General features: G+C 71.0%; 207 protein-coding genes, 2 tRNA genes and 1 riboswitch (1 of these 210 running past the window's edge). Of the genes, 123 read left to right on the forward strand and 86 right to left on the reverse strand.

Features of this window, described 5'->3' with window-relative positions; translation table 11 throughout:
• The 7 genes from ACZ4UV_RS17925 to ACZ4UV_RS17955 all read left to right on the forward strand — a co-directional run.
• Positions 1–1,961, forward strand: partial view of an ABC transporter family substrate-binding protein gene (locus tag ACZ4UV_RS17925; RefSeq protein WP_467838861.1) — the 3' portion only. It extends 325 nt beyond the left edge of the window; 1,961 of the gene's 2,286 nt are visible here — the last part of the coding sequence; its start codon lies beyond the left edge, outside the window; its stop codon occupies positions 1,959–1,961.
• A gap of 247 nt (positions 1,962–2,208) precedes the next feature.
• A complete protein-coding gene (gene typA / locus ACZ4UV_RS17930) occupies positions 2,209–4,116 on the forward strand; it encodes a translational GTPase TypA (protein ID WP_451021831.1) in 1,908 nt (635 codons plus the stop codon).
• A gap of 698 nt (positions 4,117–4,814) precedes the next feature.
• Positions 4,815–5,849 carry an ABC transporter permease gene (locus ACZ4UV_RS17935; protein WP_451021830.1) on the forward strand — a complete coding sequence of 345 codons (1,035 nt, stop codon included), beginning with the start codon at positions 4,815–4,817 and terminating at the stop codon, positions 5,847–5,849.
• 87 nt (positions 5,850–5,936) lie between these two features.
• A complete protein-coding gene (locus ACZ4UV_RS17940; protein ID WP_451021829.1) occupies positions 5,937–7,748 on the forward strand; it encodes an ABC transporter substrate-binding protein in 1,812 nt (603 codons plus the stop codon).
• A gap of 94 nt (positions 7,749–7,842) precedes the next feature.
• Positions 7,843–8,823: an ABC transporter permease gene (locus ACZ4UV_RS17945; RefSeq protein ID WP_451021828.1), complete on the forward strand. Its 981-nt coding sequence runs from the start codon at positions 7,843–7,845 to the stop codon at positions 8,821–8,823.
• A 22-nt stretch (positions 8,824–8,845) separates the two neighbouring features.
• Positions 8,846–9,907 (forward strand): ABC transporter ATP-binding protein, encoded by a 1,062-nt coding sequence (locus ACZ4UV_RS17950; protein ID WP_451021827.1) that lies wholly within the window; start codon positions 8,846–8,848, stop codon positions 9,905–9,907.
• Between the two features lie 13 nt (positions 9,908–9,920).
• Complete coding sequence (locus ACZ4UV_RS17955; RefSeq protein ID WP_390046620.1) at positions 9,921–11,027, forward strand: ABC transporter ATP-binding protein; 1,107 nt, start codon at positions 9,921–9,923, stop codon at positions 11,025–11,027.
• A 29-nt stretch (positions 11,028–11,056) separates the two neighbouring features.
• On the opposite strand, the gene ACZ4UV_RS17960 is transcribed toward ACZ4UV_RS17955, so the two are convergent.
• Entirely contained in the window at positions 11,057–11,743 is a 687-nt protein-coding gene (locus tag ACZ4UV_RS17960; protein ID WP_451023381.1) for an alpha/beta fold hydrolase, read from the reverse strand.
• 228 nt (positions 11,744–11,971) lie between these two features.
• Between ACZ4UV_RS17960 and ACZ4UV_RS17965 the strand changes: the two genes are divergently transcribed.
• The gene (locus ACZ4UV_RS17965; RefSeq protein WP_467838867.1) at positions 11,972–12,946 is read left to right on the forward strand and encodes a helix-turn-helix transcriptional regulator; all 975 of its coding nucleotides are present in this window, start codon (positions 11,972–11,974) and stop codon (positions 12,944–12,946) included.
• Between the two features lie 5 nt (positions 12,947–12,951).
• Here the strand turns inward: ACZ4UV_RS17965 and ACZ4UV_RS17970 are convergent, their stop codons facing one another.
• Positions 12,952–13,692, reverse strand: a complete 741-nt coding sequence (locus ACZ4UV_RS17970) for a class I SAM-dependent methyltransferase (RefSeq protein WP_467838869.1) — start codon at positions 13,690–13,692, stop codon at positions 12,952–12,954.
• A gap of 84 nt (positions 13,693–13,776) precedes the next feature.
• On the opposite strand from ACZ4UV_RS17970, the gene ACZ4UV_RS17975 reads away from it, so the two are divergent.
• Complete coding sequence (locus tag ACZ4UV_RS17975; protein ID WP_467838872.1) at positions 13,777–14,166, forward strand: VOC family protein; 390 nt, start codon at positions 13,777–13,779, stop codon at positions 14,164–14,166.
• Here the strand turns inward: ACZ4UV_RS17975 and ACZ4UV_RS17980 are convergent.
• Together ACZ4UV_RS17980 and ACZ4UV_RS17985 are read right to left on the reverse strand one after the other, a co-directional pair.
• Positions 14,106–14,345 (reverse strand): DUF397 domain-containing protein, encoded by a 240-nt coding sequence (locus ACZ4UV_RS17980; RefSeq protein WP_467838874.1) that lies wholly within the window; start codon positions 14,343–14,345, stop codon positions 14,106–14,108. The two genes, ACZ4UV_RS17975 and ACZ4UV_RS17980, sit on opposite strands and share 61 nt — an antisense overlap.
• Positions 14,346–14,352: 7 nt before the next feature.
• Positions 14,353–15,204, reverse strand: coding sequence for a helix-turn-helix domain-containing protein (locus ACZ4UV_RS17985; RefSeq protein ID WP_451022981.1), 852 nt, complete (start codon positions 15,202–15,204; stop codon positions 14,353–14,355).
• A 198-nt stretch (positions 15,205–15,402) separates the two neighbouring features.
• On the opposite strand from ACZ4UV_RS17985, the gene ACZ4UV_RS17990 reads away from it, so the two are divergent.
• The 3 genes from ACZ4UV_RS17990 to ACZ4UV_RS18000 all read left to right on the forward strand — a co-directional run bounded on the left by ACZ4UV_RS17990 (position 15,403) and on the right by ACZ4UV_RS18000 (position 18,070).
• A complete protein-coding gene (locus ACZ4UV_RS17990; RefSeq protein ID WP_451022980.1) occupies positions 15,403–15,810 on the forward strand; it encodes an ATP-binding protein in 408 nt (135 codons plus the stop codon).
• A complete protein-coding gene (locus ACZ4UV_RS17995; RefSeq protein ID WP_467838879.1) occupies positions 15,810–16,718 on the forward strand; it encodes a hypothetical protein in 909 nt (302 codons plus the stop codon). The genes ACZ4UV_RS17990 and ACZ4UV_RS17995 overlap by 1 nt, the downstream gene beginning before the upstream one ends.
• Before the next feature lie 92 nt (positions 16,719–16,810).
• Positions 16,811–18,070, forward strand: coding sequence for an MFS transporter (locus ACZ4UV_RS18000; RefSeq protein WP_467838882.1), 1,260 nt, complete (start codon positions 16,811–16,813; stop codon positions 18,068–18,070).
• Positions 18,071–18,203: 133 nt separating this feature from the next.
• Here the strand turns inward: ACZ4UV_RS18000 and ACZ4UV_RS18005 are convergent, their stop codons facing one another.
• The 5 genes from ACZ4UV_RS18005 to ACZ4UV_RS18025 all read right to left on the reverse strand — a co-directional run bounded on the left by ACZ4UV_RS18005 (position 18,204) and on the right by ACZ4UV_RS18025 (position 24,268).
• Entirely contained in the window at positions 18,204–19,247 is a 1,044-nt protein-coding gene (locus tag ACZ4UV_RS18005; RefSeq protein WP_467838885.1) for an ABC transporter ATP-binding protein, read from the reverse strand.
• A gap of 26 nt (positions 19,248–19,273) precedes the next feature.
• Positions 19,274–20,314 (reverse strand): ABC transporter ATP-binding protein, encoded by a 1,041-nt coding sequence (locus tag ACZ4UV_RS18010; protein ID WP_451021490.1) that lies wholly within the window; start codon positions 20,312–20,314, stop codon positions 19,274–19,276.
• Between the two features lie 46 nt (positions 20,315–20,360).
• On the reverse strand, positions 20,361–21,341 hold the full coding sequence (locus ACZ4UV_RS18015; protein WP_451021491.1) for an ABC transporter permease: 981 nt from the start codon (positions 21,339–21,341) through the stop codon (positions 20,361–20,363).
• A 97-nt stretch (positions 21,342–21,438) separates the two neighbouring features.
• The gene (locus ACZ4UV_RS18020) at positions 21,439–23,196 is read right to left on the reverse strand and encodes an ABC transporter substrate-binding protein (RefSeq protein ID WP_451021492.1); all 1,758 of its coding nucleotides are present in this window, start codon (positions 23,194–23,196) and stop codon (positions 21,439–21,441) included.
• An 82-nt stretch (positions 23,197–23,278) separates the two neighbouring features.
• Positions 23,279–24,268 (reverse strand): ABC transporter permease, encoded by a 990-nt coding sequence (locus ACZ4UV_RS18025; protein ID WP_390046645.1) that lies wholly within the window; start codon positions 24,266–24,268, stop codon positions 23,279–23,281.
• Between the two features lie 561 nt (positions 24,269–24,829).
• Here ACZ4UV_RS18025 and ACZ4UV_RS18030 point away from each other — a divergent pair.
• Genes ACZ4UV_RS18030 through ACZ4UV_RS18050 form a run of 5 tightly spaced genes read left to right on the forward strand, consistent with a single transcriptional unit; the run spans position 24,830 to position 30,425 of the window.
• Positions 24,830–26,461 (forward strand): peptide ABC transporter substrate-binding protein, encoded by a 1,632-nt coding sequence (locus ACZ4UV_RS18030; RefSeq protein WP_467838890.1) that lies wholly within the window; start codon positions 24,830–24,832, stop codon positions 26,459–26,461.
• Between the two features lie 6 nt (positions 26,462–26,467).
• Positions 26,468–27,391 carry an ABC transporter permease gene (locus ACZ4UV_RS18035; RefSeq protein ID WP_451021494.1) on the forward strand — a complete coding sequence of 308 codons (924 nt, stop codon included), beginning with the start codon at positions 26,468–26,470 and terminating at the stop codon, positions 27,389–27,391.
• Positions 27,384–28,364, forward strand: coding sequence for an ABC transporter permease (locus ACZ4UV_RS18040; protein WP_467838894.1), 981 nt, complete (start codon positions 27,384–27,386; stop codon positions 28,362–28,364). Before ACZ4UV_RS18035 ends, ACZ4UV_RS18040 begins: the two co-directional genes overlap by 8 nt.
• Positions 28,365–28,372: 8 nt before the next feature.
• Positions 28,373–29,347 (forward strand): ABC transporter ATP-binding protein, encoded by a 975-nt coding sequence (locus tag ACZ4UV_RS18045; protein ID WP_451021497.1) that lies wholly within the window; start codon positions 28,373–28,375, stop codon positions 29,345–29,347.
• Complete coding sequence (locus ACZ4UV_RS18050; protein WP_467838897.1) at positions 29,340–30,425, forward strand: ABC transporter ATP-binding protein; 1,086 nt, start codon at positions 29,340–29,342, stop codon at positions 30,423–30,425. Before ACZ4UV_RS18045 ends, ACZ4UV_RS18050 begins: the two co-directional genes overlap by 8 nt.
• A 229-nt stretch (positions 30,426–30,654) precedes the next feature.
• On the opposite strand, the gene ACZ4UV_RS18055 is transcribed toward ACZ4UV_RS18050, so the two are convergent.
• Positions 30,655–32,775, reverse strand: a complete 2,121-nt coding sequence (locus ACZ4UV_RS18055) for a S9 family peptidase (protein ID WP_451022319.1) — start codon at positions 32,773–32,775, stop codon at positions 30,655–30,657.
• Positions 32,776–32,977: 202 nt separating this feature from the next.
• On the opposite strand from ACZ4UV_RS18055, the gene ACZ4UV_RS18060 reads away from it, so the two are divergent.
• From ACZ4UV_RS18060 to ACZ4UV_RS18100, 9 genes are all read left to right on the forward strand, one after another.
• Positions 32,978–33,172 (forward strand): hypothetical protein, encoded by a 195-nt coding sequence (locus tag ACZ4UV_RS18060; RefSeq protein ID WP_089098958.1) that lies wholly within the window; start codon positions 32,978–32,980, stop codon positions 33,170–33,172.
• 71 nt (positions 33,173–33,243) lie between these two features.
• A complete protein-coding gene (mshB, locus tag ACZ4UV_RS18065) occupies positions 33,244–34,110 on the forward strand; it encodes an N-acetyl-1-D-myo-inositol-2-amino-2-deoxy-alpha-D-glucopyranoside deacetylase (protein WP_451022318.1) in 867 nt (288 codons plus the stop codon).
• Positions 34,107–34,523: a DUF6113 family protein gene (locus ACZ4UV_RS18070; RefSeq protein WP_451022317.1), complete on the forward strand. Its 417-nt coding sequence runs from the start codon at positions 34,107–34,109 to the stop codon at positions 34,521–34,523. The genes mshB and ACZ4UV_RS18070 overlap by 4 nt, the downstream gene beginning before the upstream one ends.
• 156 nt (positions 34,524–34,679) lie before the next feature.
• Positions 34,680–36,995 (forward strand): peptidoglycan binding domain-containing protein, encoded by a 2,316-nt coding sequence (locus tag ACZ4UV_RS18075; RefSeq protein WP_467838902.1) that lies wholly within the window; start codon positions 34,680–34,682, stop codon positions 36,993–36,995.
• 184 nt (positions 36,996–37,179) lie between these two features.
• Complete coding sequence (locus tag ACZ4UV_RS18080) at positions 37,180–37,638, forward strand: hypothetical protein (RefSeq protein WP_467838905.1); 459 nt, start codon at positions 37,180–37,182, stop codon at positions 37,636–37,638.
• 151 nt (positions 37,639–37,789) lie between these two features.
• A complete protein-coding gene (locus ACZ4UV_RS18085; protein ID WP_351501859.1) occupies positions 37,790–38,734 on the forward strand; it encodes an ABC transporter ATP-binding protein in 945 nt (314 codons plus the stop codon).
• Positions 38,731–39,471 carry an ABC transporter permease gene (locus ACZ4UV_RS18090; RefSeq protein WP_467838908.1) on the forward strand — a complete coding sequence of 247 codons (741 nt, stop codon included), beginning with the start codon at positions 38,731–38,733 and terminating at the stop codon, positions 39,469–39,471. Before ACZ4UV_RS18085 ends, ACZ4UV_RS18090 begins: the two co-directional genes overlap by 4 nt.
• Positions 39,472–39,476: 5 nt before the next feature.
• Entirely contained in the window at positions 39,477–40,676 is a 1,200-nt protein-coding gene (locus ACZ4UV_RS18095; RefSeq protein ID WP_467839405.1) for a sensor histidine kinase, read from the forward strand.
• Entirely contained in the window at positions 40,673–41,287 is a 615-nt protein-coding gene (locus ACZ4UV_RS18100; protein ID WP_390046671.1) for a response regulator, read from the forward strand. The genes ACZ4UV_RS18095 and ACZ4UV_RS18100 overlap by 4 nt, the downstream gene beginning before the upstream one ends.
• A 28-nt stretch (positions 41,288–41,315) precedes the next feature.
• Here the strand turns inward: ACZ4UV_RS18100 and ACZ4UV_RS18105 are convergent, their stop codons facing one another.
• Both ACZ4UV_RS18105 and ACZ4UV_RS18110 read right to left on the reverse strand, forming a co-directional pair.
• Positions 41,316–42,179, reverse strand: a complete 864-nt coding sequence (locus tag ACZ4UV_RS18105; RefSeq protein WP_390046673.1) for a transglutaminase-like and tetratricopeptide repeat-containing protein — start codon at positions 42,177–42,179, stop codon at positions 41,316–41,318.
• 50 nt (positions 42,180–42,229) lie between these two features.
• The gene (locus ACZ4UV_RS18110) at positions 42,230–43,291 is read right to left on the reverse strand and encodes a GNAT family N-acetyltransferase (RefSeq protein ID WP_451022466.1); all 1,062 of its coding nucleotides are present in this window, start codon (positions 43,289–43,291) and stop codon (positions 42,230–42,232) included.
• Between the two features lie 140 nt (positions 43,292–43,431).
• On the opposite strand from ACZ4UV_RS18110, the gene fdxA reads away from it, so the two are divergent.
• Positions 43,432–43,752 carry a ferredoxin gene (gene fdxA / locus ACZ4UV_RS18115; RefSeq protein ID WP_089098949.1) on the forward strand — a complete coding sequence of 107 codons (321 nt, stop codon included), beginning with the start codon at positions 43,432–43,434 and terminating at the stop codon, positions 43,750–43,752.
• Positions 43,753–43,881: 129 nt separating this feature from the next.
• Positions 43,882–44,976 carry a bifunctional succinyldiaminopimelate transaminase/glutamate-prephenate aminotransferase gene (locus ACZ4UV_RS18120; RefSeq protein WP_467838914.1) on the forward strand — a complete coding sequence of 365 codons (1,095 nt, stop codon included), beginning with the start codon at positions 43,882–43,884 and terminating at the stop codon, positions 44,974–44,976.
• 195 nt (positions 44,977–45,171) lie between these two features.
• Here the strand turns inward: ACZ4UV_RS18120 and ACZ4UV_RS18125 are convergent, their stop codons facing one another.
• Together ACZ4UV_RS18125 and ACZ4UV_RS18130 are read right to left on the reverse strand one after the other, a co-directional pair.
• Positions 45,172–45,609, reverse strand: coding sequence for an ATP-binding protein (locus ACZ4UV_RS18125; protein ID WP_467838917.1), 438 nt, complete (start codon positions 45,607–45,609; stop codon positions 45,172–45,174).
• A 270-nt stretch (positions 45,610–45,879) separates the two neighbouring features.
• Positions 45,880–46,875 carry a VldE C-terminal domain-containing protein gene (locus ACZ4UV_RS18130; protein ID WP_451021336.1) on the reverse strand — a complete coding sequence of 332 codons (996 nt, stop codon included), beginning with the start codon at positions 46,873–46,875 and terminating at the stop codon, positions 45,880–45,882.
• Positions 46,876–46,968: 93 nt separating this feature from the next.
• On the opposite strand from ACZ4UV_RS18130, the gene dapE reads away from it, so the two are divergent.
• Both dapE and ACZ4UV_RS18140 read left to right on the forward strand, forming a co-directional pair.
• On the forward strand, positions 46,969–48,048 hold the full coding sequence (gene dapE / locus ACZ4UV_RS18135) for a succinyl-diaminopimelate desuccinylase (RefSeq protein ID WP_451021337.1): 1,080 nt from the start codon (positions 46,969–46,971) through the stop codon (positions 48,046–48,048).
• A gap of 104 nt (positions 48,049–48,152) precedes the next feature.
• Positions 48,153–48,911: an LOG family protein gene (locus tag ACZ4UV_RS18140; protein WP_390046684.1), complete on the forward strand. Its 759-nt coding sequence runs from the start codon at positions 48,153–48,155 to the stop codon at positions 48,909–48,911.
• Between the two features lie 160 nt (positions 48,912–49,071).
• On the opposite strand, the gene folP is transcribed toward ACZ4UV_RS18140, so the two are convergent.
• Positions 49,072–49,932 (reverse strand): dihydropteroate synthase, encoded by an 861-nt coding sequence (gene folP, locus ACZ4UV_RS18145; protein ID WP_451021338.1) that lies wholly within the window; start codon positions 49,930–49,932, stop codon positions 49,072–49,074.
• 170 nt (positions 49,933–50,102) lie between these two features.
• On the opposite strand from folP, the gene ACZ4UV_RS18150 reads away from it, so the two are divergent.
• Together ACZ4UV_RS18150 and ACZ4UV_RS18155 are read left to right on the forward strand one after the other, a co-directional pair.
• The gene (locus ACZ4UV_RS18150; protein WP_351502801.1) at positions 50,103–50,462 is read left to right on the forward strand and encodes a DivIVA domain-containing protein; all 360 of its coding nucleotides are present in this window, start codon (positions 50,103–50,105) and stop codon (positions 50,460–50,462) included.
• A 14-nt stretch (positions 50,463–50,476) separates the two neighbouring features.
• On the forward strand, positions 50,477–51,064 hold the full coding sequence (locus ACZ4UV_RS18155; protein WP_451021342.1) for a DNA-3-methyladenine glycosylase I: 588 nt from the start codon (positions 50,477–50,479) through the stop codon (positions 51,062–51,064).
• Positions 51,065–51,179: 115 nt separating this feature from the next.
• Here ACZ4UV_RS18155 and chcB read toward each other — a convergent pair whose 3' ends face one another.
• The gene (gene chcB, locus ACZ4UV_RS18160) at positions 51,180–51,983 is read right to left on the reverse strand and encodes a 2-cyclohexenylcarbonyl CoA isomerase (RefSeq protein ID WP_351502802.1); all 804 of its coding nucleotides are present in this window, start codon (positions 51,981–51,983) and stop codon (positions 51,180–51,182) included.
• Between the two features lie 400 nt (positions 51,984–52,383).
• Between chcB and ACZ4UV_RS18165 the strand changes: the two genes are divergently transcribed.
• Positions 52,384–52,551 carry a DUF3117 domain-containing protein gene (locus tag ACZ4UV_RS18165; protein ID WP_004950282.1) on the forward strand — a complete coding sequence of 56 codons (168 nt, stop codon included), beginning with the start codon at positions 52,384–52,386 and terminating at the stop codon, positions 52,549–52,551.
• A 127-nt stretch (positions 52,552–52,678) separates the two neighbouring features.
• Here ACZ4UV_RS18165 and ACZ4UV_RS18170 read toward each other — a convergent pair whose 3' ends face one another.
• Positions 52,679–53,377 (reverse strand): O-methyltransferase, encoded by a 699-nt coding sequence (locus tag ACZ4UV_RS18170; RefSeq protein WP_093499247.1) that lies wholly within the window; start codon positions 53,375–53,377, stop codon positions 52,679–52,681.
• 235 nt (positions 53,378–53,612) lie between these two features.
• Between ACZ4UV_RS18170 and sigE the strand changes: the two genes are divergently transcribed.
• The 5 genes from sigE (at position 53,613) to ACZ4UV_RS18195 (ending at position 57,549) form a co-directional block, all read left to right on the forward strand.
• Positions 53,613–54,329, forward strand: coding sequence for an RNA polymerase sigma factor SigE (gene sigE / locus ACZ4UV_RS18175; protein WP_089098938.1), 717 nt, complete (start codon positions 53,613–53,615; stop codon positions 54,327–54,329).
• On the forward strand, positions 54,326–55,297 hold the full coding sequence (locus tag ACZ4UV_RS18180) for a zf-HC2 domain-containing protein (RefSeq protein ID WP_451021339.1): 972 nt from the start codon (positions 54,326–54,328) through the stop codon (positions 55,295–55,297). The genes sigE and ACZ4UV_RS18180 overlap by 4 nt, the downstream gene beginning before the upstream one ends.
• A 166-nt stretch (positions 55,298–55,463) precedes the next feature.
• Positions 55,464–55,991, forward strand: a complete 528-nt coding sequence (locus ACZ4UV_RS18185; RefSeq protein ID WP_390046694.1) for a trypsin-like peptidase domain-containing protein — start codon at positions 55,464–55,466, stop codon at positions 55,989–55,991.
• Positions 55,992–56,192: 201 nt separating this feature from the next.
• Positions 56,193–56,639, forward strand: coding sequence for a sec-independent translocase (locus tag ACZ4UV_RS18190; protein ID WP_451021341.1), 447 nt, complete (start codon positions 56,193–56,195; stop codon positions 56,637–56,639).
• 238 nt (positions 56,640–56,877) lie between these two features.
• Complete coding sequence (locus tag ACZ4UV_RS18195) at positions 56,878–57,549, forward strand: hypothetical protein (protein ID WP_390046698.1); 672 nt, start codon at positions 56,878–56,880, stop codon at positions 57,547–57,549.
• Positions 57,550–57,701: 152 nt separating this feature from the next.
• Here ACZ4UV_RS18195 and ACZ4UV_RS18200 read toward each other — a convergent pair whose 3' ends face one another.
• Genes ACZ4UV_RS18200 through ACZ4UV_RS18210 form a run of 3 tightly spaced genes read right to left on the reverse strand, consistent with a single transcriptional unit; the run spans position 57,702 to position 60,787 of the window.
• Positions 57,702–58,835: an Mrp/NBP35 family ATP-binding protein gene (locus ACZ4UV_RS18200; protein WP_294005406.1), complete on the reverse strand. Its 1,134-nt coding sequence runs from the start codon at positions 58,833–58,835 to the stop codon at positions 57,702–57,704.
• A 43-nt stretch (positions 58,836–58,878) separates the two neighbouring features.
• The gene (locus tag ACZ4UV_RS18205; protein ID WP_390046700.1) at positions 58,879–59,475 is read right to left on the reverse strand and encodes a DUF1003 domain-containing protein; all 597 of its coding nucleotides are present in this window, start codon (positions 59,473–59,475) and stop codon (positions 58,879–58,881) included.
• Entirely contained in the window at positions 59,465–60,787 is a 1,323-nt protein-coding gene (locus ACZ4UV_RS18210) for a magnesium transporter MgtE N-terminal domain-containing protein (protein WP_451021703.1), read from the reverse strand. The genes ACZ4UV_RS18205 and ACZ4UV_RS18210 overlap by 11 nt, the downstream gene beginning before the upstream one ends.
• Before the next feature lie 199 nt (positions 60,788–60,986).
• On the opposite strand from ACZ4UV_RS18210, the gene ACZ4UV_RS18215 reads away from it, so the two are divergent.
• Complete coding sequence (locus ACZ4UV_RS18215) at positions 60,987–61,712, forward strand: hypothetical protein (protein ID WP_451021702.1); 726 nt, start codon at positions 60,987–60,989, stop codon at positions 61,710–61,712.
• 49 nt (positions 61,713–61,761) lie between these two features.
• On the opposite strand, the gene ACZ4UV_RS18220 is transcribed toward ACZ4UV_RS18215, so the two are convergent.
• Positions 61,762–62,274, reverse strand: coding sequence for a hypothetical protein (locus ACZ4UV_RS18220; protein ID WP_467838927.1), 513 nt, complete (start codon positions 62,272–62,274; stop codon positions 61,762–61,764).
• A gap of 10 nt (positions 62,275–62,284) precedes the next feature.
• Positions 62,285–63,415 (reverse strand): magnesium and cobalt transport protein CorA, encoded by a 1,131-nt coding sequence (locus ACZ4UV_RS18225; protein WP_451021700.1) that lies wholly within the window; start codon positions 63,413–63,415, stop codon positions 62,285–62,287.
• A gap of 487 nt (positions 63,416–63,902) precedes the next feature.
• On the opposite strand from ACZ4UV_RS18225, the gene ACZ4UV_RS18230 reads away from it, so the two are divergent.
• The 4 genes from ACZ4UV_RS18230 to ACZ4UV_RS18245 all read left to right on the forward strand — a co-directional run bounded on the left by ACZ4UV_RS18230 (position 63,903) and on the right by ACZ4UV_RS18245 (position 67,044).
• Complete coding sequence (locus tag ACZ4UV_RS18230) at positions 63,903–64,499, forward strand: suppressor of fused domain protein (protein ID WP_451021699.1); 597 nt, start codon at positions 63,903–63,905, stop codon at positions 64,497–64,499.
• A 185-nt stretch (positions 64,500–64,684) separates the two neighbouring features.
• Positions 64,685–65,326 carry a DUF6758 family protein gene (locus ACZ4UV_RS18235; protein ID WP_351501098.1) on the forward strand — a complete coding sequence of 214 codons (642 nt, stop codon included), beginning with the start codon at positions 64,685–64,687 and terminating at the stop codon, positions 65,324–65,326.
• 200 nt (positions 65,327–65,526) lie between these two features.
• Positions 65,527–66,384: a PHP domain-containing protein gene (locus ACZ4UV_RS18240; RefSeq protein WP_390046711.1), complete on the forward strand. Its 858-nt coding sequence runs from the start codon at positions 65,527–65,529 to the stop codon at positions 66,382–66,384.
• 54 nt (positions 66,385–66,438) lie between these two features.
• The gene (locus ACZ4UV_RS18245) at positions 66,439–67,044 is read left to right on the forward strand and encodes a MarC family protein (RefSeq protein ID WP_390046713.1); all 606 of its coding nucleotides are present in this window, start codon (positions 66,439–66,441) and stop codon (positions 67,042–67,044) included.
• Between the two features lie 129 nt (positions 67,045–67,173).
• Here ACZ4UV_RS18245 and ACZ4UV_RS18250 read toward each other — a convergent pair whose 3' ends face one another.
• Positions 67,174–67,326, reverse strand: a complete 153-nt coding sequence (locus ACZ4UV_RS18250) for a hypothetical protein (protein ID WP_089098921.1) — start codon at positions 67,324–67,326, stop codon at positions 67,174–67,176.
• A gap of 161 nt (positions 67,327–67,487) precedes the next feature.
• On the opposite strand from ACZ4UV_RS18250, the gene ACZ4UV_RS18255 reads away from it, so the two are divergent.
• Positions 67,488–68,390: an NYN domain-containing protein gene (locus ACZ4UV_RS18255; RefSeq protein WP_451021705.1), complete on the forward strand. Its 903-nt coding sequence runs from the start codon at positions 67,488–67,490 to the stop codon at positions 68,388–68,390.
• Here the strand turns inward: ACZ4UV_RS18255 and ACZ4UV_RS18260 are convergent.
• Positions 68,387–69,289, reverse strand: coding sequence for an alpha/beta fold hydrolase (locus ACZ4UV_RS18260; protein ID WP_467838934.1), 903 nt, complete (start codon positions 69,287–69,289; stop codon positions 68,387–68,389). The genes ACZ4UV_RS18255 and ACZ4UV_RS18260 overlap by 4 nt on opposite strands.
• Positions 69,290–69,426: 137 nt before the next feature.
• Positions 69,427–72,084 (reverse strand): DEAD/DEAH box helicase, encoded by a 2,658-nt coding sequence (locus ACZ4UV_RS18265; protein WP_467838937.1) that lies wholly within the window; start codon positions 72,082–72,084, stop codon positions 69,427–69,429.
• A 560-nt stretch (positions 72,085–72,644) separates the two neighbouring features.
• Here ACZ4UV_RS18265 and ACZ4UV_RS18270 point away from each other — a divergent pair.
• Entirely contained in the window at positions 72,645–73,391 is a 747-nt protein-coding gene (locus ACZ4UV_RS18270) for a ferritin-like fold-containing protein (RefSeq protein WP_390046719.1), read from the forward strand.
• Between the two features lie 111 nt (positions 73,392–73,502).
• Here ACZ4UV_RS18270 and ACZ4UV_RS18275 read toward each other — a convergent pair whose 3' ends face one another.
• The 4 genes from ACZ4UV_RS18275 to ACZ4UV_RS18290 all read right to left on the reverse strand — a co-directional run bounded on the left by ACZ4UV_RS18275 (position 73,503) and on the right by ACZ4UV_RS18290 (position 75,449).
• Entirely contained in the window at positions 73,503–73,775 is a 273-nt protein-coding gene (locus ACZ4UV_RS18275; RefSeq protein ID WP_390046793.1) for a hypothetical protein, read from the reverse strand.
• A gap of 174 nt (positions 73,776–73,949) precedes the next feature.
• Positions 73,950–74,177 carry a DUF3107 domain-containing protein gene (locus tag ACZ4UV_RS18280; protein WP_046730492.1) on the reverse strand — a complete coding sequence of 76 codons (228 nt, stop codon included), beginning with the start codon at positions 74,175–74,177 and terminating at the stop codon, positions 73,950–73,952.
• Positions 74,178–74,402: 225 nt separating this feature from the next.
• Positions 74,403–75,047 carry a TetR/AcrR family transcriptional regulator gene (locus ACZ4UV_RS18285; protein ID WP_451022349.1) on the reverse strand — a complete coding sequence of 215 codons (645 nt, stop codon included), beginning with the start codon at positions 75,045–75,047 and terminating at the stop codon, positions 74,403–74,405.
• A 177-nt stretch (positions 75,048–75,224) separates the two neighbouring features.
• Complete coding sequence (locus ACZ4UV_RS18290; RefSeq protein WP_451022350.1) at positions 75,225–75,449, reverse strand: hypothetical protein; 225 nt, start codon at positions 75,447–75,449, stop codon at positions 75,225–75,227.
• Positions 75,450–75,703: 254 nt separating this feature from the next.
• Here ACZ4UV_RS18290 and ACZ4UV_RS18295 point away from each other — a divergent pair, with 254 nt between their 5' ends.
• The 12 genes from ACZ4UV_RS18295 to moeZ all read left to right on the forward strand — a co-directional run bounded on the left by ACZ4UV_RS18295 (position 75,704) and on the right by moeZ (position 90,366).
• Positions 75,704–76,723: an alpha/beta fold hydrolase gene (locus tag ACZ4UV_RS18295; protein ID WP_390046723.1), complete on the forward strand. Its 1,020-nt coding sequence runs from the start codon at positions 75,704–75,706 to the stop codon at positions 76,721–76,723.
• A 7-nt stretch (positions 76,724–76,730) separates the two neighbouring features.
• On the forward strand, positions 76,731–78,251 hold the full coding sequence (locus ACZ4UV_RS18300) for a DUF3152 domain-containing protein (RefSeq protein ID WP_467838944.1): 1,521 nt from the start codon (positions 76,731–76,733) through the stop codon (positions 78,249–78,251).
• 56 nt (positions 78,252–78,307) lie between these two features.
• Complete coding sequence (locus ACZ4UV_RS18305; RefSeq protein ID WP_351321593.1) at positions 78,308–78,400, forward strand: Ms4533A family Cys-rich leader peptide; 93 nt, start codon at positions 78,308–78,310, stop codon at positions 78,398–78,400.
• Positions 78,401–78,566: 166 nt separating this feature from the next.
• Positions 78,567–80,285, forward strand: a complete 1,719-nt coding sequence (locus tag ACZ4UV_RS18310; RefSeq protein ID WP_451022352.1) for an ABC transporter substrate-binding protein — start codon at positions 78,567–78,569, stop codon at positions 80,283–80,285.
• Positions 80,286–80,289: 4 nt separating this feature from the next.
• Positions 80,290–81,321: an ABC transporter permease gene (locus ACZ4UV_RS18315; RefSeq protein ID WP_467838947.1), complete on the forward strand. Its 1,032-nt coding sequence runs from the start codon at positions 80,290–80,292 to the stop codon at positions 81,319–81,321.
• Positions 81,318–82,316, forward strand: a complete 999-nt coding sequence (locus ACZ4UV_RS18320; protein ID WP_467838950.1) for an ABC transporter permease — start codon at positions 81,318–81,320, stop codon at positions 82,314–82,316. The genes ACZ4UV_RS18315 and ACZ4UV_RS18320 overlap by 4 nt, the downstream gene beginning before the upstream one ends.
• Complete coding sequence (locus ACZ4UV_RS18325; protein WP_467838953.1) at positions 82,313–83,905, forward strand: dipeptide ABC transporter ATP-binding protein; 1,593 nt, start codon at positions 82,313–82,315, stop codon at positions 83,903–83,905. The genes ACZ4UV_RS18320 and ACZ4UV_RS18325 overlap by 4 nt, the downstream gene beginning before the upstream one ends.
• Before the next feature lie 267 nt (positions 83,906–84,172).
• On the forward strand, positions 84,173–85,918 hold the full coding sequence (locus ACZ4UV_RS18330) for a glycosyltransferase (protein WP_467838956.1): 1,746 nt from the start codon (positions 84,173–84,175) through the stop codon (positions 85,916–85,918).
• The gene (locus ACZ4UV_RS18335; protein ID WP_451016887.1) at positions 85,915–87,246 is read left to right on the forward strand and encodes a hypothetical protein; all 1,332 of its coding nucleotides are present in this window, start codon (positions 85,915–85,917) and stop codon (positions 87,244–87,246) included. Before ACZ4UV_RS18330 ends, ACZ4UV_RS18335 begins: the two co-directional genes overlap by 4 nt.
• 181 nt (positions 87,247–87,427) lie before the next feature.
• Positions 87,428–88,387, forward strand: a complete 960-nt coding sequence (locus tag ACZ4UV_RS18340; protein ID WP_388907111.1) for an NAD-dependent epimerase/dehydratase family protein — start codon at positions 87,428–87,430, stop codon at positions 88,385–88,387.
• Positions 88,375–89,124, forward strand: coding sequence for a spherulation-specific family 4 protein (locus ACZ4UV_RS18345; RefSeq protein WP_451016888.1), 750 nt, complete (start codon positions 88,375–88,377; stop codon positions 89,122–89,124). The genes ACZ4UV_RS18340 and ACZ4UV_RS18345 overlap by 13 nt, the downstream gene beginning before the upstream one ends.
• Positions 89,125–89,187: 63 nt before the next feature.
• Entirely contained in the window at positions 89,188–90,366 is a 1,179-nt protein-coding gene (moeZ, locus tag ACZ4UV_RS18350) for an adenylyltransferase/sulfurtransferase MoeZ (RefSeq protein ID WP_351489685.1), read from the forward strand.
• Positions 90,367–90,428: 62 nt separating this feature from the next.
• On the opposite strand, the gene ACZ4UV_RS18355 is transcribed toward moeZ, so the two are convergent.
• The 3 genes from ACZ4UV_RS18355 to ACZ4UV_RS18365 all read right to left on the reverse strand — a co-directional run bounded on the left by ACZ4UV_RS18355 (position 90,429) and on the right by ACZ4UV_RS18365 (position 96,503).
• The gene (locus tag ACZ4UV_RS18355) at positions 90,429–91,976 is read right to left on the reverse strand and encodes an alpha/beta hydrolase (RefSeq protein ID WP_451016889.1); all 1,548 of its coding nucleotides are present in this window, start codon (positions 91,974–91,976) and stop codon (positions 90,429–90,431) included.
• 121 nt (positions 91,977–92,097) lie between these two features.
• Entirely contained in the window at positions 92,098–93,639 is a 1,542-nt protein-coding gene (locus tag ACZ4UV_RS18360; RefSeq protein WP_451016890.1) for an alpha/beta hydrolase, read from the reverse strand.
• Positions 93,640–93,737: 98 nt separating this feature from the next.
• The gene (locus ACZ4UV_RS18365) at positions 93,738–96,503 is read right to left on the reverse strand and encodes a lysylphosphatidylglycerol synthase domain-containing protein (protein ID WP_451016891.1); all 2,766 of its coding nucleotides are present in this window, start codon (positions 96,501–96,503) and stop codon (positions 93,738–93,740) included.
• A gap of 161 nt (positions 96,504–96,664) precedes the next feature.
• Between ACZ4UV_RS18365 and ACZ4UV_RS18370 the strand changes: the two genes are divergently transcribed.
• From ACZ4UV_RS18370 to ACZ4UV_RS18395, 6 genes are all read left to right on the forward strand, one after another.
• Entirely contained in the window at positions 96,665–97,051 is a 387-nt protein-coding gene (locus ACZ4UV_RS18370) for an MGMT family protein (RefSeq protein WP_390046745.1), read from the forward strand.
• A gap of 266 nt (positions 97,052–97,317) precedes the next feature.
• Positions 97,318–100,656: an ATP-dependent helicase gene (locus ACZ4UV_RS18375; protein ID WP_451016892.1), complete on the forward strand. Its 3,339-nt coding sequence runs from the start codon at positions 97,318–97,320 to the stop codon at positions 100,654–100,656.
• 82 nt (positions 100,657–100,738) lie between these two features.
• The gene (locus tag ACZ4UV_RS18380; RefSeq protein WP_467838964.1) at positions 100,739–104,248 is read left to right on the forward strand and encodes a UvrD-helicase domain-containing protein; all 3,510 of its coding nucleotides are present in this window, start codon (positions 100,739–100,741) and stop codon (positions 104,246–104,248) included.
• Positions 104,249–104,258: 10 nt separating this feature from the next.
• Positions 104,259–105,662, forward strand: a complete 1,404-nt coding sequence (locus tag ACZ4UV_RS18385) for a dipeptidase (protein WP_451016894.1) — start codon at positions 104,259–104,261, stop codon at positions 105,660–105,662.
• 155 nt (positions 105,663–105,817) lie between these two features.
• Positions 105,818–106,762 (forward strand): NAD(+) diphosphatase, encoded by a 945-nt coding sequence (nudC, locus tag ACZ4UV_RS18390; protein WP_351489667.1) that lies wholly within the window; start codon positions 105,818–105,820, stop codon positions 106,760–106,762.
• Between the two features lie 10 nt (positions 106,763–106,772).
• Complete coding sequence (locus tag ACZ4UV_RS18395; RefSeq protein WP_467838969.1) at positions 106,773–107,375, forward strand: class I SAM-dependent methyltransferase; 603 nt, start codon at positions 106,773–106,775, stop codon at positions 107,373–107,375.
• A gap of 63 nt (positions 107,376–107,438) precedes the next feature.
• Here ACZ4UV_RS18395 and ACZ4UV_RS18400 read toward each other — a convergent pair whose 3' ends face one another.
• On the reverse strand, positions 107,439–107,681 hold the full coding sequence (locus tag ACZ4UV_RS18400) for a mycoredoxin (protein WP_093499206.1): 243 nt from the start codon (positions 107,679–107,681) through the stop codon (positions 107,439–107,441).
• A 201-nt stretch (positions 107,682–107,882) separates the two neighbouring features.
• On the opposite strand from ACZ4UV_RS18400, the gene ACZ4UV_RS18405 reads away from it, so the two are divergent.
• The 5 genes from ACZ4UV_RS18405 (at position 107,883) to ACZ4UV_RS18425 (ending at position 111,775) form a co-directional block, all read left to right on the forward strand.
• A complete protein-coding gene (locus ACZ4UV_RS18405) occupies positions 107,883–110,078 on the forward strand; it encodes an ATP-dependent DNA helicase UvrD2 (protein WP_451016896.1) in 2,196 nt (731 codons plus the stop codon).
• Between the two features lie 163 nt (positions 110,079–110,241).
• Complete coding sequence (locus ACZ4UV_RS18410) at positions 110,242–110,562, forward strand: hypothetical protein (RefSeq protein ID WP_351489658.1); 321 nt, start codon at positions 110,242–110,244, stop codon at positions 110,560–110,562.
• Between the two features lie 172 nt (positions 110,563–110,734).
• Positions 110,735–111,103, forward strand: coding sequence for a WhiB family transcriptional regulator (locus tag ACZ4UV_RS18415; RefSeq protein ID WP_010984500.1), 369 nt, complete (start codon positions 110,735–110,737; stop codon positions 111,101–111,103).
• Positions 111,100–111,426 (forward strand): hypothetical protein, encoded by a 327-nt coding sequence (locus ACZ4UV_RS18420; RefSeq protein WP_294008740.1) that lies wholly within the window; start codon positions 111,100–111,102, stop codon positions 111,424–111,426. The genes ACZ4UV_RS18415 and ACZ4UV_RS18420 overlap by 4 nt, the downstream gene beginning before the upstream one ends.
• Positions 111,427–111,562: 136 nt before the next feature.
• Positions 111,563–111,775: a hypothetical protein gene (locus ACZ4UV_RS18425; RefSeq protein ID WP_351489652.1), complete on the forward strand. Its 213-nt coding sequence runs from the start codon at positions 111,563–111,565 to the stop codon at positions 111,773–111,775.
• Between the two features lie 9 nt (positions 111,776–111,784).
• Here ACZ4UV_RS18425 and ACZ4UV_RS18430 read toward each other — a convergent pair whose 3' ends face one another.
• Entirely contained in the window at positions 111,785–113,218 is a 1,434-nt protein-coding gene (locus ACZ4UV_RS18430) for an ABC1 kinase family protein (protein ID WP_467838975.1), read from the reverse strand.
• Positions 113,211–114,416 carry a TOMM precursor leader peptide-binding protein gene (locus tag ACZ4UV_RS18435; protein WP_467838978.1) on the reverse strand — a complete coding sequence of 402 codons (1,206 nt, stop codon included), beginning with the start codon at positions 114,414–114,416 and terminating at the stop codon, positions 113,211–113,213. Before ACZ4UV_RS18435 ends, ACZ4UV_RS18430 begins: the two co-directional genes overlap by 8 nt.
• 225 nt (positions 114,417–114,641) lie before the next feature.
• Between ACZ4UV_RS18435 and ACZ4UV_RS18440 the strand changes: the two genes are divergently transcribed.
• From ACZ4UV_RS18440 to ACZ4UV_RS18455, 4 genes are all read left to right on the forward strand, one after another.
• Positions 114,642–115,238, forward strand: a complete 597-nt coding sequence (locus ACZ4UV_RS18440; protein ID WP_451016899.1) for a M48 metallopeptidase family protein — start codon at positions 114,642–114,644, stop codon at positions 115,236–115,238.
• A gap of 137 nt (positions 115,239–115,375) precedes the next feature.
• Complete coding sequence (locus ACZ4UV_RS18445) at positions 115,376–117,022, forward strand: TerD family protein (RefSeq protein WP_467838981.1); 1,647 nt, start codon at positions 115,376–115,378, stop codon at positions 117,020–117,022.
• Positions 117,023–117,033: 11 nt separating this feature from the next.
• Positions 117,034–117,714 (forward strand): AIM24 family protein, encoded by a 681-nt coding sequence (locus ACZ4UV_RS18450; RefSeq protein ID WP_351489639.1) that lies wholly within the window; start codon positions 117,034–117,036, stop codon positions 117,712–117,714.
• 17 nt (positions 117,715–117,731) lie between these two features.
• A complete protein-coding gene (locus ACZ4UV_RS18455; RefSeq protein ID WP_467838984.1) occupies positions 117,732–118,487 on the forward strand; it encodes an AIM24 family protein in 756 nt (251 codons plus the stop codon).
• 79 nt (positions 118,488–118,566) lie between these two features.
• Here ACZ4UV_RS18455 and ACZ4UV_RS18460 read toward each other — a convergent pair whose 3' ends face one another.
• Both ACZ4UV_RS18460 and ACZ4UV_RS18465 read right to left on the reverse strand, forming a co-directional pair.
• Positions 118,567–119,088, reverse strand: coding sequence for an NUDIX hydrolase (locus ACZ4UV_RS18460; RefSeq protein ID WP_451016901.1), 522 nt, complete (start codon positions 119,086–119,088; stop codon positions 118,567–118,569).
• The gene (locus ACZ4UV_RS18465; RefSeq protein ID WP_451016902.1) at positions 119,085–120,542 is read right to left on the reverse strand and encodes a zinc-dependent metalloprotease; all 1,458 of its coding nucleotides are present in this window, start codon (positions 120,540–120,542) and stop codon (positions 119,085–119,087) included. The genes ACZ4UV_RS18460 and ACZ4UV_RS18465 overlap by 4 nt, the downstream gene beginning before the upstream one ends.
• Before the next feature lie 192 nt (positions 120,543–120,734).
• On the opposite strand from ACZ4UV_RS18465, the gene ACZ4UV_RS18470 reads away from it, so the two are divergent.
• The 4 genes from ACZ4UV_RS18470 to ACZ4UV_RS18485 all read left to right on the forward strand — a co-directional run bounded on the left by ACZ4UV_RS18470 (position 120,735) and on the right by ACZ4UV_RS18485 (position 124,133).
• Complete coding sequence (locus ACZ4UV_RS18470) at positions 120,735–121,847, forward strand: SDR family oxidoreductase (protein WP_390046772.1); 1,113 nt, start codon at positions 120,735–120,737, stop codon at positions 121,845–121,847.
• 374 nt (positions 121,848–122,221) lie between these two features.
• Positions 122,222–122,683 (forward strand): molybdenum cofactor biosynthesis protein MoaE, encoded by a 462-nt coding sequence (locus tag ACZ4UV_RS18475; RefSeq protein ID WP_451020949.1) that lies wholly within the window; start codon positions 122,222–122,224, stop codon positions 122,681–122,683.
• Positions 122,684–122,800: 117 nt separating this feature from the next.
• Positions 122,801–122,965 carry a hypothetical protein gene (locus ACZ4UV_RS18480; RefSeq protein ID WP_390048789.1) on the forward strand — a complete coding sequence of 55 codons (165 nt, stop codon included), beginning with the start codon at positions 122,801–122,803 and terminating at the stop codon, positions 122,963–122,965.
• Between the two features lie 70 nt (positions 122,966–123,035).
• A complete protein-coding gene (locus tag ACZ4UV_RS18485) occupies positions 123,036–124,133 on the forward strand; it encodes a YlbL family protein (RefSeq protein ID WP_390048791.1) in 1,098 nt (365 codons plus the stop codon).
• A 70-nt stretch (positions 124,134–124,203) separates the two neighbouring features.
• Here ACZ4UV_RS18485 and ACZ4UV_RS18490 read toward each other — a convergent pair whose 3' ends face one another.
• Entirely contained in the window at positions 124,204–124,746 is a 543-nt protein-coding gene (locus ACZ4UV_RS18490; protein ID WP_390048793.1) for a PPA1309 family protein, read from the reverse strand.
• Between the two features lie 187 nt (positions 124,747–124,933).
• Between ACZ4UV_RS18490 and ACZ4UV_RS18495 the strand changes: the two genes are divergently transcribed.
• The 4 genes from ACZ4UV_RS18495 to ACZ4UV_RS18510 all read left to right on the forward strand — a co-directional run bounded on the left by ACZ4UV_RS18495 (position 124,934) and on the right by ACZ4UV_RS18510 (position 130,306).
• Positions 124,934–127,903, forward strand: coding sequence for a UPF0182 family membrane protein (locus tag ACZ4UV_RS18495; RefSeq protein WP_451020951.1), 2,970 nt, complete (start codon positions 124,934–124,936; stop codon positions 127,901–127,903).
• Positions 127,904–127,958: 55 nt separating this feature from the next.
• Positions 127,959–128,032, forward strand: a tRNA-Met gene (locus tag ACZ4UV_RS18500).
• Between the two features lie 271 nt (positions 128,033–128,303).
• On the forward strand, positions 128,304–130,148 hold the full coding sequence (locus ACZ4UV_RS18505; RefSeq protein ID WP_467838992.1) for a tetratricopeptide repeat protein: 1,845 nt from the start codon (positions 128,304–128,306) through the stop codon (positions 130,146–130,148).
• 84 nt (positions 130,149–130,232) lie between these two features.
• Positions 130,233–130,306, forward strand: a tRNA-Met gene (locus ACZ4UV_RS18510).
• Positions 130,307–130,442: 136 nt separating this feature from the next.
• Here ACZ4UV_RS18510 and ACZ4UV_RS18515 read toward each other — a convergent pair.
• The 3 genes from ACZ4UV_RS18515 to hisN form a co-directional block, all read right to left on the reverse strand.
• Entirely contained in the window at positions 130,443–130,862 is a 420-nt protein-coding gene (locus ACZ4UV_RS18515) for a Fur family transcriptional regulator (RefSeq protein WP_351489614.1), read from the reverse strand.
• Between the two features lie 205 nt (positions 130,863–131,067).
• Positions 131,068–131,460, reverse strand: a complete 393-nt coding sequence (locus ACZ4UV_RS18520) for a CBS domain-containing protein (protein WP_294008774.1) — start codon at positions 131,458–131,460, stop codon at positions 131,068–131,070.
• 192 nt (positions 131,461–131,652) lie between these two features.
• Positions 131,653–132,453 (reverse strand): histidinol-phosphatase, encoded by an 801-nt coding sequence (hisN, locus tag ACZ4UV_RS18525; RefSeq protein ID WP_390048798.1) that lies wholly within the window; start codon positions 132,451–132,453, stop codon positions 131,653–131,655.
• A gap of 219 nt (positions 132,454–132,672) precedes the next feature.
• Between hisN and ACZ4UV_RS18530 the strand changes: the two genes are divergently transcribed.
• Positions 132,673–133,281 carry a TetR/AcrR family transcriptional regulator gene (locus ACZ4UV_RS18530; RefSeq protein WP_467839409.1) on the forward strand — a complete coding sequence of 203 codons (609 nt, stop codon included), beginning with the start codon at positions 132,673–132,675 and terminating at the stop codon, positions 133,279–133,281.
• Positions 133,282–133,367: 86 nt separating this feature from the next.
• Here ACZ4UV_RS18530 and ACZ4UV_RS18535 read toward each other — a convergent pair whose 3' ends face one another.
• The 4 genes from ACZ4UV_RS18535 to ACZ4UV_RS18550 all read right to left on the reverse strand — a co-directional run bounded on the left by ACZ4UV_RS18535 (position 133,368) and on the right by ACZ4UV_RS18550 (position 136,999).
• Entirely contained in the window at positions 133,368–133,691 is a 324-nt protein-coding gene (locus ACZ4UV_RS18535; protein ID WP_093499187.1) for a DMT family transporter, read from the reverse strand.
• Between the two features lie 76 nt (positions 133,692–133,767).
• Positions 133,768–134,778 (reverse strand): ribosome small subunit-dependent GTPase A, encoded by a 1,011-nt coding sequence (gene rsgA, locus ACZ4UV_RS18540; protein ID WP_467838998.1) that lies wholly within the window; start codon positions 134,776–134,778, stop codon positions 133,768–133,770.
• An 11-nt stretch (positions 134,779–134,789) separates the two neighbouring features.
• Positions 134,790–136,118, reverse strand: a complete 1,329-nt coding sequence (gene aroA, locus ACZ4UV_RS18545; protein WP_467839001.1) for a 3-phosphoshikimate 1-carboxyvinyltransferase — start codon at positions 136,116–136,118, stop codon at positions 134,790–134,792.
• 158 nt (positions 136,119–136,276) lie between these two features.
• On the reverse strand, positions 136,277–136,999 hold the full coding sequence (locus tag ACZ4UV_RS18550; protein ID WP_390048804.1) for a M50 family metallopeptidase: 723 nt from the start codon (positions 136,997–136,999) through the stop codon (positions 136,277–136,279).
• Positions 137,000–137,104: 105 nt separating this feature from the next.
• On the opposite strand from ACZ4UV_RS18550, the gene ACZ4UV_RS18555 reads away from it, so the two are divergent.
• The 10 genes from ACZ4UV_RS18555 to ACZ4UV_RS18600 all read left to right on the forward strand — a co-directional run bounded on the left by ACZ4UV_RS18555 (position 137,105) and on the right by ACZ4UV_RS18600 (position 147,272).
• Complete coding sequence (locus ACZ4UV_RS18555) at positions 137,105–137,920, forward strand: SOS response-associated peptidase (RefSeq protein WP_390048806.1); 816 nt, start codon at positions 137,105–137,107, stop codon at positions 137,918–137,920.
• Positions 137,921–137,929: 9 nt separating this feature from the next.
• Positions 137,930–138,562: an alpha/beta hydrolase family protein gene (locus tag ACZ4UV_RS18560; RefSeq protein WP_451018691.1), complete on the forward strand. Its 633-nt coding sequence runs from the start codon at positions 137,930–137,932 to the stop codon at positions 138,560–138,562.
• A 256-nt stretch (positions 138,563–138,818) separates the two neighbouring features.
• A complete protein-coding gene (gene sigR / locus ACZ4UV_RS18565; RefSeq protein WP_189267612.1) occupies positions 138,819–139,502 on the forward strand; it encodes an RNA polymerase sigma factor SigR in 684 nt (227 codons plus the stop codon).
• The gene (gene rsrA, locus ACZ4UV_RS18570) at positions 139,499–139,825 is read left to right on the forward strand and encodes a mycothiol system anti-sigma-R factor (protein ID WP_390048808.1); all 327 of its coding nucleotides are present in this window, start codon (positions 139,499–139,501) and stop codon (positions 139,823–139,825) included. The genes sigR and rsrA overlap by 4 nt, the downstream gene beginning before the upstream one ends.
• 153 nt (positions 139,826–139,978) lie before the next feature.
• A complete protein-coding gene (locus ACZ4UV_RS18575) occupies positions 139,979–141,316 on the forward strand; it encodes an HD-GYP domain-containing protein (protein WP_451018692.1) in 1,338 nt (445 codons plus the stop codon).
• Positions 141,317–141,426: 110 nt separating this feature from the next.
• Entirely contained in the window at positions 141,427–142,638 is a 1,212-nt protein-coding gene (locus tag ACZ4UV_RS18580) for an HD-GYP domain-containing protein (protein ID WP_451018700.1), read from the forward strand.
• Positions 142,639–142,752: 114 nt separating this feature from the next.
• Positions 142,753–143,733, forward strand: a complete 981-nt coding sequence (locus ACZ4UV_RS18585) for a hypothetical protein (protein ID WP_351489718.1) — start codon at positions 142,753–142,755, stop codon at positions 143,731–143,733.
• A 128-nt stretch (positions 143,734–143,861) separates the two neighbouring features.
• Positions 143,862–144,512: a peptide deformylase gene (def, locus tag ACZ4UV_RS18590; RefSeq protein WP_093499178.1), complete on the forward strand. Its 651-nt coding sequence runs from the start codon at positions 143,862–143,864 to the stop codon at positions 144,510–144,512.
• 298 nt (positions 144,513–144,810) lie between these two features.
• Positions 144,811–145,896 carry an epi-isozizaene synthase gene (gene cyc1, locus ACZ4UV_RS18595; RefSeq protein WP_467839007.1) on the forward strand — a complete coding sequence of 362 codons (1,086 nt, stop codon included), beginning with the start codon at positions 144,811–144,813 and terminating at the stop codon, positions 145,894–145,896.
• Positions 145,893–147,272 carry a bifunctional albaflavenone monooxygenase/terpene synthase gene (locus ACZ4UV_RS18600; RefSeq protein WP_451018694.1) on the forward strand — a complete coding sequence of 460 codons (1,380 nt, stop codon included), beginning with the start codon at positions 145,893–145,895 and terminating at the stop codon, positions 147,270–147,272. The genes cyc1 and ACZ4UV_RS18600 overlap by 4 nt, the downstream gene beginning before the upstream one ends.
• 39 nt (positions 147,273–147,311) lie before the next feature.
• Here the strand turns inward: ACZ4UV_RS18600 and ACZ4UV_RS18605 are convergent, their stop codons facing one another.
• The gene (locus ACZ4UV_RS18605) at positions 147,312–148,277 is read right to left on the reverse strand and encodes a helix-turn-helix domain-containing protein (protein WP_451018695.1); all 966 of its coding nucleotides are present in this window, start codon (positions 148,275–148,277) and stop codon (positions 147,312–147,314) included.
• Between the two features lie 93 nt (positions 148,278–148,370).
• Between ACZ4UV_RS18605 and ACZ4UV_RS18610 the strand changes: the two genes are divergently transcribed.
• Positions 148,371–148,613: a hypothetical protein gene (locus ACZ4UV_RS18610; RefSeq protein WP_351489583.1), complete on the forward strand. Its 243-nt coding sequence runs from the start codon at positions 148,371–148,373 to the stop codon at positions 148,611–148,613.
• Here the strand turns inward: ACZ4UV_RS18610 and ACZ4UV_RS18615 are convergent.
• The 3 genes from ACZ4UV_RS18615 to ACZ4UV_RS18625 form a co-directional block, all read right to left on the reverse strand.
• Positions 148,526–149,533, reverse strand: a complete 1,008-nt coding sequence (locus ACZ4UV_RS18615) for a ribonucleotide-diphosphate reductase subunit beta (protein WP_351489580.1) — start codon at positions 149,531–149,533, stop codon at positions 148,526–148,528. The genes ACZ4UV_RS18610 and ACZ4UV_RS18615 overlap by 88 nt on opposite strands.
• Entirely contained in the window at positions 149,533–151,908 is a 2,376-nt protein-coding gene (locus ACZ4UV_RS18620; RefSeq protein WP_467839011.1) for a ribonucleoside-diphosphate reductase subunit alpha, read from the reverse strand. Before ACZ4UV_RS18620 ends, ACZ4UV_RS18615 begins: the two co-directional genes overlap by 1 nt.
• A 122-nt stretch (positions 151,909–152,030) precedes the next feature.
• A riboswitch (cobalamin riboswitch) is annotated at positions 152,031–152,155 on the reverse strand.
• A 52-nt stretch (positions 152,156–152,207) separates the two neighbouring features.
• Positions 152,208–152,714 carry a GNAT family N-acetyltransferase gene (locus ACZ4UV_RS18625; RefSeq protein WP_451018697.1) on the reverse strand — a complete coding sequence of 169 codons (507 nt, stop codon included), beginning with the start codon at positions 152,712–152,714 and terminating at the stop codon, positions 152,208–152,210.
• A gap of 165 nt (positions 152,715–152,879) precedes the next feature.
• Here ACZ4UV_RS18625 and ACZ4UV_RS18630 point away from each other — a divergent pair, with 165 nt between their 5' ends.
• Positions 152,880–156,434 (forward strand): NACHT domain-containing protein, encoded by a 3,555-nt coding sequence (locus ACZ4UV_RS18630; protein ID WP_467839015.1) that lies wholly within the window; start codon positions 152,880–152,882, stop codon positions 156,432–156,434.
• A gap of 108 nt (positions 156,435–156,542) precedes the next feature.
• Here ACZ4UV_RS18630 and mctP read toward each other — a convergent pair whose 3' ends face one another.
• The 3 genes from mctP to ACZ4UV_RS18645 form a co-directional block, all read right to left on the reverse strand.
• Complete coding sequence (gene mctP / locus ACZ4UV_RS18635) at positions 156,543–158,153, reverse strand: monocarboxylate uptake permease MctP (protein WP_390048825.1); 1,611 nt, start codon at positions 158,151–158,153, stop codon at positions 156,543–156,545.
• Positions 158,150–158,422, reverse strand: a complete 273-nt coding sequence (locus ACZ4UV_RS18640; protein ID WP_451022241.1) for a DUF3311 domain-containing protein — start codon at positions 158,420–158,422, stop codon at positions 158,150–158,152. The genes mctP and ACZ4UV_RS18640 overlap by 4 nt, the downstream gene beginning before the upstream one ends.
• A 174-nt stretch (positions 158,423–158,596) precedes the next feature.
• Positions 158,597–159,361, reverse strand: coding sequence for a GntR family transcriptional regulator (locus tag ACZ4UV_RS18645; protein WP_093499171.1), 765 nt, complete (start codon positions 159,359–159,361; stop codon positions 158,597–158,599).
• 359 nt (positions 159,362–159,720) lie between these two features.
• Between ACZ4UV_RS18645 and ACZ4UV_RS18650 the strand changes: the two genes are divergently transcribed.
• From ACZ4UV_RS18650 to ACZ4UV_RS18665, 4 genes are all read left to right on the forward strand, one after another.
• The gene (locus tag ACZ4UV_RS18650; RefSeq protein WP_451022240.1) at positions 159,721–161,007 is read left to right on the forward strand and encodes an extracellular solute-binding protein; all 1,287 of its coding nucleotides are present in this window, start codon (positions 159,721–159,723) and stop codon (positions 161,005–161,007) included.
• Positions 161,008–161,205: 198 nt separating this feature from the next.
• A complete protein-coding gene (locus ACZ4UV_RS18655; RefSeq protein ID WP_390048831.1) occupies positions 161,206–162,180 on the forward strand; it encodes a carbohydrate ABC transporter permease in 975 nt (324 codons plus the stop codon).
• Positions 162,177–163,019 carry a carbohydrate ABC transporter permease gene (locus ACZ4UV_RS18660; RefSeq protein ID WP_351489561.1) on the forward strand — a complete coding sequence of 281 codons (843 nt, stop codon included), beginning with the start codon at positions 162,177–162,179 and terminating at the stop codon, positions 163,017–163,019. Before ACZ4UV_RS18655 ends, ACZ4UV_RS18660 begins: the two co-directional genes overlap by 4 nt.
• A 9-nt stretch (positions 163,020–163,028) precedes the next feature.
• A complete protein-coding gene (locus ACZ4UV_RS18665) occupies positions 163,029–164,519 on the forward strand; it encodes a glycoside hydrolase family 3 protein (RefSeq protein ID WP_451022238.1) in 1,491 nt (496 codons plus the stop codon).
• Between the two features lie 121 nt (positions 164,520–164,640).
• Here the strand turns inward: ACZ4UV_RS18665 and nagB are convergent, their stop codons facing one another.
• Positions 164,641–165,426: a glucosamine-6-phosphate deaminase gene (gene nagB / locus ACZ4UV_RS18670; RefSeq protein WP_467839024.1), complete on the reverse strand. Its 786-nt coding sequence runs from the start codon at positions 165,424–165,426 to the stop codon at positions 164,641–164,643.
• Between the two features lie 641 nt (positions 165,427–166,067).
• Between nagB and ACZ4UV_RS18675 the strand changes: the two genes are divergently transcribed.
• Complete coding sequence (locus ACZ4UV_RS18675) at positions 166,068–167,534, forward strand: sensor histidine kinase (protein ID WP_390048965.1); 1,467 nt, start codon at positions 166,068–166,070, stop codon at positions 167,532–167,534.
• 204 nt (positions 167,535–167,738) lie between these two features.
• On the opposite strand, the gene ACZ4UV_RS18680 is transcribed toward ACZ4UV_RS18675, so the two are convergent.
• Together ACZ4UV_RS18680 and ACZ4UV_RS18685 are read right to left on the reverse strand one after the other, a co-directional pair.
• Positions 167,739–167,996, reverse strand: coding sequence for a WhiB family transcriptional regulator (locus ACZ4UV_RS18680; protein WP_010353616.1), 258 nt, complete (start codon positions 167,994–167,996; stop codon positions 167,739–167,741).
• A gap of 320 nt (positions 167,997–168,316) precedes the next feature.
• Positions 168,317–169,285 carry a diacylglycerol/lipid kinase family protein gene (locus ACZ4UV_RS18685; protein WP_351502250.1) on the reverse strand — a complete coding sequence of 323 codons (969 nt, stop codon included), beginning with the start codon at positions 169,283–169,285 and terminating at the stop codon, positions 168,317–168,319.
• Between the two features lie 116 nt (positions 169,286–169,401).
• Between ACZ4UV_RS18685 and ACZ4UV_RS18690 the strand changes: the two genes are divergently transcribed.
• Positions 169,402–169,842 (forward strand): hypothetical protein, encoded by a 441-nt coding sequence (locus tag ACZ4UV_RS18690; protein WP_451021799.1) that lies wholly within the window; start codon positions 169,402–169,404, stop codon positions 169,840–169,842.
• 60 nt (positions 169,843–169,902) lie between these two features.
• On the opposite strand, the gene ACZ4UV_RS18695 is transcribed toward ACZ4UV_RS18690, so the two are convergent.
• The 3 genes from ACZ4UV_RS18695 to ACZ4UV_RS18705 form a co-directional block, all read right to left on the reverse strand.
• On the reverse strand, positions 169,903–170,997 hold the full coding sequence (locus ACZ4UV_RS18695; RefSeq protein WP_351502254.1) for an RNA polymerase sigma factor SigF: 1,095 nt from the start codon (positions 170,995–170,997) through the stop codon (positions 169,903–169,905).
• Positions 170,994–171,407 (reverse strand): ATP-binding protein, encoded by a 414-nt coding sequence (locus ACZ4UV_RS18700; protein ID WP_004925829.1) that lies wholly within the window; start codon positions 171,405–171,407, stop codon positions 170,994–170,996. Before ACZ4UV_RS18700 ends, ACZ4UV_RS18695 begins: the two co-directional genes overlap by 4 nt.
• A gap of 272 nt (positions 171,408–171,679) precedes the next feature.
• The gene (locus ACZ4UV_RS18705; RefSeq protein ID WP_351502256.1) at positions 171,680–171,940 is read right to left on the reverse strand and encodes a UBP-type zinc finger domain-containing protein; all 261 of its coding nucleotides are present in this window, start codon (positions 171,938–171,940) and stop codon (positions 171,680–171,682) included.
• 61 nt (positions 171,941–172,001) lie between these two features.
• On the opposite strand from ACZ4UV_RS18705, the gene ACZ4UV_RS18710 reads away from it, so the two are divergent.
• The gene (locus ACZ4UV_RS18710) at positions 172,002–173,597 is read left to right on the forward strand and encodes a Na+/H+ antiporter (protein ID WP_451021798.1); all 1,596 of its coding nucleotides are present in this window, start codon (positions 172,002–172,004) and stop codon (positions 173,595–173,597) included.
• Between the two features lie 55 nt (positions 173,598–173,652).
• Here ACZ4UV_RS18710 and ACZ4UV_RS18715 read toward each other — a convergent pair whose 3' ends face one another.
• Positions 173,653–174,534 (reverse strand): 1-aminocyclopropane-1-carboxylate deaminase/D-cysteine desulfhydrase, encoded by an 882-nt coding sequence (locus ACZ4UV_RS18715; protein WP_467839030.1) that lies wholly within the window; start codon positions 174,532–174,534, stop codon positions 173,653–173,655.
• Between the two features lie 33 nt (positions 174,535–174,567).
• Positions 174,568–175,158 carry an N-acetylmuramoyl-L-alanine amidase gene (locus tag ACZ4UV_RS18720; RefSeq protein WP_451021728.1) on the reverse strand — a complete coding sequence of 197 codons (591 nt, stop codon included), beginning with the start codon at positions 175,156–175,158 and terminating at the stop codon, positions 174,568–174,570.
• 300 nt (positions 175,159–175,458) lie between these two features.
• Between ACZ4UV_RS18720 and ACZ4UV_RS18725 the strand changes: the two genes are divergently transcribed.
• The 3 genes from ACZ4UV_RS18725 (at position 175,459) to ACZ4UV_RS18735 (ending at position 178,838) form a co-directional block, all read left to right on the forward strand.
• Complete coding sequence (locus ACZ4UV_RS18725; RefSeq protein WP_351502264.1) at positions 175,459–176,865, forward strand: family 2B encapsulin nanocompartment shell protein; 1,407 nt, start codon at positions 175,459–175,461, stop codon at positions 176,863–176,865.
• A gap of 113 nt (positions 176,866–176,978) precedes the next feature.
• Entirely contained in the window at positions 176,979–178,079 is a 1,101-nt protein-coding gene (locus ACZ4UV_RS18730; RefSeq protein WP_467839034.1) for a family 2 encapsulin nanocompartment cargo protein polyprenyl transferase, read from the forward strand.
• Between the two features lie 411 nt (positions 178,080–178,490).
• Positions 178,491–178,838: a DUF952 domain-containing protein gene (locus tag ACZ4UV_RS18735; RefSeq protein ID WP_390048855.1), complete on the forward strand. Its 348-nt coding sequence runs from the start codon at positions 178,491–178,493 to the stop codon at positions 178,836–178,838.
• Positions 178,839–178,861: 23 nt separating this feature from the next.
• On the opposite strand, the gene ACZ4UV_RS18740 is transcribed toward ACZ4UV_RS18735, so the two are convergent.
• The 3 genes from ACZ4UV_RS18740 to ACZ4UV_RS18750 all read right to left on the reverse strand — a co-directional run bounded on the left by ACZ4UV_RS18740 (position 178,862) and on the right by ACZ4UV_RS18750 (position 180,459).
• Positions 178,862–179,602 carry a VOC family protein gene (locus ACZ4UV_RS18740; protein WP_451021224.1) on the reverse strand — a complete coding sequence of 247 codons (741 nt, stop codon included), beginning with the start codon at positions 179,600–179,602 and terminating at the stop codon, positions 178,862–178,864.
• A gap of 18 nt (positions 179,603–179,620) precedes the next feature.
• Positions 179,621–180,040 carry a VOC family protein gene (locus ACZ4UV_RS18745; protein ID WP_351500717.1) on the reverse strand — a complete coding sequence of 140 codons (420 nt, stop codon included), beginning with the start codon at positions 180,038–180,040 and terminating at the stop codon, positions 179,621–179,623.
• A 65-nt stretch (positions 180,041–180,105) separates the two neighbouring features.
• Positions 180,106–180,459 carry a helix-turn-helix transcriptional regulator gene (locus tag ACZ4UV_RS18750; protein ID WP_351500719.1) on the reverse strand — a complete coding sequence of 118 codons (354 nt, stop codon included), beginning with the start codon at positions 180,457–180,459 and terminating at the stop codon, positions 180,106–180,108.
• Between the two features lie 154 nt (positions 180,460–180,613).
• Between ACZ4UV_RS18750 and ACZ4UV_RS18755 the strand changes: the two genes are divergently transcribed.
• The 4 genes from ACZ4UV_RS18755 to ACZ4UV_RS18770 all read left to right on the forward strand — a co-directional run bounded on the left by ACZ4UV_RS18755 (position 180,614) and on the right by ACZ4UV_RS18770 (position 183,679).
• On the forward strand, positions 180,614–181,768 hold the full coding sequence (locus ACZ4UV_RS18755; protein WP_451021223.1) for an inorganic phosphate transporter: 1,155 nt from the start codon (positions 180,614–180,616) through the stop codon (positions 181,766–181,768).
• A gap of 14 nt (positions 181,769–181,782) precedes the next feature.
• On the forward strand, positions 181,783–182,013 hold the full coding sequence (locus ACZ4UV_RS18760; protein ID WP_390048860.1) for a hypothetical protein: 231 nt from the start codon (positions 181,783–181,785) through the stop codon (positions 182,011–182,013).
• 36 nt (positions 182,014–182,049) lie between these two features.
• The gene (ppk2, locus tag ACZ4UV_RS18765; RefSeq protein ID WP_451021222.1) at positions 182,050–182,955 is read left to right on the forward strand and encodes a polyphosphate kinase 2; all 906 of its coding nucleotides are present in this window, start codon (positions 182,050–182,052) and stop codon (positions 182,953–182,955) included.
• A gap of 244 nt (positions 182,956–183,199) precedes the next feature.
• The gene (locus ACZ4UV_RS18770) at positions 183,200–183,679 is read left to right on the forward strand and encodes a GNAT family N-acetyltransferase (RefSeq protein ID WP_451021221.1); all 480 of its coding nucleotides are present in this window, start codon (positions 183,200–183,202) and stop codon (positions 183,677–183,679) included.
• A 111-nt stretch (positions 183,680–183,790) separates the two neighbouring features.
• On the opposite strand, the gene sodN is transcribed toward ACZ4UV_RS18770, so the two are convergent.
• Positions 183,791–184,186: a superoxide dismutase, Ni gene (gene sodN, locus ACZ4UV_RS18775; RefSeq protein WP_020130742.1), complete on the reverse strand. Its 396-nt coding sequence runs from the start codon at positions 184,184–184,186 to the stop codon at positions 183,791–183,793.
• A 145-nt stretch (positions 184,187–184,331) separates the two neighbouring features.
• On the opposite strand from sodN, the gene sodX reads away from it, so the two are divergent.
• On the forward strand, positions 184,332–184,784 hold the full coding sequence (gene sodX, locus ACZ4UV_RS18780; RefSeq protein ID WP_451021226.1) for a nickel-type superoxide dismutase maturation protease: 453 nt from the start codon (positions 184,332–184,334) through the stop codon (positions 184,782–184,784).
• Here the strand turns inward: sodX and ACZ4UV_RS18785 are convergent.
• Positions 184,670–185,317, reverse strand: a complete 648-nt coding sequence (locus ACZ4UV_RS18785) for a CGNR zinc finger domain-containing protein (RefSeq protein ID WP_451021220.1) — start codon at positions 185,315–185,317, stop codon at positions 184,670–184,672. The two genes, sodX and ACZ4UV_RS18785, sit on opposite strands and share 115 nt — an antisense overlap.
• 100 nt (positions 185,318–185,417) lie before the next feature.
• Between ACZ4UV_RS18785 and ACZ4UV_RS18790 the strand changes: the two genes are divergently transcribed.
• Positions 185,418–186,188: a class I SAM-dependent methyltransferase gene (locus ACZ4UV_RS18790; protein WP_451021219.1), complete on the forward strand. Its 771-nt coding sequence runs from the start codon at positions 185,418–185,420 to the stop codon at positions 186,186–186,188.
• A gap of 63 nt (positions 186,189–186,251) precedes the next feature.
• Here ACZ4UV_RS18790 and ACZ4UV_RS18795 read toward each other — a convergent pair whose 3' ends face one another.
• Genes ACZ4UV_RS18795 through ACZ4UV_RS18805 form a run of 3 tightly spaced genes read right to left on the reverse strand, consistent with a single transcriptional unit; the run spans position 186,252 to position 188,968 of the window.
• Entirely contained in the window at positions 186,252–187,052 is an 801-nt protein-coding gene (locus ACZ4UV_RS18795; protein ID WP_351500700.1) for an amino acid ABC transporter ATP-binding protein, read from the reverse strand.
• Positions 187,049–187,978 carry an amino acid ABC transporter permease gene (locus ACZ4UV_RS18800; RefSeq protein ID WP_390048869.1) on the reverse strand — a complete coding sequence of 310 codons (930 nt, stop codon included), beginning with the start codon at positions 187,976–187,978 and terminating at the stop codon, positions 187,049–187,051. Before ACZ4UV_RS18800 ends, ACZ4UV_RS18795 begins: the two co-directional genes overlap by 4 nt.
• Before the next feature lie 30 nt (positions 187,979–188,008).
• Positions 188,009–188,968 (reverse strand): ABC transporter substrate-binding protein, encoded by a 960-nt coding sequence (locus ACZ4UV_RS18805; RefSeq protein ID WP_451021218.1) that lies wholly within the window; start codon positions 188,966–188,968, stop codon positions 188,009–188,011.
• Positions 188,969–189,551: 583 nt separating this feature from the next.
• Here ACZ4UV_RS18805 and ACZ4UV_RS18810 point away from each other — a divergent pair.
• Positions 189,552–190,784: an NAD(P)-dependent malic enzyme gene (locus tag ACZ4UV_RS18810; protein WP_351500706.1), complete on the forward strand. Its 1,233-nt coding sequence runs from the start codon at positions 189,552–189,554 to the stop codon at positions 190,782–190,784.
• Positions 190,785–191,075: 291 nt separating this feature from the next.
• Complete coding sequence (locus ACZ4UV_RS18815) at positions 191,076–192,041, forward strand: zinc-binding dehydrogenase (protein WP_467839044.1); 966 nt, start codon at positions 191,076–191,078, stop codon at positions 192,039–192,041.
• 22 nt (positions 192,042–192,063) lie between these two features.
• On the opposite strand, the gene ACZ4UV_RS18820 is transcribed toward ACZ4UV_RS18815, so the two are convergent.
• Both ACZ4UV_RS18820 and ACZ4UV_RS18825 read right to left on the reverse strand, forming a co-directional pair.
• Complete coding sequence (locus ACZ4UV_RS18820) at positions 192,064–193,143, reverse strand: helix-turn-helix transcriptional regulator (RefSeq protein ID WP_390048874.1); 1,080 nt, start codon at positions 193,141–193,143, stop codon at positions 192,064–192,066.
• Between the two features lies 1 nt (position 193,144).
• Positions 193,145–194,059, reverse strand: a complete 915-nt coding sequence (locus ACZ4UV_RS18825) for a DUF4097 family beta strand repeat-containing protein (protein WP_390048875.1) — start codon at positions 194,057–194,059, stop codon at positions 193,145–193,147.
• A gap of 215 nt (positions 194,060–194,274) precedes the next feature.
• On the opposite strand from ACZ4UV_RS18825, the gene ACZ4UV_RS18830 reads away from it, so the two are divergent.
• Positions 194,275–194,499, forward strand: coding sequence for a hypothetical protein (locus ACZ4UV_RS18830; RefSeq protein ID WP_467839048.1), 225 nt, complete (start codon positions 194,275–194,277; stop codon positions 194,497–194,499).
• Between the two features lie 23 nt (positions 194,500–194,522).
• On the opposite strand, the gene ACZ4UV_RS18835 is transcribed toward ACZ4UV_RS18830, so the two are convergent.
• The 5 genes from ACZ4UV_RS18835 to ACZ4UV_RS18855 form a co-directional block, all read right to left on the reverse strand.
• Positions 194,523–194,702, reverse strand: a complete 180-nt coding sequence (locus ACZ4UV_RS18835) for a DUF6104 family protein (protein ID WP_023586593.1) — start codon at positions 194,700–194,702, stop codon at positions 194,523–194,525.
• Between the two features lie 161 nt (positions 194,703–194,863).
• Complete coding sequence (locus tag ACZ4UV_RS18840; protein WP_451021108.1) at positions 194,864–198,691, reverse strand: multifunctional oxoglutarate decarboxylase/oxoglutarate dehydrogenase thiamine pyrophosphate-binding subunit/dihydrolipoyllysine-residue succinyltransferase subunit; 3,828 nt, start codon at positions 198,689–198,691, stop codon at positions 194,864–194,866.
• A 326-nt stretch (positions 198,692–199,017) separates the two neighbouring features.
• Positions 199,018–200,127, reverse strand: coding sequence for a HAMP domain-containing sensor histidine kinase (locus tag ACZ4UV_RS18845; RefSeq protein ID WP_351502810.1), 1,110 nt, complete (start codon positions 200,125–200,127; stop codon positions 199,018–199,020).
• Positions 200,124–200,864, reverse strand: a complete 741-nt coding sequence (locus ACZ4UV_RS18850; protein ID WP_351502809.1) for a response regulator transcription factor — start codon at positions 200,862–200,864, stop codon at positions 200,124–200,126. Before ACZ4UV_RS18850 ends, ACZ4UV_RS18845 begins: the two co-directional genes overlap by 4 nt.
• Positions 200,865–200,974: 110 nt before the next feature.
• Positions 200,975–201,664: a spermine/spermidine synthase domain-containing protein gene (locus ACZ4UV_RS18855; protein ID WP_451021107.1), complete on the reverse strand. Its 690-nt coding sequence runs from the start codon at positions 201,662–201,664 to the stop codon at positions 200,975–200,977.
• Between the two features lie 254 nt (positions 201,665–201,918).
• Between ACZ4UV_RS18855 and ACZ4UV_RS18860 the strand changes: the two genes are divergently transcribed.
• Positions 201,919–202,698 carry a rhomboid-like protein gene (locus tag ACZ4UV_RS18860; RefSeq protein WP_467839054.1) on the forward strand — a complete coding sequence of 260 codons (780 nt, stop codon included), beginning with the start codon at positions 201,919–201,921 and terminating at the stop codon, positions 202,696–202,698.
• 4 nt (positions 202,699–202,702) lie between these two features.
• On the opposite strand, the gene ACZ4UV_RS18865 is transcribed toward ACZ4UV_RS18860, so the two are convergent.
• Positions 202,703–204,193 carry a sulfatase family protein gene (locus ACZ4UV_RS18865; protein WP_467839057.1) on the reverse strand — a complete coding sequence of 497 codons (1,491 nt, stop codon included), beginning with the start codon at positions 204,191–204,193 and terminating at the stop codon, positions 202,703–202,705.
• A 284-nt stretch (positions 204,194–204,477) separates the two neighbouring features.
• Positions 204,478–205,281: a GNAT family N-acetyltransferase gene (locus ACZ4UV_RS18870; protein ID WP_467839060.1), complete on the reverse strand. Its 804-nt coding sequence runs from the start codon at positions 205,279–205,281 to the stop codon at positions 204,478–204,480.
• A gap of 172 nt (positions 205,282–205,453) precedes the next feature.
• Between ACZ4UV_RS18870 and lon the strand changes: the two genes are divergently transcribed.
• On the forward strand, positions 205,454–207,874 hold the full coding sequence (gene lon, locus ACZ4UV_RS18875) for an endopeptidase La (protein ID WP_390048889.1): 2,421 nt from the start codon (positions 205,454–205,456) through the stop codon (positions 207,872–207,874).
• 159 nt (positions 207,875–208,033) lie between these two features.
• Here lon and ACZ4UV_RS18880 read toward each other — a convergent pair whose 3' ends face one another.
• Positions 208,034–208,849: a lysozyme gene (locus ACZ4UV_RS18880; RefSeq protein ID WP_451021298.1), complete on the reverse strand. Its 816-nt coding sequence runs from the start codon at positions 208,847–208,849 to the stop codon at positions 208,034–208,036.
• A 276-nt stretch (positions 208,850–209,125) separates the two neighbouring features.
• On the opposite strand from ACZ4UV_RS18880, the gene ACZ4UV_RS18885 reads away from it, so the two are divergent.
• A complete protein-coding gene (locus tag ACZ4UV_RS18885; protein ID WP_351502617.1) occupies positions 209,126–209,617 on the forward strand; it encodes a MarR family winged helix-turn-helix transcriptional regulator in 492 nt (163 codons plus the stop codon).
• Between the two features lie 37 nt (positions 209,618–209,654).
• On the opposite strand, the gene ACZ4UV_RS18890 is transcribed toward ACZ4UV_RS18885, so the two are convergent.
• The gene (locus ACZ4UV_RS18890) at positions 209,655–210,443 is read right to left on the reverse strand and encodes a hypothetical protein (protein WP_467839065.1); all 789 of its coding nucleotides are present in this window, start codon (positions 210,441–210,443) and stop codon (positions 209,655–209,657) included.
• A gap of 405 nt (positions 210,444–210,848) precedes the next feature.
• Here ACZ4UV_RS18890 and ACZ4UV_RS18895 point away from each other — a divergent pair, with 405 nt between their 5' ends.
• The 8 genes from ACZ4UV_RS18895 (at position 210,849) to ACZ4UV_RS18930 (ending at position 219,218) form a co-directional block, all read left to right on the forward strand.
• Positions 210,849–213,917: a sensor histidine kinase gene (locus ACZ4UV_RS18895; protein ID WP_467839068.1), complete on the forward strand. Its 3,069-nt coding sequence runs from the start codon at positions 210,849–210,851 to the stop codon at positions 213,915–213,917.
• Positions 213,914–214,417, forward strand: a complete 504-nt coding sequence (locus tag ACZ4UV_RS18900; RefSeq protein WP_451021296.1) for a roadblock/LC7 domain-containing protein — start codon at positions 213,914–213,916, stop codon at positions 214,415–214,417. Before ACZ4UV_RS18895 ends, ACZ4UV_RS18900 begins: the two co-directional genes overlap by 4 nt.
• Positions 214,414–214,836, forward strand: coding sequence for a DUF742 domain-containing protein (locus ACZ4UV_RS18905; RefSeq protein WP_351502609.1), 423 nt, complete (start codon positions 214,414–214,416; stop codon positions 214,834–214,836). The genes ACZ4UV_RS18900 and ACZ4UV_RS18905 overlap by 4 nt, the downstream gene beginning before the upstream one ends.
• Positions 214,817–215,452, forward strand: coding sequence for a GTP-binding protein (locus ACZ4UV_RS18910; protein WP_390048901.1), 636 nt, complete (start codon positions 214,817–214,819; stop codon positions 215,450–215,452). The genes ACZ4UV_RS18905 and ACZ4UV_RS18910 overlap by 20 nt, the downstream gene beginning before the upstream one ends.
• A gap of 42 nt (positions 215,453–215,494) precedes the next feature.
• A complete protein-coding gene (locus tag ACZ4UV_RS18915) occupies positions 215,495–216,751 on the forward strand; it encodes a styrene monooxygenase/indole monooxygenase family protein (protein ID WP_467839073.1) in 1,257 nt (418 codons plus the stop codon).
• A gap of 210 nt (positions 216,752–216,961) precedes the next feature.
• The gene (locus ACZ4UV_RS18920; RefSeq protein WP_390048905.1) at positions 216,962–217,615 is read left to right on the forward strand and encodes a TetR/AcrR family transcriptional regulator; all 654 of its coding nucleotides are present in this window, start codon (positions 216,962–216,964) and stop codon (positions 217,613–217,615) included.
• Between the two features lie 10 nt (positions 217,616–217,625).
• Complete coding sequence (locus tag ACZ4UV_RS18925; protein ID WP_451019426.1) at positions 217,626–217,961, forward strand: hypothetical protein; 336 nt, start codon at positions 217,626–217,628, stop codon at positions 217,959–217,961.
• Positions 217,962–218,075: 114 nt separating this feature from the next.
• On the forward strand, positions 218,076–219,218 hold the full coding sequence (locus ACZ4UV_RS18930; protein ID WP_467839076.1) for a C40 family peptidase: 1,143 nt from the start codon (positions 218,076–218,078) through the stop codon (positions 219,216–219,218).
• Between the two features lie 124 nt (positions 219,219–219,342).
• Here ACZ4UV_RS18930 and ACZ4UV_RS18935 read toward each other — a convergent pair whose 3' ends face one another.
• From ACZ4UV_RS18935 to ACZ4UV_RS18965, 7 genes are all read right to left on the reverse strand, one after another.
• Entirely contained in the window at positions 219,343–220,281 is a 939-nt protein-coding gene (locus ACZ4UV_RS18935; RefSeq protein ID WP_093499118.1) for an AurF N-oxygenase family protein, read from the reverse strand.
• A gap of 104 nt (positions 220,282–220,385) precedes the next feature.
• On the reverse strand, positions 220,386–221,843 hold the full coding sequence (locus tag ACZ4UV_RS18940; RefSeq protein WP_451019428.1) for a penicillin-binding transpeptidase domain-containing protein: 1,458 nt from the start codon (positions 221,841–221,843) through the stop codon (positions 220,386–220,388).
• Positions 221,844–221,872: 29 nt separating this feature from the next.
• Positions 221,873–223,234, reverse strand: a complete 1,362-nt coding sequence (locus ACZ4UV_RS18945) for an FtsW/RodA/SpoVE family cell cycle protein (RefSeq protein WP_390048914.1) — start codon at positions 223,232–223,234, stop codon at positions 221,873–221,875.
• Between the two features lie 43 nt (positions 223,235–223,277).
• The gene (locus ACZ4UV_RS18950) at positions 223,278–223,529 is read right to left on the reverse strand and encodes a hypothetical protein (protein WP_451019424.1); all 252 of its coding nucleotides are present in this window, start codon (positions 223,527–223,529) and stop codon (positions 223,278–223,280) included.
• 279 nt (positions 223,530–223,808) lie between these two features.
• On the reverse strand, positions 223,809–225,038 hold the full coding sequence (locus ACZ4UV_RS18955) for an ATP-binding protein (protein ID WP_451019423.1): 1,230 nt from the start codon (positions 225,036–225,038) through the stop codon (positions 223,809–223,811).
• Positions 225,035–225,757, reverse strand: coding sequence for a hypothetical protein (locus ACZ4UV_RS18960; RefSeq protein ID WP_451019422.1), 723 nt, complete (start codon positions 225,755–225,757; stop codon positions 225,035–225,037). Before ACZ4UV_RS18960 ends, ACZ4UV_RS18955 begins: the two co-directional genes overlap by 4 nt.
• A 116-nt stretch (positions 225,758–225,873) precedes the next feature.
• Positions 225,874–226,380 (reverse strand): protein-tyrosine phosphatase family protein, encoded by a 507-nt coding sequence (locus ACZ4UV_RS18965; protein WP_451019421.1) that lies wholly within the window; start codon positions 226,378–226,380, stop codon positions 225,874–225,876.
• Between the last annotated feature and the right edge of the window lie 4 nt (positions 226,381–226,384).

The raw sequence follows: 226,384 nt of genomic DNA on the forward strand, positions 1-226,384 counted from the left end.
AGGCCGACGCCGACGCGGGCACCACCCGGGTCGCCCAGGCCGTCCTGCCGTCGATGTTCACCATCGACGCCACCGGGAAGCCGGTCCGCAACCCGGACTACCTGGAGTCCGCGAAGGTCATCGAGACCGAGCCCCGCCAGGTCGTCCTCTACAAGCTCAACCAGCAGGCCGTCTGGAGCGACGGCCGGGAGATCGGCGCCGCCGACTTCGCCGCCCAGTGGCGTGCCCTGTCCGGCAAGGACTCCGCCTACTGGACCGCCCGCAACGCCGGCTACGACCGCATCGCCCAGATCGAGCGCGGCGCCAACGACCTGGAGGTCCGGGTCACCTTCGACCGGCCGTACGCCGACTGGAGGTCGCTGTTCTCGCCGCTGTACCCGAAGGACGTCATGGGCACCCCGGACACCTTCAACGACGGCGCCCGCCGCAAGCTCGCCGTCACCGCGGGCCCCTTCCGGGTCGACAAGGTCGACACCGCCAAGAAGGACGTGATCCTCACCCGCAACCCGCGCTGGTGGGGGCGTCCGGCCAAGCTCGACGAGATCGACCTGCACGCCGTGGACCGCGCGAAGCGGGCCTCCGCGCTCGCCGCCGGCACCGTCGACGTCGCCGACATCGACGCCGCCGACGCCGACCGGATCACCGTCGCCGGCCGGGAGAAGGGCACCGGCCTGCCCTTGCAGGGCGCCGGGAAGACCTCCGCCAAGAAGCTGCGGTCCTGGGCGCTGACCCTCGGCATGGACGAGGAGAAGCTGCCGAAGGGGTCGAAGAAGCTCCGCAGGAGCATCGCCAAGTGGCTGGAGCAGCAGCACGAGCTGCGTGACTTCGCCGTCCGCAAGTCGCTGGAGCCCGCCTACACCCAGCTCGCCCTCAACGGCTCCGAGGGCCCGCTCGCCGACGAGCGGGTGCGCCGGGCCGTCGCCCGCGCCCTCGACCGCCAGGCGCTCGCCAAGCTGGTCCTCACCCCGCTGGGGCTGCCCGCGGTGCCGGTCGGCAGCCACGTCGCCCTGTCCGGGCAGGCCGCCTACACCGACGGCAGCGGGGCGATCGGCGGTCTCGACACCCACGAGGCGCAGGCCCTGCTCGCCGACGCGGGCTGGGTGGCCGGCGGCCCGGTCAAGACCGGCGGCAAGGCGGCCGGCGCCGAGGACGGGGAGAAGGCCGACAAGAAGAAGGACGACAGCGAGCAGGGCGACGAGTCGGACGGCGGGCACGACGGGCAGTACATCGTCGGCGAGGACGACAAGGGCACGGACGACAAGGGCCCGGACGACAAGGGCACGGACGACAGGGACACCCGCGACCACCAGAAGGACCACGCCCACGGGGCGCCCGGGGCGTATGCGCCCAAGGGCACGGCGGCACCCAGGGGCGCGGGGGCGCCGGCCGGGCCGCTGGCGAAGGACGGGAAGGCGCTCTCGCTGCGGTTCGTGCTGCCGTCGGGACCGGGCTCGGAGGCCCTCCAGACGGTCGCCGGCCAGATCTCGCAGATGCTGGACAGGGTGGGGATCGCGACCGAGATCCAGAAGGTCTCCGACGACAGCTACTTCAAGGACCACATCGCGGCCGGGCAGTACGACCTCGCGCTGTACTCGTGGCCGTCGTCCGCGTTCCCGGCGACGGACGCGCGGCCGATCTACGCGAAGCCGGTGGTGGCGGCCGACGGGTCGCTGAACGTCGAGCAGAACTACACGCGGGTCGGCACCGACCAGGTGGACCAGCTCTTCGACCAGGCGCTGGGCACGCTGGACGAGGACGAGGCGGACGGGCTGCTGCGCAAGGCGGACTCCAGGATCTGGGCGTCGGCGGGGTCGCTGCCGCTGTACCAGCGGCCGCAGCTCGTGGGCGCCCGGAAGGACCTGGTGAACGTGGGCGCCTTCGGCTTCCAGACGCCGGTGTACCAGGACATGGGGTTCCTGAAGAAGGGGGCGAAGGTGTCGCCCAGCCCCGGCAAGGGGTAGGGCGTTCGGGGCCGTCGTCGGGTGCCGGGTGTGCGGGGGCTGGTCGCGCAGTTCCCCGCGCCCCCTGGTTTCTCCGCCGATCGCTCCTTGATGAGCACCCTGAGCTGCATATTCGTATCCCCGCGAGCCGCCGGTCGATCGGCCCCGTACCATGGGGTGAGGCCGTGGCGTGTTCAGCCCGGCAGGGTCCGCGTAACACCGACGTACGCGCAGACCCCTTCCTCACACTCCGGGAGTACGCCGCACTATGGCCACGCGCCACGACATCCGCAACGTCGCCATCGTCGCCCACGTCGACCACGGCAAGACGACCCTCGTCGACGCCATGCTGAAGCAGGCCGGTGCCTTCGCAGCGCACGCCGCCGAGTCGCTCGACGACCGAATGATGGACTCGAACGACCTGGAACGTGAGAAGGGCATCACGATCCTGGCCAAGAACACGGCGGTGAAGTACCACCCCAAGGATGGCGGCGACGTCATCACCATCAACATCATCGACACCCCGGGCCACGCCGACTTCGGAGGCGAGGTCGAGCGCGGTCTGTCGATGGTGGACGCGGTCGTCCTGCTGGTCGACGCCTCCGAGGGCCCGCTGCCGCAGACCCGCTTCGTGCTGCGCAAGGCCCTCCAGCAGCGCCTGCCCGTCATCCTGTGCATCAACAAGACGGACCGCCCGGACTCCCGGATCGACGAGGTGGTCAACGAGACCTACGACCTCTTCCTCGACCTGGACGCCGACGAGGACCAGATCGAGTTCCCGATCGTCTACGCGTGTGCGCGTGACGGTGTGGCCTCGCTGACCAAGCCGGAGGACGGCACCGTCCCGGCCGACAGCGACAGCCTGGAGCCGTTCTTCTCCACGATCCTGGCCCACGTCCCGGCTCCGGAGTTCGACGCGGAGGCCCCCCTCCAGGCGCACGTCACCAACCTGGACGCCGACAACTTCCTCGGCCGTATCGCGCTGCTCCGTGTCGAGCAGGGCGAACTGCGCAAGGGCCAGACCGTCACGTGGATCAAGCGTGACGGCACGATGTCCAACGTGCGCATCACCGAGCTGCTGATGACCGAGGCGCTCACCCGCAAGCCCGCCGAGATGGCCGGTCCGGGTGACATCTGTGCCGTCGCCGGTATCGCGGACATCATGATCGGCGAGACCCTCGCCGACACCGAGAATCCGATCCCGCTGCCGCTGATCACGGTCGACGAGCCGGCGATCTCGATGACCATCGGCACCAACACCTCGCCGCTGGTCGGCCGTGGCGGTACCGGCAAGGGCGCCGACAACAAGGCCGCGGTCAAGGACCGCAAGGTCACTGCCCGGCAGGTCAAGGACCGTCTCGACCGCGAGCTGATCGGTAACGTCTCCCTCCGCGTGCTCGACACCGAGCGCCCGGACGCCTGGGAGGTCCAGGGCCGTGGTGAGCTGGCGCTCGCCATCCTGGTCGAGCAGATGCGCCGCGAGGGCTTCGAGCTGACCATCGGCAAGCCGCAGGTCGTCACGAAGCAGGTCGACGGCAAGACCTACGAGCCGGTCGAGCGCATGACGATCGACGTGCCCGAGGAGCACATGGGTGCGGTCACGCAGCTCATGGGTGTCCGCAAGGGCCGGATGGACAACATGTCCAACCACGGCTCCGGCTGGGTCCGCATGGAGTTCGTGGTGCCGTCCCGCGGTCTCATCGGCTTCCGTACCGAGTTCCTGACGCAGACGCGCGGCACGGGTATCGCGCACTCCATCCACGAGGGCCACGAGCCCTGGTTCGGCACCCTGCAGACCCGTAACAACGGCTCGCTGGTCGCCGACCGCTCCGGTGCCGTCACCGCGTTCGCGATGACGAACCTCCAGGAGCGCGGTGTGCTGTTCACCGAGCCGGGCACCGAGGTGTACGAGGGCATGATCGTCGGTGAGAACTCGCGCTCCGACGACATGGACGTCAACATCACCAAGGAGAAGAAGCTCACGAACATGCGGTCGTCCTCGGCCGACTCGTTCGAGGCGATCGTGCCGCCGCGCAAGCTGTCGCTGGAGCAGTCGCTGGAGTTCTGCCGTGACGACGAGTGCGTCGAGGTGACCCCGGAGGCCGTTCGCATCCGCAAGGTGAACCTGGACGCCCGCGAGCGGGCCCGTGCCGCCAGCCGCGCCAAGCACGGCTGATCGCAGGACACTTGAGCCCGGGTGCCCCCATGATGGGGGTGCCCGGGTTTTTTGCAACCCGTTTTCGAGTGGGCGGGACTCGGCCAACTTCAGGCCGCTGTCCGAAATGCGGAGATCCTCGCCCGATAGCCATGTAACAAGTCCGTTTCGCGGCCTTCTCCCGTGGAACGCTTTGTCCATTTTTCGGAAGAACTACGCGCCAGCTGTGACTGAATTGAGATTTAAAGACAGTGGTCGGCACCTGGCTCATGGCAGATAGTTAGCCGCGTAGCGCTCGGGTCAATGGGTCTCGCGCTGTGGGGACAGCGCTCGACTCACGAGCATCAGGGGGTGTCTGGCCCTCCGTCAGGGGTGTCGGAGGGTATGGACGGAAACCTCCTGTTGGTGAACACGTGAAGTCATGAGGGGAAGTCCCATGTGCAGTGTCACAGGCGCCAGGTGGGTTCCGTCGCCGACGACGGCCGGTCAGTCCGATCCGTCCGACTGCCCTTGTTCGTCCGGTAGTTGGTCCTGAAGCAGCAGCCGTCCGGGTAGTGCCGCCGCTCGCCTACGCGCGTCCGGCTGCGGCATTCCCGTTCGGCCGGGGCATGCCCTGACGCTTCATCGGATCACCGCCTCATCGGTTCATGCCGCTGCGGCCGCACCCACCTGTGCCGGCCGCCGGTTCGGCACACCCACACCTGTGAATTGGACGAACTGTGACAAGTCCTACGGACATTGAGGGCGGCGGACGGTCGGTCGTCGTGGACGGCGGACCGGAGCCCGACACGAAGACCGGGACGGTGAAACTCGAAGGCCGCTCGCCCGGCCAGCTGATGTGGATCCGCTTCAAGCGCGACCGCACCGGCGTCATCTCGGCGTTCGTCGTGGCGTTCTTCTTCCTCGTCGCAGCGGCGGCCCCGCTGATCTCGAAGCTGTACGGCAAGAACCCGTACACCATCTACGCCGACGAACGCCCGGAACTCTTCGACAGCGCGGGTGTGCCGGTGCAGCCCAACGGCGGCATCAGCAGCGAGTTCTGGTTCGGCCTCGAACCGGGCAACGGCTACGACGTGTTCACCAAGCTGATCTACGGCATCCGGACCTCGCTGACGATCTCCGTGGCGGTCACCGTCGCGGTCGTCGTCACCGGAATCCTTCTCGGTGTCACAGCGGGCTACCTCGGCGGCAAGACCGACTTCGCCATCGGGCGGCTCATCGACTTCCTGCTCGCCTTCCCCTCGCAGCTGTTCTTCATCGCCAGCATGCCGGTCGTGGTCTCGCTGTTCGTGAGCCCGCGCGACGAGACGCCGACCTACGTGCGCGTCGTCGCGCTGATCGCCGTCCAGTGGGTGCTCGGCTGGATGAGCCTCGCCCGCATCCTGCGCGGCACGACACTCGCCCTGCGGGAACGGGAGTTCATCGAGGCGGCCAAGGTGAGCGGCGCCTCGCCGTGGCGGATCATCCGCAAGGAGGTCCTGCCGAACGTGGTGACACCGCTGCTGGTGCAGACCACGTACACGCTTCCGTACCTCGTCACCAGCGAGGCGGGTCTGTCGTTCCTCGGTGTCGGCATCGTCGAGCCCACCCCCGACTGGGGCCAGATGTTCTCCAAGGCCTCGACCGAACTCGTCCTGCAGAACGACATCACCTACATGTTCTTCCCCGGCGTCTCGATGGTCATCTTCATCGTCGCCTTCAACCTGCTCGGGGACTCGGTCCGGGACGCCTTCGACCCGAAGGCGTCGCGCTGACCGACAGTTTGTGGGCGTCCTCGCCCGGATACCGCACGGCCATTTCCTTCGCACCGGCGTACACACAGATGGGTGGAGACTTCAGTGATGAGTAGGGGCGGACGCCATGCATACGCCGCTTTGTCGATATTCGCGGCGGGGGCACTCGTGCTCAGCGGCTGCAGCAAAGGCGGCAGCAACACCAGCGACAACAAGAAGAAGGACCAGCAGAACGCCAAACGGCAGCAGGCGTCGATCAAGTTCGGCGACGCGAAGGACTCGACAGGCCCCGCGACCGCCGTGCCGGGCGCGAAGACCGGCGGCACCCTGGAAGTGCTGCAGCGCGACTCCTACGCCCACCTCGACCCCGCCCAGATCTACGTCTCCGACGAGGGCTCGCTCGCCACGCTGATCCACAGAGGTCTCACCGGCTACAAGGCCACCAACAACGACGGCAGCGGCCACGAGGTCGTCGGCGACCTCGCCACCGACTCCGGTACCACCACGGACGGCGGCAAGACCTGGAAGTACACCCTCAAGGACGGCATCAAGTTCTCCGACGGGACGCCGATCACGTCCGCGGACTTCCGCCAGACCTACGAGCGGCTCTTCGCGTCCTTCATCAACCAGGGCCCGACGTACCTCCAGCAGTGGCTGGCCGACACCAACGGCGCCGACTACCGCAAGCTGCTCCCGGACGGTCCCTACAAGGGCAAGCACCTGCCGAACAGCATCCTGGAGACGCCCGACAGCAAGACCATCATCTTCCACTTCAAGACCCCGCACCCGGACCTGCCGTACGCGCTCGCCATGGCGGGTTACGCGGTCGTCTCCAAGAAGGGCGACACGAAGGAGAAGTACGACAAGGCCCCGGTGACGACCGGCCCGTACAAGATCCAGTCGTTCAAGTCCGGCAAGTCGATGGTGCTGGTCAAGAACACCAACTGGGACCCGAAGACGGACCCGATCCGCAACCAGTACGTGGACCAGATGGACTTCACGTTCAACGTGCAGTACGAGGACTCCACGAAGCAGCTGCTCGCCAACAGCGGCGCCGACCAGACCGGCATCAGCTTCAACAACTCGGTGGACGCGGGCAACATCTCCCAGGTCCTCGGCGGCGACGCGGCCATCAAGGCCCGTACGGTCGCCGGCTACCAGCCCTACGTCGGCCAGGTCAACATCAACATGAAGCACGCGGCGTTGCAGGACAAGACGGTCCGCGAGGCCATCGCCTACGCCCTCCCGATCACCCCGATGGTCCGTGCCTTCGGCGGCAGTTCAGCCGCCGAGGTCGCCGGCGGCTTCATCAGCCCGACCGTCAGCGGCTACGACGCCTCCTTCGACCCGTGGGGCAAGAAGAAGAACCCGGGCGGTGACGCGGCCAAGGCCAAGGCGCTGCTGAAGAAGGCCGGCAAGGTCGGCATGAAACTGACCTACGGCTACATCAACACCCCCGAGGGCCAGCAGTACTCCGCCGCCATCGCCGCCGCGCTGGACAAGGCCGGCTTCAACGTCCAGCGCCAGGACATCCCGGCCGAGACCTTCTACGACCAGATCGGAAAGGTCGAGAACAACTACGACATCTACCACTCCGCCTGGGGTGCGGACTGGCCGTCCGCCTCGACCGTGATCCCGCCGCTGTTCGACGGCCGCGCGATCGCCGACGGCTCGCCCAACTACTCGCACATCAACGACGCCAAGGTGAACGCCGACATCGACGCGGCGAACAAGATCACCGACCCGGTCAAGTCGGCGGACGCCTGGGAGAAGATCGACCAGTACCTGGCCAAGGACGTCATCAACGCCGTCCCGACCATCTACTACAAGCAGGTCCAGATCGCCGGCTCCAAGGTCGGCGGCCTGGTCTACGACGACGTGATCGGCGGCATCGACCCGCGTCGCCTGTACATCAAGTAACCCCACCCGCCCGCCGGTACCCGGTGCGTGAGCCTCCTCGGGGCGACACCGCACCGGGTACCGCCCGGCCCGCCGACGTCAGAAAGCCCCTCGCATGCTGCGCTTCCTCGTCCGCCGGATCCTCGGTGCCGTCGTCATCCTCTTTCTGCTGAGCATCGTGACGTTCTTGCTGTTCTTCGGGATGCCGCGCGACCCGGCGCTGCTGATGTGCGGCAAGACGTGCAATCCGACCAGTCTCGCCAACATCCACCACGTGCTCGGCCTCGACAAGTCGATCCCCGAGCAGTACTGGATCTTCCTGCACAACCTCGTCCTGGGCAGCGACAAGTTCGCCCAGGGCCCCTGCCCCGCCCCCTGCTTCGGGTACTCGTACCACACCAACGACCCGGTCTGGTCGACCATGATGGACCGGCTGCCCACCACCGTCTCGCTCACCCTGGGTGCCGCGGTGGTCTTCCTGACCGTCGGCCTGGGCACCGGCATGATCGCGGCTTGGAAGCGGGGAACCCTGCTCGACAAGACGGTCACGGCCGGCTCGATGGTGCTCAGTTCGATGCAGATCTACTTCCTGGGCCCGCTGGCGCTCGCCGCGCTGGTCTACCAGTCCCACATCTTCGACAAGCCCGCCTACAACAACTTCACCGCGAACCCGATCACCTGGTTCACCGGACTGATCATCCCGTGGGTGGTGCTGTCCACGATCTTCGCCTCCCAATACACCCGTATGGCGCGCTCGTCGATGATCGAGCAGCTCCAGGAGGACCACGTGCGCACCGCCCGCGCCAAGGGCATGTCCCGCCACTACGTGTTCTTCCGCTACGCCTGGCGCGGCTCGCTCATCCCGATCGTCACCATCTTCGGCATCGACCTCGGCTCGCTGCTCGGCGGTGCCATCATCACGGAGTACACCTTCGGACTGCCCGGCCTCGGGCGACTCGCGGTGGAGTCCGTGCAGTTCAGCGATCTGCCGTTGCTGCTGGGCGTCATGCTGTTCTCCGCCTCCATGATCCTGCTCTTCAACATCATCGTCGACGCGGCCTACGCGTTCATCGACCCGCGCGTCCGGCTGTCCTAGGCCGGGTAAGAGGAGAACCGTCGTGACCACTCTGACCAAGGGCGCCGGCACCCCCGCACCGGCCGACGCGGGTGCCTTCCTCTCGGTGCGGGACCTGCACGTCAGCTTCAGGACCGAGGACGGCGTCGTACAGGCCGTGGACGGGCTGTCGTTCGACGTGCAGCGAGGCAGGACGCTCGGCATCGTCGGCGAGTCGGGCTCCGGGAAGTCGGTCACCAACCTGACCATCCTCGGGCTGCACAACCCCCAGTTCACCACGGTCGAGGGCGAGATCCTCCTGGACGGCCAGGAGCTGATCACCGCCCGCGAGTCCGAACTGGAGAAGGTACGCGGCAACAAGGCCGCCATGATCTTCCAGGACCCGCTCACCGCGCTGTCGCCGTACTACACGGTGGGCCGGCAGATCGCCGAACCGTTCATGAAACACCGGGGCGCCTCCAAGCGGGCGGCCTGGGACCGGGCGGTCGAGATGCTCGCCAAGGTCGGCATCCCCAACCCGAAGGAGCGGGCGAAGGACTACCCGCACCAGTTCTCCGGCGGTATGCGCCAGCGCGCGATGATCGCGATGGCCCTGGTCTGCGACCCCGACCTGCTCATCGCCGACGAGCCGACCACCGCCCTGGACGTGACCGTCCAGGCACAGATCCTGGACCTGCTCAAGGACCTGCAACAGGAGTTCGGATCGGGCATCATCTTCATCACCCACGATCTGGGGGTGATCGCCGACATGGCCGACGACATCATGGTGATGTACGCGGGCAGCGCGGTGGAGCGCGGCACCACGGACGAGGTCCTGCGCGCGCCCCAGCACCCGTACACCTGGGGCCTGCTGAACTCGATGCCGCGCCTCGACTCCGACCTGGCCGCGCCGCTGAACCCGATCCCCGGCACCCCGCCCTCCCTGCTGACCCCGCCCTCCGGCTGCCGCTTCCACCCCCGCTGCACCTTCCAGGACCGGGTCGGCGGCACCCGCTGCGTCACCGAACGCCCGCTGCTGGGCCCCGACCGCTCCGCGGCCTGCCACCTGACGGCGGACCAGAAACGCACCATCTTCATCGAAGAGATCAAGCCCCGTCTGGGCTAGGAGACGACACGTCATGACCCAGGACACGGTCCTTCCCGCCCCGCGCGAGGCGACTGCCGGTGAACCACTGCTGGAGGTCTCCGGCCTGACCAAGTACTTCCCGGTCAAGGGCGGCTTCCCGATCCGGCGCACGGTCGGGCACGTCCAGGCCGTGGACGGCATCGACCTGACCGTCCGGGTGGGCGAGAGCTTCGGCCTGGTCGGCGAGTCGGGCTGCGGCAAGTCCACGACGGGCCGCCTGATCACCCGCCTGCTGGAGCCGACGGACGGCACGATCAAGTACCGCGGCCAGGAGATCGGCCACGCCTCCCGCCGGCAGCTGGCGCCGATCCGGTCCGAGATCCAGATGATCTTCCAGGACCCGTACTCGTCGCTGAACCCCCGCCAGACGGTCGGCAAGATCATCTCCGGCCCGATGGAGATCAACGGGATAGAACCGGAGGGCGGCCGCGAGAAGCGCGTACGCGAACTCCTCGAAATCGTCGGCCTCAACCCCGAGCACTTCAACCGCTTCCCGCACGAGTTCTCCGGCGGCCAGCGCCAGCGCATCGGCGTGGCCCGCGCCCTGGCCCTGGAACCGAAGCTGATCGTCGCCGACGAACCGGTCTCCGCCCTGGACGTCTCCATCCAGGCCCAGGTGGTCAACCTCCTCCAGCAGGTCCAGAAGGAACTGGGCATCGCGTTCCTCTTCATCGCCCACGACCTCGCGATCGTGCGGCACTTCTCGCAGCGCGTCGCGGTGATGTACCTAGGCAAGATCATCGAGGTGGGCGACCGGGAGGCGATCTACAGCCGCCCCCGCCACCCCTACACCCACGCCCTGCTCTCGGCGGTACCGGAGGTCAGCCTCACGGACGAGCCGGACGCGGTCGGCCGCGAACGCATCCGCCTGGCCGGCGACGTCCCGTCCCCGATCTCCCCGCCGTCCGGCTGCCGCTTCCGCACGCGCTGCTGGAAGGCCCAGGACAAGTGCGCGACGGAGGAACCCCCGCTGGTCCGGATCTCCGGCAACCACGAGGGCCACCTCACGGCCTGCCACTTCCCGGAGGACCCGACGACCGAGGCCCGGGACGAGGACATCGTGCTGGATCCGGCGCTGGCGGCGCTGGAGGAGGAGTAGCCCTCTCCTGCCGGACGGCGGCGGGCCGGTCAGTCCGTGCCCGCCGCCGTGGCCAGGATCCGGGCCAGCTCGGCGGACCGGGTGACCATGGGCCAGTGACCCGAGTCGATGTCGGCGAAGCCGACGTGTCTGGCCCGGGCGAGCTCCGGGACGTCGCCGTCCTTGATCCACTCCTGTGCCTGCGCGGGCGTGAACTCCGGGCACACGACGACCACCGGGACGTCGAACCGCCGTTCGTCGGTCAGCCGCACCACGCCCCGGGACACGCCCACGGGCACCGGGATCGCGGCAGCCGCGAACTCGCGACGGGCGGCTGTGTCGAGGTCCGCGGCGTCCGGCCCCTCGAACGGCTCCCAGCCCGGGAACGGCATGACCCCGTCGCGTACCTCGAAGAAGTCGGCGTACGGCTGACCGCCGGCGGACGGGAAGCCACCGATGAGGACGACCTTGGCCAGCCGTTCCGGCCGCCGGTCGGCGGCCAGCCAGGCCAGGGTGCAGGCGGCGGAGTGCCCCACCACCACGGGTCTTCCGGGCGCCGCGTCCACCGCGGCGAGCACCGCCGCCACCTGATCGTCGAGCGTGGCGGACGGGGAGCCGTCCCCCTGGCCCGGGAGGGTGAGCGCCACGGGACGGTGGCCCAGCGCCTCCAGCGCGGACGCGACGCCGCCCCACACGGATGCGTCCAGCCACAGGCCGCCGACGAGCAGAATGTCCATGGTCAGTTCCCCTTCTCCGGCTGCAAGGCCCCCACCGTAGAAGGAGATCCGGACGATCCACTGCCGGATTGTCCGGCTGCCGCGGTCTGGGCAGCGCCCCGTCAGGGGCGCTGGGGGTACCCCCGGCCGAAGGCTGGGGGAGGAACTGCGCGACCAGCCCCCACGCACTCGCCGGCGAACTGCGGTGGCACATCGCGGCACTTCCGGCGGAGCGCTTAGCCTGCTTCCGTGCCGAACGACCTCAGCCCCACCGCGCGGGCGATACGCACCCTGGAGATCCTCCAGGCCCGCCCCGGTACGACGGCCGGTGAACTCGCCGTGCGGCTGGGCGTCACGGAGCGGGCCGCGCGCCGGTACGTCGGGATCCTGCGGGAGGCCGGCATCCTCGTGGAGTCGGCCCGTGGGCCGCACGGCGGGTACCGGCTGGGGCGCGGGACACGACTGCCGCCGGTGCATTTCACCCAGGCCGAGGCGCTCGGCCTGGTGATGGCGGTGCTCGACCGCCGGCCGGGCGGGACCGACGGCGACGACGTCGACGACCTGGTCGGCACGGCCCTGGGCAAGGTGGTCAAGGCGCTGCCGGAGAGCGTCGGCCGCCAGGCGGCCATGCTGCGGGAGCACGCGTCGGCCGCGCCCGACCCGTATGCGACGCGCCCGGACCCGGTCGTCACCAGCGAACTCGTCGACGCCGTCGCGGCCCGGCGCCGGATCTCGGTCGGGTACCGCAGCGAGGCCGGCGACGAGTGGGAGGAGGAGGTGGATCCCTGGTCCCTCGTCGTCCGCTACGGGCGCTGGTACCTGCTGTGCCACTCCCATCGTGTGGACGCGATTCGCACCTACCGGGTCGACCGGGTCCGCGAGGTCCGGCCGACCGGACGCCGGTTCGAACCGCCCGAGGGCCTCGACCCGGTCGCGGTGCTGGAGGAGAACCTCGGCCTGGGATGGGAGCATTCCACCCGCGTGGTCTTCGACGCCCCCCTGGCCGAGGTGGCCCCGTGGATCCGGCCGCCCATGGGACGGGTGGAGCCCTTCGGGGAGGACCGGTGTGTGCTGGTCGGCAGCACCCGCAACCCCGACATGTACGCACAGGAGTGGCTGGCGAGGGTCCCGTTCGCCTTCCGCGTCGAGGGCGGGGAGGAACTCCGCGCTGCGGTCGCGGCACTCGGGGCGCGCTTCACCGCGGCGGCCGCGGGACCGCCGTGACCGTCCTACCGGTGCCGCGCGACGGTGATGATCTCCGGGCTCCCGGAGGTGACCGGCCCGCGCGCCCAGTCGCCGTACTGTTCGACGACCTCCAGACCGGCGGCCCCCAGGAAGCCGGCGAGGGCGTCGGGAGCGAGGAAGCGGAGGGTGGAGCGGCATACCTGGGGGTGCGCGAAGGCTCCACCCTCGTACGTCTCCGTGAAGGTCACCCGGTCCCCGACCGGGGAACCGTCGACCTCGTGCCAGACGCGGACCTGACGGCCGTCCGGGTCGGTGGCGTGGTGCACGCGGTCCGGTGTCCAGGTCTCCCAGGCGCGCGCCGTGGGGTTACGGGTCTCGAAGACGAACCGGCCGGTGGGGGAGAGGGCGGCGCGTACGGCGGCCAGCGCGGCCCGCAGGTCATCGTCGCCGAGCAGTTCCTGGAAAGCGTGGCCGGTCATCACGACGAGCTCGAAGTCGTGGCCGTCCCAGCGGCGGGCCCGCAGATCCCCGAGCACCCACTCCACTCCGGGTTCGGCCCGACGCGCCTGCACGAGCATCGCCGCGGCCGGCTCGAGCCCCGTCAGCGACCCACCGTGCCCCGCGGCCCGCGCCCCGCGCAGCAACCGCCCGGTCCCGCAGCCGACATCGAGCACCGACCCGGCGGACATCACCAGGTCCAGGTAGAAGTCGTCACCCGGCCCCCACGGGTTGAGGCTGTCGTAGAGCGCGGCGAGCGAGAGATCCGCGTACGAATGATCGACCACCGCGGCAGTGTGCCACATGATGTTGAACGCAGGGTCAGGAACGGCCTTCTTCTTGAGCTTCTATCAACTTCCATTGGACTGACCGTGCTTGATCACATAGAGCTGTGGGTGCCGGACCTGGACCGGGCGACGGGGTCCTGGGGCTGGCTGCTGGGAAGCCTGGGCTGGACGCCGTACCAGAACTGGCCGGACGGGCGGAGCTGGCGGCTGGGGGAGACGTACGTGGTGGTCGAGCGATCACCGGCGATGCGGGGTGCTGACGCCGGCCACGACCGTATGCGAGCCGGCCTGAACCACCTGGCGTTCCGTGCACCGGACCGGGCGACGGTCGACGCGCTGACGGAAGCGGCTCCGGCACACGGGTGGACGCTGCTGTTCCCGGACCGCCATCCGTTCGCCGGGGGCCCGGACCACTACGCGGCGTACCTGGAGAACGAGGACGGCTTCGAGGTGGAGCTGGTGGCTCGGGAATGAGCGGCTCGCAGGGCGCTGACGAAGGCGGCGAAGGCGCCGGGGCGGAAGGTGAGGGTGGCTCTGGCGGGGGCTTTGGAGTCGCGGACGGATATGCGGGTGGGGCGGGGGGCTACCTCGACGCAGTTGTTGCCGTCGCCGCTTCCCGAGTAGGACGACCTGCGCCAGTTGTCAGGGGCCACGGTGTGCTCACAGCTCCTTCGTCAGGTTGTGGATGAAGTCGCGCGACCGCTCGGGATCGAGGGACGCGGACTCCACCTTACGGAAGAGCGTTCGAAACGCACCGAGTTGGGCCTCCGAGTCGATGAACCCCGCGCCCTGCGGTGCATCGCGCACCGCTGTGTCCAGCTTGGGCACGGCGCCACCCGCGTACATCATGGCGTTCGTCGCTCCGGCGAAGCCGTCCAGGTCGAACGGGATGACCCGTACGGTGATGTGCTCCTCCTCGGAGAACTCCACAAGACGGCTGAGCTGAGCACGTGCGGCGACCCGGTCGCAGACCCTGATGCGCAGGGCCGCCTCGTGGATCACACTCTCGTAGGGAACGCGGCCTGGCTGCTCCAGGACCGCCTTGCGTTCCATGCGGTGGCGGACGCGCAGCTCAAGATCGCCCGCCGGGAGTTCGGGCACCCGGTACGAGAAGATGGCGCGAGCGTAGTCCTCCGTCTGGAACAAGCCGGGGATGTGCAGGAACTCCACGTCGAGCCGGTACGAAGAGTGGTATTCCAACTCGGCGAGGTCCAGGAAAGACGTCGGCAGCAGGCCCCGGTACTCCTCCCACCACCCCCGGGTCCGGTCCGTCGCCACCGCCACCAGCGCCTCGATCAACTCCACGTCCGTGCAGGAGTAATGGGCGGCGAGTCTTCGCACCCGCTCCTCGCTCACCCCTGCCGTACCGAACTCGATCTGGCTGATCTGCGCTGAGTCCGTACCCAGCAGTGCGGCGGCCTCCAATCCTCTGAGCCCTGCGGCCTCGCGAAGTTTGCGCAGTTCGGAGCCCAGACGCGCCTGCCGTGCAGTGGGTTGTTTCCTGCGCGTCATGTCTTCCTCCTCGCCAGGAACTGCCGTGAGGCAGAACCTCGTTCGAGGGGAAGATTACGGCAGCGACTTGCGCCGTCCCAAATTGTGACTCTACCGTCGGTGACGTAACGGACACGCTGTGAAAGTGCACCGCACCTATGCCGTGCGGCGATGCCACCGTGCGTGCAATCCCCTACATCTGACCGGAGTTGATGACGCATGCCCGAAAGCTGGGACTACACGCTCTACGTCCCCAACGACCCGAGAGCGGTGACGATCTCCCGTCGCACCCTGCGTCTGATCCTGACCATGCACGGGCTCATCGGCCTGGTGGACACGGCAGAGCTCCTCGCTGCGGAGCTGGTCTCCAATGCCGTGCGGCACACGAAGGGGCCGGCGGCGTTGCGGGTGCGGCGTTCCCCGGAGGGGGTGGTGTGGATCGGGGCGTGGGATGCGGACCCCGTGCCTCCGGAGCCGCCGGGGTCGTTGGGAGCAGTGACGGAGCTCGAAGAGGCGGGGCGGGGGTTGGGGCTGGTGGTGGCGTGTGCCGACTGCTGGGGCTGGCAGCCGTCCGCCCGGTTCGGCGACCGGGGCAAGTACGTGTGGTGTGAGCTGGGGGTGGCGTGATGGTGGGGTCGACGCACGAGGCGTTGCACCGGATCTTCCAGAAGGATCCGGGGTTGCTGACGCATGCGTTGCAGCGGGTTCTGGGGGTGCCGTTCCCGGAGACCCGGGAGTTCGCGGCGATGAACGTGGACCTGACGGAGATCGAGCCGGTCGAGCGTCGGGTGGACACGTTGCTGCGGGCGGAGACGGACGAGGGGACGTATCTCCTGGTCGTCGAGTCGCAGGGGGAGGTGGACGGCCGTAAGCGGGGGAGCTGGCCGTACTACCTGTCGTATCTGTATGAGAAGTACCGGTGTGAGCCGGTGCTCATCGTGATCACGCAGAGCAGTGCGACCGCGCGGTGGGCCTCGCAGCCGATCAGGCTGGGCTTGCGGGGGTGGGAGTCGCTGACGGTGCGTCCGTTGGTGCTGGGGCCGGACAACGTGCCGGTGATCGCGGACGAACGGGAGGCGGTGCGGGACGTACCCCTTGCGGTGCTCTCGGCCATGACACACGGGCGCGGCCGGAATGCTGCGGCCATACTGGAATCGCTGGCATCCGCCCTGAAGACCATCGACCGCGACAGTGCCGCGGTGTTCGTGCAGTTCGTCGACTCGTGCCTGGTCGAGCCCCAGGCGAAGCAGATGTGGAGGGACCTGATGACGGCGATGCAGTACTTCTGGCGGCACCCGCTGGCGGAGCAGGTGCGAGAAGAAGGGCGAGAGGAAGGTCGGGAGGAAGGCCGGGAGCAGGGGCGTGTTCAGGAGCGTGCCGAGATGGTGCTGCGTGTTCTGGAGTGGAGGGGGCTCGCGGTGAGCGACTCCGTGCGTGAGCGGGTGGACGCCTGTGCCGATCTGGACCAGCTCGAAATCTGGGCCCAGCGGGCGGTGCACGTCACGGACGCCGCGGAGCTGTTCGTCGAGTCCTGAACGGCGGCGAGCCTGACCCGGGATCCGTACTTGGCGGGAAGGGTGCGTCACGGTGACCGGCCCGAGGCCGCAAGGGCGTAAGGTGCCCGTCCATGTCTGCCGCTGAGCACCCCCCTTTCCTGCTGCGCAACACCGGTTTCGTGCGCCTCGCGTGCGCCCGGATCATCTCCGTCCTCGGCAACGGGTTCGCCCGCATCGCGCTGGCCTTCGCGGTGCTCTCGCTGCCCGGCGCGACCCCGGGCGACCTCTCGCTCGTCGTCGCCTGCCAGGCGGTCCCGCAGCTCGCGCTGGTGCTGGTGGGCGGAGTGATCGCGGACCGGGTGTCCCGCTCCGCGTTGATGGCCGTGTCGGACGTGCTCGGCGCCCTTTCCTACGGCGGACTCGCGGCCATGGTGCTCAGCGGCCACGCCCCCATCGCCGCGCTCTGCGCGCTCGCCGTCACGGCAGGCACCGCGACCGCTCTCTTCGCGCCCGCGATGGACGGGGTCATCCCGCAACTGGTGCCGTCCGAGGCCCTCCAGCGGGCCAACGGTCTGCTGCGGGTCGGCACCAACACCTCGCTCCTGCTGGGGCTGGCCCTGTCGGGCGTGACCGTGGCATGGGTGGGCGCGGGCTGGGCGCTGGCCATCAACGGCCTCTCCTTCGTGGTCAGCGCCGCGCTCACCTCCTCCCTGCGGCTGAGCCGGCGGCCCCGGAAGGCCGCCTCGGGGTGGGCCGATCTGCGCGAGGGCTGGCGGGAGTTCGCCTCCCGGCAGTGGCTGTGGGTGGTCGTCGTCCAGTTCTCCCTGGTGATGGCCGCCACGAACGCCAACGCCGGCGTACTGGGGCCGCTGGCCACGTGTGCCCACTTCGGCGGGGCCCGCGCATGGTCGCTGGTGGTGGCCGCGCAGGCGCTGGGGGCCGTGGCGGGCGCCGGGATCGCGGCCCGTGCGCGCGTGACCCGGCCGATCCTGGCGGCGGTCCTGTTCACCCTCCCGTCCGCCCTGCCGCCGGCCCTCCTCGGAGCCGGAGCACCGCTGTGGGCCGTCGCCGCAGGCGCCTTCACCGCCGGCGTCAGCCTGGACTTCTTCGGCGTGCTGTGGGCCACCACCATGCAGCGCGAAGTCCCCGAGGAAGCTCTGTCCCGGGTCAGCTCCTACGACTGGTTCGGCTCGCTCAGCCTCGCTCCACTCGGCCTCGCGCTGGCAGGACCCGCCGCTGGCGCCTTCGGCACCGACCGGATGCTGATCGTCTGCGCGGCCCTGATCGTCGCGGCCACCCTCGCCGCACTCCTGTCGCCCGGGGTGCGGTCGCTGCGTGCCGCACCGGGTGCGGACCGGCCCGAGCTCCTCGAAGCCACTACCGCTTCCTGACGTACGGCAATGAGAAGGGCCCGCACCTGGGGAGGTGCGGGCCCTTGCTCCCCTGGAGCGGACGTTCAGGGGCTCGGGTCAATGGGCCGGTGAAAGTCCGTTCCGCAGGCGGCGGCTGACGGAAAGGGGTGTGTCAGGCCGCGGCCTCGGGGTCCTTGGAGAGACGCGGGGCGGGAATCGTGTCCTGCGCCTCAGGGTAGTGGCACGCGGTGAGGTGGCCGGGCTTGTTGCCGTCGGCCTGGACCAGCGGCGGGGCCTCCGTCGCGCACTTCTCCGTCGCCTTCCAGCAGCGGGTGCGGAAGCGGCAGCCGGACGGCGGGTTGATCGGGGACGGGACGTCGCCGACCAGGCGGATCCGCTCGCGCGGCTCCACGTCCACCGTCGCCTCGGGTACGGCGGACAGCAGAGCCCGCGTGTAGGGGTGGCGCGGGTTGTCGTACAGGTCCTCGCGGTCGGCGATCTCCACGATCTTACCGAGGTACATGACCGCGACGCGCTGTGAGAAGTGCCGCACGATCGCGAGGTCGTGGGCGATGAAGACGAAGGCGATGCCCAGTTCCTTCTGGACCTTCTGGAGCAGGTTCACGACCTGCGCCTGGATGGAGACGTCCAGGGCGGAGACCGGTTCGTCGGCGACGATCAGCTTCGGTTCCAGGGCCAGGGCGCGGGCCACGCCGATGCGCTGGCGCTGGCCGCCGGAGAACTCGTGCGGGAAGCGGTTGAAGTGCTCGGGGTTGAGGCCGACGATCTCCAGCAGTTCCCGTACGCGCTTCTCGCGACCGCCGGCCGGGTTGATGTCGTTGATCTCCATCGGGCCCGCGATGATCTTGCCGACCGTCTGCCGCGGGTTGAGGGACGCGTACGGGTCCTGGAAGATCATCTGGATCTCGGACCGGATCGGTGCCAGCTGCCGGCGGTTGGCGTGCGTGATGTCCTGGCCGCGGTAGGTGATCTTGCCGCCGGTCGGCTCCAGCAGGCGGGTGATCAGGCGTCCCGTGGTCGACTTGCCGCAGCCGGACTCGCCGACCAGGCCCAGGCTCTCGCCCTCGGCGACCTGGAAGTCGAGGCCGTCCACCGCCTGCACCGCGCCGACCGTCCGCCGGATCGGGAAACCGCCCTTGATCGGGAAGTGTTTGGCCAGCCCGGAGACGTCCAGGAGGGGGTTGGTGTTGCTCATGGTCGTGAAGTCCCGTCTCGTGTCCGTCAGTTGTGGCCTGCGGTGGCCGCGTAGTCGGCGAAGAGCTCGTCGCGCCGGCTCAGTTCCAGGTGGCAGGCGGAGCCACGGCCTTCGACCAGCTCGAGCGGCGGCTGCTCGCTGGAACACCTGCCGCCCGCGACCTTCTCCGCGAACGCGCAGCGCGGGTGGAAGCGGCAGCCGGACGGCGGGTTGAGCAGCGAGGGCGGCGAGCCGGGGATCGGCGACAGCGGGATGTCGACCGGTCCGTCGAGGCTCGGCATGGAGTTGAGCAGGCCCAGCGTGTACGGGTGCTGCGGCGAGCCCAGGACCTGCTTCTTGGTGCCCCGCTCCACGCACCGGCCGCCGTACATCACCAGGACGTCGTCCGCGATGTCGGCGATGACTCCGAGGTCGTGGGTGATGAAGATGATCGCCGTGCCGAACTCCTGCTGGAGGTCCTTGAGCAGGTCCATGATCTGGGCCTGGACCGTCACGTCGAGCGCGGTGGTCGGCTCGTCGGCGATCAGCAGCTCGGGGTCGCAGACCAGAGCCATCGCGATCATCGCGCGCTGGCGCATACCGCCGGAGAACTGGTGGGGGTAGTCGTCGACCCGGACGTCCGGCTGGGGGATCCCGACCCGCTTCAGCATCTCGATCGCCCGCGCCCGGGCCTCCTTCTTGGAGGCGCCGGTGTGCTTGCGGTACACCTCGGCGATCTGGGCCCCGATGGTGTGGTACGGCGACAGCGAGGCCAGCGCGTCCTGGAAGATCATCGACATCTTGTTGCCGCGGAGCTTCTCCAGCTCCCGCTCGGACGACGTGAGGAGTTCCTGGCCGTCGAGCAGGATCTCGCCGTCGATCTGAGTGCGGGCCGGGTCGTGCAGACCCAGGATCGTCAGGTTGGTCACGGACTTGCCGGAGCCCGACTCACCGACGATGCCGAGCGTCTGGCCCTTGGCGATGTCGAAGCTGAGCCCGTCGACGGCCTTGACGATGCCGTCCTCGGTGGAGAAGTGGACTTTGAGGTCCTTGACGGAGAGGAACGGCTGCTGATCGGTGCTCGTCACGGGGACGCTCCTGGGGGGTGATGCGAGGTTGGGGGTGGGGCGGAGGTCAGGCGAGCCGGATCCGCGGGTCGATGAGGGCGTAGACGGCGTCCACGATGATGTTGAAGATCACGATCGCGCCGGCGGACAGCAGGGTCACGCCGAGCACCATGGGCAGGTCGCTCTGGTCCACGGACTTCAGGGCGAGCTGGCCCACGCCCTGGAGGCTGAAGACGGTCTCGGTGATGATCGCGCCGCCGATGAGCGTGGCGAGGTCGATGCCGAAGATCGTGACGATCGGACCCATCGCGCCGCGCCAGGCGAACCGGAAGAAGACGTTCCGACGCGAGAGGCCCTTGGCCCGGGCCGTGCGGACGTAGTCCTCGCTCAGCGTCTCGACCAGCTGGGAGCGCGTCATACGGGTGTAGTTGGCGGTCCAGATCAGGGCCAGCACCAGCCATGGCAGCAGGAGACCGGAGGCCCACTCGATCGGGTTCTGGGTGAGGGGGGTGTACGACGGGTTGTCCAGGATGCCGAGCTTGGCGACGAAGAAGTACATCGCGATGTAGCCGACGAAGTAGATCTGCATCGAGGAGGCGACCAGCGACGCCGAGCTGGCGACCTTGTCCTGCCACTTGCCCTGCTTCACGGCGGCGAGCATGCCGGCGCCGATACCGAAGAAGAGGAAGACGACGGCCGAGCCGAAGGCGAGCGACAGGGTCAGCGGGAGCCGGTCCATGATCGTGCCGAGGACGGGCTCGCGGTTGGCGAACGAGTACCCGAGGCACGGCGCGTTGCAGTTGCCGAAGTCGCCGTAGCTGCGCCCGACGAAGATGCCCTTGAGCCAGTACCAGTACTGGACCGGAACGGGGTGGTCGATGCCCAGGTTGTGCCGGACCTGCTTGAGCATGTCGGGCGTGCAGTTCTTGCCGCAGGACATCGTGGCGGGGTCACGCGGGATGGCGTAGAAGAGCCAGAAGGTGACGGCGCTGATGATCAAGAGGATGACCAGCGCGCCGAAGACTCGGCGGACAAGGAAGCGGAACATGGGGCGTGACTTTCCGGACGGGGCGCCGTCGCCGGGGGGTGGGGGTGGGCCGGAGGGGGCGGCCAGGTCGTGGCCGCCCCCGGAGGGTCTTGCGCGCTTACTTCTTGACGTACAGCTTGCAGAGCGCGACGCAGGTGTTGCCGGCGTCGTAGACGACGTTGCCGACCTTGGATCCGTACATCCAGTTACGGATGGAGTGGTAGTCCGGGACAACCGGCGCCAGCTCCATGATCTGCTTGTCGATGGCGCCCCAGGCCTTGTTGGCCTCTTCGACGTCGGCGATCTTGGCGGCCGCGTCGATCGCCTTGTTCACGCTCGGGTCGTTCAGCTGGGCGTAGTTGCTGCGGCCGTCGCCGATGTTCTTGCCGCTCCAGCAGGGGAAGAAGACGGAGTAGCCGTTCGGCCAGTCCGGGCTCCAGCCGGCCGCGAACAGGTCGTAGCCGTTGTCGATCTTGCCGATCTGGGTGTAGAAGGTCGTCTTGTCGACCTGCTGGTTGACGACCTGGAAGCCGGCCGCCTCAAGGGCGTTCTTGATGGCCACGGCCTGCTTCACCGCGTTGTCCGACTGCTGGTAGGCGATGACCAGCTTCTGGCCGACCTTGCCGGCCTCCTTCAGCAGCGCCTTGGCCTTGGCCGGGTCGCCGCCGGGCTTCGTGGTCACGCCGTACAGGTCGAACTTCTTGTAGCCGGGGGTCACCGGGCTGAGGATGGTGCTGGCCAGCTCGCTGGTGGACGCACCACCGCGGATGGTCTGCAGCTGCTGGTGCGGCCACGCCCAGTTGATCGCCTGGCGGACCTTCAGGTCCTTGATCCGGGTCATGTTGATCGGCCAGTAGTAGGTGACCGTGTCGACCTGGGTCAGAACACGCTTCTTCAGCGTGGCGTTGGTGAGGACCTGCGCGGTGCGCTCGGCCGCCACCTCGTTGAAGATCGACATCGCGTACTGGTCGTTGCCCTTGTCCGCGATGTAGCGGTCGGTGGAGGCGACCGGCTGGAAGCCGAACTGGAAGATGTACTTGTCCGGGTACGCGTTGCGGATCGAGTCCGTGGCGGCGTCCCAGTGCTCGTTGCGCACGTAGGTCATCGACTTGCCGATGCTCCGGCTGTCGATCTTGTAGGGACCAAGGGCGTACGGACGCTTGTCGTACTTCTCCTTGGTGTCCTTCTTCTTGTTGACAAGACCGTAGCCGGGCATGCCGAGCGTGTAGTTGAAGTCGGTGCGGGCCTCGTTGAGGGTGAACGTGATCGTCTTGCCGGAGATCTCGATCGAGGAGAGGCTCTTGCCGTCGTAGGGGCCCTTGTACTTGTCGCCGCCGACCAGCCACTGCTGGACGTAGCGCGGACCCTCGGTGACGAACGAGGCGAAGAGGCGCTCGAAGGTGTGGCGGACGTCGTCCATGGAGAGGTCGGTGCCGTCCTCCCACTTGATGCCGTCCTTGATCGTGAACGACCAGGTCTTGCCGCCGTCCTTCATGGTGCCGGCGTCGGTCGCGACGTCGCCGACGAGCGTGGCGCCACCCTTGTCGTCGACCTTGTAGCCGGTCAGACCACGCAGGATCGGGCGGGTGATGGCGCCCTCGGTGGAGACGTAGATCTGCGCCGGGTCCAGGTGGTCCATGTCGAACTGGTCGAGCGAGTAGATCGTGCCGCCCTTGACCGCACCGGCGACCTCGGGCGCCGGGCCCGTGGAGTCCGCCTTGGTGCCGACCGGGATGTTCATGGTCTTCGCGTCGGAGACGGACGGGACCTTGGACGAGCCCTTGCTGTCGTCACCGCTGCTGCACGCGCTCAGCACGGTCGTGGAAGCCGCCGCCACACCGGTGGCGATCAGGAAGTTTCTGCGAGAAAAGGACATGCTGAGCCTGCCTATAGGGGTCAATTCGGATGGTCGGAACCAGCCGGACGTCATCGAACCGGGCCGGATGGTGCAGGGAGTGCTACCGCTTGGACTTCGGGTCGAGCGCGTCGCGCACGGAGTCGCCGAGCAGGTTGAAGGCGAGGACGAAGATCACCATGGAGATGCCCGGGAAGAGCATGAAGGTGATGTCCTCGGTGTAGAACTGCGCGCCACGACCGATCATCACGCCCCAGTCGGGGGTCGGGTCGATCATGCCTACGCCGAGGAAGGCCAAACCCGCTTCCGCAGTCACGTAGGCGGGGAGGAGCAGCGTGGACTGGATGATGATCGGAGTCCAGAGGTTGGGCAGCAGTTCCTTGAACACGACACGCATCGGTGACGCGCCCGTGACCTTTGCCGCCTCGACGAACTCCCGCTCGCGCAGACCGAGCACCTGGCCACGCAGCAGTCGGGCGATGGAGGCCCAGCCGAAGGCGGAAAGGACCAGGATCAGAGCGGTGGCGCGCAGCCAGGTCGGGATGTTGTCGTCGGGGGCGACGAAGAACCCGAAGACGACAGGCATGAACGCGATGAAGAACAGCGTGGACGGGAACGACAGCAGGATGTCGATGATCCGGCCGACGAGGTAGTCCGTCTTGCCGCCCAGGTAGCCCGCCGTGACACCGATCACGACGCCGAGAACCGTGGTGAGCAGGGCGGCGGCCGTCGCGATGCCGAGCGAGTTGCGGATCGCGTACAGCAGGAACGTGAAGACGTCCCGGCCGAGCTGGGGTTCGATGCCGAACCAGAAGTCCGAGCTCATACCTCCGTTGGGCCCTGCGGGGTACGAGAAGGCGTTGAGCAGCTCAGGGTGCTGGGTGGTGTACGTGGTGTACGGGTTCTTCCCGTACAGCTTCGCGATCAACGGTGCCGCGATGCCGATCACGAAGAAGAAGATCACGACGTAAGCGGATATAACGCCCGTCCGGTCGCGCTTGAAGCGCTTCCAGGCCAGGCGGCCCGGCGACCTGCTCTCGCTGCCCTTCGAACCGTCCGAAGTGGTCGACTTCTTCGCGGTCTCGTCGGTCACCTCGAGCGGGGCAGCCGCGGATGGAGTTGGGGGGGTCATGGTGCTCCTGGCCCAAGGGAGGGTCTGATGACTCCGCAGGGCACACTCCCCTACGGGCTACGCCGGACTTTTTCAACGCAATTCATTCAAGGTCAATAAATTCTCGGTCGGCTTGGGTTTCTCTTTACTTTCTTTGCCTGGCCTTGACCGTTCCGTAGCTACGCGGGTAGCGCGTCGTAATCGCACCGTGCTTTAGTTCGGGCGAACTGCGCGAAACGGGCAATGAGTTCGTTATGCGGACGCGAGGGTGCCGAAATGCGTACATCGGTGGGTCGCAATCCAACGTTTCGGCATCGTTGCGCAGAGATCCATTGCGCCGCCGTCACAAGATCCTCAAGAGGGTCCCGGAGGGGCGCCTGCAATCGGGTGACGTGTCCCCCTAAAGGTCGTCATGGGGCTCCGAGGGGCCTCCGTTCGGGGCAGTGGGTGAGCAGTATCGACCTGTTTGGTCGATATTGACCGATAGCGGGTCATCTGTGGATCCGCCGGTCCACCGATCACCCTTCACGGAGGAGGCAGGCCATGCGTTCAGCCACGCACGCCCGAGGGGCGGCCTGCGCGGTCGTGGTGGCGCTCGCCGCCACGGCCTGCGGGGGCGGCGGCGGCAGCGGGGGCGGCGGAGGCGAGAGCGGCGTGCTCAGCTCCTCCTGGGGCGACCCGCAGAACCCCCTGGAGCCGGCCAACACCAACGAGGTCCAGGGCGGCAAGGTCCTGGACATGATCTTCCGGGGTCTGAAGAAGTACGACCCGAAGACCGGCAAGGCCGAGGACATGCTCGCCCAGAAGATCGACACGAGCGACTCGCAGAACTTCACGATCACCCTCAAGGACGGCTGGACGTTCAGCAACGGCGAGAAGGTGACCGCCAAGTCGTTCGTCGACGCCTGGAACTACGGAGCGAGCCTCAGGAACAACCAGAAGAACGCCTACTTCTTCGGCTACATCCAGGGCTACGACAAGGTCCACCCGGACACCGGCTCACAGAGCGCCGACACGCTCTCCGGTCTGAAGGTCGTCGACGACAAGACCTTCACCGTCGCGCTCAACCAGAAGTTCTCCAGCTTCCCCGACACCCTCGGCTACGCGGCCTTCGCCCCGCTGCCGCAGTCCTTCTTCACCGACCACGCCGGCTGGCTGGCGCAGCCGGTCGGCGACGGGCCGTACCGCATCGAGTCCTACACCAAGGGCTCGCAGATGTCCCTGAAGAAGTGGGACGGCTACCCCGGCGCCGACAAGGCGCAGAACGGCGGAGTGACCCTCAAGGTGTACACGGACAGCGACACCGCCTACACCGATCTCATCGCCGGCAACCTCGACCTCGTCGACGACGTTCCCGCGTCGCAGCTGAAGAACGTCAAGAGCGATCTCGGCAGCCGTTACATCAACACTCCGGCCGGCATCATCCAGACGCTCGCCTTCCCCTACTACGACAGCGCCTGGAGCAAGAGCGGAGCGGAGAAGGTCCGCACCGGCCTCTCCATGGCGATCAACCGCAAGCAGATCACCGACACCATCTTCCAGAACACCCGGACCCCCGCCACCGACTGGACCTCGCCGGTGCTGGGCGCGGACGGCGGCTTCAAGGAAGGGCTGTGCGGAAGCGCCTGCGACTACGACCCCGCCCAGGCCAAGAGGCTCATCCAGGAGGGCGGGGGACTGCCCGGCGGTCAACTCAAGATCACGTACAACGCCGACACCGGCTCGCACAGGATGTGGGTGGACGCCGTGTGCAACTCGATCAACAACGCGCTGGGCAGCGACAAGGCGTGTGTGGGAAACCCGGTCGGTACGTTCGCCGACTTCCGGAACCAGATCGGTCAGCACAAGATGACCGGACCGTTCCGCGCGGGCTGGCAGATGGACTACCCGCTCATCCAGAACTTCCTGCAGCCGCTCTACTACACCAACGCCTCCTCCAACGACGGCAAGTGGTCCAACAAGGACTTCGACAGACTCGTCGACCAGGCGAACGCCCAGACCGACACCGCCAAGGCCGTGTCCACCTTCCAGCAGGCCGAGGAAGTCGTCCGCGACAACATGGCCGCCATTCCGCTCTGGTACCAGAACGGCAGCGCCGGCTATTCCGAGCGGCTGTCGAACGTGGCTCTCAACCCGTTCAGCGTCCCCGTCTACAACGAGATCAAGGTCAGCTGAACCGGCATGGGACGCTACGTCGTCCGGCGGCTGCTCCAGATGATCCCGGTGTTCGTCGGGGCCACGCTGCTGATCTTCCTCATGGTCAACGTCATGGGCGACCCGATCGCGGGGCTGTGCGGTGAGCGGGCCTGCGATCCGGCGACCGCCGCCCAGCTGAAGAAGGAGTTCGGACTCGACAAGCCGGTGTGGCAGCAATACCTCACCTATATGGGGAACGTCTTCACCGGCGACTTCGGCACGGCGTTCAACGGGCAGCCGGTCACCGAGCTGATGTCCACCGCGTTCCCCGTCACCATCCGGCTGACGATCGTGGCCATCGTCCTCGAGATCGTCATCGGCATCACGCTGGGCGTGCTGACCGGACTGCGGCGCGGGCGACCCGTCGACACCGGAGTGCTGCTGGCCACCCTGGTCGTCATCTCCGTGCCGACCTTCGTCACCGGTCTGCTGCTCCAGCTGCTGCTGGGGGTGGAGTGGGGATGGATCAAACCCTCCGTCTCCCCGGAGGCCACCTTCGGCGAGCTGATCGTGCCGGGGCTGGTGCTCGCCTCCGTGTCGCTCGCCTATGTCACCCGGCTGACCCGCACCTCCATCGCCGAGAACAGGCGGAGCGACTACGTCCGTACGGCCGTCGCCAAAGGGCTGCCCCGGCGCCGGGTCGTCGCACGGCACCTGCTGCGCAACTCGCTCATCCCCGTCGTCACCTTCATCGGCACCGACATCGGCGCGCTGATGGGCGGCGCGATCGTCACCGAGCGGATCTTCAACATCCACGGTGTCGGCTACCAGCTCTACCAGGGCATCCTGCGGCAGAACACCCAGACCGTGGTGGGGTTCGTGACCGTGCTGGTCCTGGTGTTCCTGGTGGCCAATCTCCTGGTGGACCTGCTCTACGCCGTACTCGACCCGAGGATCCGCTATGCCTGAGCAGCCGTTCGAGCAGGACCGGGCCATCGCCGGGACGGGCATGGGCGGGGCGATGGACCTGGCGGCGAGCGAGGCGCAGACGCTGGAACGGACACCGGGAGGACCGCTCGGTACCGGGCCCGCGGCCAAGCCCCGCTCCCTCTGGTCGGACGCCTGGCGGGACCTGCGGCGCAACCCCGTCTTCCTCGTCTCCGCCCTCGTCATCCTCTTCCTCGTCGTCATCTCCCTGTGGCCGTCCCTGATCGCCTCCGGCTCCCCCCTCAAGTGCGACCTCGCCAAGGCCCAGGAGGGCTCCCAGCCGGGCGCTCCCTTCGGCTACGACGGGCAGGGCTGCAACGTCTACACGCGGACCGTCTACGGCGCCCGTACGTCCGTCACGGTGGGCGTCTGCGCCACGCTCGGGGTCGCGCTGCTCGGGTCGGTGCTCGGCGGGCTCGCCGGGTTCTTCGGCGGCATCTGGGACTCGGTGCTGTCCCGGATCACCGACGTCTTCTTCGCGATCCCGGTCGTCCTCGGCGGTCTCGTCCTCCTCTCGGTGGTGACGAGCAATACGGTCTGGCCGGTCATCGGGTTCATGGTCCTGCTCGGCTGGCCCCAGATCTCCCGGATCGCCCGCGGCTCGGTGATCACCGCCAGGCAGAACGACTACGTCCAGGCCGCCCGCGCCCTCGGCGCCTCCAACTCGCGGATCCTGCTGCGGCACATCGCGCCCAACGCGGTGGCCCCCGTGATCGTCGTCGCGACCATCGCCCTCGGCACCTACATCGCCCTGGAGGCGACCCTGTCGTACCTCGGCGTCGGTCTGAAGCCGCCCAGCGTCTCCTGGGGCATCGACATCTCCGCCGCCTCGCCCTACATCCGCAACGCCCCGCACGCGCTGCTGTGGCCCTCCGGGGCCCTCGCGCTCACCGTCCTGGCCTTCATCATGCTCGGCGACGCGGTGCGCGACGCCCTCGACCCGAAGCTGAGGTGAGCGCCGCCGTGCTGCTCGAAGTGCGCGATCTGCACGTGGAGTTCCGGACGCGAGACGGGGTCGCCAAGGCGGTCAACGGCGTCTCGTACGCCGTCGACGAGGGGGAGACGCTGGCCGTGCTCGGGGAGTCGGGGTCGGGGAAGTCGGTGACCGCCCAGGCCGTGATGGGGATCCTGGACACGCCGCCCGGGCGGGTCGGCGGGGGCGAGATCCTCTTCCGGGGCCGCGATCTGCTGAAGCTGAAGGAGGAGGAGCGGCGGAAGATCCGGGGCGCCGAGATGGCGATGATCTTCCAGGACGCGCTGTCGGCGCTCAACCCGGTGCTGAGCGTGGGCGACCAGCTCGGCGAGATGTTCGTCGTGCACCGGGGGATGTCCAGGAAGGACGCGCGGGCCAGGGCCGTCGAGCTGATGGACCGGGTGCGGATCCCGGCCGCCGCCCAGCGGGTGCGGGACTATCCGCACCAGTTCTCCGGAGGCATGCGCCAGCGCATCATGATCGCCATGGCGCTGGCCCTGGAACCGGCGCTCATCATCGCCGACGAGCCGACGACCGCCCTGGACGTGACCGTGCAGGCCCAGGTCATGGACCTGCTCGCGGAGTTGCAGCGCGAGTACCACATGGGGCTGATCCTGATCACCCACGACCTGGGGGTGGTCGCGGACGTCGCCGACCGGATCGCCGTCATGTACGCGGGGCGGATCGTCGAGTCCGCGCCCGTGCACGACATCTACAAGGCGCCCGCCCACCCCTACACGCGCGGGCTCCTCGACTCCATCCCGCGCCTCGACCAGAAGGGGCAGGAGCTCTACGCCATCAAGGGCCTGCCGCCCAACCTGATGAACATCCCTGCGGGGTGCGCCTTCAACCCGCGCTGCCCGATGGCCCAGGACGTGTGCCGTACCGACGAGCCGCCGCTGTACGACGTGGATCAACACCGGGGCAGTGCCTGTCACTTCTGGAGGGAGTGCCTCAATGGTTGAGAGGGTGGTTGAGCCGATCCTGGAAGTGAGTGGACTGGTCAAGTACTACCCGTTGACCCAGGGCATCCTGTTCAAGAAGCAGATCGGCGCCGTCAAGGCCGTCGACGGTGTCGACTTCGTGCTCAACAAGGGAGAGACGCTCGGCATCGTCGGGGAGTCCGGCTGCGGCAAGTCGACGGTCGCCAAGATGCTCGTCAACCTCGAGCGGCCGACGGCGGGGTTGATCAAGTACAAGGGTGACGACATCACCAAGTTGAGCGGGCGGGCGCTCAGAGCCGTCCGCCGCAACATCCAGATGGTCTTCCAGGACCCGTACACCTCGCTCAACCCCAGGATGACCGTCGGCGACATCATCGGGGAGCCGTACGAGATCCATCCCGAGGCGGCTCCCAAGGGCGACCGGCGCAGACGGGTCCAGGAGCTGCTGGACGTCGTGGGGCTCAACCCGGAGTACATCAACCGCTATCCGCACCAGTTCTCCGGCGGCCAGCGGCAGCGCATCGGCATCGCCCGGGGGCTGGCGCTGCGCCCCGAGGTGATCGTCGCCGACGAACCGGTGTCCGCGCTCGACGTCTCCGTGCAGGCCCAGGTGATCAACCTGCTCGACCGGCTGCAGAAGGACTTCGACCTGTCGTACGTCTTCATCGCCCACGACCTGTCGATCGTGCGGCACATCTCGGACCGGGTCGGGGTGATGTACCTCGGGCGGATCGTGGAGATCGGCAAGGACGAGGAGATCTACGACCATCCGACCCACCCCTACACCCAGGCCCTGCTCTCCGCGGTGCCGGTACCGGACCCGGAGGCGCGGGAGCACCGGGAGCGGATCATCCTGAGCGGGGACGTGCCGTCGCCGACGAACATTCCGTCGGGGTGCCGGTTCCGCACGAGGTGCTGGAAGGCCGAGGCGCGGTGCGCGGCGGAGGTGCCGCTGCTGGCGGTCCCGGAGGCGTTCCGGTTCGTGCCGGGGCCGGCGGCCCATGACTCCGCCTGCCACTTCGCGGAGGAGAAGCGGGTGGTGCCGCCGGAGGAGCCGGCCGGGGAAGCGCCGGACGATCTTGGTAACGGGGGTGCATAGCGGGATGAACCGGGGTCAATCTCGTTAACACGCAGGCAACTCCGCCGACCCGGTCCCGATATACGGACGCGGCACGCTTAACAGCGTACGGCCGTGCGGGTGCCGTAAACGGGCCGGGATGCGCCATGTCATCCCGGCCCGTTGCCGTGTGCGGGTGCGTGGGGGCTGGTCGCGCAGTTCCTCCCCCAGCCTTCGGCCGGGGGTACCCCCAGCGCCCCTTGGGGGCGCGTTATACCAAGCCCAGTGACCTCTTCAGGAAGTCCAGCTGAAGCAGCAGCAGGTTCTCCGCCACCTGTTCCTGTGGGGTCATGTGCGTGACGCCCGACAGCGGGAGCACCTCGTGCGGGCGGCCCGCTGCCAGCAGGGCGCTGGAGAGGCGCAGGGAGTGGGCCACGACGACGTTGTCGTCCGCCAGGCCGTGGATGATCATCATCGGGCGGTGCGGCTCGGCGGCGTCGACCAGGCCGGCGTCGTCGATCACCGAGTTCCGGCGGTAGACCTCCGGCTGTTCGCCGGGGTGGCCGAGGTAGCGCTCCTGGTAGTGGGTGTCGTACAGGCGCAGGTCGGTCACCGGGGCGCCCACCACCGCGGCGTGGAAGACGTCCGGGCGGCGCAGGGCCGCGAGGGCGGCGAGGTAGCCGCCGAAGGACCAGCCGCGGATCGCCACCTTGGCCAGGTCGAGGGGGAAGTCGGCGGCGAGTGCCTGGAGGGCGTCGACCTGGTCCTGGAGGACGATCGCCGCGAGGTCGTCCTTGATGGCCTTCTCCCAGGCGGGGGAGCGGCCCGGGGTGCCCCGGCCGTCGGCGACGATCACCGCGAAGCCCTGGTCGGCGAACCACTGGGAGGTCAGGTGGGCGTTGTGCGCGGCGACCACCCGCTGGCCGTGCGGACCCCCGTACGGGTCGAGCAAAACCGGAAGGGGTGTGTCCCCGTGGTAGTCCTGTGGCATAAGCACGGCGCACGGAATTCGGCGTGCGCCCCCCTCGGTGAGCGTCACGCGCGGGGACAAACCGGGGTCTTCGGCGTACGACGTGACAGTCGCCAGATGCTTTCCGTCATGCAGGACCTGGGTGCGGGTGCCCGGGCGGTCCAGGGTGGCGGAGACCAGTACGGTCACGCCCCCGGCGCGCACCGCCGTATGCACGCCCGGCTCCTGCGACACGCGCTCCACGCCGAGCTCGTTCACACGGTAGACGTGGACCTCGCCGATCTCGGGGGACTCGGCCCCCTCGCCGGCGGACGCGGAAACCAGCACGTCATCGGCGGTCACGTCGAGAACCGCACGGATGTGCAACTGGGGTCCCGTGAGCGGCCGTTCACCCACCGCGAGCACCCGGGCGCCGCCCTCGTCGGCGATCCGGACCAGCTGTCCGGAGGGGCTCCAGCAGGGCACCCCACCGAACAGTTCAAGCCATGTTGGATCTTCGTCGGCGTGCACCATCCGGGTCGCCCCCGACCTCGGGTCCACGGCCAGGAACAGCTGGCTGCGCTGGTCGCGCGCCTGTACGAGCAGGAGCGGGGCGCCCGCCTCTGACCAGTGCACATGCGCTACGTACGGATAGCGTGCCCGGTCCCAGGAGACCTCCGTGTGCTCCCCGTCGAGGCCGTGGACGAACAGGCGTACGTCCGCGTTCCCGGTGCCCGCCGCCGGGTAGGCGACATGATGTGGCTCACGCTCCGGGTGGGCGGGGTCGGCGATCCACCACCGCTGTACCGGCGTGTCGTCCACGCGCGCCACGAGCAGCCGGTCGGACTCCGGCGACCACCAGAAGCCCCGTGAACGCCCCATCTCCTCGGCCGCGATGAACTCGGCCAATCCGTAGGTGACCTGTTCCGACTCCGGCTCCGCGAGCGCCCGGTCGCCCTCGTTCTCGGTGCCCACCACCCGCAGGGCGCCCGCCGCGACGTACGCGACATGACGGCCGTCGGGGGACGGGCGCGGGTCGATCACCGGCCCGGGGACGGTGAGTTCACGTGTCGTACCGGCCCTGAGCTCGGCCGTGAAAAGCCGTCCTGACAAGGCGAAAGACGCCAACTCCAGGGCCGCGTCGGTGGCGTAGCCGACGATGCCGGCGCCGCCCTCCCGGCTGCGTTCGCGACGGGCCCGCTCCTGGGGCGACAGATGCTCCTCGGCGCCGCCGAGCAGGGTGCGCGGGTCCGCAGCGAGGTGCTCCTCGCCGCTCGGTACGTCGAGGACCCAGAGGGAGTTGGCGCGGTCGGTGCCGGAACCGGAGCGCAGAAACGCCACGCGGGAGCCGTCGGGGGCCACGGTGAACGCGCGCGGCGCGCCGAGCGTGAAACGCTGGGTGCGGGCGTGCCGGCGGGGGAATGAGACAGCCTCGGTCGTCATCCCCCGACCATATTGGCCATGCGCCCCCTTGTGCGGCCGTGCGCCGAGCGATGCGCGAGCACGCATAGTTATGATCACTACCGCTGAGTGGGTATGAACCTGCTGGCGTGCGCATGGAATTGCTGTACCGATCTACAACGTGATCTACAACCCCCATAGTCCGAACCCCCCGCATCCCTGGGATCTTTGGAGGTGAGCCGCCGTGGCACTCTCGATTTCGGCGGTGGTGCTGCTGGCGATCATCGTCTTCTTGTTGATCAAGAAGTCAGGCCTGAAAGGCGGTCATGCGGTCGTCTGCATGCTGCTCGGTTTCTATCTCGCCTCCTCGACCATCGCGCCGACGATCAGCGATCTGACGACCAACGTCGCCAGCATGATCGGCAGCATCAAGTTCTGACCCCGGTCACTTTTCGCACCGGTCGACCCGGGCTGCGCGGCGCTGTCGGTGTCGTTTCGTAGGGTGGGCACATGACGGAACTGCCCTCCCGGCGTCTGTTGCTCGTGCATGCGCACCCGGACGACGAGTCGATCAACAACGGCGCCACCATGGCCCGCTATGCGGCCCAGGGTGCCCATGTGACGCTGGTCACCTGCACCCTGGGCGAGGGTGGCGAGGTCATCCCGCCCGAGCTGCGGCATCTCACCGGCCCCGCGCTGGGGGAGTACCGGCTGGGGGAGCTCGCCGCGGCCATGCGCGAGGTCGGCGTGGCCGACTTCCGGCTGCTCGGCGGCCCCGGCCGCTACCGCGACTCCGGAATGATGGGCACGCCCGACAACGACGCGCCCGACTGCTTCTGGCAGGCCGACGTCGACGAGGCCGCCGGACACCTGGCCGAGGTCATCCTGGAGACCCGCCCGCAGGTCGTCGTCACGTACGACGACAACGGCGGGTACGGCCACCCGGACCACATCCAGGCCCACCGCGTCGCCATGAGAGCCGTCGAACTGGCCGCCGAGGCCGGTCACCGCATCCCCAAGGTCTACTGGAACCGCGTCCCGCGCACGGTCGCCGAGGCCGCCTTCGCCAGGCTCCAGGACGACCTGCCGGGGCTGCCCTTCGCCAAGTCCGCCGCCGTCGACGACGTACCGGGCGTGGTCGACGACCGCCGGGTCACCACGGAGATCGACGGCACCTCGTACGCCGGCGCGAAGGCCGCCGCGATGGCCGCCCACGCCACCCAGGTCGAGGTGGCACCGGACGGCGCCCGCTACTTCGCGCTCTCCAACGAGCTGGCCCAGCCCTTGTTCACCACGGAGTTCTACGAGTTGGCGGGCGGCGAGCCGGGCGCGGCGCGCGAGACCGATCTCTTCGCGGGCCTCGGGGAGGCGTCATGAGTTCCGGCGAACGCGGATCGATGCTCGCGCAACCGTTGCGGGCGCCCTCGGCCGGGCGGACCGCGGCCCTCGTCGGGCTGGTCCTGCTCGGGGCCGTGGTCGGCGCCGCGGGCGCCCTCGTCCAGGCCGGCTGGTTCCCGGGCGGGCTGCTGCTCGCCCTGGCCGGCGCCGCCGGGCTCTTCCTCGGCGGGGCCCGGGCCGTGGCGAGCCGCTCCGGAGCCGTCGCACCCGCGTTCGGCTGGGTCGTCGCCGTCATCTTCCTCACCGCCAGCAGACCGGAAGGTGACTTCCTGTTCGGCGCGGGCGGCGGGTCGTACCTCTTCCTGCTCGGCGGCATGGCGCTGGCTGTGATCTGCGCCACAATGGGTTTGGGGCGGCAACCCGAAGCGGGCGACGCCCGACTTGGCAAGTGACGTACCACTTCGCCGTGGGGCGCCCGTGCGAGTCCGGTGTGGGTTTCCCCAGCGGTCATGGGATAAGCGTCAGAAGTGGCCAGTATGGTGGTGCGCGCCGCCGAGCCGTCCCAGCGAGGTCGTCACGGGCGGTGGAGCCAACCGGGAGAACCTGCCTTGAGTCGTGAAACTGACACTCCGTCCTCCGGGCCCGACGGGCGCGGTGGATCCGCGTACCCCTCGGGCACGCCGCCGTACGGGACCCCCATGGCTTCCGACGACGGTACGGACGCGGCCCGTTCGGCCGCGCAGCCGGAGGAACGCAAGACCGAGACCACGCTGACGACCCGGATCCGGATCAACATCCCGGGCTCCCGGCCGATTCCGCCCGTGGTCGTCCGTACCCCCGTCGCGGACGTCGAGGGCGGCACGGCCGTCGCGGGCGGCAAGAGCGGTACGGGCGAGGAGACGGGCACGCACGCGCGCCCGGCGGGTGCCGCCACGCCCACCGGCAACGCCGAGCCGCCCGCCGCCGAACCGGCGCCCACCACCGACTGGTTTGCGCCACGCAAGTCCGGCCCCGCCAAGGGCGGACAGCGCGCCGGCGCCGCCAACGGGGCGGGTACACCCGGCGGTTCGCCCGCTGCCTCACCGAACGCTCCGGGTGCGGCGCGTCCGAACGGCGGCGGCGCCACCCGCTCCGGCGCCGCGAACGGCGGCCGCCCCGGCGGTGTCGTCGGCTCCATGAGCGTGCCGGGCGCGTCCCGGCCCGGCGGGACCAACGGCGCGGGGCTGCCCGCGGGCGCGACCGGCGGCCCGGTGGCCCCCGGCCACGGCGGCGGCACCGGCTCCTTCGACGTGACCGAGGCGCTCGCCGCGGGTCCGCTCGGCGGCTCCCGCGGCGGCGCGACGGGTGGCGGCGACGCCCGCCGCGACGACCTGCCGTACTTCTCCGACAACGGCGGCCAGAACGGCGCCCAGGGCGGCCCCGGCGTGCCCGGCGGCGGCCCGGCGGGTCCCGGCGGCCCCAGTGGCTTCAGCGGCCCGGGCGGTCCCGGCGGTCTCGGCGGCCCGCAGGGCCCGGCGGGCCCCACCGGCGGCCCGGTCACCGGCGACGGCCCGTTCGTCCCGCCGGTCAACGGCGGCGAGCCCTTCGGCGGCCCGAGCGGTTCCGCGGGCCCCGGCAGCGGCCCCGCGGGCCCCGGCGGGCCTCGCGCCCGCAGCGCCCAGGCCCGGCCCGGCGCGCGCACCGCACCCGCCGGTCCCGGACTCGCCGTCCCCGGCGGCGGCCTGAGCGACGACACCGCGATTCTCACCCCGCAGAAGCCCGCCCCCGAACCGGGCACGCCCGGCTACGGCGCCCCGGCGGGCAACGTCTCCGGACACACCGTCACCAGCGGCATCCCGGTCGTGCCGCCGGGCGCCGACTCCCCCTTCGCGCCGGGCGCCCCCGGCACCGGGCCGCTGCCGCACACGCCCCCGAAGCTGCCCGAGCCGGTCTCGCCGCCCCCGGCCGAGGCCAAGGGCAAGGGCAAGGCGAAGGCCAAGAAGAAGCGCGGCAAGCTGCCGCTGCTCGGCGGCGTCGTGGTGGTCGCCGGCCTCGGCGTCTACGGCGCCGGGCTGCTCATGAACCACTCCGACGTGCCCAAGGGCACCACGGTGCTGGGCGTCGACATCGGCGGCGGCACCCGCGACGACGCCGTCAAGAAGCTCGACGACGTGTTCGGCAAGCGGGTGAACCAGCCGCTGAAGCTGTCCGTCGACGGCAAGACCGTCTCGCTGCCGCCGGACCAGGCGGGCCTCCAGTTCGACATGCAGAACACCGTCGAGGCGGCCGCCAAGAGCGACTACAACCCGGTCTCCGTGATCGGCTCCCTGTTCGGCCAGAAGCGGGTCGTCGACCCGGTCATGCCGGTCGACGAGGAGAAGCTCCAGGCCGCCCTCAAGGACCTCGGCGGCAGCTCCGGCTCGGTCACCGAGGGCACGATCAAGTTCACCTCCGGCAAGGCCGTCGCGGTCTACGGCAAGGCGGGCAAGGGCATCGACGCGGGCGCCTCCACCAAGGCGGTCGAGCAGGCGTACAAGACGATGGTGGAGACGGGCACCGCCTCCGCGGTGAACGTGCCGACGACCACCCAGCAGCCGACGGTCACCAACGCCGAGGTCGACCGCGAGATGAAGGCGTTCGCGGAGCCGGCGATGTCGGAGCGGGTCACCATCCAGACCGACGCGGCGCACAGCATCCAGTTCGGCTCCCTGTCACTGCCGAAGATCCTCGGCTTCAAGGCCATCGACGGCAAGCTGGTGGAGACGTACAACCTGGCGGCGCTCAAGGAGGCGTACGGCAGCACCTTCAACGGCGTGCTGATCACCCGGGCCACCGGACAGAAGACGGCCGTCACGCCGCAGGACGTCGCTTCCGTGCTGCGCAAGGCGCTGGTCGGCAAGACGGCGGCCCAGCGCATCGGAGTCATCGACACCAACCCCAACTGACACTTCGTGAAGGGGGTGCCCGAGGCTCGTTGGCGGGCACCCCCTTCACGGTGTTCCACGCTCTGTGTCGGCTGTGCCGATCGGCTTCTAATTGACGAGAGTTGAGCTTGTGAACAGTGCTACGGTGCCTCGGCTCGCTGCAAGATCCACATCGTTTCGGTAACCGACTCGGACAGGAATCTGCATGCACATGATCCGTCGCGCCATGGTCTTCCTCTCCAGCCTGTTCATGCTCGCCGGAGCTGGTCTGTTCCTCGCATCCCCGGCACAGGCCGCCACCTCGTGCTCAGGCACCGTCACCTACGACGGGACCGTCTCTCGTAGCGGCAGCGTCATAGGTGAGCTGGTCATCTACTACAACAGCAGCAACGGCGGCACTAATAGCGCCTGCTTCTACCACCGGGGTGTCTCTTACGGCGTCGCGGCTTCCACTTCCGTGCAGATATACCGATGCTCGCAGATGTCGGGCACAGGTGACGCGTGTCGTATAGCCGCCGCGTCACCCGAGGACCAGGGGTCTTATTCCTACCAGGCCGGTCCGGTCGGGGTGACCGGTACAGCGAACTACTGTGTCTCGGCGATCGGTGACGTCTGGTGGGGCGGTAAGGACTACTACGTGGACAGCGGCACACGAGGATGCTGATCAGCGTGTCCTGAGCAATGCGGTCAAGGGGCGCCCGGTGCTCACCGTGCGCCCCTTCGCGCATGTCAGGTGCTGCTCATGACATCTGTCATGCGGCTCTCCGGACGCGCGACACTGCCCCCGGCCAGGGGCTCGCCGCCAGCATGGAGGCATGACAACGACAGCGGCGACGACCGCCACCGGGACCCCGGTGGCGGTCGGGTTCGACCAAGTGAGCAAGACCTACGGGAACGTGCGGGCCGTCGACGGGCTCTCGCTGCGGCTGCACCCGGGGGAGACCGTGGCCCTGCTCGGGCCGAACGGCGCGGGCAAGTCGACCACGCTCGACCTGCTGCTCGGCCTCAAGCAGGCCGACGCCGGCACGGTCAGCGTCTTCGGCCTGAGCCCGCGGGAGGCCATCGTCGCCGGACGCGTGGGCGCGATGCTGCAGAGCGGCGGCCTGATGGACGAGGTCACGGTCGCCGAGCTCGTCAAGCTCGCCTGCCAGCTGCACCCCAAGCCCTACAAGGTCACCGACGTCCTCGCCCGCGCGGGCATCTCGCAGATCGCCGACCGCAAGGTCAACAAGCTCTCCGGCGGCCAGTCCCAGCGCGTCCGCTTCGCCCTCGCCACCGCCGGCGACAGCGACCTGATCGTCCTGGACGAGCCGACCACCGGCATGGACGTCTCCGCCCGCCAGGCGTTCTGGGCCACCATGCGCGAACAGGCCGACCAGGGCCGTACGGTCCTGTTCGCCACCCACTACCTCGAAGAGGCCGACGCCATCGCCGACCGGGTGCTGGTACTGCACCGGGGACGGCTGCTGGCCGACGGGACGGCCGCCGAGATCAAGGCGAAGGCGGGGGCGAGGAGGATCTCCTTCGACCTGGAGGGCGAGATCGACGAGGCCCCGCTGCGGGCCCTGCCCTTCCTCACCGCCGTCGACGTGAGCGGCCAGACCATCCGCATGCAGTCGTCCGACGCCGACGCCACCGTCCACGCCCTGTACGGCCTCGGTGTCTACCCCCGCAACCTCGAAGTCGCCGGGCTCGGTCTGGAACAGGCCTTCGTCGCCATCACGGAGGCCGAGGAGGCCAAGGAGGTCACGCAGTCATGAACGCCCTGATCAAGCTGGAGCTCGCCCGCGCCCTGCGCAACCGCAAGTTCCTGTTCTTCTCGGTGATCTACCCCTCGATCATCTTCCTGCTGGTCGCCAGCCAGGGCGGCACAGGCGACACCGTCGACAACTCCGGCCTGTCCGTCGCCGCCTACGTCATGGTCTCCATGGCCTCCTTCGGCGCCCTCACCGCCGTCCTGATGGGCAACAGCGAGCGCATCGCAAAGGAGCGCGAGAGCGGCTGGGTACGGCAGCTGCGGCTGACCACGCTGCCCGGCCGCGGCTACGTCCTCGCCAAGACCGCCGGCGCGGCCGTGGTGAGCCTGCCGTCCATCGTGGTCGTCTTCCTGATCGCCGCCTCCGTGAAGCACGTACGCCTCGAGGCCTGGCAGTGGTTCGCGCTCACCGGCGCGATCTGGGCCGGCAGCCTGGTCTTCGCCGCGCTCGGCGTCGCCATCGGGTACCTGGCGAGCGGCGACGCGGTCCGCCCGATCACGATGATCACCTACTTCGGCCTGTCGATCCTCGGCGGCCTGTGGTGGCCGTCCTCCTCCTTCCCGGCCTGGCTCCAGGACATCGCGAAGTGGCTGCCCACGCACGCGTACGCTGCACTGGGACGGGCCATCGAGCAGAGCCAGGCCCCGCACGCCCAGGACATCGCCATCCTCGTCGTCTTCTTCGCCCTGTTCGTCGGCGGCGCGGCCTGGCTGTACCGGAAGGACACGCTGAAGGCGTGAGCACGATGACGGAAGACCTGCGGCCCGGCGACGAGGCCAGGGCGGACCGGCTGGTGCGGATCGGCCAGCCGCCCCGCAGCCGGGGCGAGGCGATGCGCAAGCTGGTGTGGGTCCTGCCCTGGCTGGTCTTCCTCGCCTCCCCGGCGCAGGATCTGGCCTCCGGCCACCACACCATCGGGGCGACGGCGGTCGGCTGGGCGGGCCTGACGGCCTTCGTCGGGATCTACCTGACCATCGTCTTCCGCCAGATGGGCCGGCCCTTCCGCGGCGGGGCCGTCGCCGTCGCGGTCGCCGTGGAGTGGACGCTCGCGGTCGTCCTCGCGTTCGGCTTCGGCAGCTCCTGGCTCGGCCTGTTCGTGTACGTCTCCGTGATGTGCGGAGTCACCTTCCCGCTGCGGGTCGCGTACTGGACGATCCCGCTGACCACCGCCGCGATGATGCTCGCGGGCTGGCACGCCCACGACATGGACGAGGCCTGGGGCCTGTTCCTGGTGGTCCTCCTGGTCGGCTACTCCATGACCGGCATCCGGCAACTCGTCGCCACCACCATCGAGTTGCGCAAGGCCCGCGCCACCGTCGCCCAACTGGCCGCCAACGAGGAGCGGTTGCGCCTCGCCCGCGACCTGCACGACCTGCTGGGCCACTCTCTCTCCCTGATCACCCTGAAGAGCGAGCTGGCCGGCCGGATGCTCCCCGACCACCCCGACAAGGCGGCCCAGCAGGTCTCCGACATCGAACAGGTCAGCCGGCAGGCCCTGGTGGACGTCCGGGAGGCGGTCACCGGCTACCGGCGGCCCCGGCTCGCCGCCGAACTGGCCGGTGCCCAGGTCGCCCTGACCGCCGCCGCGGTCACCGCCGAGGTCCCGGCCGACCCCGACCTCGCCGGCGTGCCCGACGACGGCGAGGCGGCCCTCGCCTGGGCGCTGCGCGAGGCGATCACCAACGTCGTACGGCACAGCGGCGCGAGCGCCTGCACGGTGGAGCTGCTGCGCCGTCAGACCCTGGACGGTCCGGTCCTCGAACTCGCCGTGGAGGACAACGGTTCGGGCGGTTCGGGCAAGGGCCCGGGCAACGGGCTCACCGGGCTCACCGAGCGCCTGGAGAAGACGGGCGGCACGCTGGAGGCAGGCCGCCTGAAGCATGGCTTCCGGCTGGTCGCCCGGGTCCCGCTCGACTCCGGCAGGGCCGTAGGATCCGGGGCATGAGCAGCACGATCAAGGTCCTCCTCGCCGAGGACCAGTCGATGGTCCGCGAGGCGCTCGCCGCCCTGCTGGGCCTGGAGGACGACATCGAGGTCGTCGCTCAAGTGGCCCGCGGCGACGAGGTGCTGGCCGCGGCGAAGGCGAACGACATCGATGTGGCCCTGCTCGACATCGAGATGCCGGGCTGCACCGGCATCGAGGCGGCGGCCCAGCTCCACAAGGCGCTGCCGACCGTGAAACTGGTCGTCCTCACCACCTTCGGGCGCCCCGGCTACCTGCGCAGCGCGATGGAGGCGGGTGCCGACGCGTTCCTCGTCAAGGACGCCCCCGCCGCCCAGCTCGCCGAGGCCGTCCGCAAGGTCCTCGCCGGCGAACGCGTCATCGACCCCACCCTCGCGGCAGCGGCCCTCGCCGAGGGCGCCAACCCCCTGACCGACCGCGAGCGCGAGGTCCTCCGCGCGGCGGCCGACGGCTCCACCAACGCGGAACTGGCGACAGCGCTGCACCTCTCCCAGGGCACGGTGCGGAACTACCTCTCGACGGCGATCCAGAAGCTCGCGGTACGGAACAGGGCGGAAGCGGTGCGGATCGCGCGGGAGAAGGGCTGGCTGTAGGGGGAGCCCTCCCCCCCTGGAAGTCTCCTCAGTTCAGCCGGGCGCGCGCCGCCCGCGCCTCCCCCCGTACCTTCTCCGCCGCCCCCTCGTCGACCACGTCGATCAACCCGGCGTACTTCTCCAACTCCTCGGCCCCGTCGACGAACTCGCCCCGCTCCACCAGCAACCGCGCCCGCTCGTACCGCAGCCGCGCCGGATGCGACGGCAGCAGCAGGGACAGGTCGACCGCCCACAGGCCCACGTCCGACCGCTCCGGGCGGGCCGCTGCCCACGCCCGTACGTTGTTGAGGATCCGCCGTACGACGTCGAGGGGGTCGGCCGGCTCCAGCATCGCCGGTTCCAGCGGCACTCCCGCCGCCCCCACCACCAGCAGCTCCGCGTCCGCGCCGGTCAGCACCCGCCCGCCGTCGAACGGATCGGCCAGCACCTGCTCCTCGGCCGCCCCGAACCCGACCACGAAGTGTCCCGGCAGCGCGACCCCGTACACCGGCGCCCCGGCCCGCCGCGTGACCTCCAGCCACACGACGGACAGCAGGATCGGCAGCCCGCGCCGGCGCCGCAGCACCTCGTGCAGCAGCGAGGACTCCAGCCGCTGGTAGTCCGGGGCGGTGCCCCGGAAACCGAACCGTTCGCCCAGCACCCGGTGCGCCGCCGTGGCCCACGCGTGCGGCCCGCCCGGCCGGTACGGCAGCTGCCCGGCCAGCCGGTCCAGTTCCATCTGCGCCGCGTCGATCCCGGCCTCGTCCAGCGAGCCGTCGGCCGCCGCGCCCAGCAGCAGGCACAGCGCGGCCAGATCGGGCCGCTCGGACCGTGCCTCCTCGGCGAACCGCCGTCGTACCTCGGCGGCCCGCGCCGGTGACGGCGGACATGGATGCGGCTGACCGGAAGCCATAGCTGTTTCGTGCCCCTTCGGAATGATCGGTACCGCCTCGCCTCCCGGATTCAGGAGCCGTCCGCCCCCGGCGCCCGGTAGTGGTGGTACGTGTGATGCGCCGCGAAGCCCAGCCGCCCGTACAGCGCCCGCGCCCCCGCGTTGTCCGTCTCCACCTGCAGCCAGGCCGCCGACGCGCCCTCCGCCAGCGCCCGGCGCGCGAGCGCGGCCATGACCTCGGTGGCCAGCCCCCGCCGCCGCAGCCCCGGATCCACCTCGACGGCGGCGAACCCGGCCCACCGGCCGTCCACCACCAGCCGGCCGATCGCCGCCGGGGCACCTTCCCCGGCCCCCGGCACGGTCGCGAACCACACCGACGGCCCGCTCCCCAGCACCTTCAACGCAACCTCGCTCACGCCCTTGCGCTGGTAGCGCGCCAGCCAGTCCTCGCCGGCCGCCCGGGAGAGCAGCACCCCGGCGCCCTCCGCCCGGTCCGCCACCGGCGCCAGCTCCCCGGTCCACAGCCCGGCGCTCACCTCACGCAGCCACCCGCGGCGCTCCAGCTCCGCGCAGAGCAGCTCCTGGGTACCCTCGGCACCGGTCGCGGTCTGCACGTACGCGGGCAGCCCCCGCTCCCCGTACCACCGCCGTACGGCCGCCAGCGCCGCGTCCAGCGGCATCCCGGGGTCACCGAGCGGCAGCACGCTGTTCGCCCGCCGTGTGAACCCCGCGGCGGCCCGCAGCTCCCACTCGCCGAGCCGCTCGCTCTCCACCGGCCGCCAGCCGCGCGAGGCGACACGCGCGAGTTCCCGGTAGGTCGCCGCGGGCCCCCGGCGGCGCGCCGGAGCAGTTGTCACGTGGCGCGAAGCGCCTCCTTGAGGGGCGGCGGTCGGGTGGCGGGCGGGAACCACCTTCGCCGCGACCAGCGAGGACTCCGGTATCCGGACGGTTTCGCCGTCCCGCCGTGTGATCGTCAGCATGCCGTCGACGTCCCATGATGTGAGAACACCCACCGTGTCGGTGAACTTCTCCCCGGTGTCGCCATTTCCGGTCAAACGGCGCACAGATACCCGTTTGCCCACGTCAGCAGCGGTGATACGGACCTCGAAGCGTCCTGCGGCAGAGATTTCCACTGGTCAGTTCACCCCTCCTGTTCGGATCATGCCCAGGAACGGAGATACTAGAGGCGGGCATCGACGACGCCGCGCTCCCGCGCGCCAGGCGGCGGAGCCTACGGAGGCCCGCCAGCGCCCAATCGAGGAGGAACGACAGCGTGACCTACGTCATCGCGCAGCCTTGTGTCGACGTGAAGGACAAGGCGTGCATCGAGGAGTGCCCGGTCGACTGCATCTACGAGGGCCAGCGGTCCTTGTACATCCACCCGGACGAATGCGTCGACTGCGGAGCCTGTGAGCCGGTCTGCCCGGTCGAGGCGATCTTCTACGAGGACGACACCCCGGAGGAGTGGAAGGACTACTACAAGGCCAACGTCGAGTTCTTCGACGACCTCGGCTCCCCGGGCGGCGCCAGCAAGCTGGGCCTGATCGAGCGCGATCACCCGTTCATCGCCGCGCTGCCCCCGCAGGCCGAGTAGTCCGCACCGGCGGCCCGCCGCAACACCGTGCCGCCTCGGTCCCGTACGGCCTGATCACGCCCGATCGGCGCCGTACGGGGCCGAGGCGTTTGCCGTACCGGTCGTACCGAAGAAAGTGAGCAAGTAACCGTGTCCGCAGTCTCCGACCGTCTGCCCACCTTCCCCTGGGACAAGCTGGAACCGTACAAGAAGACGGCAGCGGCGCACCCGGACGGCATCGTCGACCTGTCGGTCGGCACCCCGGTGGACCCGGTCCCCGACCTGATCCAGAAGGCCCTGATCGACGCGGCCGACTCGCCCGGCTACCCCACGGTCTGGGGCACCCCGGCGCTCCGCGACGCGATCACCGGCTGGGTCGAGCGCCGCCTGGGCGCCCGCGGCGTCACCCATCGCCACGTCCTCCCGATCGTCGGCTCCAAGGAACTCGTCGCCTGGCTCCCCACCCAACTGGGCCTCGGCCCCGGTGACCGGGTGGCCTACCCGCGCCTCGCGTACCCCACCTACGAGGTCGGCGCCCGCCTCGCCCGCGCCGAGCACGAGGTCTACGACGACCCGCGCGACCTGGACCCGGCGAACCTGAAGCTCCTCTGGCTGAACTCCCCGTCCAACCCGACGGGCAAGGTCCTCTCGAAGCAGGAACTCACGGAGATCGTCGTCTGGGCCCGCACCCACGGCATCCTGCTCTTCTCCGACGAGTGCTACCTCGAACTGGGCTGGGAGGCCGACCCGGTCTCGGTCCTGCACCCGGACGTCAACGGCGGCTCGTACGACGGCATCGTGGCCGTCCACTCCCTCTCCAAGCGCTCCAACCTCGCCGGTTACCGGGCGGCCTTCCTGGCCGGTGACCCGGCGGTCCTCGGCCCGCTCCTGGAGATCCGCAAGCACGGCGGCATGATGACGTCGGCCCCGACGCAGGCGGCGGTGGTGGCGGCCCTCTCCGACGACACCCACGTCCAGGAACAGCGCGAGCGCTACGCGGCCCGCCGCACGGCCCTCCGTGAGGCCCTCCTGTCCCACGGCTTCCGCATCGAACACAGCGAGGCGAGCCTCTACCTGTGGGCGACGAGGGACGAGTCCTGCTGGCAGACCGTCTCCCACCTGGCGGACCTGGGCATCCTCGTCGCACCGGGCGACTTCTACGGCGAGGCGGGCGAGAACTTCGTACGTGTGGCCCTGACGGCGACGGACGAACGCATTCGGGCAGCGGTCGAACGACTCTCCTGAGCCGGCGGCTTCTTCAAGCGAGCCTCGGTGAAGCGCCCCGTCAGGGTCGCTGGGGGTACCCCCGGCCGAAGGCTGGGGGAGGAACTGCGCGACCAGCCCCCACCGGCCCGCACCCGAAGCACAACGAGAAGGGACCCGGGAAACCCCGGGCCCCTTCCCCGAACTCACCGGCGCCGAAGCGCCGACGTCACCGGGTCAGCCCCCGATCGGCAGGCCCTGCACCGGCAGCCCGCCCTTCGTGAGCCCACTCGTCGGCAGCCCACCCTTCGTCGCGGTGGACGCCGCTTCACCCAGCAGCCCACCGGCGGAGCCGGCCGCCTGGCCCGCGGTGTGCTGCACCACCGGCGCCGCCTTCTTGACGGCCTTGCCGCCGGTCTGGCCCGCGGCCGGGACCGCCGACTCGACCGCCGCACCGCCGGCGCGGCCGACGGTCCCGGTGACGGTCTGCGCCGCCGCGTCGGCGGTGTTGCCGACGCTCGCCCCGTCCAGGGCGGTCAGACCACCGAGGTTCGGGGCGCCGGCCGGCAGGCTCGGGGCCGCGCCGGCGGAGCCGGCCGCACCGACCCCGGCAGCCGCTCCCGCTGCGACGAGCAGCGCGGCACGGGCGATCCGGCGGGTCAGAGGGAGGGACATGATGCTCCATTCGACGGGAGGGAACGTGATCGCCGTGACTACCGCTCGAAGCCCGCGAAGGTTGCGGAGGCCCAAGGTAAAGAGTTGATAACGCATCGCATTATCGGGTGTGGAGAAAAGCGGGCGAACGGCGCGCCGCGGGCGCCTCGCAGAATCCTTACCGCCCAGCGCTCCCAAGGGGTTTCACGCATGCGCGAGTGACCGTGCGAAAACGTGAGCACACCACGCGTCCGGCGTGTCCCGGCTGACCCGCCGGAGGGAAGCCCCGAACTACTGCCCGGTCACGATCCGCACCGAGCCCGCGGACGTCTCCGCACCGCCCGTGCTCTGCGAACCGGACGTCGGCTGCCACTGGCTGTCCGTGCTCCCGGCGGCCCACTCCCGGCCCGCGTACGACACCCGCTGGATGTGCAGCGCCGACGAATTGGCCACCGCCCAGTGCGCCAGCTGCCAGCCGCGCTCGCTCTCGGTGCGCCCCGACTTGTCGGTCTTCTTCCCCTCCGGCACCGGCACCGTCACGGTCCGCCCGTGCGCCGTGGCGGTCACGGTGGGGGTGGGGGTCGGCGTGGCCGACCGGCTCACCTCGGCACCGGCCTCCTCGACCGCGTCCCGCCCGAAGTCCCGCACGAGCGCGGTTCGTACCGCGTCCGGACCCGTCGCCGTCGCCGCGGTGGTGGCCGCCGGGCGCCCGTCGCAGGTCAGGGTGGCCGCGGCCTGCCCGGTCAGGGCCGCCGCTAGCAGCGTGGCGTCGGTCTCGTGCTTGGCGTACGCCTCCGGGTAACCGCTGCGCTGCACGCGCTGCGCGGCCACCGTCAGCGGCAGGGTCTCGTAGTCGCGCACCTTGGCCAGGTGGGCGTAGAACATGCCCGCCGCGTAAGCCGGGTCCAGGATCTGCTTCGGGGTGCCCCAGCCCTGCGAGGACCGCTGCTGGAACAGGCCGAGGGAATCCCGGTCGCCGTGCTTGATGTTGAGCAGCCCCGACTCCTGGATCGCGGTCGCCAGGGCGATGGCCACGGCGCGCTCGGGCATGCCGCGGCCGGTGCCGACGGCGGCGATCGTCGCCGCGTTCACCGCCTGCTCGGGCGTGAACTGGTACGACTCGTCGTCGCTTCGGCCCGAGACGACCTTGCAGCCCTCGGCGCCACCGCCGCCGGTGACGTACTGGACGACCAGGTAGGCCGCGACGGCGCACAGGATCAGCAAGCCCGACACGAAACGCAGGACACGGCCGCGACGCTTGGGACGGATGGGGGACGGCTCTGGCACGCGTACAACATACTGGAGAGTACGAGCCGCTCACCCTCGGGTCCGGAAGCCTGTGAAGCCGCCCGCGGGATCGTGCGCGCTAGGGTCGGGGCCATGGCCGACACCTCGCTTGACCTCACGCTGGACGCCGCCGCGCTCACCGCGCAGCTCGTCGACTTCCCCTCCGAGAGCGGCACCGAGAAGCCGCTCGCGGACGCGATCGAGAGCTCGCTGCGCGCTCTGCCGCACCTGACGGTCGACCGGTACGGCAACAACGTGATCGCCCGGACGAGCCTCGGCCGACCCGAACGCGTGATCCTGGCAGGCCACATCGACACCGTCCCGATCGCCGAGAACGTGCCCTCCCGCCTCGACGCGGACGGCGTGCTGTGGGGCTGCGGCACCTGCGACATGAAGTCGGGCGTCGCGGTCCAGCTGCGCATCGCGGCCACCGTCCCGGCCCCCAACCGCGACCTGACCTTCGTCTTCTACGACAACGAGGAGGTCGCCGCCGACCTCAACGGGCTCAAGCACGTGGCCGAGGCTCACCCCGAGTGGCTGGCCGGCGACTTCGCGGTCCTGCTGGAGCCCTCGGACGGCGAGGTCGAGGGCGGCTGCCAGGGCACCCTGCGCGTCCTCCTGAAGACCTCGGGCGAGCGGGCCCACTCGGCGCGCTCCTGGATGGGCTCCAACGCGATCCACGCGGCCGCCCCGATCCTGGCCCGCCTGGCCGCCTACGAACCGCGCTACCCGGTCATCGACGGCCTGGAGTACCGCGAGGGCCTGAACGCGGTCGGCATCTCGGGCGGGGTGGCGGGCAACGTCATCCCCGACGCGTGCGTGGTCACCGTGAACTTCCGGTACGCCCCGGACCGTTCCGAGGCCGAGGCCGTCGCCCACGTCCGCGAGGTCTTCGCCGACTGCGGGGTCGAGGAGTTCGTGGTCGACGACCACAGCCCCGGCGCGCTGCCCGGCCTCTCCCACCCGGCCGCGGCCGCCTTCATCGAGGCGGTCGGCGGTACGCCGATGCCGAAGTACGGCTGGACCGACGTCTCCCGCTTCTCGTCCCTCGGCGTCCCCGCGGTCAACTACGGCCCCGGCAACCCGCACTTGGCCCACAAGCGGGACGAAAGGGTGGAAACCGTCAAGATCCTGGCGGGCGAGGAGCGCCTGCGCACCTGGCTGACCAGCTGAGCCACACGGCGGCGCTGCGGGCCCGACATGCCGACGTCCCGCGCCTGTAACCCGCTCCGATCTACGCTGAAGCAGATACACCTGCAAGCGGAGGGAGCGCTTATATGCCTACCGGGAACCCTGAGGGGAAGAAGGTGCCGCCGGACGAGCAGCGCCTGGGACCGGTCCTCCGACGGCGCGGCCAGGTGACCGCGAGCACGACGGACCAGCGCCTGCTGGACGCGGGCGGCCCCTCCGACTGGGTCCACACGGACCCCTGGCGGGTGCTGCGCATCCAGTCGGAGTTCATCGAGGGCTTCGGCACGCTCGCCGAACTGCCGCCCGCGATCAGCGTGTTCGGCTCGGCGCGGACACCGGTCGACTCGGCGGAGTACGACGCGGGCGTGAAGCTGGGCCGCGGCCTGGTCGAGGCGGGCTGGGCGGTCATCACGGGCGGCGGGCCCGGCGCCATGGAGGCGGCGAACAAGGGCGCCCTCGAAGCGGGCGGCGTCTCGGTCGGCCTCGGCATCGAGCTCCCCTTCGAGCAGGGCCTCAACCCGTACGTCGACATCGGCCTCAACTTCCGCTACTTCTTCGTGCGGAAGATGATGTTCGTCAAGTACGCACAGGGCTTCGTGGTCCTGCCCGGCGGCCTCGGCACCCTCGACGAGTTCTTCGAGGCCCTCACCCTCGTCCAGACCCAGAAGGTCACCCGCTTCCCGATCGTCCTGTTCGGCAGCGGCTACTGGGGCGGCCTGGTCGACTGGCTCAAGAACACGCTGGTGGCCCAGGGCAAGGCGGCCGAGAAGGACCTCCTGCTCTTCCATGTCACCGACGACGTGGAGGAGGCGGTCGGCCTCGTCTCGAAGGAAGCGGCCCGCTGAGCCCACCGACCGCTTTACCACCCTCCCGTCCGACTCGGTTTCTCAAGGAAGGGACGTCGAAGGGTCTTTCCTCCTCGGCTTTTCGACCGACCGAGTCGGGTGGCGGGTGGGCGGCGGGTGGGCGAAGGTTTCGGGGGTCCGGGGGCGGAGCCCCAGGGCGCTACGCCAGCCCCCGCCGGGCCACCGCCGGAGGCCGGTGGCCGGCGATGGATGCCACCATGTCCAGCACCTGGCGCGTCTCGGCGACCTCGTGCACCCGGTACACCTGAGCCCCCAGCCACGCCGACACCGCCGTCGTCGCCAGCGTCCCGATCACCCGCTCCTTCAGCGGCCGGTCCAGGGTCTCGCCCACGAAGTCCTTGTTGGACAGGGAGACCAGCACCGGCCACCCCGTCTCCACCATCTCGCCCAGCCGCCGCGTCGCCTCCAGGCTGTGCCGGGTGTTCTTGCCGAAGTCGTGCCCGGGATCGATCAGCACCGACTCCCGCGGCACCCCCAGCGCGACGGCCCGCTCGGCCAGCCCCAGGGTCACCCGCAGGATGTCGGCCACAACGTCGTCGTAGGTCACCCGGTGCGGCCGCGTCCGGGGCTCGGCTCCGCCCGCATGCGTGCACACCAGCCCCACCCGGTACCGCGCCGCGACCTCCGCCAGCCCCGGGTCGACCCCGCCCCACGCGTCGTTCAGCAGATCCGCCCCGGCCTCGCAGGCGGCCTCCCCGACCGAGGCCCGCCAGGTGTCCACGCTGATCACGACGTCCGGGAAGCGCCTGCGCACCTCCGTGACGAACCCGACGATGCGCCGCGCCTCCTCATCGGCGGTGACCTCCTCGCCCGGCCCCGCCTTCACCCCGCCGATGTCGATGATCGCGGCACCTTCGGCGACCGCCTGCTCCACGCGCGCGAGGGCCGGCTCGTCGCGGAAGGTCGCCCCCTGGTCGTAGAAGGAGTCCGGCGTCCGGTTCACGATCGCCATGATCACCGGTTCGTTCGGCCCGTATTCCCGCCTGCCCAGCCTGAGCATCGCCTGTGACCTCCCGTAGTAATTCCCTCGGTGCGACCGCCTGCGACCCTAACTGTCAGACTCGCATGGCACGATCGGACACAGACACATTCGACACCGAGCACGCTGAGCACACTGAGCACAACGAGTGCTGCTGCACCGAGCTTCATCGAGCCTGGGGGCCCACCGCGATGGTTATGTTCCTGTTCCTCGTCGTCGCGCTCGCGGTCGTGGTCGCCGCGGTCACCCTCTCCGTGGTGAGCGGCGGCGAGAGCGGACCGCTGCCCGAGGTGGCGCCCGAGCGGTTCCAGGACCCGCTGCCCCCGGACCGTCCGGTCAACCGCGCGGACGTGGAGAGCATCCGCTTCCCGCTCGTCCCGCGCGGCTACCGCATGGCGGACGTCGACGACGCGCTCAGCCGCCTCGGCGCCGAGCTCGCGGAGCGCGACGCCCGGATCGCCGACCTGGAGTCCGCGCTGGCCGGCGCCCAGGCCGCACCGCACGGCCCGCACACCTCGCTGGACAAGCCCGAGCCGGAGGACCGGCCATGAGCGAGATGACCGACATGATCGAAGGGGCGGCGGTTCCCGGGCCGGACGGCAGGCTGCGCTGCCCCTGGGCGCTGTCCACCGAGGACTACGTGTCGTACCACGACGAGGAGTGGGGCCGCCCGGTCCACGGCGACGACGCCCTCTACGAACGCCTCAGCCTGGAGGCCTTCCAGTCCGGTCTCTCCTGGATCACGATCCTGCGCCGCCGCCCCGGCTTCCGCGCCGCCTTCGCCGACTTCCACATCGAGAAGGTGGCCGCGTTCACCGACGAGGACCGCCAACGGCTGCTGGCCGACCCCGGCATCATCCGCAACAGATCGAAGATCGACGCGACGATGGCGAACGCGAAGGTCCTGGCGGAGTGGGGGCAGGGCGAGTTGGACGACCTGATCTGGTCGCACGCCCCGGAACCGGGCACCTACCCGGCCCCGAAGACCATCGCCGACGTCCCGCCGGTGACCCCGGAGTCGACGGCCCTGTCCAAGGCCCTGAAGAAGCGCGGCCTGCGCTTCATCGGCCCGACGACGGCGTACGCCCTCATGCAGGCATGCGGGCTGGTCAACGACCACCTGGAAACGTGCGTGGCGCGAAAAACCCCGTAGGGGACAGCGCCCCGTGAGGGGCGCTCGGGGTACCCCCGGCCGGAGGCTGGGGGAGGAACTGCGCGCTCGGCCCCCACGCACCCGCGGTCCGCGACGGTGCTCCCCGCCCCCTTCCTCAACGCCCCAAGTACTTGGGCTTCTCCTTGTTCACAAAGGCCTGCACGGCGATCCCGTGATCCTCGGACGCCCCGGCCCGGGCCTGCAGCTCGTCCTCCTTGTCCAGCGTCTCGTCGAGGGAGTGCGTGAGCCCGTAGGCGACGGCCTCCTTCAGCGCCGCGTACGCCACGGTCGGCCCTTCGGCCAGTTTCCGGGCCACCTTCTCGGCCTCGGCCCGCAGCTCGGCCGAAGGCACCACCTTGTTCGCGATGCCCAGCTCGTACGCGTCCTGCGCGCTGATGCTCCGGGGGAAGAGCAACAGGTCGGCGGCGCGGCCGGGCCCCACCACCCGCGGCAGCGTCCACGAGACGCCGGAGTCCGCGGTCAGCGCCACCCCCGCGAACGACGTGTTGAAGGCGGCCGTGTCGGCGACCACCCGGTAGTCCGCCGCGAGGGCGAACCCGAAACCGGCGCCGGCGGCCACCCCGTTCACGGCGGCGACGACCGGCTTCGGCGCCGACACCAGCGCCCGCACGATCGGGTTGTAGTGCTCCCGTACCGTCGTCATCGTCTGTCCCGCCCCGGTCTCCCGGTCGGACGCGAGCAGCGTGATGTGCTCCTTGAGGTCCTGGCCCACGCAGAACGCCCGGTCTCCGGCGGCGGTCAGCAGGATCGCCCGCACGGCCGTGTCCGCCGCCGCTTCCTGCGCGGCCTCCCGGAGGGCCACCTTCGTCGCGATGTTCAGCGCGTTCATCGCCTCGGGGCGGTTCAGCGTGATCGTCGCGAGTCCGTCGCCCACCTCGTAGAGCACGGTGTCGGTCATGGTGCGTCCCCTCCGTCGTCTTCGTCGGTCTTCGTTCGTCCGCGTCGTCGCGGCTGACGTACCGCTCAGTACGTCCATGTCCGAAGGACAGCATGGCGGAGATCGCCGTCGGGGGACCAAAGCGGCCATGTGACCTGCGTCAAAGAATTCCGGAGCCGACTCGGTCGGCGTAAGGACTCGAGGGGGCGAAGTATCGCAGCCACATCGCCGAATTGAGTGGTTTTGCTCGCGTGCGTTGCCCAAGCGATGCCGACTGATGTTGGTCATCGGGTCCTGAGATGCGGGATAATGGCTTGGAAGCAATGTGTTCGATGCCGGAGTCGCGTGTCCCGCCAGAGACCGCGCGTGCCCTCGGGGGCCGTCGGCAGACGATGAGCTGTTTTCAGGAAGGGGAACCAGCATGGCGGCCATGAAGCCGCGGACGGGTGATGGCCCGCTCGAGGTGACCAAGGAGGGGCGGGGCATCGTCATGCGCGTTCCGCTCGAAGGCGGCGGTCGGCTCGTCGTCGAGCTGACCCCTGACGAGGCCGCGGCGCTTGCCGACGCCCTCAAGAACGTCGTCGTCTGAGGCGTCAGCGACCACACCCTTTCGGCCGCCCCGGCACCCTAAGCGGTGCCGGGGCGCTGCCGTTCTTCCGGCCCCCCGGCGTTCACCCGGACCCGTCCCCCGCCCGCGCGGGCCGCCCCGGCGAGGGCTACCGCTTGACGGCGCACAGCAGCCCGTCGCCCACCGGCAGCAGCGACGGCACCAGCTCCGGGCTCTCCCGGACCGTGCGCAGCAGCTCGCGCAGCCGCAGCACCTCGGTCGGCTGCGGACCCGAGTCGACGGTGCGGCCGTTGGCGAAGACGCCCTCGAAGACCACCAGTCCACCCGGACGCAGCAGGCGCAACGATTCAGCGAGATAGTCGGAGTACTCCTGGCGGTCCCCGTCGCAGAAGACGAGGTCGTAGCCGGCGTCCGCGAGGCGGGGCAGCACGTCCAGGGCCCGGCCGGGGATGAAGCGGGCCCGGTTGCTGGCGAAGCCGCAGGCGCGGAAGGCCTGCCGGGCGAACTGCTGGTGCTCCGGCTCCGGGTCCACGGTGGTCAGCACGCCGTCCGGGCGCATGCCGTGCAGCAGGTACATCCCGGAGACCCCGCACCCCGTACCGATCTCGGCGACCGCCTTGGCGTCCACGGAGGCGGCGAGCATGCGCAGCGCGGCGCCCGTGCCGGGCGACACCGAGCGCAGCCCTGCCTCGCGGGCCCGGTCACGGGCCCACCGCAGTGCTTCGTCCTCGGCGACAAAGGCGTCGGCGAACGCCCAGCTCGTCTGCCGGTTGCCGGTAATGACCCTCTCCTGTCCCCGTGGTTGCCTGGGCGTGACTGTATCCGTTGGCGTCGGGAACCCGCAGATGGGACCGGGCGTTTAGAGGGGTGGAAGACAGGGCGGGGGGACACGAATGGATCACGGTGACGAGACGGCGGTCGACGACCTGCTGTCGCAGCTGGACGAGCCGTACCAGCACAGATCAAATTCTTGTAAAACCGCTTATCCGGTGCTAACGGGCGAGGTGGCTATGGTAGGGGCTCCACTGGACACCACCAGAGCCGACAGGGGAGGTGCGGCTGCGCCTGGGGACCGGGGAGGAGTGCTGCGGCGCTTTCTCGGGTCGGCAGGCAGGCCGAAATCCGTGAACGACACCGCTGCTGACCCCAGCCACGCCGCCGCGCTCGCCATGGGCGAGGACCGGACCGCGACCTTCTCCACCGACGCGGACGGGCAGGCATGGACTCCGCCCACGTGGGAGGAGATCGTCAGCACGCACAGCGGCCGCGTCTACCGGCTGGCCTACCGCCTGACCGGTAACCAGCACGACGCCGAGGACCTCACCCAGGAGGTCTTCGTCCGCGTCTTCCGCTCCCTGTCGACCTACTCCCCGGGCACCTTCGAGGGCTGGCTGCACCGCATCACCACCAACCTGTTCCTCGACATGGTCCGCCGCAAGCAGCGCATCCGCTTCGACGCCCTCGGCGAGGACGCGGCCGAGCGCCTGCCCAGCCGCGAGCCCACCCCCTCGCAGGCCTTCAACGACGCGCACTTCGACGCGGACGTCCAGCAGGCCCTGGACACCCTCGCGCCCGAGTTCCGCGCGGCCGTCGTGCTCTGTGACATCGAGGGGCTGTCGTACGAGGAGATCGCCGCGACCCTCGGCGTCAAGCTCGGCACGGTCCGCTCCCGTATCCACCGTGGCCGCTCCCAGCTGCGCAAGGCCCTCGCACACCGCTCCCCGGAGGCCCGCAAGGCCGAGCGCCGCTCCTTCGTGCCCCGTGTTCCCGCACTGGGAGGAGGGGGCGCGACCGCGTGAGTGGATCACGACCGAAACCGGCCGAGCGACAGCTCGCCGAACAGCACCTGGGAGACCGACTCTCCGCCCTGGTGGACGGAGAGCTCGGTCATGAGACGCGTGAGCGTGTCCTGGCCCACCTGGCGACCTGCGCCCGGTGCAAGGCCGAGGCCGACGCCCAGCGCGCCCTGAAGAACGTCTTCGCGGCGGCGGCCCCGCCCCCGCCCTCCGAGAGTTTCCTCGCCCGTCTCCAGGGGCTGCCCGCGGGCGGCGACCAGGACGGCGGCGGTTCGCCGTTCGGCGGGGGAGACCCGTCGGGAAGCGGATCCGGCAGCGGGGTCTTCGGCATGGGCCGGGACGACCGCTTCGAGTTCGGTTACGTACCGGCCCGCCCGCACGACCCGGCCGCGGCCGCCGGCCGGGGCTTCCGCATCCACCCCGTCGGCCGCCCGGACAACGACCGCTCCGCCTCGCGCGGCATGCGGTTCGCGTTCGTCGCCGCCGGCGCGGTCTCGCTCGCCGCCGTCGCCCTCGGCGGGGTCACCGCGGGCCTCCCCGGCACCCCGGCCGCCGACGCCCGCAGCGGCACCGGCGGCGGCAGCGTCGCCCCGGCCGGCACGGCGGGTTCGGGCACGACCGGGGCCGCCGACACGCAGCGGCGCCGCCTGCTCACCCCGCTGCTGTCGTCCGGCACCCTGCTCGGCTCCACCCCCGCGATGCCCACCTCGGTGTCCGCACCGCTGCTGCCCGGAGTGCCCTCCCCGGCCACCGCGCAGCAGAAGCTGCGGGAACTGACCGCACCGGTGATGGCCGGCGCGGCCGCGGTCTCCCCGCTGATACGACCGCTGAGCACCAACCCGCCGTTCGCCCTCACCTCGTGGACCACCGGCCCCGAGGCGACCGGCACCAGCCTGCTCGCCGCACCCGTCCCCGACACAACCTCCGCACCCTCCCCGTCCACGTCCCGCTCCACCCGCGCTCCCCACTGACCGGCGCTTCCGGTCGCTACCCACCTGCTGAACGGCCCTGCGCGCCGACTCGCGAACCTGGTTGAATCCTGTGAACCAGCCATGTCCGTGGCACCGCTGCGGGCACGGAGCCGACCTTCCGCGAGCCCGCCCGTGCACGGGGCCGCGGTGAGCCCGCGAGGAGAACATGGACGAGGGGATACCGACGGCGCGGCGGCGGTCGCGGAGCCGGCGGACGTTCGCCGTGGGGGCACTGGTGCTCTCCGTGGTCTCCGCCGCGGCCGGCGGGCTGATCGGCGGCTACCTGGAGCGCACCGGCGGCCTGGAGGCCGTACAGCTGGCCCAGCCCGGTCCGCCCCCTCCGGGACCGCCGCCCGGACGGTCGCCGGGCAATGCCGCCGGGATCGCCGCGCGGGCGCTGCCGAGCGTCGTCACCCTGCATGTCACCGGCACCGGCGAGCAGGCCACCGGCACCGGCTTCGTCCTCGACACCCGCGGGCACATCCTCACCAACAACCACGTCGTCGCCCCGGCGGCCACCGCGGGCGGCCGGATCACCGTGACGTTCAGCAGCGGAGCCACCGCCCGGGCGACTGTCGTCGGCCGGGACACCGGCTACGACCTCGCCGTCGTCCAGGTGCACGGCGTGCAGGACCTCATCCCGCTGCCGCTCGACAATCCCCGCGACCGTCCCGACTCCGCGGACAGGAACTGACAGAAACGTCACAGGCAGGGCCCCACTCGTGCCCCGACTAGGCAAACAACCCGGAAAACCGGTCGTACACACGCAGTCGGACACCTCGGGGCAGTACCGGTCGGACAGGTCCGCCGGGTACCGTGGACCCGGCCCGGACCACGGAACACCCGCAACAGCGACCGGAGGGCCGAGGACCGAGGACATCGCAAGGAGCTTCAGGTGTTCAATGACATAGGACCACTCGAGCTGGTGACGATCATTGTGCTCGCCGTGCTCGTCTTCGGTCCGGACAAGCTCCCGAAGGTCATCCAGGACGTCATGCGGACCATCCGCAAGATCCGGGAGTTCTCGGAGAGCGCCAAAGAGGACATCCGGCAGGAACTCGGCCCGGAGTTCAAGGACTTCGAGCTGGAGGACCTCAACCCGAAGACCTTCATCCGCAAGCACCTGGACAGCGACGAGCTGGGGCTGAAGGAGATCCGCAACGGCTTCGACCTGAAGAAGGAGATGGCCGAGGTCACGGATGCGGTGCACAGCCGCGACACCGACTCCTCGGCGTCGTCCGCCGGGAGCGGTTCGTCGGGGAGCGGCCGGATCGACATGAACAAGAAGCCGGAGGATCCGGGCAAGGACGACCGTCCGCCCTACGACGCGGACGCCACCTGAGTCCGGATCACCGACCCGCGCATGAGCGGCGCACGTGACGCGTTTCATATCGCGTGTGCGCCGCTCATTCGTCTCTTAGGGCCCGAACCAACCGCCCGTGCGACCCACGCACCGGGCGGTTTCGCGGCTGGTCCCAGCGGTGTCGATATGCTGCCGAGTTGTTGTGCGGACCGGACGAGTGCGCCCGAAGGGGGGCGGGCCGCCCCGGACCGACGAGAGCTAGGAGGCGTCCGGGCAGATGGAGACGACAAGTCGGGTGGACGGACAGACGCCGGTCGCGGAGGGCGTGCAGCAGGCCCCCTCCGCCCGCCGCACGGTCGACGGCTACCTGGAGGCGCCCTTCCCCTGGTACGGCCTCGACGAGGCGTTCACGGGGCCGCGCTGGCTTATGCAGGTGGGTACGGCGGCCGACGGTGCGGTGGAGCACGGGTCGATCGGGCACGGCGACGAGCCGTCGGTGCGGAACGAGCATCTCGCCGCGTCCGTCGGTGAGCCGCGGGAGAAGTTCGCGGTCGTCGTGACCGTCGCGGCGAGTCCGTCCCGGCGGAGCGCCGACGGGACGGGGCTGCTGGAGGCCACGTCGGTGTCGTCCGCCGCGTGGCTGGCCGGGGTCGGGCTGCTCTCCTTCACCTGGCCGGGGCAGATGGACCACAGCCTGCGGGACGACTGGCTGGAGCAGCAGACCGAGACGGCGTGGGAGCTGGCCGACGAGCTGTCCGGTCCGGAGTGGTCGACGCTGTCGCTGCCGGTGGACGGGGTGGCGACGCCGTTCCACTACCGGGAGTCGGAGTTCGGGTGGGTGCTCGCCGGGTCCACGGCGGAGGGGGTGCACCTCGGGGCGTACGGGCGGGGGATGTCGGCCTATGGGCTGGGGTTCGCGGTGATCAAGGACGTTGCCGCGTACGCATGAGAAAAGGGGCGCCGGTGGTTTGGCGCCCCTTCGCCGTAGGGGTTGCGGTGGGTTCGCGACTGCGGATGCGTGGTGGTTGCTCGCGCAGTTCCTCCCCCAGCCTTCGGCCGAGGGTACCCCCAGCGCCCCTGACGGGGCGCTACAGATGCTGCCTAGAACTTGTTGCGCGGCGTGATGCCCAGGGACATGCCCGAGAGGCCTCGCTGCCTGCCTCCGAGCTTGCCGGCGATGCCGCGCAGGGCCGCGCCCGCGGGGCTGTCCGGGTCCGTCAGGACCACCGGCTTGCCCTCGTCGCCGCCCTCGCGGAGGCGGACGTCGATGGGGATGGAGCCGAGGACGGGGACCGTCGCACCCGTCGTACGGGTCAGGCCGTCGGCGACGGTCTGACCGCCGCCCGTGCCGAAGACGTCGACCATCTCGCCGCAGTGCGGGCAGGGCAGGCCGGACATGTTCTCGACGACGCCGACGATCTTCTGATGGGTCTGGACCGCGATGGAGCCGGCCCGCTCGGCGACCTCCGCAGCGGCCTGCTGAGGCGTCGTCACGACCAGGATCTCGGCGTTCGGGACCAGCTGGGCGACCGAGATGGCGATGTCGCCGGTGCCGGGCGGGAGGTCGAGGAGGAGGACGTCGAGGTCGCCCCAGTAGACGTCCGCGAGGAACTGCTGGAGGGCGCGGTGCAGCATCGGGCCGCGCCAGACGACCGGCGCGTTGCCCGGGGTGAACATGCCGATGGAGATGACCTTCACGCCGTTCGCCGACGGCGGCATGATCATGTTCTCGACCTGGGTCGGGCGGCCGTCCGCGCCGAGCATGCGCGGGACGGAGTGGCCGTAGATGTCCGCGTCGACGACGCCCACCTTCAGGCCGTCGGCGGCCATCGCGGCGGCCAGGTTGACCGTGACCGACGACTTGCCGACGCCGCCCTTGCCGGAGGCGACCGCGTAGACACGGGTGAGGCTGCCGGGCTTGGCGAAGGGGACCTCGCGCTCGGCCTGGCCGCCGCGCAGGGCGGAGGCCAGCTCCTTGCGCTGCTCGTCGCTCATCACGTCCAGGGTGACGTCGACGCGGGTGACGCCCTCGACCCGGGAGACCGCCTCGGTGACGCGCTGGGTGATCGTGTCCCGCATGGGGCAGCCGGAGACCGTCAGGTACACGGTGACCGCGACCGCACCGTCCTCCCCGATCACCACCGATTTGACCATCCCCAGTTCGGTGATGGGTCGGTTGATCTCCGGGTCGTTCACCGTCGCCAGTGCCTCGCGCACCGCGTCTTCGCTAGCCATACCCCCGATGGTACGGCGCGGCGCAGGGGCCCTATAACGCCCCTCAGCGGTCGTCTACGTCACGCCTCGCCGACCGTTCTGCCGGGAATACGGCATGTTCGTGATGCCCGTCCCGCCGCTCGTCCATATCCTTCAGCAGGTCCTGGAGCTCGGAGCGGATCCAGTCCCGGGTCGCCACCTCGCCCAGGCCCATGCGCAGGGCGGCGATCTCCCGGGTGAGGTACTCGGTGTCGGCGATGGACCGCTCGTTCTGTTTGCGGTCCTGTTCGAGGTTGACCCGGTCGCGGTCGTCCTGCCTGTTCTGCGCGAGCAGGATCAGCGGGGCCGCGTAGGAGGCCTGCAGGGACAGGGCCAGGGTCAGGAAGATGAACGGGTACTCGTCGAAGCGGAACCGTCCGGGTGCCGCGATGTTCCACAGCACCCAGAGGATGATCACGAACGTCATCCAGACGATGAACCGCCCGGTGCCCAGGAAGCGGGCGATGCGCTCGGAGAGCCGTCCGAAGGCCTCCGGGTCCCACTCGGGCAGCAGCCTGCGCCGCGGCGCGCGCGGCTGGTCCAGGCGGTGACCGCGCGACCGGCCGGCGGCGGTGGCGCCGGACGGCGTCCGCTCACGGCTGCTTTCACGCTCAGGCGCCATGGATCCCCGCCCCCTTCTCCGCCGTCCGCTCCTTCTGATCTCCCTCGTCCCCCTCGTCCAGATGGAACTCGGTCTCCCGCCAGTCCTCCGGCAGCATGTGGTCGAGGACGTCGTCCACGGTCACCGCGCCGAGGAGCGACCCCGCTTCGTCCACCACGGGCGCCGCGACCATGTCGTACGTGGCGAAGAACCCGGCGATGACCGGGAGCGTGGCGTCGGGGTCGAGGGGTTGCAGGTCGTCGTCGGCGACCAGCGAACTGACCAGGGTGTACGGGGGATCGCGCAGCAGCCGCTGGAAGTGCACGGTGCCCAGGTACTTGCCGGTGGGGGTCTCGTCGGGCGGCCGGCAGACGTAGACCTGGGCGGCGAGGGCCGGGGAGAGGTCGGGGTTGCGGACCCGGGCGAGGGCGTCGGCGACGGTCGCGTCGGGTCGCAGGACGATCGGCTCGGTGGTCATCAGACCGCCCGCAGTGTGCTCCTCGTACGACATCAGGCGCCGCATCTCGGCGGCGTCCGCCGGCTGCATCAGGCTCAGCAGCCGTTCCTTGTCCGGTTCGGGGAGCTCGGCGAGCAGGTCGGCCGCGTCGTCCGGGTCCATGGCCTCCAGGACGTCCGCGGCCCGCTCCTCCTTCAACTTGCCGAGGATCTCGATCTGGTCGTCCTCGGGGAGCTCTTCGAGTACGTCGGCCAGACGGTCGTCGTCGAGGGCCGCGGCCACCTCGGCGCGGCGTTTGGGGGAGAGGTGGTGCAGCACGTTGGCGAGGTCGGCGGGGCGCAGCTGCTCGAAGGTGGCGAGCAGGCTCTCGGCGCCCTGGCCGTGCTCCTCCAGGGAGAACCCGGTGACCTGCGACCACTCGACGGTGAGCGTCTCTCCTCTGGCCCGCCGGAAGGCGCCCGTGCGGCCCTTGCGGACGAAGACCCGGTCGATCTCCCAGTCCCGGCGGGCCGGCAGCTGCTGCACGGCCAGGTCGAGGACGGTGACCTCCTCGCCGGTGTCGACCAGCCGGACGCGGCGGTCGAGGAGTTCGCCGAAGACCAGGCGTTCGGTGGGACGCTGCTCGAAGCGGCGGACGTTGACGACGCCGGTGGTGATGACCTGGCCGGACTCGATGCCGGTCACCCGGGTCATGGGCAGGAAGATGCGGCGCCGGGTGGACAGTTCGACGACCAGGCCGAGCAGCCGGGGCGGGCGGCGGCCGACGCGCAGCATGACGACGAGGTCCCGGACCCGGCCCACCTGGTCGCCGGCGGGATCGAAGGCGGGGACACCGGCGAGGTGCGAGACGAAGATGCGGGGAGCGCCGGCTGCCATGGGGTTGCTTCCTTTACCTACCGGGGTACTGCTTGCGTGGTTTTCGGTCCCTTCTGCCCGCTCGGTGGGCTTCAGGCTAGCCCGTACCGATCGGATACGCCCTGGTGGGCGGTCCGGACGGACCGGCTCCGCCGGGCGGCTGGGGCACCGGTACGCTGCGGTACGCCCTGCCGGACCGCTCAGAAAGGTGGCCCTGTCTGTGACCTCGATCGCTCCGGGCCGTACCCGCCACGCCGCACTGGTCACCGCCGTGTGCGCACTGGCCGTCCTCACCGGATGCAGCGAAGACCCGGATGCGGGCACGAACGGGGTGGGCAAGCTGGCGCCGGACGTCATCCAGTCGAAGACGCGGGCGGCGGCATCGTCCGTGGCGACGGTGCGGATGGCGGGGACGGTGGTCACGAGCGGGCGTACGTACGAGCTGGACATGCGCCTGAACGAGGACGGCGGGACCGGGTCCGTCACCTCGAAGGGCTCGACGTTCCAGCTCCTCAGGGTCGGCGACACGCTGTATCTGCAGGCCGACGACAAGTTCTGGAACCACGCCGACGGCAGCGACACGACCGCGGCGACCAAGCTCGACGGCAAGTACGTCAAGGTGCCGCGGACGGATCCCGCGTACAAGAAGTTCAGCGGCTTCACGGACAAGGACGTCCTCCTCTCGGGCCTGCTGACCCTGCACGGCTCGCTCTCGACGGCCGGTCACCACGAGCAGTCGGGTACCCGCACGATCCGCATCACCGGCGACGGCGGCTCCGGCGGCACCCTCGACGTCTCCCTGGACGGCAAGCCGTACCCCCTCCGGCTGGAACGCGGCGGCGGCGCCGGCACCCTCACCTTCTCCGACTGGGGTAAGGACTTCAGCGTGGTCGAACCGGAGAAGGGTGAGACGGTCGACTACGGCAAGCAGCTGCCGGCGTCGTAGCCGGTCACCGCGACCCCGCGGCGGGCTCTGAACCCGGCTCAGGTGTCGGCTACTTGGACTTCCGGCGCCTCGAAAGCAGCCGTGGCAGGGCGGCCGGGACCGGGCGCCGGGTCGTCGCGGGGGAGGAGAGCGGGGGCGCTGCCAGGTTCCCCTCCGGCAGGGGCGATGTCGTCCCGGTCGGGGTCAGGCGCAGCACCCTGCACTCCCTCGCCCAGCGGTCGGTCATCGCCTCGCCGTCGGGGGCGTTGAGGCGTTTGCCCTTCAGCTCCGCCACCGCCGCGTCCCACTCCGGGGTGCCGGCCGCGAGTTCCGTGACCGTCGCCGTCCAGGTGACCAGCCGGCCCCCTTTGTCCTTGCTGCGGACGGTCACCTCCGCCGCCCCCCCGTCGGCCAGCTCGCCCAACGGCTGCTCGGCTCCGTCGCCGACCAGGCACACGCCCCCGTCGGCCCACGCGTGCCACACCGCACGCGCCGTCGCCGCCCCGGCGCCCCGCACCCAGATGAGGCCGGACTTCTTCGTGGCCTCCTCGACGAGGGCCTGGTCGAGCAGCTCGCTTGTCATGGCGACCACCCTAGAGCCAGCCGTTGCGCTTCAGCGTGCGGTGGATGCCGAGACAGATCACCCCGGTGATGGCCATGATCACCGGGTAGCCGTACCGCCAGTGCAGCTCCGGCATGTACTTGAAGTTCATGCCGTACACACCGCACACCATCGTCGGCACGGCGATGATCGCGGCCCAGGACGTGATCTTGCGCATGTCCTCGTTCTGCGCGACGGACGCCTGGGCGAGATTGGCCTGGAGGATGGAGTTGAGGAGTTCGTCGAAGCCGACGACCTGCTCCTGGACGCGGGCGAGGTGGTCGGCGACGTCCCGGAAGTACTTCTGGATGTCGGGGTCGACGAGCCGCATCGGCCGCTCGCTCAGCAGCTGCATGGGGCGCAGCAGGGGCGAGACCGCGCGCTTGAACTCCAGGACCTCGCGCTTGAGCTGGTAGATCCGCGCCGAGTCGACACCGCGGGAGACGCCGCCCCTGCGGCCCGGGGTGAAGACCTCCGTCTCCACCTCGTCGATGTCGTCCTGCACCGCGTCGGCGACGGCGACGTAACCGTCCACGACGTGGTCGGCGATGGCGTGCAGCACCGCCGAGGGGCCCTTGACGAGCAGCTCGGGGTCGTCCTGGAGCCGGTGCCGCAGCGCCCGCAGCGAGCCCTGCCCGCCGTGCCGGACGGTGATGAAGAAGTCCCGGCCGGTGAAGCACATGACCTCGCCGGTCTCCACGACCTCGCTGTTGGCGGTGAGTTGGTCGTGCTCGACGTAGTGGATGGTCTTGAAGACCGTGAAGAGGGAGTCGTCGTACCGCTCCAGCTTCGGGCGCTGGTGGGCCTGTACGGCGTCCTCCACGGCCAGCGGGTGGAGCCCGAACTCGCTCGCGATGCCGGCGAATTCGGCCTCGGTCGGCTCGTGCAGGCCGATCCAGACGAACCCGCCGTCGCGGCGCACCAGCCGCATCGCCTCGTGCGGGGTCAGCGGCTTGCCGGTCTCGACGCGGGCGCCGTCACGGTAGACGGCGCAGTCGACGACGGCCGAGGGCGTACCGGGGTCGCGGGTGGTGTCGTACGCGCCGTTCTCCGGCCGCAGGCTCTTGCGCAGCGAGGGGCGGGACGGGCGGACCACGGCTCGGAGGTCGCGGATCATCGACATGGGCAGGCTCCTTCGCGACAGGCAGCGGAAGACCGCCGAGGAACGGGTGGAACTACCCGGAATGAGGACGTCCTGGCTTCGGATGTTTGGCACGTCCACAAAGCGGGGAGCACCGCACCGTTGCGGTGGCGACTTCGCTACTGATTCAGATCAGACGAACGGATCCAGACAGATCCGGAACGGACCGGTCAGAGGGATCAGGCAAGCGAAACGAAGTGCTCTTCCGAACGACAACGCGCACGAAAAGGCGGCAGCCAGCCAGAGAAAGAGATTCAGAGGCCGGAAGAGCGAGTGGTACTGCACGGGTGACTTCGATCCATGACAGCCCCACCTCCTCCAGCCGGTCCCTCGTAAGGGAGTCCTGTCGGCGTCGGGGTCTGACCGCGACGCGCTGCGTGCTGCCCCGAACCACCGCGGTCAGAGTAGCAGCAGCCCTCGGTGTCAAGGCGCCGCTTTGCCCGGTACTGACGAGTTCTATGCTCGCGACATGGCTGAAGTTCTTCCTCTGGTCGAGGCCCGGTTGACCACCGCACTGGGCGAACCGGACGCGCGCGCGGCGGTCACCTTCCTCGGTACGGACCGCATCGAGGTGCTCCGTTTCCACGAGGACCTCCAGGGCGAGAACGTCGTCCGCTACGCCACGCTCGGCATGTCCGCGCACCCCATGGCCGACCCCACCGCGATGGTCGCGGACCCCGTCAAGGGGCCGCGCGCCGAGCTGGTCCTGTCGGTCCGGGCCGGGCTCGCCGAGACCGACAAGGTGCTCCGCGCGCTCGCCGTACTCGCGGCTTCCCCGCAGGTGGAGGGCCTGGTCGTGACGCCCGGCGCGTCGCTGGACGTGGGTGACCCGCTGTGGCCGGGCGCGCCCTTCACCTCCGTCCTGGTCGGCGAGCCGGGCGGTCTCGTCGAGGATCTGGAGCTGGACGAGCCCCTCGACCCCGTACGGTTCCTGCCGCTGCTGCCGATGACGCCGAACGAGGCCGCCTGGAAGCGCGTGCACGGCGCCGGCGCCCTCCAGGAACGCTGGCTCGCCAACGGGGCCGATCTCCGGGACCCGCACCGGAAATCCGTCCCGCTGGACTGACACGGGGTGAGCAAGCTCACCAAGCGGCATTCACCGTCGGTCAGTTGGCAAGCCGGCCGGCAGGCAGGGCGATCCTGTCGCCGGCGGCGTGCCGCCCGGCGGGAGCCGCTCGTCCACACGGTCGCGTGCGCTGGACGGGTGATCGTCCTTGACGTGGGGGATCCTGGGTAGGACCGTGGGGCTCTATGAGGGGCGAACCCAGTTGCCCGAAGTGTGGTGGCCGGGTCAGGGCTCCCGGACTCTTCGCCGACACCTGGCAGTGCGATGTCCACGGGACCGTGCATCCGGTACAGCCCGTGATCCCGCCCAGCGTCGAGGCCCTCGGTGTGGTGGTGCACCGCACCCAGGTTCCGGTGTGGATGCCCTGGCCGCTGCCGGTCGGATGGCTGTTCACGGGTGTGGCGTGTGCCGGTGACGACCGCAGCGGGGGGCGCGCGACCGCGGTCGCCTGCTCCGGACCCGCGCCGCTCGGCGGCATAGGGGAGATGATCCTGGTCGCCGAGGAGCTGGGGGTCGGTCTCGGGGCCCGGTACGCGGGGATCGACGGGCCGGATCCGGGGCCGTACCTGAACGTGGAGAAGCCGCCGCAGGCGAAGGTGCTGGCGGCGGGGCGGCCGACGCCGTTGTGGCACGTCACCGGCGCGCCGGACGACCGGGCCGTCTTCGCGGGCGAGGCCCGCGGGCTGTGGCTGTGGGCCGTGGTGTGGCCCGAGCAGACGGGTCTGCTGATGTACGACGAGCTGGTGCTGACCGATCTGCGGGACGCGGGGGCCGAGGTGGACCTGGTGCCGTGCGGGGCGTTGTCGCCGCGGTTGCTGGAGCCCTAGGCGGGTGCCGTACGTGGGCGGCTGCGGCGCCGTTGTGGCTTGTCGCGCAGATCCTCCCCAGCCTTCGGCCGGGGGTACCCCCAGCGCCCCTGGGTAGGGCAGGTAAAGGGTGCTCACAGGTTGCGGGTGTGACAGGGCACCCGCCACCGGCCGCTATCCTTGACGCGTCCCATCCGTACCGTCCCGCTGGAGTCTGTGTCGTGCGCATCGATCTGCACTGCCACTCCACCGCCTCCGACGGTACGGACACCCCGGCCGAGCTGGTGCGCAACGCCGCCGCTGCCGGTCTTGACGTGGTCGCACTGACCGATCACGACACCACCCGCGGGTACGCCGAGGCCATCGCCGCGCTGCCCGAGGGGCTCACCCTGGTCACCGGGGCCGAGCTGTCCTGCCGTGTCGACGGCGTCTCCATGCACATGCTGGCCTACCTCTTCGACCCCGAGGAGCCCGATCTGCTCGCCGAGCGCGAGCTGGTCCGGGACGACCGGGTGCCGCGCGCGCAGGGCATGATCGCCAAGCTGAACGCGCTGGGCGTGCCGGTCACCTGGGAGCAGGTGAAGCGGATCGCCGGGGACGGTTCGGTCGGGCGGCCGCACGTCGCCTCCGCACTCGTCGAGCTCGGCGTCGTGCCGACCGTGAGCGACGCCTTCACCGAGGAGTGGCTGGCCGACGGCGGACGGGCCTTCGTGGAGAAGCACGAGACCGACCCCTTCGAGGCGATCCGGCTGGTCAAGGGCGCCGGCGGAGTGTGCGTGTTCGCGCACCCTGCCGCCGCCAAGCGCGGACGTACGGTCCCCGAGTCGGCGATTGCCGAGATGGCCGCGGCCGGTCTCGACGGCATCGAGGTCGACCACATGGACCACGACGAGGACACCCGCGCACGGCTGCGAGGGCTCGCCGGGGAGCTGGGGCTGCTGGTCACGGGGTCGTCCGACTACCACGGCAGCCGCAAGACGGTGACGCTGGGCGAGTACACCACCGACCCCGAGGTGTACGGCGAGATCACCCGCCGGGCGACCGGTGCGTTTCCCGTCCCGGGGACCGGCGGAGCCTGAGGCCCGGCCCTCGCCCGTCCAAGACCCTCCTCCCGCAAGGCCTGTAGCACCCCCATGTTCGATCTCGCCGTCTTCGGCTCCCTCTTCCTGACCCTCTTCGTCATCATGGATCCCCCGGGGATCACCCCGATCTTCCTCGCCCTCACCGCCGGCCGGCCCGGCAAGGTGCAGAAGCGGATGGCCTTCCAGGCCGTGTGCGTGGCGGGCGGTGTGATCACGGTCTTCGGGCTGCTGGGGCACCAGATCCTGGACTACCTGCACGTCTCCGTGCCCGCGCTGATGATCGCGGGCGGCCTGCTGCTCCTGCTCATCGCCCTGGACCTGCTCACCGGCAAGAACGACGAGCCGAAGCAGACCAAGGACGTCAACGTGGCCCTGGTGCCGCTGGGCATGCCGCTGCTGGCCGGCCCCGGTGCCATCGTGTCGGTCATCCTCGCCGTGCAGAAGGCCGACAGCGTGGCCATGCAGGTGTCCGTGTGGGCCGCGATCCTCGCCATCCATGCCGTGCTCTGGCTGGTGATGCGGTACTCGCTGCTGATCATCCGGGTCATCAAGGACGGCGGTGTGGTCCTGGTGACGCGGCTCGCGGGCATGATGCTCTCCGCGATCGCCGTGCAGCAGATCATCAACGGTGTCACCCAGGTGATCAAGGGCGCTTAGCGCGGCGCAGCAGCCCTGCAAACGCAGAGCCCCCGTACGGCGTGTGCCGTACGGGGGCTCTGAAGACTGTGCGGTGCTCCGCGTGTCGTCGGTGTGGCTGTTCTCGTCTGTCGTTGTCGCGTCGTCTTGTTACGAAGCCTGGGTCTCGGCCGGTCGGATCCACAGGCGCTGCCCCACGGCGGCGGCCTGCTGAACGATCCTGCTGACGGAGGCGGCGTCCACGACAGTGCTGTCCACGGTGGTGCCGTCGACCTCGTCGAGTCGCATGATTTCGAAGCGCATGGCCTCTCCCTTCGTCGTCCTGTTCCGTAGCAGTCAACGGCTTGCGTGTTACAAACATTCCCTACGCTAAAGAAATTTTTCGAACGTCTAATTACTGACGGGTAAGAGTGTGCGGGAGACTGACCGGGACCGGTTGTGTTCGCAGCGTGACCGCCGGGACAATGGAGGTGATGAACGACGACCTCGCCGCCCTCCAGGCCCGTATCGACCGTACGAACGAGCTGCTCACCCGCATGCTCGCCGAAGTGGCCAAGACGCCCTCGACGCACGCCATCTTCGTGGACGCGGGCTACCTCTACGCGGCCACGGGCCGGCTCGTCGCCGGGACGGAGGACCGCCGCGCCTTCGACCTCGACGCCGAAGGACTGATCGAAGCGCTCATCGACAAGGCGCGCCAGATCTTCGCCGACAGCCGGCTGCTGCGCGTCTACTGGTACGACGGCGCCCGCCGCCGCATCCACACCGCCGAGCAGCAGGGCATCGCCGAACTCCCCGACGTCAAGGTCCGCCTCGGCAACCTCAACGCCAACAACCAGCAGAAGGGCGTCGACTCCCTGATCCGCACGGACCTGGAGTCACTGGCCCGGCACCGCGCCATCAGCGACGCGGCCCTGCTCGGCGGCGACGAGGACCTGGTCTCCGCGGTCGAGGCCGCCCAGGGGTACGGCGCCCGCGTCCACCTGTGGGGCATCGAGGCCCCCGAGGGCCGCAACCAGGCCGAGCCGCTGCTCTGGGAGGTCGACAGCCAGCGCACCCTCGACCTCGAGTTCTTCAAGCCGTACGTCTCCAGACGCGCCGCGCCCGCCTACGAGGCGGGCGCGACCAGACCCACCCGCGAGGACGTCCGGTTCATCGGCGCGCAGATCGCCGCGAAGTGGCTCTCCTCGCGAGGCCGTGAGGCGCTCGTCGAACTGCTGCCCGGCCACCCCTACCTGCCGGGCTCCGTGGACCAGGACCTCCTCGTCGAGGCCGAGGGGATGCTCCAGTACTCCCTGCGCGGCCAGGCCGACCTGCGCCGCGCCCTGCGGGACGGCTTCTGGGAGCACCTCCGGACGCAGTACTAGCCCTCGTCCCGGCCCACGGGGCCGGCGCCGTCCCAGAAGTCCGCGAGCGCCTCGGCGGTGGCGGCGGACCGCTCGGTGTTGGGCGAGTGCTCCGCCCCCTCGATCACCGTCCGGCGCGCCCGCAGCCGCAGCGCCATGTCGTCCAGCAGCGGTACCGGCCAGGTGTCGTCCCGCGCGCCCGACAGGACGTGGAAGGGCAGCGGTACGGTGGCGAGTTCCGCGACGCGGTCCGGCTCGGTGCACAACTGGCGGCCGGTGGCGAGCAGTTGGGCCGGCTTGTTGCCCAGCCAGCGGCGCCGCAGATCCTCGCCGTCCTCCAGGCCCTCCTCGGGCGCGTCCGGTTCCTCCAGCTCCTCCGGTGCCTCCATGGCCTGCATGGCCTCCCACACCTCGGCCATCGACATCACGGCGAGCGCGTCCCGGAGGAGCTTCACGCGCTGCTGCTGGGAGGAGGAGATCTGCGCCGGACCCGAGGCCATCAGGGTCAGCGAGCGGAACGGCGTGTGGTCGAGGAGCACGGCCGCGCGGGCGATCTGCCCGCCGAGCGAGTGCCCCAGCAGATGCACCGGCAGGCCCGCGCCGACCGCCGCCGCCTGCGCGAGCACGTCCCGCGCCAGCTCCTCCTGGGCGTACGCCGATTCGTCGTCCGCCGGCCCCTCCGACTCGAACTGCCCGCGCCCGTCCACGGCGACCGTCCGGTACCCGCGCCGCCCCAGTGCCTCGTGCAGCCGGTTGAAGTCCTCCTTGCTCCCGGTGAACCCGGGCAGCAGCACCGCGACCCCCCTGGGCTCGACCCCGGCGGCCACGGGCGCGTCGACGACGGCGAACTCCCCCCGATCGGTGGCGAGCGCGTACGCACGGGCACCGGCGGGCGGGACGAAGGTACGAGGCCTGCTCATGGGGGAGAGGGTATCCGCAGCGGGGTGACCGGCCGGGAGCCGGTGGGCGAATCCCGGCACCGGGCACCGCCCGGCGTTGCGGAGACGCCGACGGCCCGGACCACACGGGGTGGTCCGGGCCGTCGTCACGCGCGTGCTCAGGCCTCCGGGGCCGCGGCGGTCGCCTTGCGGGTCCGGCGGGCCTTCGGCTTCGCCTCCGCGTCGGCCGCCTCGACGGATCCGGCGGTCTCGGCGGACTCGGCCGCCTTGCGGGTGGCGCGCCGCCTCGGCTTCGCCTCCGGCTCCTCGGTGGCCTGCGCCGGGATCTCCGCGGTGGCGGCGGCTGCCGTCTTGCGGGTGCGGCGGGGCTTGGCCTCGGTGGCTTCGGCGGTGTCCACCGCGGCTTCGGCGGCGGCTGCCGTCTTCCGGGTGCGGCGCGGCTTGGGCGCCGCCTCCGCCTCGGCGGTCTCCGGGGCGGCGGCTGCCGTCTTGCGGGTCCGACGGGGCTTCGCCTCGGCGACTGCCGCCGCCTCGACCGTTTCCGTCTCGGCGGCGGTCGCCGTCGCCTTGCGGGTGCGGCGCGGCTTGGCCTCGACGGCTTCGGCGGTGTCCACCGCGGCTTCGGCGGCCGCGGCCGTCTTCCGGGTTCGGCGCGGCTTGGGCGCGGCTTCGGCCTCGGCCGTCTCCGGGGCGGCGGTCGCCGTCGCCTTGCGGGTGCGGCGGGGCTTGGCCTCGGTGGCTTCGGCGGTGTCCACCGCGGCTTCGGCGGCCGCGGCCGTCTTCCGGGTCCGGCGCGGCTTGGGCGCGGCCTCGGCCTCCGCCTCGGCGGCCACCGCAGGCTCGACCGGCTCCGCGGCCTTGCGGGTACGGCGCCGGGCCGGGGCCACCGGGGCCTCGACGGCCTCCGCCGGAGCCTGCGCGACCTCGGTCACGGGCTCGGCGGCCTTACGCACACGGCGGCGCGGCGTGGCCTCGACGGCCTCCGCGGTGTCCACTGCGGCCTCGGCGGCGGCAGCTGCCGTCTTCCGGGTCCGGCGCGGCTTCGGCTCCACCACGGCCTCGATCGCCTCGACGACCGCCTCGACGGCTGCCACCTCGGGTGCCTCGGCCGTCTTGCGGGTGCGGCGGCGTGCGGGGGCCGCCGGGGCCTCCTCGGCCACCGGTGCCTCGGTCGCCACCGGCGTCGTCGCCTCCGCCACCGGCGCGGCCTCCGCGGACCGGCGGGTGCGACGGCGGCGCGGCTTCTCCGCCGCGGCCGGCTCCACGACGGCCTCGACCGTCTCGACGACGGCCTCCGGCGTCACGGTCACCGGGGCGGCGGCCGCCACCGGCTCCTGCGACGCCCCGTTGCGGGTACGGCGACGGCGGCGCGGGGTCCGGGTGCCCGTCGGCTCCGACGCCGCGAGGGCGTCGTCGGCGGAGGCGGGCGGCGCGGCCTCGGCGGACGGCGCCGTGGACGCCGAACCGGACGTCTGGTCCAGGGCCGAACCGCCGCGCGTGCGACGGCGACGGCGCGGGGTGCGGGCCGGGCGCTCGCGCTCCTCGGTACGAGCCTCGCCGCGCGCCTCGCCGCGCGCCTCGCCTCGGCCGCCCCGGCCACCGCGACCGCGGCCTCCGCGGCCACCGGTCTCGCCCAGGTCCTCCAGCTCCTCCGCGTCGAGCCCGGCGCGGGTGCGCTCCGAGCGCGGCAGGACACCCTTGGTGCCCGCGGGGATCTTCAGGTCCTCGAAGAAGTGCGGGGAGGTCGAGTACGTCTCCACCGGGTCGTGGAACTTCAGCTCCAGCGCCTTGTTGATGAGCTGCCAGCGCGGGATGTCGTCCCAGTCGACGAACGTGATCGCCGTACCCGAGGCGCCCGCGCGGCCGGTACGGCCGACCCGGTGCAGGTACGTCTTCTCGTCCTCGGGGGACTGGTAGTTGATGACGTGCGTCACGCCCTCGACGTCGATGCCACGCGCGGCGACGTCGGTGCAGACGAGGACGTCCACCTTGCCGTTGCGGAACGCGCGCAGCGCCTGCTCGCGGGCGCCCTGGCCCAGGTCGCCGTGGACGGCGCCGGAGGCGAAGCCGCGGCGCTGGAGCTGCTCGGCGATGTCGGCGGCGGTGCGCTTGGTGCGGCAGAAGATCATCGCGAGCCCGCGGCCCTCGGCCTGCAGTATGCGCGCGATCATCTCCGGCTTGTCCATGGAGTGCGCGCGGTAGACGAACTGCGCGATGTTCGCGACGGTCGCGCCCTCGTCGTCCGGCGCGGTGGCGCGGATGTGGGTGGGCTGGCTCATGTACCGGCGCGCGAGGCCGATGACCGCGCCCGGCATGGTCGCCGAGAACAGCATGGTCTGGCGCTTCGCCGGAAGCATGTCGATGATCTTCTCGACGTCCGGCAGGAAGCCCAGGTCGAGCATCTCGTCGGCCTCGTCGAGGACGAGCGACTTGATGTGCTTGAGGTTGAGCTTCTTCTGCCCGGCGAGGTCGAGCAGGCGGCCCGGGGTGCCGACGACCACGTCGACGCCCTTCTTCAGGGCCTCGACCTGCGGCTCGTAGGCCCGGCCGCCGTAGATCGCCATCACGCGTACGTTACGGACCTTGCCGGCGGTCAGGAGGTCGTTGGTGACCTGGGTGCAGAGCTCGCGCGTGGGGACGACGACGAGCGCCTGCGGGGCGTCGGTGAGGGCCTCGGGGGCGGCGCGGCCGGCCTCCACGTCGGCGGGGACGGTGACGCGCTCCAGGAGCGGCAGACCGAAACCGAGGGTCTTGCCGGTGCCGGTCTTGGCCTGGCCGATGACGTCGGTGCCGGACAGGGCGACCGGGAGCGTCATCTCCTGGATGGGGAAGGGGTTGATGATGCCGACGGCTTCCAGGGCCTCGGCGGTCTCGGGAAGGATTCCGAGCTCACGAAACGTCGTAGTCAGGGTGCTGCCTCTTCTGTGTGGCGCGGCGCGAGGCGAGCGCGGGGGTCTTTGACGGACCGTGCCGGGGACGTCGGCTGCCTTACGGGCGGGCCGTGGGGGGCACGCCGTAGTGCACGGGACCTCTGCCGACGCTCTAGCGCTCGTACCGCTGAGGGTGTGTCCCTCCGGTCGTCGTACGCACAGTGCCGTACGACACGGGAGGGCTGTCGGGTCGGAGCCGATCGGGCCACCGACCGGGCATCCTCATACGTGCGGCCTGTCGAGGTACGTCGGAATTCGACGGCGTACCAGCAGGCGCATTACCACCATACCCCGGAATCGTGCACATGCGATGGCCGATTTGGTCACGTCGTGGTAGTCACAGTGGTTGACCAGGGGCTTCCCCGGGACTTCTCAGGGTCCCGTGGGACTTTCCGGGTCCGGCCCGGTCTTCCCCAGGGCTTCCCCGGGGTCGCGGGCGGGCTATTGTGCGCTTCATGACGAGCTCTGACAAGCCTGAGACCGCCTCCGCCGAACCGACCGGTGTCGCCGCCCAGGACTGGGCGCAGGCGGCCGCCGACCCGCACTACCGTGCCGCGGTCGTGGACCTGCTCGGTGCCCTCGCGTACGGCGAGCTCGCGGCGTTCGAGCGGCTCGCGGAGGACGCCAAGCTGGCACCCTCGCTGGGGGACAAGGCCGAGCTGGCGAAGATGGCGTCGGCCGAGTTCCACCACTTCGAGCGGCTGCGTGACCGGCTGACGGAGATCGGCGAGGACGCCACGCAGGCGATGGAGCCGTTCGTCGCGGCCCTCGACGGCTTCCACCGGCAGACGGCGCCGTCCGACTGGCTGGAGGGCCTGGTCAAGGCGTACGTCGGCGACTCGATCGCCAGTGACTTCTACCGGGAGGTCGCGGCCCGCCTCGACTCCGACACCCGCGAACTGGTGCTGGCCGTCCTCGACGACACCGGGCACGCCGGGTTCGCGGTGGAGAAGGTGCGCGCGGCGATCGACGTCGACCCGCGGGTGGGGGGCCGACTGGCCCTGTGGGCACGGCGGTTGATGGGGGAGGCGCTGTCGCAGTCCCAGCGGGTGGTCGCCGACCGGGACGCACTGTCGACCATGCTGGTCGGGGGCGTGGCCGACGGGTTCGACCTCGCCGAGGTGGGCCGGATGTTCTCGCGGATCACCGAGGCGCACACGAAGCGGATGGCTGCGCTGGGGCTGGCGGCGTAGCGCTCCGCGGGGGGTGGTTCCGGGGGTTGCGCGGCCTTGGCCGGTGGGGCTGATCGCGCAGTTCCTCCCCCAGCCTTCGGCTGGGGGTACCCCCAGCGTCCCTTCGGGGCGCTAGGCCGGGATCGATCGTCGGCGCAGGTGGCGGCCCGCCGGGCGGAGCAGCAGCGACAGGGACGCCGCCGAGACGATCGCCGCGCCCAGAAGACTGACCAGGACCGTGCCGGGGCCGAGCGCGCTGTGCGTGACGAAGTCGCCGAAGAGGGCTCCCGCGACACCCGTGCAGAACACCAGGGGACGGGCCGGGAGCCGGTGGGACAGCCGACTGGTCGCGGCCCACGACAGGGCCAGGCCGAGCAGGGCGGATCCAAGGACTTCCAGGAGCATCACGAGGGGTCCCTCCCACGGCCGGCCGGCGCTTCACGGTCGTAGCCCGTCATACCCGTGACCTGCGGAATGCAATCCTCCTCTGTGGACGACTTGTGGGCCGTGTGTGGAAGGCGGACATGACGGAGGGGCCGGGCGGACACACGTCCGCCCGGCCCCTCCGTGCTGCTGTGGTCAGACCGCGCTGAAGCCGACCTTGCGCACCGTCGGCTCGCCGAGCTCGATGTACGCCAGGCGGTCCGTCGGGACCAGGACCTTGCGGCCGCGCTCGTCCTCCAGGGACAGCACCTGTGACTTGCCGGCCAGCGCGTCGGCGACGAGGCGCTCGACCTCCTCGGCGTTCAGACCGCTCTCCAGAACGATCTCGCGGGGCGCGTGCTGCACGCCGATCTTGACCTCCACGGCTATGTCCCTCCGACGGTCAGTGAAGTGCGCGACCTTCCGCGCCGTACGCAGCACACATTAGCCCGGTGAGGGGACGTACACGCTGCGCACGTCCACGCCAGGAGCGAACAGCGAACGGGAATTCCTCCCGGCGGTGCCGTCGGCAGCGCTGACAGCCGTTCTGTCGGCAACGGTGTCAGCGGTGCTGTCGGCAACGGTGTCAGCGGCGGCGTCAGGGGCGTGTCAGTGGTGCGCGTCGATGCCGTGCAGCGGGAAACCCGCGATGCCCCGCCAGGCCAGCGAGGTCAGCAGCTGGACCGCCTGGTCGCGCGGGACGGTGCGGTCGCTGTGCAGCCAGGAACGGGCCACCACCTGGGCGAGACCGCCGAGGCCGGAGGCGAGCAGCATCGACTCGGCGCGCGGCAGGCCGGTGTCCTCGGCGATGACCTCGCAGATCGCCTCGGCGCACTCGGTGGTGACCTTGTCGACGCGTTCGCGTACCGCGGGCTCGTTCGTCAGGTCGGACTCGAAGACCAGACGGAAGGCCCCGCCGTCGTCCTCGACGTACGCGAAGTACGCGTCCATGGTCGCCCGGACCCGCTGCTTGTTGTCGGTCGTCGACGCGAGCGCGCCGCGCACCGCCTGGATCAGGGCCTCGCAGTGCTGGTCCAGCAGGGCCAGGTAGAGATCGAGCTTGCCCGGGAAGTGCTGGTAGAGCACCGGCTTGCTGACCCCGGCGCGTTCGGCGATGTCGTCCATCGCGGCTGCGTGGTACCCCTGTGCGACGAATACTTCCTGGGCGGCGCCCAGCAGCTGGTTCCGTCGGGCACGGCGCGGCAGGCGAGTGCCCCGCGGGCGTGCCGCCTCTGTCTGCTCGATGGCTGTCACGCCGCCTCCCAATGTCGTCCGCGTGCGGATCGCTCCGCGCGGCCATCGTACTTTTCGGTAACCGTGCTGTGCGCGGTGCGAGCGCAGAATTTCACGTACCGGACGACGGCGAAAGCCGTACCGGGAAATACCGGGACATGCGGACAGCCCAGGTGGGCCCGCCGCAGCCGGTCGCGGTCAGCGGTAGTCCTCCTCGTCGATGGAGACCACCCGCGCCTGTTCGATGAGATCGGCCTCGTTCGCGCGGTCCGGCTCCACGCCGGTGAGCGGGTCGTCGTGGGACGGCGTGACGTCCGTGTGCTGCTCGGCTGCGTCGCTCTCAGGGGCCTCGACATCGATCTCCGGGGCGTCCTCCGCCTCCAGATCGTCGAGCACGTCGGGGTCGGTGGGGTCATGGGCCATGGTGGGCTCCCTTCCTCGGAAGATCCCTGGCGGAAGCAGGGGCCACAAACGGGTGCCCTGTTTACGAGCGTAGGAGACACCGGATGCGGACGCTATGCCATCAGCGGCCGTTCGCTCCGTACGGCAGTCGGCCCTTCACCCCGAGCCTTGCGCGACTCGGGTGCGACTCGTGTGCGGTCCGGGGGCAGCTCACCGGGTGGCTCTGTGACGGCGAACACACGAACCACTGTGTGATCGTCTCGTAACATTGGCCCATGTCTTCGACCGAACTGCCCTCCGTGCCGCCCACCAGCGTGCTCCCCGAGGCGGCGGCAGTCAGAGTCGCGGAGGGCGAGCGACTGCGGTCGGTCCGACTGCCCGGCGTCACCCTCTCGGTCCGTGCGCGGCCGCCCGCGCGCGAGGGCCTGCCGCCCGCGCTGTACATCCACGGGCTCGGCGGCTCCTCGCAGAACTGGTCGCAGCTGATGGAGCAGCTCGAAGGGGTCGTGGACGGCGAGGCGGTCGACCTGCCGGGCTTCGGCGACTCGCCGCCGCCGGACGACGGCGACTACTCCGTCACCGGGCACGCGCGCGCGGTCATCCGCTACCTCGACGCGGCCGGCCGCGGTCCGGTCCACCTCTTCGGCAACTCCCTCGGCGGCGCGGTCTCCACCCGCGTCGCCGCCGTCCGCCCGGACCTCGTCCGTACCCTCACGCTCGTCTCGCCGGCCCTGCCCGAGCTGCGCGTACAGCGCACCGCGATGCCGACGGTCCTGCTCGGCCTCCCCGGCATCGCCGGGCTTCTCACCCGTACGACCGGCAAGTGGACCGCCGAGCAGCGGGTACGGGGCGTGCTGGCCCTCTGCTACGGCGACCCCAGCCGGGTGACACCGGAGGCGTTCGAGCACGCGGTGGAGGAGCTGGAACGGCGGCTGCGGCTGCCGTACTTCTGGGACGCGATGGCGCGGTCGGCGCGCGGGATCGTCAACGCGTACACGCTGGGCGGCCAGCACGGGCTCTGGCGCCAGGCCGAGCGCGTCCTCGCTCCGACCCTGCTGATCTACGGCGGCCGCGACCAGCTCGTCGGCTACCGCATGGCCCACAAGGCCGCGCGCAGCTTCCGCCACTCCCGGCTGCTCTCCATGCCGGACGCCGGGCACGTGGCGATGATGGAGTACCCGGGGGCGGTGGCCGGGGCGTTCCGTGAACTCCTCGCCTCCGCCGACAGGCTGGGCGACGGACCGGCTTCCGGGGCCGTCGGCGGCGGTCCGGCCGCGCCGGGCGCGGGGAGCTGAGGGGCGAGTGGGACGCCACAGCCGCCGCGGGCCGGCACCCAAGGATGACGCGGCGGACATAGCGAACGTGCGCGGGGCCCGGAAACAGGGCCCGGGAGATGGCGAGCGCGGTTCCGCGGGGCCTGCGGGGCCCACGGTGCCGCGCCCGGCCGACGGGACACCCGTGGGCGGGGCGCCGCGGTTCGCGGACGGTACGCCCGCGCAGGGCGTCCCGCGGCTGCCCGACGGCACACCTGCTCGGGGTGTGCCGCGGTTCGCCGACGGGACTCCGGCCCACGGAGTCCCGCGCTTCCCCGACGGAACCCCGGCGCATGGCGCCCCCCGCGTCCGTGGCGGTCACCCGCAGCAGCGTGAAGCGGGCGGTGGCTGGGGTCGGTTGGGCGGGGCGGCCGGTGCTCCCTCCGGGCCCGGCGGTGCCGCTTCAGGGACCGCCGGTACCGCTTCCGGGCCTGCCGGTGCAGCCTTCGGGGCGACCGGTGTGTCGATACCGCGGCAGCGGCAGAGCGCGCCCGGCGGTCCGCGGCAGGACTACGTCGACGCCTTCGGCGAGGACGCCGACGTCTTCACGCCCCGTCCCGGCATCGGCGCCCAGCGCGCGGAAACGTATCCGCCCGGCGCGGGTCCGGACACGTCCCCGCTCCCGTCCGGCATCGACGGCGGTGCGGGCGACAGCGACGCGCCGCCCGCCGGCGAGTCCGGGCGGCCCAAGGGCGGCAAGAGCCGGGCCTTCGCGGGTGTCGCGGCCGCCGCCGTCACCACCGTGCTCGCGGTGATCGTCGCCGGGCAGGTGATCGACGGCCGGGACGGCGACGGCGCACGGTCGCAGTCGGCCGCGGACGGGACGCGGGCCACCGACGGCGCCGCCTCGCGCGGGGACAGCCGTACGACGCCGTCCGCGTCGGCCTCCGCCTCGCCGGGCGTGGTGACGCTGTCGTACGAGCAGGCGATGGGCGAGAAGTACCCGCTCAGCGCCGAACTGGCCGGGTCCGGGAAGTTCAGCACCGTGCCCGGGAGCGCGAAGGCGCCGGGCAAGGGGCGGAAGTACACCTACCGCGTCGACGTGGAGCAGGGCCTGGGCCTGGACGGGAAACTGTTCGCCGAGGCCGTGCAGAAGACGCTCAACGACGACCGGAGCTGGGCCCACGACGGCGCCCGTGCCTTCGCGCGCGTGTCCACCGGCAAGCCCGACTTCGTGATCACGCTCGCCAGCCCCGGCACCACCGCCAAGTGGTGCGCCAAGTCCGGCCTCGACACGACCGAGGACAACGTGTCCTGCGACTCGGCCTCCACCGAACGCGTCATGATCAACGCGTACAGGTGGGCCCAGGGCAGCAAGACGTACGGCGACAAGATCCACGCCTACCGGCAGATGCTGATCAACCACGAGGTCGGCCACCGGCTTGGCTACGGCCATGTGGCCTGCGACAAGGACGGTGAGCTGGCGCCGGTCATGCAGCAGCAGACCAAGTTCCTCGACCACGACGGAATCCACTGCCTGCCCAACCCCTGGCCCTATCCCAAGAGTTGACAGGTGGCTCATACATCACATTGACATGCGCAGAAAGTTCGTACATATTTCTGGGCATGTCGTCCCTTCACGCCTCCGCGCGCGCCGCCATCGAGCTGGCGCTCATCGGCGTGACCGCGCTCTGCGTGGCCGACATCCACTGTCGCTGACGCCCGCCTTCTGGCGTTCGCGTCGCGACTTTTCTCTCTTGCCGTGACCTGGGTCACGGCTCTTTCGACGACCTGACGCCCGGGCAGACGTCTGTTCACTTTCGTCTCACTCCTCGTCAATCTGTCTCGCCCATCGAGACTCGCCTTCCGAGAGGTCGTCATTCCGATGCGTCATCCGTCCCTAACCAGCGCCCGTGCGGCGTACGTTTCGCTTGCCCTGGTCGTGGCAGCGGGCGCCGCCGCCTGCGGGCCGAAGGACAACGATGCCAACGGCTCCAGTGGCGACTCCACGCCGCACAAGGGCGGCACGCTGACCGTCCTGAACTCCGACCCCCAGACGGACTTCGACCCGGCCCGCCTGTACACCTCCGGCGGCGGCAACGTGCCCTCCCTGGTCTTCCGTACGCTCACCACCCGCAACCGCGCGGACGGCGCCGCCGGCACCAAGGTCGTCCCCGACCTGGCCACCGACACCGGACGCCCCAGCAAGAACGCGACCGTGTGGACGTACACGCTGAAGACGGGCCTCAAGTACGAGGACGGCACCGCGATCACGTCCGCCGACATCAAGTACGGCATCGAGCGCTCCTTCGCCCCCGAGCTCTCCGGCGGTGCGCCCTACCTGCGGGACTGGCTGGTCGGCGCGGCCGACTACCAGGGGCCGTACAAGGACAAGAAGGGACTCTCGGCGATCGAGACGCCGGACAGCCGGACGATCGTCTTCCATCTGAACAAGCCCGAGGGCGAGTTCCCGTTCCTGGCCACGCAGACGCAGTTCACGCCGGTCCCGCAGGCCAAGGACACGGGCACCAAGTACGAGGAGCACCCGGTCTCGTCCGGCCCCTACAAGGTCGTGAAGAACGAGAACGACGGCGAGCACCTGGTGCTTGAGCGGAACACGTACTGGTCCGCGGCCGTCGACGACCAGCGCAAGGCGTACCCGGACAAGATCGACGTACAGTCCGGGCTCGACTCGTCCGTGATCAACCAGCGGCTGTCGGCGTCCCAGGGGACGGACGCGGCCGCCGTGACGACGGACACCAACCTCGGTCCGGCCGAACTCGCCAAGGTGACCGGGGACAAGGAACTCGCCGCTCGCGTCGGCACCGGGCACTTCGGCTACACGAACTACATAGCGTTCAACCCGAAGGTCAAGCCGTTCGACAACCCCAAGGTGCGGCAGGCGATCTCGTACGCCGTCGACCGGTCGTCCGTGATCAACGCGGCCGGCGGCAGCGCCCTCGCCGAGCCCGCGACCACCTTCCTGCCCGACCAGAAGTCCTTCGGCTACACGCCGTACGACCTCTTCCCGGCGGGCGACACCGGCAACGCGGCCAAGGCCAAGGAGCTGCTGAAGGAGGCGGGTTATCCGAACGGGCTCACCGTCACGCTGACCCACGACAACGCCGACAACTTCAAGACGAGCCCCGAGATCGCGACCGCGATCCAGGACGCCCTCAAGAAGGCCGGCATCACGGTCAAGCTCCAGGGCCTGGAGGACAACAACTACTCCGACACGGTCCACAGCGTGAAGACCGAGCCGGGCTTCTTCCTCGCCGCGTGGGGTGCCGACTGGCCCTCCGGCGGTCCCTTCCTCGCCCCGATCTTCGACGGCCGGCAGATCGTCAAGGACGGCGCGAACTTCAACGCTTCCCAGCTCAACGATGCTTCGGTCAACGCCGAGATTGACGCGATCAACAAGTTGACCGATCTGGACGCGGCCGCCAAGCGGTGGGGTGCACTGGACAAGAAGATCGGCGCGCAGGCGCTGACCGTCCCGCTGTTCCACCCCGTCTACAAGCGGCTCGTCGGCAAGGACATCAAGAACGTCGTGATCAGCGACTGGACCGGCGTCCTGGACATCTCCCAGGTCGCGGTGAAGTAGCACCGTGAGCGAGGCACTTGTCGCCACCCAGGCCCCCGAGGCGTCCGCCTCGGGGGCTTCGGGGGCTCGTCAGTTCTGGCGGCGGCTGCGTACGCAGCGGGCCGCCGCGGTCGCGGCGGGCGTCGTCGCGCTGCTCGTCCTGGTCGCGCTCGCCGCGCCGCTGCTCACCGCGTTGGAGGGCCAGGACCCGACCACCTACCACCCCTCCCTCATCGACTCCGCGCGCGGCGGCGTGCCGATCGGCTCCCTCGGCGGCATCTCCGCCGACCACTGGCTGGGCGTGGAGCCGCAGACCGGGCGGGACCTGTTCGCACGGCTGGTGTACGGGGCGCGGGTGTCCCTGGGCGTCGCGTTCGCGGCGACCGTGATCCAGGTCTTCCTCGGGCTGGTCGTCGGCGTGGCGGCCGCGCTCGGCGGTGGATGGGTTGATCAACTGTTGAGCCGGATCACGGACATCTTCGTCGCGCTGCCCCTGATGGTCATGTCGCTGGCGCTGCTCGCGATCGTGCCGCAGAGCTTCCCCCGGCCCGTCCTGGTCACCCTCGTCATCGGGCTCATCTCCTGGGGCACCATCGCGAAGATCGTGCGCGCCCAGACGCTCACCCTGAAGGGGCTCGACTACGTCGCCGCCGCACGGCTCAGCGGCTGGGGTGCCTGGCGCATCGCCCGCCGCGAGCTGCTGCCCGGCCTGGCCGCGCCGGTCATCACGTACGCCTCGATCCTCATCCCGGTCAACATCAGCGCCGAGGCGGCCCTGTCCTTCCTCGGCGTCGGCGTGAAGCCGCCGACGCCCTCCTGGGGCCAGATGCTCACCGCCGCCGACGTCTGGTACCAGGCGGCCCCGCAGTACCTGCTGCTGCCGGCCGGCGCGCTGTTCGTGACCGTCCTCGCGATGACCGTCCTCGGCGACGGCGTCCGCACCGCTCTGGACCCGCGCGCCGCCTCCCGGCTCGGCGTCGGCACCGGTCGCAGGCGCGCGTCCGGGACGACGGCGAACGCGACGGCGACGGCCTCGGCGAAGGAGGAATCCGCGTGAACGGCTTCGGCGGCTTCCTGCTCCGCCGCACCATCGGCACCCTGGCGACCCTGCTCGCCATCTCGGTGATCGTCTACGTCGTCTTCTACGTCACCCCGGGCAACGTCGCCCAGATCACCTGCGGCCCGCGCTGCTCCCCGGAGCAGGTGCACCAGGTGGCCCAGCAACTGCATCTCGACGACCCCCTGTACGTGCGCTACTGGCACTTCCTGCAGGGCCTGGTCGTCGGCCAGGACTACTCCACCGGCACCTCCGTGGAACACTGCTCCGCGCCCTGCCTCGGCCTCTCCTACCAGACCGACCAGCAGGTCCTGAGCATCATCCTGACCAGGCTCCCGGTCAGCCTCTCGCTGGTGTTCGGCGCGATGCTGCTGTGGCTGCTCCTGGGCGTCGGCACGGGCGTGCTCTCCGTCTGGCGGCGCGGCCGGCTCACCGAGCGGGTGCTGACCGGCCTGACGCTCGCGGGCTGGGCCACGCCGGTCTTCGTCATCGGCCTGGTCCTGATGATCGTCGTCTGCGGCGAACTGCAGCTGCTGCCCTTCCCGCAGTACGTGAAGTTCACCGACGACCCCGAACAGTGGGCGTGGAACCTGCTGCTGCCCTGGCTCTCCCTCGCCCTCATCGAGTCCGCCGCGTTCGCCCGGATGACCCGGGCGTCGATGCTGGAGACCCTCGCCGAGGACCACATCCGCACCTTCCGCGCGTACGGCGTGGGTGAGCGGTCGATCGTCGGGCGGCACGCCCTGCGCGGGGCGCTCGCGCCGGTCATCGCGCTGAACGCCAACAACTTCGGCTCGGCCGTCGGCGGAGCCGTGCTCACCGAGACGCTGTTCGGCCTGCCCGGCCTCGGCCAGGAGCTCGTCCACGCCGTCAGCGTGGTCGACCTGCCCGTCGTCGTCGGCATGGTCCTCGTCGTCGGCTTCTTCGTGGTGCTCGCCAACGCCGTCGCGGACGTGCTGTACGCGGTGGCCGACCGACGGGTGGTACTGACGTGAGTCTCGTCCAAGTCACTGATCTGACAGTCGAGTTCGGCGACCTGCGGGCCGTGGACGGGCTGTCCTTCACCCTGGAGCGCGGCGCCGCCCTCGCCCTGGTCGGCGAGTCCGGCTCCGGCAAGTCCACGGTCGCTTCGGCCCTGCTGGGCCTGCACCACGGCACGGGAGCGCGGCTCGGCGGCTCGATCGAGGTCGCCGGTACCGACGTACAGGCCGCCTCCGACGGCGAACTGCGCAAGCTGCGCGGCGCGAAGGCGGCGATGGTCTTCCAGGACCCGCTGTCGTCCCTCGACCCGTACTACGCGATCGGCGACCAGATCGCCGAGGTGTACCGCGTGCACACGCGCGCGTCACGGCGATCCGCACGCGCGCGTGCGGTGGAGGTGCTCGACCGGGTCGGCATCCCGGACGCCCCGCGCCGGTCCCGGTCCCGCCCGCACGAGTTCAGCGGCGGCATGCGCCAGCGCGCGCTGATCGCCATGGCGCTCGCCTGCGAGCCCGAGCTGCTCATCGCGGACGAGCCCACCACCGCTCTCGACGTGACCGTCCAGGCCCAGATCCTCGACCTGCTGCACACCCTGCGCGAGGAGACCGGCATGGGCCTGCTGCTCGTCACTCACGACGTGGGCGTCGCCGCCGAGAGCGTCGACCAGGTGCTCGTCATGCGGCACGGGCGCATGGTCGAGCAGGGGCCGGTCGCCGCCGTGCTCGGCTCGCCCGCCGAGCCGTACACCCGGGAACTGCTCTCCGCCGTCCCGCGCGTGGACGCGGTGCGCGCGCCCTCACAGGCGTCCGAGGAGGTCGTCCTGGAGGCAGCAGGTCTGCGCCGCGAGTTCGGGCGCGGGAAGCGGGCGTTCGCCGCCGTGGACGACGTCACCCTGACCGTGCACCGGGGCGAGACCCTCGGCGTCGTCGGCGAGAGCGGCAGCGGCAAGACCACCCTCGGCCGGATGCTGGTCGGGCTGCTGGAGCCGACGGCGGGGGAGGTCCGTTACGACGGACACGCGCGCGTGGGCGTGAACCCGGCCGTCCAGATGGTCTTCCAGGACCCGGTGTCCTCCCTCAACCCGCGGCGCAGCGTCGGCGAGTCCATCGCCGACCCGCTGCGGGCGCGGGGCGAACGGGACGAGGGGCGCATCCGGGGGCGCGTGATCGAACTGCTGGAGCGTGTGGGGCTCGAAGGGGCGCACTACCAGCGTTATCCGCACGAGTTCAGCGGCGGTCAGCGCCAGCGCGTGGGCATCGCGCGGGCGCTCGCGGCCGACCCGCGGGTCATCGTCTGCGACGAGCCGGTCTCCGCGCTGGACGTCACCACCCAGGCCCAGGTCGTCGCCCTGCTCGGCGAACTCCAGCGCGAACTCGGACTCGCGCTCGTCTTCGTCGCCCACGACCTCGCCGTCGTGCGCCAGGTCAGCGACCGGGTCGCGGTCATGCGCCGCGGCCGGATCGTCGAGACCGGGCCCGCCGACGAGGTCTACGACAACCCCCAGGACCCGTACACCAGGCAGCTGCTGGCCGCCGTGCCCGCCCTCGACCCCGAGGCCGCGGCCCGGCGGCGGGCGGCGCGCCGGGAACTGGCGGCGGCGTGACTTTTCCGCAGATCTGGACGCGAACCCGAACGTGACGTTCCGCCGCAGATCGGTCGCCTAGCGCGACGAAACGCGACCCGCACGGGAAAGTTACGACCGTTCACCCCTTTTGGTGGCGCGATGGACAACCGTCCGTCGCGCCACCGTCTTGTCCGCATACCTTCGTCCCGCTGCGAGCCGCCGAGCCACGGTGGCTCCCCATACGGGAGATCGATCGGGGGTGCACACGTGCGCATCGGACTGATTACGGAGGGTGGCTATCCGTATGTGAGCGGTGACGCCAGACTCTGGTGCGACCGGCTCGTGCGCGGGCTCGGGCAGCACGAGTTCGACCTCTACGCGCTCAGCCGCACCCGGCACCAGGAGGACGAGGGCTGGCTGCCGCTGCCACCGCACGTCAGCCGGGTCCGGACGGCTCCTCTGTGGACCGCCGACGAGGACGGCGTCACGTACGGACGGCGCGCGCGCCGGCGCTTCGCCGAGTGCTACGGCGAGTTCGTGGGGGTGCTGTGCGCCGGTCCGGCCGCGGACGGCACGGATGGCGCAGGCGGCACGTACGGCGGGGACGGCGCGACCGGGCCGGGCGACGCGGGCGGCCCCCGGGTCGTGCCCGACTCTCTGGCGGACCGTTTCGGCAACGCGCTCCGCGGACTTGCCGAACTCGCCCGTGACGAGGGCGGCCTGGCCGGGGCGCTCCGCTCCGACACCGCCCTGCGCGCACTGGAGTGCGCCTGCCGCGCGCCCGGCGCCCTCGGTACGGCGCGCGAGGCACGCGTGCCCGACCTGCTCGCCGTCGCCGCACACCTCGAACGCGCCCTGCGCCCCCTCTCCCTGGACTGGTACGGCGACGACGGCCTCGGCGCGGCCGACCTCTGTCACGCCACCGCCGGCGGCCCGGCCGCCCTGGCCGGCCTGCTCGCCGGGCACTTCTCCGGGGTGCCGCTGCTGGTCACCGAGTACGGCGTGCAGCTGCGCTCGCACTACCTCGCCACCGGCCCCGACGCCGCCGCCCCCGCCGTACGCGCGCTGCTCGCCGCCTTCCACGGCCGGCTCGCCGCCGAGGTCTACCGCCGCGCCGCGATCATCACCCCGGGCAACGCGCACGCCCGCCGCTGGCAGGAGCGCTGCGGCGCCGAGCGCGCCCGCATCCGAACCGTGCATCCCGGCATGGAGGCCGCCCGCTTCACCGAGGTGGGCGAGGCCCCGGACCGCGCGGAACCGGACACGCTCGTGTGGGTCGGCCGGATCGAGCCGGCCAAGGACCTGGTGTCACTGCTGCACGCCTTCGCCGAGGTTCGCAAGGAGGAGCCCAAGGCGCGGCTGCGCGTCGTGGGCGCTCCGGCGGGGCCGGAGGGAGAGGCCTACCTGGGGCACTGCAGGGCGCTCGCCGCACAGCTCTTCCCCGACGAGGCCGAGGGCGTGCACGCCGTCGGCGACAACCCGGTCTCCTTCGAGGAGGTAGGCGGACCGGAGGCACCGACCCTCGCCGACGCCTACGCGTCCGGCTCGGTCGTCGTCCTGTCCAGCGTCGTCGAGGGCTTCCCGGTGGGACTCGTCGAAGCGATGTTCTGCGGCCGGGCGACCGTCTCCACGGACGTCGGCGCCGTGGTGGAGGCCATCGGCGGCACCGGGCTGGTCGTACCCCCACGCAATCCGCGGGCGCTCGCCGAGGCGTGCGTGGCCCTGCTGCGCGACCCCGAGCGCCGTGAGCGCCTCGGAGCCGCCGCCCGCGCCCGTGCGCTCGAACTGTTCACCGTCGAGCAGAACATCGCGGCATTTCACAGCATTTACCTGGAGATCGTCTCGCACTGCCCGGTACGCCGGGTCGTCCTGGGCCAGGCGGGCGAGCCCCTGCCGTTCGCCGTCCCGGCCGAGGCCCACGTGCCGGGCCGCTGGACCCGCCCCACGGCCCGCGTCGCACATCGCGCCGTACCGGGCTGGGCCCTGGGCACCGCACTGCGGCCCACCCCGGTACGGGCCGCCCCGCGCACGGCCACCGAGGGGGCGCTGTGAACGGCGACGAAGGCGGCCCGCTGAACGGCGGTCCAGGAGAGCTGGACCGGCCCGGGCGGCCCGGCGCGGCCGACGCCTGGGACGCGCGATCGGAAGGGTGGCTGCTGGGAGCGGACGAGGCCGGCCCGGAGCACGCCTTCCCCATGGGCGGGACGCCGGCGTCCGGCGGGGTCCCCCCGGGCGGCCCGGCTGCTGCCGAGGGCACCGTCGGCAGCCGCAGGACCACACGCCGCCGAGGCGCCGCCGCAGACCCGGTGAAGGCGCTGATGCACCGGCACCGCGCACTCTGCGAGCGGGCCGTGGACCCGCTGGAGATCGCGGCCGGCCTCGAAGCGCACGGCGTCACCGACCGCACCGCCGCCCGCTTCCGGCACCGTGACGTCTTCTCCCTCGCGGAAGAGCTCTACGCGCGCGTGCCCCGCGACGACGGCCCGCGCTCGTACCCCGAACCGGCACCCGCGCCCCGCGTGCGCGCCGACTGGGCGCTGCTCACGCTCCTCCCGGGCGCCGTGTGCGCGGCGGCCGTGACCGGCGTACGGCTCACCGAGGGCCGCCCCCGCCTCCTCGCGGCAGCCGTCGGCGTGCTCGCCGTCGCCCTGGCCGTACGCCCGGCCCTGTGCCGCGGCCCCCTGGCCGCACCGGCTCGAACCCCCGCCTGGCGCACCGTCACCGGCACCCGCGCCTGGACCTGCTGGCTGCTCGCCTACGCCCTGCTCGGCGACGGCCTGCTCCGGGCGGTCCTGGACGGCGGGCCCGACGGCCTCCCGACCGGCGCGGCCGACGGCCCCTGGCCGGTGACCACGGCCCCCGTCCTGGCCCTCACCCTTGCCTGCGCACCGGCGGCCTGGAGCGCCCACCTCTTCACGGCGGGCGCCCGCCGCAGGCTCGCGGCCAGCCGGGGCCTGGAGGAGTTCACCGGGGCCGTACGGCCGTTGCTGCTGGGCGTCTTCGCCCTCTTCCTCGGCGTCCTCACCGCCCTGCTCGCCCTGTGCGGCGCCGCCCTCGGCGAACCCGCCGACTATGCGGCGGCCCTCACCCTCGGCGCCCTCCTCCTGCTCGCCCGCCTCCTCGCCGTCCACAACGTCCCGCAGGGGCCCACCCTCGCCGTCGCGGCCGCCACGGAAGCGGCGGCCGTGGCCCTCGTCCTGGCCGGCCGACTGCCCGGCTGCGCCTTCCTGGCCGCCCCCGTCGACACCCTGGTCGACGCCTGGGGAGCGGGCAGCGTCCCGGCACTCGTCTGCGGCGCCGCCGCCCTGGCGCTGCTGTTCCGGGCGACCGGCACCCTCACCCGGGCCTCGGCCCACGCGCCGACGGGAGACCCGGAGTGAGCAGAGCCGCCGATGACCTCGCACGCCTCGCCGAGCCGTCCCGGCGGCCGGTGCCCGGCATCCCGCCGGAGGCAACCGCACCACCTCTTGAAGGAGACCACCAGATGACCACCTCCCGACCCGGACCCGGAGCGTCCGGAACCACCGGAGTCGCCGGAGCGCACACCCCGGGAGCCGCGCGATGAGGGTTCTGCTGATCGGAGCCAACGGATACCTCGGCCGCTTCGTCGCCGACCGGCTGCTCGCCGACCCGGCCGTCCAGCTCACCGCGCTCGGCCGCGGCGACGACGCCGACGTCCGCTTCGACCTCGCCACCGGCAGCCCCGGCGCGCTCACCCGCTTCCTCGACGCGGTCCACCCGGGCGTCATCGTGAACTGCGCCGGCGCCACCCGCGGCGGTGCCCGGGAACTCACCCGGCACAACACCGTCGCCGTCGCCACCGTCTGCGAGGCCCTGCGCCGCAGCGGCTGCGGCGCCCGCCTGGTGCAGGTCGGCTGCAGCTCCGAGTACGGCCCGAGCCAGCCCGGCTCCTCCACCGCCGAGGACGCCGTGCCGCGCCCCGGCGGCCCGTACGGCGTCAGCAAGCTCGCCGCCACCGAACTCGTCCTCGGCTCCGGCCTCGACGCCGTCGTCCTGCGCGTCTTCTCGCCCGCCGGACCCGGCACGCCGGCCGGCTCACCACTCGGCCGCCTCGCCGAGGCGATGCGCCGCGCCATGCAGTCCGGCGACGGCGAGCTCAAACTCGGCGGCCTCGGCGCCCAGCGCGACTTCGTCGACGTACGCGACGTCGCCCGCGCCGTCCACGCGGCCTCGCTCTCCGCCGCCCAGGGCGTCATCAACATCGGCTCCGGCCGCGCCGTCCGGCTCCGCGACGCCGCCGCCGTCCTCGCCCGGGTGGCCGGATACGGCGGCGCCCTGCACGAACTGGACGGCCCGCCCGGCCCGCTGCGCGGCGCCATCGGCCACCCCCGGATGGACGGCGAGCACACGGGCCCGGTCGCGTACCCGTACCCGGACGGCTGCGGCAGCTGGCAGCAGGCCGACGTGCGCTGCGCCCGCGACCGCCTCGGCTGGCGCCCCCGCATCAACCTCGAGGAGTCCCTCGCGGACATCTGGATGGAGGCGGCGTGCCGCATCTGAGCAGCACCAGGGCGGGCGCCGCGACCACCGGCGTCCGCACCGCCGTCGGCGTCCCCGGCTACGCCCACCCGCTCCTCGCCCCCGCCCAGTGGGCCGAACTCACCCGCCCGGGCACACCCCTGCACTGGGTCGTCCTCGACGTGGCGAACGGCCCCGGCAGCCGCCCCGACCCGCACTGCCTGGAGGCGGCCGGCCGGCTCCGCAACGCGGGCGTCCGCGTCCTCGGCCACCTGGACACCACCTACGGCGCCCGCTCCCACGGCGACCTGCTCACCGACGCCCGCCACTTCCGCGACTGGTACCGCGTCGACGGCTTCCTGCTCGACCGCTGCCCCACCGAGCGCACCGCGCTCCCCGAGATCCGCCGCGCGGTCGCCGCGCTCCGCACCGTCGGTGACGGCCCCCACATAGTCCTCGGCCACGGCACCCACCCCCACCCGGGCTACGCCGAGAACGCCGACCAGCTGGTGACCTTCGCCGGGCCCTGGAGCGACTACCGCTGGTCCCAGGTCGCCGAGTGGACCGCCGACTACCCACCCGACCGCTTCTGCCACTTCGTGCACGGCGTGCCCCTCGGCCACCTCGACGAGGCGCTGCGCATAGCCCGCTGGCAGGGCGCCGCCACGATCTACTTCACCGACCGGACCGATCGCTGGGGCCGGGCCGATCCCTGGGAGGCCATGCCCGGCTACTGGGACGAATTCGTCTCGCGGATCGGAACGGGTGTCTCGGAATGAAGAAGCCCGTGGCAGTGTTACAGGGAGAACAACTGTAGTGATTGACCGATCAACGGAGTCCCCGTGTCGCTGCCACCCCTGGTCGAGCCAGCCTCTGAGCTCACCGTAGACGAGGTCCGCAGGTACTCCCGCCACCTGATCATCCCGGACGTGGGGATGGACGGGCAGAAGCGGCTGAAGAACGCCAAGGTGCTCTGTGTGGGCGCCGGCGGCCTGGGCTCGCCGGCGCTGATGTACCTGGCCGCCGCGGGCGTCGGCACTCTGGGCATCGTGGAGTTCGACGAGGTCGACGAGTCGAACCTGCAGCGCCAGATCATCCACAGCCAGGCCGACATCGGCCGCTCCAAGGCGGAGTCCGCCCGTGACACGGTCAAGGGCATCAACCCGTACGTGGACGTGATCCTTCACGAAGAGCGGCTCGAGGCCGAGAACGTGATGGACATCTTCAGCCAGTACGACCTGATCGTCGACGGCACCGACAACTTCGCCACCCGCTACCTGGTGAACGACGCCTGCGTGCTGCTGAACAAGCCGTACGTCTGGGGCTCCATCTACCGCTTCGACGGCCAGGCCTCGGTCTTCTGGTCCGAGTACGGCCCCTGCTACCGCTGCCTCTACCCGGAGCCCCCGCCGCCGGGCATGGTCCCGTCCTGCGCCGAGGGCGGCGTCCTGGGCGTGCTGTGCGCGTCCATCGGCTCCATCCAGGTCACCGAGGCCATCAAGGTCCTCACCGGCACCGGTGAGCCCCTCGTCGGCCGCCTGATGATCTACGACGCCCTGGAGATGCAGTACCGCCAGGTCAAGGTCCGCAAGGACCCGAACTGCGCGGTCTGTGGCGAGAACCCCACCGTCACCGAGCTCATCGACTACGAGGCCTTCTGCGGCGTCGTCTCCGAGGAGGCCCAGCAGGCGGCCGCCGGCTCGACGATCACTCCGAAGCAGCTCAAGGAGTGGATCGACGACGGCGAGAACATCGAGATCATCGACGTCCGCGAGCCGAACGAGTACGAGATCGTCTCCATCCCGGGCGCCAAGCTGATCCCGAAGAACGAGTTCCTCCTCGGCACCGCCCTGGAGGGCCTGCCCCAGGACAAGAAGATCGTCCTGCACTGCAAGACGGGTGTCCGCAGTGCGGAGGTGCTCGCCGTCCTGAAGTCCGCGGGCTTCGCGGACGCCGTCCACGTCGGCGGCGGCGTGATCGGCTGGGTCAACCAGATCGAGCCGTCGAAGCCGGTCTACTGAGCACAGGCTCCGCGGTGGGCGGGGGCTTCGGGCACGACAGGTGCCCGGAGCCCCCGCCTTCGTCATGAGCAGACCGTGCCGTCCTTCGGAACCGTGCCGCTGACCAGGTAGGCGTTCACCGCCGAGTCCACGCAGTCGCTGCCACTGCCGTACGCGCCGTGGCCCTCGCCCTTCCAGGTCAGCTCGACCCCGACACCCTTGCCCAGCTCGTCGGCCATCCTCCGGGCGCCCTCGTACGGGGTGGCCGGGTCGCCGGTGTTGCCGACCAGCAGGATCGGCGCCGCGCCCGGTGCGCTCACCTCCGGCGTGTCCCACTGGCCCGCCACCGGCCAGTCGTGGCACCAGCCGGCCGAGTCCCAGCCGAGGAAGTCCCCGAAGACGGGTGACACCTTCTCGAACTCCGCCAGCCGCTTCTTCGTCTCGGCGAGCGTCGGCCGCTCCTTGTCGTCCAGGCACGATATGACCCGTTGCGAGTGCGTGGTCGTGCCGTAGTGCCCCGAGGAGTCACGCTCGTTGTACTGGTCCGCGAGCGACAGCAGCTCCGAGCCGTCGCCCTCCTCGGCCGCCTTGAGTGCGCTGGTCAGCGTCGGCCAGCTGTCCTGGCTGTACAGCGGCAGCACGATGCCGGTGACCGCGAGGCTCTGGGTCAGCTTCCGCCCGGAGGACGTGGGCAGTGGTGCGGCGTCCAGCCGCTTCAGCAGATCGGCGATCTTCTGGGAGCCCTCGGCCGGGTCCTGGCCGGTGGACTTGAGGTAGTCGTCCAGGGCCCGCTGGAAGCCGGCGGCCTGGTTCTTCTCCTGGCCGACCGAGTCGGCCGTCGGGTCCACCACCGCGTCCAGGATCAGCCGTCCCACCTTCTTCGGGAACAGGTGGGCGTACACACCACCCAGTTCGGTGCCGTAGGAGATGCCGAAGTAGTGCATCTTCGCGTCGCCGAGGACCTGGCGCATCAGGTCCATGTCGCGGGCCGTGTCGGTCGTCGAGACATGCGCGATCAGCTTGCCGGCGGCCTTCTCGCAGCCCTTGCCGAAGTCGGCGGCGTCCTGGAAGTACGCCGTCTCCTCCGCCGCGGTGTCCGGTGTCGCGTCGATCGACTCGGCGCTCTGGATGTCCTTGTCGCTGCGGCAGCGGATCCCCTCACTGGCCCCCACCCCGCGCGGGTCCCAGCTCACCAGGTCGTATCGCTCGCGCAGCGCGGAGACGGTGGAGGCGTAGTACGGCATCGTCGAGACGCCGGAGCCGCCCGGCCCGCCGAAGTTGAACAGCAGCGAGCCGATCCGCTTCCCGGAGCCCCCGCTCGCCTGCTCCCGGATCAGCGCCAGCCCGATCGTCTCCCCGTCCGGCTTCGCCCAGTCCAACGGCACCTTGAGCGTCGCACACCGCCATTCGTCCCCGGGCGCGGCCGAGTCCGAAGTGGCCTTGCAGCGGCTCCAGTCGAGCTTCTGGGAGGTGAGGGAAGCCGGCAGGGCGGCCGAGCCGCCGGCGGAGGCCGACGGCTGCCGGGACGCGGCCTTCCCTTCGTCCCCGCCCCCGCCGGACGCCCCGCCGCTGCACCCGGCCACGAGCAGCCCCGCGGCGACAGCGGCCGCCCACCGTACATATCGCAACATGCGCGCACACCCCCCACACAGGCTCTCCGCGCATTCGTTGCGGGAGAGCGGTCAGGCCATAGTAGGCGGCGCAGGCGAAGGCCGTTGAAGGCTGTGGATAACCGCCTGACCTGCGGTTCTGCTAGGTGCAGACCGCTCCGGCCTTCGGGACCGTCCCCTCCAGCAGATAGCCGTTCACGGCCCCCTGCACGCACTTGTCCTTGCTGTCGTACGCCCCGTGCCCCTGCCCCCGGTAGGTCAGCTCGACCCCGACGCCCTTCCCGAGCGCGTCCACCATCTTCTGCGCGCCCTCGTACGGCGTCGCCGGATCCCCCGTGTTGCCCACGACCAGGATCGGCGCGGCCCCGGGCGCACTGACGTCGGGGTGGTCGGCGGCCCCCGGCACCGCCCAGTCGGTGCAGCTGACCATGCCCCAGGCGAGGTAGTCGCCGAACAGCGGGGAGGCGGCGCGGAACTCGGGCAGTTTCTGCTGGACGTAGTCGGCGGTGTACCGCTGCTTCTCGTCGGCGCAGTTGATGGCGATGTTCGCCGCCGTGATGTTGCTGTACTCCCCGTTCTCGCTGCGGCCGTTCATCGAGTCGGACAGCAGCATCAGGATCTTCCCGTCGCCGTCGTAGGCCTCTTCGAGCCCCTCGGTGAGGTACTCCCAGAAATCCTTGGAGTACAGGGACTGCGCGATGCCGTTGGTGGCGGCGGACTGGGTGAGCTCGCGGGGCAGGATGCCGGGGATCGGCTTCCTGTCGAGGTCCGCGAGGAGCTTGGCGATACGGTCCTTCACGTCCTGCGGGGTGTCGCCGATCGGGCACTCCGTCTGCTTCGACGTGCAGTCCGCGGCGAAGTTGTCGAGCGCGAGTTGGAAGCCCTTCGCCTGCCCGAGCGAGCTCTGCTCCGGGTCCTGGGTGGGGTCGACGACGCCGTCGAAGACGGCCCGGCCCACGTTCTTCGGGAACAGGTGGGCGTAGACGCCGCCGAGTTCGGTGCCGTAGGAGATGCCGAAGTAGTGCATCTTCGTGTCGCCGAGGACCTGGCGCATCAGGTCCATGTCGCGGGCCGCGTCGGTGGTGCGGACGTGCGGCAGGATCGCCCTGGAGTTCTTCTCGCAGGCGGCGTTGAACTGCTTGGTGCGGTTGATCAGCTGGGTGCGCTCGGCGCTGGTGTCGGGCGTCGCGTCCTGCTGGAAGTAGTTGTCGAGCTGGGCGTCGTTCTCGCACTCGACGGGGTCGCTGCGGCCGACTCCGCGCGGGTCGAAGCTGACGAGGTCGTAGCGGGTGCGCAGGGCGGCGTAGTCCGTGCCGAACGCGGGAAGCGTGGTGACGCCGCTGCCGCCGGGCCCGCCGAAGTTGAAGATCAGGGAGCCGATCCGCTTGCTCGCGTCGCCGCTGGCCCTGGCCCGGATCAGCGCGAGGCCGATGGTGGCGCCCTTCGGTTTCGACCAGTCCAGGGGCGCCTTCATGGTGGCGCACTGCCAGGTGCCGCCGCCGGGCAGCGGTGACGGCGCGTCGCCGCCGCCCTCGGCCTCGTCGGGCGCGGGGCAGTTCTTCCAGTCCAGTTTCTGCGCCGCCAGATCCCCGTCCTTGGAACCGTCGCTGCACCCGGTCGGCAGGCAGGCCAGGACCAGGGCGGCAGTCAGGGCGGTGACACGGATCCGGAAGGGGTTGGGCATGCTCCCATCCTGGGGTCGCGCACGGCCACGCGCGCGGGGCGCGAGCCGTCCGAGGTACGCCCCGAGGTACGCCCCGAGGTACGCCCCGAGGTACGCCCCTAGAGCGCGCCCTTGCGGGAGAGGTGGTTGAAGGCCAGCCAGCCCGGCAGGACCGGCAGCCACAGGGTCAGCAGCCGGTACAGCAGGACGGCGGGCGCCGCGACCTCCTTGGGCAGGCCGACGGCGATCAGGCCGACGGTCAGGGTCGCCTCGACCGCGCCGACACCGCCCGGGGTCGGCGCCGCCGAGCCGAGCGCGTTGCCGGCGAGGAAGACGACGGCGACGCTGGCGATGCTCAGCGAGGTCGAGTCGTCGCCGAACGCGCGGATGGAGGCGTCCAGGCACATCACGAAGCAGGCGGTCAGCAGCAGCATGCCGCCGATGCCGGTGACGAGCTTCTGCGGCCGCTGCAGCACGTCCAGCATGCGCGGCACGACACCCGCGAAGAGCGACCGCACGCGCGTGCTGACGAACTTCCGCAGGAACGGCACCGAGGTCACCACGAGGACCAGCACCGCGACGGTCAGCAGGCCCGCGATGACCGTGCGGGACGGGGACAGCGACGGGGTCTTCTCGGTGCCGGTCAGATAACCGAAGGACAGCAGCATCAGGATGTGACAGCCCAGCCCGAACAGCTGCGAGGCGCCGACGCTCGCCACCGCGCCCCCGGGGCGCACGCCCGCGCGCTGCAGGAAGCGCGTGTTGAGGGCGACCCCGCCGACCGCGGCGGGCGCGACGATCTTCACGAACGACCCGGCGACCTGTGCCGCCACGGTCCTCACGAACGGCACCCGCTCCGGCACGAACCCGAGCAGCGACATCGCGGCGGCGACGTAGCTGAGCGCAGAGAACAGCACGGCGGCGATCACCCAGCCCCACTGGGCGTTCGCGACCAGGGGGCCGAACTCGATGTGGGTGAGCTGGGTCAGCAGGTAGTACCCGCCGATCGCGCCGGCGATGACGCTGATCAGCGTGCGCGGCCTTACCCGCTCCAGGCGGGCCGGCTCCACGGGTGCCTGCGGCCGGATCTTCAGCACCTGATGCCGGATCTGGGTGAGCAGGTCCTCCTCGCGGGCCTCTTCCAGCGCGTCGTCCAGGGCCCGCTTCTCGGCCCGCTGCTCGGCACGCACCGTCTTCTTGTCGGGTTTCTCGGCCTCCTCGGCGCGGGCCTGCTTGGCCTGCCGGGACGCCTCCAGGACCGCGTCCCGTTCGCGCTGGGCGCGCTCCCTGGCAAGTCTGCGCAGCGTCGCGCGCGTGGAGCGCGTCAGCGCGATCGGCTGGAGCATCGGCAGGCAGTCGGCGACGGCGTCGGGGCCGAGCACGCCGACCGCCGAGGCCACCGCCCGCTCGGCACCCACCCGCAGCCCGAGCGTGGTGACCAGCTGGGCGACGTCCATGCGCAGCAGCAGTTCGCCGGCGGCGATCTCGCCGCCGCGCAGGTCGGTGAGGATCACCGTGCCGGAACGATCCACCAGGATGGCGTCGCCCGCGAGCCTGCGGTGCGCGATCCGGCGCGACTGCAACGCCTGCACCTGGTGCCAGGTGTGACGCAGGAGTTCGTCGGTGATCTCCTCGTCGGCCAGCGAGTCGAGGGTGCGGCCGCCGGTGTGCTCGTAGACGAGCATCACGGCGTCGGGCCCCAGCTCGGAGGTGGCGATCAGCTTGGGCGCGTTGGCGCCGGCCGCGATCGCCGCGTACGCCAGCAGGGCCTCCTGCTCCAGGGCCTGGCGCAGTGACTGGAGGCTGGAGCGGGTGGCGAAGCCGCGCAGGGTCAGGTTGCGCCAGGCGCGGTAGAAGAAGCCCTGGGCCTGCTGCTCCCGGTCGACGACCGTGACGTCCAGCGGCGGGCCGTCCTCCAGGGTGACGAAGTAGCGCCGGCCCCGGTCGCCGTTCTCGGTGTCCAGGGCCTCCTCGCGGGCCGCGCCGACCGGGTGGAAGCCGACGTGCCTGAGGCCCGCCAGCAGGGTCCGTCCGGTGGGGCGGACGTTGGGGGAGCCGACGGCGTACAGCGTGCCGTAGGCGACGGTCCAGCCGATCAGCACCGTGAGGATGATCGAGAACGGTGTCGTGTAGCCGGTGACGAGCATGGAGAACGCGTCGAGCAGCAGCACGATCCACAGCACCGCGCGCCATCTCGGCCGCCGGGACATGCCGACGGCCGTCATGTAGGCGATGACGGGCGCGAGATAGCCGTGCACCGGGTCGGTGAGGGCGTGGATGTCACCGGGGGAGGGCTGGGTGAGCGCCTCCTGGATGGAGTCCGGGGCGGCCCTGGCCACCCACAGGTCCGTGGCGAGAGTCACTCCGTGGGCGAGGACGGCCGCGAGCACGCCGTCGGCGATGCGCAGCCCGTCCCGCTTGATCAGCCGCTCGATCGCGAACGCGACCGGCACCAGCAGGATCGCGATGCTGGAGGCCAGCCCCGCGAACCTGATCAGCAGGTCCGGGGCCTGTCCGGTGCCCTTGTTGATGTCCTGTTCGAGCCCGGAGGTGGTGCCGTGCGCGAACGCGGCGATGCCGAGCAGCAGGGCGATGGCGAGCACGCCGACCAGGAGCCGCATGAGGTCGGAGGGGCGGTGCACGCGCGCGGGGAGCAGCGGTTCGTCGCCCTCCACCTCGTCGGCGTGTGCCTCGTCGCACCCGTGTTCCGCCTCGGCGGCGTCCGGGCCCGAGGCGTCCTGGTCCACGGTGCCCGGCCGAGCGGTGTCCGGGTGCGCGGTGTCGGATCCGGGCGCGTCCGGGCGTGCGGCAGCGTCAGAGGTGCTCGCCCCGCCCTCGGGAGGCACACCCTGCTGCTCGGTCGTCTCTTCTTGGTCTCGTATCACCAGTCACCGCCCGCACGATGGTGGCATGCTCCACCGACACCCGGGGGCATCAGGGTGCAGATGCGGGGGCGCACAGTCTGCCCCAAGCGCCGCGAGAGGGCGAGACGAAGCCCCGCCGCGGACCGCACCGGTTGTCGGTGGGGTGCGGCAGGATGGGGCGAATGAGCGAGCAGAGCCTTCCCGAGGACACCCGAGAGGGGTACGCGGGCGAGCTGCCCGAGTACGCCGAGCGGGTCCTGGAGGTCGCCGAGCGGATCCCGCCCGGGCGCGTGATGACGTACGGCGACGTCGCGGAATGGCTGGACGAGGGCGGGCCGCGCCAGGTCGGGCGGGTGATGTCCCTCTACGGAGGTGCCGTCCCCTGGTGGCGGGTGGTGCGCGCCGACGGGGTCCTGCTCCCGGGGCACGAGCTGGGCGCGCTGGACCACTACCGCGCCGAGGGCACTCCGCTGAAGGAGGCGAACAGGGCCGCGGAGGGCCATCTGCCACGGCTCGACATGAAGCGGGCGCGGTGGGACGGCGGCGCGGACGCGGGGGCTCACACCTGACAGCTTCCGCCATCGGAGGCCTTCGGGGGGAATGCGTGACCCTTGCGGGGGACGCGGGGGACGTCCGTGGCATGACGTACGTTCGTGAGATGTGGGGCGCGCGTGCCGTGAGTGTCGCCCGAGGCGGATGGGAAGAAGCGGAAGCTCTGCTTCCGTCCGGTTCGTCGGCGTAGCGTCGGCTGCGCGTGTCCCGCTCACCCCGCGGCCGCCCCTGCGCACGCGCGACCGCGAACCGACCAGCACACCCACCAGGACCGGCGAACCACGTGAGCTCCTCTTCCTCCACCAGGCGCCTGCCGCACCTCCAGGTGCGGCAGGGGAACCGTGGCGCTTACCGACTGGTCCGTACCCCGCCGGCCGACGTGGATCCCCCTCGTCTGGACGCCGCACAGCGCGCCGTGGTTGACCACGGGTCCGGTCCGCTGCTCGTCCTCGCCGGTCCCGGCACCGGCAAGACCACGACCCTGGTGGAGTCCGTGGCCGCGCGCATCGCCCGCGGCGCGGACCCCGAGCGGATCCTGGTGCTGACGTTCAGCCGCAAGGCCGCCGTCGAGCTGCGCGACCGCATGGCCCTGCGGGTGGGCGCGGCCCGCGCGCCCCGGGCGACCACCTTCCACTCGTACTGCTACGCCCTGGTCCGCGCCCACCAGGACAGCGGTCTGTTCGCGGACCCGCTGCGGCTGCTCTCCGGCCCCGAGCAGGATGTCGCCGTCCGGGAACTGCTCGCCGGCCAGCCCGACCTGGAGCGGCTCGGGCTGGACCATGTGCGCTGGCCCGACGAACTGCGCGCCTGCCTCACCACCCGGGGCTTCGCCGACGAGGTCCGCGCGGTCCTCGCCCGCAGCCGCGAACTGGGCCTGGACCCGGCCGCCCTGGACGCCTTCGCCCGCCGAATCGGGCGCCCCGACTGGCGGGCCGCGGCCGCCTTCCTCGCCGAGTACCTCGACGTTCTCGACCTCCAGGGCGTCCTCGACTACGCCGAACTCGTCCACCGCGCGGTGCTGCTCGCCCACCGCCCCGAGGTCGCCCTGGACCTCGCAGGGCGTTACGACGCCGTGTACGTCGACGAGTACCAGGACACCGACCCGGCACAGGTGCGCCTGCTGCACGCCCTGGCCGGCGGCGGCCGCACCCTGGTCGCGTTCGGCGACCCGGACCAGTCGATCTACACGTTCCGCGGCGGCGACGTGAACGGCATCCTGGACTTCCCGTCGGCCTTCGCGCGCGTGGACGGCCGCCCCGCCCCGGTGCAGGTGCTGCGCACGTCCCGCCGCTCCGGGGCCGGCCTGCTGGCCGCGACCCGGCTGCTGACCCAGCGGATGCCGCTGACCCGGCTGCCCGCCGACAAGGTGCGCGCGCACCGCGAGCTGACCGCCGCGCGGGACGGCGGCCGTGTCGAGGTCTACACGTACCCGACGTCCGGGACCGAGCTGGACAACATCGCCGACATCCTGCGCCGGGCGCACCTGGAGGACGGCGTGCGCTGGAGCGACATGGCCGTCCTGGTGCGCGCCGGGTCCCACACCATCCCGACGGTCCGCCGCGCCCTCACCGCGGCCGGCGTGCCCCTGGACATCGACGGCGACGACGTGCCGCTGCGCCACGAACCGGCGGTGGCGCCCCTGCTGACGGCGCTGCGGGCGGTGGCGGCCGCGGATGCCGCGAGCGCCCGCGAGGAGGTCGGGAGCGACCGGGAGGGGGCCGCGAGCACTCAGGAGGAAGCGCCCCCCTGCTGGCTCGACACCGAGACCGCGCTCACCCTGCTCACCTCCCCCCTCGCCGGCATGGACGCGGCCGACCTGCGGCGCCTCGGCCGTGCCCTGCGCGACGAGGAGCGGGCGGCCGGCAACGCGTTCCCGCCCCCGTCGGACGAACTGCTCGCACGGGCGCTCGCCGAGCCCGAGCGCCTGGCCGTGCACGATCCCGGGTACGCGCGTGGGGCGCAGCGGCTCGGTGCGCTGCTCAGCCGGGCCAGGGAGCGCCTGACGGGCGGCGGTACGGCCGAGGAGGCGCTGTGGGTCCTGTGGAACGGCACGCCCTGGCCCTCCCGCCTGGAGCGCTCCGCCCGGCGCGGCGGCGCGGCCGGCCGCAACGCCGACCGTGACCTGGACGCCGTGTGCGCCCTGTTCGCCACCGCCGCCCGCGCGGAGGAGCGCAGCGGCGGCCGGGGCGCGCTGAACTTCCTCGCGGAGATCGAGGCCGAGGACATCGCCGCCGACACCCTCGCCGGCCGCGCGGTACGCCCCGACGCCGTACGCCTGATGACCGCGCACCGCGCCAAGGGCCTGGAGTGGCGCCTGGTCGTGGTGGCCGGCGTCCAGGAGGGCCTGTGGCCGGACCTGCGCCGCCGCGGCTCGCTCCTGGAGGCCGACCGCATCGGCCGCGACGGACTCGCCGAACCGCTCACCCCGGGCGCGCTGCTCGCCGAGGAGCGCCGCCTGTTCTACGTCGCCGCCACGCGCGCGCGGGAACGCCTCGTCGTCACCGCCGTGAAGGCCCCCGCGGACGACGGTGACCAGCCCTCCCGGTTCCTCACCGAACTGGGCGCCGAACCCCAGGACGTCACCGGACGCCCCCGTCGCCCGCTCGCCGTGGCCGCCCTGGTCGCCGAACTGCGCGCGACCACCGTCGATCCGCGCGCGTCCGACACCCTGCGAGAGGCCGCCGCCCGCCGCCTGGCCCGCCTGGCCGCCCTCGCCGACGAGGACGGCCGCCCCCTGGTGCCGTCCGCACACCCCTACCGCTGGTGGGGCATGTTCGAGCCGACCGAGAGCAAGGTGCCCCTGCGCGACCGCGACCAGCCCGTGGTGCTCTCCGGCAGCGCCCTCGACCAGCTCGCCAACACCTGCTCCCTCCAGTGGTTCCTGGGCCGCGAGGTGAAGGCCGACGCGCCCGCCACCACCGCCCAGGGCTTCGGCAACGTCGTACACGTCCTCGCCGACGAGGTCGCCTCCGGACGCACCCCCGCCGACCTCGCCGTCCTCATGGAACGGCTGGACTCGGTGTGGAACGCGCTCGCCTTCGACGCGCCCTGGAAGTCGGCGCAGGAGAAGGACAACGCGCGCGTGGCGCTCGAACGCTTCCTGAAGTGGCACGTCCTGGACCGCACCGCACGCACCCCGGTCGCCAGTGAGCAGGACTTCGACGTCACCCTCGGAGCGGGCGACTACGAGGTGCGCATCCGCGGCCAGATGGACCGGGTGGAGGCGGACGGCGAGGGACGCGCGTACGTCGTCGACTTCAAGACCGGCAAACAGGCGCCCAGCGCGGCCGAGGTGGCCCGGCACCCGCAGCTCGCCGTCTACCAGCTCGCGGTCCGCGAGGGCGCCGTCGACGACGTCTTCGACGGCGTACGGCCCGAGCCCGGCGGCGCCGAACTGGTCCACCTCAGACAGGGTGCCGCCCAGCGCGACGGCGGCGAGAGCCTGCCCAAGGTGCAGGCGCAGGAACCGCTGGAGGGGGAGTGGGTCGGAGAACTGCTGGCCTCCGCCGCCGGCAAGGTCCTCGACGAACGGTTCGCGCCGACCACCGGCCAGCACTGCACCCACTGCGCCTTCCGCGCCTCGTGCAGCGCGCGGCCGGAGGGGCGGCACGTGGTGGAGTGAGCGGTGTGCCATCGATTGCGCTGTTTCACCGAGTGTCAGTGCATTTACCGATTGTCAGTGCCCGCCGCTAGCCTCTTTCCTCATGCCCGCCCGTATCACCGACCCCGAGCAGCTCAAGGAGCTCCTCGGCATCCCGTTCACCTCGGAGCAGACGGCCTGCATCACCGCGCCGCCCGCCCCGCAGGTGATCGTGGCCGGGGCCGGGTCGGGCAAGACGACGGTGATGGCGGCCCGGGTGGTCTGGCTGGTCGGCACCGGACAGGTGGCCCCGGAGCAGGTCCTCGGTCTGACCTTCACCAACAAGGCGGCCGGTGAGCTCGCCGAACGCGTCCGCAAGGCACTCGTCAGGGCCGGCGTCACCGACCCCGACGTCATCGACCCCGACCACCCGCCGGGCGAGCCGGTCATCTCCACGTACCACGCCTTCGCGGGACGGCTGCTGACCGACCACGGCCTGCGCATCGGCCTGGAGCCGAGCTCCCGGCTGCTCGCCGACGCCACCCGCTACCAGCTCGCCGCACGCGTCCTGCGCGAGGCCCCCGGCCCCTACCCCGCCCTCACCCGCTCCTTCGCCGACCTGGTCAGCGACCTGCTCACCCTCGACTCCGAGCTCGCCGAACACCTGGTACGCCCCGAGGACCTGCGGGCCTGGGACGCCGGACTGCTGAACACCCTGGCAGGCGTGAAGCTCGGCAACGCCGACCTGCGCAAGGTCCCCGAGGCGGCCGCCGCACGCCGCGAACTGGCCGAGCTGGTCGTCCGCTACCGGGCCGCAAAGCGGGAGCGGGACCTGCTCGACTTCGGCGACCAGATCGCGCTGTCCGCGGCGCTGTCCGGCATCGCCGAGGTGGGCCGACTGCTGCGCGACGAGTTCCGGGTCGTCCTCCTCGACGAGTACCAGGACACCTCGGTCGCCCAACGCGTCCTGCTGGCGGGCCTGTTCGGCGGCGGCACCGGCCACCCCGTGACCGCGGTCGGCGACCCCTGCCAGGCCATCTACGGCTGGCGCGGCGCCTCCGTCGCCAACCTGGACGACTTCCCCGAGCACTTCGCGCACGCCGACGGCCGCCCCGCCACCCGCCAGGCGCTCAGCGAGAACCGCCGCAGCGGCGGCCGCCTCCTCGACCTCGCCAACGGCCTCGCCGAGCCGCTGCGCGCCCTGCACGCGGGCGTGGAGGCCCTGCGCCCCGCCCCGGGCGCCGAGCGGGACGGCACGGTCCGCTGCGCCCTGCTGCGCACCCACGCCGAGGAGATGAACTGGATCGCCGACTCGGTCGCCCACCTCGTCCGCACCGGTACCGCACCCGGCGAGATCGCGGTCCTGTGCCGCACCGCGACCGACTTCGCGGAGATCCAGGGCGCCCTCGTCGCCCGTGACGTCCCCGTAGAGGTCGTCGGCCTCTCCGGGCTGCTGCACCTGCCCGAGGTCGCCGACCTGGTCGCCGTCTGCGAGGTGCTCCAGGACCCGGCAGCCAACGCCTCCCTGGTCCGGCTGCTGACCGGCCCGCGCTGGCGCATCGGCCCCCGCGACCTGGCCCTCCTCGGCCGACGCGCCCGGCTGCTCGTGACCCACGCGCGCGTGGGCGATGCCGGCGACCCGGACCGCAGGCTCGCCGAGGCCGTCGAGGGGGTCGACCCCGCCGAGGTGATATCCCTCGCGGACGCCCTGGACACGTTCCTGGAGCTGCCGTTCGACGGCGACCGGGCCGGGCAGGGGGACGACGGGCTGCCGTTCTCACCGGACGCGCGCGTGCGTTTCGCCCGGCTCGCCACCGAGCTGCGCGAGCTGCGCCGCTCCCTGTCCGACCCGCTGATGGACGTCCTGCACCGCGTCCTCGCCGTCACCGGCCTGGAGGTGGAGCTGTCCGCGTCCCCGCACGCGCTGGCCGCCCGCCGCCGCGAGACGCTCTCCAACTTCCTGGACGTCGCCGCCTCCTTCGCGGCCGGCGACCAGGAGGCGACCCTGCTCGCCTTCCTCGGCTTCCTGCACACCGCCGCTCAGTACGAGAAGGGCCTCGACAACGCCCTGCCCGGCGGCGAGAACACCGTCAAGGTGCTCACCGCGCACAAGTCCAAGGGCCTGGAGTGGGACGTCGTCGCCGTCCCCGGACTGGTCAAGGGCACCTTCCCGAGCAGCCAGGGCCGCGAGAAGTGGACCGCCCAGGCCAAGGTGCTCCCGCACGCCCTGCGCGGCGACACCGCCACCCTGCCCGACGTCGAGGCCTGGGACTCGCGGGGCATGAAGGCCTTCCACGAGGCCATGAAGGAGCACCAGCACACCGAGGAACTGCGCCTCGGCTACGTCACCTTCACCCGCCCCCGTTCCCTGCTCCTCGGCTCCGGCCACTGGTGGGGCCCCAGCCAGAAGAAGCCGCGCGGCCCCTCCGACTTCCTCCGGGCCCTCCACGACCACTGCGTCACCGGGCACGGCGAGATCGAGGCCTGGGCCGACGAACCCGAGGAGGACGAGGAGAACCCCGCCCTGCACACGGCGAGCGCCGACCAGGTCTGGCCGCTGCCGCTGGACACGGCCGCCCTGGCCCGCCGCCGCGCGGCCGCCGAGACCGTCCTCGCCCACCTGGACGCCCTCACGGCCGAAACCGGCGGAGGCGCTCCCGCCGACCACGTTGCGGCCGCCGTCGAGGACCCGGACTGGCCCCCGCCGCCCGAGGACGAGGAACCCGACCCCTACGAGGACGACCTCCCGGATGCGGACTCCGCCGACTGGGACTCCTGGAGCACCGACCGCCCCACGGTCCCGCACCAGGCCGGGCCCGCCGGGCGCACGCCGGCACCTGACAGCACCCTGGAACCCGCGCGTACCCTCCCCGCTGCGGAGGAAGCCCTCCTCACCCCCGAGGAAGCCCGCACCATCGCATCCTGGGACCGTGACCTCGACGCGCTCACCGGAGAGCTGCTGCGCGCCCGGCGGAACGTCACCGACGTTCCCCTCCCCGCCGCTCTCTCCGCGACCCAGCTGATGCGGCTGGCCGAGGACCCGGACGGGCTCGCACAGGAACTCGCGCGCCCCATGCCGCGCCCCCCGCAGCCGGCCGCACGCCGGGGCACCCGGTTCCACGCCTGGGTCGAGGCGCGCTTCGAGGAGCTCACGCTGCCCATGCTGGAGCCCGACGAGCTGCCCGGCAGCGACGCCGAGATCGCCGACGAACGCGACCTCGAAGCCCTCAAGGAGGCCTTCGAACGCACCGAGTACGCGCACCGAACGCCGTACCGAGTCGAAGCCCCTTTCCAGCTCTCCCTCGCGGGCCGGGTCGTCAGGGGCCGCATCGACGCCGTCTACCGGACGGACCACGCCGACGGCGCGGCGTACGGGACGACGTACGAGATCGTCGACTGGAAGACCAGCCGTACCCGCCCCGCCGACCCGCTCCAGCTGGCGATCTACCGGATCGGCTGGGCCGAGCAGCAGGGTGTGCCGCCCGAGTCGGTCACGGCCGCGTTCGTGCACGTACGCACCGGCGAGGTCGAACGACCGGAGGGTCTGCCGGACCGGGCCGCCCTGGAAAGACTGATCATCGGGCAAGCTGAGTGTGACGAACCGCCCGCCGAGGATGTCGGTCCGGGCCGATAGGCTCGTGACCATGAGCCAGACCCCGGACAGCGCCGTCCGCACGTACATCGAGGAGCACCGCGCCGCCTTCCTCGCCGACCTCGCCGAATGGCTGCGCATCCCCTCCGTGTCGGCCCAGCCCGACCACGCCCCCGATGTACGCCGCAGCGCCGACTGGCTCGCCGCCAGACTGACGGAGACCGGCTTCCCGACCGCCGAGGTCTGGGAGACACCGGGCGCCCCGGCCGTCTTCGCCGAGTGGCCCGCCGGCGACCCGGCGGCGCCCACGGTCCTGGTCTACGGCCACCACGACGTCCAGCCCGCCGCCCGCGAGGACGGCTGGGACAGTGATCCCTTCGAGCCGGTCGTCCGGGACGACCGGCTCTACGCGCGCGGGGCGGCCGACGACAAGGGCCAGGTGTTCTTCCACACACTCGGCGTCCGCGCCCACCTCGCCGCCACCGGCCGCACCGCACCCGCCGTGCACCTCAAGCTGCTGATCGAGGGCGAGGAGGAGTCCGGCTCGCCGCACTTCCGGGCCCTGGTCGAGCAGCACGCCGAGCGGCTCGCCGCCGACGCCGTGATCGTCTCCGACACCGGCATGTGGTCCGAGGACACCCCCACCGTGTGCACGGGCATGCGTGGGCTCGCCGAGTGCCAGATCGTCCTGCACGGCCCCGACCAGGACATCCACTCCGGCGCCTTCGGCGGCGCCGTCCCCAACCCCGCCACCGTCGCGGCCCGCCTGGTCGCCGCCCTGCACGACGAGCACGCGCGCGTGGCGATCCCCGGCTTCTACGACGGCATCGTCGAGCTCAGCGACCGCGAACGGCAGCTCTGGGCCGAGCTGCCGTTCGACGAGGAGAGCTGGCTGCGCGAGGCGCATTCGTACGCCACCGAGGGCGAGGCCGGGCACACCACCCTGGAGCGCGTCTGGGCCCGGCCCACCGCCGAGGTCAACGGCATCGGCGGCGGTTACCAGGGCCCCGGCAGCAAGACGATCATCCCGTCCTCGGCCCTGCTGAAGCTCTCGTTCCGGCTGGTCGCCGGACAGGAACCCGAGCACATCGAGAAGATCGTCCGGGCCTGGGCCACCGAGCGGATCCCCGCCGGGATCCGCGCCGAGATCACCTTCCTGCCGGCCACACGCCCGTGCCTGACGCCGCTCGACCACCCCGGCCTCCAGTCACTCGCCCGCGCCATGGGCCGGGCCTTCGAGGGACCGATCCGGTTCACCCGATCGGGTGGCTCAGGACCGGCCGCGGACCTTCAGGACGTGCTCGGCGCACCCGTCCTCTTCCTGGGCATCTCCGTCCCCTCCGACGGCTGGCACGCCCCGAACGAGAAGGTCGAGCTGGACCTCCTCCTCAAGGGCGTCGAGACCAGTGCCTACCTGTGGGGCGACCTCGCCGAGAACTGGCGCCATGCCCCCTGAGCCACCGGCGCCGCCCGGAGCGGCACCGCGGGCGGGGCACACTGGAAGGGCCGCCCCGCCCGCCCCGCCCCCGCCCCACCTGTTCTCCTCCCGACCTTCGTCCCGCTGAACCGCCCGCTGAAACATCCGTTGCACTGGGGGAGTTGGAAGCACCCGTGACCACCTGGACCGACCACACCGCCGACCGACCCATCTCGCTCACCGCCCCGAGCGGCATCGACCGCGCCGCCCACCACCGGCTCGACGAAGCCTGGCTCGCGGCGGCGTGGAGCCACCCTGACACCCGCTGTTTCGTGGTCTCCGGCGGCCAGGTCCTCATCGACGAGACGCCCGACGGCCGCACCGAACTCGTCATGACGCCCTCCTTCGAGGCCCCCCTCACCGAGGCGCACCGCTACTTCCTGGGCACCGACGAGGACGGCGTCAGCTACTTCGCCCTCCAGAAGGACGCCCTGCCCGGCCGTATCGACCAGTCCGCACGCCCCGCCGGCCTGCGCGAGGCCGGACTGCTGCTGTCCCCCCGGGACACCGGCCTGATGGTGCACGCGGTCGGCCTGGAGAACTGGCAGCGAACCCACCGCTTCTGCTCCCGCTGTGGCGAGCGCACGGTCATCGCCGCTGCCGGTCACATCCGCCGCTGCCCCGCCTGCGGCGCCGAGCACTACCCGCGCACCGACCCCGCCGTGATCATGGCCGTCACCGACGAGGAGGACCGCATCCTGCTCGGCCGCCAGGTCCACTGGCCCGAGGGCCGCTTCTCCACGCTCGCCGGCTTCGTGGAGCCCGGCGAGTCCATCGAGCAGGCGGTGCGCCGCGAGGTCTTCGAGGAGGTCGGCGTCACCGTCGGCCCGGTCGAGTACGTCGCCAGCCAGCCCTGGCCGTTCCCGTCCAGCCTCATGCTCGGCTTCATGGCCCGGGCGACCTCGACCGAGATCAACGTCGACGGCGACGAGATCCACGAGGCCCGCTGGTTCTCCCGCGACGAACTGGGCGCCGCCTTCGACTCCGGCGACGTCCTGCCGCCGTACGGCATCTCGATCGCGGCCCGCCTGATCGAGATGTGGTACGGCAAGCCGCTGCCGACGAGGAGCTTCGTCTGAGACGGCCGTCATGACCGCAGAGGAGTACTGGAACCACAACGTCCACTACCACCCCGTGGTGCTGGACGCGGTGCCGGACGGCTGCCGCGCCGCCCTGGACGTCGGCTGCGGCGACGGTCTGCTCGCCGCCAGGCTCGCGACCAGGGCGGAGTCGGTGACCGGCGTGGACCGGTCGGCGGAGATGATCAGCCAGGCACGCAAGCGGGAGGTCGGGAACGTCACCTTCCTGGAAGGCGACTACCTCGGCGCCGCCGCTCTCGACGAGGAGGGCTACGACTTCGTCAGCGCGGTCGCCGTCATCCACCACGCCCCCTTCGACGACGCGATCGAACGGCTGGTGGGGCTGCTCGCGCCCGGTGGCCGCCTGGTCGTCGTCGGCCTGGCGCACGACCACACCCTGCTGGACCGGGTCATCAGCGGCTGCGGGGTCCCCGCCAGCCTGCTGACCGCGCGCCGGCGCGGCGGCAAACGGGGCCCCGCCGGCATGCCCGTCGAGGACCCGATCATGACCTGGCGAGAAGTCCGGCGGTCCACCGCACATCTGCTTCCCGGGCGCCGCTTCCGGCGCCGCTTGCTGTGGCGCTACACGCTGGTGTGGGACAAGCCGGTCTGAACATACGAAAGCGGCCCCTGAAGTGAGTCAGGGGCCGCCTCGTGCGGCGACGTACCGGGAGAGCTACGCGCTGATCTTCTGCTTCACCTGGGCCAGCGACGGGTTCGTCAGCGTCGAGCCGTCCGCGAAGAGCACCGTGGGGACCGTCTGGTTTCCGCCATTCGCCTTCTCCACGAACGCGGCCGACTCCGGGTCCTGCTCGATGTTGATCTCGGTGTACGCGATGCCCTCGCGGTCCAGCTGGCTCTTCAGCCGGCGGCAGTAGCCGCACCACGTGGTGCTGTACATCGTCACAGTGCCCTGCATCTCGCTCGCACTCCTTCGGCAGGTCGGGGAAGGTCGTCCAGGGAGGGAACGTACGCGACCCGCCCGCCATTCCCGTGACACGGGCGCCGAGCGACGCCTGCCGCAAGGGCGTGAGTGACGCCTGCCGCATTAGTACGACTGCGCGGGGCTGCCTGTGGACAACCGGCACTGCCGTCTCCGGCGACCTGGCAGCATGGCCATGTGACAGCAGCAACGCACTCCTCCCTCTTCCCGCCGGTACCGGACTCTGCCGACGCGGTGCTCGACGGGCTCGACCCCGAGCAGCGCGCGGTGGCGACCGCCCTGCACGGTCCGGTGTGCGTGCTGGCCGGGGCCGGTACCGGCAAGACCCGGGCGATCACCCACCGGATCGCCTACGGGGTGCGGGCCGGCATCCTCCAGCCGTCCAGCGTGCTCGCCGTCACCTTCACCAACCGCGCCGCCGGGGAGATGCGCGGCCGGCTGCGCCAGCTCGGCGCCCAGGGAGTGCAGGCCCGCACCTTCCACTCGGCCGCGCTGCGCCAGCTCCAGTTCTTCTGGCCGAAAGCGATCGGTGGCTCCCTGCCCCGGCTCGTCGACCGCAAGATCCAGCTCGTCGCCGACGCGGCCGCCGCCTGCCGCATCCGCCTGGACCGGGGTGAGCTGCGGGACGTCACCGCCGAGATCGAGTGGTCCAAGGTCACCCAGACCGTCCCCGCCGACTACGCCCTTGCAGCCGTGAAGGCCGGCCGGGAGGCCCCCCGCGACCCCGCCGAGATCGCCCAGGTCTACTCGGTCTACGAGGACCTCAAGCGCGACCGGACGGTCATCGACTTCGAGGACGTCCTGCTGCTGACCGTCGGCATCCTGCAGGACCGGCACGACATCGCAGACCAGGTACGCGCCCAGTACCAGCACTTCGTCGTCGACGAGTACCAGGACGTCAGCCCGCTCCAGCAGCGGCTGCTGGAACTGTGGCTCGGCGACCGCGACAGCCTGTGCGTCGTCGGCGACGCCAGCCAGACCATCTACTCGTTCACGGGAGCAACCCCCGACCACCTGCTCGACTTCCGCACCCGCCACCCCGGGGCGACCGTCGTCAAGTTGGTCCGTGACTACCGCTCCACACCCCAGGTCGTCCACCTCGCCAACGGCCTGCTGGCCCAGGCCCGCGGCCGGGCCGCCGACCACCGCCTGGAGCTGATCTCGCAGCGCCCCGCCGGACCCGAGCCCGTCTACACCGAGTACACCGACGAGCCGGCCGAGGCCGAGGGGGCCGCCCGCCGCATCAGGGAACTCGTCGACGCCGGCGTCCCGGCCGCCGAGATCGCCATCCTCTTCCGGACGAACTCCCAGTCCGAGACCTACGAGCAGGCTCTCGCCGACGCCGGGGTGCCCTACCAGCTGCGCGGTGCCGAGCGGTTCTTCGACCGGCCCGAGGTGCGCAAGGCGGGCGTGGCCCTGCGCGCCGCGGCCCGCTTCGGCGGCAACGACGCGCTGCTCGACGACACCGTCGACCTGCCCTCCCAGGTGCGTGCCGTCCTCTCCGGGGAGGGCTGGACCACCGAGCCCCCGGCCGGCTCCGGCGCGGTCCGGGAGCGCTGGGAGTCGCTGGCCGCCCTGGTCAACCTCGCCCACGACGTCGCCGCCGCCCGGCCCGGAGCCACCCTCGCCGACTTCGTCGCCGAACTCGACGAGCGCGCGGGTGCCCAGCACGCCCCGACCGTCCAGGGCGTCACCCTCGCCTCCCTGCACTCGGCGAAGGGCCTGGAGTGGGACGTCGTCTTCCTGGTCGGCGTCGCCGAGGGCATGATGCCGATCACCTATGCGAAGACCGAAGAACAGATCGAGGAGGAACGCCGCCTCCTCTACGTCGGCGTGACCCGCGCCAGGGAACGGCTCCATGTCTCCTGGTCCCTCTCCCGCACCCCCGGCGGCAGACCCGGCCGCAGGCCCAGTCACTTCCTGGACGGTCTGCGCCCCGGCTCCACCGGCACCGTCGGCCGCGCGGGCGGCGCCGGTGGCGCAGGTGTCGAACGCGGCTTCACCGGCGGCCCCGCGGCCACGCCCCGGCGCACCCAGCGCAGTCCCGCCCGGTGCCGGGTCTGCGGACGCACGCTGACCGATGCCGGCGAGATGAAACTGATGCGCTGCGACGGCTGCCCGTCCGACATGGACGAGGGCCTCTACGAGCGGCTGCGCGAATGGCGTGCCGACCAGGCCCGGCTCAGCGGCCAGCCCGCCTTCTGCGTCTTCACCGACAGAACGCTGATGGCCATCGCCGAGAGCGCTCCGGACGACGACCGCGAGCTGGCCCGCATCCCCGGTGTCGGCATGCGCAAGCTCAACCGTTACGGCGCCGATGTTCTGGCCATCTGCGCAGGCCAGGAGCCCGAGGGAGAAGAAGTGGGGGACTGATGCGAACTCGTCGAAAAAATAGTTTGCGCATGCCCCGGCAATCCCCATAGGTTCTAGGCACGGAAGCGGCGGCCTTCTCGAAGGCCCGGTTCCGTGTTGTACTTGCATACCGAGCGGATCGGCTCAACACCGGTCCCCTACACGCCGAGAGGAGGCGAGTCCAGTGATCAGCATCAAGACCAGCATCATCAGCGCGGCCAAAATGACCGATCTCTCGGCCGTCTCCGTGTGCATGCTCGGCGTCTCGAACCTGGGCACCGGTCTGTCCGGCATTCCTGCCGTGCGTCCGGCGTCCTCCGTTTCTCTCGCGGGTCTTCCCGTCCGTGAGCGCAATGAGCGACCGACGAAGGCACTGGAAGCAGTAGCGGCACAGGCCAAGGCCTATGCCTTTACGGCAGCCGGTGCCGGTAGCCGGAAGCAGACGACGCAGCACCACCTGATGTGGGCCTTCCGTGGGCCAGAACCCTGGAGTGATCCAGCCTGATCGATCAGGCCGGCGCCTTCAGGGCCGCGGAACCCCATCCGGGATCCGCGGCCCTTCTGTTTTCCCCGAACGGGGAGAGCGGACCGAAGGGGCCTCGGGGCAAGAGCAGAACCCGGTACCAGCCGCCAACCGGTCGAACCCGACCGGCACGACCAGACGAGGAAGAACAGCCGTGCAACTCGAAGCGCACGCCCCGTCCGTACCGCCTTCCGAAACGATCCCCCCGCCCGGCCTCACGGAGGACTCCACCTTGATCCCGCTCACCGCGCTCACCGCGCTCGACGACGCCATCGAGAACCTCGGCGTACCCGTCCCCTGCCGTTCCTACGACCCGGAGGTCTTCTTCGCCGAGTCGCCGGCGGACGTCGAGTACGCCAAGTCCCTCTGCCGCACCTGCCCGCTGATCGAGGCCTGCCTCGCCGGGGCCAAGGAGCGGCGTGAGCCCTGGGGCGTCTGGGGTGGCGAGCTGTTCGTCCAGGGTGTCGTCGTCGCCCGGAAGCGGCCGCGTGGCCGCCCGCGCAAGAACCCGGTCACGGCATGAACATCCACGGAACGATCGACCGTCCCCTCACGCACGATCCCAAGAAGCAGGCCCCGATGAAGCCGTCCACCAGCGAGCCCGCAGGCTCCGCGACCCCAGACTTCACCACTGCCGGTACCGACACCGGCTCGCGTCAGAACAGGACCCGAGAGATGCAACTCATCCCAGAAGCTCTGGCTCGTGCGCATATGCACGAGCGACTGCACGAGGCCGAGCAGGAACGCCGGGCCGTGCGCCTGGCGACCGCTCGCCGGATGCAGCGCCGGGCCGAGCGCGCCTCGATGCGTGCCCGCCGTGCGCTCGCCATCGCCGTGATGCAGTAACCCAGTACACCTGAAGCGGTGGCCTCCCGACCCCGGGAGGCGAAAGCTCCCCGCGGGGGCCGGTCCGGCCGAACGGACCGGCCCCCGCGGTGCGTTGTGCCCGCTGATCCACCCACGGCGGAGCTATCGTCAGCGGGTGACGAGTCTTCCCGGAGGCAGTGATCACGGCGGCTCCGCCACGGAGCCCCACCCTCTCGTGTGCGCCCGCTGCGGAACCCCGGCCGACGGCCCCCCGCCCGTCACCTGGACCTGCTCCGTGGAGAACGGCGTCCGCCAGTTCTTCTGCGACGCCTGCTCCAGGGACAACCTCAGAGCGATCGAGGGCCGGCTCGACTCGTCCTGGTGGTGAACCGGGCCCCTACTGCGCCTCCACGGCTGCCTCGGCCACTTCCGCTTCCCCCGCTTCCTCGGCCCCTTCGAGTTCCTCGGCCCCTTCGAGATCCTCGGCCCCTTCGAGATCCTCGGGTACGAACCCGGGCAGCCATGCCTGCAGTTCCTCCCGCAGCCGCACCGTCGCGCCCAGCTGGCACAGCACGCCGATGGTGCTCAGGGTCACCCGGTGTATCAGGAGGTAGGCCGGCGGCAGGTTGAGCTGCTTGCCCAACTGGTGGGCCGGGTTGCGAGGGTCCGCGATCCGGGCCGCCTGGCTGCGCATCCAGTTGCGGGTGAAGGTGAACTCGTCGACCTGGGCCGGTTCGATGATCGGCAGCAGATAGTCCAGGACGGCGTCGGGGTCCAGCTCTATGGACTCCTTGACGAACCCCTCCGCGCACAGCAGCTCGTAGACCGCCTCGGCGTCACCGTCCAGCGTCATCCGCAGGGAGTCGCCGATCGGGCTGGGCAGGCCGCCGGAGAGACGGTCGACGGTGCCGAAGTCCAGCACGCCGAGGCGCCACTCCTCCGCGTCCTCCGGCGCACCGGGCAGCAGGCGGAAGTTGCCGGGGTGCGGGTCGGCGTGCAGCAGGCCGGTGCGGGCCGGGCCCGAGAACAGGAAGCGGGCCAGAAGCTGACCGGCCCGGTCGCGCTGCTCCTGCGTACCCTCCGAGATGATCTCGGAGAGCGGTATCCCGTCGATCCACTCCGTGACCAGCACCTGGTCGCACTGGTGCACCACCGCCGGCACCACCACGTCGGTGTCGCCCGCGAACTCCTCCGCGTGTGCGGCCTGGGCCTGTGCCTCCAGGGAGTAGTCCAGTTCCTCGGAGACCCGGTCGCGCAGCTCCGCGATCAGCGGCTTGATGTCCATACCTGGGATCAGCGGCCCCAACAGGCGGGCGAACCGGCTCAGTTGTCCCAGGTCGGAGAGGAGGGCCTCACCGGCTCCCGGGTACTGCACCTTGACCGCCACCGCCCGGCCGTCCTGCCACACGGCCCGGTGCACCTGGCCGATCGAGGCCGCCGCAGAGGGCTTGTCCTCGAACTCCAGGAACAACTCCCGCCAGTCCTCCCCGAGGCGTTCGGTGAGCACCGCGTGCACGGTGCGGGTCGGCATCGGCGGCGCGGCGTCCTGGAGTTTGGTGAGGGCCGCCCGGTAGGGGCCGGCGACCTCCTCCGGGAGGGCCGACTCGAAGACGGACAGCGCCTGCCCGAACTTCATCGCCCCTCCCTTCAACTCGCCCAGAACCTTGAACAGTTGCTCCGCGGTGCGCTGCTGGAGCTCCCGCCCGACGATCTCCGCGGACTCGCCCACGATGCGCTTGCCCAGACCCCAGGTCGCCCGGCCGGCGAAGCCGAGCGGGAGCGCGGCGAGCTTGGCGGTCCGGGTGACCGCCTTCCGAGGAAGATCAGACATGCGCCCTCCAAGTCCCAGTCGGCCGTGCCGCGTCCGCGTGCTCTCGTCGCTTCGCCGACGGCCGTTGCACCACCATTGTCGCGTGTGGATCCCCGTTGGTTGAGGAGTGTTCCCCCTTAGCTTTCTCCGCCGCTCCGCACGGGCATGCGGGGTGCGGCCAGACCGGCCGTGCGTGCCAGTGCAGAACCGGCACGGAGGCCTCCCATCGGGCCCCCGCGCCGACCGGCGGTTCCCCGTCGAGGAAGGCCAGGGCGTGTGCGGCGGCCAGCCCGGCCACGGCCGCCGCCAGCGTCAGATCGCAGGCGCCCACCCGGCGGGCCCGCCCGGACCGCCACTGGGCGACCAGGCGCGGCCAGGCCGGATCCCGGTCCGTGCGGTGCTCGTGCAGACAGCGCGCGCAGCCCGTACCACCGGGCAGGACGAGGGGGCCGACCACACCCGTGCCCTCCACGACACCCGTGTAGAGATGAGGGGTCCCCGAGGCCATGAGCGGCTCGGCGGCGCGGGCGTCCGGGGCGTGCACCAGGACGTCGTCGCGCGGGGCGATGATCACCAGTGCCAGGCCGGGCTCCTCCACGGCCGGGTCCGTGCGGGGCGGCGGGCGGTCCGGGGCGGACCGGCGGACCACTCTGCGTGCGGCCTCGGCACGGCGCTCGCCGACCGCCTCCGCCGGCAGTCCGCCCGGCGCCACGTCCCACGGCTGGACCCGGCCCACGTCCCGCACATCGACCTCGCCGACACCCGCGCCCGACAGCAGAGCGGCCAGCGTCACGCCGACCCGGCCCGCGCCGTCCACCCGCACCCGCAGCGCCCGCCGGGCCGCCAGCCGGCCGATCGCGCCGCCCGGCTCCGGGGTGGTCAGGGAGAGCGAGGCGAGATCGGGGCGCAGCCGCTCCAGCACCTCCTGCTTCTCACGCAACGCTTGTGCCGCGGGCCCGCCGCCCTGTGCGTCGTCGACCAGTCCGGCCCGCGACAGCCGGTCCACCAGCGCGTCGACATGGCCGTCCGGCATGTCCATGCGCCGCCCTTCCTCGCGCAGCAGCTCAAGCCCCCGGGCGCCGTTGAGCAGGTCCAGGAAGCTCCCGGTCGCCGTGTCCATCGGCCCCAGTGTCATCGCGTGCGCGGGAGTCATCCCGAACTGAACGGTGTTGAGGTCGCGCCAGCCGCGCCGCAGCGCGGGCTTCACCAACGGATGCATGACAGGCCCCCGTAGCCGTCGAAAAGTCACAGAACGTCCCCATGTGCCGGTGGAGCCGTCCTGCTCCGCCGACGAGTGCCAGCATGCCCCGGCCGCCCGGCGGGCGCCGAAAGTTGTCCACAGGCGGTGGGTATTCGTCGTACAAATCAGACGCATGGTGGGGGATCGGCACCGAACCGTCCCGGACCCGGGACTTCCCCCGTATGCAGCGGGTAACGTCGGGGCGTGCCCGCCGACCCACTGCACCGCGCCGGAAAGCCACAGCGCAGCACGACGAGCCAGCCGCCCAGCGGCTTGGGGGCGAGCGCGATCGAGGTTCGCAGAAGCGCCCGGCGCCGCCGGACCGTTTCTGCGTACCGCGAGGGCGATCGCACCGTCGTGCTGATCCCCGCCCGGATGTCCGAGGCGGAGGAGAAACGCTGGGTGACCGTCATGCTCAACAAACTTGCTGCCCAGGAGAGCAAGCGAGTGCTGGGCGACGTCGAACTGTCCGAGCGCGCCGAGCGGCTCTCGGCACAGTACTTCGGCGGCCGGGCCCGCCCCGCCTCGGTGCGCTGGGTCACCAACCAGAACACCCGCTGGGGCTCGTGCACCCCCTCCGAGGGCAGCATCCGCCTCTCGCACCGGCTCCAGGGCATGCCCGAGTACGTGGTCGACTACGTGCTCTGCCATGAACTGGCGCATCTGCTGGTGCCGGGGCACGGCCCCCGGTTCTGGCGGCTCCTGGAGGCCTATCCGCGCACCGAGCGCGCCCGCGGATACCTCGAAGGGGTGGTCGCGGCCGACCGGCTGCCCCACGCGCCCGGCGCGCGCGATGAGTGACACACCCCGGGAGCGCTCCCTTCGGGGCCGCTGAGCGCGGTTGTGTACCGGGTCTGTACCGACTTCTTCCGATGTCCGAGTTAGCCGTTAGCCTGGCGCGACGCACTCACATTCGGGATGGGGGACGGTCGTAACGCATGGCCAGGGAATTCCAACGCGGCCACAAGGCCAGGATCAGTGACCTCACGGCCGGCACGGATCTGTACGTAGGCGTGCAGATCTCCGGCCCCGGGCTGACCTTCGACATCAGCTGCTTCGGCCTCGACGCCGACGAACGGCTGTCGGACGACCGCTACTTCGTCTTCTTCAACCAGCCGAAGTCACCCGAGGAGTCCATCCAGCTGCTCGGCACGCAGGCGGGCGACACAGAGTCCTTCCGGGTCACGCTGGACCGGATCCCGCCGCAGATCCAGAAGCTGGCGTTCACGGCGACCATCGACGGCGCCGGGCAGATGTCGCAGGTCGCCCCCGGGTACATCCGGATCGTCGCGGGCGGCGAGGAAGTGGCCCGGTACTCCTTCAACGGCTCGGAGTTCTCCACCGAGCGCGCCGTGATGCTCGGCGACTTCTACCTGAAGGACGTGTGGCGGTTCGCCGCCGTCGGCCAGGGCTTCGACGGCGGTTTGGAGGCGCTGCTGAAGAACTTCGGCGGCGAGGTGCTGGAGGAGGAGGCGCCCGCCGCGCCGGAGCCGCAGCAGCCGCAGACCGGATCCGCGCCCGGCTTCGCGCCGCCCGCGTTCGGGGTTCCCTCCGCGCCCGCGCCGGCCCCCGCGCCCACCCCGCCGCCCGCGCCCGCCCCCCAGGGCTTCACCCCGCCGCCGGCCCCCGGTCCGGCGCCGGCTTCGAATGTGCACCATGCGCCCACCGTCATCGCCCCGTTGACCCCGCCGGCGCCCGGCACGGTGCCGCCCCCGGCCGTGGCACCCGCGCCCTACGGCCAGCCGCCCGCCCCGCCCGGCTACGGCCAGCCCCCGGCGCCCCCGCAGACTCCTGGCCCGCCGCCCGGTTACCCGCAGGCGCCCCAGGCTCCGACCCCGCCCCCGGGCTACGGTCAGCAGCCGCCGTTCGGCCAGGTCCCCGGGCAGCAGAGCTATGCGGTCCCGCAGGGCGCTCCCCAGGGCGGTGCCGGTGTCGGTGCCGCGCTCCAGAAGTTCAAGGAGACGCCCACCGGGCAGCGCTGGACCCCGCAGAACAGCAAGCTCATCCGCGCCGACCTCGGGATGGGCGGACAGCCGGTGCTGGCCCGGCAGGGCAGCATGGTGCTGTACCAGGGCAAGGTCGACTTCAGCTACAAGGGCGCCGGGTTCGCCGGCCGGATCGTCGGCAACGCCACCGGCCAGGAGATGCAGCTGATGCGCTGCACCGGCAACGGCCAGGTGTTCTTCGCCGAGAACTCGGCCCATCTGCACCCGATCGAGCTCCAGGGCGACGCCATCTGCGTCTCCGCCGAGAGCGTCCTCGCCTTCGACGAGAGCCTCCAGTACGAGGTCCGCCGCATCGAGGGACACGGCATCCCCGGCGGCGCGCTGTTCACGATGCAGTTCCAGGGCACCGGCACGATCGTCGTCAAGACGCACGGCACGCCCGTCGTGCTGCCCGTCACGCCGACGACCTTCGCCGACTGCAACGCGATCGTCGCCTGGTCGGCGGCGTCGCAGGTGATCGTCTCCAGCCAGGTCCGGATGCGCCGCAACGCCTATCCGGGCGACACCGGGGAGAGCGTCAACCTGCAGTTCCGGGGCGCGCCCGGGAACTTCATCGTCGTCCAGCCGTACGAGGTCTGAGGGAGCCCGTCATGAACCAGCCGCTCGCGGGCTACGCCCCCGCACCCGTCACCGCCCGCATGGAGAACCACGGCGACCACATGCTCAAGGTCGCCATGCAGACCGGCAACGACCTCCTCGCGCGCGTGGGGTCGATGGTCGCCTACGAGGGCTTCGTCCAGTACGAGCCCAACCCGCCGGCCGTGCGCCAGATCGCCCGGGACTGGATGACCGGCGAAGGCGCGCCCCTGATGAAGTGCTCCGGCGACGGCCTGCTCTACCTCGCCGACTACGGCGCGAACGTCGTCGTCATCAACCTCAACGGCGACGGCATCTCCGTCAACGCCACCAACCTGCTCGCCTTCGACGCCCATCTGACGTGGGGCGTGGAGCGGGTCAAGGGGCTCGCGAAGTTCGCCGGTCAGGGGCTGTGGAACACCAAGATCTCCGGGCAGGGCTGGGTCGCGCTGACCTCCCGGGGCAAGCCGATCGTCGTCGACTGCGGCGGCGGCGAGGACGAGACGTACGTCGACCCGGACGCACTGGTCGCCTGGTCCCCGAACCTCAAGGTGAAGGGCAAGCGCAGCTTCAAGGCGCAGTCGCTGATCGGCCGGGGCAGCGGCGAGGCCTACCAGATGGCCTTCTCCGGCCAGGGCATCGTCGTCGTCCAGCCCAGCGAGGACAGCACCGACCGCCTCCGGTTCCGGGGCTGAGGGGGAGTCAGGAAACCATGCAGAGCCCGCTTTTCGCCTTCAACGACTCCCAGGCCCGGGACCGCTACAGCCTGCAGAACAAGCAGATGCTGCGGGTCGTCCTGGAGGGCCACGACGACATCCTCGCCCGCAAGGGCACCATGGTCGCCTACCAGGGGCTCGTGGAGTTCGACGCCGAGTACCAGGGCCACAACCAGGCACGCGCGCGTGCGTACACCGGCGAGGGCCTGGACCTGATGCGCTGCCACGGGCAGGGCACCGTCTACTTCGCCAACCTCGCCCAGCACATCCACATCCTGGACGTCGAGCAGGACGGTCTGACCGTGGACAGCAGCTACGTCCTCGCCATGGACTCCTCGCTGCACTACGAGGTCGTCGCCGTCGACAGCCTCTACGGCATCTCCGGGTCCGGGAAGTACCAGCTCAACATCACCGGACGCGGCAAGGTCGCCCTGATGACCTCGGGCGCGCCGCTGCTGATGCAGGTCACGCCCGACAAGTACGTCAACTGCGACGCCGACGCGATCGTCGCCTGGTCCACCGGGCTGCGCGTCCAGATGCAGGCCCAGACGCATTCCTCGGGCGTGTGGCGGCGCCGCGGCAACACCGGGGAGGGCTGGGAGCTGAGCTTCATGGGAAGTGGCTTCGCGTTGGTCCAGCCGAGTGAACTGCTGCCGCCGCAGCACGCGCAGATCGGCCAGGGCGTCGCCGCCCAGTTCGGCATGGGCCAGCAGGGAGCGCGCGGGATGAACCAGGGCAACGTCTGGAGCTGAGGGCCGCGCAGACTCGCAAAGTAAGGGGCGCCCGCCATGGCAGGCGCCCCTTACATGTCGAACTCTCTGAAATCCCGGGTCAGAGCCGCGCGCGGGTCCTTTCCAGCAGCCGTACGACCGAGTCGTCGGCGACCTCCGGCACCTCGTCGTAGCTGAACCAGCGCAGGTCGAGGGACTCGTCGCTGATCGCGTGGGCGGCGCCCCGCGGGGCGAGGGCCGCGTACTGGACGTCGAAGTGCCAGTGGCACGGCGCCGGGATCGGGTGCCGGTCCAGGCGGGCCGGGCCGCCCGGCAGCAGTGTCAGCCCGGGGATGCCGGACTCCTCGGTCGCCTCCCGCAGGGCTGCGGCCGCCAGCGTGGCGTCGCCCGGCTCGCAGTGGCCACCCATCTGCAGCCACATCCGCAGCTTCCTGTGCAGGGTCAGCAGCACCCGCCCCTGCTCGGGGTCGACGACCAGCGCACTCGCCGTGACATGGCCGGCGTGACACGCCTTCCACATGCCGTCCGGGTGTGCCGCGAGGTGGTCCAGGTAGGCCTGGCGCAGCTCGTCCTGGCCCTCGTACCCCTTGAGGACGAGGACCGCGTCGTCGTACAGGCTCACTCGGTGTCGTCGCCCCTGTCCTGCTCGCCCTTGTCCTGCTCGCCCTGCTCCTGGGCGTCCTTCTTGCGCAGGTCGGGCTTCTGCGCGGCCTCGCCGAGCATCTTGTCCAGCTCGGAGAAGTCCAGCTGCTCGCGGTGCACGAAGCCGTCCGGGTCGTCCAGGTCGGACGCCGTCGGCAGCATGTCCGGGTGCGCCCAGAGGGCGTCCCGGCCGTCGACACCACGCGCGTCCGTGAGCGAGGCCCACAGCCGGGAGGCGTCGCGCAGCCGGCGCGGACGCAGCTCCAGGCCGATCAGGGTGGCGAAGGTCTGCTCCGCGGGGCCGCCCGTGGCACGGCGGCGGCGCAGGGTCTCGCGCAGCGCGTCCGCCGACGACAGGCGCGGCTTCGCGGCCGCGTGGACCACCGCGTCGACCCAGCCCTCGACCAGGGCCAGAGCCGTCTCCAGACGGGCCAGGGCGGCCTTCTGCTCGGGCGTGTCCTCCGGCTGGAACATGCCCTGCTGGAGCGCGTCCTGGAGCTGCTCGGGGTTCTGCGGGTCGAACTGGCCGACCACGTCCTCCAGCTTGGCCGTGTCGACCTTGATGCCGCGTGCGTACCCGTCGACCGCGCCGAACAGGTGCGAGCGCAGCCACGGCACGTGCGCGAACAGGCGCTGGTGGGCCGCCTCGCGCAGCGCGAGATACAGCCGCACCTCCTCCTTCGGCACACCGAGGTCCTTACCGAACGCCTCGATGTTCGCCGGCAGCAGCGCGGCCTTGCCGGCCGGGCTCAGCGGCAGGCCGATGTCGGTCGAACCGACGACCTCGCCCGCGAGCACGCCCACGGCCTGCCCGATCTGGGTGCCGAACATGGCGCCGCCCATCGAGCGCATCATCCCGATCAGCGGGCCCGCCATGGCCTGCATCTCCTCCGGCAGGACGTCGCCCATCGCGGCGCCGACCCGCTCGGCGACCGGGTCGACCAGCTCCTGCCAGGCCGGCAGCGTCGCCTCGACCCACTCCGCACGCGACCACGCCACGGCCGAACCGGAACCGGACGGCAGCGACGTCGCGTCGTCCAGCCACAGGTCGGCCAGCCGGACGGCCTCCTGGACCGCGGTGCGCTCGGCGGGGCCGACGCTCGCGTCCTTGACGCCGTCCGAGGTGCCCTGGGAGACCGTCTGGCGGGCGATCTGCTTGGCCATGTCCCAGTTCACCGGGCCGCCCTCGTACGAGAGCATCTGGCCCAGCTGCTGGAAGGCCGCGCCCAGGTCGGTGGGGTTCAGCGAACCGAACATGGCAGCGAACGGATTGTCGGCGCCGGGGCCGCCGAAGCCGCCGGCTCCGGGTGTGCCGAAACCGAACGGGTTGGCCGGTCCCTGCCCACCGCCGCTCTGCTGGTCCTTCTTCTTGCCCTCGTCGCCGTCTTCCGGCTCCTCCGGCGGAAGGCCGAAACCGAATGGGGTGTCACTCACGGGAATCCTCGGCTGGTAAGGCCACCGGTTCTCTCCGGCGGCGCGGCTGCCCGACAACACCACCCAGCGTAGACACCCCGACCCGATCGGGCCTCGGTGCTTCGCCGACAGTCGGCCTGCGGCAGGATGGTTGCCACCTGGTACGTACGCGTCACTCGCGCTCGTACTGAAGACAACCGCTGGAGACGCCCGGTGAGTTCCCCAGATCCGCAGGTTCGCGCAGCGCGAAACCACTCAACCCCTCCCGCGGTGCGCGGGCCCGTCGTCGCCGTCACCGGCGCCGCGACCGGGGTCGGCGCGCTGCTCACCGAGCGGCTGGCCGCGTCCGAGGAGGTCAGGCAGGTCATCGCCATCGACGAGCGGCGCGGGGAGTGCGCGGCCGCCCAGTGGCACATCCTCGACGTACGGGATCCGGCCATCGCGGACAAGCTGCGCGGGGCCGACGTGGTGGTGCACCTCGCGCTCGACCTGGACCTGGAGACCGACCCGGCCGCTCGTACGGCCTACAACGTGCGCGGGACGCAGACCGTGCTGACCGCGGCGGCCGCGGCCGGAGTGCACCGCGTGGTGCTGTGCACCTCCGCGATGGTCTACGGCGCGCTGCCGGACAACGAGCTGCCGCTGTCGGAGGACGCGGAGTTGCGCGCCACCGCGGAGGCCACCGGGGTCGGCGACCTGCTGGAGATCGAGCGGCTCGCGCGCCGGGCGCCCCGGGCGCATCCGGGACTCAACGTCACCGTCGTGCGCCCCGCGGTGCTGGTCGGGGGTACCGATACCGCGCTGACCAGGTATTTCGAGTCTCCTCGGCTGCTTGTCGTCGCGGGGTCGCGGCCTGCCTGGCAGTTCTGTCACGTCGAGGATCTGTGCAGTGCGCTGGAGTACGCCGTCCTGGAGAAGGTCGAGGGGGAACTCGCCGTCGGGTGCGACGGGTGGCTGGAGCAGGAGGAGGTCGAGGAGCTCAGCGGGATCCGTCGGATGGAGCTGCCGTCGGCGGTGGCGCTGGGGGCGGCGGCCCGGCTGCACCGGATCGGTCTCACGCCGTCGCCGGCCGGGGATCTCGCGTACACGATGTATCCGTGGGTGGTGAGCGGGAGCCGGCTGCATGACGCCGGGTGGCGGCCGGGGTGGACGAACGAGGAGGTGCTGGCCGAGTTGCTGGAGGAGGTGGCCGGGCGGCACACGGTGGTGGGGCGGCGGCTGGGGCGGAAGGACGCGACGGCCGCGGGTGCGGCGGGGGCGACGGTGGCGTTGCTGGGGGCGGCGGCTGTGGTGCGGCGGGCGCGGAAGGCTCGGCGGCGGATCTGAGGGCGGGTTCTCGCCCCCGCCGCCCCTACCCGTCCCGTCCTTCCAGGGGGTGGGCCCCCTTCGACCGCCCGTTTCGGGGGCTGCCGCCCCCGGACCCCCGCTTCGGCCTGAACGGCCTCGTCCTCAAACGCCGGACGGGCTGGAGGGGGTGTGGACCGGCTCTCGTCCTCAGATGCCGGACGGGCTGGAGGGGGTGTGGACCGGCTCTCGTCCTCAGATGCCGGACGGGCTGGTGGGGGTGCGGACCGGCTCTCGTCCTCAGATGCCGGACGGTCTTCGTCCTCAAGCGCTGTAGGAGTCTCCGAAGACGCACGCGCGTGTGCCTGGTGTTGGTCGTATTCCGTGTGGTCCTGGGCTTGCGGCACCATGGGGGTATGGCTGCTGTGAGTGATCATCCTGGGGAGCGGGGCGCTGTCGATCCCGTGAAGCTGATCGGGATTCGGGAGAGTGCGCTCTCCGTGGACGAGGTCTTCGCGGCCGTGGGGGACGACGCGGCCGGTGGGATCGCGCTGTTCGTGGGTACGGTGCGGAACCACGACGGGGGCGCCGATGTGGACGCGCTCGGGTATTCGTGTCACCCCAGTGCCGAGGACGAGATGCGGCGGATCGCCGAGAAGGTCGTCGCCGAGTACCCGGTGCGGGCGCTGGCCGCCGTGCATCGGGTGGGGGACCTGCGGGTGGGTGATCTCGCCGTGGTCGTCGGTGTGTCGTGTCCGCATCGGGGGGACGCCTTCGAAGCTTGTCGAAAGCTGATCGACGACCTCAAGCACGAGGTGCCCATCTGGAAGCACCAGAAGTTCTCGGATGGGACGGAGGAATGGGTCGGAGCCTGCTGACGGGCCCCTGTCCGGCCTCCGCTTGCGTAACCGTACCCCCCGCGTGAGCGTTGTCGGTACGGGTGATTAATCTGCTGATCAGTCAGTCGCGGACGCTCATGGGGTTGGGAGGTCGGCATGGCGGCGCTCGTGTGGTTGCTGATTCCGCTCGTGGCGGCGATCGGTGCCGGTCTGTGGGGCAGCTGGGCCAACCGGACCAGGAGAGCGCGCAGCGACGGGCCTGAACTCGACGGGTACGCGCGCTTCCGCGAGGCCATGGAGAAGTCCCGCTCCGGCAGCTGAGGGCAGCCGGGGCGCGTGTGACGGGTGGCCCTGACGGTGCGCTGACAGACCCGTCCCGTACTGTCTTGGCATGCCACGCCGCACCGCGACGATGCTCGCCTCCACTCTGATGCTGATCGCGCTCCTGTGCGCCGGAGTGCTCATCAACGTGCCGTACTCGGAGATGTCTCCCGGCCCGACGGTGAACACGCTCGGGGACCACGACGGCGAGCCGGTGCTGCAGATCTCCGGTCACAAGACCTACGCGACCTCCGGGCATCTGAACATGACCACGGTGAGGGTCACCAGCGCCGACTACAAGATGAACCTCGTCGAGGCCGTCTACGGGTGGCTCTCGCACGACAACAAGGTCGTGCCGCACGACACGCTCTACCCGGACGGCAAGACGGAGCAGCAGTCCACCCAGGAGAACGCCGAGGAGTTCAGCCAGTCCCAGGAGAGCGCCAAGGTCGCCGCGCTGAAGGAGCTGGACGTGCCGGTGAAGTCCTGGGTGATCGTCGCCACGGTCCTCAAGGGCTCGCCGGCCGAGGGCAAGCTGCACGCCGGTGACGTGATCAAGGCCGTCGACGGCACGGCGGTCAAGCAGCCGGCCGATGTCGCCACGCTGGTGACCAAGCACAAGCCCGGCCAGGACGTGGTCTTCACCGTCGTGCCGGCCAAGGAGCAGGCCGCCGCCGAGAAGGCGAACAAGACGGCCACCAAGACCGAGAAGGTCACCGTCACCACGACCACCTCCGACGACAGCGGCGAGAAGCGCGCCATCGTCGGGATCTCCGCCGGGACCGATCACACGTTCCCGTTCTCCATCGACATCAAGCTCGCCGATGTCGGCGGACCGAGCGCGGGCCTGATGTTCTCGCTCGGGATCTACGACAAGCTCACCCCGGGCAGCCTCACCGGCGGCAAGTTCGTCGCCGGTACCGGCACGATCGACGACGACGGCACGGTCGGCCCGATCGGCGGCATCTCGATGAAGACCATCGGCGCGCGCAGCAAGGGCGCCCAGTACTTCCTGACCCCGGCCGACAACTGCGCCGAGGCCGCCAAGGACACCCCGAGCGGGCTCACCCTCGTCAAGGTGAAGACCATCGACGACGCCCTCGGCGCCCTCAAGGACATCCGCAGCGGGGACACCGGCGCCCTGCCGAAGTGCACCGCCAAGGGCTGAGAGGGCGTACACGCAGCCGGGGGCGCCCTTCCTGACGAGGGGCGCCCCCGGCTGCCGTCCGGCGGCGGCCTCAGTCCTCGAACGTCGCCTTCAGCGCGTCCGCCAGGCCCGGGACCAGGTCGGGGCCGGTGAGTACCTCCGTCGGGGAATCCTTCTCGCGCAGCCGCACCGCCGAGTCGCGGCTGCCGTCGCGCAGCACGGCGACCGTCATCCGGACCTCCTGGCGCTCGGGGTGGCTCGCCACCCACGTGGCCAGCCTGGCGTCGCTCAGCCCCTCGGGGACCTGGGACTCGGCGGACGGCGGCAGCATCAGCCGCTCCACCGTGAGCGCGCAGCCGGCCACCGCGTCCGGCCAGGCGATGGTGCCCAGGAACTCGTCCAGCGCCTTGTCCGTTGGCACTTCGTCCTGCTCGATCGGGGTGAGACCGGTGGTCGCGGGCTCGTCCTCCAGACCGAGCTGGGCGGCGAGAGCCGGTTCCTGGGCGCGCAGCCGCGCGGTGTCGACGAGGGCGAAGAGGCGAGCGGGCTGGTCCCAGCCGAGGCCGGAGGCGTACTCGTCGATCTCGAGCACGGCCCGGGTGAGCGGGTTCGCTGCCATGGGAGTGTTGGACATGGTCACAATCCTGCCTCGTTCATGGCCGGAATCGGGAACCGAGTAAGCCGTGAGTAAGTTGCATAGGTGTGGCCCCGCGATCACGGGGGGACACGTCCGGCCGGCGAACAAGAGGGCCTGACGCAACAACAGCGGATCAACAGCGGATCAAACAGCGAACTTCGAGGTGCGCACCTTGGCATTCCAGATGCCGGACCGCGGCGGAGGCCCGACGGGGCCACGGATCAGAGCGACCGGACGTCCGTCCCGGCGGGTCCGGACCCTGCTCCTGACACTGGGCGTCCTTGCCGTGCTCGGCATGGCCTTCACCATGTTCGCGGGCTTCTGGACGGACTGGCTCTGGTACCGGTCGGTGCACTACTCCTCGGTGTTCACCACCACCCTGTGGACCAAGATCGGGCTGTTCGCCGTCTTCGGTCTGCTGATGGCGGCCGCGGTGGGCTTCAACATCTGGCTGGCGCACCGGCTGCGCCCCCCGCTGAGCGCCATGTCCATGGAGCAGCAGAGCCTCGACCGCTACCGGATGGGCATCGCGCCGTACAAGAGGTGGCTGCTGCTCGCGGTCACCGCGCTGGTCGGGCTGATCGCCGGTGCGTCCGCGGCCGGCCAGTGGCGCACCTGGCTGATGTGGGTCAACGGCGTGCCCTTCCACCAGAAGGACCCGCAGTTCCACCTCGACGTCTCCTTCTACGCCTTCGACCTGCCCTGGTACCGCTTCCTGCTGGGCTTCGGCTTCGCCACCGCGATCCTCTCCCTGATCGCCGCCGCGCTCACCCACTATCTGTACGGCGGGCTGCGCGTCACCAGCCCCGGCGCGCGCGCCACCGGTGCCGCGACCGGCCATCTGTCGGTGCTGCTCGGCTTCTTCGTCGCCCTCAAGGCGGTCGCCTACTGGCTCGACCGCTACGGACTGGCGGTCAAGTCCAGCGACTTCAAGGCCACCGGCAACTGGACCGGTCTCAGATATGTCGACGCGAACGCCTACCTGCCCGCCAAGACCATCCTGTTCTGCATCGCCGTCATCTGCGCGCTGCTCTTCTTCGCCACCCTGTGGCGGCGCACCTGGCAGCTGCCCGTCATCGGCTTCGGCCTGATGGTCCTCTCCGCGATCCTCATCGGCGGCCTCTACCCGGCGATCGTCCAGAAGTTCCAGGTCCAGCCCAACGAGCAGGCCAAGGAAGCCCCGTACGTCCAGAAGAACCTCAAGGCGACCCGCGAGGCGTACGGCATCGACGACACCAAGGTGACGGAGTACAAGGGCACGAGCACGACCACGGACAAGGCCAAGCTCCGGGACGACGTCGACGCCACGGCGAGCATCCGGATCATGGACCCGAACATCGTCTCGCCCACGTTCCAGCAGCTCCAGCAGATGCGGAACTACTACGCGTTCCCGACCAACCTGGACGTGGACCGCTACACCAAGGACGGCAAGGTCCAGGACACCGTCATCGGCCTGCGCGAGCTGAACCTGGCCGGCATCCCCAAGAACAACTGGATCAACGACCACTTCCGCTACACCCACGGCTACGGCGTGGTCGCCGCCAAGGGCACCGAGGCCGACGACCAGGGCCAGCCCGTCTTCACCGAGTCCGACCTGCCGTCCACGGGCGACCTGGGCACGTACCAGCAGCGCATCTACTACGGCGAGAAGACCAACACGTACTCGATCGTCGGCGGTCCCCAGAAGGAGATCGACTACTCCGACGACAACGGTGAGAAGCTCACCAGCTACGCGGGCAAGAGCGGGGTCAGCCTCTCCAGCCCGATCAACCGCGCCGCGTACGCGGTGGCGTTCAACGAGCCGCAGATCCTGTACTCGGGCGCGATCGGCAAGGGCTCGCGGATCCTGTACAACCGCACGCCCAAGGAGCGGGTCGAGGCGGTCGCCCCCTGGCTGACCATCGACGGCGACGCGTACCCGGCGGTCGTGGACGGCCGTATCCAGTGGATCGTCGACGCCTACACGACGTCGAACGGCTATCCCTACGCCTCCCGGACGACCCTCGGCGACACCACCGCCGACTCGCTGACCGCGACCAACAACTCGCGCGCGGTGGTGGCCCAGCAGAACCAGGTCAACTACATCCGCAACTCGGTGAAGGCGACCGTCGACGCGTACACCGGCGAGGTCAAGCTCTACCAGTGGGACACCGAGGACCCGGTGCTGAAGACCTGGATGAAGGCCTTCCCGGGCACGGTGCAGCCCAGGAGCGCCATCTCGCAGGACCTGATGGCCCATCTCCGGTACCCGCAGGACCTGTTCAAGGTGCAGCGCGAACTGCTCACCCGCTACCACGTGACGGACGCCCAGACGTTCCTGACCGGCAGCGAGGTGTGGCAGGTGCCCGACGACCCGACCAACAAGTCGGGCGACGCGGTGCCGCCGTACTACCTGAGCATGAAGATGCCGGACCAGAGCGCGCAGACGTTCTCGCTGTCGACGACGTTCACGCCCAACGGCCGTGACAACCTCAGCGCGTTCATGTCGGTCGACTCCGAGGCCGGTTCGACGGACTACGGCAAGATCAGGATCCTGAAACTGCCGACCAGTACGACCGTCGACGGACCCAAACAGGTCCAGAGCAAGTTCAACTCCGAACAGGAGATCGCGGCCGCCATCAAACTCCTCAAGGGCGGCGACTCCGAGGTCGAGTACGGCAATCTGCTGACCGTGCCACTGGACGGGGGCCTGCTGTATGCGGAGCCGGTCTACGTCCGCGGTGCCGGGGTCAAGTACCCACTGCTGCGCAAGGTGTTGGTCACCTACGAGGGCAAGACCGTCTTCGAGAACACCCTCGACGAGGCGCTCAACAAGGTGTTCGGTGCGAACGGTTCCGATACGGGGTCCTCGGACACCGGGACGACCTCGCCACCGACGTCGTCCGGCAACCCCACGGTGCAAGCGGCGCTGGACGACGCCCAGAAGGCCTTCGAGGCGGGCCAGGAGGCCCTGAAGAAGGGCGACTGGACGGCGTACGGCAAGGCGCAGGACGAGCTGCAGGACGCGCTGAAGCGGGCCGAGGAGGCCCAGTCGAAGGCCGACAGGACCGGTGGCGGTGCGACGGCGAGCAGCAGCCCGAGTCCGGGCACGGGAGCGAGTGCAAGCCCCAGCAGCAGTCCGAGTCCCAGCGGGAGCTCCAGCCCGAGCGGCTGACCCCGAGCTGGTGATCAAGCCCGGCCCGCGCCGTGATACGGTTTCACCACAACGGCGCGGGGTGGAGCAGCTCGGTAGCTCGCTGGGCTCATAACCCAGAGGTCGCAGGTTCAAATCCTGTCCCCGCTACTGAAGTCGAAGGCCCGGATCCTCTTGGGATCCGGGCCTTCGCGCGTGCGCGTGGACCGACAGCCGGGCCGCTCGTGGTGTCCGGCCGAACGGTTCCCGGTGTCCGGACGGGCGGCGAACGCATGTACCGGTGGATGGGGTCGCCGTGCCGCTGTGGGGAGTTGAGCGAGATGTGTTTGACTTGTCGTTCTGTGGGCATGTCGACAAAACGCTGAAGTGACCTCACGGTCTGCGGTATACGTGGTGTACCCAGGTTGCAGGTGGTGCGACGATGAACGTTATGGGGGACAAGGCAACTCTGTTCGAGACAGGGCGATTTGTGCAGCCTTCGGGCGAGGAGCCGACCCGCGACGAGGCCGCCGAGGCCGCTGAGGAGGCACGTCACCGGCTCCAGGCCGAGGCCGGTGACGTCGAGTCGATGAGTGTGCTCGGCGCCATGCTGCTGCGCCGTGGCGACCTCGACGGGGCCGAGCCGCGGCTGCGCGCTGCCACCGCGGCCGGTGACCGGGCCGCCGCCAACAACCTCGGTGTCCTGCTGCACCAGCGGGGCTACCCCGAGGAGGCCGCCGGCTGGTGGCGGATCGCCGCCGTCGCCGGATCCGCGGCCGCCGCCCACGCGCTGGGCCGCCACCACCGCGAACGCGGCGACGAACCCGCCGCCGAGTACTGGCTGCGCCAGTCCGCCGAACAGGGCCACGCGCTCGGCGCCTACGCGCTGGCCGACCTGCTGGAGCACCGGGGGGACACGGACGCCGGACAGTGGATGCGGGCCGCCGCCGAGCGGGGGCACCGGGAGGCGGCGTACCGGCTGGCACGCGCGCTCGACCGCCGGGCGGCCGTGCGCGAGGACGGGGCCGGGTCCGACAACGGTGTCGACACGGAGACCGGGCCCGCGGAGGGCGCCGAGGCCGACGAGGCCGAGCAGTGGTACCGGCAGGCCGCCGCCCGCGGCCACCGGCGGGCCGCGCTGCACCTCGGCGCGATCCTGGAGAAGCGCGGCGAGCTCAAGGAGGCCGGGCGCTGGTACCTGACCTCCGCCAAGGACGGCGAGGCCCGGGCCGCCTGCGCGCTCGGCTTCCTGCTGCGCGACGCCGGAGACACCGAGAGCGCCGCCGTGTGGTGGCTGCGGGCCGCGCAGGACGGCGACGGCAACGCGGCGAACGCGCTCGGCGCACTGCACGCAGAGCGCGGCGAGACGCAGACCGCCGAGCGCTGGTACCGGGCGGCGATGGACGCCGGCGACGACAACGGGGCGTACAACCTCGGGCTGCTCTGCGCCGAGCAGGGGCGGACCGCGCAGGCCGAACAGTGGTACCGGCGGGCCGCGTACGCCGGGCACCGCGAGGCCGCGAACGCGCTCGCCGTCCTGCTGCTCCAGGTCGGCGACACGAGCGGCGCCGAACCGTGGTTCTCGAAGGCCGCCGAGGCGGGCAGCGTGGACGCCGCGTTCAACCTCGGGATCCTCTACACCGGGCGCGGCGAGGACCGGGTCGCGCTGCGCTGCTACGAGCAGGCGGCCGCCGCCGGGCACACCGAGGCCGCCCTGCAGGTCGGCATCGCCCGGCTCCGCGAGGGCGACGAGGCCGCCGCCGAGCGCCACCTGCGGTGCGCGGCGGGCGGCGGCAGCGCCGAGGCCGCCTACCGGCTCGCCGCCGTCCTCGACGCGCGCCGGCCGGCGGTGTCCGAGCACGAGCTCGGCGAGTCGTCCCTGAACGTGAAGACCGAGTGCGAGGAGTGGTACGAGCGGGCCGCCACGCAGGGGCACCGGCGGGCCCAGGTGCGGGTCGGGATGCTGGCCGCCGCGCGCGGGGACGTGGTGGAGGCGGCGCGCTGGTACCGGACGGCGGCCGAGGCCGGGTCGCGCAACGGCGCATTCAACCTCGGGCTGCTGCTGGCCAGGGAAGGCAGCGAGCCGGAGGCGGCCGTGTGGTGGGAGCGGGCCGCCGACGCGGGGCACGGACGGGCGGCGTTGCGCCTCGCCCTGGTCTACGCGCGTCGTGGCGAGCTCGCGGTCGGGCAGCGGTGGGCCGACCGGGCGGTGGCGCTGGGTCCGGCGGAGGTGACCGAGCGGGCGGGGCGGCTCCGGGACGCCCTGCGGGAGGAGCTCTCGGCCTAGGCCGGGCGTTCCCGCAGGTCAGGAGGGCTGACCGGTATTGATTTGCCTCCGCCCGCATCCCTCACGTAGTGTTGCATTCACCGACGCGGGGTGGAGCAGCTCGGTAGCTCGCTGGGCTCATAACCCAGAGGTCGCAGGTTCAAATCCTGTCCCCGCTACTGAAGGCCGAGGGCCGGAGTCCGGAAACGGACTCCGGCCCTCGGTGTTTTCCCGGACCGGCGCTCATCGAGCCGGAGCACGGCGAAGGCCCCGGCGCTCGTCACGAGCACCGGGGCCTTCGGGAACGTTCGTTCGTCAGACGGCCGCTGCGCAGTCCGGGCACAGGCCGCGGTAGGTCACCTCGACGTCGGAGACCGTGAAGCCGAACCGCTCCGAGGCGGGGAGATCGGCCATCGGGTTGCCGGTCGGGTGGACGTCGCGGATCGAGCCGCAGTGGGCGCAGACCAGGTGGTGGTGCGGCCGGTGCGCGTTCGGGTCGTACCGCTTGGCGCGCTTGTCCGTCGAGACCTCGAGGACCTCGCCGAGCGAGACCAGCTCACCCAGCGTGTTGTAGACGGTCGCCCGGGAGATCTCGGGGAGCTTGGCCACCGCTCTGGCGTGCACCTCGTCGGCCGTCAGATGGACGTGCTCGCCGTCGAGTACCTCGGCTACGACGCGTCGCTGCGCGGTCATCCGCCATCCGCGTCCACGCAGCCGTTCCAGAAGGTCACTCATGGCATTCAGCCTAACAGCAGGGCCCCCCTTTTCCGAACAGGTGTGACTTTGGAATTCTGCTCGACTTGGACTAAGTCCAATATGGGATGGGCTCGAGACCGGCAAAGCGGCAGGACGATTCCGTCAGGCCGACGGAGGCTTCGGCAAGCGGCTGGAGGCCGCGGTCCAGGCCCTCCCCGGCCCGTTCGGCGTGTCCGGACAGCCTCTAGACGGGTTCCGGTGCGCGGGCCGGGGCCCAGCAGCGGATGATGTCGCGGACCGAGACGATGCCGGCCGGTTCGCCGCCGTCCAGGACGATCAGATGGCGGAAGCCGCCGTGGGCCATCGCCCGGGCCGCCTCCTCCAGCGTCCAGGTCGGGGTGGCGAACACGACGTCGTTGGTGGTGTGGGCGTGGATGGGTTCCGTGTCGGGGTTCTGGCCGAGGCCCACGGAGTTGAGGATGTCGCGTTCGGTGAGGATCCCGATGCCGCCGGCGTCCGGGTCGTGGACGATCGCCGCGCCCACGCGGCGCGCGGACATCAGGGCGGCTGCCTGGCGGAGGGTGTGGGCGGGGCCGACGGTGAGGACCACCGTGCTCATGGCGTCACGGACGAGCATGAAAGTGCCACCTCCTAGGGAAATCGCCGGGATAGTTCAGCGATTCACAAATGCACAAGTGAGGGTTCTCTCAGGGTGGCAGGTAAAGCGCGGGTCAACAAGGGGGTGTGTGCAGCCAATTGAGGGCGCACGCGCTCATATGTGAGGGGAGTAGTGAGTCCGTTTGTGCCCGTTGTGCCTCAGAAGGCCGTTTCAGTAACGCTGGGTGAGGTACGACAGCAGCTCGTCGTGGAGCAGGCCGTTGGACGCGGCCGCGTTGCCGCTGTGCGGGCCCGGACGGCCGTCGAGGCCGGTGAAGGTGCCGCCGGCCTCCGTCACCACGATCGCGTTGGCCGCCATGTCCCACAGGGACAGCTCCGGCTCGGCGCAGATGTCCACGGACCCCTCGGCGACCATCATGTACGGCCAGAAGTCGCCGTACGCGCGCGTGCGCCACACCTCGCGGGTGAGGTCAAGGAAGCCGTTCAGCTGCCCGCGCTCCTCCCAGCCGCTGAGCGAGGAGTACGCGAAGGACGCGTCGGCCAGTCTCGAGACCTTGGAGACGTGCAGGCGGGTCGCCGAGGACAGGCTGCGGCCGGTGAAGGCGCCGTGGCCCTTCGCGGCCCACCAGCGGCGGCCGAGCGCGGGGGCGGAGACCAGGCCGACGACCGGCTGGTAGCCGCCCTCGGCCGCCTCCGTCAGGGAGATCAGGGTCGCCCAGACCGGGACGCCGCGTACGTAGTTCTTGGTGCCGTCGATCGGGTCGACCACCCAGCGGCGCGGGCCGGTGCCCTCGATGCCGTACTCCTCGCCGAGGATCGCGTCCCGCGGGCGGGCGCGCTGCAACTGGCTGCGGATCAGTTCCTCGGCGGCCTTGTCCGCCTCGCTCACCGGAGTCATGTCCGGCTTGGTCTCGACCTTGAGGTCGAGGGCCCTGAAGCGGTCCATGGTCACGGCGTCGGCCGCGTCCGCGAGCACGTGGGCGAGACGCAGGTCATCGAGGTAGTCCGGCATGTGACGAACGGTATCTGCCGGGGTGGGCGTGGGGCTACAAAGGGAGCCGGGCGATACCGGCAAGTGATCGGGCGGTGACCTCTGTTGGACCGCGGTGCGCCTGTGGCGCGCCCGCGCGTGTTGGCCGAAGGGCGCCCCCCGGCGCCTTCGCGAACCCTTGACAGTCGATTCGTGCGCGTCAAATCTGGGCGCAGAGTCGCTCGCCCCAGGGAGGCGATGATGCCTGCTGCCCGGGAATCCCTTCTGGACGCCGCGTACGCGGCGCTTGCGCGCCGGCCGTGGGCTGCCGTGCGGATGGTCGACGTGGCGGCGGCGGCCGGGGTGTCCCGGCAGACGCTGTACAACGAGTTCGGCAGCAAGGAAGGCCTGGCGCGGGCGCTGGTGCGCAGGGAGGCCGACGGGTATCTCGCGGGCGTGGAACGGGCGTTGGGGAGCCATGCCGAGGGGCGGGAGCGCCTTACGGCGACGGCCGAGTGGATGGCGGTGGCGGCTCGGGAGAACGTGCTGGTACGGGCGATGCTCACGGGGTGCTGGAGCGAGCGGTTGCCGTCGCCGACGCTGTCCGCGGTGCCGTCCTCTTCGGCGGTGCCGGCGCAGCGGAGGGCGGACGGGCCGTTGCCTTCGCCCGGGGACTTCGTGCAGATCGTGCGGGACCGGGCGGTGGCGGTGCTTTCCGGGGCGGGGGCCGGCAAGGGGAACGGTGAGCTGGCCCGGTCGTGCGAGCTGGTGGTGCGGCTCGCGTTGTCGTGTGTCTCGGCGCCGCCGGGGGACGGCGCGGGTGGGGTGGCGGAGTTGGTGCGCGGGGCGCTTTACCGGCAGCCGGTGTGAGGGAGGCCGGGGGTGGTGCGGGTCGTGTCTCGGCCGCGGGTGGGTGGGGCTCGTCGTGCAGTCCCCGCGCCCCTTTGGGGCGCGTTTCAGTGGGCGGAGCCTGAAAGCTGGAGGCCGATCACGCCCGCGATCACCAGGCTGATGGAGATGATCTTCAGGGTGGAGACGAGGTCGCCCAGGAAGACCATGCCGTAGATCGCCGTGCCTGCCGCGCCGATGCCGGTCCAGACCGCGTAGGCCGGGCCCACGTCCAGTTTCTTCAGGGACAGGGTCAGGAGGCCGAAGCTGCCCAGGGCGAAGGACGCGAAGGCTATCGTCGGCCATAGTCGGGTGAAGCCGTGGGAGAGCTTGAGGCACACGGCGAAGCCGGTCTCCAGGATCCCGGCCACGATCACCAGCAGCCACGCCATGTGCTGTCCTCCCGTATGTCCAGCTCGGTGCGATTATGCACTTACCGAACTCCGGTCAAGACAAACACCCCGGCGGTCAGTCGCCTTCCTTGCGGTCCCGGGTCGCCAGCAGCCGCCGCAGCGAGTAGAGGCGGGCCGGGTCCGCGTGACCCTCGGCGACCCACTCGTCCAGCGCGCAGTCCGGCTCGTCGTGGCTGCACGCGCGCGGGCAGTCCGCGGTGCCGGGCTCCAGGTCGGGGAACGCGTGGATCACGCGGGACGGGTCGATGTGGGCCAGGCCGAAGGAGCGCACGCCCGGGGTGTCGATGACCCACCCCTCGTCGCCGGAGAGCGGGAGGGCCAGCGCCGAGGTCGTGGTGTGGCGGCCGCGGCCGGTCACCGCGTTGACATGACCGGTCGTACGACGGCGGTCCTCCGGGACCAGGGCGTTCACCAGCGTGGTCTTGCCGACGCCCGAGTGGCCGACGAACGCCGTGATCTTGCCGTCGAGATGGTCCCGGACCCAGCGGGCGGCTTCCCCCGCCGCCAGCTCCTCGCGGCTCGTGACCACGTACGGGATCTCCAGGTCGCCGTACAGCTCCAGGAGCTTGTCCGGCGGGGCCAGGTCCGACTTGGTCATGACCAGCAGGGGGGTGAGGCCGCCGTCGTAGGCCGCCACCAGGCAGCGGTCGATCAGGCGGGGGCGGGGCTCGGGGTCGGCCAGGGCGGTGACGATGGCCAGCTGGTCGGCGTTGGCGACGACCACGCGCTCGAACGGGTCGTCGTCATCGGCGGTGCGCCGGAGCACGGACGAGCGGCCCTCGATGCGCACGATCCGGGCGAGGGTGTCCTTCTTGCCGGACAGGTCGCCGACCAGAGCCACCCGGTCACCGACCACCGCCGCCTTGCGGCCCAGTTCACGTGCCTTCATCGCCAGGATCGTCCGGTCCTCGACCAGACAGGTCAGCCGCCCCCGGTCGACGGTGAGGACCATCCCCTCGGCCGCGTCCTCGTGCTTGGGGCGGATGCTGGTCCGCGGCCGGTTGCCCTTGCGGTTGGGGCGGGCGCGGATGTCGTCCTCGTCGGTGTGCTTGCCGTAGCGGCGCATGGTGTACGCCCCTACGCCCCGTCGCTCCCGAGCATCCCGGTCCACAGGTCGGGGAAGTCCGGCAGGGTCTTCGCCGTCGTCGCCACGTTCTCGATCTGTACGTCGGCCACGGCGAGGCCGATGATCGCGCCGGCCGTCGCCATGCGGTGGTCGTCGTAGGTGTGGAAGACGCCGCCGTGCAGCGGGCGCGGGCGGATGCGCAGGCCGTCGGCGGTCTCGGTGACGTCGCCGCCGAGCTCGTTGATCTCCTTGGTGAGCGCGGCCAGCCGGTCCGTCTCGTGCAGCCGCAGGTGGGCGACCCCGCGCAGGGTGGAGGGGGTGTCCGCGAGGGCGGCGACCGCCGCGATGCCGGGGGTCAGCTCGCCGACGTCACCCAGGTCGACGTCGATGCCGTGGATCCGGCCCGAGCCGGTGAACTCCAGGCCGTACTCGGCCAGTTCGCAGGAACCGCCCATCTCGGTGAAGATCTCGCGCAGCCGGTCGCCCGGCTGGGTCGTCCGGGACGGCCAGTCCGGGACGACGACCCTGCCGCCCGTCACCAGGGCCGCGGCGAGGAAGGGCTGGGCGTTCGAGAGGTCCGGCTCGACCGTCAGGTCGCGGCCCAGCAGGGCGCCGGGCGTGACCCGCCAGACGTTCGGCTCGCCGCCCGACTCGGGGGTGTCCACCTGGGCGCCGACCGCGCGCAGCATGTCCACCGTCATGCGGATGTGCGGGAGGGAGGGGAGGGTCGCGCCGGTGTGGCGGACCTCCACGCCCTGGTTGAAGCGCGGGCCGGACAGGAGGAGGGCCGACACGAACTGGGAGGAGGACGAGGCGTCGACGGACACCGGGCCGCCGTCCAGGGCGCCGCTGCCGTGGACGGTGAGGGGGAGCGCGCCGCGGCCGTCGTCGTCGATGCGGGCGCCGAGGGCGCGCAGGGCGTCGATCACACCGTGCAGGGGGCGTTCGTACGAACGGGGGTCGCCGTCGAAGCGGATGTCGCCCGCGGCGAGGGTGGCGACGGGCGGGAGGAACCGCATAACGGTGCCGGCGTTGCCGACGTCGACGGTGGCGGGGCCGCGGAAACCTGCGGGGAGCACCCGCCAGGCCTCGCCGGAGCCGTCGGGGCCCACGCCCTCGTCGATGCCGACGCCCATCGCGCGCAGGGCGCCGGCCATCAGCAGGGTGTCGCGGGAACGGAGGGGGCGGCGCAGCCAGCCGGGTTCGGAGGCGAGGGCGGCGAGGACGAGGGCGCGGTTGGTGACCGACTTGGACCCGGGCACGTGAACCGTCGCGTCGACGGCTCCGCGCGCGTGGGGGGCGGGCCAGAGGGCGGTTGGTGCGGTGGGGTTTGCGGCCATGGGGTCACTTTAGTGCGCGGCCGGGGTCGGGGTGCGGTGGCGGTGGGCTGGGGGTGGTCGGCCGGGTGCGGTGCCGTGGGGGCTGGTCGCGCCCGCGCGGCGGAGCCGTACGTCGAATACAGCCCCGCGCCCCCTGACGCCTGCCCCTTCGGGGCGCGTCATACCTCCAGCAGCCAGCGCCCCCCGCCGATCAGCGAGCACAGGGACACCGTGTGGAAGAGGAACAGCCATACGCCCGCCGGGAGATGGGTCAGCCTCGACAGCTGGTCCGCGTCCGAGTCGCCCGCGCCGCCCCGGGAGCGCTTCGCCTGGAGTTCGAAGGCCGGGCGGACTCCGCCCAGCAGGAGGAACCACACCACCGCGTACGCGAAGGCCGCCTGCACCTGCGGTCCGGCCAGCCAGGACACCAGCAGGAAGGTGCCGCCCGTCAGGAACACCGTCAGGACGCCGTACGCGTTGCGGATCATCACCAGCATCACCACGAGCAGGGCCGTGGCGAGCCAGAGCAGAAGGGTGATGCGGCCGGCGCCGAGGAGGGCCGCGCCGCCGAGGCCGAGCAGCGGGGGAGCCGTGTAGCCGGCCGCCGCCGTGAGGATCATGCCGATGCCGTGCGGCTTGCCCCGGCTGAGGGTGAGGCCGCTGGTGTCGGAGTGCAGCCGGATGCCGGTCAGCCGGCGGCCGGTGAGCAGGGCGGTCAGGCCGTGGCCGCCCTCGTGGGCGATCGTGATGGCGTTGCGGGATATCCGCCACAGGTTGTGCGGGACCACCACCGCGACCGCGGCGGCCAGGGTCGCGAGCACCACCCACAGATCGGGATCGGACTGGGTACCCGTCAGACGGTCCCAGAGGTCGGGCAGCGCGAGGGCGGCGGTGCTCTCCATGGTGCGGTGATTACTCCCTCTGGTCAGTCCAAAAGGTGTCGGCGCGTAGCGCCGTCGTTGGGGGGTGGTGGTCGGGCGACGGGCGGGCCTGGCAGTGTTGCACGTATGTGCGGACGGTATGCATCCAGTCGTGGGCCCGAGGATCTCGCAGGAATCTTTGAAATAGAGAAGTGGGAGCCCGAGGAGACCCTGGAGCCCGACTACAACGTGGCTCCGACCAAGGAGGTCTACGCCGTCCTCGACCGTCCGGTGAAAGACGCAGGGGACCCCCGTCCGGTTCGCCAGCTGCGCAAGCTCAAGTGGGGGCTCGTGCCCTCCTGGGCCAAGACGCCCGAGGGCGGCGCCCGGATGATCAACGCGCGGGCCGAGACCGTGCACGAGAAGCCGTCGTACCGCCGCGCCTTCGCCACCCGCCGCTGCATCCTGCCCGCCGACGGCTACTACGAGTGGGTCACCGCCCCGGAGGAGCGGGACCTGGAGGTCGAGGGGAAGAAGAAGCGGCCGCGCAAGCAGCCGTACTTCGTGCTCCCCGCCGACGGCTCGGTGTTCGCGATGGCCGGGCTGTACGAGTTCTGGCGGGACCGGACGCTGCCCGACGAGCACCCGCTGGCCTGGTGGGTGACGTGCTCGGTGATCACCACGGAGGCGGAGACCTCGCCGCTGGCCGTGGCGCCCGCGGAAGGGCCGCGGTCGCTGCACGACATCCACCCCCGGATGCCGCTGATGCTGACCCCGGACCGCTGGGACGCCTGGCTCGACCCGGCCCGGACGGACGTCGAGGACCTGCGTTCGCTGCTCGCCCCGCCGCCGGAGGGCCTGATGCGGGCCTACCCGGTCTCCACGGCCGTCAGCAACGTCCGCAACAACAGCCCGGAGCTGCTGAAGGAGCTGGAGGGGCCCGAGGAGGGCACGCTCTTCTAGCCTTCTGGCGTGACTACGTCGAAGATCGTCGGTACGGAGGCGGGGGACGCCCGCATCACCTGGCACGAGGCGGAGCGGGCACGGCTGGTGCTGGCCGTCGGCCATGGGGCGGGCGGGGGCGTCGAGGCGCGGGATCTGCAGGCGGTCGCCGCGGTCCTTCCCGGCCACGGTGTGACCGTCGCGCTCGTCGAGCAGCCCTGGCGGGTCGCCGGGAAGAAGCTCGCGCCCGCGCCGAAGACGCTCGACGTCGGCTGGCGCGGGGTGTGGCCCGCGCTCGCCGCGCCGGGGCTGCCGGTGGTGTCCGGCGGGCGCAGCGCCGGGGCCCGGGTCGCCTGCCGTACGGCGACGGAGCTGGGGGCGGTCGGCGTCCTGGCTCTCAGCTTTCCGTTGCACCCGCCGGGGAAGCCGGAGAAGTCGCGGGCCTCGGAACTGCTCGGGGCCGGGGTGCCCACGCTCGTCGTGCAGGGCGGGAACGACCCGTTCGGGAAGCCGGCCGAGTTCCCGGAGGGGGAGTACCAACTCGTCGAGGTGCCCTACGGGGATCACGGGTTCGCCGTACCCAAAAAGGCGGAGATCGGGCCGGAACAGGCAGTGACCATCATCACGGACGCGGTCGTCGCATGGACCGCGTCCCTCGGGTGACGCCCGGGAATGTTGCGCGGCGGACCACTGTTGAGGCGGACAGAAGTGCTGGGACACCAGCGCCGACGCCGAAGGAGAGGAAGTCCGCCGCATGGGTTCGACCATCTGCCCGAGCCGAAGCAGCAGCGCTGACCTGGACTGGACGGTGCTGCACGCGGCCAAGACCGCTCCTATTCGAGCGGCGGCAGGCACGGGTCGTGTTCTATCCTCCGAGACGAGTGGGATCGGTTTTGGTCCTGCCCGGGATCTTGAGGAGGTGGGTCCGGTCACCGGTACCGACGCAGGGACCGACAACGGCCAGGCGGAGCTGCCCGAGGGCCAGGGCGTCAGCGCGGAGTCGACCTCGGAGCGCACCGCGCGCTTCGAACGGGACGCGCTCGAATTCCTCGACCAGATGTATTCGGCCGCGCTGCGCATGACGCGCAACCCGGCCGACGCCGAGGACCTGGTGCAGGAGACCTACGCCAAGGCGTACGCGTCCTTCCACCAGTTCCGTGAGGGCACCAACCTCAAGGCCTGGCTGTACCGCATTCTCACGAACACCTTCATCAACTCGTACCGCAAGAAGCAGCGCGAACCCCAGCGCTCCGCGGCGGAGGAGATCGAGGACTGGCAGCTCGCCCGCGCCGAGTCGCACATGTCGACGGGCTTGCGCTCCGCGGAGTCGCAGGCGCTCGACCATCTGCCGGACTCGGACGTGAAGGAAGCGCTGCAGGCGATCCCCGAGGAATTCCGCATCGCCGTCTACCTCGCCGACGTAGAGGGCTTTGCGTACAAGGAGATCGCGGACATCATGGGGACACCCATCGGTACGGTGATGTCCCGGCTGCACCGGGGCCGCCGTCAACTGCGCGGCATGCTGGAGGACTACGCGCGTGAGCGCGGGCTCGTCCCGGCCGGCGCCGGAGAGTCGAACGAAGCGAAAGGCTCGGGCTCATGAGCTGCGGAGAGCCGCACGAGACGGACTGCAGTGAGGTACTCGATCATCTGTACGAGTTCCTCGACAGTGAGATGCCTGACGTCGATCGCGTCAAGTTCAAGCAGCACTTCGACGAGTGCTCCCCCTGCCTGGAGAAGTACGGGCTGGAGGAGGCCGTGAAGAAGCTGGTCAAGCGGTGCTGCGGGCATGACGACGTACCCACCGACCTGCGGGCCAAGGTGCTGGGGCGGCTGGATCTGATCCGGTCCGGCCAGGCCGTCCCGGACCACGACGTCACGACTGTCCGGGCCGCCCAGCCCGCACAGGTCACGCCGGAGAGCTGACCGCGCCGGCGCCGCCGACAGGCAGCGCCGGGCCGTTCCCGCCCCGGTGTTCCATCACCCGAACGTGCTAATCCTCCGGTCATAAGCCCCGGACCCTCCGGCTCCCGCCCTAGGCTCCGGAGCCTGGACAGGCATGGTCGGGGGAGGGGCGAGATGGAGGCGGTCCCGGTACGGGTACGCGCGTACGTGACCTGCGTCGCCCTCGCCGCCCTGCTCTGTCTGCTGCCGCTGCCCGACCTGCGTGCGCCCTGGTGGGCCGTCGCCCTCCTCGCCGCGCTGTACGCGGCCTGCGAGCACGTCGTGCGGCGCCGCCTCGGCGGCACCTTCTACCCGGTGCTGCTCGCCGGTGCCTTCCTGCTGCCACCACCGGCCGCCGCGCTCGTACCGCTGCCGGGTGCGCTGCTCTCCCGCGCCGAGCAACGGCCGCAGGCGCTGCGCCGGACCTGGCGGGCCGCCGAGCTGGCGCTCGCGGTCTGGAGCGCGGGGCGCGTGCACTGGGCGCTGGGCGGGCGGGACTCGGTGGTGGGCTGCGACTTCCCGTACGCGCTGCTGCCCTGCGCCGCGGCCGTGCTGGCCTTCTGCGCCGTTCTCGCCGTGCTGGACGGCGGGATCCTCGCCGTTGCCGAGAGGGTTCCGGTGCGCCGGGCCTGGCGCGGCCTGCTCTCCCGCTCGCTCGCCCCGGTCGGGGTGCACGGGCTGGCCGGGCTGATGATGGCCGTGCTCTGGCGCAGCCCCTACGGTCCCGTCGCAGCTCTACTCGTCCTGCTGCCGATGTGCGTGTCCTGGTGGGTGTTCGCCCAGTACCACCGCGAGCGCGCAGCCCACCAGGCCACCATCCGCGCGCTCGTCCAGGCCGTCGACATCAAGGACGGGTACACCCGCGGGCACAGCGAGCGGGTCGGACACGCCTCCGTGATGATCGCGCGCGAACTGGGCATGGACGACGACCGGGTGGAGGTGCTCCGCTTCGCCGGCATCCTCCACGACGTGGGGAAGCTGGGCGTCCCCACCCGGCTGCTCCGCAAGGACGGGCCGCTCACCCCGGAGGAACGGCGGATCATCGAACTGCACCCCGAGTACGGCCACGAGATGGTGCGCGGGATCTCCTTCCTGGGGGAGGCCCGCGCGGCGATCCTCCACCACCACGAGCGCATCGACGGCAGCGGCTACCCCTACGGACTGGCGGGCGGCCAGATCCCGGAGTCCGCCCGGGTGGTGGCCGTCGCCGACGCGTTCGACGCGATGACGTCGACGCGCTCCTACAGCAGGGCCCGGCCGGTGGCGGCCGCCGTGGCGGAGTTACGGCGGTGCGCGGGGCGGCACTTCGACGCGAGGATCGTCGACGCCCTGACCCGAGCGCTGGCCAGGCACGGCTGGCACCCGGCGGTCACCGCCGACGTCCGGTCACCGGATCCGGCGGACCCGCCCGGCCCGGCCCGCTCCGGTCCGCCGAGCGGTGACCGCGAAAGCGCCGGACGAGGTGCCCCGTGACGTCCGGGGCCCCGGCGTTCGCCCCGGGACCGGCGGCCGGTGGCAGCGGCAGCGGTGTCGCCGGTCCGGCCGCGGCCCTCCGCTCCCGCCGCCCCGCCGCGCTCGGCTGCATCCGCCTCGCCGCCCTGCTCCTCGCCCTCGGCTGTCTCGCCGGCACCCTCTGGGAAGGCCTCGACGACCGCGGCACCGCCCTGGCCTACGGCGTGCTCGTCGGCGTCGGCGAGTGGGCCCGGTGGACCGGCGCCGAGGTACGGGAGGCCGCCCCGCTCGGGGCCGCCGGCGGGCTCGCCTACGCCCTGCTCGGCGCCGATGCCGGGGCCGCCACGCACGACGGGGCCTTCCAGGTCGTCACCGTCGTCTGCGCCGCCTCGCTGCTCGGTAACGTCCCGCACATAGCCGACGGGCGGCGGCCCACCCTCGACCACCTCACCCGCCGCGTCCTCACCGTCGGCTTTGCCGCCGTCTGCTTCCAACCCCTCTACAGCAGGGGCGCGTTGGAGCATTGGGACGGACCGGCGTACGCCCTGCTGCTCGTCGCGCTCCTCGTGCTCACCGCGCTGTGCGACGCCGTGCTCGCCGCCGCGCAGGCCCACTCGCGGACGGCATGGCCGTTCGGGCCGCTGCTGCGGGACGAGCTGCGCGGGCTGCTCGGCATCGGGTCCGCCGTCTGCGCCACCGGGGCCGTGATGGCACTGGCCGTCGCCGTCGTCGGGCTGTGGGCGCTGCCCGTGTTCTGCCTGCCCCTCCTCCTCACCCAGCTGTCCCTGCGCCGGTACGCGGCCGTCCGGGCCACCTACCGGCAGACCATCGCCTCCCTCGCCCGCGCCACCGAGATAGCGGGGTACACCCCGGCCGGGCACGCCCGCCGGGTCGCCACGCTGAGCCAGGCCGTCGGGCGGGACCTGGGACTGTCCGGGACGGAGCTCACCGTCCTGGAGTACGCGGCGCTCATGCACGACATCGGCCAGCTCAGCCTCGTCGACCCGGTGCCCGCCGGGGCCACCGCCGGGCTGCCGGCGGCGGAGCAGCGCCGGATAGCCCTGCTCGGCGGCGCCGTCGTACGGCAGACCGGGGTGGACGCGGCGGTCGCCGTGGTCGTGGAACGGCAGGCCGACCCCTACCGGGAGCAGCCGGTCGCCGCGCGGATCGTGCGGGCCGTCAACGCGTACGAGGAGAAGGCCCGGGATTCCGGGCCCGGCGGGCCGCTGACGGCGCTGGAGGAGTTACGGCTGGCCACCGCCGGGGACTACGCTCCGGAGGTTGTGGAGTCCCTGGCCCGCGTGCTCTCCAGAGACTGTCTGACCTTGCGCGCGGCTGGGTAACCCATGGGTAATGAGCGGCGCTCCCGTCGTACGTGGTTGGATGCGAGGGAGAGGGTGATGTCCGGGGGCACAAGCCAGCCCACTGTGCGGAACTGGAACTGGCAGGCGGGAATCGTGAGGATCTTCGGCAAGGGACGGCACCGGCCCTCCGCCTCCTGGCGGCAGGCCACCGACCGCGCGTTCACGCTGATCGGCGACGGCCGGTACGAGGACGCGGGCGAGCTGCTGACACGCGCCGCCGACCTGGAACCCTGGCTGTCGGAGTCCTGGTTCAACCTCGCCCTGCTGCACAAGTTCCGGCACGACTGGGAGCAGGCGCGGGCGGCCGGCCTGCGCGCGGTGGCCCTGCTCGACCGGGAGACCGGGGCGCCCGACTGGTGGAACGTGGGCATCGCGGCGACCGCGCTGCAGGACTGGCCGCTGGCCCGGCGGGCCTGGCAGGCGTACGGGCTGCGGGTGCCGGGAGGCGCCACGGCGTCCGGTGAGCCCAACGGCATGGACCTGGGCAGTGCCGCCGTACGGCTGTCCCCGGAGGGGGAGGCCGAGGTGGTGTGGGGGCGGCGGCTGGACCCCGCCCGTATCGAGGTGCAGTCCATCCCGCTGCCCTCGTCCGGGCGGCGCTGGGGCGAGGTCGTCCTCCACGACGGGGTGCCGCACGGCGAGCGGACCACGGCGACCGGGCACGCGTACCCCGTCTTCGACGAGATCGAGCTGTGGGCGCCGTCGCCGGTGCCGACCTGGGTGGTGCTGCTGGAGGCGGCGACCGAGGCGGACCGGGACGCGCTGGAGCAGTTGGCGGGGGATGCCGGGTTCGCGGCGGAGGACTGGTCCTCCTCGGTGCGGTTGCTGTGCCGGATGTGCTCCGAGTCGCGGATGCCGTCGGACGAGGGCGACGGGGTGCATCTCGATCCCCACGACCACAGTGAGCCGGGGCATCCGGGGCCGCTCGGGCATCGGACGGACGGGCAGCTGTGGGTGCCGGAGCGGGAGTGCGGGGTGGCTGCGCCGGCTTCGCTGGTGAGGGGGTTGCTGGACGGGTGGGTTGCGGACAGCCCGGATTCCAGGGACTGGCGGGATCTGGAAGAGGTTTGCTGAGCGCCGTTCGTCGGGTGCGGGCCGGTGGGGGCTTGTCGCGCAGTTCCCCGCACCCCTGAAGGGGCGCGTCCACGTACCCTGTATCAGCAACATCACCCCCGTTTTACCTAGGAAGGCTTACGTCGGTCATGGCGCAGCAGGACACCGATCAGCAGCACGCGGGCGTGCTCCCCGTGGATGACGAGGGATTCGTCGTCGACACCGAGGGGACCGAGGAGCGCGAGAACGCCTGGCGTGAGCGGGGGACCTCGCGGCCCATCACCGTCGTCGGGAACCCGGTGCTGCACAAGGAGTGCAAGGACGTCACCGAGTTCGGCGCGGAGCTGGACCAGCTCGTCGCGGACATGTTCGCGAGCCAGCGGACCGCCGAGGGCGTCGGGCTCGCCGCCAACCAGATCGGCGTCGACCTGAAGGTCTTCGTCTACGACTGCCAGGACGACGAGGGCGCCCGGCACGTGGGTGTGGTGTGCAACCCGAAGCTGGTCGACCTGCCCGCGGACAAGCGGCGGCTGGACGACAGCAACGAGGGGTGCCTGTCGGTGCCCACGGCCTACGCCCCGCTCGCCCGGCCCGACTACGCCGAGGTCACCGGGCAGGACGAGAAGGGCAACCCGATCAAGGTGCGCGGCACCGGCTACTTCGCTCGGTGTTTGCAGCACGAGACCGACCACCTCTACGGCTACCTGTACATCGACCGGCTCTCCAAGCGCGAGCGCAAGGACGCGCTGCGGCAGATGGCCGAGAACGAGCCCCGCTACCCCGTGGTCGCCAACGACTGAGACGCAGAAGGACCGTTGTGACAACGCCTGGTCGGGCCCGCTCCGACCAGGCGTTCGTCATGTTCGGTCGGACTCGCTCGTCTGTGCGTCGTACATTCGATCCTTTGTGCACCCCTAGCGAACCTTAATCAGTCACACAAGGGGAGATTCTCGGCACTGTGGGGTAGTGAGTGAAGCAAATCCGTTCCCAGACCGGTCAGTTGTGGTGCTGAATGGGGACTGCGGGGATACGCAACGGCGCACGCCCGGCACAGCGGGAGGGGCGTGCGCACCTGGCTCGGCTGAGAGGGGTTTGTTCGTGCATGCTTTCTCACACAGCACCACATCGACGCCGACGGCGGTCGCGGTTCCACCGCAACTCGCCCTCCCGGTGATCGAGGCCGAGTTTCCCCGGCAACTGCATCCGTATTGGCCACGGCTACAGGAGAAGACCCGCCTCTGGCTGCTGGAAAAGCGGCTGATGCCGGCGGACAAGGTGCGGGAATATGCCGACGGTCTTTGCTACACCGACCTCATGGCGGGCTACTACCTGGGCGCGTCCGACGAGGTCATCCAGACGATATGCGACTACAGCGCCTGGTTCTTCGTCTGGGACGACCGGCACGACCGTGACGTCGTGCACGGCAGGCCGGGCGACTGGCGACGGCTGCGGTTCCGGCTGCACGCGGCCCTCGACGCGCCCCTGCACCACCTGCACCACCCGGACACCCTGGTGGCCGGGTTCGCCGACAGCATCGCGCGGCTGTACGCGTTCCTGCCGGGGACCTGGAACCAGCGGTTCGCCCGGCACTTCCACGAGGTGATCGAGGCGTACGACCGCGAGTTCCGCAACCGCACCTCGGGACACGTTCCCGGGGTCGATGAATACCTGGCCCTGCGGCGCCTCACTTTCGCCCACTGGATATGGACGGACCTGCTGGAGCCGAGCGCCGGGACCGAACTCCCGGACGCCGTACGGAAAAACCCGGCGTACCGTCGGGCGGCGCTGCTCAGTCAGGAATTCGCCGCCTGGTACAACGACCTCTGCTCGCTGCCGAAGGAAATAGCGGGCGACGAGGTCCACAATCTCGGAATCAGCCTCGTCACCCATGAGGGAATGAGCCTGGAGCAGGCGGTCGAGGAACTCAGGCGACGCGTCGAGGAATGCATCAGTGAATTCCTGGTCGCCGAGCGCGCCGCACTGCGGTTCGCCGAGGAACTCGACGACGGCACCGTGCACGGAAAGGAACTCGGTGGCGCCGTCACGGCCTGCGTCGGCAATATGCGGAACTGGTTCAGTTCCGTCTACTGGTTCCACCACGAATCCGGCCGTTACATGGTCGACAGCTGGGACGACCGGTCCACGCCCCCGTACGTCAACAACGAAGCGGCAGGTGAGAAATGACCGTCGAGTCCGTGAAGCCCGCGACCGCGGAGGCTTCCGAACACGCTGAACTGCGCGAACCGCCCCTGGCCGGCGGTGGGGTGCCGATCCTCGGGCACGGCTGGCGGCTGGTCCGCGACCCGCTGGCCTTCATGACCCGGCTGCGCGCCCACGGCGACATGGTCCGCCTCCGGCTCGGCCCCAAGGAGGTGTACGCCGTCACCACCCCGGAGCTCACCGGCGCCCTCGCCCTGAACCCCGACTTCATCATCGCCGGCCCGCTGTGGGAGTCCCTGGAGGGGCTGCTCGGCAAGGAGGGCGTCGCCACCGCCAACGGCCCCCGCCACCGGCGCCAACGCCGCACCATCCAGCCCGCGTTCAACCTCTCCGCGATACCCGCCTACGGGCCGGTCATGGAGGAGGAGGCGCACGCGCTGACCGAACGCTGGCAGCCCGGCTCCACCGTCGACTGCACCTCGGAGTCCTTCCGGGTCGCCGTCCGCATCGCCGCCCGCTGCCTGCTGCGCGGCGATTACATGGACGAGCGCGCGGAGCGGCTCAGCGTCGACCTCGCGAGCGTCTTCCGCGGTATGTACCGGCGGATGGTCATACCACTCGGCCCGCTGTACCGGCTGCCGCTGCCGGCGAACCGTGAATTCAACCGGGCGCTGGCCGATTTGCATCTCCTCGTCGACGAGATCGTCGCCGAGCGCCGGGCATCTGGTCAAAAGCCGGACGATTTGCTGACGGCATTGCTCGCGGCGAAGGACGAGAATGGCGACCCCATCGGGGAACAGGAGATCCACGACCAGGTGGTCGCGATACTCACCCCCGGCAGCGAAACAGTCGCCTCCACGATCATGTGGCTGCTCCAGGTCCTCGCCGAACACCCGGAACACGCCCGGAAGGTACGGACCGAGGTCGAATCCGTGACGGGCGGTCAGCCGGTCGGTTTTGAGCACGTGCGCCGTCTCACCCACACCAACAATGTCGTCGTCGAGGCGATGCGTTTGCGGCCGGCCGTATGGATATTGACGCGGCGGGCCAAGGCCGACACCGAACTCGGTGGCTATCGCATTCCGGCCGGGGCCGACATCGTCTACAGCCCCTACGCCGTCCAGCGCGACCCGCACTCCTACCCCGGGCACCTCGACTTCGACCCGGACCGCTGGCTGCCGGAGCGGGCGAAGGACGTGCCCAAGTACGCCATGAGCCCCTTCAGCGTCGGCAACCGCAAATGCCCCAGCGACCACTTCTCCATGACCCAGCTCAGCCTGATCGCCGCGGCCCTGTGCGCCAAGTACCGCTTCGAACAGGTCCCCGGGTCGAACGACACCACCCGGGTGGGCATCACCCTGCGTCCGCACCGGCTGCTGCTCGCACCCGTGCCCTGGTGACCCGCCCACCGGCGGGTCACGCCTGATACCGGCGCGCGCTCAGGCGGCCTGCGGGCCCCGGAACGCGCGCCGGTAGGCGTTCGGCGTCGTACCCAGCGACTTCACGAACTGGTGCCGCAGCGCCGCCGCCGTCCCGAACCCGGTCCGGCCCGCGATGGCGTCCATCGTCTCGTCCGTCCCCTCCAGCAACTCCTGTGCCAGCAGCACCCGTTGCCGGAGGATCCAGCGGTACGGCGTGGTGCCGGTCTCCTGCTGGAAGCGGCGGGCGAAGGTGCGCGGGGCCATCAGGGCGCGGGCGGCCAGCTGCTCGACGGTGACCTCCTCGTCGAGGTGCTCCGTCATCCAGGCCAGCACCCCGCCGACCGTGTCGCAGGGGCCCTCCGGCAGCGGGCGCTCGATGTACTGGGCCTGGCCGCCGTCCCGGTGCGGGGGCACCACCATCCGCCGGGCGATCTTCCGGGCGACCTCGGGGCCCTGCTCCTTGCGCACGATGTGCAGACAGGCGTCGATACCGGCCGAGGTGCCCGCCGAGGTGATCACCGGGTCCTCGTCGACGTACAGCACGTCCGGCTCGACCCGGGTGCGCGGATACCGGCGGGCCAGCAGCTCCGCGTGCCGCCAGTGCACGGCGCACCGGCGCCCGTCGAGCAGCCCGGCCGCGCCGAGCACGAAGACGCCGGAGCAGACGCTGAGCACCCTGGCGCCCCGGTCCACCGCCCGGCGCAGCGCGTCCAGCAGCTCGGGCGGGTGCTCCCTGGTGACATTGGCCTCCGAGGCCGGCACCGCGATCAGATCGGCCTCTTCGAGGCGGTCGAGGCCGTACGGCGTGGAGACGGTGAGGCCGGGCACGTGGGTGCCGAGCGCGGGCCCCTCCGCCGAGACCACCGCGAAGTCGTACACCGGCAGCCCCTCGTCGGAGCGGTCGAGGCCGAAGACCTCGCAGACCACCCCCAGCTCGAAGGGGTGCACACCGTCGAGGAGCACCGTCGCCACGTTCGTCAGCATGCTGCCAGTGTGCCTCGCCGCTGGCAGTAATTCGAGGGTGTGTGGCAGCGCTGCCACTCACGGTAAGGAGTCTGCGGCGCGACAGTGGTGTCCATGAACGGAAACCAGATCGAAGGTCTCGTCGGAATGGTCCTGGTCCTCGGCATCCTGGTCCTCATGGCCCTCCCGTCCGTGCTCGGCGTCCTGCGCGACAGGCGCATCGACCGGCAGATCAGGGAGGCCCACGAGGACCGCGGGGAGCGGCAGCCTCAGAAGTCCTCGTCCAGGTCGACGGTGCCCTCCACCGCCACCTGGTACGCGGACGGGCGGCGCTCGAAGAAGTTCGTCAGCTCCTGAACGCCCTGCAGCTCCATGAAGGAGAACGGGTTCTCCGAGCCGTACACCGGGGCGAAGCCCAGGCGGCCGAGCCGCTGGTCGGCGACGCACTCCAGGTACTGGCGCATCGAGTCGGTGTTCATGCCGGGCAGGCCGTCACCGCACAGGTCACGCGCGAACTGCAGCTCCGCCTCGACGGCCTCCCGCAGCATGTCGGTGACCTGCTGCCGGAGCTCGTCGTCGAAGAGCTCCGGCTCCTCCTTGCGGACGGTGTCCACGACGTCGAACGCGAAGCTCATGTGCATCGTCTCGTCACGGAACACCCAGTTGGTGCCCGTGGCGAGACCGTGCAGCAGACCCCGGCTGCGGAACCAGTAGACGTACGCGAAGGCGCCGTAGAAGAACAGGCCCTCGATGCACGCGGCGAAGCAGATCAGGTTGAGCAGGAAGCGGCGGCGGTCGGCCTTGGACTCCAGGCGGTCCAGGTTCTCCACCGAGTCCATCCACTTGAAGCAGAACTCGGCCTTCTCGCGGATGGAGGGGATGTTCTCGACCGCCGCGAAGGCGGCGGCGCGGTCCTCCGGGTCGGGGAGGTAGGTGTCCAGGAGCGTCAGGTAGAACTGGACGTGCACGGCCTCCTCGAACAGCTGCCGGCTCAGATAGAGCCGCGCCTCGGGGGAGTTGATGTGCTTGTACAGCGTCAGCACCAGGTTGTTCGCCACGATCGAGTCGCCGGTCGCGAAGAACGCGACCAGCCGGCCGATCAGGTGCTGCTCCATCGGGGACAGCTTCGCGAGGTCGGCGACGTCGGAGTGGAGGTCGACCTCCTCCACGGTCCAGGTGTTCTTGATGGCGTCCCGGTAGCGCTCGTAGAAGTCCGGGTAGCGCATCGGGCGGAGCGTGAGCTCGAAGCCGGGGTCGAGAAGGTTCTTGCTGGACATCACTGGCAGGCCTCGCAGGACTCGGGGTTTTCCAGGGAGCAGGCGACGGCGTCCTCGGGGGCCGCCTGCTGGACGGGGACGGTGGCTCGGGCCTGGGCGGCGCGGGCGATCCGGGTCGCCGGGCGCGAGCGCAGGTAGTACGTCGTCTTCAGGCCCGACTTCCAGGCGTACGCGTACATCGAGGAGAGCTTGCCGATGGTCGGCGTCTCCAGGAAGAGGTTCAGGGACTGGGCCTGGTCCAGGTACGGGGTGCGGGCGGCGGCCATGTCGATCAGGCCGCGCTGCGGGATCTCCCAGGCGGTGCGGTAGAGGTCGCGCACCTCCTGCGGGATCCAGACGAAGTCCTGCACCGAGCCGTTGGCCTCGCGCAGCGCCTCCCGGGTGCGGGCGTCCCAGACGCCGAGGTCCTTGAGGTCCTGCACCAGGTAGGAGTTGACCTGGAGGAACTCACCGGACAGCGTCTCGCGCTTGAAGAGGTTCGAGACCTGCGGCTCGATGCACTCGTACACGCCCGCGATCGAGGCGATGGTCGCGGTGGGCGCGATGGCGAGCAGGAGGCTGTTGCGCAGGCCCGTGGTCGCGATCCGCGCGCGCAGCGCCGCCCAGCGCTCCGGCCAGGTGAACTCGACGCCGTAGTGGTCGGGGTGCAGCACACCCTGCGCGGTGCGGGTCTTCTCCCAGGCCGGCAGTGGACCGTTGCGCTCGGCGAGGTCGGCGGAGGCCTCGTACGCGGCGAGCATGATCCGCTCGGCGATCCGGGTGGAGAGGGCCTTCGCCTCGGCGGAGTCGAAGGGCAGCCGCAGTGTGAAGAAGACGTCCTGGAGCCCCATCGCGCCCAGCCCCACCGGCCGCCACCTGGCGTTGGACCGGCCGGCCTGCTCGGTCGGGTAGAAGTTGATGTCGACGACCCGGTCGAGGAAGGTCACGGCGGTGCGGACGGTCTCGTCGAGCCGCTCCCAGTCGATGTCACCGGCCGTCGTGTCGACGAACGCACCGAGGTTCACGGACCCCAGGTTGCAGACGGCCGTCTCGCCGTCGTCCGTGACCTCCAGGATCTCCGTGCAGAGGTTGGAGGAGTGGATGACATGGCCGGGGGTGGCCGTCTGGTTGGCGGTCCGGTTGGCCGCGTCCTTGAACGTCATCCAGCCGTTGCCGGTCTGCGCGAGGGTCCGCATCATCCGGCCGTACAGGTCGCGGGCCGGGATGGTCCGGCGCGCCAGCCCCGCCGCCTCGGCCCTGCGGTAGGCCGTGTCGAACTCCTCGCCCCACAGGTCGACGAGTTCCGGTACGTCGGCGGGGGAGAAGAGCGACCACGGCTCGTCGGCGTTCACCCGGCGCATGAACTCGTCCGGGACCCAGTGCGCGAGGTTCAGGTTGTGGGTGCGGCGGGCGTCCTCACCGGTGTTGTCGCGCAGCTCCAGGAACTCCTCGATGTCGGAGTGCCAGGTCTCCAGGTAGACCGCGGCGGCGCCCTTGCGCCGGCCGCCCTGGTTCACGGCCGCGACCGAGGCGTCCAGCGTCTTCAGGAACGGCACGATGCCGTTGGAGTGCCCGTTGGTGCCGCGGATGAGCGACCCGCGCGAGCGGATGCGGCTGTACGACAGACCGATGCCGCCGGCGTGCTTGGAGAGCCGGGCGACCTGGTGGTAGCGGTCGTAGATCGAGTCCAGCTCGTCCTTCGGGGAGTCGAGGAGGTAGCAGGACGACATCTGGGGGTGCCGGGTGCCGGAGTTGAAGAGGGTGGGGGAGGACGGGAGGTAGTCGAGGCGGCTCATCAGCCCGTAGAGCGCGGCGACTTCGTCCACCGACCTGACGGTGTCGTCCTCGGCGAGACCGGCGGCGACCCGGAGCATGAAGTGCTGGGGCGTCTCGATGACCTTGCGGGTGATCGGGTGCCGGAGCAGGTACCGGCTGTGGAGCGTACGGAGGCCGAAGTAGCCGAAGCGGTCGTCCGCGGCCGGGTCGACGAGCGCGTCGAGGCGGGCCGCGTGCAGCCGGGCGAACTCGGCGGTGCGGTCGGCGACGAGGCCCTCGCGGTGCCCCACCGCCACGGACTCGGCGAAGGACGTCACGCCCTGCGAGGCGGCCTCGGCGCGGATGGAGACGGTGAGCAGACGTGCGGCCAGCCGCGAGTAGGCGGGGTCCTCGGAGATGAGACCGGCGGCGGCCTCGGTGGCCAGCTCGCGCAACTCCGACTCGTCGGCCCGCGCGGACCGCCCCCGCAACGCGGCGGCGGCGACCCGGCCGGGGTCGGCGTCGGGGAGGTCGGCGGTCAGCTCGGTCAGGGTCCGCAGCAACGCGGTACCGGGACCGTCGTCCGCCGCGGATTCCACAGAGCTGGTCGCTGAAGCCGGGTCGGCTGGCGCGATGGTCACGTGGGGCTCTCCCTCGCTGGGCACGGGCCTGGCGGAGGGCAGGGGGCAGCACGAGCGCGCGGGCACGCGTCGAGACCCTGGCCCACTCCACGAGGCCCGGACGTCAGAACGCCCGAACCGGGTGGCTGGGCGTGCTGTCGGCAGGTCCTCGGACTGACTCCTGTGCACGAACATGCACAAGTACACCGTTGCGGGACAGTTCCGGATTCACACCGGATTCCCCTGCGGCGACAGCGAGCATGAGCATACATCTGGTGCCGGGCCGCGATGCCACCCCCAGATGTTGTGTCGTGGCGGTGTCAGAGCGTCAACTCGTAGGTGAGGAGAGTGATGTCGTCCAGGTGCGGCACGGGATTCCAGTCGCGCTCCGGTGTGCGGACGAAGCCGAGGCGCTCGTAGAGCCGGTGGGCGGTGTGCATGCCGCGCTGGCTCGACAGGACGACGGCCGTGCAGCCGTCCGTGGCCCGGGCGCGGTCGATGCAGGCGCGGACGAGAGTCTCGCCGGCACCTCGGCCGCGGGCCTCGTGTGCGACCGCGAGCGCCCTGATCTCGGCCTCGCCGGGGCGGGCGATGTCGGCGATCGGGCCGGGGCCGGGGACGAAGGTGACGCCGCCGAGGAGTCTTTCGCCCTCCACCGCCACGAGCACCTCGGCGGCGGCCGCCCTGCTCGCCACGTCCTTCAGCACGGGCAGGTACGCGTCGCCCTCGCCGTAGTCGAGGAGGCCGTCCCGGAGGTAGGCCTGGGCGGTGAGCTCGCCGAGTGCGGCGTGTTCGGTGGGGTCCACGGGCCGGATCGTGATGTCCATGGTGCGAGTCTGCCGGACTCCCGCATGCGGGAACCTCCCGTTTTCCCCGGTGGGGCGCCCGGGTTGCGGGCTGTGCCGGGAGTGCTTCCATGGAAGGAGGTGCCGGTGCCCGCGGGGGCCCTTCGTTCCGAGAACCACTCCGGGAACGCGCGAGGAGAAGGCACCATGACAAGGGTCGTCCGTCACCCGCCCGGCAAGGAGCTACCGCGCGACGCGCCGATGGCGACACTGGGCCTGCGGCGCGCGGGCAACCGGGTCGGAGACGGTCTCGTGGGCCGCTGGCACGCCCTGACGATCCGTATGGAGGCCCACCGCGGCGCCACCCGTCCCAGGAAGTGGCACCGGTGGGTCTCCTACGCCAACGTCACCAGGGCGATCTGGATCGTCGCCGTGCTGGCACTGCTCGCCTGGATCGTCGAGGGGCTGTACATCCTCTTCAGCGGCAGTACGACCTGGTTCGAGGGATGGCGGCGGCACAACGACGTCGGCTTCGAAACCGTCATCAAGTTCGTCGGTCCGATCCTCGCCGCCTCCGTCGCCGCCGCACTGTTCCTGTTCTGGTGGTACCGCTGGACCAAACGGCGTTATCTCGCCAAGGCGCTGCGGGATCCCCGCAAGCTGGTGCCCACCGCGGGCCCCGACACCGCCGAGATCGTGGGCAGGGACGAGGTCGCGCAGGTCATCGCCGAACGGCTGCGGGAGCGCGACACGCGTCGGCCCTATCTGCTGGTCGGCGGCGTCGGCGCCGGCAAGACCGCCGTCCTCGTACGGCTCACCGAACTCCTGGCCCACCAGAACGCCGTCCCGGTGCCGATCCGGCTCCGCGACGCGGTGGACGGTGCCGACCTCAACTTCGAACTCCTGGCCAGGCGGCGCTTCGCGGACGAGGCGCCCAAGGGCATCCTGGCGCGCACCAAGACCGACCGGGTCTGGCAGCAACTCCTCGCCGACGACAAGCCGGTCGTCCTCGCCGACGGTCTGGAGGAGGCCCTCCTCGACGACGGCCACCAGCAGCAGAACCGGGACAACATCATCCGCCGGGCCATCGAACGCGCCCACGAGGAGAAGCTGCCCCTGGTCATCGCCTCCCGGCCGCACAGTCCGCTGGAGAACACCTCGGCCGCGATCGTCGAACTGGAACCGCTCGGCGAGGAGGCGGCGGTGCGCTTCGTCGAAGCCGGCGTACCGGAGGGCGACGAGCGCCGGGTGGACTGGATCGTGGAGACGGCGGAGGTCACCGAGTCGCCGATCTACCTCCAGATCGCCCGCGAACTCCACCGGCGCGGCGCCCTGGAACAGGACCTTCGGCACCACGATCCCCATCACCTGAACGTCCGCGGCCGCGACCGGGCCACCCTGCGGCTGTGGCTGATGGAGAGCTGGGCCGAGGCGTTGTGCGAGGGGAAGCTGCGGGAGGATGTCGCGCTGGCCCCGCAGGAGCGCCGTGACGCCCTCGAACTGGTCTCGGCCCTGGCCTGTGTCGGACTGCTCCAGGACAAGCTGGAGGTCGGCCTCCCGGAGCTGCTCGACCCGGAGGTCCTGCACCCGGGTCCGGCCCGGCGCGCCCGGGCCCTGGCGGAACGCGTCTGGGCCGACCGGACGTTCGACCACTACGGCAGACACGGCAACGCCCTCTCCGACTGGCACCGGCGGCAGATCTGGGACGCGCTGTGCGAACGGCTCGGCGACGAGGAACGCCGACGGCTGCGCGCGGGGAACCTGGACCAGTGCCAGGCCGGCCTCGCCCGTCTCGCGGCCCAGGCGGGCAGGCTCAAGCTGGTGGAGGGCTCCGAGCGAAGGGTCCGGTTCCCGCACAGCATCATCCAGGCCTACTTCGGCTACCGGCTGCTGAACCAGCTGGGGGAGCGGGGTGCCGGGCAACTGGTCGAAGAGGCGCTGCAGCCGCCCGGTCCCAGCCGGGAACTGCTCATCGCGCTGGTGCTGTTGTCCCGGGCACGGGAGGCGGGGCTGCCGGATCCGGGGAGCGGGATCCGGGCCGTCGTGCGCAGGAGCGTCGCCGACCGGGTCCGGCAGTCGACCGTCGGGGGCCGCACTCCGGCCCAGCGGCTGCGCGACGCCGCGAGCCGTCGCACGGACGATCCGAAGGCCCTCGACCTCTACGCCGCGGCCGTGGAGATCGAGAGCGCGGAGGCCGATCCCCGGCACCTGGGCGACATCGTGGCCGCGGTGCGCGCACGCTGGCCCGCCTTCAAGGGGGACCGGCGCACGCTGAGGGACGCCAAGCGCAGGCTGCTCAAGCAACTCGGAGCCGCGCTGCGCAAGGTGTCCGACCGGGTCGACACCACCCCGCTGTACTGGGAGCTCTTCGAGATCGGCATCGAGGAGTCCTCCTACTCCACCCGCCTGGCCCTCGCGCAGGAGTTCGGCGCCGGCGGCAACGCCGCGTTCGCCGTGATCCGCGAGCGGGTCGGTCTGAACAGCGACCCGGTGCGGGAGTACGAGGACCGGCTCGACAAGCTGAAGGCCTGGAAGCGCCGGGAGTACGAGACGTGGGCCAAGGACATGGGGCGTGCGAGGTCGGCCAGGTCGCTCTCGGGCACCGTGTCGACCGAGCGCGTCCGGCGGCTGCAGCAGGACCGCAAGGAGCTCAACGACCGCTACCGCAAGCAACGGGTCGGCCTGTTCCGGGAGTTCGTGATGCGGGCCTGGATGGTCCCGATGCTCCTGGGTTCCGTCGACGAGGCCCACCGTGACGAGGCGCGGGAACGCCTCACCAAGTGGCTGCGCCACCTCGACCCGAACTTCACCGACGGCGCCCCCGACCTGCCGCTCGCCCTGGAGGCCGCGCTGGCCCAGGGCTTCAAGTACGCGGCCAACCGGCGTCAGCGGTATCCGGAGACCTACCCCGGCGGGCGCGCCGATCTGATCCGGCAGGCGGAGACCGTGCTGCAACAGTCCCGGTGCTGGTACGCCCAGCTCAGCCTGTTGCAGGCCCTGTGCCTGTGGGAACTCGAGGACTGCGCCGACGGCGGCGGGGCCACCGCGGTCCAGACCGTGCGGCGGTGGCTGTCGATGACGGGCACGGTGAACCCGCCGCCGGGGCCGGCCGAAGGGTCCGGCGGGACGCCCCGGCGGTGTCTGCATCCGTTCGTCGCCGAAGCCGGTGATCTGGTGGCTCTCGCCCTGGAGACCGGACAGCCGGAGCGGTTCCTGTGGATCGACGAGAAGGGCGCGGCCGACAACATCGGGGCCCGCGCCGACACCGGCGGGGGCTACCGCAAACACAGCCTCTGGATCCCGCCGTCGGTCGGCTGGAGCACCCTGGACCCGCGTGCCCAGCGGCTCGTCGCCGACGTCCTGGTCATGCTGAACCTCATCGAACGGGACGGGCAGCCGGACGGGGTCGAGGAGCGCCTGGCCCGCGCGGAGCAGCCCGGTATGCCGCTGCCGCCGTGCATCCGTACGAACCGGGAGCCGCTGCGGCCCGGCCTGCGGATCGGCACGTCCACCCCGCCCGCACCGGGCATGACCTGTCTGCCCGACTGCAAGTTCCAGCTCTGCCCGTACCCTCCCCGCGGCTGGCTGCCCCGGGGGGAGATCCGCGAGCCGTTCTGTCGTCAGCAGCAGGCTCTGCTGCCCGGCAGCGTGCGGCGCTGGCTGCCGCGCGGGCTGCACCGCAAGACACCGCGCTGGGTCGGCATGCGGGTCCGTGAACTGGACCGCTTCTGGGACGAGATGGCCCGGCGGACGCGGGAGTAGCGATGCCGGGGAGATGGCCGTAGCGGGCCGCCGTGGTGCTTGATCTCGGCGGCCCGCTACGGGTGTGTGGTTGCTCGCGCAGTTCCCCGTGCCCCTTTGGGGCGCGTTCTAGTGGGCGCTCCCTGCGACAGCCGGCGGGAGTTCCACCTCCACGCCCGGGTCGCCCGCGTCCGCCGTGTAGTCCTGGGGATTGGTCTCGTCGATGCCCTCGGGGGCCTTGAAGGCCTTCAGGGCGAAGGTCAGGATCACCGTGACCGCCACGTTCATCACGAAGGCGGTGAGGCCGATGTAGCCGATCTGGCCGAGGCCGGGGATCTCCTTGGACGAGCCGCCGAAGTGCGCCTGGGTCGGGGAGGCCACGCCGTACGCGGCGACCGTGCCGTAGACCATGCCGACCGCCCAGCCCGCCAGCAGGGCCCAGCGGTGGAACCAGCGGGTGAACAGGCCGCCGACCAGGGCCGGGAAGGTCTGCAGGATCCAGATGCCGCCGAGGAGCTGGAAGTTGATGGCGACCGTCTTGTCCATGGTGAGCACGAAGACCAGCGCGCCCACCTTCACCAGCAGGGAGACCAGCTTGGAGACCTGGGCCTCCTGCTTCGGCGTGGCGTCCGGCTTGATGAAGTCCCGGTAGATGTTGCGGGTGAAGAGGTTCGCGGCCGCGATGGACATGATGGCCGCGGGGACCAGGGCGCCGATGCCGATCGCCGCGAACGCCACGCCCGCGAACCAGTCCGGGAACATGTTCTCGAACAGCTGGGGGATGGCCAGCTGGCCGTTGGTGACCTTGACGCCGGCCGCGATGGCCATGAAGCCGAGCAGGGCGAGCAGGCCCAGCATCAGGGAGTACAGCGGCAGGATCGTGGTGTTGCGGCGGATCACGTCACGACTCCGGGAGGAGAGCGTCGCGGTGATCGAGTGCGGGTACATGAAGAGCGCGAGGGCGGAGCCCAGCGCCAGGGTGGCGTACGTCCACTGGCCGGCCGCGGGCGGGACGAGGCCGCCCGCTCCCGCCGCCGTGAACTTGTCACCCGCCTTGGCGAAGATGTCGTCGAAGCCGCCCAGCTTGATCGGGATGTAGATGATCGCCACCGCGATGACGATGTAGATCAGCGCGTCCTTCACGAACGCGATCAGGGCGGGGGCCCGCAGGCCGGAGGAGTAGGTGTAGGCCGCAAGCACGCCGAAGGCGATGAGGAGCGGGAGGTCCTTCACGAACCAGTTGGTGTTGTCGCCGCCTCCCACGCCCATCACGTCCAGCACCGCCTGGATGCCGACGAGCTGGAGCGCGATGTACGGCATCGTCGCCAGGATGCCGGTGAGGGCGACGGCGAGCGAGAGGCCCTTGGAGCCGAAGCGGCCGCGCACGAAGTCCGAGGTCGTCACATAGCCGTGCTTGTGCGAGACCGACCACAGGCGCGGCAGGAACGTGAAGATCAGTGGGTAGACCAGGATCGTGTACGGCACCGCGAAGAAGCCTGCCGCCCCCGCCGCGTAGATCGCCGCGGGTACGGCGACGAAGGTGTACGCCGTGTACAGGTCGCCGCCGAGCAGGAACCAGGTGACCCAGGTCCCGAACGACCGGCCGCCGAGCCCCCATTCGTCGAGGGAGTGCTCGTTCTCGGCCTTGCGCCAGCGCGCGGCCAGGAAGCCCATGACCGTGACGGCCAGGAAGAAGAAGATGAAGACGCCGAGTGCGACGCCGTTCACACCGTCCTTCACTGCTGCGCACCCCCGCTCGTGGTCCCGGTCTTGCGGGCGCGCTGGTCGCGCTGCCACAGCTGGTAGGCGGTCATCGTGAGCGCGGTGGAGAGCAGCACCCACAGCATCTGGTACCAGTAGAAGAACGGGATCCCGATGAACACCGGGCCCGTCTTGGCGTACGAGCCCACCCAGAGCATCGCCACGAAGGGCGCTATCAGGCAGAGGGCGATGGCGACGCGGATGGGCGTCACCACCGCCGCTTTGGTCACATCGGACGCATCTGACATCTCGCGGCTCCGTCCCCTCACTGACCGCACGGCGATCACCGTCGTTCACCTGTGTAATGCGCAGGCAATCATGGCGAACGCACAAGGTCAGCGGAAGACCTCATCCGCATATCTGCATGTCGATTTCGTGGAGAAGGGTGACGTGCCGTCAGGAGGGGCGGGGTGCGAACGTGCTCAGTCCTGGGGCCGCTTGAGCCGGGCCACGAACTTGTAGCGGTCGCCGCGGTACACCGAGCGCACCCATTCCACCGGCTGGCCGTCGCGGTCCAGGGAGTGGCGGGAGAGCATCAGCATCGGCAGGCCGACGTCGGTGCCGAGCAGGCCGGCCTCGCGCGGGGTCGCCAGCGAGGTCTCGATGGTCTCCTCGGCCTCGGCGAGATGGACGTCGTACACCTCGGCGAGGGCGGTGTACAGGGACGTGTACTTGACGAGGGAGCGGCGCAGGGCCGGGAAGCGCTTCGCGCTCAGGTGCGTGGTCTCGATCGCCATCGGCTCGCCGTTGGCCATGCGCAGCCGCTCGATGCGCAGCACGCGCCCGCCGGCCGTTATGTCGAGCAGGCCGGCCAGCCGGTCGTCGGCGGTGATGTAGCCGATGTCCAGCAGCTGCGAGGTCGGCTCCAGGCCCTGGGCCCGCATGTCCTCCGTGTAGGAGGTGAGCTGGAGCGCCTGGGAGACCTTGGGCTTGGCGACGAAGGTGCCCTTGCCCTGGATGCGCTCGAGCCGGCCCTCGACGACCAGTTCCTGGAGGGCCTGGCGGACGGTGGTGCGGGAGGTGTCGAACTCGGCGGCCAGGGTGCGCTCGGGCGGGACCGGGGTGCCGGGGGCCTGTGTCTCGGTCATTTCGAGCAGGTGCTTCTTCAGGCGGTAGTACTTGGGCACGCGCGCGGTACGGACGGCTGTCCCGCTCTCGTTCTCCGCACTGCTGACGTCGGTGCTCATGCTCCGCCTTCCCGGCTCTTGACGCGGCTCGCCTCGTGGCACGGCAGCGTACCGGGATTCGCCCTGCACGCTGCGTGATCCCCTCTGTATACCGTCGCGGGCGCTGTTGGTCTAGTCCACCGAGAGAGTGGTCTACCGGAATTGTCTCGTCCGCGCCCTGGGTTTTCGAGGGTTTCTTACTTAAAGGTTCCTGCATATGTAGGTCGCATAACGGCTGGTCGGAGCCTATTCGGCCACCCTTGACAGGCCTGGTGGTCTGGGCCAAGCTTCCCGCACTGGTCTACACCATTGGTCCAGGTCCCGGCCCAACGCTCGTGCGGGGAGGCAGGGGGGTTTGTGGCATCCCTGAGGAGGGTGGCGTGAAGCGCAAGCTGATAGCCGCGATTGGTATCGCGGGCATGGTCTTCTCGGTCGCGGCGTGTGGCAGTGACAACAAGGACGACAACAAGTCCCAGGGCTCGGACGCCAAGGCGCTGACCGTCTGGCTCACGGTGGACGCGCAGAACAACTGGCCCGACCTGGTCAAGGCCGCCGACGCCGCCGTGCAGAAGAAGCACCCCGGCATCAAGATCAAGCACGAGTACTACGGCTGGCCGGACAAGAACACCAAGCTGGACGCCGTCCTCGCCACGGACAAGGCCCCCGACGTGGTCGAGATGGGCAACACCGAGATGCTCGGCTACATGGTCAAGGGCGCCTTCGCCCCCGTCGACGCCTCCCAGTTCACCAGCTCCGACCAGTGGCTCGACGGCCTCAAGGCCTCCGTCACCTACCAGGGCAAGACCTACGGCGTGCCGTACTACGCCGGCGGCCGTGTCGCCAACTGGCGCAAGGACATCGCCGCCTCGGCCGGCATCAAGACCACGCCGAAGACCTACACCGAGCTGACCGCCGACCTGGACAAGATCCAGAAGAAGGAAGGCGGCAAGTTCAGCGCCTGGTACCAGCCCACCCGTGACTGGTACGCGGCCATGTCCTTCGTCTACGACGCCGGCGGCTCCATCGCCGTGGAGAACGGCGGCAAGTGGCAGGGCAATCTTGAGTCGGCCGAGTCCATCAAGGGTCTCACCGAGTTCAAGAACGTCATCGACAAGTACATGCACGGTGACAAGACCAAGGACGAGTCCGACCGCTACATCGTCTACGGCCAGGGCAAGTCGGCCATGATCTTCGGTGCCGCCTGGGAGGGCGCGACCGCGGCCGACCCGAAGAACGACAAGACCGGCGGCAAGCTGAAGAACAACCTCGTCAACTTCGTGATGCCCGGCCCGTCCGGCAAGAACATGCCGGTCTTCCTGGGCGGCTCCGACCTCGCCATCCCGGTGAAGTCCAAGGCGCAGACCGTCGCCGCCGAGTGGATCAACGCGTTCACCGGTCCCTCCGGCCAGAAGGGCCTGATGGCCAAGGGCAACCTGCCGAACAACAAGACCGACCTCGCCACGCTGAAGAACGACCCGGCGACCGCGGTGCCGGCCGAGGCGGCCGAGTCCAACTGGTTCGTGCCGATGGCGCCCGGCTGGGGCCAGGTCGAGAAGGCCCAGGTGCTCCAGACGATGCTGCAGAACATCGGCACCGGCAAGGAGAGCGTCGAGGCGGCGGCCAAGGAGGCCGACGCGGCGATCGACAAGGTCATCAACACCCCGTAACGGCCTGCGGCCGGGCCTGGCCGACGGGGGGGCAGGTCCGGCCGAGGGTGATGTCAGAAGATGCCGCGACGGGTTGGTGGGTTGGTGCCGGTTCGTCGCGGCTGGTCGCGCAGTTCGCCGCGCCCCTCAAGGCGCGCGAAGCGCGCCCCGAGGGGCGCACGGCTGGCGGCCTCTCTCGATCTGTTTGAGGAGCGCACGATGAGTGCCGTTGATACGACCACACCCGCCAAGGTGCCGGCACCGCCACCGGACTCCCCGCAGAGACCACGTGCGAACCGGCGCTCGGGCGGGCCCGCCGTTCCCTGGCTGCTGCTCGCCCCCTGCCTGCTGATCCTGGCGCTCGTCCTCGGCTATCCCCTCTACCGGCTGGTCACCCTCTCCTTCCAGCAGTTCGGGCAGACCCAGCTGTGGGGGTTCAAGCCGGCCGAGTGGGTCGGGTTCGGGAATTTCTCCAAGGTCCTCGGCGACAGCGAGTTCTGGCAGGTCGTGCTGCGCACGATCGTCTTCGCGGCCGGCTGCGTCATCTTCACCATGGTCGTCGGCATGCTCGTCGCCCTGCTGCTGCAACGCGTCTCCGGCTGGGTGAAGACGCTGGTCAACATCGCGCTGGTGGCCAGCTGGGGCATGCCGGTCATCGTCGCCACCACGGTCTTCAAGTGGCTCTTCGACTCCGACTACGGCATCCTCAACGCCCTGCTCAGCAAGCTCCCCGGGGTCGAGATGGTCGGCCACAACTGGTTCGCCAGCGGGCCCGAGGGGCTCGCGGTGATCATGCTGCTGGTGGTCTGGGGAGCGGTCCCCTTCGTGGTCATCACGCTCAGCGCCGGACTCACCCAGGTCCCCAAGGAGCTGGAGGAGGCCGCCCGCCTCGACGGCGCCGGCCCCTGGGGCGTCTTCCGCTACGTCACGCTGCCCATCCTCAAGCCGGTCATCGTGATGCTCACGACCCTCTCGGTCATCTGGGACATGGGCGTCTTCCCGCAGGTCTTCGTGATGCGCGGCGGCCACCCCGAGGCCGAGTTCCAGCTGCTGACCACCTGGTCCTACGACCGCGCCTTCGTGGTCAACGACTACGGGCAGGGCTCCGCGATCGCCCTGCTCACCGTGCTCCTCCTGCTCGGCGTCGTCGCCGTGTACATGCGCCAGATGCTGAAGATCGGAGAGGTCGAATGAGCACCGCCGCCACCCCCGGCCACCGGAAGTCGAAGGCCGGCTGGAACCTCCTCGGCCTCCTCGTCTTCGTCATCGCGGGCTTCCCCGTCTACTGGATGCTGAACACGGCGTTCAAGCCGGCGAAGGACGCCATCGACCCGGACCCGAGCCTGCTGCCCACCGGCATCACCCTGTCCAACTTCAGCCGCGCGCTGGACATCGCCGACTTCTGGGGCCCGGTCGGCCGCAGCCTCATCGTGTCCCTCTCCGTCGTGGTGATCGGCATGGTCGTCGGACTGCTGGCCGCCCTGGCCATCTCCCGGTTCGCCTTCCGCGGCCGCAAGATCGTGATCGTCGGCATCCTCGCGGTCCAGATGATCCCGCTGGTCGCCATGATCATCCCGGTCTTCCTGCTCCTCAACGACCTGGACCAGTACGACAAGCTCAGCGGCCTGATCATCACCTACCTGACCTTCATCCTGCCGTTCACGGTGTGGACGCTGCGCGGCTTCATCGTCAACATCCCGAAGGAGCTGGAGGAGGCCGCCATGGTCGACGGCTGCTCCCGCACCGGCGCCTTCGTCCGGGTGGTCTTCCCGCTGCTCGCCCCCGGCCTGGTCGCCACCTCGGTCTACGGCTTCATCCAGGCCTGGAACGAGTACCTCTACGCCCTGATGCTGCTCAGCCAGGACCACCAGACGGCGACCGTCTGGCTGGCCAACTTCACCACGCAGCACGGCACCGAATACGCCCCGATGATGGCCGGCGCCACCATGCTCGCCGTGCCGATCGTCGTCCTGTTCCTCCTTGTCCAGCGCAAGATGGCCGCGGGTCTCACCGCGGGCGCCGTGAAGGGATAACCCCATCCGATGACGACATTCGCCAGCGGTACGGACACACTCACGCGCGACGCGCTGACGGTCCTCCAGCCGGGCTTCACCGGCACCACCGCCCCCGACTGGCTGCTGCGCCGGCTCGGCGAGGGCCTCGCCTCCGTGGGCGTGTTCGGCCGCAACATCATCTCGGCCGAGCAGCTCTCGGCCCTCACCGCCCAGCTGCGCGCCGAGCGGGACGACGTCCTGGTGGCGATCGACGAGGAGGGCGGTGACGTCACCCGCCTGGAGGTGCGCACCGGTTCCTCCTTCCCCGGCAACCACGCCCTCGGCGCCGTCGACGACCCGGAGCTGACCCGGCAGGTCGCCCTCGAACTGGGCCGCCGCCTCGCCGCCTGCGGGGTCAACTTCAGCTGGGCCCCGGTCGCCGACGTGAACTCCAACTCCGCCAACCCGGTCATCGGCGTCCGTTCCTTCGGCGCCGACCAGGACCTGGTCGCCCGGCACACGGCGGCCTACGTCACCGGCCTCCAGGCGGCCGGGGTGGCGGCCTGCACGAAGCACTTCCCGGGCCACGGCGACACCGCCGTCGACTCCCACCTGGCCATGCCCCGCATCGACGCGACCGCCGAGGTCCTGCACGCCCGCGAACTGGCGCCCTTCCGCGCCGCCATCGCCGCCGGCACCCGCGCCGTGATGAGCGCGCACATCCTGGTCCCCGCCCTGGACCGGACCCGGCCCGGCACGCTGTCCCACCGCGTGCTCACCGAGCTCCTGCGCGGCGAACTCGGCTACGACGGCCTGATCGTCACCGACGGCATCGAGATGCAGGCCATCGCCGGGACCTACGGCATCGAACACGGCACCGTCCTGGCGCTCGCCGCCGGCGCCGACGCGATCTGCGTGGGCGGCGGCCTCTCGGACGACGAGACGGTACGACGGCTGCGCGACGCCCTGGTCGCGGCGGTCCGATCCGGCGAGCTCCCCGAGGAGCGCCTGGCGGACGCGGCGCAGCGGGTGCGGGCACTTTCGACCTGGACGGCCACGACCGAAGTGGCCCAGCCGGACCCGGCCCTCACCGACATCGGCCTCGTCGCCGCCCGCCGCGCGCTTCATGTGACGCGCGTCGACCCCTACACGCCCCCGGCCGAACCGCTCTTCGTCGCCTCCCTCACGCCGGAGACCAACATCGCCGTGGGCACGGAGACCCCGTGGGGTGTGTCCGCCGAACTGACCCGGCTCGTGCCCGGCACCGAGACCGGCAGCTTCGCGGGCGAGGACGCGGGCCGTGCGGCGATCGTGGCGGCGGGGGAGCGCCGTATCGTCGCGGTGGTCCGGGACGAACACCGTCACCCCTGGATGACCGCTGCCCTGGACGCCCTGCTCAAGGCCCGCCCCGACACGATCGTGGTGGAGATGGGCGTACCGCAGTCCGCGCCCCGCGGCGCCCTGTACATCGCGACGCACGGCGCGGCGAGGGTGTGCGGAGTGGCGGCAGCCGAGGTCATCGCGGGCGCGACCGCGTGATGCACCCCGCGCCCCGAGGGGCGCTGGGGGTGCCCCCGGCCGAAGGCTGGGGGAGGAACTGCGCGAGCAACCCACCACCCACGGTCAGCCCGCATCGAACCGGACCCGGCAGACGGGACCGCTAAATCCCCTGCCAGTCCGGCTTGTTCACATAGGTGTACCGGAAGTAGTCCGCGAACTTCAGCTTGGACGCGGCGGCCTCGTCGATCACCACCGTGGCGTGCCGGTGCAACTGCAGCGCCGACGCCGGGCACACCGCCGCGACCGGCCCCTCCACCGTCGCCGCGACCGCGTCGGCCTTCCCCTCACCCGTGGCCAGCAGCACCAGATGCCGTGCCTCCAGGATCGTCCCGATCCCCTGGGTGATGACGTGGTGCGGCACCTGCGTGATGTCCCCGTCGAAGAACCGCGCGTTGTCGACCCGGGTCTGCTCGGTCAGCGTCTTGATCCGGGTCCGCGAGGCCAGCGAGGAACACGGTTCGTTGAACCCGATGTGCCCGTCGGTCCCGATCCCGAGCAGCTGCAGGTCCACGCCACCCGCCGTCGCCAGCTCCGCGTCGTACGCCTCGCAGGCGGCCTGTACGTCCTCGGCCGCGCCGTCGGGGCCGAGGAACGCGTCCATCCCGATCCCGAGCGGCTCCAGCACCTCGCGTCGCAGCACCGACCGGTACGACTCCGGATGGTCGGCCGGCAGCCCCACGTACTCGTCGAGCTGGGCTATGCGCGCCCGCGAGGCGTCCACGGCACCGGCGCGGACCTTGGCGGTGAGCGCCTGGTAGATGGGGAGCGGGGTCGAGCCCGTGGCCACCCCGAGCAGCGCGGCCGGCTTGCGCCGGAGCAGCTGAGCCATGGCCTCGGCGATCAGCTCGCCGCCCGCGGCGGCGTCCGGAACGATGACAACTTCCACGCTGGGCCTGCCGTTCTCAAGAGGGCTGGAGGGTCTGGAAGGTCTATGTGGTTTAGACCAATCTGATGGGACCAATCTAACAGAACCGACCCCTGTCGCCGGAGGTCGGGTGCAGGGAAAGTGCAGAGAAAGGGGACAAGGGCGAGGTTACGTGAATACGTCAGATGGGGTGAATTGAGGAAAATTTCCGCAACGGTGGGCCGCGCCTCGCCGGGCCGCCGGAAATTGCCCCGGAGATCCGGCCCCACGGCCGCCCCCGGCGGGCTACGCTGCGATCGCATCAACTGTGAACAGTCTCCAACGCATGGACACACACCGTGGTCTAGTCCACAATTGCGTACGAGGGCTGAACGAGTACGGCGTCAGCCGTACGGCACAGCCACACTCTTCCGTCTTCCCCGCACAGGAAGGCGGACCGAGGAACCGGAGCTCTCTGCCCTGACTGCCCCGGCTCCTCACCACCGGCCGACCGGGACCGCACACCCCACGGCCGTTGCTGCTCCGGGCTGCGGTGCCGGGAGGGTTGAGGGTCCCTCTCAGGCGCCGCGGCCCGCGGGTGTCTCCGGGTCCGCCCGTCCCGCCGTACCCGCCGGTTTTCGGCCATCCACATACCGCCAGGTACGCTCACAGACGTGCCCTCCATGAACGAACTGGTCCGCCAGCACACCGCCCTCGACGACTCCGACCTCGAGTGGCTCCATCTGCTGGTCTCGGAGTGGCAGCTGCTCTCCGACCTCTCCTTCGCCGACCTGGTCCTGTGGGTCCCCACGCGGGACGGCACCCGGTACGTCTCGGTGGCGCAGATGCGCCCCAACACCGGCCCCACCTCCTACCAGGACGACATGGTCGGCCACCTGGTCCCGCGTGGCCGTCGGCCCATGCTGGACATCGCCCTGGACGAGGGCCGGATCGTCCGCGAGGGCGACCCGGAGTGGCGCGAGGAGGTCCCCGTTCGGGTCGAGTCCATCCCGGTGCGGCGCGAGGGCCGGGTCCTCGGGGTCATCGCCCGCAACACCAACCTGCTGACCGTGCGCACCCCGAGCCGCCTGGAGCTCACCTACCTCCAGAGCGCTTCCGACCTCGCGCAGATGATCGCTGCCGGATCGTTTCCCTTCCCGAACCAGCAGGTCGACATGGACGCCTCGCCGCGGGTCGGCGACGGCCTGATCCGGGTGGACGGCGACGGCATCGTCCAGTACGCCTCCCCGAACGCCCTCTCCGCCTACCACCGCCTCGGCCTCGCCGCCGACCTGCTCGGCCACCATCTCGGCCAGACCACGGCCGAACTCGCCCCGACCAAGGGCCCGGTGGACGAGGCGCTCGCCAAACTCGCCAGCGGCTGGGCGCCGCGCGAGTTCGAGATCGAGTCCGAGGACGGCGTCATCCAGTTCCGGGCGATCCCGCTCAAGCCCAAGGGCACCCGCATCGGGTCGCTGGTGCTGCTCCGCGACGTCACCGAACTGCGGCGCCGCGAGCGGGAGTTGATCACCAAGGACGCCACCATCCGGGAGATCCACCACCGGGTGAAGAACAATCTGCAGACGGTCGCCGCGCTGCTGCGCCTGCAGGCCCGGCGCATCGACTCGGAAAGCGGCCGGGAGGCCCTGGAGGAGGCCGTACGACGGGTCGGCTCGATCGCCATCGTGCATGAGACGCTGTCCCAGAACCTGGACGAGCGCGTCGAGTTCGACGAGATCGCGGACCGGGTGCTCGCGATGGTGGCCGAGATCTCGCCCGGGAAGGTCACCGGCCGGCGCACCGGCCGCTTCGGGATACTCGACGCCGAGGTCGCCACCCCGCTGTCTATGGTGCTCACCGAAGTCCTGCAGAACGCCCTCGAACACGGCTTCCGCGAGGGCGACACCGGCACCGTCGAGGTCACGGCGGTCCGCGGCGGTACCACCAAGGAGGCCCGGCTGCTCGTCACCGTCCAGGACGACGGCGTCGGCCTGCCCGAGGGCTTCGACCCGCACCGCTCCGGCAACCTCGGCCTGCAGATCGTACGGACGCTGGTGGAGGGCGAGTTGGGCGGCACGTTCGACATGGTGCCGGCGCCGGAGCGCGGGACCCGGGTGATCCTCGACGTGCCGGTGCGCCCGCAGAAGTAGGTCGCGCCGGCGGGGTGTTCGGGCGCGGCACGGGGTGTTCGGGCACAGCAAAGAGCCCCGGACCTGGTGGGTCCGGGGCTGCTCGCTCGTTGCTGCTCTTACTGCTAAGCGCATCGGGGGTACTGCGCGCTGCGGCTCGGGGGCGGGAGATGCGTACTCGCTGTACGCGCCGCCAAGCTCAGGCTGTCACCAGGGGTGGGACTGTCAGGCGGTGGCCTGACGGGCCCGGTTGCGGGCGGCACGGCGCTTCATCGCGCGACGCTCGTCCTCGCTGAGACCACCCCAGACGCCGGAGTCCTGACCGGACTCGAGCGCCCACTGCAGACACTGATCCATAACGGGGCAGCGCCGGCAGACGGCCTTGGCTTCCTCGATCTGCAGCAGCGCAGGACCAGTGTTGCCGATGGGGAAGAAGAGCTCGGGGTCTTCCTCGCGGCAAACGGCGTTGTGACGCCAGTCCATGGCTGCTACCTCTCCTTGGTATTACATGCACGTTGCTTGTGAATGTGAACGCTTTCACGAATCCCTCAACAAGTGAAGGGCCGACCGCCAGGTTCCCTGGCAGGGGTCCTGTGAGTTGAAGTGGGATTCCGGTGATCAGTGGACGCCGGTGTTGCGGGCTGTCCCGACCGCCACGTAGAGCCTCGCAAACCTCAGCGACGGATACAACCCCTTCCGGAAAGTTTTTTTTGATTCCTCGGTGTCGACTGGGTCACAGCCGTACTTCCATGGGGTGGATCCTGGCCTAAACGTTCGAGTGAAAGGACTTTAGCCCGTTCCGCTCACACAATCACACGCAGTGCACTGCGTACGCCTGTGAACGTCACGCTCGTACGCAGTCCTAGGTGGTCGCCGTCCATCTGGAGGGGGAGGGGCACCTTCGAATGCAAGGTGAACTGGTCCAGGTCGTGCAGTGAGACCGCATGCTTGCCGTGGGGGCCGCGCTCGGGGGACGAAGTGAGCAACTGTGTGCCATACCGGGCAGCGGCGGCGGTCGAGAGGCGGCTGAGACCGAGGACGTCGATGCCCTTATCGAACGAGGCCTTAGGTGACGTGTACATCGGGCGATTGCCGAGATACGTCCAGGGCGAGGTGTTGCAGACTATCGCCACGACAAGATCATTGATCGGGTCGGCGCCGGCCCGCTCCAGAGTGATCGTTCCGTGCCGGCGGTGCTGTTCACCGAGGAATTGCCGGACGACCTGACGAACGTACAGCGCGTGCGTGGATTTCTTACCGAGTTCGCGCTGCTGCTCGACCCGGCCGACCACACCCGCGTCGAAGCCGAGTCCCGCGTTGAAGGTGAACCAGCGGGCCGGGACCGCCTCGTCCTCGGTGCCGGGCGTGCCGGCGGTCAGGCCGAGGCCGACGAAGCGCTCGCGTTTCTCGCGCAGTGCGTCCAGCAGGTCGCCGGTGGCCTCGACCGGGTCGTTGGGCAGGCCGAGGGCGCGGGCGAAGACGTTGGTGGAGCCGCCGGGGACCACGGCGAGGCCGGGAAGCCGGTCCGGGTCGGGTCCGTTGTGGAGCAGACCGTTGACCACCTCGTTGACCGTGCCGTCGCCGCCGAGTGCCACGACGAGGTCGATGTCGTCGCTCTCCGCCGCGAGCCGCGCGAGGTCACGGGCGTGGCCGCGGTACTCGGTGGTGACCGCCTCCAGCTTCACTTCGCTCGCGAGCGCGTGGATGAGGACATCGCGCCTACGTGCGCTTGTGGTGGTTGCCGCCGGATTGACCACGAGAAGTGCACGCATGGATTGCAGCGTACCTACTGGAAAGTACCGATCCCAGACCGAGTTAGGGATCCGGTAAGAGATAGGGGCGTGAGCCTCAACACTTACGTGTGTCAGCCGAGGGCTACCCTGCTGGGGTGAGTGAAGCACCTACGGCTGAGAAGACCGACGGAACCGAGTCGCCCCGTCCGCCGCGGCTGACGTACGCTGCCGCGCTGGTCGGGCTCGAAGGGCTCGCCCTGTTGGTCGGCGGGGTGTGGCTGGCCGTGCTCGGGTTCACCGGGGATCCGGACGACCGGGGCCAGGCGATCACCGGGGGTGTCACCGTGATCGTGCTGGCGCTGCTGCCGCTGATCGCTGCGCGGGGGCTGCTGCGGCGGAAGAGCTGGAGCCGGGGGCCGGCGGTGATCACGCAGATCATGGCGTTGCCGGTGGCGTACAACCTGCTGCAGGCCGACAGTGTGGCGATTCCGGTGGGAATTGTTCTCGCCGTGGTGGCTGTGGCCTCGCTGGTGCTGCTGGTGAACTCCGCTACCACCCAGGCCCTTGGGATCAAGGGGCCCGGGCGCAGTAGCTGATCTGCGGGGCGGTGGGGGCTGGCCGCGCAGTTCCTCCCCCAGCACCCCTTCGGGGGCGCTTTACTCCTCGACGAGCAACTTCTCCCGCAGCTGGGCCAGAGTCCTCGCCAGCAGCCGTGAGACGTGCATCTGGCTGATGCCGACCTCCTGGGCGATCTGGGACTGGGTCATGTTGCCGAAGAAGCGGAGGAGAAGGATCCGCTTCTCGCGGGGCGGGAGGTCTTCCAGGAGGGGCTTGAGGGACTCGCGGTACTCGACGCCCTCCAGGGCCTCGTCCTCCGCGCCGAGGGTGTCGGCGACCGCGGGCGACTCGTCGTCGGTGTCGGGGACGTCCAGGGACAGCGTGGAGTAGGCGTTGGCCGACTCCAGGCCCTCCAGGACCTCCTCCTCCGAGATCGCGAGCTTCTCGGCCAGCTCGTGCACCGTGGGGGAGCGGCCGTGCTGCTGGGACAGCTCCGCCGTGGCGGTGGTGAGCGCGAGGCGCAGCTCCTGGAGGCGGCGCGGGACGCGGACGGCCCAGCCCTTGTCGCGGAAGTGGCGCTTGATCTCGCCGACCACGGTCGGGGTGGCGTACGTCGAGAACTCCACGCCCCGGTCCGGGTCGAACCGGTCGACCGACTTGATCAGGCCGATGGTGGCGACCTGGGTGAGGTCGTCCAGCGGCTCGCCGCGGTTGCGGAACCGGCGGGCGAGGTGCTCCACGAGCGGCAGATGCATCCGGACCAGCCGATTGCGCAGCTCCGCGTACTCGGCGCTGCCCTCCTTGAGTCCGCGCAGCTCGACGAACAGGGCGCGCGCGCCGCTGCGGTCCTGAGGCTCGTGCCGGGTCGCCTGCACTACCTCCGCGGCCAGCGCCTCGTCCTCGGCGTATCGCTCGTGCTCGCTCATCGTCCCGCCCGTCGCCCTTCCGCGAGCCTTCGCCCCGGCTCGGTGCGGGGCCGCGACCCCGTTCCGCCCTTCCTGGGGCGCGCTCTGCACGGCACCCTCCAGACCGGCCTGCGCGGAGGGGTCCTCCGGGTGCGGCCTGGCCTGTTCCGGGATGCCGTCGATGCCGTCAGCCATGCGGCGGGAGCCGGTCCCAGGGCCTTCGCCCCCGGCCGGCAGCTCCCGTGCGCCGCGCTCTTCGTCCCGCACCGGCCCGTCCCCGTTCCTCACGCCGGCCCGGGTCCCGCGCCGCGCTGTTTGTAGAGGCTGATCGACACGGTCTTGTCCTCGTCGACGGCCGACGAGACCTTGCCCGCCAGGGCCGAGAGCACGGTCCAGGCGAAAGTGTCGCGCGAGGGGGCGTGGCCGTCCGTGGTCGGAGCGGAGACCGTGACCTCCAGCGAGTCGTCGACGAGGCGGAAGACACAGCTGAGCACCGAGCCGGGAACGGCCTGCTGGAGCAGGATCGCGCAGGCCTCGTCGACCGCGATGCGCAGATCCTCGATCTCGTCCAGGGTGAAGTCCAAGCGGGCGGCGAGACCGGCCGTGGCCGTGCGCAGCACCGACAGGTAGGCACCCGCAGCCGGCAGCCGGACTTCCACGAAGTCCTGGGTCGCGGGCTCGCCTGCGATCTGGGACACCCTCACCTCCATGGTGGTACAAGCATTTCGGGGCCGAGGGTCGCCCCCCGGGGTAACGCACTACGTGGTTCAGCGGTGACGCTACCGCGCTCCGAACTTTTCTGTCCCCGGGACCCCAACCCCCTGGCGTCACTCACAGTAAACCTGTGAATACGCTCCGTGTCTAGAGGTCTGTCTTGCTCAATTGGGAAGAGCGCGCGCCGGGTTGACGTACCCCGACGTCGAGCCGTCGAACCGTCGCCGTTGTCGTCTTCAGCGGCTGTAGTGCAGTGTCACACGAGCACGTGGTCGACGAAGCACCAGCGCCAGTCCTCGCCGGGCTCGAACGTCCGCATTATCGGGTGACCGGACGATTCGTGGTGGCTCGTCGCATGTCTTCCGGGCGACGAGTCGCAGCAGGCGACATGGCCACAGGTCAGACAGAGCCGCAGCTGCACCGGGTGCCAGCCCTTGGCGAGACACTCCGGGCAGGTCTCGTTACGTGGCTCGGGTTCCGGGTGCGGCAGCGCGTCGCGGTGCGTGCACTGTTTCATGATTGCCAGATTACGACGGGCGTGCGGGTGGCCGCGCGGAAAAAGAGGGCGGGCGAAGACCATGGACGTGATGCCACTGCTGTTGCTGGTGGCGGGGAGCGCCGCGATCGCCGGTGCGGCCCGGCGCACTCCGGTGCCGGCGCCGCTGCTGCTGGTCGCGGTCGGCCTGGTGGTGTCGTACGTGCCCGGGGTCCCCGACTACACCCTCGACCCGGACATCGTGCTGCCGCTGGTGCTGCCCCCGCTGCTGTACAAGGAGGGCACCGAGAGCTCGTACCTCGACCTGCGGGCGAACATGCGGCCGGTGGCGCTGCTCTCGGTGGGGTACGTGCTCTTCGCGACGTTCGTCGTCGGCTGGGCCGCCTACGTGATCGTGCCGGGGCTGCCGCTGCCCGCGGCGCTCGCGCTGGGCGCGGTCGTGGCGCCCACGGACGCGGTCGCGGCCGCCGCGATCGCCCGCCGGGTGGGGCTGCCGTCCCGGCTCACCACCATCCTGCAGGGCGAGTCCCTGCTGAACGACGCCACGGCGATCACCGCCTACCGCGTGGCCGTCGCGGCCGCCATCGGGGAGGGTGCCTCCTGGGCCCACGGCATCGGGGAGTTCCTCCTGGCCGCGTTCGGCGGTGTGATCGTCGGCGTGGTGCTGATGGTGCCGATCCACTGGCTGCGCCTGCATCTGAAGGAGCCCCTGCTTCAGAACACGCTGTCGCTGCTGATCCCGTTCGTCGCGTACAGCGTCGCCGAGCAGTTCCACGCCTCCGGCGTGCTGGCGGTCGTCGTGGTCGCCCTCTACCTCGGCCACCGTGCCTGGGAGGTCGACTTCGCCACCCGCCTCCAGGAGGAGGCCGTATGGCGCATGGTGGCCTTCCTGCTGGAGTCGGCGGTCTTCGCGCTGATCGGACTGCAGCTGCCGGTCGTCCTCAAGGGCCTCGGCGCATACGAGGGCATCGACGCCGCCTGGTACGCGTTCGCCCTCTTCCTGGTCGTGGTGGCGGCCCGGTTCGTGTGGATATACCCGGCGGCGTTCCTGCCGCGGCTGCTCTCCCGGCGGATCCGGGAGCGGGAGGACAACCCCACCTGGAGAAGTCCGGCGGTCACCGCCTGGGCGGCCATGCGGGGCGTGGTCTCGCTGGCCATCGCCTTCTCGATCCCGCTCACCGTGCACGGCGGCGCCCCCTTCCCGCAGCGCAACCTGATCCTGTTCCTGACCTTCACGACGGTCATCGGCACCCTCGTGGTGCAGGGTCTGAGCCTGGCCCCGCTGATCCGTCTGATGAAGTTCCCCGCCCGCGACGCCCAGGCCGAGACCCTCGCCGAGGCGAACGCCCAGGCCCAGGCCTCCCGCGCGGCCGAGGCCCGCCTCGAAGAACTCCTCTCCGACGACCGCAACGAACTCCCGCCACCGCTGGCCGACCGCCTCCGCACGGTCCTGGAGCGCCGCCGCAACGCCGTCTGGGAACGCCTGGGCCAGACCAACCCGGTCACCGGCGAGTCGGTCGACGACACCTACCGCCGCCTCTCCCGCGAGATGATCAGCGCCGAGCGCACGGTCTTCGTCCGGCTCCGCGACCACCGCTACATCGACGACGAGATGCTGCGCACCCTGCTGCGTCGGCTGGACCTGGAGGAGGCGGCGGCGTACCGGGAGGCCGAGTGACATCCGGAAGGCGGTCCGCGGGCCGGCTCGATCAGGACGTCGGCACCGCCGCCTGTCAGGCTGTCAGCACCGCCGCCACGGCCACGTCCCGCCCCAGGCCGCCCTCCCGCGCCAGCTCGACAAGTCCGTACAGCAACTTGGCGACATACAGCCGCTCCACCCGCACCCCGTGCCGTTCCTCGAAGTCCTCCGCGAATGCGTCGAGTTCCGGTGTCGTACGCCCGTACCCGCCGAAGTGGAACCGCTCGTCGAGCGACCACCGGCCGCGCCGCCCCCCGAACGCCTCCGCCTGCAACCGCACCGTCTCGCCCTCCAGGAACCCGCCCCTCAGCGCCGGTACCCCCAACGCCCGCTGCCCGGTCCCCAGTCCGGCGGCCAGCCCGGCCAGCGTGCCCCCGGTCCCGCAGGCGATCGCCACCACGTCGGCCCGCCCCCGCAGCTCCGCGCCGAGCGCCCGGCAGCCGTGTACCGCGGCCGCGTTGCTGCCGCCCTCCGGCACCACGTACGCGTCCTCGGCCCCCGCCGCCCGCAGCAGACCGGCCAGCACCTCCGGCTCGGCCTTGCGGCGGTACGTCGACCTGTCGACGAAGTGCAGCCGCATCCCGTCGGCCGCACACCGCGCCAGCGACGGATTGAGCGGCCGGGTGGCCAGCTCCTCGCCCCGTACCACGCCCACCGTCGGAAAGCCGAGGAGACGGCCCGCGGCGGCCGTCGCGCGCAGGTGGTTGGAGTAGGCCCCGCCGAAGGTGAGGACGGGCCGGCCGGCCGCCGCCTCGATGTTCGGGACCAGCTTGCGCCACTTGTTGCCGATCAGCTCCGGGTGGATCAGGTCGTCCCGCTTGAGGAGGAGACGGACGCCGTGCCGGGCGAAGCGGTCGTCGGTAACCTCCTGCAGCGGGGAGGGGAGCCGGGGGGCGAGTATGTCGGCGCTGGTCACGTCGTCATTGTCGCCCGGGGTACCGGTGCGGGCTCACCTCAGCCGCTCCTGGACGCGCTCGCGCAGCCAGGACATCGGGAAACCGCGCGGGTCCACCTTTCCCGGCTGCCACTCCAGGTGCCCGATCACCGACCGCTCCGACCAGCCGTGCCGCCGGCACACCGCCGCGGCCACCTTCTCGATCGCCTCCAGCTGGGCCTCGGGCCAGGGGTCCTCGCCGTCGCCCAGGTTCTCGCACTCGAAGCCGTAGAAGTGCCGGTTGCCGTCGGTGTTCGCCTCGTTGTCCGGGGGCAGCCCCTTCTCGGCGATCACCGCGCGCAGCACGTCGTCGTCGCCCGGCCCCGCGTGGTTGGCGCGGCCGTAGCCGACGAGATGGACCGTGCCGTCCTTGGTGATGACGCCGTGGCACAGCGGGCCGGGGAGGTCGGGGTGGCCGTCGCGGCAGATCCGGACCGTGGGTTCGGTGCCCTGGGTCACCGTGTGGTGGATCATCACGCCGTGCACGGGGCCCCAGGGGCCCTTGTGGTTCCGGTTGTGGTCTCTCCAGTCGCCGACCTCGACGACCGTGACGCCCTCGTCCCGCAACGCGTCGAGGAAGGCGTCCGCGGACATGGGTGGGGCCATGACCGCCTCCTTCGCATCTGAACCAACCGGACCTTCCGAGTCTTCCGGGCTTTCTACCGAAGTCGGGCTTACCGGGCCAGCCCTGTTCGGGCTTGTTCGGATCTCGTGCGAGTCAATCCGGACAAGTCGCCATATCGGGGAGTGGTAGATGAGGAGATATGTCGGCATGCCCAGTAGTGCGATGATCTATTCCCGCTCTTTCGGGTAATGGTCCCGGCACGCTCCGTGATGACAGGGTGGCCCGTGAGACCGATGCGTGGGCAGTTCGGCGCCCGCGCAGGTATGGGAGGGCATTTCCTTATGTCGGTAGGCGAAGAGGTCCGCACGGATCAGGGCAAGCCGCAGCAGTCTCTGGACACGGCGGCAGCGCGGAACCTGGCCACCACGACCAAGTCCGCGCCCCAGATGCAGGAGATCAGCTCCCGCTGGCTGCTGCGGACGCTGCCCTGGGTCGATGTCCAGGGCGGCACGTACCGGGTGAACCGGCGGCTCACCTACACGGTCGGCGACGGCCGTATCACCTTCCTGAAGACCGGCGACCGTGTCGAGGTCATCCCCGCGGAGCTGGGCGAGCTGCCCGTCCTGCGGTCGTACGAGGACGAGGAGGTGCTGGCCGAGCTGGCCCAGCGCTGCCGCCAGCGCGACTTCGCCCCGGGCGAGGTCATCGCCTCGTTCGGCAACGGGACGGACGAGGTCCACCTGCTGGCCCACGGCCGCGTCGAGAAGATCGGCACCGGCCCCTACGGCGACGACGCGGTCCTCGGTGTCCTCGCCGACGGCGCCTACTTCGGCGAGCAGGGTCTGATCGACCCGGACGCCATCTGGGAGTACACCGCCCGCGCGGACACGGCCTGCACCGTGCTGACCCTGTCCCGGCAGGACTTCGAGCAGGTCGCCGAGCGGGCCGACTCACTGCGCGAGCACCTTCAGCAGCTGCGCGCGATCCCCGAGCAGCGCACCAACAAGTACGGCGAGAAGGAGGTCGCCCTCGCGGCCGGCCACAGCGGCGAGCCCGACATCCCGCACACCTTCGTCGACTACGAGGCCCGGCCGCGTGAGTACGAGCTGAGCATCGCGCAGACCGTGCTGCGCATCCACACCCGCGTGGCCGACCTCTACAACCAGCCGATGAACCAGACCGAGCACCAGTTGCGGCTCACCGTCGAGGCGTTGAAGGAGCGCCAGGAGCACGAGCTCATCAACAACCGGGAGTTCGGCCTGCTCAGCAACTGCCAGTACGACCAGCGGCTGCAGCCGCACGACGGCGTGCCCAGCCCGGACGACATGGACGAGCTGCTCAGCCGCCGGCGGGGCACCAAGCTCTTCCTCGCCCACCCGCGCGCGATCGCCGCCTTCGGCCGCGAGCTCAACAAGCGCGGGCTGGTCCCGGAGACCGTCGAGATCGGCGGCAACCGCATCCCGACCTGGCGCGGGGTCCCGATCTACCCCTGCAACAAGATCCCGGTCACCGAGGCCCGGACCACCTCGATCATCGCCATGCGTACCGGCGAGGACAACCAGGGCGTCATCGGACTGCGGCAGGCCGGGATCCCCGACGAGATCGAGCCGAGCCTCTCGGTCCGCTTCATGGGCATCAACGAGCAGGCCATCATCAGTTACCTGGTCACGGCCTACTACTCGGCCGCCGTGCTGGTCCCGGACGCCCTCGGTGTGCTGGAGAACGTCGAGATCGGCCGCTGGAGGTGACGTTTCCGCACTTGGTGGCCGTGTCCCCGCCCTCCGGGGCGGGTACATCCTCGGGGTACGTGCCGAGGCGGGGCGGAGACGCCACCGTACGCGCACTCCGCGAGGGGGAGGCCATGGCCGAGTTCGTGACGGAGCGCCAGCAGCGTGCCACGCGGCTGCCGCCGGGGGGGTCGGAGTCGGTCGACGGGGCAGAGGCCGCCGCCGTACTGGAGCGTGTCCGGGCGTCCGTCGACCCCGAACTGCGCACCGCCGTGGCGTCGTTGCCCGGTTCGATGCGGCGGATCGCGCGTTACCACTTCGGCTGGGAGCACGCGGACGGCACCCCGGCGGACGGCAACGCGGGGAAGGCCATCCGGCCCGCGCTGGTCCTCGCCGCCGCCGACGCGCTCGGCGGGCCGGCGGCCCGCGCGGCCGCCCTACGGGCCGCGGCCGCCGTGGAGCTGGTGCACAACTTCACCCTGCTGCACGACGACGTCATGGACCGGGACACCTCCCGCAGGCACCGGCCCACCGCGTGGACCGTGTTCGGCGACGCGGACGCGATCCTCGCCGGGGACGCCCTCCAGACGCTGGCCTTCCGGGTGCTCGCCGAGGACCCGCACCCGGCGTCCGCGGCGGCCGCCGCCCGGCTCGCGGACTGCGTCCTCGAACTGTGCGCGGGACAACACGCGGACACGGCCATGGAGGACCGGGCACCCGACGAGGTCACTCTCGACGAGGTGCTCGCCATGGCCGAGGCCAAGACCGGGGCGCTGCTCGGCTGCGCCTGCGCCCTGGGCGCGCTGTACGCGGGGGCGGGAGCCGCGGAGGTGGCGGCGCTCGACGGCTTCGGCCGCCAGGCCGGGCTGGCCTTCCAGCTGATCGACGACGTCATCGGGATATGGGGTGACCCCCGGCGCACCGGCAAGCCGGCAGGCGCGGACCTGGCGGCCCGCAAGAAGTCCCTGCCGGTCGTCGCGGCCCTCACCTCCGGCACCCCGGCCGCCGCCGACCTCGCCGCGCTGTACGCCGAACCCCATGTGCGGGCCGACGCCGACGAGATCGCGCGGACCGCGCTGGCCGTGGAGCGGGCGGGCGGCCGGGACTGGGCGCAGTCCGAGGCGGCCGACCGGATGGCCCGGGCGATGCAGGAGCTCGCCCGTGCCGTGCCCGGCCCGGAGGCGGCCGGCGGCCTGCTCGCGCTCGCCGAGTTCGTGACCCGGCGCAGCAGGTGAAGACCCCGGAGCCCCCGGGACCGCGCGGCTCCTGACCCCGCACGGCTCCCCGGGGGCTCCGGCCCGACGGGTCCCGCACATCCCCACGGTGTGCGGGGCTCGCCGATTCCCGCCGTGGCGTTTCCTGCTCGGCGACGGGCGACGGGCGACGGGCGACGGGCGCGGCTGCCGGGCCAGGCCTACGCTGGGGGCATGGACAGCCAGGAACAGGTCTGTCCCGTCTGCGGACAGCCCGTCGAGCGTGTGGTGGGGCGGCGCAAGACGCTGGGTGCCTGGGTTCCGGTCTGGGGCCCCGGCCCTTGCCGCAACCCCCACTGCGGCGAGCACACCGGGCCGCCCGGCCCGCAGAAGGCGTCACCACCCGGGCCCCCGCCGCCCGGGGCCGCCGGGCGGGGACCGTAGCGTGAGCGCATGACCGCACTCCCGAACATCCTGCACATCACCGAACGCTCTCTCTGGGAAGAGGCCCGCGCGCGCGGCCGCTACGAGCTGTCCACCCGCGGCCGCACCCTCCAGGAGGAGGGCTTCATCCACTGCTCCACCCGAGACCAACTCCCGCGCATCGCGGCCTTCCTGTACGGCTCCTACGACGGCCCGGACGAACTGGTGGTGCTGGTCGTGGATCCGGCCCGGGTCGGCGTCCCGGTGAAGTGGGAGGCCCCGGAGCCGGGCGGCGAGGAGTTCCCGCACGTGTACGGACCGATACCGGCCACGGCCGTGGTGGACGTGGAGCCCTGGGCCGGGCCCCCGGCCGCCTAGCCTCCACCCCTCAGCCCCAGCCTCTAGCCTCGGCCCGGTAGGCCGCCGGTCTCCGGGTCGCGGCCGGTGAGGCAGTAGACGCCGCCCGCAGGGTCGCGCATCACCGTCCAGTGGCGTCCGTCTGCCACGTGCACGGCGCCGAGTTCCTCGTGCCGGGCGCGGGTCGCCGGGATGTCCGCGCAGGCCAGGTCGAGGTGGGCGGCGGCGGGCTGTTCGTCGTCCAGCCGCTGGAGCAGGATCCGTACCGGCAGGCCGGCCGGCTGCCTGAGCACCCGGAACTCCGGCAACGCACCGGTCAGCAGCTCCCAGCCGGTCAGCTCCGCCCAGAACGCGGTCTCCGTCTCGTACGCGGACGGTGGGATGTCCAGGCTGACCTGGTCGAGCCGGCTGCCCGCCACGACCGGCGGCCGTACCGACTCCCCGTGCCAGGGCACGGCGCACCACGACTGCCCGGCCGGCGAGCGCAGGACGGCCCACCCGTCGTGCTCGGCGACCGGCTCGGCGCCGAGTTCCCTGGCCCGCTTCACGAGCCCCGGCACGTCCTCGACGCAGAGGTCCAGGTGGGCTCCGCCGGGGCCCGACTCGACGCCCTGGAGCTTGACGCAGGCGTCGACCCCGGAGCTCGGCAGCAGCGTCACGAACTCGTCGTTCCCGCCTCGGGGTGCGGAGAGGAAGGTGCCGGTGACGGCGGTCCAGAACGCCTGGGCGGTGGCGAGGTGCGCGGCGGGGCGGTCGGCGAAGGCGTACGTCCAGCGGATGCTCATAAGGTGATCGTAAGTGCGCTAATCGGTCACCCGGCGCTCCGTGAAGCGCAGCAGGTTCCCCGCCGGGTCCCGGAACGCGCAGTCCCGCACGCCCCAGTGCTGGTCCATGGGCTCCTGGATCACATCACCGCCGTACTCCCGCACCCGCTCGTACAGCGCGTCGCAGTCGGTGGTGGAGAAGATCACCCCGCGCAGCATGCCCTTGGCGAGCAGTTCGGCCATGGCCTGCCGGTCGGCGGGGGAGGCGTCCGGGTTGGCGCCCGGCGGCTCCAGCACGATCTCCACGCCCGGCTGCTGCGGCGACCCGACGGTCACCCACCGCATCCCCTCGAACTCCACGTCGTTGTGGACCTCCAGGCCGAGAACGTCACGGTAGAAGGCCAGCGCCTTGTCGTGGTCGTCGACGGCGATGAAACACTGCGCGAGTTTTACGTCCATCTTCACGTCCATGAGGTCAGGCTAGGAGGAAACGCTCGCAGGCGCGTGCGGTCGGACCGGCGAGGTCAGTACGGCCGGCGGCGCGGCCGGGTGAACGTACGGGCCACGCAGGACGGGATGACCGTGCTCTCCTCGTGGTCCCGCGCCCGGTACGAGCTCGGCGTCTCCCCGACCAGCTCGGTGAACCGCGAGCTGAAGGACCCCAGCGACGTACAGCCGACCGCCATGCACACCTCGGTCACCGTCAGGTCGCCCCGGCGCAGCAGCGCCTTGGCCCGCTCGACCCGCCGGGTCATGAGGTAGCTGTACGGCGTCTCCCCGAAGGCCTTGCGGAAACTGCGCTGGAAGTGACCGGGGGACATGAGGGCGGTACGGGCGAGTTCGGCCATGTCGAGCGGCTCGGCGTACTCGCGGTCCATGCGGTCGCGCGCCCGGCGCAGCCGCCTCAGGTCCTCCAGGAGGGTCACCCATCCAGCATGGCATGCACATCGCACACACAGTGGGGCTTTGTTCTTGGACGTGAGTTTCCCTCCGGTTCTCGCGTAATTGGCCCGCGCTTGTTTGCATAAAGGAATGGACCACATCACGTTCCTCGTGGCGGTCGTGATCGTCACCGCTCTTGCGTTCGACTTCACCAACGGGTTTCACGACACGGCGAACGCGATGGCCACGTCCATCGCGACCGGCGCGCTCAAGCCGAAGACAGCGGTTCTGATCAGCGGCGTACTGAACCTGGTCGGAGCCTTCCTCTCCACGGAGGTCGCCAAGACGATCTCCGGCGGCATCGTGAACGACGCCAAGGTGACCCCGGCGATGATCTTCGCCGGTCTGGTCGGGGCGATCCTGTGGAATCTGATGACGTGGCTGGTCGGGCTGCCGTCCAGTTCCTCGCACGCCCTGTTCGGCGGGCTGATCGGAGCCGTGCTGGTCGGCGCGGGCTCCGGCGCGGTCAACTTCGACAAAGTCGTCGAGAAGATCATCATCCCGGCGTTCGCCTCGCCGGTGGTGGCGGGCGTCGCCGCGCTGATCGCGACGTACTGCGCCTACAAGCTCACCGCCCGCGGCCGCGCGGACTCCGTGAGCAAGGGGTTCCGGCTCGGGCAGATCGGCTCGGCCTCGCTGGTCTCGCTCGCGCACGGCACCAACGACGCCCAGAAGACCATGGGCATCATCACCCTGACCCTGATCTCCGTCGGCGCCCTCCCGGCCGACGCCGGCCCGCCGGTCTGGGTCGTCTTCACCGCCGGTCTCGCCATCGCCCTCGGCACCTACATCGGCGGCTGGCGGATCATCCGCACCATGGGCAAGGGCCTGACCGAGATCCAGTCCCCGCAGGGCTTCGCGGCGGAGACCGCCTCCACGGCCGTCATCCTCACCTCCGCCCACATGGGCTTCGCGCTGTCCACCACGCAGGTCGCCTCCGGTTCCATCCTCGGCGCGGGCGTCGGCCGACGGCTCGCCGAGGTCCGCTGGGGCGTCGCCGGCCGCATGGTGGCCGCCTGGGTGATCACGCTGCCCTGCGCCGCGCTGGTCGGCGGCATCTCCGCGTACGCGGTCAAGCACGGCGGCAACTTCGGCACGGTCGTGGTCGCGCTGGTCGGTGCCGCGCTCGCGGCCGGCATCGTCGTGCTGTCGCGCCGCAACCCGATCGACGCCAAGAACGTGAACGACGGCCACGAGGTCGCCATCCGCACCACGCCCCCGTCCCACGTCGGCACCGCCGCCTGAGTGAGGGAGTTCCCATGAACATCGACTGGACCGCACTCGGCCAGGTCACCGCGGTGAGCATCGGAGTTACATTCGCAGTGGTGGTCGTCTTCGCCCTCGGCGTCCTCGGGCTCGCCCGCCACGAGGGAGCCAAGGAGCAGGGCGGCACCAGCGCCGTCGGTGTCGCGCAGGCAGGGCTGTGCTTCCTCGCCTGCGTGGCGGTGGTGGCGTACAGCATCTACCTGATCGTGCCGCAGTTCCACTGATCCACGGACACCCACCAAGCCGCTGAGGAGGACTGGATGACGACGCCGGACCTGCTGTCCGACCTGGCCGACCTGAAGGTCGACTACAGCGACCCGGACGACCCCGTACTCATCCGCCCGGACGGATCCCCGATCGACACCTGGCGGGAGAACTACCCGTACGCGCAGCGCATGGAGCGCAAGGAGTACGAGTGGCACAAGCGGCTCCAGCAGATCGAGCTGCTGAAGCTGCAGACCTGGATCAAGGAGACGGGACGCCGGATCGTCATCGTCTTCGAGGGCCGGGACGCGGCCGGCAAGGGCGGCACCATCAAGCGCTTCACGGAGCACCTGAACCCCCGTGGCGCGCGGGTGGTGGCCCTGGAGAAGCCCACGGAGCGCGAGAGCGGTCAGTGGTACTTCCAGCGCTACGTCGAGCACCTGCCGACCGCCGGCGAGATCGTGATGTTCGACCGTTCCTGGTACAACCGGGCCGGCGTCGAGCGGGTCATGGGCTTCTGCTCGGACGACCAGTACCGGCGCTTCATGCGCCAGGCCCCGCTGTTCGAGCGGATGCTGGTGGACGACGGGGTGGACCTGGTGAAGTTCTGGTTCTCGGTCTCGCAGGGCGAGCAGCGGACCCGCTTCACCATCCGCCAGGTCGACCCGGTACGGCAGTGGAAGCTCAGCCCGATGGATCTGGCCTCGCTGGATCTCTGGGACACCTACACGGCCGCGAAGGTCGCGATGTTCCGCGAGACGGACACCGAGTACGCGCCCTGGACCGTGGTGAAGAGCAACGACAAGAAGCGGGCCCGGGTCGAGGCCATGCGCAGCGTGCTGGCCCGCTTCGACTACGCCGACAAGGACGAGGAGGTCGTCGGCAGCCCGGACCCGCGGATCGTGGGTGCGGCGGCCGGCCTGCTGGAGGCGGGCGAGGACGACGACCACGGCGGGCAGTAGCGCCCGTCGCGTGCCAGGGGCCGGTCGGACCTCCGACCGGCCCTTCCTCGTGCCCCCCCGCAACCCCCGTGCGGGCCCGCCGACTTGGCGGAAAACCGGCCCGTCGGAGCCGGCCGGCCCACCCGTGGCGGAGTTCATGATCGGGATTGCGCTCGCGAACGGCCGTACGCGGCAGGCGCGACGCTGGGGGGAGCGGGCGTGACCGGATGGACATGGTTCGGCCCGGTGACCGATGATCCCTTGCATGATCCGCGCCGCCACCGAGAACGACGTCCCCGAGATCCGTGCCATGATCCGCGAACTCGCCGCGTACGAACGGGCCGTGGAGCAGGCCCGGGCCACCGGGGAGCAGCTCCGTGAGGCGCTGTTCGGTCCCCACCCGGCGGCCTACGCGCTGGTGGCCGAGGACGAGACCACGGGGGGACTCGTGGGCTACGCGCTCTGGTTCCCGCGCTTCTCGACCTGGACCGGAACCCGGGGCATGCACCTGGAGGACCTCTACGTACGCCCCGAGGCCCGCGGCGGCGGCCACGGCCGGGCCCTGCTCGCCGCCCTCGCCGCGCTCTGCCTGCGCAGCGGCTTCGAGCGCTTCGAGTGGTGGGTGCTGGCCTGGAACGAGCCGGCGATCGGCTTCTACCGGTCGCTCGGGGCGGAGTTCCTGGACGAGTGGCGGATCTGCCGGCTGACCGGTGAGCCGCTCAAGGAGCTGGCCGCCGCGTCGTAGGCCGTCGCCGGCGAAAAAAGACCGCACCCGGACCCTCCGGAACACCGTGAACGGCGGTCCGTCGGGCCGGATGCGGTCCATGAAGGCCTTGGCAACCGGTAAGGGTGCGGGTCAGGCCTTCTTGGTCTCCCAGAAGATCTTGTCGATCTCGGCGATGAGCTCCAGGGCCTTCTCGCCGGTCTTCGGGTCCGTGGACGCCTTGGCGGCGGACAGGGCCTTCAGGGTGTCGTTCACCAGCTGGTGCAGCTGGGGGTACTTCTCGAAGTGCGGGGGCTTGAAGTAGTCGCTCCAGAGCACCGAGACGTGGTGCTTGGCAAGCTCGGCACGCTGCTCCTTGATGACGGTGGCGCGCGCCTGGAAGTGCGGGTCGTCGTTGGCGGCCATCTTCTCCTGCACGGCCTTCACCGACTCCGCCTCGATGCGGGCCTGGGCCGGGTCGTACACACCGCAGGGCAGGTCGCAGTGCGCGCTGACCTTGACCTTGGGGGCAAACAGGCGGGAAAGCATGGAGCATTCCTTCCTCGTGATCGTCTTCTCAGGTGGGACATTACTCCCTGGGAAGCCTGATTTCGCGAGTGCCCCCATGGGCTTAGGACAAAAGTCCAGGGTCAGACTGAGACTGGTGGAGGAACGGACCGGGGAGGTGCCGGGGATGCCGGAGCTGTCGCAGGAGACCGAGCGGGGAAGGGGCGCCGCGCTCTTCGGAGTGGCCGAGGTGACCGGCCCGTCCATGGTGCCCACGCTGTACCAGGGGGATCAGCTCCTGGTGCGGTACGGGGCGCGGGTGCGGGCCGGTGACGTCGTCGTCCTGCGTCACCCTTTCCAGCAGGACCTGCTGGTCGTCAAGCGGGCCGTGGAGCTGCGCGAGGGCGGCTGGTGGGTGCTCGGGGACAACGCGTACGCGGGCGGGGACAGTACGGACTACGGGACCGTGCCGGAGGAGCTGATCCTCGGCCGGGCCCTGTTCCGCTGGCGGCCGTTGCGGGCCGGTCAGCGCTCGCCGCTGGCGCTGGTGCGCTGGGCGCTCTCGGCCGCCAGGCCGGTGCTGGCCGACCGCGCGGGCGGGTCGGGGCGTTCCGCCTCCAGGCGTTTGCGGGCCCGGTAGGCGGCCACGTTGGCGCGGGTCGCGCAGCGGTCCGAGCAGTAGCGCCGGGAGCGGTTGGTCGAGGTGTCGAGGTAGGCGTTGCGGCACGGCGCCGCCTCGCACAGGCCGAGGCGGTCGACGCCGTACTCGGTGAGGTGGAAGGCCAGGCCCATCGCCGCGATCGCGGTGTAGCCGGCGGTGGCGTTGGACGGGTGGTCCGCCAGGTGCATGTGCCACAGCGGACGGCCGTCCTCGTCCCGGAAGTCGTGCCCGGAGATCTGCGGGCTCACCGGGAACTCCAGCAGGAGTGAGTTCAGCAGGTCCACGGCGAGGGTCTCCTCGCCCTTGTCGGCCGCTTCGAAGACCGCGCGCAGCCGGGCCCGGACCGAGCGGAAGCGGGTGAGGTCGGCCTCGGTGGCGCGCCGGGCGGCCTGCCGGTTGCCGCCGAACAGGTCGCGGACGGCCTCGACCGAGGTCAGTGAGTCCTTGCCCCGGGCCGGCTCCTCGCTGTTGACGAGCCGGACGGCGTAATCCGAGTAATAGGCCAGTTCCACTTGTAGTCCTTACGCGGGCACTCTATGGTCGGTCGTGCGGTCGGGTAACAGACGGTCGTGCTTCCAGGGTATTACGGGACTTGTGCGGTGGAGGGTTGCCATGACGGACGCGCCGACGACCACGACCGGGGCCGACTGGGGGGCCTGGCAGGAGAGCTGGGACCGGCAGCAGGAGTGGTACATGCCGGACCGCGAGGAGCGGTTCCGGATCATGCTCGACATGGTGGAGGCGCTGGTCGGTACGGCACCCCGGGTCCTCGACCTCGCGTGCGGCACCGGCAGCATCACCGCCCGGCTGCTCGCCCGCTTCCCGGACGCGGTGAGTACCGGGGTCGACCTCGACCCGGCCCTCCTCGCCATCGCCGAGGGCACCTTCGCGGGTGACGACCGGGTCACGCTCGTCACCGCCGACCTCACGGACCCGGAGTGGACCGCGCGGCTGCCGTACGACTCGTACGACGCCGTCCTGACCGCCACGGCCCTGCACTGGCTGCACAGCGAACCCCTCGCGGCCCTCTACGGTCAGGTCGCGGAACTCGTCCGCGACGGCGGTGTCTTCATGAACGCGGACCACATGATCGACGACAGCACGCCCCGGATCAACGCCGCAGAACGGGAGCAGCGGCATCGGGGTATGGATCAGGCCAAGGCTGCGGGGGCGCTGGACTGGGCCGAGTGGTGGCAGCTGGCGGCGCAGGACCCGGTGCTGGCCGGGCCCACCGCCCGGCGGTTCGAGATCTACGGGGAGCACGCGGACGGCGACGTGCCCTCGGCCGCGTGGCACGCGCGCGTGCTGCGCGAGAAGGGGTTCGGGGAGGCGCGGGCGGTGTGGTGCTCGCCGTCGGACACGCTGTTGCTCGCCCTCAAGTAGACAGACCGAAGGGGCGGTACGAGCGACCTCGTACCGCCCCTTTCGCGTCATGCCGCCGTACCGCTACAGCACCTTCGACAGGAACGACTTCGTCCGGTCGTGCTGAGGGTTGCCCAGGACGTCGCGCGGGTGGCCGGACTCGACCACCACGCCGTCGTCCATGAAGACCAGGCTGTCGCCGACCTCGCGGGCGAAGCCCATCTCGTGCGTGACGACGATCATCGTCATGCCGTCCTCGGCCAGGTCCCGCATCACGTCCAGGACCTCGCCGACCAGCTCCGGGTCGAGCGCGGAGGTCGGCTCGTCGAAGAGCATCAGCTTCGGCTGCATGGCGAGCGCGCGGGCGATCGCGACGCGCTGCTGCTGGCCGCCGGAGAGCTGCGCCGGGTAGTGCCCGGTGCGGTCGCCGAGACCGACCCGGTCGAGCAGGCGCTGCGCCCGCTCCCGGGCCGACGCCTTCGACTCGCGCTTGACCTGGACCGGCGCCTCCATGACGTTCTCCAGGGCCGTCATGTGCGGGAAGAGGTTGAAGCGCTGGAACACCATGCCGATGTCCCGCCGCTGCGCCGCGACCTCCTTCTCCTTCAGCTCGTAGAGCTTGTCGCCGTGCTGGCGGTAGCCGACCAGGTGGCCGTCGACGTACAGCCGGCCGGCGCTGATCTTCTCGAGGTGGTTGATGCACCGCAGGAACGTGGACTTGCCGGAACCGGACGGGCCGATCAGGCAGAACACCTCGCGGGGCAGCACCTCCAGGTCGATGCCCTTGAGGATGTGCGACAGCCCGAACGACTTGTGCACGCCCTCGGCCTTGACCATCGGGGCGCCGCTGCTCGGCGGGGTGATGTCCTTGGCGAGAGAGCTCATCGGGCCACCTCCGGGCGACGGAACGAACCCCACTGGGACAGATTCTTCCGCAGCCGCTGCAGCGGGGTGGGCGGGAGGTTGCGCGAGGAGCCCCGGGCGTAACGGCGTTCGATGTAGTACTGGACGATGCTGAAGATCGTGGTCAGGAACAGGTACCAGATGCACGCGACGAAGTACATCTCGACCACCGCCAGCGAGGTGCTGGAGATGTCCGTGGCCTTCTTGATCAGCTCGGGGAGCTGGACCGCGTAGGCCAGCGACGAGGTCTTCAGCATGTTGATGAACTCGTTGCCGGTCGGCGGGATGATCACCCGCATCGCCTGCGGCAGGATCACCCGGCGCAGCGTCTGGCCCTGGGTCATGCCCAGCGCGTGCGAGGCCTCGGTCTGCCCCTCGTCGACCGACTGGATGCCGGCGCGGACGATCTCCGACATGTACGCGGCCTCGTTCAGGCCGAGCCCCAGCAGGGCGGTGAGGACCGGCGTCATCACCTGGTTCATCTCGTCCTTGTAGAACCCCAGGTTCAGGATGGGGAAGACGAGCGCGATGTTGTACCAGAGCAGCAGCTGTACCAGGACCGGGGTGCCGCGGAAGAACCAGATGTAGAACCAGGAGACCGTGCTGGTGACCGGGTTCGACGACAGCCGCATCACCGCGAGGATCACGCCGAGCGCGACGCCGAGCACCATGGCCAGCACCGAGATGTAGAGCGTGGTCCAGGCGCCGGAGACGATGCCCTGGTCGAAGAGGTAGTCGGGGATGACGCTGTAGTTGATCTTCGCGTTGGAGAAGGCGATCCCGATCAGCACCACGAGGGCGATGACCACGACGCCGGACACCCATCGCCCGTAGTGGCGCACCGGGATGGCCTTGATCTGCTCCGGCGGCACGGACGGCGCCGGAGTCTTGTCGACCGTGTCAGTCACAGTGACGGCCCTTCAGTCGTGCCCAGGTGCTCAGGAGCCGCCGTTGGTCTTGGCCTCGGTGACCGCACCCTGCGTGACGTTCCACTTCTCCAGGATCTTCTGGTAGTCGCCGCTCTTGATGATGGCGGCCATGGCGGCCTGGAGCGCGTCGCGCAGCTGGGTGTTCTCCTTGCTGACCGCGATGCCGTACGGGCCGGCCTCGATCTGCTCGCCGACCACCTCGAAGTCCTTGCCGCCGCCCGACGTCTTGGCGTTGTAGGCGGCCACCGGGAAGTCGTTCAGGTCGGCGACGGAGGCGCCCTGCTTCAGGCGGAGCAGCGCCTCGGGGTCGGTGTCGAAGGTCTGGAGGTCGATGGCCTTGTTGCCGTCCTTCGTACACTTCTGGCTCTGCGCCTTGGCGATCCCCTCGGACGTGGTGCCCTTCTGCAGGGCCACGACCTTGCCGCACAGGTCGTCCAGGGACTTGATGCCCTTCGGGTTGCCCTTCTGGACCAGGATCGAGGTGCCGGCGGTGAAGTAGTCGACGAAGTCGACGCCGCTGCCGACCTTCTTGCCGGTGTCGGAGTCGATGCCGTTCTGGCGGTCCTTGGTGTCGTTCATCGCCGACATGATCACGTTGAAGCGGTTGGCCTGGAGGCCAACGATCAGGTTGTCGAACTTGCCGTTCTGGAACTCGAACTTCACGCCCAGCTGCTTGCCCAGCGCGTCCGCGATGTCCGGGTCGACACCGACGGCCTTGCCGTTCTCCATGTACTCGACCGGCGGGTAGGCGATGTCCGAGCCCACCTTGATCACACCGGCCTTGCGAATGCTGTCCGGCAGCTTGCTCGCCAGCGGGGCCGAGGACGTCGAGGAGGAGCTGTTGTCGCCGCCCTTGTCCGTCTGGTCACCGCAGCCGGTGAGGATCAGGGCGCCTGCGACCGCGATCGCACCGAACGCGGCAATCTGGGAGCGCGAGGCGGTGGTACGACGGGTGGAGCCTGCGGTCATGGTGGGTTCCTCCGGCAGTGGGTAGGACAAGCCGATATACCGATGTGTCTGATATGTCGAGATGCCGATGGGTCGACGGAAACACACACCTTCGGGTGTCGCGACCTCGTGGGTTTACGGCATCCTGCCATTGGGATTGCTCCAACCAGACGTGTCACCATGTCAAAATCGGATAACGGGTGACCCCCGTGACGCGTCAGGCCGGTCCCTCCTCGACCCGCCGCCCCGCACATCTGCGGGAATCCGACCTTCTGGCCGGAAGATCTTCGGTTCACCGCCGGTTCATCCGGGGCTGTACCCCGTGATCTTCTGTCGGTCACCCAGCCGCTCATCTGTCGGCTGTCTACGACATCCGTGATGTGACCTTGCGCCTATTCGACTCGTCGTGAGCGCTGTCCGTCCGGTAAGAAGGTTCTTTACACCCCTCATCCGGGGCTCAGGGCGCGTGTGCGGCGCGCCCGTCGCGCAGGTGCTCGTACGTGCCACTCGTACGTATCAGTGATCGGGCCCTGCGCGGTGCCCGCCCGCTCCCTCACCGGGAGCGGCCGACCCTCAAACCATGCATACCTAAGGGGTAAGACAAGTGGCAGCGGAGATCGTCAATCCTCGCAGCGACAGCGCGTCGGGCAGTACGGACCAGGACGGCGGGGCCGAGCCCCTCGATTCCTTCGATCCGGCGTTCGCGCTGCACCGCGGCGGCAAGATGGCCGTGCAGGCCACCGTGCCGCTCCGTGACAAGGACGACCTTTCCCTCGCGTACACGCCCGGAGTCGCGCGCGTGTGCACCGCGATCGCGGAACAGCCCGAGCTGGTCAACGACTACACGTGGAAGTCGTCCGTCGTGGCCGTCGTCACCGACGGTACGGCCGTGCTCGGCCTCGGGGACATCGGTCCCGAGGCCTCCCTCCCCGTGATGGAGGGCAAGGCGATCCTCTTCAAGCAGTTCGGCGGTGTGGACGCGGTCCCCATCGCCCTGGCCTGCACCGACGTCGACGAGATCGTGGAGACCGTCGTCCGGCTCGCGCCGTCCTTCGGCGGGATCAACCTGGAGGACATCTCGGCACCGCGGTGCTTCGAGATCGAGCGCAAGCTCCAGGAGCGGGTCGACATCCCGGTCTTCCACGACGACCAGCACGGTACGGCCGTCGTCACGCTGGCGGCCCTGCGGAACGCCGCGCGGCTCAGCGGACGGGAGATCGGGCAGCTCCGGGCGGTCATCTCGGGCGCCGGCGCGGCCGGGGTCGCCATCGCCAAGATGCTGGTCGAGGCCGGCATCGGGGACGTCGCCCTCGCCGACCGCAAGGGCATCATCTCGGCCGACCGCGAGGACCTCACCGAGGTCAAGCGGCAGGTCGCCGGGTTCACCAACAAGGCCGGGCTCAAGGGCACCCTGGAGGACGCGCTGGCCGGCGCCGACGTCTTCATCGGCGTCTCCGGCGGTACGGTCCCGGAGGAGGCCGTCGCCTCGATGGCCGAGGGTGCGTTCGTGTTCGCCATGGCCAACCCGAACCCCGAGGTGCACCCCGACGTCGCCCACAAGTACGCGGCGGTCGTGGCGACCGGGCGGTCGGACTTCCCGAACCAGATCAACAACGTGCTGGCGTTCCCCGGCATCTTCGCGGGCGCGCTCCAGGTGCGGGCCTCCCGGATCACCGAGGGGATGAAGATCGCGGCGGCGGAGGCACTGGCGGCGGTCGTCGGCGACGATCTTGCCGCCGACTACGTCATCCCGTCTCCCTTCGACGAGCGGGTTGCGCCTGCGGTGACCGCGGCGGTGGCCGCGGCGGCGCGGGCGGAGGGGGTTGCCCGCCGCTGACGTTGCGCTGAATGGCCTCGCTCTTCTTGGGCGGGGCCATTTCTTTGCCCACCCGCCGACCCGATCGGGTGCTTACGAGGTGACCGTTGTGCTGGGGGCTGCCGCCCCCAGGCCCCCGCATGGGGGCTGTCGGGGCCGTCGTCGGGTGCTGGTGGGTGGGTGCTGGGCGCGCAGCTCCTCCCCCAGCCCTCGGCTGGGGGTACCCCCAGCGCCTCTTACGGGGCGCAAGAGGGGATGTGTCACAACGGCCCCCGGTTTCGCGACCGGCGCCGGGAACCTATCGTCGGCCTTATGTTCGCCGTCTACGCCGCCCGAATCGACCGCGACCAGCCGCTCTCCGGCCTTGAGTTGGGGGAGCGCCCCGCCCCTGTGGCCCGGCCCGGCTGGAGTACCGTCGACGTTCGGGCCGCCTCCCTCAACCACCACGATCTCTGGTCCCTGCGCGGCGTCGGTCTTCCCGAGGGCCGGCTGCCGATGATCCTCGGCTGTGACGCCGCCGGCGTCGACGAGGACGGCAACGAGGTCGTCCTGCACTCCGTGATCGGGCAGAGCGGCCACGGGGTCGGGCCGGACGAGCCCCGCTCCATCCTCACCGAGCGTTACCAGGGCACCTTCGCCGAGCAGGTCGCCGTGCCCACCTGGAACATCCTGCCGAAGCCCAGGGAACTGTCGTTCGCCGAGGCCGCCTGCCTGCCGACCGCCTGGCTGACGGCCTATCGGATGCTCTTCACGAACGCGGGCGTGCGGCCCGGGGACTCGGTCCTCGTGCAGGGCGCGGGCGGCGGTGTCGCCACGGCCGCGATCGTGCTCGGCAAGGCCGCGGGGCTGCGGGTCTTCGCCACCAGCCGCGACGAGGCCAAGCGGAAGCGGGCCCTGGAACTCGGTGCCGTCGAGGCGGTGGAGGCGGGGGCCCGGCTGCCACAGCGCGTGGACGCCGTCATCGAGACCGTCGGCGCCGCCACCTGGTCCCACTCGGTGAAGTCGCTGCGGCCCGGCGGCACCGTCGTCATCTCCGGCGCCACCAGCGGCGACCGCCCCTCGCACGCCGAGCTGACCCGGATCTTCTTCCTGGAGCTGAAGGTCGTGGGCTCGACCATGGGCACCAAGGACGAGCTGGAGGACCTGCTCGCCTTCTGCGCCGCCACCGGGGTACGTCCCGTCATCGACGAGCTGCTCCCGCTCGACCGCGCCCGTGAGGGCTTCGAACGGCTGGAGTCCGGTGACCAGTTCGGGAAGATCGTGCTGACCAACTCCTGACCGGGGGAGGGGCGTCCGGGCCTCAGGGTTTCGGGGTGTCCAGCAGCGCTCCTATGCGGGCCGCCGCCGCAGAGAGGTGGCGGCGGGCCTCGCGGAGCTGGTCGGGGGTGACCCCGTGGTCACGGGCCGCGTCGCGGATGTCGTCCCGGAAACGGTCCAGAAGCCGGTCGAGGTCGCGGGCCGCGTCGCCGGTGTCGGTCTCGTCGCCGTGCGCCCACGCGGGGACGTACTGCGCCGGGAAGTCCTCCGGGGTCTGCGAGTACTCCGGGGCCGCCGCGGACGACGGTGCCGGTGCCGGCTTGCGCAGGTTCGGTCCGGTGCCGGGATCCGGCTCGGTGCGGGTGCCGAAGCCCTTGCCGAAGTTCTTGCCGTAGTCCTTTCCGAAGTCGCCGAACTCCTTGGCGAGTTCGGTGAGGCCCTCGCGGACCCCCGTCGGCCAGTCGCCGCGCGCGAAGTGGTCCTGGACGTGCTCCTGCACCCGGCGGGCGATGCGCTGCATCTCCTCCTGGGCCTGGGCCCGCGCCTGGGCCTGGGCCTCCTGGGCCTGCCGGCGGGCCCGCTGGGCCTCGTCACGGGCGCGGCGGCTCTCGTCCTTGGCGCGGCGGGCCTGCTCCTTCCACTCCTGCTTGACCCGGCGCATCTCCTCCTTGGCGGCCCGCCACGACTCCTTGTCGCCGAGGTCGCCGTACTCCCCGGCCCCCGGGCCCGCGCCGTGCCGGGCCTCGGAGGCGGCCTCGCGCACCTCGCGGCGCAGGTCACCGGCCGCGCCGCGCACGTCGGCCCTTATCTCGGCGGCCAGTTCGGCCACCGACTCGCGGATCTCCAGCTCCAGGTCGGCCAACTCGCCACTGCGGTCGGCCAGTTCGGCGCGGCCGGCGTCCGTGATGGCGTAGACCTTGCGGCCGCCCTCGGTGGTGTGCGTGACCAGGCCCTCGGCCTCCAGCTTGGCGAGGCGGGGGTAGACGGTGCCCGCAGAGGGGGCGTAGAGGCCCTGGAAGCGCTCTTCCAGCAGCCTGATCACCTCGTAGCCGTGGCGCGGGGCCTCGTCCAGGAGCTTGAGGAGGTAGAGGCGGAGACGGCCGTGGGCGAAGACGGGAGGCATGTCAGAGCACCTTCTTGTCGGTCGTGCCGTCGGCCGGGGCGTCGGTCGGTTCTGCCGGACCCGCGGGTGGCTCGGCCTCCCAGGCCGCCCGCTCGTCGTCGTCCTCCTTGGGCGGGCGGCGCAGCAGGGCGATGGAGCCGGAGACCGTGGTGGCGCGGAGCTTGCCGGTGCCCGCGCCGAGGCGGCCGGTGATCTTGTGGGCGCCCCACTGGCCGTGCACCCGCAGTCCGTCGAAGGCGTTGGAGATCGTGCCGCTCGCGGTGTTGGCCTCGACCTCGGCGTCGGCCGGATGCGGCAGCCGGATGGCGATCTCGCCGGAGACGCTGGTCAGCCGGACGTCGGTCGGACCGTCCGGGTCCAGGTCGATGATCATGGAGCCGCTGACCGAGTCGGCGCGCACGGCGGAGCCCGATCCCTCGACGACGGTCAGGTCGCCGGAGACGGAGTTGAACCGCAGGTCGCCGGTGACGGCCTGGGCCTCCAGGTTCCCCGAGACCGTGTCCGCGCGGACCTCGCCGGAGAGGCCGACCAGGGTGGTGTCGCCGGTGACGCCCTTGACCACCGAGGTGCCGGTGATCCCGGAGACGACGGCCGTCGCGCCGACCACGCCCACCTCCACGCGGGTGTTTGCCGGGACGGCCAGGGAGACCACCGCGCTGCGCCGCCAGCCCTTGCGGTCGAGCCACTTGAGGAAGCCCTTCCAGGGGAGGTCCTCGTAGGCCACCGTGAGGGTGCCGCCCTCGTGCGTGACGATCAGGGGCGGGCCCTCGATCCGGGAGACCTCCAGGCGGGTGGAACCCTCGTCGGTGCCCACGACGTTGACTGTTCCGTTGACGATGCGGACGTGCAGGTCGCTGACGGGGGTGTCGAAGTCGAGCTTCTCGGGCTCGGCGACGGACCACTCGGACTTGGGCATGGTGCGGACCTCCTCGGGCCGGACACGACGGCTGGACGCGAACGCGATCGCACGGCTCGCGCCATATCGCGTCTTCCATGAAACACGATATATCGCGGGCGTCGGAAGTCAAGGCACCCGTGAGTGTGGTCGGTTGGGTGCGGTGTTGACCCTCGATGGGGGCAAAACTGGTCATACATCGGGCGGTAAGCGGACGAATTGCTTACCGTGTGTCCATGTCGACGGATGAATCCAGAGCCGTCTCCCGGCCGTCCGGGTCACAGAGCGCGGAAGGCGTGCCGAGGGCCCACCGGCTGGCCCTGGCCGAGGTGGCGGTGGGCCTGCCGGCCGCCGCGTGGGGGATGCGGCGGCGCAGCGTGGGGTGGGCCGCCGTAGGGGCGGTGCTGACGGCGCACGGGGCGCTGGAACTGTCGTACGAGACGGTGTTTCCGCGGGACTGAAGTCCCCGTGACGGGGCGCTCGCCTACTCCTCGTCCTCGTCGTCCAGCCGGGCCAGCCACGTCGCCAGGCGCTCCACCGGGACCTCGAAGTCGGGGTTCAGGTCGACGAACGTGCGGAGCTGTTCCGCGAGCCACTCGAAGGTGACCTCTTCCTCGCCGCGCCGCTTCTCCAGTTCCTCGATGCCTCGGTCGGTGAAGTACATGGGGTGCTCTCCTGCTGCCTGCATGCGTGGGTGCCCGGTGGTGGGCGTCTACCAGCCTAGGCGGACGGCAGAGGTGGCCGGCCCGGCCCCGCGGAGCGAACGCCGAAGGGTCCGGCCCCCGCAACCGGGAACCGGACCCTTGCGCACGGTGCTCCGCAGGCCTACGCCTCGAAGACCTCACGCACCAGCTGCTCCTGCTCGGCCTGGTGGCGCTTGGCCGAACCCACCGCCGGGGACGAGGAGTGCGGGCGCGAGATGCGGCGCAGGCGCTCGCCGGCCGGGACGTCGGCGCCGACCGCCAGGTCCAGGTGGTCGATCAGGTTGAGCGCGATGAACGGCCAGGCACCCTGGTTCGCCGGCTCCTCCTGGGTCCACAGGTACTTCTCGGCGTTCGGGTACTTGTTGACCTCGGCCTGGAGCTCCGCACCCGGCAGCGGGTACAGGCGCTCGAGGCGGATGATCGCGGTGTCCGTGACGCCGCGCTTCTGCCGCTCGGCCTCCAGGTCGTAGTAGACCTTGCCGGTGCAGAACACGACCTTGCGGACCGCGTTCGGGTCCACCGAGTCGTCGCCGATGACCGGGCGGAACTGCCCGCTCGTGAACTCCTCCGCCTTCGAGGCCGCCGCCTTGAGGCGCAGCATCGACTTCGGGGTGAAGACGACCAGCGGCTTGTGGTGCGGGTTGTGCACCTGCCACCGCAGGAGGTGGAAGTAGTTCGACGGGAGGGTCGGCATCGCGACCGTCATGTTGTTCTGGGCGCAGAGCTGCAGGAAGCGCTCGATACGGGCCGAGGAGTGGTCCGGGCCCTGGCCCTCGTAGCCGTGCGGGAGGAGGAGGGTGACGCCACTGGTCTGGCCCCACTTCTGCTCCGCCGCCGAGATGTACTCGTCGATGACCGACTGGGCGCCGTTGGTGAAGTCACCGAACTGCGCCTCCCACATCACCAGCGCGTCCGGACGGGCCAGCGAGTAGCCGTACTCGAAGCCCATCACCGCGTATTCGGAGAGCAGCGAGTTGTAGACGTTGTAGCGGGCCTGGTCCTCGGACAGGTAGAGGAGCGGGGTGTAGTCCGCGCCCGTCTCCCGGTCGATCAGGACCGCGTGGCGCTGGCCGAAGGTGCCGCGCTGGGAGTCCTGGCCGGACAGGCGCACCGGGGTGCCCTCCATCAGCAGCGAGCCGATGGCCAGGGTCTCGCCCATGCCCCAGTCGATCGTGCCGTCCTCGATCATCGCCGCCCGGCGCTGCAGCTGCGGCAGCAGACGCGGGTGGACGGTGAAGTAGTCCGGGATGTTGACCTGGGACTCGGCGATGCGCTTGACGGCCTCCGTGGAGATCGCGGTCGGCACGGCGACCGGGAAGCCGTCCTGCGGCTCCTGGGCGGGTGCGGCGGCCGGCTGCGCGGTGGCCTCGCGGACCTCCGTGAAGACCTTCTCCAGCTGGCCCTGGTAGTCCTGCAGGGCCTGCTCGGCCTCTTCCAGGGTGATGTCGCCGCGACCGATCAGGGACTCGGTGTAGAGCTTGCGCACCGAGCGCTTCTTGTCGATCAGGTCGTACATCAGCGGCTGGGTGAAGGCCGGGTTGTCCGACTCGTTGTGACCGCGGCGGCGGTAGCAGATGAGGTCGATCACCACGTCCTTGTTGAACGCCTGGCGGAACTCGAAGGCCAGGCGCGCGACGCGCACGACCGCCTCCGGGTCGTCGCCGTTCACGTGGAAGATCGGGGCCTCGATCATGCGGGCCACGTCCGTCGCGTACATCGAGGAACGCGAGGACTCCGGGGCCGCGGTGAAGCCGACCTGGTTGTTGATGACGATGTGGACCGTGCCGCCGGTGCGGTAGCCGCGCAGCTGCGACATGTTCAGGGTCTCGGCCACCACGCCCTGGCCCGCGAAGGCCGCGTCGCCGTGCAGCGCGACCGGCAGGACCGTGAAGTCCGTGCCGCCCTTGTTGATGATGTCCTGCTTGGCGCGGGCGATGCCCTCGATGACCGGGTCGACCGTCTCCAGGTGGGACGGGTTGGCGGCCAGCGAGACCTTGATCTGCTCGCCGTCCAGGCCGGTGAAGGTGCCCTCGGCGCCCAGGTGGTACTTCACGTCGCCGGAGCCGTGCATCGACTTCGGGTCGAGGTTGCCCTCGAACTCGCGGAAGATCTGCGCGTACGACTTGCCGACGATGTTGGCGAGGACGTTCAGGCGGCCGCGGTGGGCCATGCCGATGACGACCTCGTCCAGGCGGGACTCGGCGGCCGAGTCCAGGACCGCGTCGAGCAGCGGGATGACGGACTCGCCGCCCTCCAGGGAGAAGCGCTTCTGGCCGACGTACTTGGTCTGCAGGAAGGTCTCGAAGGCCTCCGCCGCGTTCAGGCGGCGCAGGATCCGCAGCTGCTCCTCGCGCTCCATCTTGGAGTGCGGGCGCTCCACGCGGTCCTGGATCCACTTGCGCTGCTTCGGGTCCTGGATGTGCATGAACTCGATGCCGGTGGTGCGGCAGTACGAGTCGCGCAGCACGCCGAGGATGTCGCGCAGCTTCATCATCGACTTGCCGGCGAAGCCGCCGACGGCGAAGTCGCGCTCCAGGTCCCACAGGGTGAGGCCGTGCTCGGTGATGTCCAGGTCGGGGTGCTTGCGCTGCTTGTACTCCAGCGGGTCGGTGTCGGCCATGACGTGGCCGCGGACCCGGTAGGAGTGGATCAGCTCGAAGACGCGGGCGGCCTTGGTGACGTCGTCGTCGTGGCTGGCGTCGATGTCCCGGAGCCAGCGGACCGGCTCGTAGGGGATGCGCAGGGCCTCGAAGATGTCGTCGTAGAAGCCGTTCTCGCCGAGGAGGAGGTTCGCGACGGAGCGCAGGAACTCGCCGGAGGCGGCGCCCTGGATGACCCGGTGGTCGTAGGTCGACGTGAGCGTCATGACCTTCGAGATGCCGAGCTTGTTCAGGGTGTCCTGGCTGGTGCCCTGGAACTCGGCCGGGTAGTCCATGGAGCCGACGCCCATGATGACCGACTGGCCGGGCATCAGGCGCGGGACCGAGTGGACGGTGCCGAGGCCGCCGGGGTTGGTCAGGGAGACCGTGACGCCGGTGAAGTCGTCCATCGTCAGCTTGTTGTCGCGGGCGCGACGGACGATGTCCTCGTAGGCCTGCCAGAACTCGAAGAAGTTCAGGGTCTCGGCCTTCTTGATGGCCGCGACGACGAGCTGGCGGTCGCCGTTGGGCTTCACCAGGTCGATGGCCAGGCCGAGGTTGACGTGCGGCGGCTTGACCAGGGTCGGCTTGCCGTCCTTCTCGCCGAACGAGTGGTTCATCGACGGCATGGCCTTGATGGCCTGGACCATCGCGAAGCCGATCAGGTGCGTGAAGGAGATCTTCCCGCCCCGGGCGCGCTTCAGGTGGTTGTTGATGACGATCCGGTTGTCGAAGAGCAGCTTCACCGGGACCGCGCGGACCGAGGTGGCCGTCGGCAGCTCCAGCGAGGCGTTCATGTTCTTCGCGACGGCCGCGGCGGGACCACGCAGCGTGACCAGCTCGGGACCCTCCGGGGCCTCGGCGGCGGGCGCGGCGGCCTTGGTGGCGGCCGGCTTCGCGGCGGCCGGGGCCGGAGCGGCGGCGGCGGGCTTCGCGGGCGCCGGGGCGGGCGCTGCGGCCTTCGGAGCGACAGGCGCGGCCGGGGCGGCCTGTGCGGGCGCGGCGGGCGCCTGGGCGGCGGGCGCAGCCGGCGCCGGAGCCGCCGGCTGGGCCGGCGCGGGTGTCGTGGAGGTGGTGCCCGCGGCCCCCGCGGCCGCGGTACCCGCCGGAGCCGAGGCGGCGGGCGCCCCCGGCTTGTAGTCGGCGAAGAAGTCCCACCAGGCTCGGTCTACCGAATTCGGGTCCTGGAGGTACTGCTGATAGATCTCGTCGACGAGCCACTCGTTCGGTCCGAACGCGGCTGCGGGGTTCTTGCCCGCTTGGTCTGCGTCGGTCGAGATGCTCGAGTTACTGGGGGACTGTGGCGACACGGCGGCAACCGCCCTCTTCCGCTTCACAAGGTTATGGACAGCGGGAATAAAGGCTACGCCTCCAAGACCGCGAAGGTCAGGTCGGGCCGGTTCATCGTCGCGTAAGTCACATCGAAAACTGTGTTTCAGGGCTTGATATGGCGGGAAACAAGCGTGGTTGCGCTGCGAAAGGACTGAACCAGGCATGGCTCCGCCACGCCGGCGATCACCTCACACCGAACCCCCGCGCGACGTGCGCGGGGGCCGCACCTGATCACACGTGTCCGGCTGCGCGGACGGCCGTGCCGACGCCAGGTGGATCTTGAGGCTCCGGATCGAACTTTACGTCAACTTGGCACGGATGAAAGTCCTGGGAGAGTGACGATAATCCTGCAGCCCCGGTCGGATTCGGCCACACCGATCCGGCCGCCGTGCAGATCCACCGCCCACCGGGCGATCGCCAGGCCCAGCCCGGTGCCGCCGTCGCTGCCCGGACCGTGCGGCCGCCGTACGGCGCCGCGGTTGAAGCGCTCGAAGACGCGGTGCCACTCCGAGCGCGGAATGCCGGGACCCTCGTCCAGGATCTCCAGCTCCAGCGACTCCGGCTGCGGCCCGCGCCGCGCCTTCACGGTCACCCGGCCGTGCGCCGGGCTGTGCTTGACCGCGTTGTCGATGAGGTTCGCCACGACCTGGTGGATGCGCTCCGGGTCGGCGTGCGCGGTCAGCTCGGGCGGCGAGACGTCGAGGTGCAGATGGACGTCCGTACGCGTGTGGTTCCCGGAGCCCGAGGTCATGCCCCCGCGCGCCCCGGCGACCATGTTGGCCTCCTTCAGCACGCCCGAGAGGTACGGCCACACCTCGAACCGGCGCTGCCGCAGCGGCACCACGCCGTTGTCGAGCCGGGACAGGTCCAGGAGGGTCTCCACGAGCCGTCCGAGGCGCTCGGTCTGCTTGAGGGCCGTGCGCATCGTCTCGGTGTCCGGCTCGGCGATCCCGTCGACGACGTTCTCCAGGACGGCCCGCAGTCCCGCGATGGGCGTGCGCAGCTCGTGCGAGACGTTGGCGACCAGCTCCTTGCGCTGGCGGTCCTGGGCCTCCAGCTCGTCGGCCATGACGTTGATCGTCTCGGCCAGGTCGCCCAGCTCGTCCCGGCGGTTCTCGCGCACCCGGCGTGTGTAGTCGCCCTGCGATATCGACCGGGCCACCGCGTTCATGTCGTCCAGCGGCGCGGTGAGGGAATGCGCCACGAACTGCGTTATCAGAAGTGTGGCGATCATCGAGAAGACCGTGATGAAGCGCAGCTCGGTCTTGGTGTGCACGGCGACGATCGACAGACCGGTGGTGATCAGGACCGAGACGACGACCAGGGCGCCGAGCTTGGTCTTGATCGAGAACGGGCGTACACCGCCCCAGGGCTCCTCCCCGGGGCCTCTCGGTCCGGTCGGCCCGCCGCTCATGGCGTCGGTGTCTCCAGCGCGTAGCCCACACCGTGCACGGTGCGGATCCGCTCGGCGCCGATCTTCCGGCGCAGCGCCTTGATGTGGCTGTCGACCGTGCGGGTGCCGGAGGCGTCCGCCCAGTCCCACACCTCGGCGAGCAGCTGCTCACGGGAGAGCACCGCGCGCGGGGTGTTCGCCAGGCACACGAGGAGGTCGAACTCGGTGGGGGTGAGGTGAACGTCCTCGCTGCGCACCCGGACCCGGCGCTGCGCGTGGTCGATCTCCAGCTCGCCGAGGCGCAGGATGCCGGAGCGGGGCGTGGAGGCCGCGATGGCCGCCCGCTCCACCCGCCGCAGCAGCACGTGTACGCGAGCCGCCAGCTCCCGCATGGAGAACGGCTTGGTCATGTAGTCGTCGGCGCCGACCCCGAGGCCGACCAGCATGTCGGTCTCGTCGTCCCGCGCGGTGAGCATGAGCACCGGCACCGGGCGGGCGGCCTGCACGCGCCGGCAGACCTCCAGACCGTCGAAGCCGGGCAGCATGATGTCGAGGATCAGCAGGTCGGGCTGCCAGGCCTCGGCGGTGTCGACGGCCGCCGGGCCGTCGCCCGCTGTTTGCACGAGGAACCCCTCGGCGCGCAGGCGGACCGCGATGGCGTCGACGATCGTGGGGTCGTCCTCGACGACCAGAACCCGGCGCTGGGCGCCCTGGGTCGCCGTCGCCGCGCCGTTGTGGGAGGTGTGTGTCTGCTCCATCGCCCGCCCCTGTGTGCTTTCCGGAACCAGTGGGGTGATCCCATGACTGCGATTGACGCTTGAATGATCCGCGTCAGGGATGCACATTACGGGGACAGGAGGCGCACTCGCTATCCAGGGCGGACGGCAAGGTGAACGACGTCCGGAACGCCCCGGGCAACCGGGATCTCTTCGGTACGCACCCGCTGGAAACCGGCATTCCACAAGGTTCCCTCGAATTCCGAAGAGGGCTGCGCCGACCATACGGCCAGTACCCCGCCCGGCCTCAACACCCTTGCGCAGCTTGCGAGTCCGGCCGGTGAGTAGAGCCCCTCGTTGGCCTTGTCGACGGTCCAGTCGGGGCCGTTGTCGATGTCCAGGCACAGCGCGTCGAACGTGTCCGATGTCTCATTGACGTAAGTCACGAGATCGCTCTCGACGACCACCGTGCGCGGATCGGCGAACGCGCGGGCGGAGAGCGCGGAGAGCGGACCGTCCCGGTGCCAGTCGACGACCGCCGCCTCCCGCTCCACGACCGTGATCCGTCCCCAGCGGGGGTCCTGCGCGGCATGGGCGAGCGAGAACCCGACGCCCAGCCCGCCGATCAGCACCGCGGGCTCGCTCCGTCCGTCCAGCGCCTGGCGCGCGGCGTCGACCAGCAACCGCTCCGAGCGTCCGTCGGAGGTGTCCATCAGGAAGCAGCCGTTGGCGATGATCTGCAGGAGCCCGCCGTGTCTGCGCAGCACCACCTCGCCGTACGGCCCGTCGCGCCGGTCCAGGACCACAGGGCGGCTGTCGGGCATGGAGGCCGAGGTCGTCATGGCGGCCATCCTGCCCCAACAGGGCTTTGCGGCCACCCGAATTACGGGTGTCGGGCAGCCGCACGGGTGTCACCCGTTCGAGGGGCCGCCCGGCGCTTCGCGCCCATGGCCGCCGGGAAGCGGCTCGTATGGTTCCTTCTGACCCCTCTTGGTTCTTCAGAAAATCCTTTGAATCGTTCCGTGGGTGGCCTCGGTCATAGACAGCGGCTCGTGGGACGGCGAAGGGTGGGGTGAAACGGAAGGAGCGCCTCACCGTGGAACGGACCGCGAGGGCCGCATCGACGCCCACGCCCGAGCCCCTTCCGGCCGGGGACGTCGCCGTCCTCCTCGACGGCGTGCCCCGCCAGCGCGGCCCGCTCGCGGCACCCGCCCCGGGGCACCCGCGCACCGCCCTCCGACTGCGCCCCTGGCGGCTCCTTCCCACCCCCACCGGCACCCCGGTCACCTTCACCTACACGGCGATCCTGGCCCTCACCTCGCTCTTCGCGAGCTGCGCCAGTCCCCGCCTCCTGTACGCGGTCTACCAGGACTGCAGCACCGACGTCGCCCACCTGCTGCGCACCCCCGTCTTCGTCCTGCTGGCCAGCGCGCTGTGGGTCGCGGGCGGGCTGCTGTCGCCGTTCGCGCTGGCCTTCGCGCTCGTCCTGACCGCGCTGGAGCGGCGGATAGGAGGCGCCCGCGCGATCGTCGTCTTCCTGACGGGCCATGTCCTGGCCACCCTCGCGACCGAGGTCCCGGTCGGCCTCGCGGTCCTGGCCGGCCACCTCCCCGCCACCTCCCTGCACCGCCTCGACTACGGCATCAGCTTCGGCGTGGCCGCCAGCATCGGCGCGCTCTCCGGCCTCCTCGCCCCCTGGCTGCGCTGGCCGCTGCTCGCCCTGGTGGGCTACGACCTCATCGAGGACCTCATCGCCTTCGAGGACCCGATGACCAACTGGGGCCACCTGATCGCGCTGGGCATCGGGGCGGCGCTCTGGCCCGTTGTACGACGCTGGTACCGGGAGCGGGGTCCGGCCGTCGCCGTCCCGGCCTGAGGGTTCAGACGCGCCGCGCCGCCGCCAGCGCCTTCGCCGACTCCGGTACTCCCAGGGCCTTCTCCTGCTCTGCGGTGGCGCCGTGCAGGCGGTTGGTGAGCTGGTACGGGTCGGCTGCCAGGTCGTAGAACTCGCGGAAGAGCACTTTGCCGTCGCCCTGCGTGGGCAGGCCCTGCCCGTCGAGGCGCGTGCGGTAGTACTCGGTGTACTGCGTGGACCTGCCGATGTGGGTGGCCCAGGTGTGGATCGGCTCCTGGTCCTGCCGGTTCCACCACCACTCGGCGAGGAGGCGGTCGCGGTCGTTGCGGGTGTCCAGGAGCGAGTGGCCGTCGTGCGGGGTGTCCGGGGTGACGCCGGCCGCGTCCAGGAGGGTCGGGGCGATGTCGACATGGCCGGTGAGCCGGTCGTCGACGGTGCCCTCGCCCAGCCCCCGCGCGGGCCAGGACAGCCAGAACGGCACCTCCAGGCTCGGCCGGTACGGCACCGACTTGCGCAGCCAGCCGTGGTCCGCCCAGCACAGCCCGTGGTCGCTGGTGAACAGCACGAGGGTGTTCTCCAACTGGCCCAGCGCGCGCAGCTCGTCCCGGAAGTCCCGCATCGCGTCGTCCACCGACAGCAGGGTGCGCAACTGGCGCCCGCGCAGCGCCTTCCCCTGGTCGTACGTGTGCTTCGCCTTCTGCAGGAACGGCGGCTTGTCGCTCTTGTCGCCCTCGTACACGGAGGGCCGGCCGGGCCACTCCGGCACGCGCGCGTGCGCGTACCTCCGCTCCGGGATGTTGAGTTCGTGCGCGCTGCGGGTGGCGACGAACGCGAACCACGGCCGGGTGTCGGTCCGGGACCTGTCGATGAAGGCGAGGGCGCGGTCCCTGATGACGTGGGTGTTGTAGCCGGGGATGTTCCGGACCGTGCCGTTGTCGTTGTAGTGGCCGTCGTAGTACGCCACCGGTTCCTGGAGCAGCCACTCGTCGAAGTGCGGCGGGTTGTCGCCGGTGTGCCAGTAGTTGAGGTACTTGCCGAACAGGCCGGTGCGGTAGCCGGCCGCACGCAACTGGCGCTGGACGGTGGTGTGCTGGTCGAGGTGGTAGGGGTGGCGGGTGTCGAGGACGCCGTGGTGGTGCGCGTACCGCCCCGACATGATCGTGGACCTGGAGGGCGCGCAGAGCGGGGTGTTGGCGTGCGCCCGCGCGAAGGTGACGCCCTGCCCGCCCAGCCAGTCGGCGGTACGGCGGACCGCCCAGTCCGTCTCCTTGGGCTGGTCGTCGGTGAGGACGAGGAGGATGTTCGGGCGGGGATCGGTGCGGGGGAGGGGGGAGGCCGGGGGACGGCTTGCGGCGGGGGCCGCGGAGGCGGTGCGGGCGGGGGCGGGGGTGCCGGCGCCGTCGTCGCCGACGGCGCGCAGGGCCAACGGGACGGCGGCGCCGGCCGCGACGACGGCGGCGCCGGTGAGCACGGCGCGCCGTGCCGGCCGCTTGGGCGGCGACTGTTTCTCACTCATGTGTCCCCCCCCCCCGCCCCGGTGCGCGCCGCCATTTGCTGTGCGTCCGCTGGCAGTTTCGGGGCCTTTCCTGTGAGTTGCGTTGCGGTGGTGTAGCGAGGGCCTTGCGGAGTCGTGGCGGTGAGCACCCTCATTTCCCGCCGCAACGGTGCTCAGCCCCGACGGCGTCGTCCGGCGGTGCCGGACCGGGCGGGGCGATGCGCCGTTGTGGATGGCGGTCGGTTGCCGGGTGCGGAGGCGTCGTGGTTGCTCGCGCAGTTCCCCGCGCCCCTTTGGGGCGCGTTTCAGTCGGCCGGGGTCCAGATGTACGGCGTGGTGGTCGTGATCGCTGTGAAGCCCAGGCGCTGGAGGATCGGAGCGCTGGCGGACGAGGCCTCCACGAGGAGGTAGGGGACGTTCCGGGCTGCCGCGCGGGTCGCTCGCAGGGCCACCAGCGCGCGGTAGACGCCCCTGCCGCGCCACTCGGCCAGGGTGGAGCCGCCCAGCAGCATGGCGAAGTCCGTGCCGGGGCGGAAGGCGATCCAGGCCGCCGAGACGACCTCTCCGGCGGCCTCGGCGACGTACACCTCGTTGTCGTCGGGGGCGACCGTGAGCCGGCCCCTCAGGTACCCGGCGATCCACGCCATGCCCTCGCCCCACACCGCCGTCTCCAGCGCGGCGATCCGGTCCAGGTCCGCATCGGCGGTGACCCGGCGCAGGGTCACGCCCGGGGGCAGGGCGGGTGCGGCCACGGCCAGGTCCTCGACCAGGGCGATCACGACCGTCTCGCGTGGTTCGGGCACGAAGCCCGCCGCACGCAGCCGGTCGGGGAGGTCCGCCGGGTCGTCGTGCCCGCGCGTCTTCCACTCCACCGCCTCGCCGCGCGCCGCGAAGAAGTCCCGCTGCCGGGCGATCAGCGCGTCCAGTTCAAGGCCGCGCACGCCGCCCCAGTCGCGCGGCCCGGTCACGAAGCCGCGGTGCTGGCCCACCACCCGGAGGGCGGGACCGTCGTGCTCGTACGTGATCCCGGGGGCGGGGACGGGCTGGACGGCGCGCATCTGGGCGTCGTAGGCAGCCAGCAGGGCCGCGGTGAGGTCGGTGTCGGTCATCGGCCGACCGTACGGGGAATGAGCCCGCTCGGATCAACTGTTTTTACGGGCGTGGGACCGTGTTCGGCCAGGTCGGCAGTTGATCGCTCAGAGCGAACATATGCATGGGAACATTTCTGGGCTCGCAAACATTGAGTCGACATAGCTCAAGTTGACTGCCGAAGGGGAGATCATGGCTTCGACGTCCGCATCACTCACCCTCCCTGTGCTGCCGCTCGACGGCGAGGTTGTGCTGCCCGGGATGGTGGTCCCGCTGGACCTGAAGGACCCTGATGTACGCGCCGCCGTGGAGGCCGCGCAGGCCGCCGCCCGTACCGAGCCCGGCAAGCCCAGGGTGCTGCTGGTGCCGCGGGTCGACGGGACCTACCCGAGCACCGGTGTGCTCGGCACCGTGGAGCAGGTCGGCCGCCTGGCCGACGGCGACCCGGGCGCGCTGATCCGCGGCCGCTACCGGGTGCGCATCGGCGCCGGCACCACCGGCCCGGGTGCGGCCCTGTGGGTGGAGGGCACCCGCATCGACGAGAACGTCCCGGACCCGGTGCCCGGTCATGTCACCGAACTGGTCAAGGAGTACAAGGCCCTCGCCACCGCCTGGCTGCGCAAGCGCGGCGCCTGGCAGGTCGTGGACCGGGTGCAGGCCATCGACGACGTCTCCCAGCTCGCGGACAACTCCGGTTACTCGCCCTTCCTGACCACCGAGCAGAAGATCGAGCTCCTGGAGACCGTCGACGCGGTCGCCCGCCTGAAGCTGGCCACCCAGCAGCTCCGCGACCACCTCGCCGAGCAGGACGTGGCGGAGACCATCGCCAAGGACGTCCAGGAGGGCGTCGACAAGCAGCAGCGCGAGTTCCTGCTCCGCCGTCAGCTGGAGGCGGTCCGCAAGGAGCTGCGCGAGCTGAACGGCGACGCCGCCAAGGACGGCGAGGAGTCCGACGACTACCGCGCCCGGGTGGAGGCCGCCGACCTGCCGGAGAAGGTCCGCGAGGCCGCCCTCAAGGAGGTCGACAAGCTGGAGCGGTCCAGCGACCAGTCGCCCGAGGGCTCGTGGATCCGCACCTGGCTCGACACCGTCCTCGAACTGCCGTGGAACGAGCGGACCGAGGACGCCTACGACATCCAGGGCGCCAAGGCGGTCCTGGACGCCGAGCACGCCGGTCTGGAGGACGTGAAGGAGCGGATCACCGAGTACCTGGCGGTGCGCAAGCGCCGTAGCGACCGGGGGCTCGGAGTCATCGGCGGGCGCCGTGGCGGTGCCGTGCTGGCCCTGGTCGGCCCGCCCGGTGTCGGCAAGACCTCGCTCGGTGAGTCGGTCGCGCACGCGATGGGCCGCAAGTTCGTCCGGGTCGCCCTCGGCGGCGTCCGGGACGAGGCCGAGATCCGCGGTCACCGCCGTACGTACGTCGGCGCGCTGCCCGGCCGGATCGTGCGGGCCATCAAGGAGGCCGGTTCGATGAACCCGGTCGTCCTGCTGGACGAGATCGACAAGGTGGGGTCCGACTTCCGGGGCGACCCGGCCGCTGCCCTGCTCGAAGTCCTCGACCCGGCGCAGAACCACACCTTCCGCGACCACTACCTGGAAGTCGAACTCGACCTGTCCGACGTCGTCTTCCTGGCCACCGCCAACGTCCTGGAGGCGATCCCGGAGGCCCTGCTCGACCGCATGGAGCTGGTCCGCCTGGACGGCTACACCGAGGACGAGAAGGTCGTCATCGCCCGTGACCACCTGCTCCCGCGCCAGCTGGAGCGGGCGGGGCTCGCCAAGGACGAGGTGATCCTCGACGAGAGCGCGCTGCGCAAGCTCGCCGGCGAGTACACCCGCGAGGCGGGCGTGCGCACCCTGGAGCGCTCGATCGCCCGGCTGCTCCGCAAGGTCGCGGCCCAGCACGAACTGGGCGAGCGGGAGCTGCCGTTCACGATCAGGGACGAGGACCTGCGCGCCCTGATCGGCCGGCCGCACCACGTGCCCGAGTCCGCCCAGGACCCGGCCGAGCGCCGCACGGCGGTCCCGGGTGTGGCGACGGGCCTCGCGGTCACCGGCGCCGGTGGCGACGTGCTCTTCGTCGAAGCCTCCCTGGCCGACCCGGAGACGGGCGCGGCGGGTCTGACCCTCACCGGTCAGCTGGGTGACGTGATGAAGGAGTCGGCGCAGATCGCCCTGTCCTTCCTCCGCTCGCACGGCGCCGAACTGGAACTCCCGGTCGGCGACCTGAAGGACCGGGGCGTGCACATCCACTTCCCGGCGGGCGCGGTTCCCAAGGACGGCCCGAGCGCCGGCGTCACGATGACGACGGCCCTCGCGTCACTGCTCTCCGGGCGGCTGGTCCGCACGGACGTGGCGATGACCGGCGAGGTCTCGCTGACCGGCCGGGTGCTGCCCATCGGCGGCGTGAAGCAGAAGCTGCTCGCCGCCCAGCGTGCCGGGGTGACGACCGTCATCATCCCGAAGCGCAACGAGGCCGACCTGGACGACGTCCCGGCCGAGGTGCTGGACAAGCTCGACGTCCACGCCGTGACCGACGTCCGCCAGGTCCTGGAGCTGGCGCTCGCGCCCGCCACGAACGGCGCGGCGCCGGAGGTTCCGGTAGCGGCGTGACGGACGCTGCCGGATGCAGAAGAAGGCCCGGGTTCCCGCGAGGGGCCCGGGCCTTCGCGCTGTGCGCCGTTGTTCGTCCGCGGCGCCGTCGTGGCTGGTCGCGCCCACGCGGCGGAGCCGCACATCGACAACAGCCCCGCGCCCCTTCGGGGCGCTTGCTCAGCCGTTGGCCAGTGCCACCACCCGGTCCAGGGCCCCGTTGAACTTGTCGTGGTCCCCGACCGACGGCCCGGTCGACGTGTACTGCCACATCGTGTACGTCGACCAGCCGGCCGGCAGTGTGCCCACCTCCGAGGCGTACCGGGCGATCCACAGCGGGTTGGCGGAGCCGAAACCGCCGTAGTTGCCGGTGCAGTCGCTCCACCAGCTGGTCGCCGTGTAGATGACCGCGGCGCGGCCGGTGCGGGCCTTGTACCGGTTCAGGAAGTCGGTGATCCAGGTGACCATCCCGCTCTTGGACTTGCCGTAGCAGGCCGCGCCGTACGGGTTCCACTCGATGTCGAGGACGCCGGGAAGGGTCCGGCCGTCCTTGGACCAGCCGCCGCCGTGGTCGACGAAGTAGTCGGCCTGGGCGGCGCCGCCCGCGGTGTCCGGGGTCGCGAAGTGGTAGGCGCCGCGGATCATGCCGACGTCGTAGGAGCCGTTGTACTGCTTGGCGAAGTAGGGGTTGGTGTAGTACGTGCCTTCCGTCGCCTTGGAATACGCCCATCTGACCCCGCTGCCCAGCAGGGTCGACCAGGAGGCGTCGCCCTGGTAGCTGGCGACGTCGACGCCTTCGGTCTGGGTGGCGAGGTCGGTCTTGGGCGTGCCGCTCCGGCCGTCGTGGGCCAGGACGCCCATTCCCATGTACGCCGAGCCGCGGGCCGGGACGGCCGGGCCGGACGCGTCGGCGTGGGCGGGGACCGGGGCGAGTGCTGCGAGCAGCAGCACCAGCAGGCCGGTCAGGAGTGTGGGGGCGGGTCTGTGCACGGGCATGACGTGCCTCCGTGGGGTGAGGTGAGGTCCCAGGTATGCCAGAGGCGGTCGTTCCGCGCGGCGCGACACGACGCAGTGTCACACGGCTCGACGCGGCTCAATGGCGTGGGCATGCCAGCAATGGCCTGGGTGCGGACGCTACGCACGGGCCGGACCCCGGGGAAGGGGATCCGGAGGCTGCCGTTGGTCTACGCCTGCGGAATACTTGGCGAGCTGCGGCGATGACGGGGCTTGACGGAAACTTTCAGGACTGCGAAACCGATCAGGGGTGCTGACGTGCACGAGGACGAAAAGGGCGACGAACAGCGCGCCGCCACCGGGTTGACGCCGAGCGGTGCCGACCAGGAGTTCCTGGCCCTGGAGCGCGAGTTGACGGTGCTGCTGCGCCGCGCCCGGGCCAGCCAGGGCGAGATGGCCCGGGAGGTCCACCCCGACCTGGAGTCCGCCGCGTACGGGCTGCTCGTACGGCTCGACGAGTGCGGCGGCCAGCGTGCCACCGAACTGGCCGCCTACGTCGGCGTCGGCAAGGCCACCATGTCCCGCCAGCTGCGCGCCCTGGAGGAGCTCGGCCTGATCGCCCGGGAGCCCGACCCGGCCGACGGGCGGGCCTGGCTGGTCGCCCTCACCGACGAGGGCAGGCGCCGGGTCGGCACGGTGCGCGAGGCCCGCCGGGGCCGCTACGTCCGCCAGCTCGCCCACTGGGACCGCACCGAGGTCGCGGAACTGGCCCGGCTGCTGAGCCAGTTGAACGGCGTCATGGAGAAGTAGCCGGCATCAGGCCGCCACCGGGCGGCCACCGGGGGCGTCACAGCTCGGCGTACACCACCGTCGCGTCGTCGTGCGTCTTGCTCCGCCGCAGGAACACCCGATCCTCCCGGTCGGCCGCCTCCAGCTCCCGCACCCGGCCGACCAGCGCCCGCGCACCCTCCTTGCGCACGACGTCGAGGAGGGCGCTCCAGTCGCCCTCCCGGAACTTCTCCGTCCAGCGGGTCGCCCCGTCGGTGAGGGCGGCCAGCGCGCGGACCTCGGCGCGGGGCACGGTCCCGGTGACCGCGCGGGCCGCCACCGAGGGGTCGGCGGCGGCCGTGAAGAAGCCGCCCTCCTTGTTGCGGACCGTGGCGTCGGCGATCGCGTCCGAGGCCAGCGAGGCGCGCGGCACCCGGTCGAGCCGGTCGTCCAGGACCGGGGTGACCGTGCCGTCGGGTGACCTCAGGAGCAACGCGGAGTCGGACAGGACGAGGAACTCCACGGTCTCCGCGGACCAGCGGCTCAGCACGACCGTCGCCTGAGGGGTGCGCGGGTGAGAAAGGTCACAGGTGTCACCATGTGCCGCGGCCGTGCGGGCGATCGCCTGTTCGAGTATCTCCCGCAGCGTCAGATCTCCTCGCGAAACGGTCAGTTCGGTCAGTGCGCCGCCCAGTCGCGCGGTGAACCAGGGGACGGAATGCAGACACCCGGTCCCGTCCCTGGGCGGGGTCACCCCGTCCAGGACGATCACACAACCCCCCTGTCCCGAGGCGGGAAGTCCGACAGCGGCGAAGTCCTCGTTGGGGCGGTCGGGGGCGCCGGGTTCCGAAACGACCTCAGTATGCATTCGGCCAGTCTGCACGACCCCTCCACAGGCTTCACCAAAGGCTGGCAACCACCCCGGAATTGATGCGGCCCCGCAGGTCAGCCGCCTGTTTTGGGGTGGAATGGCGCACTCCGGGAAGCTGCGGTGGCGAATCCTGTCAAAGCCTGCCGTCCGCGTCCAACCCGCCAGCCGGAAAAGGCCCCCGCAGGGTCCGCCGGAACTTGCCCGCCAACTCCTGTCCGATGTTCACTCCTTCGGGTGGCGGGTGGGGTGATGTGAGACCACTGCCTACCGGCGCTGGGAGGGTCGGGGACCGAAATACAGGCGCACGCATCGGGTGCGTGCACCACTTGGCACCGAACGCCGGGAATCATGACGGGGTGCCACCCAACCCTTGGGTACACGAGTTCAGGAATGCGAGCACCGGTGCAGAAGACGCGGCCTCGGCGCACAGGCAAGAAGACGGCCTCCGAAACGGGCGCCGCGGCCCCCGTCGGCACCGGCCGCCCCAAGCACGTCCGCACCCGGCTGATCGTGGCCGTGGCCGTGGTCGCCGCGGCGATCGCGGGAGCCGGAGCGCCCGCCCTGCTCACCGCCTCCGGGCAGCTGAGCGACTCCCAGGACCTGGTGACCCTGTCCGGCCGCACCCAGGACGCGCTGGCCCTCGCCAACTCGCTCGCCGACGAGCGCGACGAGGTCACCTCCTACATCGCGGCCGGCCGCCCCAGGTCCAAGGCCCCCTCCGAGGACCGCAGCGCCCGCGTCGACCGCCAGGTCGAGGACCTGCGCGCGGACCCCGACGCCCCCGGCTGGCTGCGCACCGACCTGGACGGCATCGCCGCCGTCCGCCGCTCCGCCCTCACCGGCAAGAGCACGGCCCTCGAAGCGCACCAGGCGTACTCGGCGACCATCACCGAACTGCACCGGCTCGCCGGGCAACTGGCCGAGCAGATGCCCCCCAGGGCCGGCTCCGGCGCCTACGCGCTCGCCGAACTGGACTCCGCCGTCCAGCAGTCCGCGGCGGCCCGGGGCCTCCTGCTGGCCGCCCTGAACATCCCCAGCACCACCCAGACCACGATCAGCCCCCTCACCGGTCTGCCCGTCACCAGCACCACCACCTCCGAGGCCGACAGGAAGCAGCGCGACGCGCTCACCGCGGCCGCCCAGCAGGCCAGGCTGCGCGCCGACGCGGCCCTCGCCGACTTCCACGACACGGCGCCCAAGGCGGCCGTCGACTCGTACGACTCCACGGTCACCGGCGGTGACGTCAACGACGCCGACAAGTACCTGGCCGCCCTCACCGACCAGCCGACCTTCTCCGACGACGACCTCTCCACCGGCACCAAGAAGCTGGACGCGGCGCTGTCCGCCCGGGTCGACCTGATGCGGGGCGTGGAGTCGGCCCTCTACGACCACCGCACCAAGGACCTCGCGGCGCTCCGCGACGACGACGTGACCGCGCTGGAGATCCGCGTCGCGGTGATCGGCGCCCTGATGCTGGTCGCGGTCGGCATCGCCACGGCCATGGCCCGCAGCCTCACCCGCCCCCTCTCCGTGCTCCGCCGGGGCTCGGCCCGGCTCGCCGGGGCCGAGGACCCGCGCGCCGAGGAACCGATCGCCTTCACCGGCCGCAACGACGAGTTCGCCCAGGTCGTCCGCTCCGTCAACGCCCTGCACGCGCACGCCACGGAGCTCTACGACCGCATCGCCACCCTGGAGACCGACCGCAAGCACCTGGTCGGCCAGCGCCAGAAGATGGCCGACGCCCGTGAGGAGCTGCGCGCCGAGGTCACCGACGCCGCGGCCCAGCTGGAGCGGCTGCGCACCAGCATCGGCTCCACCTTCGTCAACCTCGCGCTGCGCACGCTCGGCCTGGTGGAGCGCCAGCTGGCCGTGATCGAGACCCTGGAGGAGCGCGAACAGGACCCCGAGCGCCTGTCGACCCTCTTCAAGCTCGACCACTTCGCCACGGTCATGCGCCGCCACAGCGAGAACCTCCTGGTCCTGGCCGGCACCGAACACGTCCAGCAGCACGCGGGCCCGATCCCGCTGGTGGACGTGGTCCGGGCGGCGGTCAGCGAGATCGAGCGCTACGAGCGGGTCCGGATCGCCTCCCTCCCGCCGCACGCGCACGTGGCCGGCTTCGCCGCCGACGACCTCTCCCACCTCCTCGCCGAACTCATGGAGAACGCCACCGCGTCCTCCCCGCCCGACGTCCCCGTCGAGATCTCCGGCTGGCTGCTGGAGAGCGGCGAGGTCATGCTCTCCGTCCAGGACGAGGGCATCGGCATGACCGCCGACCGCATGGTCCGCCTCAACGGCCGCCTCGCCGAGTTCGACCCCGAGTCGCCCTACGACCAGGAGGGCGAGGACGGTCTCGGCCTCGGTCTCTACGTGGTGGCCCGGCTGGCCCACCGGCACGGCGTCCGCGTCCAGCTCCGCGAGCAGAAGCAGGGCGGGGTGGCGGCGGTCGTGGTCCTGCCCCAGCCGCTGCTGGCCGCGGCTCCGGCGACGTCGGTTCCGCAGGCCACGACGGCTCCCGGCGGCACCCAGGCCTTCTCCCTCCCCGGCGCGGCCGCGGAGGTCAACTCCAACGTCCTGTACGGGCGCTCGACGTCCGGCGACCCCCTGGTGACGCTGGCGGAGAAGGCGGTACGCGAGGCCGACGAACAGCCCGCCCACGAGCAGGCGCCGGCGCCGAAGGCCCAGGACCCGGAGCCGACGGTACGACCCAAGGCACCGGCGGAGACCTTTGCCGAGACCACGATGGAACTGCTGGTCCCGCTCACGGAACAGGATCCCGAGCCGACCGAGGAGACCGAGCCGCAGCCACGGACCGTTCCCGGCGAGGAGCGGACGCAGGCCGGTGCTGCCGAGCAGCGGCCGCACCCCGCCGACGCCGAGATCCGGCCGCGGCGTCGGCGGGTCGAGGGTGACGACTGGCCCGGGTCGCTGGGTCCCGAGGACGAGGACCGGCCGCGGCGTCGGCGGGTCGAGGACGACGACTGGCCCGGGTCGCAGTCGGTGGACGCCGACAACCACGCGCGTCCGCAACCCGCGGCCGCCGACGGCGAGTACGCCCCACCGGGGCCACCCGCACCCGACCTGGCCGCCCGCACAGGTGGTGCGGGTGGGAACGACTTCGGCGCAGCCGAAGAGCACTCCCGCCCGCTGCCCCTGCCCGCGACCGCCGAGGCCGAGGACGACGGCGACGCCGAGGACGAGGTCACCAGCAAGGGCCTCCCCAAGCGCACCCCCAAGATCACCGCTCCCGCCCCACCGCCCCGCCAGCGCGGCACCGGCGTCGACGCGGACGCCCTCCGCCGCAGGCTCGGCGGCTTCCGCAGGGGCGCCGACGCGGGACGGCGTGACGTCGAGGCGGAGATCGCCGAGCAGACCGGCCAGAACCAGGTGCCGAGCAGCGTACGAGCCGTACCCGGAACAGCCGTATCCGAAGAAGCCACGGGGGGCACAGTCGAGGAGGCAAGCAGTTGACCGCGCCCAGTACCTTCGGACTGAGCAGTGAGGCCCGCAACCTGCACTGGCTGCTGAGCAACCTCGTCGAGGAGGTGCCCGGGATCCAGTCGGTCGCGGTGGTCTCCTCCGACGGCCTGCTCCTGCTCTCCTCGGACACCAGCCGGAACCAGGCGGCCCGCGAGGCACAGACCGAGAAACGCAAGGGCCCCCGCGGCTCCGCCGCCGACCTCGCCACCATCGTCTCGGGCATCGGCAGCCTCACCATCGGCGCCGCCCGGCTGATGGACTTCGGCCCGGTCAAGCACACGATGGTCGCGATGGAGGAGGGCAGCCTCTTCGTGATGTCGATCAGCGACGGCTCGCTGCTGGGGGTGCACGGCAGCGCGGAGTGCGACATGAGCGTGGTGGCCTATCACATGGCACTGTTCGTCGGCCGCGCCGGCCACGTCCTCACCCCCGAACTCCGCACCGAGCTACGCAAGTCCCTAGAGGCCGACGCGACGAGGAGCGGCCGATGAGCAGCGCGCCGAAGAACCGCAGGCAGAACCTCCCGGTACGCGGCGGCGACCGCAAACCCGCCCGCGTCCGCCCCTACTCGCTCACCGGCGGCCGTACCCGCTTCGGCCACGTCCTCCTCGTGGAGACGTTCGTGGCCGCGCTCGAGGCCCCGGAGGAGCGCAAGGAACTGACGAATGGTTCCCTCAGCACCCGGGTGATGCCCGAGATGCAGGCCATCGTCGAACTGTGCCGCCGCATGCGCACGGTGGCCGAGATCGCCGCGCTGCTGAAGATGCCGCTCGGCGTGGTCCGGGTCCTGCTCAGCGACCTCGCGGACCAGGGAAAGATCCGTGTGTACGGAACCGGTACCGGACACGGCGTCGGCCGTCCGGACCGCGCTCTGCTGGAAAGGGTGCTGAGTGGACTACGCCGTCTCTGACGCCACCGGCGTCAACCCGCTCCTCGACGAGGAGGAGCAGCCGCGGTCCTGGCAGACGGACCGCAGCCGGGCCCCCATCGCGACGAAGATTGTCGTCGCGGGCGGTTTCGGCGTCGGCAAGACCACCCTGGTCACCGCCGTCTCGGAGATCACGCCCCTGCAGACCGAGGCGCTGATGACCGAGGCGAGCGAGGAGACCGACGACCTCACCGCCACGCCCGGCAAGCTGACCACCACCGTGGCCATGGACTTCGGCCGCATCACGCTCGACGACGACCTGGTGCTCTACCTGTTCGGCACGCCGGGCCAGCAGCGGTTCTGGTTCATGTGGGACGACCTGGTGCGCGGCGCGATCGGCGCCGTCGTCCTCGCGGACACCCGGCGCCTGAAGGACTGCTTCCCGGCGCTGGACTACTTCGAGAGCTGCGGACTGCCGTACGTCGTCGCGGTCAACCACTTCGACGGCAGTGAGCGCTTCGAACCCGAGGACGTGCGCGAGGCATTGACGATCCCTCCGCACATACCTGTAATGATCATGGACGCCCGCCGTCGGGTCTCGGCCATCGAGACGCTGCTGTCCCTGGTCGCCCACGCGCTGGACGAAACCCCCGAGTAGCACCCCGGGTAGATCTTCTGAACCCTTAGGAGCCACCACCGCATGCGGAAGATACTCGTCGTGGGGGCCGGCCAGGCCGGTCTCCAGCTCGCCCTCGGCCTCCAGTCCAACGGCTACGAGGTCACCCTGATGTCGAACCGGACCGCGGACGAGATCCGCTCCGGCCGGGTCATGTCGACGCAGTGCATGTTCCACACGGCACTGCAGCACGAGCGCGATCTCCAGCTGAACTTCTGGGAGTCCCAGGCCCCGAAGATCGAAGGACTCGGCGTCTCGGTCGCGGCCCCCGGCTCCTGGGGTGAGGGCCCCGCGGCCCGTGCCATCGACTGGGTGGGCAGGCTCGACGGGTACGCGCAGTCGGTCGACCAGCGGGTCAAGATGGCCGGCTGGATGGAGACCTTCGCACAGCGCGGCGGCCAGCTGGTCATCCACGGCGCGGCGGTCGGCGACCTCGACTACTTCGCCCGCACCTACGACCTGGTGCTGGTCTCGGCGGGCAAGGGCGAACTGGTCCAGATGTTCGGCCGCGACGCCTCCCGCTCGCCGTACGGCGAGCCGCAGCGCGCGCTCGCCGTCGCCTACGTCCACGGCCTCGGCCCCCGGCCCGAGCACCCGGACTTCTACGCGGTCCGCTGCAACCTGGTCCCCGGCGTCGGCGAGCTCTTCGTCATGCCGACCCTGACCACCTCCGGACCCGCCGACATCCTCTTCTGGGAGGGCATACCCGGCGGTCCGCTGGATGTCTTCAACGGCGTCAAGGACCCCTCGGAGCACCTCTCCCTGACCCTGGAACTCATGGAGCGGTACACGCCCTGGGAGTACGCGCGGGCCACCAAGGTCGAACTGACCGACGCCGGCGGCACCCTCGCCGGCCGCTACGCCCCCACCGTCCGCAACCCGATCGGCCGCCTCCCCGGCGGCGGCCTGGTCCTCGGCGTCGCGGACGTCGTCGTCGCCAACGACCCGATCACCGGCCAGGGCTCCAACTCCGCTTCCAAGTGCGCGGCCTCCTACCTCGCCTCGATCCTCGAACAGGGCGAGAAGGAGTTCGACGAGACCTGGATGCAGGAGACGTTCGACCGCTACTGGAACACGGCCCAGCACGTCACCAAGTGGACGAACGCCATGCTGGCGCCCCCGCCGGAGCACATCCTCAACCTGATCGGCGCGGCGGGCCAGCTCCAGCCGGTCGCCGACCGCTTCGCCAACGCCTTCAACGACCCCGCCGACTTCGAGAACTTCTTCTACGAGCCGGAGAAGACGGAGGCGTACCTGGCCTCGGTGGCAGGCGCCGCCTGAGCAGGTAGGTTCTCGGCCGCGGGTGCGCGGTGCTTGCTCGCGCAGTTCCTCCCCCAGCCTTCGGCCGGGGGTACCCCCAGCGCCCCTGGCGGGGCGCTGCGGCAACGCGCCCCCGAAGGGGCGCGGGGAACTGCGCGACCAGCCACGACGGCGCCGCACCCGACCACCACCCCATCGCGGCACCATCAGCGGAACACATACCCTGCACACATGACCCCCCAGGCCGCCACCCCCGCCTACCGCAGACTGTCCGTCGAGGAGCGGCGCAGCCAGCTGCTCGACGCGGCTCTCTCGCTCTTCGCGCACCGGGCGCCGGAGGAGGTGTCGCTCGACGACGTGGCGGAGGCGGCCGGGGTCTCCCGCCCGCTGGTGTACCGCTACTTCCCCGGGGGCAAGCAGCAGCTCTACGAGGCCGCCCTCAGGTCGGCCGCCGAGGAACTCGAACACTGCTTCGACGAGCCCCGTGAGGGCCCCCTCCTGCCCCGGCTCGCCCGCGCCCTCGACCGCTACCTCGCCTTCGTCGACCAGCACGACGCCGGCTTCAGCGCCCTGCTCCAGGGCGGCAGCGTGGTGGAGACCTCGCGGACGACGGCGATCGTGGACGGCGTACGGCGGGCTGCCGCGCAGCACATTCTCAGCCACCTGGACATCGCCGACCCCGGCCCCCGGCTGCGGATGACCGTCCGGATGTGGATCACCGCCGTCGAGGCGGCCTCCCTCATCTGGCTCGACGAGGACAAGCAGCCGCCCGTGGAGGAGTTGCGGGACTGGCTGGTGGACCAGTTCGTCGCCGTGCTCAGCGTGACCGCGCGCCGCGACCCGCAGACCGCGGCCCTCGTCGACGCCCTCGCGGCGGATGGCTGAAACTGGTGTCGTGAAGAGTCAGGACACCCCCTTCGAGGGCGGCCCCATGGACGGGCGGGTGCTGCCCGTGCTGCTCGGCATGACCGGCCACCCCCCGAAGACGTACCGCATCCCGGTCCCGGACCCGGCGGGCGGCCCGCCCACCGTCCTGGTCTACCGCCGGGTGTCCCGGGGACAGGGCGTGGGGGTCCCCCCGCGCGAGCGAAGCCGAGCGTGGGGGAGGCTGGGCCTGTCCCAGGGCTGGAAGTACGAGTACGACCCGACGGGCAAGGGGGCCGGCGGCGGGCCGAAGTGGCCGTGGTCGAAGCAGGGCCCGGCCCGGAGGCCCGACGGCACCGACGGGTGACATGGTTGCGCCGTACGGCGCACATGCGCCGCGCGGACCACGCATACACATCTGATAATCACGTGATCATCGCGATGTGGAACGGAGAGACCGTCCCGCATCGGAGGTGATGACGTGTCAGGAAGGTTCCTGCGTCTGGCCTGTACGGCCGCGGTGGCGGCGGCCCAGGCCGTCCTCGCGCCGTTGCCCGCCCTCGCCGCACCCGACCCGGCGCAGCCGGTCGCCGGGCTGCTGACGGACCTGCAGCAGGCGTACCGGCAGACCGAACAGGCCACCGAGACCTACAACGCGACGGCGGAACGGCTGCAGCGGCAGCGCGCCGAGGTGACCCGCCTGGACGGCGAGCTGGCCCTCGCCCGGCGCTCCCTGCACACCAGCAGGGCCGAGGCGGGCCGGCTGGCCCGGCAGCAGTACCAGAACACCAGCGCGATCTCCCCGTACCTGCGGCTGCTGCTCGCCCGTGACCCGCAGCACGCGCTCGACGAGGGTCATGTCATCGGCGAGCTGGCGCGCGAGCGGGCGAAGACGGTGGGCCGGCTGACCGACGACGAGCGGAACCACGCCGACCTGGCCCGCCGGGCCCGCACCGCGCTCGACACCCGACTCGCCCTCGCCGAGAAGCAGAAGAAGCAGCGTGACGAGGTCCGCACCCGCCTCCTGGACGTGGAGCGCATGCTGGTGTCCCTCACCCCCGACCAGCTCACCGCGGTCGCCGACCTGGAGAAGGAGAAGACGGCGGACGCCCAGCGCAAGCTCACCACGTCCGGCGCCCTGGGCACCGCCACGCCGCCCCCCTCCCCGGCCGGCGACCGCGCGGTGCGCTACGCCGTGCAGCAGCTGGGGAAGCCGTACCAGTGGGGAGCGGCGGGCCCGGTGTCGTACGACTGCTCGGGCCTGACCTCCCAGGCCTGGGGCCACGCCGGCACCCCGATCCCGCGTACCAGCCAGGAGCAGTGGGCCGACCTGCCCCACGTCCCCCTGAACCGCCTGCGCCCCGGCGACCTGGTCGTCTACTTCCCCGAGGCCACCCACGTGGCCCTCTACCTCGGCGGCGGCAAGGTGGTCCAGGCCCCCCGCCCCGGCGCGAAGATCAAGGTCTCCCCGATCGCCGCCAACCCGATCCTGGGCGCGGTACGCCCCGATCCGAAGGCGGCCTCCCTGGCCTCCTACACGCCCCCGGCGATCCCGAAGACGGCGACAGAGGGCCCGGACGACAGCTTCGGGACATTGCCGCCGACGGCGCCGACTTCCACCTAGGCAAGGCGCGGGGCTGTCTCGGCATGCGGTGCGGACACCCACCTGAAGGGGCGCTGGGGGTACCCCCGGCCGAAGGCCGGGGGAGGAACTGCGCGACCAGCCCCCACCCACCCGCACCCGACACTCAAGCCAGCAGCCCCGAGCTCTTCCACAACCGCCGCCCAGCCCCCCGGAGAACCCCGATGTCGTCCAGGAAGTCGGTCAGCCGCTTCGCGCCGGTCTGCATGACCTCCCGCCGATGCCCACTCGCCCGCACCTGAGCCACGGCCTCCCGCCGGTCCAGCCCCACGTTCGTGTAGACCTCCGGATTCACGAAGGCGACCGAGAACACCCGTGCGAACTCACCGGAGGTGACCCGCGTGAACTCCTGCGACCACCGCGGCGCCGTCACCATCTGCCGGCGCAGCTCCTCGCGGGCGTACCGCACGTGCCGGGCCTCCTCGACCACGTGGATCCGCGTGACCCCGCGGACGAGCGGCTGGACCCGCTCGTCCGGGAAGGTCAGCCGCTGCATCCAGTCGAGGACCTCCTCGCCGAGCAGGGTGGCCGTGAAGGACCCGGGGGTCGTGGAGATCGTCTTGAAGAGGCGGCCCAGGTTCTGGTGGGCGCGGCTCACCGGGTACCAGGGCGCGTCACCGCGCGCTATCAGCCGCGCGAACATCTTCGAGTGCCGGCACTCGTCCTCGATCTCGGTCAGCGCGTAACGCACGTGCGCGGTCGTCGCCGCCTTGTCGTAGATGTGCCGGACCAGCAGCTGCATCAGGATCAGCTCGAACCAGATCCCCAGCGAGGCCAGCGCGGCGGCCTCGTGCTGGGAGAGCAGGATCCGCTGTTCCTCGCTCATCCGCTGCCACATCGGCGTGCCGTACAGCGACACCAGCTCCGGCGGCCAGAACCACTTGCCCTCCTCGAAGGGCGCGTCCCAGTCCAGCTCCTTGTCCGGGTCGAAGGAGTGCTTCGCGGAGGAGACGAGCAGCCGTTCGGCCACCTGCTCGCGGTCCTTGAGCAGGCCGAGCGCGTCCCGCAGTCCGTCGACCGCGTCGGCTTCCGTCAGGGTCGTCATGGCTCCCTCACCTCGTTACCCGGGAGTAGTCGTCGTCCACTCTTATGAGACCGCTTGTCAGCAAGACGGTCAATCCCCCGCGCACGACTTGCTGACTCCGCGTCTCAGAACCCGAGCACCGCCCGCATCACCGACCGGGCGATCGGCGCCGCGTCGCCGCCGCCGCTGATCTCCCCGCGGTCGGCCGCCGCGTCCTCGACCACCACCGCCACCGCGACCTTCGGCTCCAGGTCGTCGTCCGCCTGCGCCCAGGACACGAACCAGGCGTACGGCACCCCGGAGTTGCCGAGGCCGTGCTGCGCGGTGCCTGTCTTGCCGCCGACCGTGGCGCCGCGGATCGCCGCGTTCGTGCCGGTGCCCTCCTCGACCACGTCCACCATGAGTTCCTTCACGCGCACCGCCGTCGCGGCACTCATCACCTGCCGGACCGGCCCCGCACCGCCCGTGCCGACCGTCTCGCCGGTCCGCCGCACCGTCCGCTCCACCAGGTACGGCGGGTGCGCCAGCCCCCCGTCGGCCACCGCCGCCGCGACCATCGCCATCTGCAGCGGCGTGGCCCGGGTGTTGTACTGCCCGATCGAGGACAGGGCCAGCTGTGCCTTGTCCACGCTCGTGTCGAAGGTGCTCGGCGCGGCGGTGAACGGGATGCGCAACCGGGTGTCGTTGAAGCCGAACGCCTGGGCCGTCGCCGTCATGCTCGCCGCCCCCACGTCCACGCCCAGCTTCGCGAAGACCGTGTTGCAGGACCACTCGAAGGCCGCCCGCAGCGAGGCGTCCGCGCAGCCGTCGCCCTCGTTGGTCAGCCGGGTCGTGGTGCCCGGCAGCCGGTAGGGGTCGGGGGAGTCGGTCGGCGCGTCCAGGTCGGTGACCACGCCCGCGTCCAGGGCGGCGGCCGCCGTGACCACCTTGAAGGTCGAGCCCGGCGGATACGTCTGCCGCACCGCCCGGTTGAGCATCGGCTTCTCAGGGTCGTCGTTCAGCCGCGCCCAGGCCGAGGTCACCGCCTCGCCGTTGCCGGACAGTTCGGAGGGGTCGTACGACGGCGTGGAGACCAGGGCGAGGATCCGGCCGGTCGCCGGTTCGATCGCGGCGACCGCGCCCTTGCGCGAGCCGAGTCCCCGGAAGGCGGCCTCCTGGGCGTACCGGTTCAGGGTCGTGACGACGTTCCCGCCCGGGTTCACCGCCCGCCCGGTGTCGTTCCACAGCGGGAGCGGCGACAGCAGCGGGTCGGTCCCGGAGAGCACCCCGTCCTCGGCGTGCTCCAGGAACGTGGTGCCGTACAGCTGAGAGGCGAAGCCGGTGACCGGGGCGTACAACGGGCCCTGCGGATAGGTGCGTTCGTAGCGCAGCTGCTCCCCGCTGTCCCGGGAGCCGGTGACCGGCGCGCCGCCGACCAGGATGTCGCCGCGGGGGAGGCCGTAACGGGCGATCGAGTTGCGGCGGTTGGCGGGGTTGTCGTCGTACTCCCTGGCCTTCACGACCTGGACGCGGGCCGCGTTGACGAGGAGGGCGAACAGCAGCAGGGCGCAGAGGGCGCGGGCCCGCCGGACGTACCTGGCCATGCCGCCCCGCCGGCGGTCGTGCCCGGTGCTCATGGGGCCACCTGCCCGTCGTAGTGGCGGCGGGCCGAGTCGCTCACCCGGATCAGCAGGGCCACGATCGCCCAGTTGGTGACGACCGAGGAGCCGCCCTGGGCGAGGAACGGCATCGCCATGCCGGTCAGCGGGATCAGCCCGGTCACCCCGCCCGCGATCACGAACACCTGGAGCGCGAGGATCGAGGCGAGCCCGACCGCGAGGAGCCGGCCGAAGGGGTCGCGCAGGGCGAGGCCGGCCCGGTAGCCGCGCTCGACGAGCAGGCCGTAGAGGAGGAAGATCGCGGAGAGTCCGGCGAGGCCGAGTTCCTCGCCCGCGGTGGCCAGGATGAAGTCCGACTTGGCGGCGAAGCCGATGAGGACGGAGTGGCCGAGACCCAGTCCGGTGCCGAGGACCCCGCCGGCCGCGAACGCGAAGAGGGACTGGGCGAGTTGGTTCGGCCCCTGGCCCGCGTCGATCGAGGCGAACGGGTGCAGCCAGTCCTCGATACGGCCGTGCACGTGCGGTTCCAGACGGCCGACGGCGACCGCGCCGAAGACGGCGAGCAGCAGGCCGACGGCGATCCAGCCGGTGCGCCCGGTGGCGACGTACAGCATGACGACGAAGAGGCCGAAGAAGAGCAGCGAGGTGCCGAGGTCGCGTTCGAGGATCAGGACGCCGACGCTCACCAGCCAGATGGTGACGATCGGGCCGAGCACCCGCCCGGTGGGGAACTGCATGAACCACAGCCGGCGGCCCGCGTACGCGAGCGTGTTGCGGTTGGCCGCCAGGTACGCGGCGAAGAACACCGCGAGCAGCACCTTCGCGAACTCGCTGGGCTGGATGGAGAATCCGGCGGCCCTGACCCAGATCCGGGCTCCGTTGACGGCCGGGAAGAGGATCGGCAGGAGCAGCAGGACGAGCGCGGCGGCGACGCAGACGTACGCGTAGCGCTGGAGCACGCGGTGGTCGCGGAGCATCAGCACGACCATGATGAACAGGCCGACGCCCAGGGTGGACCAGACGAGCTGGGCGGGGGCCGCGCGGTCGCCGGGGGTCTGCAGGTCGAGCCGGTAGATCAGGACCAGGCCCAGTCCGTTGAGCAGCACGCCGATCGGGAGCGGCAGCGGGTCGGCGTACGGGGCGCGGAAGCGTACGGCGAGATGGGCGACGAGCGCGAGGATCCCGAGGCCGGCGCCGTAACCGGCGGCGCCGGGCGGGACGGTGCCGGTCTTTGCCAGGCCGACCGCGCAGTAGCCGTACATGGAGAGCAGGACGGCCAGCACGATCAGGGAGAGTTCGATGCCACGGCGCCGGGGGAGACGTACGGCGGAGGTGGGGGTCGCGGTCGCCGCCAGGGTGGTTCCGGCCTTGGTCATGCCCGGAACTTACCCAAATAGTGGGAGTTGAGTGTTCTGCGGGTCAGTGCCCGCGTGGCGTACGGCCGGGGTCGTCCGGGCCGCCGGGGCCGAGGAAGTCGAAGTCGTCGTTGCCAACGGTGCCGCCGGTGCCGCCGGTGTTGCCGACGCCGTCGAGGCGGCCGTCGTCGGGATCGACGAACTGGCCGGTCACCGGGTCGGCGCCGTCCCAGCCGTCGTCGGCGAGCGCGGGCGCGGTGCCGCAGAGGGTGACGAGGGCGGCGGTGACGGCTATGAGGGTGCGGCGGGGGAACATGGTGCCTCCGGCGGGCGATCGGTGCGGACCTGGCTATTCGCCACGCTAGGAGGGGTCGGATGGGGGCGCCCTTTGCAGTGAGCCGAAGGGGGGCCGAGGGGAGCGATGCATGTGCCGGCCGGTGGGGGTTGCTCGCGCAGTTCCTGCCCCAACCTTCGGCCGGGGGTACCCCCAGCGCCCCTGAAAGAAGGGGCGCTGCAGTGCGCCCCTTCAGGGGCGCGGGGAACTGCGCGACCAGCCACGCACCACCCGCAGCCGCGCAACCCACCGCTCACCCCCCTACGGGAGCGTCAACGTCGCCACCGCCCCGCCGCCGATCGCGTTGGCGAACGACAGTCGCGCGCCCAGCACCTCCGCCTGCCCCACCGCGATCGTCAGCCCCAGCCCGTGCCCCCTGGCCCCGCCCTCCGTCCGGAACCGCTGCGGGCCGTGGGCCACCAGGTAGTCGGGGTAGCCGTCCCCGTGATCCCGCACGGTGACCTCCTTCCCCTCCACCGTCAGCACCACGGGCCCCCGCCCGTGCCGGTGCGCGTTGGCGACCAGGTTCCCCAGCACCCGTTCCAGCCGCCGCCGGTCGGTCTCGACCCACACGTCCCGTACGACCTTCACCTCGGTCTCCGTCCCGGACGCCCGCACCACCCGCTCGGCCAGCGTGCCCAACGCCTCCGCGTCGGTCTCCAGCCGTTCCCGGCCCGCGTCGAGGCGGGAGATCTCCAGCAGGTCCTCGGTGAGCGTGCGCAGCGCCGCCACCCGGTCCCGCACCAGCTCCGTCGGCCGTCCCGGAGGCAGCAGTTCCGCCGCCGCGTGCAGCCCCGTCAGCGGCGTCCGCAGCTCGTGCGCCACGTCGGCCGTGAACCGCTGCTCGCTCAGCAGCTTGCTCTGCAGCGACGCGGCCATCCCGTCCAGCGCGGCGGCGACGGCGGCCACCTCGTCCTGCGGGCGGGTCGGGTCCTTGGTGCGGGGATCGTCCACGCGGGCGTCCAGGTCCCCGGCGCTGATCCGCCGGGCCACCTGCGCGGTGCCGTGCAGCCGCCGGGTCACCCGGGTCACCGCGAACGCCCCGACCAGCAGCGTCGCCCCGATGGCCAGCGCCGACGACCAGAGGATGGAGCTGTCCAGGCCGGCGATGGTGCGGGCCTGCTGGGAGTAGTCGACGGCCACCGCGAGCGCCCGGTGCCGGTCGGCCGGGCCCGCCGCCCACATCGTGGGCTGACCGTCGTCCCGGGCGACCATCGTGCCGCGGTCCCCGGCCAGCGCCAGCGCCCGCAGCTGCGCCGGCAGCCCCCGCGGGTCGACGCGGGCGCCCCGCGGCAGCGCGTCCCCCGCCTCGTACGCGGCCGTCGCCTCCGCGAGCCGGGTCAGCGCCTGGTCGCGGGCCTGGGCGACGGTCTGGTCGGTGACCGACACATGCACCAGGACGCCGAGCAGCGCGGCCAGCGCACAGCACATCACCGTGATGAACGCGGCCGACTTCGCCGCCAGCGTCCCGGCCCAGCGGGGGAGTCTCATCGCGTGCCCGCCGAGGCCGAGGGCGCAGGTCTGCGGGTGTGGCGCCCCTTGCCGGTGCGCAGGAACTCGTCCCGGGTGAACACCATCGCCTTCCGCTCCGGGTCCCACGCCCAGGTCGTCCGGTACTCGTACCCGCTGATCCCGGCCGGCGACCGTACGATCACCGTCCGCCCGGCCAGCTCGACGCCGATGATCGCGTCGTCGTCGTCGAGGACCTGTTCGAGCCGGTTCTTCTCGACGGTGTACACGCGCAGCGCGGTCTGGTTCGTCGGATACAGCCGGAAGCCGAGCGTCAGCTCGTCCCGCCCGTCCCCGGTGAGGTCCCGGTAGTACGGCTTCAGCAGCGGACAGCGCGCCCCACCGCCGCCCGCCGAGCACTCCTGCAGCCGCTCCGCCGTCTCGTGGTACACCCCCTTGGACCCGTAGTCCGCCGGGTCCGAGGCGATCTCCGCCCGTACGACGGCCACCGGATCCACCCGGCGGATGTCGCCGCCGGGAACCGTGATCCCCTTCACGGTCTCCGTGCTGCCCTCGTCGTAGGGCCAGGCCGGGCTGGACGCCGGCCTCAGGTCGGGCCAGAGCTTCGCGGGACTGACCGCGGTCGGTGCCGCCCCGGCCCCGCGCAGCCCGCCGGAGTCGCCGCAGCCGGCCGCGGTCAGCGCCAGCAGGGCGACGGCGACCGCGGTCACGGCGGTGCGGACGGGACGACGGGCTGGCACGCTGCTCCTGGCTCGGCGGGGTCGGTGGTCGATGGGTGCGGAGGCCCCGTACACCTTATTCGCGGTTTTGTAGGGAAGTCCTTTTTGCGCCTGGGGGTGCCGGTGCACGGGAGAGGCTACTCGGCGAGGTCCTCCAGGAGACGGGCGGTGGACAGGCCGGCCCTCAGGTAGGCCACGAACAGTTCGTTGTGCAGCGCCCAGGGCGAGCGCCGGGCCCGTACCAGCCGGATCGCCTCCTCGGCCGTACGCCCCTGGTGCACCAGCGCCTGCGCGACCACGAGCCCCGACCGGTTGTACCCGCTGTAGCAGCGAACCAGCACCGACCGCCCCGCGTCCAGCGCCTCGCTGGCCGCCCGCGCGAGCCGCATCACCCCGGCGAGCTGGGTGCCGTCCAGCGGCCCGTCCGGTATCGGCCACACATGGTGCTCGACCCCGTCGGCCGGACCGTGTCCGGGCATCCTGAGCAGGCTCTGCACGAGATCGAACTCGTCCCGCACCACGGCAGCCTCCAGCTGCCCCGAACGCGCCCGGAACTCGTGACCGCCCATCCACAACCCGGGCAGCACCTCGCTCCAAGGACTGTCCGGAGCCGGTACGTCGTACTGCTCCCCACGGATCCGCACCCGG

This window comes from Streptomyces sp. NPDC028289 (assembly GCF_055565975.1).

Excerpts from the sequence above, each read along its gene's own strand:
- typA (WP_451021831.1), top strand. The coding sequence starts at position 2,209 with ATGGCCACGCGCCACGACATCCGCAACGTCGCCATCGTCGCCCACGTC.
- ACZ4UV_RS17940 (WP_451021829.1), top strand. The coding sequence starts at position 5,937 with ATGAGTAGGGGCGGACGCCATGCATACGCCGCTTTGTCGATATTCGCG.
- ACZ4UV_RS17945 (WP_451021828.1), top strand. The coding sequence starts at position 7,843 with ATGCTGCGCTTCCTCGTCCGCCGGATCCTCGGTGCCGTCGTCATCCTC.
- ACZ4UV_RS17955 (WP_390046620.1), top strand. The coding sequence starts at position 9,921 with ATGACCCAGGACACGGTCCTTCCCGCCCCGCGCGAGGCGACTGCCGGT.
- ACZ4UV_RS17960 (WP_451023381.1), bottom strand. The coding sequence starts at position 11,743 with ATGGACATTCTGCTCGTCGGCGGCCTGTGGCTGGACGCATCCGTGTGG.
- ACZ4UV_RS17985 (WP_451022981.1), bottom strand. The coding sequence starts at position 15,204 with ATGACGCGCAGGAAACAACCCACTGCACGGCAGGCGCGTCTGGGCTCC.
- ACZ4UV_RS17990 (WP_451022980.1), top strand. The coding sequence starts at position 15,403 with ATGCCCGAAAGCTGGGACTACACGCTCTACGTCCCCAACGACCCGAGA.
- ACZ4UV_RS17995 (WP_467838879.1), top strand. The coding sequence starts at position 15,810 with ATGGTGGGGTCGACGCACGAGGCGTTGCACCGGATCTTCCAGAAGGAT.
- ACZ4UV_RS18000 (WP_467838882.1), top strand. The coding sequence starts at position 16,811 with ATGTCTGCCGCTGAGCACCCCCCTTTCCTGCTGCGCAACACCGGTTTC.
- ACZ4UV_RS18005 (WP_467838885.1), bottom strand. The coding sequence starts at position 19,247 with ATGAGCAACACCAACCCCCTCCTGGACGTCTCCGGGCTGGCCAAACAC.
- ACZ4UV_RS18015 (WP_451021491.1), bottom strand. The coding sequence starts at position 21,341 with ATGTTCCGCTTCCTTGTCCGCCGAGTCTTCGGCGCGCTGGTCATCCTC.
- ACZ4UV_RS18020 (WP_451021492.1), bottom strand. The coding sequence starts at position 23,196 with ATGTCCTTTTCTCGCAGAAACTTCCTGATCGCCACCGGTGTGGCGGCG.
- ACZ4UV_RS18030 (WP_467838890.1), top strand. The coding sequence starts at position 24,830 with ATGCGTTCAGCCACGCACGCCCGAGGGGCGGCCTGCGCGGTCGTGGTG.
- ACZ4UV_RS18035 (WP_451021494.1), top strand. The coding sequence starts at position 26,468 with ATGGGACGCTACGTCGTCCGGCGGCTGCTCCAGATGATCCCGGTGTTC.
- ACZ4UV_RS18040 (WP_467838894.1), top strand. The coding sequence starts at position 27,384 with ATGCCTGAGCAGCCGTTCGAGCAGGACCGGGCCATCGCCGGGACGGGC.
- ACZ4UV_RS18050 (WP_467838897.1), top strand. The coding sequence starts at position 29,340 with ATGGTTGAGAGGGTGGTTGAGCCGATCCTGGAAGTGAGTGGACTGGTC.
- ACZ4UV_RS18055 (WP_451022319.1), bottom strand. The coding sequence starts at position 32,775 with ATGACGACCGAGGCTGTCTCATTCCCCCGCCGGCACGCCCGCACCCAG.
- mshB (WP_451022318.1), top strand. The coding sequence starts at position 33,244 with ATGACGGAACTGCCCTCCCGGCGTCTGTTGCTCGTGCATGCGCACCCG.
- ACZ4UV_RS18070 (WP_451022317.1), top strand. The coding sequence starts at position 34,107 with ATGAGTTCCGGCGAACGCGGATCGATGCTCGCGCAACCGTTGCGGGCG.
- ACZ4UV_RS18080 (WP_467838905.1), top strand. The coding sequence starts at position 37,180 with ATGCACATGATCCGTCGCGCCATGGTCTTCCTCTCCAGCCTGTTCATG.
- ACZ4UV_RS18085 (WP_351501859.1), top strand. The coding sequence starts at position 37,790 with ATGACAACGACAGCGGCGACGACCGCCACCGGGACCCCGGTGGCGGTC.
- ACZ4UV_RS18090 (WP_467838908.1), top strand. The coding sequence starts at position 38,731 with ATGAACGCCCTGATCAAGCTGGAGCTCGCCCGCGCCCTGCGCAACCGC.
- ACZ4UV_RS18095 (WP_467839405.1), top strand. The coding sequence starts at position 39,477 with ATGACGGAAGACCTGCGGCCCGGCGACGAGGCCAGGGCGGACCGGCTG.
- ACZ4UV_RS18100 (WP_390046671.1), top strand. The coding sequence starts at position 40,673 with ATGAGCAGCACGATCAAGGTCCTCCTCGCCGAGGACCAGTCGATGGTC.
- ACZ4UV_RS18105 (WP_390046673.1), bottom strand. The coding sequence starts at position 42,179 with ATGGCTTCCGGTCAGCCGCATCCATGTCCGCCGTCACCGGCGCGGGCC.
- ACZ4UV_RS18125 (WP_467838917.1), bottom strand. The coding sequence starts at position 45,609 with ATGTCCCTCCCTCTGACCCGCCGGATCGCCCGTGCCGCGCTGCTCGTC.
- dapE (WP_451021337.1), top strand. The coding sequence starts at position 46,969 with ATGGCCGACACCTCGCTTGACCTCACGCTGGACGCCGCCGCGCTCACC.
- ACZ4UV_RS18140 (WP_390046684.1), top strand. The coding sequence starts at position 48,153 with ATGCCTACCGGGAACCCTGAGGGGAAGAAGGTGCCGCCGGACGAGCAG.
- folP (WP_451021338.1), bottom strand. The coding sequence starts at position 49,932 with ATGCTCAGGCTGGGCAGGCGGGAATACGGGCCGAACGAACCGGTGATC.
- ACZ4UV_RS18150 (WP_351502801.1), top strand. The coding sequence starts at position 50,103 with ATGGTTATGTTCCTGTTCCTCGTCGTCGCGCTCGCGGTCGTGGTCGCC.
- ACZ4UV_RS18155 (WP_451021342.1), top strand. The coding sequence starts at position 50,477 with ATGATCGAAGGGGCGGCGGTTCCCGGGCCGGACGGCAGGCTGCGCTGC.
- chcB (WP_351502802.1), bottom strand. The coding sequence starts at position 51,983 with ATGACCGACACCGTGCTCTACGAGGTGGGCGACGGACTCGCGACGATC.
- ACZ4UV_RS18165 (WP_004950282.1), top strand. The coding sequence starts at position 52,384 with ATGGCGGCCATGAAGCCGCGGACGGGTGATGGCCCGCTCGAGGTGACC.
- ACZ4UV_RS18185 (WP_390046694.1), top strand. The coding sequence starts at position 55,464 with ATGGACGAGGGGATACCGACGGCGCGGCGGCGGTCGCGGAGCCGGCGG.
- ACZ4UV_RS18195 (WP_390046698.1), top strand. The coding sequence starts at position 56,878 with ATGGAGACGACAAGTCGGGTGGACGGACAGACGCCGGTCGCGGAGGGC.
- ACZ4UV_RS18200 (WP_294005406.1), bottom strand. The coding sequence starts at position 58,835 with ATGGCTAGCGAAGACGCGGTGCGCGAGGCACTGGCGACGGTGAACGAC.
- ACZ4UV_RS18205 (WP_390046700.1), bottom strand. The coding sequence starts at position 59,475 with ATGGCGCCTGAGCGTGAAAGCAGCCGTGAGCGGACGCCGTCCGGCGCC.
- ACZ4UV_RS18210 (WP_451021703.1), bottom strand. The coding sequence starts at position 60,787 with ATGGCAGCCGGCGCTCCCCGCATCTTCGTCTCGCACCTCGCCGGTGTC.
- ACZ4UV_RS18220 (WP_467838927.1), bottom strand. The coding sequence starts at position 62,274 with ATGACAAGCGAGCTGCTCGACCAGGCCCTCGTCGAGGAGGCCACGAAG.
- ACZ4UV_RS18225 (WP_451021700.1), bottom strand. The coding sequence starts at position 63,415 with ATGTCGATGATCCGCGACCTCCGAGCCGTGGTCCGCCCGTCCCGCCCC.
- ACZ4UV_RS18230 (WP_451021699.1), top strand. The coding sequence starts at position 63,903 with ATGGCTGAAGTTCTTCCTCTGGTCGAGGCCCGGTTGACCACCGCACTG.
- ACZ4UV_RS18235 (WP_351501098.1), top strand. The coding sequence starts at position 64,685 with ATGAGGGGCGAACCCAGTTGCCCGAAGTGTGGTGGCCGGGTCAGGGCT.
- ACZ4UV_RS18245 (WP_390046713.1), top strand. The coding sequence starts at position 66,439 with ATGTTCGATCTCGCCGTCTTCGGCTCCCTCTTCCTGACCCTCTTCGTC.
- ACZ4UV_RS18250 (WP_089098921.1), bottom strand. The coding sequence starts at position 67,326 with ATGCGCTTCGAAATCATGCGACTCGACGAGGTCGACGGCACCACCGTG.
- ACZ4UV_RS18255 (WP_451021705.1), top strand. The coding sequence starts at position 67,488 with ATGGAGGTGATGAACGACGACCTCGCCGCCCTCCAGGCCCGTATCGAC.
- ACZ4UV_RS18260 (WP_467838934.1), bottom strand. The coding sequence starts at position 69,289 with ATGAGCAGGCCTCGTACCTTCGTCCCGCCCGCCGGTGCCCGTGCGTAC.
- ACZ4UV_RS18265 (WP_467838937.1), bottom strand. The coding sequence starts at position 72,084 with ATGACGCTCCCGGTCGCCCTGTCCGGCACCGACGTCATCGGCCAGGCC.
- ACZ4UV_RS18275 (WP_390046793.1), bottom strand. The coding sequence starts at position 73,775 with ATGCTCCTGGAAGTCCTTGGATCCGCCCTGCTCGGCCTGGCCCTGTCG.
- ACZ4UV_RS18290 (WP_451022350.1), bottom strand. The coding sequence starts at position 75,449 with ATGGCCCATGACCCCACCGACCCCGACGTGCTCGACGATCTGGAGGCG.
- ACZ4UV_RS18295 (WP_390046723.1), top strand. The coding sequence starts at position 75,704 with ATGTCTTCGACCGAACTGCCCTCCGTGCCGCCCACCAGCGTGCTCCCC.
- ACZ4UV_RS18305 (WP_351321593.1), top strand. The coding sequence starts at position 78,308 with ATGTCGTCCCTTCACGCCTCCGCGCGCGCCGCCATCGAGCTGGCGCTC.
- ACZ4UV_RS18310 (WP_451022352.1), top strand. The coding sequence starts at position 78,567 with ATGCGTCATCCGTCCCTAACCAGCGCCCGTGCGGCGTACGTTTCGCTT.
- ACZ4UV_RS18340 (WP_388907111.1), top strand. The coding sequence starts at position 87,428 with ATGAGGGTTCTGCTGATCGGAGCCAACGGATACCTCGGCCGCTTCGTC.
- ACZ4UV_RS18355 (WP_451016889.1), bottom strand. The coding sequence starts at position 91,976 with ATGTTGCGATATGTACGGTGGGCGGCCGCTGTCGCCGCGGGGCTGCTC.
- ACZ4UV_RS18360 (WP_451016890.1), bottom strand. The coding sequence starts at position 93,639 with ATGCCCAACCCCTTCCGGATCCGTGTCACCGCCCTGACTGCCGCCCTG.
- ACZ4UV_RS18370 (WP_390046745.1), top strand. The coding sequence starts at position 96,665 with ATGAGCGAGCAGAGCCTTCCCGAGGACACCCGAGAGGGGTACGCGGGC.
- ACZ4UV_RS18380 (WP_467838964.1), top strand. The coding sequence starts at position 100,739 with ATGCCCGCCCGTATCACCGACCCCGAGCAGCTCAAGGAGCTCCTCGGC.
- ACZ4UV_RS18385 (WP_451016894.1), top strand. The coding sequence starts at position 104,259 with ATGAGCCAGACCCCGGACAGCGCCGTCCGCACGTACATCGAGGAGCAC.
- ACZ4UV_RS18395 (WP_467838969.1), top strand. The coding sequence starts at position 106,773 with ATGACCGCAGAGGAGTACTGGAACCACAACGTCCACTACCACCCCGTG.
- ACZ4UV_RS18400 (WP_093499206.1), bottom strand. The coding sequence starts at position 107,681 with ATGCAGGGCACTGTGACGATGTACAGCACCACGTGGTGCGGCTACTGC.
- ACZ4UV_RS18420 (WP_294008740.1), top strand. The coding sequence starts at position 111,100 with ATGAACATCCACGGAACGATCGACCGTCCCCTCACGCACGATCCCAAG.
- ACZ4UV_RS18430 (WP_467838975.1), bottom strand. The coding sequence starts at position 113,218 with ATGTCTGATCTTCCTCGGAAGGCGGTCACCCGGACCGCCAAGCTCGCC.
- ACZ4UV_RS18435 (WP_467838978.1), bottom strand. The coding sequence starts at position 114,416 with ATGCATCCGTTGGTGAAGCCCGCGCTGCGGCGCGGCTGGCGCGACCTC.
- ACZ4UV_RS18445 (WP_467838981.1), top strand. The coding sequence starts at position 115,376 with ATGGCCAGGGAATTCCAACGCGGCCACAAGGCCAGGATCAGTGACCTC.
- ACZ4UV_RS18450 (WP_351489639.1), top strand. The coding sequence starts at position 117,034 with ATGAACCAGCCGCTCGCGGGCTACGCCCCCGCACCCGTCACCGCCCGC.
- ACZ4UV_RS18455 (WP_467838984.1), top strand. The coding sequence starts at position 117,732 with ATGCAGAGCCCGCTTTTCGCCTTCAACGACTCCCAGGCCCGGGACCGC.
- ACZ4UV_RS18475 (WP_451020949.1), top strand. The coding sequence starts at position 122,222 with ATGGCTGCTGTGAGTGATCATCCTGGGGAGCGGGGCGCTGTCGATCCC.
- ACZ4UV_RS18480 (WP_390048789.1), top strand. The coding sequence starts at position 122,801 with ATGGCGGCGCTCGTGTGGTTGCTGATTCCGCTCGTGGCGGCGATCGGT.
- ACZ4UV_RS18485 (WP_390048791.1), top strand. The coding sequence starts at position 123,036 with ATGCCACGCCGCACCGCGACGATGCTCGCCTCCACTCTGATGCTGATC.
- ACZ4UV_RS18490 (WP_390048793.1), bottom strand. The coding sequence starts at position 124,746 with ATGTCCAACACTCCCATGGCAGCGAACCCGCTCACCCGGGCCGTGCTC.
- ACZ4UV_RS18495 (WP_451020951.1), top strand. The coding sequence starts at position 124,934 with ATGCCGGACCGCGGCGGAGGCCCGACGGGGCCACGGATCAGAGCGACC.
- ACZ4UV_RS18505 (WP_467838992.1), top strand. The coding sequence starts at position 128,304 with ATGAACGTTATGGGGGACAAGGCAACTCTGTTCGAGACAGGGCGATTT.
- ACZ4UV_RS18515 (WP_351489614.1), bottom strand. The coding sequence starts at position 130,862 with ATGAGTGACCTTCTGGAACGGCTGCGTGGACGCGGATGGCGGATGACC.
- ACZ4UV_RS18520 (WP_294008774.1), bottom strand. The coding sequence starts at position 131,460 with ATGCTCGTCCGTGACGCCATGAGCACGGTGGTCCTCACCGTCGGCCCC.
- hisN (WP_390048798.1), bottom strand. The coding sequence starts at position 132,453 with ATGCCGGACTACCTCGATGACCTGCGTCTCGCCCACGTGCTCGCGGAC.
- ACZ4UV_RS18530 (WP_467839409.1), top strand. The coding sequence starts at position 132,673 with ATGCCTGCTGCCCGGGAATCCCTTCTGGACGCCGCGTACGCGGCGCTT.
- ACZ4UV_RS18535 (WP_093499187.1), bottom strand. The coding sequence starts at position 133,691 with ATGGCGTGGCTGCTGGTGATCGTGGCCGGGATCCTGGAGACCGGCTTC.
- rsgA (WP_467838998.1), bottom strand. The coding sequence starts at position 134,778 with ATGCGCCGCTACGGCAAGCACACCGACGAGGACGACATCCGCGCCCGC.
- aroA (WP_467839001.1), bottom strand. The coding sequence starts at position 136,118 with ATGGCCGCAAACCCCACCGCACCAACCGCCCTCTGGCCCGCCCCCCAC.
- ACZ4UV_RS18550 (WP_390048804.1), bottom strand. The coding sequence starts at position 136,999 with ATGGAGAGCACCGCCGCCCTCGCGCTGCCCGACCTCTGGGACCGTCTG.
- ACZ4UV_RS18555 (WP_390048806.1), top strand. The coding sequence starts at position 137,105 with ATGTGCGGACGGTATGCATCCAGTCGTGGGCCCGAGGATCTCGCAGGA.
- rsrA (WP_390048808.1), top strand. The coding sequence starts at position 139,499 with ATGAGCTGCGGAGAGCCGCACGAGACGGACTGCAGTGAGGTACTCGAT.
- ACZ4UV_RS18575 (WP_451018692.1), top strand. The coding sequence starts at position 139,979 with ATGGAGGCGGTCCCGGTACGGGTACGCGCGTACGTGACCTGCGTCGCC.
- def (WP_093499178.1), top strand. The coding sequence starts at position 143,862 with ATGGCGCAGCAGGACACCGATCAGCAGCACGCGGGCGTGCTCCCCGTG.
- ACZ4UV_RS18600 (WP_451018694.1), top strand. The coding sequence starts at position 145,893 with ATGACCGTCGAGTCCGTGAAGCCCGCGACCGCGGAGGCTTCCGAACAC.
- ACZ4UV_RS18605 (WP_451018695.1), bottom strand. The coding sequence starts at position 148,277 with ATGCTGACGAACGTGGCGACGGTGCTCCTCGACGGTGTGCACCCCTTC.
- ACZ4UV_RS18610 (WP_351489583.1), top strand. The coding sequence starts at position 148,371 with ATGAACGGAAACCAGATCGAAGGTCTCGTCGGAATGGTCCTGGTCCTC.
- ACZ4UV_RS18615 (WP_351489580.1), bottom strand. The coding sequence starts at position 149,533 with ATGTCCAGCAAGAACCTTCTCGACCCCGGCTTCGAGCTCACGCTCCGC.
- ACZ4UV_RS18625 (WP_451018697.1), bottom strand. The coding sequence starts at position 152,714 with ATGGACATCACGATCCGGCCCGTGGACCCCACCGAACACGCCGCACTC.
- ACZ4UV_RS18630 (WP_467839015.1), top strand. The coding sequence starts at position 152,880 with ATGACAAGGGTCGTCCGTCACCCGCCCGGCAAGGAGCTACCGCGCGAC.
- ACZ4UV_RS18640 (WP_451022241.1), bottom strand. The coding sequence starts at position 158,422 with ATGTCAGATGCGTCCGATGTGACCAAAGCGGCGGTGGTGACGCCCATC.
- ACZ4UV_RS18645 (WP_093499171.1), bottom strand. The coding sequence starts at position 159,361 with ATGAGCACCGACGTCAGCAGTGCGGAGAACGAGAGCGGGACAGCCGTC.
- ACZ4UV_RS18655 (WP_390048831.1), top strand. The coding sequence starts at position 161,206 with ATGAGTGCCGTTGATACGACCACACCCGCCAAGGTGCCGGCACCGCCA.
- ACZ4UV_RS18660 (WP_351489561.1), top strand. The coding sequence starts at position 162,177 with ATGAGCACCGCCGCCACCCCCGGCCACCGGAAGTCGAAGGCCGGCTGG.
- ACZ4UV_RS18665 (WP_451022238.1), top strand. The coding sequence starts at position 163,029 with ATGACGACATTCGCCAGCGGTACGGACACACTCACGCGCGACGCGCTG.
- ACZ4UV_RS18675 (WP_390048965.1), top strand. The coding sequence starts at position 166,068 with ATGAACGAACTGGTCCGCCAGCACACCGCCCTCGACGACTCCGACCTC.
- ACZ4UV_RS18680 (WP_010353616.1), bottom strand. The coding sequence starts at position 167,996 with ATGGACTGGCGTCACAACGCCGTTTGCCGCGAGGAAGACCCCGAGCTC.
- ACZ4UV_RS18685 (WP_351502250.1), bottom strand. The coding sequence starts at position 169,285 with ATGCGTGCACTTCTCGTGGTCAATCCGGCGGCAACCACCACAAGCGCA.
- ACZ4UV_RS18705 (WP_351502256.1), bottom strand. The coding sequence starts at position 171,940 with ATGAAACAGTGCACGCACCGCGACGCGCTGCCGCACCCGGAACCCGAG.
- ACZ4UV_RS18710 (WP_451021798.1), top strand. The coding sequence starts at position 172,002 with ATGGACGTGATGCCACTGCTGTTGCTGGTGGCGGGGAGCGCCGCGATC.
- ACZ4UV_RS18720 (WP_451021728.1), bottom strand. The coding sequence starts at position 175,158 with ATGGCCCCACCCATGTCCGCGGACGCCTTCCTCGACGCGTTGCGGGAC.
- ACZ4UV_RS18725 (WP_351502264.1), top strand. The coding sequence starts at position 175,459 with ATGTCGGTAGGCGAAGAGGTCCGCACGGATCAGGGCAAGCCGCAGCAG.
- ACZ4UV_RS18730 (WP_467839034.1), top strand. The coding sequence starts at position 176,979 with ATGGCCGAGTTCGTGACGGAGCGCCAGCAGCGTGCCACGCGGCTGCCG.
- ACZ4UV_RS18735 (WP_390048855.1), top strand. The coding sequence starts at position 178,491 with ATGACCGCACTCCCGAACATCCTGCACATCACCGAACGCTCTCTCTGG.
- ACZ4UV_RS18740 (WP_451021224.1), bottom strand. The coding sequence starts at position 179,602 with ATGAGCATCCGCTGGACGTACGCCTTCGCCGACCGCCCCGCCGCGCAC.
- ACZ4UV_RS18745 (WP_351500717.1), bottom strand. The coding sequence starts at position 180,040 with ATGGACGTAAAACTCGCGCAGTGTTTCATCGCCGTCGACGACCACGAC.
- ACZ4UV_RS18750 (WP_351500719.1), bottom strand. The coding sequence starts at position 180,459 with ATGGACCGCGAGTACGCCGAGCCGCTCGACATGGCCGAACTCGCCCGT.
- ACZ4UV_RS18755 (WP_451021223.1), top strand. The coding sequence starts at position 180,614 with ATGGACCACATCACGTTCCTCGTGGCGGTCGTGATCGTCACCGCTCTT.
- ACZ4UV_RS18760 (WP_390048860.1), top strand. The coding sequence starts at position 181,783 with ATGAACATCGACTGGACCGCACTCGGCCAGGTCACCGCGGTGAGCATC.
- ppk2 (WP_451021222.1), top strand. The coding sequence starts at position 182,050 with ATGACGACGCCGGACCTGCTGTCCGACCTGGCCGACCTGAAGGTCGAC.
- ACZ4UV_RS18770 (WP_451021221.1), top strand. The coding sequence starts at position 183,200 with ATGATCCGCGCCGCCACCGAGAACGACGTCCCCGAGATCCGTGCCATG.
- sodN (WP_020130742.1), bottom strand. The coding sequence starts at position 184,186 with ATGCTTTCCCGCCTGTTTGCCCCCAAGGTCAAGGTCAGCGCGCACTGC.
- sodX (WP_451021226.1), top strand. The coding sequence starts at position 184,332 with ATGCCGGAGCTGTCGCAGGAGACCGAGCGGGGAAGGGGCGCCGCGCTC.
- ACZ4UV_RS18790 (WP_451021219.1), top strand. The coding sequence starts at position 185,418 with ATGACGGACGCGCCGACGACCACGACCGGGGCCGACTGGGGGGCCTGG.
- ACZ4UV_RS18795 (WP_351500700.1), bottom strand. The coding sequence starts at position 187,052 with ATGAGCTCTCTCGCCAAGGACATCACCCCGCCGAGCAGCGGCGCCCCG.
- ACZ4UV_RS18805 (WP_451021218.1), bottom strand. The coding sequence starts at position 188,968 with ATGACCGCAGGCTCCACCCGTCGTACCACCGCCTCGCGCTCCCAGATT.
- ACZ4UV_RS18815 (WP_467839044.1), top strand. The coding sequence starts at position 191,076 with ATGTTCGCCGTCTACGCCGCCCGAATCGACCGCGACCAGCCGCTCTCC.
- ACZ4UV_RS18820 (WP_390048874.1), bottom strand. The coding sequence starts at position 193,143 with ATGCCTCCCGTCTTCGCCCACGGCCGTCTCCGCCTCTACCTCCTCAAG.
- ACZ4UV_RS18825 (WP_390048875.1), bottom strand. The coding sequence starts at position 194,059 with ATGCCCAAGTCCGAGTGGTCCGTCGCCGAGCCCGAGAAGCTCGACTTC.
- ACZ4UV_RS18830 (WP_467839048.1), top strand. The coding sequence starts at position 194,275 with ATGTCGACGGATGAATCCAGAGCCGTCTCCCGGCCGTCCGGGTCACAG.
- ACZ4UV_RS18835 (WP_023586593.1), bottom strand. The coding sequence starts at position 194,702 with ATGTACTTCACCGACCGAGGCATCGAGGAACTGGAGAAGCGGCGCGGC.
- ACZ4UV_RS18845 (WP_351502810.1), bottom strand. The coding sequence starts at position 200,127 with ATGAGCGGCGGGCCGACCGGACCGAGAGGCCCCGGGGAGGAGCCCTGG.
- ACZ4UV_RS18850 (WP_351502809.1), bottom strand. The coding sequence starts at position 200,864 with ATGGAGCAGACACACACCTCCCACAACGGCGCGGCGACGGCGACCCAG.
- ACZ4UV_RS18855 (WP_451021107.1), bottom strand. The coding sequence starts at position 201,664 with ATGACGACCTCGGCCTCCATGCCCGACAGCCGCCCTGTGGTCCTGGAC.
- ACZ4UV_RS18865 (WP_467839057.1), bottom strand. The coding sequence starts at position 204,193 with ATGAGTGAGAAACAGTCGCCGCCCAAGCGGCCGGCACGGCGCGCCGTG.
- ACZ4UV_RS18870 (WP_467839060.1), bottom strand. The coding sequence starts at position 205,281 with ATGACCGACACCGACCTCACCGCGGCCCTGCTGGCTGCCTACGACGCC.
- lon (WP_390048889.1), top strand. The coding sequence starts at position 205,454 with ATGGCTTCGACGTCCGCATCACTCACCCTCCCTGTGCTGCCGCTCGAC.
- ACZ4UV_RS18880 (WP_451021298.1), bottom strand. The coding sequence starts at position 208,849 with ATGCCCGTGCACAGACCCGCCCCCACACTCCTGACCGGCCTGCTGGTG.
- ACZ4UV_RS18890 (WP_467839065.1), bottom strand. The coding sequence starts at position 210,443 with ATGCATACTGAGGTCGTTTCGGAACCCGGCGCCCCCGACCGCCCCAAC.
- ACZ4UV_RS18905 (WP_351502609.1), top strand. The coding sequence starts at position 214,414 with ATGAGCAGCGCGCCGAAGAACCGCAGGCAGAACCTCCCGGTACGCGGC.
- ACZ4UV_RS18915 (WP_467839073.1), top strand. The coding sequence starts at position 215,495 with ATGCGGAAGATACTCGTCGTGGGGGCCGGCCAGGCCGGTCTCCAGCTC.
- ACZ4UV_RS18920 (WP_390048905.1), top strand. The coding sequence starts at position 216,962 with ATGACCCCCCAGGCCGCCACCCCCGCCTACCGCAGACTGTCCGTCGAG.
- ACZ4UV_RS18935 (WP_093499118.1), bottom strand. The coding sequence starts at position 220,281 with ATGACGACCCTGACGGAAGCCGACGCGGTCGACGGACTGCGGGACGCG.
- ACZ4UV_RS18940 (WP_451019428.1), bottom strand. The coding sequence starts at position 221,843 with ATGGCCAGGTACGTCCGGCGGGCCCGCGCCCTCTGCGCCCTGCTGCTG.
- ACZ4UV_RS18945 (WP_390048914.1), bottom strand. The coding sequence starts at position 223,234 with ATGACCAAGGCCGGAACCACCCTGGCGGCGACCGCGACCCCCACCTCC.
- ACZ4UV_RS18950 (WP_451019424.1), bottom strand. The coding sequence starts at position 223,529 with ATGTTCCCCCGCCGCACCCTCATAGCCGTCACCGCCGCCCTCGTCACC.
- ACZ4UV_RS18955 (WP_451019423.1), bottom strand. The coding sequence starts at position 225,038 with ATGAGACTCCCCCGCTGGGCCGGGACGCTGGCGGCGAAGTCGGCCGCG.